This window comes from Streptomyces sp. NPDC051738 (assembly GCF_044453205.1).
Taxonomy (GTDB): domain Bacteria; phylum Actinomycetota; class Actinomycetes; order Streptomycetales; family Streptomycetaceae; genus Streptomyces.
The window spans coordinates 57,195-229,451 of record NZ_JBITCM010000018.1; the positions used below are offsets into that span (position 1 = coordinate 57,195).

148 protein-coding genes, 5 pseudogenes and 1 riboswitch (1 of these 154 cut by a window edge) are annotated in these 172,257 nt (G+C 71.0%); of the genes and pseudogenes, 80 read left to right on the plus strand and 73 right to left on the minus strand.

The features are described from left to right. Positions 1-195, plus strand: partial view of an XdhC family protein gene (locus ACIA8X_RS34725; RefSeq protein ID WP_393446545.1) — the 3' end only. The gene continues 936 nt to the left of window position 1, outside the view; 195 of the gene's 1,131 nt are visible here — the last part of the coding sequence; its start codon lies beyond the left edge, outside the window; the stop codon is at positions 193-195. Between the two features lie 151 nt (positions 196-346). Here the strand turns inward: ACIA8X_RS34725 and ACIA8X_RS34730 are convergent, their stop codons facing one another. Continuing rightward, positions 347-601, minus strand: a complete 255-nt coding sequence (locus tag ACIA8X_RS34730) for a helix-turn-helix domain-containing protein (protein ID WP_393446548.1) — start codon at positions 599-601, stop codon at positions 347-349. Between the two features lie 366 nt (positions 602-967). Between ACIA8X_RS34730 and ACIA8X_RS34735 the strand changes: the two genes are divergently transcribed. Further along, complete coding sequence (locus ACIA8X_RS34735) at positions 968-2,179, plus strand: aldo/keto reductase (protein ID WP_393446551.1); 1,212 nt, start codon at positions 968-970, stop codon at positions 2,177-2,179. Between the two features lie 223 nt (positions 2,180-2,402). Here the strand turns inward: ACIA8X_RS34735 and ACIA8X_RS34740 are convergent, their stop codons facing one another. The 4 genes from ACIA8X_RS34740 to ACIA8X_RS34755 form a co-directional block, all read right to left on the minus strand. Further along, positions 2,403-5,462 carry a family 78 glycoside hydrolase catalytic domain gene (locus ACIA8X_RS34740; RefSeq protein ID WP_399460017.1) on the minus strand — a complete coding sequence of 1,020 codons (3,060 nt, stop codon included), beginning with the start codon at positions 5,460-5,462 and terminating at the stop codon, positions 2,403-2,405. Positions 5,463-5,624: 162 nt separating this feature from the next. Then, a complete protein-coding gene (locus ACIA8X_RS34745) occupies positions 5,625-6,890 on the minus strand; it encodes an ABC transporter substrate-binding protein (protein WP_393446554.1) in 1,266 nt (421 codons plus the stop codon). A gap of 55 nt (positions 6,891-6,945) precedes the next feature. After that, the gene (locus ACIA8X_RS34750) at positions 6,946-7,767 is read right to left on the minus strand and encodes a carbohydrate ABC transporter permease (protein ID WP_393446557.1); all 822 of its coding nucleotides are present in this window, start codon (positions 7,765-7,767) and stop codon (positions 6,946-6,948) included. After that, positions 7,764-8,711, minus strand: a complete 948-nt coding sequence (locus ACIA8X_RS34755) for a carbohydrate ABC transporter permease (protein ID WP_393446560.1) — start codon at positions 8,709-8,711, stop codon at positions 7,764-7,766. Before ACIA8X_RS34755 ends, ACIA8X_RS34750 begins: the two co-directional genes overlap by 4 nt. Positions 8,712-9,048: 337 nt before the next feature. Between ACIA8X_RS34755 and ACIA8X_RS34760 the strand changes: the two genes are divergently transcribed. The 6 genes from ACIA8X_RS34760 to ACIA8X_RS34785 all read left to right on the plus strand — a co-directional run bounded on the left by ACIA8X_RS34760 (position 9,049) and on the right by ACIA8X_RS34785 (position 14,156). Next, a complete protein-coding gene (locus tag ACIA8X_RS34760; RefSeq protein ID WP_399459959.1) occupies positions 9,049-10,086 on the plus strand; it encodes a LacI family DNA-binding transcriptional regulator in 1,038 nt (345 codons plus the stop codon). 181 nt (positions 10,087-10,267) lie between these two features. Next, positions 10,268-11,404, plus strand: coding sequence for an ABC transporter substrate-binding protein (locus ACIA8X_RS34765; protein ID WP_399459960.1), 1,137 nt, complete (start codon positions 10,268-10,270; stop codon positions 11,402-11,404). Positions 11,405-11,633: 229 nt separating this feature from the next. Next, the gene (locus ACIA8X_RS34770; protein WP_393446568.1) at positions 11,634-12,128 is read left to right on the plus strand and encodes a MarR family winged helix-turn-helix transcriptional regulator; all 495 of its coding nucleotides are present in this window, start codon (positions 11,634-11,636) and stop codon (positions 12,126-12,128) included. A gap of 151 nt (positions 12,129-12,279) precedes the next feature. Then, positions 12,280-12,894 (plus strand): DsbA family protein, encoded by a 615-nt coding sequence (locus ACIA8X_RS34775; RefSeq protein ID WP_399459961.1) that lies wholly within the window; start codon positions 12,280-12,282, stop codon positions 12,892-12,894. Between the two features lie 33 nt (positions 12,895-12,927). After that, positions 12,928-13,734, plus strand: coding sequence for an MBL fold metallo-hydrolase (locus tag ACIA8X_RS34780; protein ID WP_399459962.1), 807 nt, complete (start codon positions 12,928-12,930; stop codon positions 13,732-13,734). An 11-nt stretch (positions 13,735-13,745) separates the two neighbouring features. Then, the gene (locus tag ACIA8X_RS34785) at positions 13,746-14,156 is read left to right on the plus strand and encodes a nuclear transport factor 2 family protein (protein ID WP_399459963.1); all 411 of its coding nucleotides are present in this window, start codon (positions 13,746-13,748) and stop codon (positions 14,154-14,156) included. Between the two features lie 78 nt (positions 14,157-14,234). Here ACIA8X_RS34785 and ACIA8X_RS34790 read toward each other — a convergent pair whose 3' ends face one another. Both ACIA8X_RS34790 and pgm read right to left on the minus strand, forming a co-directional pair. Beyond that, a complete protein-coding gene (locus ACIA8X_RS34790) occupies positions 14,235-14,399 on the minus strand; it encodes an aldo/keto reductase (protein WP_399460018.1) in 165 nt (54 codons plus the stop codon). Positions 14,400-14,424: 25 nt separating this feature from the next. Continuing rightward, on the minus strand, positions 14,425-16,065 hold the full coding sequence (gene pgm, locus ACIA8X_RS34795) for a phosphoglucomutase (alpha-D-glucose-1,6-bisphosphate-dependent) (RefSeq protein WP_393446582.1): 1,641 nt from the start codon (positions 16,063-16,065) through the stop codon (positions 14,425-14,427). 175 nt (positions 16,066-16,240) lie between these two features. Here pgm and ACIA8X_RS34800 point away from each other — a divergent pair, with 175 nt between their 5' ends. Further along, a complete protein-coding gene (locus ACIA8X_RS34800) occupies positions 16,241-16,633 on the plus strand; it encodes a class I SAM-dependent methyltransferase (RefSeq protein WP_399460019.1) in 393 nt (130 codons plus the stop codon). Between the two features lie 127 nt (positions 16,634-16,760). Here the strand turns inward: ACIA8X_RS34800 and ACIA8X_RS34805 are convergent, their stop codons facing one another. The 3 genes from ACIA8X_RS34805 to ACIA8X_RS34815 all read right to left on the minus strand — a co-directional run bounded on the left by ACIA8X_RS34805 (position 16,761) and on the right by ACIA8X_RS34815 (position 21,197). Continuing rightward, positions 16,761-17,132, minus strand: a complete 372-nt coding sequence (locus ACIA8X_RS34805) for a hypothetical protein (protein ID WP_393446584.1) — start codon at positions 17,130-17,132, stop codon at positions 16,761-16,763. A gap of 281 nt (positions 17,133-17,413) precedes the next feature. Next, positions 17,414-19,813, minus strand: coding sequence for an FdhF/YdeP family oxidoreductase (locus tag ACIA8X_RS34810; protein WP_399459964.1), 2,400 nt, complete (start codon positions 19,811-19,813; stop codon positions 17,414-17,416). Between the two features lie 235 nt (positions 19,814-20,048). Then, positions 20,049-21,197 (minus strand): glutathione-independent formaldehyde dehydrogenase, encoded by a 1,149-nt coding sequence (locus ACIA8X_RS34815; protein WP_393446590.1) that lies wholly within the window; start codon positions 21,195-21,197, stop codon positions 20,049-20,051. A 379-nt stretch (positions 21,198-21,576) separates the two neighbouring features. Between ACIA8X_RS34815 and ACIA8X_RS34820 the strand changes: the two are divergent. Continuing rightward, positions 21,577-22,302: pseudogene (locus ACIA8X_RS34820) on the plus strand (DMT family transporter); the annotation flags it as partial. A 94-nt stretch (positions 22,303-22,396) separates the two neighbouring features. Here ACIA8X_RS34820 and ACIA8X_RS34825 read toward each other — a convergent pair. Both ACIA8X_RS34825 and ACIA8X_RS34830 read right to left on the minus strand, forming a co-directional pair. After that, positions 22,397-23,917, minus strand: coding sequence for a HEAT repeat domain-containing protein (locus ACIA8X_RS34825; protein ID WP_399459965.1), 1,521 nt, complete (start codon positions 23,915-23,917; stop codon positions 22,397-22,399). Positions 23,918-24,010: 93 nt separating this feature from the next. Continuing rightward, on the minus strand, positions 24,011-24,460 hold the full coding sequence (locus ACIA8X_RS34830) for an Lrp/AsnC family transcriptional regulator (RefSeq protein ID WP_399459966.1): 450 nt from the start codon (positions 24,458-24,460) through the stop codon (positions 24,011-24,013). A gap of 120 nt (positions 24,461-24,580) precedes the next feature. Here ACIA8X_RS34830 and ACIA8X_RS34835 point away from each other — a divergent pair, with 120 nt between their 5' ends. Both ACIA8X_RS34835 and ACIA8X_RS34840 read left to right on the plus strand, forming a co-directional pair. Then, positions 24,581-25,267 carry a hypothetical protein gene (locus ACIA8X_RS34835; protein WP_399459967.1) on the plus strand — a complete coding sequence of 229 codons (687 nt, stop codon included), beginning with the start codon at positions 24,581-24,583 and terminating at the stop codon, positions 25,265-25,267. Positions 25,268-25,427: 160 nt separating this feature from the next. Then, the gene (locus ACIA8X_RS34840; RefSeq protein ID WP_399459968.1) at positions 25,428-26,267 is read left to right on the plus strand and encodes a class I SAM-dependent methyltransferase; all 840 of its coding nucleotides are present in this window, start codon (positions 25,428-25,430) and stop codon (positions 26,265-26,267) included. 9 nt (positions 26,268-26,276) lie between these two features. On the opposite strand, the gene ACIA8X_RS34845 is transcribed toward ACIA8X_RS34840, so the two are convergent. Further along, on the minus strand, positions 26,277-27,989 hold the full coding sequence (locus ACIA8X_RS34845; RefSeq protein ID WP_393446605.1) for an IlvD/Edd family dehydratase: 1,713 nt from the start codon (positions 27,987-27,989) through the stop codon (positions 26,277-26,279). Between the two features lie 168 nt (positions 27,990-28,157). On the opposite strand from ACIA8X_RS34845, the gene ACIA8X_RS34850 reads away from it, so the two are divergent. The 5 genes from ACIA8X_RS34850 (at position 28,158) to ACIA8X_RS34870 (ending at position 33,749) form a co-directional block, all read left to right on the plus strand. Beyond that, a complete protein-coding gene (locus tag ACIA8X_RS34850) occupies positions 28,158-29,165 on the plus strand; it encodes a zinc-binding dehydrogenase (protein WP_399459969.1) in 1,008 nt (335 codons plus the stop codon). A 135-nt stretch (positions 29,166-29,300) separates the two neighbouring features. After that, complete coding sequence (locus ACIA8X_RS34855) at positions 29,301-30,371, plus strand: iron-siderophore ABC transporter substrate-binding protein (protein ID WP_399459970.1); 1,071 nt, start codon at positions 29,301-29,303, stop codon at positions 30,369-30,371. Between the two features lie 60 nt (positions 30,372-30,431). Further along, on the plus strand, positions 30,432-31,472 hold the full coding sequence (locus tag ACIA8X_RS34860; protein WP_399459971.1) for a FecCD family ABC transporter permease: 1,041 nt from the start codon (positions 30,432-30,434) through the stop codon (positions 31,470-31,472). A gap of 158 nt (positions 31,473-31,630) precedes the next feature. Beyond that, entirely contained in the window at positions 31,631-32,740 is a 1,110-nt protein-coding gene (locus ACIA8X_RS34865) for a FecCD family ABC transporter permease (protein ID WP_399459972.1), read from the plus strand. 190 nt (positions 32,741-32,930) lie between these two features. Continuing rightward, on the plus strand, positions 32,931-33,749 hold the full coding sequence (locus ACIA8X_RS34870) for an ABC transporter ATP-binding protein (RefSeq protein ID WP_399460020.1): 819 nt from the start codon (positions 32,931-32,933) through the stop codon (positions 33,747-33,749). Between the two features lie 16 nt (positions 33,750-33,765). Here ACIA8X_RS34870 and cpt read toward each other — a convergent pair whose 3' ends face one another. The 3 genes from cpt to ACIA8X_RS34885 all read right to left on the minus strand — a co-directional run bounded on the left by cpt (position 33,766) and on the right by ACIA8X_RS34885 (position 35,919). Next, entirely contained in the window at positions 33,766-34,299 is a 534-nt protein-coding gene (cpt, locus tag ACIA8X_RS34875; protein ID WP_393446616.1) for a chloramphenicol phosphotransferase CPT, read from the minus strand. Between the two features lie 56 nt (positions 34,300-34,355). After that, positions 34,356-35,492 carry a hypothetical protein gene (locus ACIA8X_RS34880; RefSeq protein ID WP_399459973.1) on the minus strand — a complete coding sequence of 379 codons (1,137 nt, stop codon included), beginning with the start codon at positions 35,490-35,492 and terminating at the stop codon, positions 34,356-34,358. Between the two features lie 154 nt (positions 35,493-35,646). Then, positions 35,647-35,919 (minus strand): hypothetical protein, encoded by a 273-nt coding sequence (locus tag ACIA8X_RS34885; RefSeq protein WP_399459974.1) that lies wholly within the window; start codon positions 35,917-35,919, stop codon positions 35,647-35,649. Here ACIA8X_RS34885 and ACIA8X_RS34890 point away from each other — a divergent pair. Together ACIA8X_RS34890 and ACIA8X_RS34895 are read left to right on the plus strand one after the other, a co-directional pair. After that, positions 35,891-36,097: pseudogene (locus tag ACIA8X_RS34890) on the plus strand (family 43 glycosylhydrolase); the annotation flags it as partial. The gene ACIA8X_RS34885 and the pseudogene ACIA8X_RS34890 sit on opposite strands and share 29 nt — an antisense overlap. Before the next feature lie 75 nt (positions 36,098-36,172). Continuing rightward, positions 36,173-37,516 carry a cytochrome P450 gene (locus ACIA8X_RS34895; RefSeq protein ID WP_399459975.1) on the plus strand — a complete coding sequence of 448 codons (1,344 nt, stop codon included), beginning with the start codon at positions 36,173-36,175 and terminating at the stop codon, positions 37,514-37,516. Positions 37,517-37,564: 48 nt separating this feature from the next. Here ACIA8X_RS34895 and ACIA8X_RS34900 read toward each other — a convergent pair whose 3' ends face one another. The 18 genes from ACIA8X_RS34900 to ACIA8X_RS34985 all read right to left on the minus strand — a co-directional run bounded on the left by ACIA8X_RS34900 (position 37,565) and on the right by ACIA8X_RS34985 (position 59,118). Continuing rightward, positions 37,565-38,050 (minus strand): aminoglycoside phosphotransferase family protein, encoded by a 486-nt coding sequence (locus ACIA8X_RS34900; RefSeq protein ID WP_399459976.1) that lies wholly within the window; start codon positions 38,048-38,050, stop codon positions 37,565-37,567. 330 nt (positions 38,051-38,380) lie between these two features. Further along, the gene (locus tag ACIA8X_RS34905; RefSeq protein ID WP_399459977.1) at positions 38,381-38,776 is read right to left on the minus strand and encodes a VOC family protein; all 396 of its coding nucleotides are present in this window, start codon (positions 38,774-38,776) and stop codon (positions 38,381-38,383) included. 227 nt (positions 38,777-39,003) lie between these two features. Then, positions 39,004-39,543, minus strand: coding sequence for a hypothetical protein (locus tag ACIA8X_RS34910; RefSeq protein WP_393446628.1), 540 nt, complete (start codon positions 39,541-39,543; stop codon positions 39,004-39,006). A gap of 94 nt (positions 39,544-39,637) precedes the next feature. Then, positions 39,638-40,870 carry a glycoside hydrolase family 88 protein gene (locus ACIA8X_RS34915; protein WP_399459978.1) on the minus strand — a complete coding sequence of 411 codons (1,233 nt, stop codon included), beginning with the start codon at positions 40,868-40,870 and terminating at the stop codon, positions 39,638-39,640. 112 nt (positions 40,871-40,982) lie between these two features. Next, positions 40,983-42,896 carry a glycoside hydrolase family 97 catalytic domain-containing protein gene (locus ACIA8X_RS34920; protein ID WP_399459980.1) on the minus strand — a complete coding sequence of 638 codons (1,914 nt, stop codon included), beginning with the start codon at positions 42,894-42,896 and terminating at the stop codon, positions 40,983-40,985. Positions 42,897-42,953: 57 nt separating this feature from the next. Continuing rightward, the gene (locus ACIA8X_RS34925) at positions 42,954-45,290 is read right to left on the minus strand and encodes a glycosyl hydrolase family 95 catalytic domain-containing protein (RefSeq protein WP_399459981.1); all 2,337 of its coding nucleotides are present in this window, start codon (positions 45,288-45,290) and stop codon (positions 42,954-42,956) included. Positions 45,291-45,433: 143 nt separating this feature from the next. Beyond that, a complete protein-coding gene (locus ACIA8X_RS34930; RefSeq protein ID WP_399459982.1) occupies positions 45,434-46,441 on the minus strand; it encodes a sugar kinase in 1,008 nt (335 codons plus the stop codon). A gap of 157 nt (positions 46,442-46,598) precedes the next feature. After that, positions 46,599-47,501: an SMP-30/gluconolactonase/LRE family protein gene (locus ACIA8X_RS34935; protein WP_399459983.1), complete on the minus strand. Its 903-nt coding sequence runs from the start codon at positions 47,499-47,501 to the stop codon at positions 46,599-46,601. Further along, the gene (locus ACIA8X_RS34940; RefSeq protein WP_393446639.1) at positions 47,498-48,130 is read right to left on the minus strand and encodes a bifunctional 4-hydroxy-2-oxoglutarate aldolase/2-dehydro-3-deoxy-phosphogluconate aldolase; all 633 of its coding nucleotides are present in this window, start codon (positions 48,128-48,130) and stop codon (positions 47,498-47,500) included. Before ACIA8X_RS34940 ends, ACIA8X_RS34935 begins: the two co-directional genes overlap by 4 nt. 14 nt (positions 48,131-48,144) lie before the next feature. After that, the gene (locus ACIA8X_RS34945; protein ID WP_393446641.1) at positions 48,145-48,966 is read right to left on the minus strand and encodes a hypothetical protein; all 822 of its coding nucleotides are present in this window, start codon (positions 48,964-48,966) and stop codon (positions 48,145-48,147) included. A gap of 5 nt (positions 48,967-48,971) precedes the next feature. Then, a complete protein-coding gene (gene dgoD / locus ACIA8X_RS34950) occupies positions 48,972-50,117 on the minus strand; it encodes a galactonate dehydratase (protein ID WP_393446643.1) in 1,146 nt (381 codons plus the stop codon). Beyond that, the gene (locus ACIA8X_RS34955; protein WP_393446645.1) at positions 50,114-50,884 is read right to left on the minus strand and encodes a FadR/GntR family transcriptional regulator; all 771 of its coding nucleotides are present in this window, start codon (positions 50,882-50,884) and stop codon (positions 50,114-50,116) included. Before ACIA8X_RS34955 ends, dgoD begins: the two co-directional genes overlap by 4 nt. A gap of 40 nt (positions 50,885-50,924) precedes the next feature. Then, complete coding sequence (locus ACIA8X_RS34960; protein ID WP_393446647.1) at positions 50,925-51,698, minus strand: SDR family NAD(P)-dependent oxidoreductase; 774 nt, start codon at positions 51,696-51,698, stop codon at positions 50,925-50,927. A 90-nt stretch (positions 51,699-51,788) separates the two neighbouring features. Continuing rightward, positions 51,789-53,870 (minus strand): alpha-galactosidase, encoded by a 2,082-nt coding sequence (locus ACIA8X_RS34965; RefSeq protein WP_393447330.1) that lies wholly within the window; start codon positions 53,868-53,870, stop codon positions 51,789-51,791. 8 nt (positions 53,871-53,878) lie between these two features. Further along, a complete protein-coding gene (locus ACIA8X_RS34970; RefSeq protein ID WP_399459984.1) occupies positions 53,879-54,727 on the minus strand; it encodes a carbohydrate ABC transporter permease in 849 nt (282 codons plus the stop codon). Further along, positions 54,727-55,662 carry a carbohydrate ABC transporter permease gene (locus ACIA8X_RS34975; protein WP_399459985.1) on the minus strand — a complete coding sequence of 312 codons (936 nt, stop codon included), beginning with the start codon at positions 55,660-55,662 and terminating at the stop codon, positions 54,727-54,729. Before ACIA8X_RS34975 ends, ACIA8X_RS34970 begins: the two co-directional genes overlap by 1 nt. A gap of 1 nt (position 55,663) precedes the next feature. Next, positions 55,664-56,950, minus strand: coding sequence for an ABC transporter substrate-binding protein (locus tag ACIA8X_RS34980; RefSeq protein ID WP_399459986.1), 1,287 nt, complete (start codon positions 56,948-56,950; stop codon positions 55,664-55,666). Positions 56,951-56,970: 20 nt separating this feature from the next. Beyond that, on the minus strand, positions 56,971-59,118 hold the full coding sequence (locus ACIA8X_RS34985; RefSeq protein WP_399459987.1) for a glycoside hydrolase family 27 protein: 2,148 nt from the start codon (positions 59,116-59,118) through the stop codon (positions 56,971-56,973). 274 nt (positions 59,119-59,392) lie between these two features. Here ACIA8X_RS34985 and ACIA8X_RS34990 point away from each other — a divergent pair, with 274 nt between their 5' ends. Both ACIA8X_RS34990 and ACIA8X_RS34995 read left to right on the plus strand, forming a co-directional pair. Beyond that, a complete protein-coding gene (locus ACIA8X_RS34990) occupies positions 59,393-60,571 on the plus strand; it encodes a S1 family peptidase (RefSeq protein WP_393446657.1) in 1,179 nt (392 codons plus the stop codon). Positions 60,572-60,678: 107 nt separating this feature from the next. After that, entirely contained in the window at positions 60,679-61,008 is a 330-nt protein-coding gene (locus ACIA8X_RS34995; protein WP_393446659.1) for an antibiotic biosynthesis monooxygenase family protein, read from the plus strand. A 65-nt stretch (positions 61,009-61,073) separates the two neighbouring features. Here the strand turns inward: ACIA8X_RS34995 and ACIA8X_RS35000 are convergent, their stop codons facing one another. Then, positions 61,074-61,913 carry an aminoglycoside phosphotransferase family protein gene (locus ACIA8X_RS35000; RefSeq protein ID WP_393446661.1) on the minus strand — a complete coding sequence of 280 codons (840 nt, stop codon included), beginning with the start codon at positions 61,911-61,913 and terminating at the stop codon, positions 61,074-61,076. After that, a complete protein-coding gene (locus tag ACIA8X_RS35005) occupies positions 61,910-62,740 on the minus strand; it encodes a DUF817 domain-containing protein (protein WP_393446663.1) in 831 nt (276 codons plus the stop codon). The genes ACIA8X_RS35000 and ACIA8X_RS35005 overlap by 4 nt, the downstream gene beginning before the upstream one ends. 146 nt (positions 62,741-62,886) lie before the next feature. Here ACIA8X_RS35005 and ACIA8X_RS35010 point away from each other — a divergent pair, with 146 nt between their 5' ends. After that, complete coding sequence (locus ACIA8X_RS35010) at positions 62,887-63,813, plus strand: GNAT family N-acetyltransferase (RefSeq protein ID WP_393446665.1); 927 nt, start codon at positions 62,887-62,889, stop codon at positions 63,811-63,813. A 114-nt stretch (positions 63,814-63,927) separates the two neighbouring features. Here the strand turns inward: ACIA8X_RS35010 and ACIA8X_RS35015 are convergent, their stop codons facing one another. Beyond that, positions 63,928-64,356, minus strand: a complete 429-nt coding sequence (locus tag ACIA8X_RS35015) for a hypothetical protein (RefSeq protein WP_393447332.1) — start codon at positions 64,354-64,356, stop codon at positions 63,928-63,930. 307 nt (positions 64,357-64,663) lie between these two features. On the opposite strand from ACIA8X_RS35015, the gene ACIA8X_RS35020 reads away from it, so the two are divergent. After that, positions 64,664-66,478 (plus strand): ABC transporter ATP-binding protein, encoded by a 1,815-nt coding sequence (locus tag ACIA8X_RS35020; RefSeq protein ID WP_393446667.1) that lies wholly within the window; start codon positions 64,664-64,666, stop codon positions 66,476-66,478. 103 nt (positions 66,479-66,581) lie between these two features. On the opposite strand, the gene ACIA8X_RS35025 is transcribed toward ACIA8X_RS35020, so the two are convergent. Beyond that, on the minus strand, positions 66,582-67,697 hold the full coding sequence (locus ACIA8X_RS35025; RefSeq protein WP_393446669.1) for a sugar ABC transporter substrate-binding protein: 1,116 nt from the start codon (positions 67,695-67,697) through the stop codon (positions 66,582-66,584). Then, on the minus strand, positions 67,694-70,231 hold the full coding sequence (locus ACIA8X_RS35030; RefSeq protein ID WP_393446671.1) for a SpoIIE family protein phosphatase: 2,538 nt from the start codon (positions 70,229-70,231) through the stop codon (positions 67,694-67,696). Before ACIA8X_RS35030 ends, ACIA8X_RS35025 begins: the two co-directional genes overlap by 4 nt. 296 nt (positions 70,232-70,527) lie before the next feature. On the opposite strand from ACIA8X_RS35030, the gene ACIA8X_RS35035 reads away from it, so the two are divergent. Genes ACIA8X_RS35035 through ACIA8X_RS35045 form a run of 3 tightly spaced genes read left to right on the plus strand, consistent with a single transcriptional unit; the run spans position 70,528 to position 73,708 of the window. Continuing rightward, on the plus strand, positions 70,528-71,616 hold the full coding sequence (locus tag ACIA8X_RS35035) for a substrate-binding domain-containing protein (protein ID WP_393446673.1): 1,089 nt from the start codon (positions 70,528-70,530) through the stop codon (positions 71,614-71,616). A gap of 38 nt (positions 71,617-71,654) precedes the next feature. After that, positions 71,655-72,437, plus strand: coding sequence for an ATP-binding cassette domain-containing protein (locus ACIA8X_RS35040; RefSeq protein WP_393446675.1), 783 nt, complete (start codon positions 71,655-71,657; stop codon positions 72,435-72,437). 5 nt (positions 72,438-72,442) lie between these two features. Further along, complete coding sequence (locus ACIA8X_RS35045; protein WP_393446677.1) at positions 72,443-73,708, plus strand: sugar ABC transporter permease; 1,266 nt, start codon at positions 72,443-72,445, stop codon at positions 73,706-73,708. A gap of 85 nt (positions 73,709-73,793) precedes the next feature. On the opposite strand, the pseudogene ACIA8X_RS35050 reads toward ACIA8X_RS35045, so the two are convergent. After that, positions 73,794-75,306 (minus strand): annotated as a pseudogene (locus ACIA8X_RS35050) (carboxylesterase/lipase family protein). Between the two features lie 104 nt (positions 75,307-75,410). Next, the gene (locus ACIA8X_RS35055) at positions 75,411-77,093 is read right to left on the minus strand and encodes a tetratricopeptide repeat protein (protein WP_399459988.1); all 1,683 of its coding nucleotides are present in this window, start codon (positions 77,091-77,093) and stop codon (positions 75,411-75,413) included. 326 nt (positions 77,094-77,419) lie between these two features. Here ACIA8X_RS35055 and ACIA8X_RS35060 point away from each other — a divergent pair, with 326 nt between their 5' ends. The 9 genes from ACIA8X_RS35060 to tgmB all read left to right on the plus strand — a co-directional run bounded on the left by ACIA8X_RS35060 (position 77,420) and on the right by tgmB (position 89,337). Then, a complete protein-coding gene (locus ACIA8X_RS35060; protein ID WP_393446682.1) occupies positions 77,420-79,945 on the plus strand; it encodes a SpoIIE family protein phosphatase in 2,526 nt (841 codons plus the stop codon). Between the two features lie 189 nt (positions 79,946-80,134). Continuing rightward, positions 80,135-82,912 carry a SpoIIE family protein phosphatase gene (locus ACIA8X_RS35065; RefSeq protein WP_393446684.1) on the plus strand — a complete coding sequence of 926 codons (2,778 nt, stop codon included), beginning with the start codon at positions 80,135-80,137 and terminating at the stop codon, positions 82,910-82,912. Positions 82,913-83,063: 151 nt separating this feature from the next. Continuing rightward, positions 83,064-83,882, plus strand: a complete 819-nt coding sequence (locus ACIA8X_RS35070; RefSeq protein WP_393446686.1) for a chitosanase — start codon at positions 83,064-83,066, stop codon at positions 83,880-83,882. A gap of 158 nt (positions 83,883-84,040) precedes the next feature. Then, entirely contained in the window at positions 84,041-85,405 is a 1,365-nt protein-coding gene (locus ACIA8X_RS35075; protein ID WP_393446688.1) for an FAD-dependent oxidoreductase, read from the plus strand. 168 nt (positions 85,406-85,573) lie between these two features. Next, complete coding sequence (locus ACIA8X_RS35080) at positions 85,574-86,068, plus strand: lamin tail domain-containing protein (RefSeq protein ID WP_393446690.1); 495 nt, start codon at positions 85,574-85,576, stop codon at positions 86,066-86,068. 218 nt (positions 86,069-86,286) lie between these two features. Then, positions 86,287-87,450, plus strand: coding sequence for a hypothetical protein (locus ACIA8X_RS35085; RefSeq protein ID WP_399459989.1), 1,164 nt, complete (start codon positions 86,287-86,289; stop codon positions 87,448-87,450). Positions 87,451-87,739: 289 nt separating this feature from the next. Further along, positions 87,740-88,036 (plus strand): DUF1232 domain-containing protein, encoded by a 297-nt coding sequence (locus tag ACIA8X_RS35090; RefSeq protein WP_393446694.1) that lies wholly within the window; start codon positions 87,740-87,742, stop codon positions 88,034-88,036. A gap of 118 nt (positions 88,037-88,154) precedes the next feature. Then, positions 88,155-88,346, plus strand: coding sequence for a putative ATP-grasp-modified RiPP (gene tgmA, locus ACIA8X_RS35095; protein ID WP_093909168.1), 192 nt, complete (start codon positions 88,155-88,157; stop codon positions 88,344-88,346). A 16-nt stretch (positions 88,347-88,362) separates the two neighbouring features. Further along, the gene (gene tgmB, locus ACIA8X_RS35100; protein ID WP_393446696.1) at positions 88,363-89,337 is read left to right on the plus strand and encodes an ATP-grasp ribosomal peptide maturase; all 975 of its coding nucleotides are present in this window, start codon (positions 88,363-88,365) and stop codon (positions 89,335-89,337) included. Positions 89,338-89,343: 6 nt separating this feature from the next. Here the strand turns inward: tgmB and ACIA8X_RS35105 are convergent, their stop codons facing one another. Further along, positions 89,344-89,559 carry a hypothetical protein gene (locus ACIA8X_RS35105; protein WP_393446698.1) on the minus strand — a complete coding sequence of 72 codons (216 nt, stop codon included), beginning with the start codon at positions 89,557-89,559 and terminating at the stop codon, positions 89,344-89,346. A gap of 133 nt (positions 89,560-89,692) precedes the next feature. Beyond that, positions 89,693-90,154, minus strand: coding sequence for a DUF2269 family protein (locus ACIA8X_RS35110; protein WP_393446700.1), 462 nt, complete (start codon positions 90,152-90,154; stop codon positions 89,693-89,695). A gap of 156 nt (positions 90,155-90,310) precedes the next feature. Here ACIA8X_RS35110 and ACIA8X_RS35115 point away from each other — a divergent pair, with 156 nt between their 5' ends. Further along, positions 90,311-91,273 (plus strand): GlxA family transcriptional regulator, encoded by a 963-nt coding sequence (locus tag ACIA8X_RS35115; protein WP_393446702.1) that lies wholly within the window; start codon positions 90,311-90,313, stop codon positions 91,271-91,273. Positions 91,274-91,382: 109 nt separating this feature from the next. After that, a complete protein-coding gene (locus ACIA8X_RS35120; protein WP_393446704.1) occupies positions 91,383-91,730 on the plus strand; it encodes a hypothetical protein in 348 nt (115 codons plus the stop codon). A 95-nt stretch (positions 91,731-91,825) separates the two neighbouring features. Here the strand turns inward: ACIA8X_RS35120 and ACIA8X_RS35125 are convergent, their stop codons facing one another. Together ACIA8X_RS35125 and ACIA8X_RS35130 are read right to left on the minus strand one after the other, a co-directional pair. Then, the gene (locus tag ACIA8X_RS35125; RefSeq protein ID WP_393446706.1) at positions 91,826-93,595 is read right to left on the minus strand and encodes an ABC transporter ATP-binding protein; all 1,770 of its coding nucleotides are present in this window, start codon (positions 93,593-93,595) and stop codon (positions 91,826-91,828) included. 115 nt (positions 93,596-93,710) lie between these two features. After that, complete coding sequence (locus ACIA8X_RS35130) at positions 93,711-94,568, minus strand: aldo/keto reductase (protein WP_393446708.1); 858 nt, start codon at positions 94,566-94,568, stop codon at positions 93,711-93,713. A 284-nt stretch (positions 94,569-94,852) separates the two neighbouring features. Here ACIA8X_RS35130 and ACIA8X_RS35135 point away from each other — a divergent pair, with 284 nt between their 5' ends. Then, on the plus strand, positions 94,853-95,740 hold the full coding sequence (locus ACIA8X_RS35135) for a Gfo/Idh/MocA family protein (RefSeq protein WP_393446710.1): 888 nt from the start codon (positions 94,853-94,855) through the stop codon (positions 95,738-95,740). A 34-nt stretch (positions 95,741-95,774) separates the two neighbouring features. Here ACIA8X_RS35135 and ACIA8X_RS35140 read toward each other — a convergent pair whose 3' ends face one another. After that, positions 95,775-96,536, minus strand: a complete 762-nt coding sequence (locus tag ACIA8X_RS35140; RefSeq protein ID WP_393446712.1) for an SDR family NAD(P)-dependent oxidoreductase — start codon at positions 96,534-96,536, stop codon at positions 95,775-95,777. Positions 96,537-96,681: 145 nt separating this feature from the next. Here ACIA8X_RS35140 and ACIA8X_RS35145 point away from each other — a divergent pair, with 145 nt between their 5' ends. The 3 genes from ACIA8X_RS35145 to ACIA8X_RS35155 all read left to right on the plus strand — a co-directional run bounded on the left by ACIA8X_RS35145 (position 96,682) and on the right by ACIA8X_RS35155 (position 99,440). Next, the gene (locus ACIA8X_RS35145; RefSeq protein WP_393446714.1) at positions 96,682-97,587 is read left to right on the plus strand and encodes an AraC family transcriptional regulator N-terminal domain-containing protein; all 906 of its coding nucleotides are present in this window, start codon (positions 96,682-96,684) and stop codon (positions 97,585-97,587) included. A 305-nt stretch (positions 97,588-97,892) separates the two neighbouring features. After that, complete coding sequence (locus ACIA8X_RS35150; RefSeq protein ID WP_399459990.1) at positions 97,893-99,101, plus strand: beta-1,3-glucanase family protein; 1,209 nt, start codon at positions 97,893-97,895, stop codon at positions 99,099-99,101. Positions 99,102-99,233: 132 nt separating this feature from the next. Continuing rightward, positions 99,234-99,440, plus strand: a complete 207-nt coding sequence (locus ACIA8X_RS35155; RefSeq protein WP_393447334.1) for a hypothetical protein — start codon at positions 99,234-99,236, stop codon at positions 99,438-99,440. Between the two features lie 89 nt (positions 99,441-99,529). Here ACIA8X_RS35155 and ACIA8X_RS35160 read toward each other — a convergent pair whose 3' ends face one another. Continuing rightward, positions 99,530-100,651: a sulfite oxidase gene (locus tag ACIA8X_RS35160; RefSeq protein WP_399459991.1), complete on the minus strand. Its 1,122-nt coding sequence runs from the start codon at positions 100,649-100,651 to the stop codon at positions 99,530-99,532. Between the two features lie 192 nt (positions 100,652-100,843). Here ACIA8X_RS35160 and sthA point away from each other — a divergent pair, with 192 nt between their 5' ends. From sthA to ACIA8X_RS35175, 3 genes are all read left to right on the plus strand, one after another. Next, entirely contained in the window at positions 100,844-102,247 is a 1,404-nt protein-coding gene (gene sthA, locus ACIA8X_RS35165; RefSeq protein ID WP_393446720.1) for a Si-specific NAD(P)(+) transhydrogenase, read from the plus strand. A gap of 279 nt (positions 102,248-102,526) precedes the next feature. Further along, a complete protein-coding gene (locus tag ACIA8X_RS35170; protein ID WP_399459993.1) occupies positions 102,527-103,999 on the plus strand; it encodes an APC family permease in 1,473 nt (490 codons plus the stop codon). A gap of 11 nt (positions 104,000-104,010) precedes the next feature. After that, the gene (locus ACIA8X_RS35175) at positions 104,011-104,970 is read left to right on the plus strand and encodes a hypothetical protein (RefSeq protein WP_399459994.1); all 960 of its coding nucleotides are present in this window, start codon (positions 104,011-104,013) and stop codon (positions 104,968-104,970) included. Positions 104,971-105,007: 37 nt separating this feature from the next. Here the strand turns inward: ACIA8X_RS35175 and prcB are convergent, their stop codons facing one another. Then, positions 105,008-105,862: a proteasome subunit beta gene (prcB, locus tag ACIA8X_RS35180; protein WP_399459995.1), complete on the minus strand. Its 855-nt coding sequence runs from the start codon at positions 105,860-105,862 to the stop codon at positions 105,008-105,010. 108 nt (positions 105,863-105,970) lie between these two features. Next, a complete protein-coding gene (locus ACIA8X_RS35185) occupies positions 105,971-107,467 on the minus strand; it encodes a hypothetical protein (RefSeq protein ID WP_393446727.1) in 1,497 nt (498 codons plus the stop codon). A gap of 133 nt (positions 107,468-107,600) precedes the next feature. Between ACIA8X_RS35185 and ACIA8X_RS35190 the strand changes: the two genes are divergently transcribed. After that, entirely contained in the window at positions 107,601-108,290 is a 690-nt protein-coding gene (locus ACIA8X_RS35190; RefSeq protein ID WP_393446729.1) for a nucleoside/nucleotide kinase family protein, read from the plus strand. A 58-nt stretch (positions 108,291-108,348) separates the two neighbouring features. On the opposite strand, the gene ACIA8X_RS35195 is transcribed toward ACIA8X_RS35190, so the two are convergent. The 6 genes from ACIA8X_RS35195 to ACIA8X_RS35220 all read right to left on the minus strand — a co-directional run bounded on the left by ACIA8X_RS35195 (position 108,349) and on the right by ACIA8X_RS35220 (position 116,656). Next, entirely contained in the window at positions 108,349-110,205 is a 1,857-nt protein-coding gene (locus ACIA8X_RS35195; protein ID WP_393446731.1) for a hypothetical protein, read from the minus strand. Positions 110,206-110,255: 50 nt separating this feature from the next. Beyond that, positions 110,256-111,986, minus strand: a complete 1,731-nt coding sequence (locus tag ACIA8X_RS35200; RefSeq protein WP_393446733.1) for a hypothetical protein — start codon at positions 111,984-111,986, stop codon at positions 110,256-110,258. 2 nt (positions 111,987-111,988) lie between these two features. Further along, a complete protein-coding gene (locus tag ACIA8X_RS35205) occupies positions 111,989-112,891 on the minus strand; it encodes a carbohydrate ABC transporter permease (RefSeq protein WP_393446735.1) in 903 nt (300 codons plus the stop codon). Then, on the minus strand, positions 112,888-113,799 hold the full coding sequence (locus ACIA8X_RS35210; protein ID WP_393446737.1) for a carbohydrate ABC transporter permease: 912 nt from the start codon (positions 113,797-113,799) through the stop codon (positions 112,888-112,890). Before ACIA8X_RS35210 ends, ACIA8X_RS35205 begins: the two co-directional genes overlap by 4 nt. Before the next feature lie 124 nt (positions 113,800-113,923). After that, positions 113,924-115,246 carry an ABC transporter substrate-binding protein gene (locus ACIA8X_RS35215; protein WP_393446739.1) on the minus strand — a complete coding sequence of 441 codons (1,323 nt, stop codon included), beginning with the start codon at positions 115,244-115,246 and terminating at the stop codon, positions 113,924-113,926. Between the two features lie 276 nt (positions 115,247-115,522). Next, positions 115,523-116,656, minus strand: a complete 1,134-nt coding sequence (locus tag ACIA8X_RS35220) for an ROK family protein (protein WP_393446741.1) — start codon at positions 116,654-116,656, stop codon at positions 115,523-115,525. 341 nt (positions 116,657-116,997) lie between these two features. Between ACIA8X_RS35220 and ACIA8X_RS35225 the strand changes: the two genes are divergently transcribed. The 5 genes from ACIA8X_RS35225 to ACIA8X_RS35245 all read left to right on the plus strand — a co-directional run bounded on the left by ACIA8X_RS35225 (position 116,998) and on the right by ACIA8X_RS35245 (position 123,490). Then, positions 116,998-117,876, plus strand: a complete 879-nt coding sequence (locus ACIA8X_RS35225; RefSeq protein ID WP_393447336.1) for an N-acetylglucosamine kinase — start codon at positions 116,998-117,000, stop codon at positions 117,874-117,876. A 108-nt stretch (positions 117,877-117,984) separates the two neighbouring features. Next, a complete protein-coding gene (locus ACIA8X_RS35230) occupies positions 117,985-119,922 on the plus strand; it encodes a phosphatase PAP2 family protein (protein ID WP_393446743.1) in 1,938 nt (645 codons plus the stop codon). Between the two features lie 240 nt (positions 119,923-120,162). Next, positions 120,163-121,713, plus strand: coding sequence for an ArnT family glycosyltransferase (locus ACIA8X_RS35235; protein WP_393447338.1), 1,551 nt, complete (start codon positions 120,163-120,165; stop codon positions 121,711-121,713). Between the two features lie 82 nt (positions 121,714-121,795). Next, positions 121,796-122,719, plus strand: a complete 924-nt coding sequence (locus ACIA8X_RS35240) for a MurR/RpiR family transcriptional regulator (protein WP_393446745.1) — start codon at positions 121,796-121,798, stop codon at positions 122,717-122,719. Between the two features lie 402 nt (positions 122,720-123,121). Next, complete coding sequence (locus tag ACIA8X_RS35245; protein WP_393446747.1) at positions 123,122-123,490, plus strand: hypothetical protein; 369 nt, start codon at positions 123,122-123,124, stop codon at positions 123,488-123,490. Between the two features lie 25 nt (positions 123,491-123,515). Here the strand turns inward: ACIA8X_RS35245 and ACIA8X_RS35250 are convergent, their stop codons facing one another. Together ACIA8X_RS35250 and ACIA8X_RS35255 are read right to left on the minus strand one after the other, a co-directional pair. Continuing rightward, positions 123,516-124,298, minus strand: coding sequence for a cellulose binding domain-containing protein (locus ACIA8X_RS35250; RefSeq protein ID WP_399459998.1), 783 nt, complete (start codon positions 124,296-124,298; stop codon positions 123,516-123,518). 109 nt (positions 124,299-124,407) lie between these two features. After that, entirely contained in the window at positions 124,408-125,250 is an 843-nt protein-coding gene (locus ACIA8X_RS35255; protein ID WP_399459999.1) for a hypothetical protein, read from the minus strand. Positions 125,251-125,413: 163 nt separating this feature from the next. Between ACIA8X_RS35255 and ACIA8X_RS35260 the strand changes: the two genes are divergently transcribed. The 3 genes from ACIA8X_RS35260 to ACIA8X_RS35270 all read left to right on the plus strand — a co-directional run bounded on the left by ACIA8X_RS35260 (position 125,414) and on the right by ACIA8X_RS35270 (position 129,670). Continuing rightward, positions 125,414-126,154, plus strand: coding sequence for a TetR family transcriptional regulator (locus ACIA8X_RS35260; RefSeq protein ID WP_393446752.1), 741 nt, complete (start codon positions 125,414-125,416; stop codon positions 126,152-126,154). Between the two features lie 175 nt (positions 126,155-126,329). After that, positions 126,330-126,743 carry a Zn-ribbon domain-containing OB-fold protein gene (locus ACIA8X_RS35265; RefSeq protein WP_093909133.1) on the plus strand — a complete coding sequence of 138 codons (414 nt, stop codon included), beginning with the start codon at positions 126,330-126,332 and terminating at the stop codon, positions 126,741-126,743. A gap of 164 nt (positions 126,744-126,907) precedes the next feature. Next, positions 126,908-129,670, plus strand: coding sequence for an alpha/beta hydrolase family protein (locus ACIA8X_RS35270; protein WP_399460001.1), 2,763 nt, complete (start codon positions 126,908-126,910; stop codon positions 129,668-129,670). Positions 129,671-129,716: 46 nt separating this feature from the next. Here ACIA8X_RS35270 and ACIA8X_RS35275 read toward each other — a convergent pair whose 3' ends face one another. Both ACIA8X_RS35275 and ACIA8X_RS35280 read right to left on the minus strand, forming a co-directional pair. Beyond that, a complete protein-coding gene (locus tag ACIA8X_RS35275; RefSeq protein WP_393446756.1) occupies positions 129,717-130,103 on the minus strand; it encodes a PPOX class F420-dependent oxidoreductase in 387 nt (128 codons plus the stop codon). Between the two features lie 250 nt (positions 130,104-130,353). After that, a complete protein-coding gene (locus ACIA8X_RS35280) occupies positions 130,354-131,532 on the minus strand; it encodes a MalY/PatB family protein (RefSeq protein WP_393446758.1) in 1,179 nt (392 codons plus the stop codon). A gap of 25 nt (positions 131,533-131,557) precedes the next feature. Here ACIA8X_RS35280 and ACIA8X_RS35285 point away from each other — a divergent pair, with 25 nt between their 5' ends. Both ACIA8X_RS35285 and ACIA8X_RS35290 read left to right on the plus strand, forming a co-directional pair. Continuing rightward, complete coding sequence (locus ACIA8X_RS35285) at positions 131,558-132,574, plus strand: hypothetical protein (protein WP_393447340.1); 1,017 nt, start codon at positions 131,558-131,560, stop codon at positions 132,572-132,574. 96 nt (positions 132,575-132,670) lie between these two features. Next, the gene (locus ACIA8X_RS35290; protein WP_393446760.1) at positions 132,671-134,041 is read left to right on the plus strand and encodes a S1 family peptidase; all 1,371 of its coding nucleotides are present in this window, start codon (positions 132,671-132,673) and stop codon (positions 134,039-134,041) included. Between the two features lie 111 nt (positions 134,042-134,152). Here the strand turns inward: ACIA8X_RS35290 and ACIA8X_RS35295 are convergent, their stop codons facing one another. Both ACIA8X_RS35295 and ACIA8X_RS35300 read right to left on the minus strand, forming a co-directional pair. Continuing rightward, positions 134,153-134,338: a hypothetical protein gene (locus ACIA8X_RS35295; protein WP_393446762.1), complete on the minus strand. Its 186-nt coding sequence runs from the start codon at positions 134,336-134,338 to the stop codon at positions 134,153-134,155. Positions 134,339-134,438: 100 nt separating this feature from the next. Beyond that, complete coding sequence (locus tag ACIA8X_RS35300; protein WP_393446764.1) at positions 134,439-135,599, minus strand: ROK family protein; 1,161 nt, start codon at positions 135,597-135,599, stop codon at positions 134,439-134,441. A 182-nt stretch (positions 135,600-135,781) separates the two neighbouring features. Between ACIA8X_RS35300 and ACIA8X_RS35305 the strand changes: the two genes are divergently transcribed. The 4 genes from ACIA8X_RS35305 (at position 135,782) to ACIA8X_RS35320 (ending at position 140,306) form a co-directional block, all read left to right on the plus strand. After that, entirely contained in the window at positions 135,782-136,747 is a 966-nt protein-coding gene (locus tag ACIA8X_RS35305; protein ID WP_393446766.1) for a carbohydrate ABC transporter permease, read from the plus strand. Between the two features lie 19 nt (positions 136,748-136,766). Beyond that, on the plus strand, positions 136,767-137,693 hold the full coding sequence (locus tag ACIA8X_RS35310; RefSeq protein ID WP_393446768.1) for a carbohydrate ABC transporter permease: 927 nt from the start codon (positions 136,767-136,769) through the stop codon (positions 137,691-137,693). A 64-nt stretch (positions 137,694-137,757) separates the two neighbouring features. Beyond that, complete coding sequence (locus tag ACIA8X_RS35315; protein WP_393446770.1) at positions 137,758-139,089, plus strand: ABC transporter substrate-binding protein; 1,332 nt, start codon at positions 137,758-137,760, stop codon at positions 139,087-139,089. Positions 139,090-139,103: 14 nt separating this feature from the next. Continuing rightward, positions 139,104-140,306 (plus strand): Gfo/Idh/MocA family protein, encoded by a 1,203-nt coding sequence (locus ACIA8X_RS35320; RefSeq protein ID WP_393446772.1) that lies wholly within the window; start codon positions 139,104-139,106, stop codon positions 140,304-140,306. A gap of 43 nt (positions 140,307-140,349) precedes the next feature. Here the strand turns inward: ACIA8X_RS35320 and ACIA8X_RS35325 are convergent, their stop codons facing one another. Beyond that, positions 140,350-141,051: a L,D-transpeptidase family protein gene (locus ACIA8X_RS35325; RefSeq protein ID WP_393446773.1), complete on the minus strand. Its 702-nt coding sequence runs from the start codon at positions 141,049-141,051 to the stop codon at positions 140,350-140,352. Between the two features lie 162 nt (positions 141,052-141,213). Beyond that, the gene (locus tag ACIA8X_RS35330) at positions 141,214-142,011 is read right to left on the minus strand and encodes an SDR family NAD(P)-dependent oxidoreductase (protein ID WP_393446775.1); all 798 of its coding nucleotides are present in this window, start codon (positions 142,009-142,011) and stop codon (positions 141,214-141,216) included. A 48-nt stretch (positions 142,012-142,059) separates the two neighbouring features. Between ACIA8X_RS35330 and ACIA8X_RS35335 the strand changes: the two genes are divergently transcribed. Then, positions 142,060-142,605 carry a hypothetical protein gene (locus ACIA8X_RS35335; protein ID WP_393446777.1) on the plus strand — a complete coding sequence of 182 codons (546 nt, stop codon included), beginning with the start codon at positions 142,060-142,062 and terminating at the stop codon, positions 142,603-142,605. Here the strand turns inward: ACIA8X_RS35335 and ACIA8X_RS35340 are convergent. From ACIA8X_RS35340 to ACIA8X_RS35350, 3 genes are all read right to left on the minus strand, one after another. Further along, positions 142,596-143,510 carry an SDR family oxidoreductase gene (locus ACIA8X_RS35340; protein WP_393446779.1) on the minus strand — a complete coding sequence of 305 codons (915 nt, stop codon included), beginning with the start codon at positions 143,508-143,510 and terminating at the stop codon, positions 142,596-142,598. The genes ACIA8X_RS35335 and ACIA8X_RS35340 overlap by 10 nt on opposite strands. Positions 143,511-143,664: 154 nt before the next feature. Then, positions 143,665-144,294, minus strand: a complete 630-nt coding sequence (locus ACIA8X_RS35345) for an MBL fold metallo-hydrolase (protein WP_393446781.1) — start codon at positions 144,292-144,294, stop codon at positions 143,665-143,667. Then, complete coding sequence (locus ACIA8X_RS35350) at positions 144,294-145,382, minus strand: S-(hydroxymethyl)mycothiol dehydrogenase (RefSeq protein ID WP_393446783.1); 1,089 nt, start codon at positions 145,380-145,382, stop codon at positions 144,294-144,296. The genes ACIA8X_RS35345 and ACIA8X_RS35350 overlap by 1 nt, the downstream gene beginning before the upstream one ends. A 201-nt stretch (positions 145,383-145,583) precedes the next feature. Here ACIA8X_RS35350 and ACIA8X_RS35355 point away from each other — a divergent pair. From ACIA8X_RS35355 to ACIA8X_RS35365, 3 genes and pseudogenes are all read left to right on the plus strand, one after another. Continuing rightward, positions 145,584-146,936 (plus strand): annotated as a pseudogene (locus tag ACIA8X_RS35355) (rhodanese-like domain-containing protein); the annotation flags it as partial. A gap of 75 nt (positions 146,937-147,011) precedes the next feature. Then, positions 147,012-147,281, plus strand: a pseudogene (locus tag ACIA8X_RS35360) (rhodanese-like domain-containing protein); the annotation flags it as partial. Next, complete coding sequence (locus tag ACIA8X_RS35365) at positions 147,278-148,027, plus strand: sulfite exporter TauE/SafE family protein (RefSeq protein ID WP_399460002.1); 750 nt, start codon at positions 147,278-147,280, stop codon at positions 148,025-148,027. The pseudogene ACIA8X_RS35360 and the gene ACIA8X_RS35365, both read left to right, overlap by 4 nt. A gap of 33 nt (positions 148,028-148,060) precedes the next feature. Here the strand turns inward: ACIA8X_RS35365 and ACIA8X_RS35370 are convergent, their stop codons facing one another. Next, positions 148,061-148,348, minus strand: coding sequence for a metal-sensitive transcriptional regulator (locus ACIA8X_RS35370; RefSeq protein ID WP_393446787.1), 288 nt, complete (start codon positions 148,346-148,348; stop codon positions 148,061-148,063). Between the two features lie 97 nt (positions 148,349-148,445). On the opposite strand from ACIA8X_RS35370, the gene ACIA8X_RS35375 reads away from it, so the two are divergent. Next, positions 148,446-149,039, plus strand: a complete 594-nt coding sequence (locus ACIA8X_RS35375) for a rhodanese-like domain-containing protein (protein ID WP_399460003.1) — start codon at positions 148,446-148,448, stop codon at positions 149,037-149,039. Here the strand turns inward: ACIA8X_RS35375 and ACIA8X_RS35380 are convergent. After that, positions 149,032-149,625, minus strand: coding sequence for a transketolase (locus ACIA8X_RS35380; RefSeq protein ID WP_393446791.1), 594 nt, complete (start codon positions 149,623-149,625; stop codon positions 149,032-149,034). The genes ACIA8X_RS35375 and ACIA8X_RS35380 overlap by 8 nt on opposite strands. Before the next feature lie 297 nt (positions 149,626-149,922). Here ACIA8X_RS35380 and ACIA8X_RS35385 point away from each other — a divergent pair, with 297 nt between their 5' ends. The 4 genes from ACIA8X_RS35385 to ACIA8X_RS35400 are packed head-to-tail and all read left to right on the plus strand — an operon-like array spanning position 149,923 to position 154,369. Next, entirely contained in the window at positions 149,923-150,669 is a 747-nt protein-coding gene (locus ACIA8X_RS35385; RefSeq protein WP_393446793.1) for an isopentenyl transferase family protein, read from the plus strand. Next, positions 150,666-151,994, plus strand: a complete 1,329-nt coding sequence (locus tag ACIA8X_RS35390; protein ID WP_399460004.1) for an FAD-binding protein — start codon at positions 150,666-150,668, stop codon at positions 151,992-151,994. The genes ACIA8X_RS35385 and ACIA8X_RS35390 overlap by 4 nt, the downstream gene beginning before the upstream one ends. Continuing rightward, a complete protein-coding gene (locus ACIA8X_RS35395) occupies positions 151,991-152,581 on the plus strand; it encodes a TIGR00730 family Rossman fold protein (RefSeq protein WP_393446797.1) in 591 nt (196 codons plus the stop codon). The genes ACIA8X_RS35390 and ACIA8X_RS35395 overlap by 4 nt, the downstream gene beginning before the upstream one ends. Positions 152,582-152,614: 33 nt before the next feature. Beyond that, on the plus strand, positions 152,615-154,369 hold the full coding sequence (locus ACIA8X_RS35400) for an ABC transporter ATP-binding protein (protein ID WP_393446798.1): 1,755 nt from the start codon (positions 152,615-152,617) through the stop codon (positions 154,367-154,369). Between the two features lie 25 nt (positions 154,370-154,394). Here ACIA8X_RS35400 and ACIA8X_RS35405 read toward each other — a convergent pair whose 3' ends face one another. Further along, positions 154,395-155,240, minus strand: a complete 846-nt coding sequence (locus ACIA8X_RS35405; protein WP_399460005.1) for a (2Fe-2S)-binding protein — start codon at positions 155,238-155,240, stop codon at positions 154,395-154,397. A 173-nt stretch (positions 155,241-155,413) separates the two neighbouring features. Between ACIA8X_RS35405 and ACIA8X_RS35410 the strand changes: the two genes are divergently transcribed. The 9 genes from ACIA8X_RS35410 to ACIA8X_RS35450 all read left to right on the plus strand — a co-directional run bounded on the left by ACIA8X_RS35410 (position 155,414) and on the right by ACIA8X_RS35450 (position 166,774). Continuing rightward, complete coding sequence (locus ACIA8X_RS35410; RefSeq protein ID WP_399460006.1) at positions 155,414-156,442, plus strand: FecCD family ABC transporter permease; 1,029 nt, start codon at positions 155,414-155,416, stop codon at positions 156,440-156,442. Further along, positions 156,439-157,488 (plus strand): FecCD family ABC transporter permease, encoded by a 1,050-nt coding sequence (locus ACIA8X_RS35415; protein ID WP_399460007.1) that lies wholly within the window; start codon positions 156,439-156,441, stop codon positions 157,486-157,488. Before ACIA8X_RS35410 ends, ACIA8X_RS35415 begins: the two co-directional genes overlap by 4 nt. Before the next feature lie 221 nt (positions 157,489-157,709). Further along, positions 157,710-158,528 (plus strand): ABC transporter ATP-binding protein, encoded by an 819-nt coding sequence (locus ACIA8X_RS35420; protein ID WP_399460008.1) that lies wholly within the window; start codon positions 157,710-157,712, stop codon positions 158,526-158,528. A gap of 29 nt (positions 158,529-158,557) precedes the next feature. After that, positions 158,558-159,574, plus strand: a complete 1,017-nt coding sequence (locus ACIA8X_RS35425; RefSeq protein WP_393446808.1) for an ABC transporter substrate-binding protein — start codon at positions 158,558-158,560, stop codon at positions 159,572-159,574. Between the two features lie 100 nt (positions 159,575-159,674). Further along, positions 159,675-160,850, plus strand: a complete 1,176-nt coding sequence (locus ACIA8X_RS35430) for an acetyl-CoA carboxylase biotin carboxylase subunit family protein (RefSeq protein WP_399460009.1) — start codon at positions 159,675-159,677, stop codon at positions 160,848-160,850. Then, a complete protein-coding gene (locus ACIA8X_RS35435; protein ID WP_393446812.1) occupies positions 160,847-162,556 on the plus strand; it encodes an IucA/IucC family protein in 1,710 nt (569 codons plus the stop codon). The genes ACIA8X_RS35430 and ACIA8X_RS35435 overlap by 4 nt, the downstream gene beginning before the upstream one ends. Then, on the plus strand, positions 162,553-163,761 hold the full coding sequence (locus tag ACIA8X_RS35440) for an MFS transporter (RefSeq protein WP_399460010.1): 1,209 nt from the start codon (positions 162,553-162,555) through the stop codon (positions 163,759-163,761). The genes ACIA8X_RS35435 and ACIA8X_RS35440 overlap by 4 nt, the downstream gene beginning before the upstream one ends. Continuing rightward, positions 163,761-165,566, plus strand: a complete 1,806-nt coding sequence (locus ACIA8X_RS35445) for an IucA/IucC family protein (RefSeq protein ID WP_399460011.1) — start codon at positions 163,761-163,763, stop codon at positions 165,564-165,566. The genes ACIA8X_RS35440 and ACIA8X_RS35445 overlap by 1 nt, the downstream gene beginning before the upstream one ends. Then, complete coding sequence (locus ACIA8X_RS35450; RefSeq protein ID WP_399460012.1) at positions 165,563-166,774, plus strand: type III PLP-dependent enzyme; 1,212 nt, start codon at positions 165,563-165,565, stop codon at positions 166,772-166,774. The genes ACIA8X_RS35445 and ACIA8X_RS35450 overlap by 4 nt, the downstream gene beginning before the upstream one ends. Before the next feature lie 245 nt (positions 166,775-167,019). Here ACIA8X_RS35450 and ACIA8X_RS35455 read toward each other — a convergent pair whose 3' ends face one another. Then, positions 167,020-167,280, minus strand: coding sequence for a hypothetical protein (locus tag ACIA8X_RS35455; RefSeq protein WP_393446820.1), 261 nt, complete (start codon positions 167,278-167,280; stop codon positions 167,020-167,022). Between the two features lie 170 nt (positions 167,281-167,450). Between ACIA8X_RS35455 and ACIA8X_RS35460 the strand changes: the two genes are divergently transcribed. Beyond that, complete coding sequence (locus ACIA8X_RS35460; RefSeq protein ID WP_393446822.1) at positions 167,451-167,816, plus strand: nuclear transport factor 2 family protein; 366 nt, start codon at positions 167,451-167,453, stop codon at positions 167,814-167,816. A 77-nt stretch (positions 167,817-167,893) separates the two neighbouring features. On the opposite strand, the gene ACIA8X_RS35465 is transcribed toward ACIA8X_RS35460, so the two are convergent. Next, positions 167,894-169,081 carry an alanine--tRNA ligase-related protein gene (locus tag ACIA8X_RS35465; protein WP_399460013.1) on the minus strand — a complete coding sequence of 396 codons (1,188 nt, stop codon included), beginning with the start codon at positions 169,079-169,081 and terminating at the stop codon, positions 167,894-167,896. A 285-nt stretch (positions 169,082-169,366) separates the two neighbouring features. Further along, positions 169,367-169,450: riboswitch (ZMP/ZTP riboswitch) on the plus strand. Positions 169,451-169,473: 23 nt separating this feature from the next. Here ACIA8X_RS35465 and ACIA8X_RS35470 point away from each other — a divergent pair. After that, complete coding sequence (locus tag ACIA8X_RS35470; protein ID WP_399460014.1) at positions 169,474-170,322, plus strand: bifunctional 5,10-methylenetetrahydrofolate dehydrogenase/5,10-methenyltetrahydrofolate cyclohydrolase; 849 nt, start codon at positions 169,474-169,476, stop codon at positions 170,320-170,322. Here the strand turns inward: ACIA8X_RS35470 and ACIA8X_RS35475 are convergent, their stop codons facing one another. Both ACIA8X_RS35475 and ACIA8X_RS35480 read right to left on the minus strand, forming a co-directional pair. Beyond that, positions 170,323-171,279: a CU044_5270 family protein gene (locus ACIA8X_RS35475; protein ID WP_399460015.1), complete on the minus strand. Its 957-nt coding sequence runs from the start codon at positions 171,277-171,279 to the stop codon at positions 170,323-170,325. It abuts the gene before it with no gap. Continuing rightward, the gene (locus ACIA8X_RS35480; RefSeq protein ID WP_393446830.1) at positions 171,272-171,805 is read right to left on the minus strand and encodes an RNA polymerase sigma factor; all 534 of its coding nucleotides are present in this window, start codon (positions 171,803-171,805) and stop codon (positions 171,272-171,274) included. Before ACIA8X_RS35480 ends, ACIA8X_RS35475 begins: the two co-directional genes overlap by 8 nt. A 105-nt stretch (positions 171,806-171,910) precedes the next feature. On the opposite strand from ACIA8X_RS35480, the gene ACIA8X_RS35485 reads away from it, so the two are divergent. Further along, positions 171,911-172,257, plus strand: a 347-nt coding sequence (locus tag ACIA8X_RS35485) for a cbb3-type cytochrome c oxidase subunit I (protein WP_399460016.1), incomplete at its 3' end; no start/stop codon positions are given.

Consider the following 172,257-nt stretch of genomic DNA (forward strand, 5'->3'; position numbering starts at 1 on the left):
CTGCGCGAGGCCGACGTCCCGGAGGAACACCTGACCCGCCTGCACTCCCCGATCGGCCTCGACCTCGGCGCCCGCACTGCCGAAGAGACGGCCCTCTCCATCGCGGCGGAGATCGTCGCCCACACGAATCAGGGCTCGGGCGCCCCGCTGACCCGGAGCACCGGACCCATCCACCACCGACGGACACCATCGTGAGCGCGGCGACACCGTGCATACCAGCGGCCACGACGAGCGTGAGGCGGTCTGGTCGCCTTCGACAATCTCGCCGCGCTAATGTGCCTCCGCGATCAACCGCCGCAGGACCCCCATGGTCCGGTCGATGGCCGCGGTCATCTGCTCGGAGGCGTCAGGGGCGTGGCGTGTCCCAACCGTTCATATCCATGAGGACCAGGGCGTTGAGAAGGTCCGGCTTGTCCCTGAAGTGGCGGACGGGCGCGCGAGGGCTCACACCGGCCTCACGGTCCAATTCACGCAGCGAGAGCGCGTCGGCCCCCTTCGCACGCAGGGCACGCTCCGCGCTCTCCAAGAGAACGGCTCGCAGGTTCCCGTGGTGGTAGGGACGGCCGCCCGTCCGCGTGGGCGCACCGTCCGACATCACCATCGACGAACTCGCGTCTGAGCGTGAGGGGTACTGCCATTGCCTGGCACAGCACGCCCTCCCACCCCGAAGGGCACGCTGATTGAATCAAGCTGAGCGCCCGGCCCCGTCGGAAACAGAGGACGCCCGTCGCCGGACGACCGTGGGCAACATCCGAAGTCACGGACATGGACCGGCGCCGCCGGACGAAGTGCCCAGGTATGCATCCAGGCTCGGCCCACTTCGGCCGATGGACAAGGCCGGCGCCATGCGGCGCCTCCAGGCTGCCCAGGACCCAACCCGGACCAGGGCAACGGGGTCTGCTTCCTCCGCCACCGACGGTGACGCACCGAGGGCGCTCCCAGCAGACGACCACGAGGGATGTAACCCATGCACAAACAGGACAGCACGCCGAACGGCGATTCGACAGACCACGGCCGTCGCGGGTTCCTGGGCGCGGCCGCACTCGCAGCGACCTCGCTGGTGGCCATGACGGGAGCGGCACCAGCCCAGGCACACGCGGCACCGCCGGCCAACGGCACCGGGGCCCCCACCCGCGGTCGTAACCAGGTGACCGCAGCGATCACGCAGACCGGTCACCGCAGGCTCGGATCCTTGAAGGTCTCCAGCATCGGCCTCGGCACCCAGACCATGCCGGGCAACCTTTACGGCCCCGTCACCAGCCGGCAGGACATGATCGCCCTCATCCGCACAGCTGTCGACCAAGGGGTCACGTTCTTCGACACGGCTGAGGCGTACGGGCCGTTCGAGTCGGAACGGATCGTCGGCCAGGCCCTCCAGCCAGTCCGCGACGACGTGGTGATCGCGTCCAAGTTCGGCTGGGACATCGACCCGGACACGGGCGCCCGCAACGGCCTGAACAGCCGACCGGACCACATCCGCCGAGCCGTCGACGGCATGCTGAAGCGCCTCAGGACGGACCGCATCGACCTGCTCTACCAGCACCGAGTCGATCCCACCGTCCCGATCGAGGACGTGGCGGGCACGGTGAAGGACCTCGTCGCCCAGGGCAAGGTGCTGCACTGGGGCCTCTCCGAGCCTGGTCTGCGGACCGTCCGCCGGGCCCACGCGGTCCTGCCGCTCACCGCGATCCAGAACGAGTACTCCACGCTGTGGCGAGGCCCGGAGGAGAACGTCCTGCCGCTCTGTGAGGAACTCGGTATCGGCTTCGTGTGCTGGGCGCCGCTGGGCATGGGCTTCACGACCGGCACGATGAGTCCCTACACCCGGTTCGCGGAGGATGACCGCCGGACCGCGATGCCCCGCAACAGCCGCGACAACCTGGCCGCCAACATGCCACTGGTGCAACTGCTTCAGGACTGGGCGGTGCGCAAGGGCGCCACACCCGCCCAGATCGACCTCGCCTGGCTGCTGGCCCAGAAGCCCTGGATCGTGCCGATCCCCAGCACCACCAGGCTGTCCCACCTCCTGGAGAACATCGGCGCAGAAGAAGTCAGGTTCAGCCACGACGAACTCCAGGAACTGAACGCCGCCGTCGCGCAGATCAGCATCCAGGGTGACCGACTTCCGGCTGCCGCCCTCGCGATGACGGGTGTCGAAGCACCGGCCCCGACCCGCTGACCGAACACGCGGGCCCGTTACGCCCGCATCAGGTCTTCATCGGCGGGAGCCGGATCGGCCACCACACGCAGGCCGATGGCCTTGGCCAGCTGGACGGCATCGCGTCGCGCGGAGTGTTCCCCACGACTCCCCCGGCAGTCGAGTACGCGCTGTCGATGACCGTGTCCGCGATGCCCCCTGGGCACCGCGGACACGGCCGCTTCGTGATGTAGACGTCCACCGATCAGCGGAGCCGGGCGGTCAGGCGGTAGCGACCGGACGGAATCCGGTACGAGGCCACCCCGTCCGTGTGGCCGAGGAGCCGCACCCCGTCCACGCGCGCCAACGGGGTGCGCCCCTCACGAACGGCATCGGCGGAGGTGGCCGGAAGGCGCAGGGTCGCCTCGCTGTTGGCGGGCACGACCGCGTCGTACACCAGGGTCCGGCCTCCGTCACCGACTGCCCACTCGCTCCGGATCTCGCCGTACGGCGACTCGTACGACCCCGACACCTGAGTGATCCCACCCGTGGGATCGATGTGGGGTTGCAGGACGAAGCGCTTGAAGCCGGGGCTGTCGGGGTCGCGGGCGATGCCGGCCATGTAGGCGTACATCCACTCCATGATCGCGCCGTAGGCGTAGTGGTTGAAGGAGTTCATGCTGACCGGGCCGAAACCGTCGTCCCTGGAGTAGGAGTTCCATCGCTCCCAGACGGTGGTGGCGCCGTTCTTCGCGGAGAACAGCCAGGACGGCAGGGCGTCCTGGTGCAGCAGTTTGTACGCCAGGTCGGCGCGGCCCTCGTCGGTGAGGACGGGGGCGAGGACATTGACGCCGAGGAAGCCGACGGACAGCGTGTTCTCGGCGTACCTGACCCGACTGCTGTTCGGGTGAGCGGCCTTGTAGGCCTCGTCGTTGCCGATGTTGTCGGCGAGATGCCCGACGAGCATGCGGCGTTGGGCCTCCGTCTCGTAGAAGCCGAGCTTGAGGACCCAGAGCAGCGCGGTCTGGCTGTTGTCCTCCGTCTTCTGGTTGGGGTCGGAGCCCGGTTCGATCGGAGAGGCGTCACCCAGGCTGGACTTGACCGTGGCCGTGCCGCCCTCGGTGCTCAGGTACTTGGTGACGAACGCCTGCTTGATGCGTCCGAAGAGCCGGTCGTACGACTCCCCCTCCGCCGTACTGCCGATCGCGCGGGCCATCTGTGCCATCAGCCGGGTGCTGTAGCCGTAGTAGACGTCACTCATCAACTGGGCGCTGGTCTTCTGCGGCGCCAGCCAGTCGCCGGTGAGGGAGCCCTGTCCGGCATAGGTGTCGCCGGTCTGCTCCTGGATCCAGTCCAGGTAGCGGGTCATCGCCGGCCAGTTGTCCTTGACGATGGTCGCGTCCCCGGTCATCTGCCACACGGTCCACGGCACGATGACACCGGCGTCGGCCCAACCGCTGCCGCCGCCGGGGAAGTTGTAACGTCCGGTGGGGGCGACTCCGGTGAACTGTGCCTTGTCCATGCCGTAGATGGCCTGGGAGTCGACGACCGTGTCCTGGAAGTGGCTGAGGAAGACTCCGGCGTCCACGTTGTACAGACCGGTCGTGGCGAAGACCTGGGTGTCGCCGGTCCAGCCGAGGCGTTCGTCGCGCTGCGGGCAGTCGGTGGGCACCCAGAGGTAGTTGCCGCGCTGGCCCCAGCGGATGTTGCTCGCCAGCTGGTTGATGTCGGGATCGTCGGTGGTGACGGTGCCGATCTCGCGGATCGCGGATGTGGCGACCTTGCCGGTCAGGTCGGTGATCGTGACGGTGTCCGTCGCGGTGACGGACACGTAGCGGAATCCGTAGAAGCTCAGGGAGTCCTGGTGGGTCTCGCCGCGCCGGTCGCCCTTCAGGACGTACGTGCTGGTGGCCTTGGCGCTGCGGAGGTTGGCCCGGTAGAGGGAGCCCTCAGGGCCGTCCGCGCCGGCACTGTCGTCGTTGAGCATCTCGCCGAACCTGAACTCCACCTTGGCTCCGGCCGGGCCGCGCAGGCGATAGCGGGCCACACCGACCATGTTCTGCCCGAGGTCGAAGACGGCCGTCTCGCCGCTGCCGATCGTGACCGGGGCGGAGGCCGCCTTCGCGGGATCGGTCACCGTCCGGGCGGGGTCCACGACGATGCGGCCCCTGCCGTTGGGGCTGCCGTCCTGTCCGGTCACCCCCGTGGCGACGGTGATCGACTGCGGTCGCCGGTCCCAGCGGCGCATGAAGCGCGCGGTTTCGCCCGGGTAGGCGAGGAGCTGCGCGTCCGGGTACTTGTCGTCGAAGGCGACTCGCTCCACGTCCGACCAGGCGGCGTCGTCGAACCCGCGCGCCGTCCAGCCCGGCAGTTCCATCCGGGCGTCGTAGGTCTGGCCGTCGTAGATGTCGTCGGCGCGGTAAGGGCCGGTGTCGGTGGCCTTCCAGCCGCCGTCCGGCCCGGTGACGACCGTCTGCGACGTCCCGTCGGCATACCGGATCAGCAGCTTGGCCTTGACGGCCAGGGCGTTGCCGTCTTCCGAGTAGTACGTGCTGCCGTCGGATATACGGCCGTTGTACCAGCCGTTGCCCAGGACGACCGCGAGGGTGACGTCCGGCTCCCGTGTCACGAGGCCGGTGACGTCGTACGTCATGTAGTTGACGCGCGCGTCGTAGTTCGTCGAGCCCGGGGGCAGCAGTTCGGTCGTGGTGTCGCCGTCCTGCTCGACGGTCACATGGCGTCCGTTGACGTAGGCCTCGTACACGCCGAGGGCCGAGACGTACAGTCGCGCCTCGCCGACCTTGGGCCGGTCCTTCAGGGCTGCTACCTTCCGCAGCATCGGTGCCCCGGCCGAGTTGGGGGTCTTCCCCTTCATCCCGATCCACTGCGCGCCCTCCCATCCGCCGACGCCGTCGGTGCTCATGAGGCCGGTCTCGAAGAAGGCGGTGGGCGCCGTGCCCACGGGACTGCCTTCGGCGTCCCAGACGGTGACGGTCCAGTGGTAGCGGGTCGAGGCGCGAAGCGCCCTGCCCGCGTAGGGGACGGCCACGGAGTCGGCGGAGCGCACGCGGCCGCTGTTCCAGAGGTCCGCGCGGCCGGCGGTCAGCCTGTCCGGTGAGCTCGCCACCAGGATCTGGTACGACCCCTGGCTCCGCCCGCGCACCGCGGACCGCATGCGCCAGCCGAAGCGCGGCCGTTCGGCGTCCATGCCGAGGGGGTCTGTGCGGTGTTCCACGGTCAGTCCGGACACCGCGGCGTCCGGACGGCGGGACGGTGCCGCCTGCGCGGCGGCCGAGCCGCCCACGACGCCGGCCACTACCGGCACCGCGCCGGCCGTCGCCACGAGCACGGTTCTACGGCGGATTCCCGCGTGGCGTGCCCCGGCGGCGTCGCTCTTGTCGAGGCCGAGTTCGAGGTCGCGGTCCGTGCCGTCCGCATGGTGGGGTGCATTGCTCACACCGTCATCCCTTCGGGTGTTGGGGGGTGGTCAGGAGCCGGCTTTGTAGTCGGCGTCCATCTCGTCGAGGAGCTTTTCGGGCGTGGACTGCCCGCTGAAGATCTCCTGGAGGCCGCTGAGCATGGTCTGCTGCACCTTGGCGTTCGGCCACAGTTGGTCCATGAACGGCACCGTGCGGTCAGACCCGATGAACGTGGACAGTTCGGTCAGCGACGGGTCCACGGAGTAGCCCGTGTCGGGCAGGGAGGGCAGGCCGCCCTGCTTCTCGGCGAACAGGTTCATGCCCTCGGGCGACATCACGAAGTTCACGAATTTCAGGGCGAGCTCCTCGTTCTTCGCCTTGGTGTTGACGCCGTAGCCGGCGCCCGCCGCCGCCGGAATGAGGGTCTGGGACGGGCTGTCGGTGGCCGGAAGCGCCCGCAGCGTGAACGTGCCCTGCGGGTTCTTGCCCTTCAGGAGGGCGATCACCCAGTTGCCCTGGATGATGCCGAGGGTCTTGCCGGAGGCGGCGAGGGCCTGGCTGGCCTCGTAGTTGGTGCCCAGCGGGTTCTTCTGGAAGCAGCCGCTCTTCTCCATCGTCAGGTACTTGTCCAGGGCGGTGGTCCACTGCGACTGGGCGAAGGTGGCCTGGCCGGCCTGCATCTTCTTGTCGAAGTCACGGTCCTCGCCGTAGACGGTGGTGGCGACCAGTGCGTACAGGACGAGTTGGGTCACCCAGTTGTCCTGGTTGCCGAGCGCGAAGGCGGGGGTTCCCTTGGCCTTCGCGGCCTTGCAGAAGGCCAGCAGATTCGTCCAGGTGTCCGGTGGAGTGAGGCCTGCCTTCGCCATGGCCTGCTCGTTGTAGACCGCGCCGATGCCGTTCTGCCCGAAGACCGCGTTGTAGGTCTTCCCGTCGTACTGGGCCACGGTCTTGATGGCGTCGGGCATCTTGGCGGCCCAGGGCTGGTCCGAGAGGTCGCGCAGATAGCCGGGCTCGGCCAGGACGTACAGGGCGGCGGGGTTGCCGTTGCCGGGCCAGACCGACATCACGTCGGGTGCGGTGCCCGAGGACAGCTGGGTGCGGATCTGCTGCTGGTACTGGTCGGCGCCGCTGGTGGTGTAGCGGACCTTGACGCCCGGGTTGGCCTTCTCGAACGCCTTGACGACGTCCTCGACCGAGCCCTGGTCGATCGAGGCGAGCGTCAGGGTCTTGGAGCTCCCGCCGGAGTCTCCTGCCTTGGTGCCGCCGCTGCAGGCGGCCAGCACCGCGACGGACGTCATCGCGGCGATCAGGGCCGGGAGTGTGCGTGTCTTCATGAAGTCCCCCTCGGGGAAAGGCCACCGGGCATGAGGGACGGGTGGGCGGCGTGTGTCATCCGCGCAGCCCTCCCGCGAAGCCGTTGATGATGCTGCGCTGCAGCAGGAAGTAGACGAGCAGGACGGGCAGGATGCTGATCACCAGTGCGGCGAAGATGAGGTTCCAGTCGGTGACGTACTGACCGACGAACCCGGCGATGGCGACCGGCATGGTCTGCTGGGCGCTGCCGCTGAGGTACAGCAGCGGGGTGAAGAAGTCGTTCCAGATGGCGACTGTGTTGAGCACGAGGGCGGTCACCGTGATCGGTTTGAGCATCGGCAGGACGACGTACCGGAAGCCCTGCAGCGGGGTGCAGCCGTCGATCAGGGCCGCGTCCTCGAAGTCCCGGGGCAGGGCGCGCAGGAAACCGACGTAGAGGAAGACGGTGAACGGCACCTGCAGGCCGGAGTAGAAGAGGACCAGCGCCCACGGGGTACCGAGCAGCCCCATGTCTCGCATGGTCTGGTAAAGCGGCAGCGCGGCGAGCTGGAAGGGCAGGACGAGGCCCAGGAGGAAGGTCAGGTACGTTCCCCTCGACCAGCGTGCGGTGACGCGGGCCAGCGGGTAGGCCGCGAGCGATGAAACGGCCAGCACGATGGCGACGCTGCACGCCGTCACCAGCACGCTGTTGCCCAACGCCCCGCCCAGCGCGCCCTGTTGCCACGCCTGCGAGAAGTTGTCGAGGGTGGGCGAGGTGGTCGGGCTGATCGGCGACGAGGAGTCGGACGTCGGCCGCACGGCCAGGTTGACCAGGACGTACACCGGAAAGCCCACGAACAGAGCGGTGGCGATCATCGCCAGTTCCAGTGCGAGAGTGCGGCGGCGGTATCGGTTCACGAGACGGCCCTCTCGTTGCGGGACAGCACTGCGTACTGTCCGGTCGAGACGACCGCCACGATGATCGTCAGGACGACCGCGAGCGCGATGCTGTAGCCGAACTCGCCCAGCGTGAAGGCGTCCTTGTAGATGAGCGTCGAGAGGGTGTCGGTGGCGTGTCCCGGCCCGCCACCCGTCAATGCGTAGACCTGGTCGAAGAGTTTGATCCCGCCGATGATCGACAGCATCAGGTTGATGGTGAGGGCCGGAGCCAGCAGCGGCCGCGTGACCGACCAGAAGCGGCGCACCGCGCCCGCGCCGTCGATGGCCGCCGCCTCGTGGATCTCCTTGGGCACCGACTGCAGCCCGGCCAGGAAGATCACCATCGAGTAGCCCGCGAACTGCCAGACGATCACACCGACCACCGACCACAGCGCTACCTGCGCACTGCCCAGCCAGTCCTGCCGCCAGCCGTCCAGACCGACCGCACCGAGCAGGCTGTTGACCGCGCCGTCCGGACCCAGCAGGTTGCGCCAGAGGTAGGCGGTGACGATCGGGGTGATCACGGCCGGGGCGAACAGGAACACCCTGAGCACGTTCCGGGACTTGATGGCCGAGTTGACGCCGAGGGCCAGCAGCAGGCCCAACGCGTTCTGCACGACCGTGATCGCCACGGCGATCAGCAGGGTGTGCCAGATGGCCTGCACCGCATCGGCGTCGCGGAACATCTCGGAGAAGTTGTCCAGGCCGATGAAGGAGAAGTCGGGATCGAGACCGTCCCAGTCGGTGAACGCGTAGTACACACCGCGGACGCTCGGCACCAGGACCACGAAGGCGAACAGCAGCAGCGCGGGCAGGGCGAACCACCAGGGCGGGGTGGTGCGCGCTCGCCGGACCTTCGGCACCGGCTCCGCATCCGGAGGCCGGTCATGGTCCGGAAGCTGCTCGTGCGGGGCGAGGGTCATCGACGGACCTCCTCTCTTGAAACGTTTCAAACGCGGCGCTGAATCGAGGCTCCGGCACTGCGTGCTGATTTGCGGGGATGTCGACCGGTTGTCGTCGTGGGTGATGCGGTCCAGGGGACGAACGGTGCGCTGCAGGGCGGGACGGCCCAGGCCGATGGGTAACGTTTCCCAAAGGTGTTGCCAGACCCTAGAGAGCGTCCCGCGTGACGTCAAGATGCCGCGCAAGCTGCGTGATTGTTACGGCGGCGGCGCAGCTCAGTGCCTGCGACAGCCTCACTGATTCGCGCATTCCGTCCTACACTCGCCGACAACGTTTCCCGAAGGGACAAGGAACCGGATGGAGCCGCAGGCCCGGCCTCGACGCGTCACCATCGTCGACGTTGCGCGTCACGCACAGGTGTCCACGACAGCCGTCTCCAAGGTGCTGCGCAACGCGTACGGGGCCAGCCCCGAGATGCGCGCCAAGGTGCGCCGCGCGATCGACGAGCTGGGCTACCGCCCGAACGCCGGCGCACGGGGCCTGCGCGGCCAGACGTACACCATCGGCGTGATGCTGCCCGACATCCGCAACCCCTTCTTCCCCGAGATCCTCGACGGCGTCACCGCCACGCTGGCGGACACCGAGTACCAGGTGTTCCTGGGGCCGGGCTGCAACGGGGAGAAGGAGGAGGCCCGCGTCACCGAGGCGATGATCGACCGCGGTATGGACGGCATCATCCTGGTCGCACCGATCTCGTCACGCGCCCGCCTGGAGCACGTCGGCACCACGGTGCCGACCGTCGTCATCGGCCGGCACGGCTCCTCCCCCGCGTACGACACCGTGGCGGACGACGACGTCGAGGGCGCCGCCCTGGTCGTCGGCCACCTCGCAGCCCTCGGGCATCGCCGAATCGCCCACATCGAACATCACGAGACCGACCCGACACGCCTCACGGAGATGCCCAACGCCCGCCGCGCCGACGGTTATCGCCAGGCCATGCGGAAGCACGGACTGCAGGAGTGGATCGATGTCGTCTCCACCAGCTACACCCAGGAAGGCGGCTACCGGGGGACGAAGGAGCTGCTGACCCGTCCCGTCCGGCCCACGGCCGTCTTCGCCGGAGCGGACATCGTCGCCATGGGTGTGCTCGAAGCGGTCGCCGAGGCCGGTCTGTCCGTGCCCGGTGACCTCTCGGTGGCCGGCTACGACAACACCACGTTCGCCGCGTTTGGCCCGATCTCCCTCACGAGCGTCGACCAGGCGGGCCACGAGATGGGCAGAAACGCCGTACGCCTCCTCCTGGAACGGATCGCCGAGCGTGGCCGGCCGTCGGCTCAGGTCACCCTCTCCCCCACGCTCGTGCCGCGCCGGTCCACCGCGCGACCGGCGAAGTAAGGCGTCGACACCAAACTGCGCGGCGGGCGTTCAATCGTTCGGTTGAACGTTGGATTGAGCCTTTGGAAAACGTTGCCCATCCGTAGGGGGCGGCGCAAGGATGAAGGGCGCCCGACGACCATGGCCGCACCCAGGCGCCGGGCTTCACTACTCCACCCCCCATGAGAGAGGCCTCCTCAGCGTGCCCAGCTTCAGCAGACGAAATGTCCTGGCCACCGGCGCAGGCGCCGCCCTCGGTGTCGGCGCGTTCGGCGCTTCGGCGAGTCCGGCCTCGGCCGCCCCCATAGGTTCCCGCAGCAGGAGCGGGCGCGAGGAGACGCGGACGCTCGACGAGCTCTACCGGGCCACGCTCGCGGAGGGCGGCGAGCTCGTCGTCTACGCCGGCGGCGACACCCCCACGCAGCAGGACGGCACCAAGGCGGCCTTCAAGGACCGCTTCCCCGAGATCGACCTGACGCTGATCGTCGACTACAGCAAGTACCACGACGTACGGGTCGACAACCAGTTCGCCACCGACACCCTCGTCCCGGACGTGGTCCAGTTCCAGACCCTTCAGGACTTCGACCGCTGGAAGCAGCAGGACCGCCTGCTGCACTACAAGCCCGCCGGGTTCTCCAAGGTCTACGACGCGTTCAAGGATCCGCAGGGCGCGTGGGTGGCCACCTGGGCGATCGCCTTCAGCTTCCTGTACGACACGGGGACGGTCGGTTCGGCGACACAGCTCACCCCGCTGGACCTGGTCGACGCGAAGTGGAAGGGAAAGATCGCCTCCGCCTACCCGCACGACGACGACGCGGTCCTCTACCTCTTCTCGCTGTACGCGCGTACATACGGTTGGGACTGGGTTGCCCAATTCGCCACCCAGGACGTGCAGTTCGGTCGGGGCAGCAACTCGCCGGGCGACGCGGTCTTCGGCGGTCAGAAGGCGATCGGCGTCGGCACCGCGGGATCCGCGGTCAGCACTTCTCCCGTGACGTTCGCCATCGGCGCCGGACACCCCTTCATGGCCTGGGGCCAGCGCACCGCGATCCTCGAGCAGGCCAAGAACTCCACGGCCGCCAAGCTCTTCCTCAACTGGCAGCTGTCGACCGAGATGCAGAACGGTTCGTTCAACGGCTGGTCCGTCCGCACCGACGTCACTCCGCCGACGGGCCTGAAGCCGATCTGGGAGTACCCGAACGCCCACGTGGAGGGCTTCCCCCGCTTCATGGCCGACCGCGCCGCGGTCGAACGCTGGAAGCAGACCTTCGCCCTGTACTTCGGCGAGGCCAAGGGCGACCCGACGCCCGGCTGGCTGGGACTGCACCCGGGGGCGTAGAAGGTGGGGCGGGGGCGCCGGCTGGTGCACCGCAAGCGCGCCCGCCAGACCGATGCCCCCGCTCTTCGCAGGATTCCCACAGGCGAGCCGCGCCATCTCCGAAGCCGCCCGCAGAGGCCACCTCAGCCCATTCGCCGTAGGGCCGTGCGGGCCGTGTCCACCGACTCCCCACCGCCCCGGGCATGATCGGTACGGTGATACCCGGGACGGCGGAAGGGGCGGCGAGGCCGTGAGCGAGCAGGCGGGCATCAGAACGGCGAAGGAGGCCGCGGACCACGAGCTGATCCTCGCGTTCGGGCGGCTGCAGGGGGCGGCCAACCGACTGGAGTACATCCTCGGGCGGGCCCTGGAGGAGGAGTGCGGGATCAGCCATCTCATGTTCGAGGTGTTGCTGATCCTCGGGCGAGCAGGCGCACCGGGCATGTCGATGCGGGCCATCGCCCAGGAACAGGTCCTGACCACGGGCGGCGCCACCCGGCTGGTGGACCGCATGGTGGCGGCGGGCCTCGTGGCGCGCACCGACTCCCCCGAGGACCGGCGCGCGAAGCTGGTGCGACTCACTCCGCTGGGCGAGGAGACGGCGGTGCGCGCTTCCCAGGTGCACGTGGCGAACATCAAGCGGCACTTCGTGGAGCCGCTCCCCGCCGAGGACCGCGAGCGGTTCGCGGAGGACCTCCGTATCCTCAGCCACACCGCCCGGGACGTGCTGCCCCGACTGCCCTGACCTGCGGACCGGCGACTGCCCTGGAGTAATGACCGCAGCTCCACTCACGTGTCCCACCTCACACCCATCCCGAAATATCTGACGAGTCAGTTACTGTTCTGTCAGACGAATGCTCACACCAGGTGGGCAGGGCACGCCTTCGAGGTCATCCATGAAGCTCGTCTACGTCTTCGACGCCTACTGCGGCTGGTCGCACGGATTCTCCGGAACACTGCGCGAGGTCACAGCCCGCCACCCCGAACTGCCGGTGGAGGTCGTCTCCGGTGGCCTGTTCACCGGGACGCGCCGGGTGCCGATCCGCGAGTTCGGCTACGTCCAGGGGGCGAACGCCAAGATCGGCGAGCTGACCGGTGCCGAGTTCGGCGACGGCTACGAGCGGCTGATCGCCGAGGGCTCGTTCATCATGGACTCCGAGGCAGCCGCCCGCGGTGTCGCCGCCCTGCGCCAGACCGCCCCCGACCGAGCGGCGGAGCTCGCCACGGCCCTCCAACACGCCTTCTACGTCGACGGCCTGAGCCTCTCGGACCCCGCCACCTACCGGACGGTGGCCGAAGCGACCGGACTGAACGCCGAGGCCGTACTCGCCGCGTTCGCAGCACCCGAGACAGGCACCGCCGCCGAAATCGACTTCCGCCGCGCCGCCGCGCTGGGCGTCACCGGCTTCCCTACCCTGCTGGCCGTCGACGGCGACTGCATCACTCCCCTGGCCTACGGCCACGCCACCGCCGACGAGGTCGGCGAACGCCTCTTGGCCGTGGCCGCCTGACCTCCCACCCCCGTCCCCCTCAAGGAGCCCCGCATGACCACGCTCGCCTTCAAGATCCTCGACCTCGACTTCCCCGCCGGCACCAAGAACAAGACCGCCACCCTCGTCACCGGCGAGCACGAGGCGCTGCTGGTCGACGCCGCCTTCACCCGCGCCGACGGCCATCGCCTCGCCGCCGAGATCCTCGACTCCGGCAAGCAGCTCACCGCCGTGTTCATCAGCCACGCCGACCCGGACTTCTACTTCGGCGCCGAGGTGATCGCCGACGCCTTCCCCGACGCGACGTTCGTCGCCACCCCGATCGTCATCGAGCACATCAAGGACTCGTACGAGGGCAAGCTCAAGGCGTGGGAGGCGCTCGGCCCGAACCTGCCCACCCGCCTGGTCGACCTGACCCCGCTGACCGGCGACCTCACCTTCGAGGGCCACCGCTTCGAGCTCAAGGGCGGCACCCCCGAGCTCCCCGACCGCCACTTCCTCTGGCAGGCCGAGCACCGCGCCCTCCTCGGCGGCGTCCTGCTCTTCCAGCAGGAGCACGTCTGGGTCGCCGACACCCCCACGCCAGAGGACCGCTCCGCCTGGATCAAGCTCCTGGACGAGATGGCCGCCCTCGACCCGCGGCTGGTCGTCCCCGGCCACCGCCTGCCCGACACCGCCGCCGACGCGACCGCCATCACCGCCACCCGCGACTACCTGCTCGCCTTCGAGGAGGAGCTGGGCAAGGCGGCCGACGGCGCCGCGCTGACCGAGGCGCTGGTCAACCGCTTCCCGGACAACGGCATGCTGATCGCCGCGCAGATCGGGGCGAAGGTCGCCAAGGGCGAGATGAAGTGGGGCTGACCATGACCGACATGACAAGGTTCTCCGCATCCACCGCGCCCGCCGACGTCGTACGCCGCCAGTACCTGGCCTCCTGCGCCGGCGACCTCGAAGCCCTGCGCGCCACCCTCGCCCCCGATGTGGAGTGGACGGAGATGGCCGGCTTCCCTCTCGCCGGCACCTACCGCACCCCCGACGGCGTCACGTCCAACGTGATGGAAAAGCTCGGCCAGGACTGGGACGACTGGACCGCCCACGACGACACCTACGTCGTCGACGGCGAGAACGTCGTCGTCCTGGCCCGCTACACCGCCGTCAACAAGGCCACCAGCAAGCCGATCGACGTCCGCGTCGCCCACCACTTCGTCGTACGCGGTGGACTCATCGTGCGCTTCGAGCAGTTCGTCGACACCGCACTCGTGCGCGACGCCATGACCGACTGAGCATGTCCGCAGGAATGGAGTTCTTCCGACAGGCCTGGCCTTTGCTGCCCCGTGTGCCGCCCGGCGCCGGGACAGCTGTCAGGAGTCGAGGTCGTCGGCGAAGTGCCACGGCCGGGTCGTCACGAAGGCCTCGTCGCGGTCCACGCCGGAACCCCTGATGCCTTCGCCGACCTGCTCCTCTTTGCGGTACGCGGCAGCGGTGTCGATCAGGCGGTAGCCGCCGCCGATCGCGGCGGCGTTCAGTGCCGTCTACACGGTCTCGTCCACGTCAGGCGCCCAGCGCCGTCAGCACCACGGACCTGGCCTCCTCCTGGATCTGTCGCAGGTGGTCCGGGCCGAGGAAGGACTCCGCGTAGATCTTGTAGACGTCCTCGGTGCCCGAAGGTCGGGCCGCGAACCAGGCGTTGGCTGTGGTGACCTTGATACCGCCGAGGGCGGCGCCGTTGCCGGGGGCCTCGGTGAGCACCGTGGTGACCGGCTCTCCGGCGAGGGTGTCGGCCGTGACCTGGCGCGGGGACAACTTGGCGAGCAGCGCCTTCTCCTCGCGGGAGGCCGGGGCGTCGACGCGCGCGTAGGCGGGGGCACCGAAGCGGTCGGTGAGCTGCGCGTAGTGCTCCGAAGGCGTCTTGCCGGTGACGGCCGTGATCTCGGAGGCGAGCAGGGCCAGGATGATGCCGTCCTTGTCGGTGGTCCACACCGAGCCGTCGCGGCGCAGGAAGGACGCGCCCGCCGACTCCTCGCCGCCGAAGCCGAGCGTCCCGTCGGACAGACCGTCCACGAACCACTTGAATCCGACCGGGACTTCGACCAGCTGCCGTCCGACGTCCGCCGCGACCCGGTCGATCATGCTGGACGACACCAGAGTCTTGCCGATCCCGGCGCCGGCGGGCCACTGCTCCCGGTGCGAGAACAGGTACGAGATCGCCACGGCCAGATAGTGGTTGGGGTTCATCAGGCCCGCGTCCGGTGTGACGATGCCGTGCCGGTCGGCGTCGGCGTCGTTGCCGGTGGCGATGTCGAATCGATCGCGCTGCTCGATGAGCGAGGCCATGGCGTACGGCGAGGAGCAGTCCATGCGGATCTTGCCGTCCCAGTCCAGCGTCATGAAGCGCCAGGTGGGGTCGGTGAGCGGATTCACCACCGTCAGGTCGAGCCCGTGCTGTTCGGCGATCCGGCCCCAGTAGGCGACCGAGGCGCCGCCCAACGGATCGGCACCGATGCGCACGCCGGCGGCCCGGATCGCCTCCAGGTCCAGCACATTCGGCAGGTCCGCCACATAACTGCCGAGGAAGTCGTGGCGGCCGGTGCCGGATGCGGCCAGGGCGCGGGTGTAGGGGATGCGCCGTACGTCCTTCAGGCCGCCGGTGATGATCTCGTTGGCCCGGTCCTGGATCCACGAGGTCGCCTCGGAACCGGCGGGGCCGCCGCTCGGCGGGTTGTACTTGAAGCCGCCGTCGGCGGGCGGGTTGTGCGAGGGGGTGACCACCACACCGTCGGCGAGGCCGGACGTGCGGTTCCGGTTGTGCGTGAGGATGGCGTGCGAGACCGCCGGCGTGGGCGTGTAGCCGTCGGCCTGGTCGATGAGGACGGTCACGTCGTTGGCGGCGAACACCTCCAGTGCCGTGATCCGAGCGGGCTCCGACAGGGCGTGGGTGTCGGCGCCGAGGAAGAGGGGGCCGTCGGTGCCCTGGGCGGCGCGGTACTCGCAGATGGCCTGGCTGGTGGCCGCGATGTGGTCCTCGTTGAACGCCGCCGCGAGGGACGAGCCGCGGTGTCCGGAGGTCCCGAACGCCACCCGTTGCCCGGGCTCGGCCGGGTCGGGGTGCAGCGCGTAGTACGCCGTGACCAGGCGGGCCACATCGATGAGGTCCCCGTGCCCGGCGACCTGCCCCGCTCGCGCGTCCTGCATTTCCCCGCTCCTCCGCAAGTCGACCGTTGGGTACGGCCCTCATTCTCCCCCGCCCGGCCCGCCGGAACGCGCACCGGGCCGCCGTTGGGGCACGCGTCCGGCTGATGCGACCATGCAGGTCGGCGAGCGAAGGGACACCGACGTGAGCCACGAGGACCAACGGCCGCCCGCCGCCATGCTGTTCGACGCGCCGGGACCCGCCCACGAGAAAGGCGTTCGCCCATGCCCCCGCACACGTGTCCGCGCTGGAGTGGCTGATCGAGCGGCTGCCACCCGCGCGCGAACGCTGGACGTGGGCAGCGGCACCGGGCGGCCCACCGCGGCCGCGCTCATCGAGGCAGGGCACTCGATGCCGGGCGTCGACGTATCCCCCTCGTGGTCGAACTCGCCGCCAGTCAGGTCCCCCAAGGCCGAGTTCCGCTGCGGCGACGTCCTGGATCTGCCACTCGAGGCGGACTCGCTCAACGGCGTGTGCGTGTACTTCTCGCTGCTGCAGATGACCCGCGCCGAGCAGTCGGCTCTGACGCGGCGCTTGGCCCTGAGGCCTTCGGGCTTGAGCATGAGGTAGCGGCCCGGTTGTAGTCGATGTCGGCCAGCGACTCGTTGATGGTGTTGATGCGTTCGCCGATCTCATCGGCCCAGATGGTCAACTGGGCGTGGAATTTGGCGATTTCGCGGATTCCATTGGTCTTCAGTCAGGTGCGGAACTGGTCCTGGAAGCGCGGCAAGTCGTCGGCGACGAGCCGCTGGTGCAGGTCGCGGTAGCCGGGGGCGGAGTCGTCGAGCTCGTTGGTCTCGGCGGGGTAGTTGCTGCAGAAGGTGCCCCTCTGGGAGGCGATCGCCTGAGCGAGGCGGGTCTGTTCCTTGGCCCAGCGGTTCTTGTGCGCCGTCATCTCCTCGCGCAGCCGGGTCTCGGCCTGGGCGCATTCCTGCGCAGTGCGGCACGTGAGGCGAGCGTTCGCCAGGCGCTGTTCGACGGCGGGGAAGTGGGCCTGGGCATCGGTGGCGGCCGGTTCGTCGAGCACGGCTTGGGCCTCGTCGCGGGCCCGCAGGGATCTGACCTGCATGTATCTCCCCGTCGTGGACCACTTGGACCGCACAAGACGCGTTCTACAGCCCGTGCCGGGTGGGATCATCAGCTCGGAGCGGGCGGCTACGGCCAATCCGACAGAGCCGCAGTCCCGTTGAGGCTGGACTTCTGCCAGACACAGAAAGAGGGCGCCTGACCAGGGCAGATGCGCGTCCGGCACCCTTCTCGGCGGCTACCCGGTCGACAAGCCGAAGGTACTGATGAAGGCATCGGCGTGCAGGCGGTCAGTGTGCATGAGCCGGGTAGACGCCGGTGTCCTCACTGGTCGGCCCTGTCGCACGGGCCGGGCGCCACGTCATGCTGAGGCCGGCCTCTCTGGGTGCGGCGCCGCTCCTGCTCGCTTCGATCCTGGGCCTCCGAAGTGTCGCCTCCCCCGTTGGAGGGTTCGACGCGGATCACGATGGATTTGGTCGTGGGAGTGTTGCTGGTCTCGGCCGTGGAATCCAGGGCGACCAGCACGTTCGTCTCCGGGTAGTAGGCGGCGGCGCAGCCACGTGGTGTCGGATAGCGGACGGCGCGGAAGCCGGGGGCTCGGCGTTCACCGTCAGGGTTGACGCTGATCAGATCCACCAGATCGCCCTCGTGCAGGTGGAGGTCGCGGAGGTCGTCCCGGTTGAGGAAGACGACCCGGCGTCCGCCCTTGATGCCGCGGTAGCGGTCGTCGAGGCTGTAGACGGTGGTGTTGAACTGGTCGTGCGACCGTACCGTCGTCAGCAGCAGGTGTCCTGGCGGGACTTCGGGCGCAGTCGGTGGGTTGACGGTGAAGCGGGCCTTGCCGGTCGGTGTGGGGAAGGTGCGGGAGTCGCGCGGTGCCCGGGGGAGCATGAAGCCGCCGGGCTGCCGGACGCGCTGTTCGAAGGCGTGGAATCCGGGGACGACGTGCTCGATGTGGCGGCGGATCACGGTGTAGTCGTCGCGCATGTCACGCCAGCCGAGGTCGGCGCCGAAGAGCGCGTGCGCGAGGTCGGCGATGATCGCGACCTCGCTGCGCAGGTGCGGTGATCCGGGAAAGAGCCGTCCGCGTGACGAGTGCACCATGGCCATCGTGTCCTCGACGGTGACGAGCTGTTCGCCGGAGGCCTGCAGGTCGCGTTCGGTGCGGCCGAGGCAGGGCAGGACGAGCGCCTCGCTGCCGTGGCACAGATGGGTCCGGTTCAGCTTGGTCGCGACATGGACGGTGAGGACGCAGTTGGCCAGTGCGGCCTCGGTGACCTCGGTGTCGGGCGTGGCCGAGGCGAAGTTGCCGCCGAGGCCGATGAACACGTCGACCTTGCCGTCGCGCATGGCCTTGATCGAGTCGACGGTGTCCAGGCCGTGGGCTCGGGGCGGTTCGAACCCGAACTCGTCACGGAGCCTGTCCAGGAACGAGTCGGGCATCTTCTCCCAGATGCCCATGCTGCGGTCGCCCTGCACGTTGCTGTGCCCGCGGATCGGGGCGGGCCCGGCACCGGGGCGTCCGATGTTGCCGCGCAGCATAAGGAAGTTGACGATCTCTCGGATGGTGGCCACCGCGTTGCGGTGCTGGGTGAGCCCCATCGCCCAGCAGACGACGACGCTGTCCGCGGCGAGCACGTCGGCCGCGCAGTCCTCGATCAGGCGGCGGGACAGACCGGCCATCGTCTCGATCCGCGACGGGTCCAGGGCACGCCATGCTGCTGCCGCCGCCTCGAAGCCGTCGCAGTACCGGTCGATGAAGTCGTGGTCGAGGGCGGAGCCCGGCTGGGCGTCCTCCCGGTCGATCAGGGCACGGTTCAGGCCCGCGAACAGGGCCAGATCGCCGTTGACGCGGACCGGGAGCCAGCGGTCGGCGAGCTTGGTACCCGGGCCGATCAGGCCGCGTGCGGTCTGCGGGTTGCGGAAGCGGCCGAATCCGGCCTCGGGGAGCGGGTTGGCGGCGATGATACGGGCGCCGCGCCGCTTGGCCTGTTCGAGCGCGGTGAGCATACGGGGATGGCAGGTGCCGGGATTCTGGCCCACGACGATGATCAAGTCTGCGTGATCGGTGATGTCGGTGTAGCTGATGAGGCCCTTTCCGACGCCGATGGTCTCGGTCAGAGCCGCGCCGCTCGACTCGTGGCACATGTTCGAGCAGTCCGGCAGGTTGTTCGTGCCGAACCTGCGCGCCAGCAGCTGGTAGAGGAAGGCGGCCTCGTTGCTCGTCCGGCCGCTGGTGTAGAACACGGCACGGTTCGGATCGGCGAGGCCGCGCAGGCGGTCGGCGGTGAGCGCGAGCGCGTCCTCCCACGAGATGGGCGCATAGTGTGTCGCGCCGGGGGCGAGATGCATCGGCTGGGCCAGCCGGCCCTGCGACTCCAGCCAGTGACCGTCCCGCTCCCTCAGGGCGGCGACGGAGTGCTCCGCGAAGAACTCCGCGTCGACGCGTTTGCGCGTGGCTTCCCAGGCGACGGCCTTCACACCGTTCTCGCAGAACTCCGCGATCTTCCGGTGGTCGGGATCCGGGTCGCCCCATGCGCAGCTCGGACAGTCGAAACCGTCGACATGGTTCATCGTCAACAGAGTCTGCAGACTCCGCTTCGGCCCCATCTCGGACATGGAATACCGGGCGGATTCAGTGATGCCGTGAATTCCGACGCTGGACCTCTTGGGGCCTGACGAGGTCGGATGCGTACCCGTCGTATTGATCGGTTGCTCAGCCATGACTGCCTCTTTGACCCATTCGGGGCCACACGCAGCGCGATCCCGGTTGCTACGAAGAAATCATGAAGCAGATCGCGCAGTGCAGGTTTCATCCTGCGGGAGACGCACAAGTAAAACCAGTTCACGGCCGGTCGGCTGCGGGTATTGGCTTCCCGCAGCCGACCCGTCGCCCTGCATGGAAGGTGAGCGTCCTCGCCCACGGCACCACCACCTTGGCGTTCGCCCTGTCCAGCCCTTACGCCGCGAGCGCGTGCCCGGGATGCAGGACGACCTTGGTGTAGCCCTCGATCCGCTGGTCGAACTTCTCGTACGCGCTCGGCGCATCCTCCAGCGGCAGTTCGTGGGAGACCACGAAACTGGGCTTGGCGCGCCCCGCGATGATCAGGTCACGCAGCTGGCGGTTGTACTGCTTGACGTTGCACTGACCGGTGCCCATCCGCTGGCCCTTCTCGAACATCCTGCCGATGGAGACCAACAGTTGACCGTGCTTGGCGTTCTCGTCGGGACCGCCCGGGTCGGACGGCACGTACAGGCCCGGTACGCCCAGCATGCCCGTCGGCCGCACCGTCTCGACGAGCGTGTTGAGGACGACGGCGGGTTCCTCGTGGCTCGCGTCGTGCGCCTGGGCCTGGTAGCCGACGGCGTCGACGCCCTTGTCAGTTCCCTCGCCGCCGGTCTGTTCCTTGATCTGCGCGGCCGGGTCGCCCTTGGTGAAGTCGATCGGAATGGCGCCGATCTCCTCGGCCTTGGCGAGCCGCTCGGGCACCCGGTCCACGGAGAACACCTTCGACGCACCGCGCAGCAGCGCGGAATACGCGGCCATCAGCCCGACCGGGCCGGCACCGAAGACGGCCACGCTCTCTCCAGGGGTCACCTGGGCGAGCTCGCATCCGTGGTAGCCGGTCGGGAAGATGTCGGCGAGCAACACGAAATCGGTCTCGAAGTTGCTCGGCGGCAGCTTCAGACAGTTGAAATCGGCGAAGGGCACCCGCAGCAGCTCTGCCTGCCCACCGGTGTACGGGCCCATGGCCACGTAGCCATAGGCTCCGCCTGCGAAGCCCGGATTGACCGTCAGACAGAAGCCGGTCCTCCCGGCAAGGCAGTTCTTGCAGAATCCGCAGGCGACGTTGAACGGCATGACGACGCGATCACCCTTGGAAAGAGAGGTCACACCCGCGCCGACTTCCTCGATGATGCCGAGGTTCTCATGTCCGAAGACGATGCCCGACTCGGCCGCCGTGCGGCCCTCGTACATGTGCAGGTCGGATCCGCAGATAGCTGTCGATGTGACCCGTACCAGCACGTCGTTCGGGTGCTGGATCTGCGGATCGTCGACATCCCTGACGGTGACACTGAAGGGCTTCTCGTAGACAACGGCTTTCACCTGGATCACCTCCACGTCGAACGCCGGATGACGACGACGGGCCGCCCCGATCGAGGCCCTTACCGGTTGAACAGCTAACGAGGCGGAGCCCCTCGGTCCATGTCGTAGCCCCAGGCGCCCTTGCTTCCCCTCTGGACACTTCCAGGGAACGCCCGTGCCGCAAGCGCTGCAACCCGCCCAAGTCGGGATCTCGGCACCGAGTAACACACTGCACGCGGCATGTCACCGAAAGAGGCGAGGCAGGCTCGTGCCCGAGGCCTGACCGTCAGAAGCCCACACACCTGGTGTCCGAACCCAAGATCCGGGCCATATGCGGGCAGAAGGTCATGGTCCTGCTCACGCGCCCGCCGAACCGGGAGGTGACCACGCCGCACACCCCATCCTCACGGTGATCGCCGCCGCGGTCTGCCAGGCGCTGGCGCCGGCGACCGGGCCGCTGACGATCGTGCGGCCACTGTTCGTGCTGGAACTGCCGCTCACCCTCGTCGTCGCCTCGCTGCTGATGCACCGGCATCTGGCGGGCATGGGCTGGCTGGCCGTGGCGGTGGTGGTGGCAGGGCTGGCGATCGCGCTCACCGCCGCGTCACCCACCGGCAATCGCACCCATGTGGCACTGGACCGCTGGATTCCCGCGCTCGCCGTGTGCATGGGGATGGTCGTCCTGCTCGCGCTCACCGCCCTCCGACGGCCGGAAGGCCGCGCACGGGCAGCCTGTCTGGGTGCCGCGACGGCGATCAGTTACGCGCTGACCGCGGCGTTGGTGAAGGCCGCCACGCACATCCTCGACGAGCAGGGACTCAAGGCCTTCTTCTCCGCCTGGCAGACGTACGCGTTCGCCGCGACCGGCACGTGCGCGCTGTTCCTGCTGGAGAACGCCATGCAGGCCGGCCCGCTGGTCGCCTCCCAGCCCGCACCCACCCTCGGCGACGCGCTGGTCAGCCTCGCCCTCGGCATCACCCTGTACGAGGAACACATCCGCGCCGGATGGTGGCTGCTGCCCCAACTGTTCGGTGTAGCGCTGATCGCCGCCGGAGTTCTCGCACTCTCGCGGATTCCGCTCACGAAGGCGCTGGTGGCGCCCGACGAGGAGCATCAGACGGTGTAGTGAGCCGATGCCACCGTCGGTATCGGTATCGGTACCGATACCGATACCGACGGTGCTTGCGGCGGCTTGTGGCCCCGTCCCGCGCCGCCGCCCGTCACGACGAAAAGCGGCGGCACCCGTCCAACGCTCGAAGCGCCTCCTCGGCCGCCGCGCGAGTTCCCTCACCCGAGACGTCCGAGGCCTCCAAGGCCTCCGACGCGATGGCGGTGAGCCGGGCGCGCAGTCGCCCCTCGTCCTGCGGTCGCCTCCCGGTGGCGGCCAGCCAGTGGGCGAGGCCCTCCGTGGCGTGGTGGCGGACCGTGGCGTCCGGGTCGTCCAGGGCATGGACGAAGCGGGGCAGGTCCTGGCCGGTGTTCTCGTCGGTGGCGTTGTCCGGGTCGAGGAGGGAGAGCGCGGCGGCCCGCACTTCGGGCGAAGGGGTCCGGTCCACTGTCCGCCGCAGGTCGGGCAGGGCCTCCGCCAGGCCGATGAGCGCGTTGTGCGTCTGCCAGATGGTGTTCGGGTCGGCGGCGAGGTGGGCCACCAACGCCCAGGCCACAGGATGACCTTCCCAGGGGCGGAGCCCCTCGTCCACCAGCGTGTCCAGGCCGTCCACCGCGCCCGCGCGCACGTCCCCGTCGGGGTCGTCCAGGAGCGCCAGCAGCAGCCAGACCGCGTCCCATCGCCCCGCCTGCCCGATGGCCCTCGCGGCGGCGGCACGTGTACGGCCGGGCAACGCGGGGTCGGTCACCGCCGCACGCAGCAGCCCGGTGGCTGCCCGCGTCCCCGCGGCGCCCAGCGCGTACGCGGCCGCCGGGCCTGCTACGCCGTCGCCGAGCCAGCGCGTCGCCGGTCCGGTCACCCGTTCCTCGCCGAGCATGCCCAGCCGACGCAGCAGCGAGGCCGCGACGTTCGCGTCCCGTTCGACCTCCAGAGCCGCTGCCCAGGCGTCCCGCGTCCGCGCGTCCTCCGCGTCGCGCAGCCGGCCCACCACCGCGATCCGCACCTGGGCGGACCCGTCGCGGAGCCCTGCGAGCAGGGAATCGAGAAGCCGCTCGGTCCAGTGCCCGGGAAGCAGTTCGAGAGCCCGCACACGAGCATCTCCCACGCCCTGCTCTGCCGTGCGGACCACCTCGGCGCTGACGGCCGGGTCGTCCCGAAAGCGGTACACCAGGCTCCAGGCCCGTCCCCAGACGGCAACTTCCGGGTCGCCCAGGAGCGCCACGAGTCCGGCCGCATCACCCGGCGCGCCCAGGGCCGCCAAGCCCTCCAGGGCGTTGATCCGCAGGTGATGGTCCGGATCACGAAGCAGGCGCGCGAAGGCGGCCACGAGCGGCGGGCCGTCGAGCCCGAGCCGGATCGCGGCACGCGAGGCCCGGCGCCGTACCCACGGATCCTCGTCACCCATCAGGGCGAGCAGCACCCTACGCCCCGCCTCGGCGACCCCGAGCCGGCCGAGCCCCACGGCCACGGCCTCACGTACCTCGGGCGCGAGGTCATCCGCCGATCCGGCGAGCACCCACGCGTGCTCGTCCCGTCCGACCCTGCCCAGTCCCTTCGCGGCGGCCGCACGCCGCCAGGTGTCACCGTCCTTCAACTCCCGCAGGAAGAAGGCGATCTGTTGGTCCGCTCCCATGAACACCCCGATGGGTCAGACCGGCGAGCGGGGCGGAGGTTGTACCGGTACGCGGCGCAGGGCTTGTCGGCAGACTCCTGCGGCGGAGGATCATCAGGGTTCCAGGACGCGGTCCGGCCCAAGCGGCACCTCATGCAACAGCAGCCGGCTGCGCAGTTCCCGCACCCCGTGGTCGGCCTTGAGGCGGTCGATGACCATTTCGAACTCGCGGGCGTCGGTGCAGGCCATCCGCAACTGGTAGTCGTAGTCCCCGGTCAGCCGCATCGCGCCGACGACCTGCGGCACTTGATGCAGCTGCGCCTCGAACGCCTGGCGGTCCACGCCCTCACGCAGGCGGACGTCGCTGAGCAGCTCCAGCCCGCGCCCGAACGCCGCGAGGTTCAGCTCTGCCCGGTAGCCGCGGACGATCCCGGAGGCCTGGAGCCGGCGTACGCGGTCGGCGACGGTGTTGGCCGACAACCGGACCTGACGACCCAGCTCCTGGTAGGTCGCCCGGCCGTCGGCGAGGAGGATCGTGAGGATCTGCCGATCGATGCGGTCCATGGACCCATGCTACAAATACTCGGCTGGATACGGATACCGCCGAGCTTTCCGCAACGGACGCCCATGAGGTGCCGAGAAGTCCGAGCCAAAATCGGCCTTGTCGGTGCCAGGCTCGCAGGTATGGAAATCCTGCTCCTGCGGTCCGCCCTGGCCCCCTCCCTCATCCTTCTCGTCTCCGTCGTCGCCAGGCGTTCGGGCCCGCGTCTGGGCGGGTTGCTGCTGGGCGCGCCGACCACATCGGGGCCGTTTCTGGCGCTCATGTGGCTGGACGGCGGGAGCGAACCTGCCGCGCGGGCCGCGCACGGCAACCTCGCGGCACAACTGGCCGTCGTGTCCTTCTGCCTCGCCTACGGGCGACTCGCGCCCGCCCTGCATCCGGCGCGCACGCTGACGGCGTCCCTGGCCTGCGCGGCGGGCGCCGGTCTGGTCGCGGCGCTGTGCGCGAGCGTCTGGCTCACAGCGGCCCTGACCCTGGCCGTCACCTGCGTGGGTCTGCGGACCTGGCCCGCCCCGGTGCACACGGATCCCCTTCAGGCCCGTGTCCGGAGCTGGGAGATACCGGTGCGGATGGCGGTGTCGGCCACGACGGTCCTGCTCGCCGTCAACGCCGCGGACGCCCTCGGCTCCTTCACCGGCGGCATCCTCGCGGCGCTCCCCGTGCTGCTGGCCGTGATGGCACCCTCGACCCACCGTTCGACCGGCGCGGATGCCGCCGCCGCGATGATGCGCGCCGCGCTGACCGTCGCACCGGGCACCGTCGCCTTCCTGCTGGTGCTCTACTCGGCCTTTTCCGCTGACGGAATGTAGGGGGCAGGGCCGTCACCCGGCGAGGGGTGACGGCCCCCGGTCCTGCGGTACGCGCCCAAGGACGGTATCTGTCTGCCGTACGCGACGGCGGAGACCTCGTGCCCGGCGCCCCGCACACAAGCGAATGCCGAGCCTGTCAGACCTCGCTAGCCTGCTCCGCATGCCCGAACACAGTACGCAGGCGGCACGCGACGACAGGCCCGAGGAATCCCGGCGGGCGCGTCTGAGCCGGATCTTCGACGAGGACGCGGAGTTGTACGACCGTGCCAGGCCCGGATACCCGCCGGAACTCTTCGACGACCTGGAGGAACTCGCGGGTGCCCGCCCCGGCAGTCGGGTCCTGGAGGTGGGCTGCGGGACGGGGCAGGCGACGGTGCCGCTGGCCGGGCGGGGCTGTCGGATCACGGCCGTCGAGGCGGGGCCGCGCATGGCCGAGGTCGCCCGGCGCAATCTGGCCGGGGCCGCGGCGGTGGCGGTGGTGACGGCGGAGTTCGAGAGCTGGCCGCTGCCGGAGGAGCCGTTCGACGCGCTGGTCTCGGCGACGGCGTTCCACTGGCTCGACCCGGCGGTGCGGATCGTCAAGGCCGCCGACGCGCTGCGTCCCGGTGGGGCACTCGCGGTGGTGCGCACCCAGCATGTGTGGGGCGGCACCGAGGAGTTCTTCGTCGAGGTCCAGCGCTGCTACGAACGCTTCGACCCCGATACGCCGCCCGGGCTGCGGCCTCCCGCGGCCACCGACGTCGACGCGTCGGACCATGCGGGGGAAGTGGCGCGCAGCGGTCGGTTCGGCCCGACGGTCTTCCGCCGCTACGAGCAGGACCTCACCTACACCACGTCCGACTATCTCGACGTGTTGCGGACCTACTCCGGCCACCGGGCTCTGCCGGAAGCCGCCAGGAACGGGTTGCTCGCGTGCATCGCGGGTCTGATCGACCGGCGGTACGACGGCCGGGTGACCAAGCGCTATCTCATCGAGCTGGGAGTGTCGCGTCGGCGGTGACGCCGTCCGTCAGTGCGATTCGCGGCCTATCTCGGAGCCGCTGGATCCGACGAGGAAGTCCAGGTCGGCGCCGGTGTCGGCCTGGCGGACGTGGTCGACGTAGAGCCGTTCCCAGCCGCGCCGGGGGTTGGCGAAGCCGGTGAGTGTGGCCTCACCGGGCTGTCTGCGGGCGAGTTCGTCCGCGGGTACGTCGACGTCGATGCGACGGGCCTGGACGTCCAGGGTGATGAAGTCCCCGGTCCGGACGAGCGCCAAGGGCCCGCCGGCCGCCGCCTCGGGTGCCACATGCAGGACGACCGTGCCATACGCCGTGCCACTCATCCGGCCGTCGCAGACCCGGACCATGTCGCGTACGCCCTGTTCGAGCAGCTTCTTAGGCAGGGGCATGTTCGCGACCTCGGGCATGCCCGGGTAGCCCCTGGGCCCGCAGCCACGCAGGACGAGGACGGAGTCGGCGTCGACATCCAGGCCGGGGTCGTCGATCCGGGCGTGGAAGTCCTCGATGGAGTCGAAGACGACGGCCCTGCCGCGATGGCGCAGCAGGTGCGGTGAGGCCGCCGCCGGTTTGACGAGCGCGCCGTCGGGCGCGAGGTTGCCACGCAGGACCGCGATGCCGCCCTCGGCGACCAAGGGGGCGGCGCGGGTACGGATGACCTCGCCGTCCCAGATCTCGGCGTCGTCGAGCGTGTCGACCAACGGCTTTCCGGTGACGGTCAGGGCGTCCGGGTCGAGCAGGTCGCGGACCTCGCGCAGGACGGCGAGGAGGCCTCCGGCACGGTGGAAGTCCTCCATGAGGAAACGGCCCGCCGGCTGGAGGTCCACCAAGACGGGGACGCGGGACCCGATGCGGTCGAAGTCGTCAAGGGTGAGGTCGATGCCCAGGCGACCCGCGATGGCCAGGAGGTGCACGACGGCGTTGGTCGAGCCGCCGATGGCGGCGAGCGCGACGATCGCGTTGTGGAAGGACGCCTTGGTGAGAAGGGTGCCCGGCCGCCGGTCGGCGCCGACCATGTCCACCGCCAGCCGGCCGGTGTGGTGCGCCGCCTCCAGCAGACGGCTGTCGGGCGCGGGCGTTCCCGCCACACCGGGGACGACCGTGCCCAGCGCCTCTGCGACCAGGGCCATCGTGGAGGCGGTGCCCATGGTGTTGCAGTGGCCTCGGCTGCGGATCATCGCCGACTCGGAGCGGGTGAACTGCTCCTGCGACAGCGTGCCCGCGCGGACCTCCTCCGACAGCCGCCACACATCGGTGCCGCAGCCCAGCGGCTTTCCCCGGAAGGTCCCGGTGAGCATCGGGCCGCCGGGCACGACCACGGCGGGCAGGTCGACGGACGCGGCGGCCATCAGCAGCGAGGGGATCGTCTTGTCGCAGCCGCCCAACAGCACGACGCCGTCGATGGGGTTGGCCCGCAGCATCTCCTCGGTGGCCATCGCGGCCATATTGCGCCACAGCATGGCGGTGGGCCGTACGTTCGTCTCGCCGAGCGACACCACGGGCAGGTCCAGCGGGATGCCGCCCGCCTCGTACACGCCGTCCCGCACCGAGGCGGCGACCTCGTCAAGATGCGCGTTGCACGGAGTCAGGTCCGAGGCGGTGTTGGCGATGGCGATCTGCGGCCGGCCGGTGAAGGCGTCACCCGGCACGCCTCTGCGCATCCACGCCCGGTGGATGTAGGCATTGCGGTCCTGTCCCTCGTACCACTGTGCGCTGCGCAGCCTCACCCTGGACCTCTTCCAGCAGTCGGTACGGTGGTCTACAGTCCGGAACGCCATGGAGCATACGCAGACGTACGCCGGACCGACAGATCCCGCTGGCAGCCGCCCAACTGCCGCCGGCGGCAGCAGACTTGTGGGCTCGGACCGCGGCCCGCTCGTCGAACCGCGCCGCTGATGCGCGCGTTCGTGCTGACCGCCCCCGGGGCGTACGAGGTCCAGGACCTCCCGGCGCCGGTGGCCGCACCCGGTGAGGTCGTCGTCGATGTCGAGCGGGTCGGTTTGTGCGGCACCGACGTGGAGTTCTTCACCGGTGCCATGGCCTATCTCCATCAAGGGCACTCCGCCTACCCGATGCGGCCCGGTCACGAGTGGGCAGGGCGCGTGGCGGCGGTCGGCGTCGGTGTGGATCCGGGCTGGCTCGGTCGCCGCGTCATGGGGGACACGATGCTGGGGTGCGGCGACTGCCGCCGCTGTCGCCGGGGCCGTCAGCATGTGTGCGAGAAGCGTCAGGAGGTCGGTATCCGCGGCGCGCGGGCCGGGGCGCTCGCGGAGCAACTCGCCGTACCGGCGTCCTCGTTGCACGCCCTGCCCGACTCGGTCGACGCCGAGCTCGGCGCACTCGTGGAGCCGGGCGGCAATGCCCTGCGCGCGGCGCGGGCGACCGCACTCGGCGCCGGGGACCGTGCTCTCGTCCTGGGGCCGGGGACGATCGGGCTTCTGGTCGCGATGTTCCTGCGGGCGGCGGGCGTGGAGGTTCATCTGCTGGACCGCGCCGGCACCTCGCCCGCGTTCGCGCACACCCTGGGCTTCCCGCACGTATGGGAGGAGGACTCCCTTCCGGAACTGCCCTTCGACGCGGTGGTCGACGCCTCGAACGCCGCCCATCTGCCGTGTAAGGCACTGGAGTTGGTCGAACCGGGGGGCCGCTTGGTGTACATCGGGCTGGCCGGCGAGCCGAGCCGGATCGACACGCGTGCGCTCGTGCTGAAGGACGTGACGGCGGTGGGCATCCTGTCCGCCTCCCCCGGCCTGGACGCCACCATCCGCGCCTACGCGTCCGGAGCGGTCGACCCCAGGCCCCTCGTCGCGGCCACCGTGCGCCTCGACGAAGTCGGGGCGGTCCTCGCGGGTGAGCGGCCTGAGGGTGCCGGACCCGGTCCCAAGATTCACGTGGCCCCTTGATCGCCCTGGGGCCTCAAGGGGCTGGCCGACCGGGGAAGTTGTAATTAGGCTTACCTAAGTTCGTGTGCGTGGTGTTCGCGTTCTGTGAGTCCCGCACTGCCCGGCTTCACAGGAAACCGAACCGAAGGACCACGGATGCCCCGCTCCCGCAGAGCGCCGCGGCTCGCCGCCGCGCTCGCCTCCGCCCTCCTGCTCCTCACCGCCGCCACGGCCTGCGGTGGTGACGACTCGGACTCCGGTACGTCGGGAGCCGGCGCCGACACGAGCGCGTCCGGCGGGGCCGCCTTCCCGGTCACCATCGCCCACAAGTACGGCCGTACGACGATCGAGTCGGAGCCGAAGCGGATCGTCACCGTCGGCCTGACCGACCAGGACGCGGTCCTCGCGCTCGGCAAGGTCCCGGTCGGCACGACCGAGTGGCTGGGCGGATACAAGGGCGCCATCGGCCCGTGGGCCGAGGACAGGCTCGGCGGAGCCGAGGTGCCGACCGTGCTCAAGGACACCGGCACCGGTCCGCAGGTGGAGCGGATCGCCGCCCTCCAGCCGGACCTGATCCTCGCCCTGTACGGCGGGCTCACCAAGGAGCAGTACGCGTCGCTGTCCAAGTTCGCGCCCGTGGTCGCCCAGCCCAAGGAGTACAACGACTACGGCATCCCCTGGCAGGAGTTGACCGAGAAGGTCGGCCAGGCGCTCGGCAAGCCGGAGGAGGCCGCGAAGGTCGTCCAGGACACCGAGGAGAAGATCGAGGCCGCGGCCGAGGAGCACCCCGAGTTCAAGGGGGCGAGCGCGGTGATGGCCACACCGTACGAGGGCATGTTCGTCTTCGGCAGCCAGGACCCGCGCTCGCGTCTCCTCACCGAGCTCGGCTTCACCCTCCCCAAGGGCCTCGACAAGGCCATCGGGGACCAGTTCGGCGCGAACATCAGCAAGGAGCGCACCGATCTGCTCGATCAGGACGCCGTCGTCTGGATCGTCGGTGACGTCACGAAGGACACCGACAAGCTGCACAAGGACGCGTCGTACAAGGGCCTGACCGTGGTGAAGGAGGGCCGCGAGGTCTTCGTCGACGAGACGAGCGACTACGGCAACGCGGCGTCCTTCGTCTCCGTGCTCAGCCTGCCCTATGTGATCGAGCGGCTGGTCCCGCAGCTGACGGCGGCCGTCGACGGGAAGTCGGACACGAAGGTGGAGCAGCCCGCGTCCTGACGACGTCACAGTCAAGGCAGGGCAGGGCAGGGCAGGGCAAAGGAAGTCAGGGAAGTTGACGTGGGGATCTCAGCGGCCCGGGCGGCGAAGGGCCCCCGCTCGGTACTTCTGCTCGCCCTCTGCGGCGCGGCGCTTCTCGCGCTGTGCGCCCTGTCGATGGCGTTCGGTGCGCTCGGGGTCCCGCTCGACCAGGTCTGGCACACGCTGCTCGGCGACCCGCCCAACTCCCGTGTCGACAACGTGATCTGGTCGGTACGGCTGCCCCGCACCGTTCTCGGCCTCGCCACCGGGGCCGCGCTCGGTCTGTCGGGGGCGCTGATGCAGGCGCTGACCCGTAACCCGCTCGCGGATCCGGGCATCCTGGGCGTCAGCGCGGGCGCGGCCTTCGCCGTAGTCCTCTCGGTGGGTGTGCTCGGCGTCGGCTCCGTGTACGGCTACATCTGGTTCGCCTTCGCCGGGGCACTGGCCGCGGCAATCCTCGTCTACTTCCTGGGCGGGCTCGGGCGGTCGGGCACGACGCCGGTCAAACTCGCCCTGGCCGGCGTCGCCGTGACCTCTCTGCTCTTCTCTCTCACCAGCGCGGTGGCCCTGACCGACCCCGATGCCCTCAACCGGTACCGGTTCTGGTCCGCGGGCTCGCTGGCCAACCAGAACGAGGAAGTGGTGCTGCGGGTCCTGCCGTTCCTCGCCGTCGGCGCCCTGCTCGCGCTCGCCTGCGCCCCCGCACTCAACAGCCTGGCGCTCGGCGACGACGTCGCGAAGTCGCTGGGCCTCAGGCTCGGGCTGGTGCGCGTGCAGGGCGTGGTGGCCGTCACCCTGCTGACCGGCGGGGCCGTCGCCGTCATCGGTCCCGTCGTCTTCGTAGGCCTGGTCGTGCCGCACATCGCCCGCGTCCTCGCCCAGTCGGCCGGCATCGGCCCGGACCACCGCTGGCTGCTGCCCCTGTCGGCCGTACTGGCCCCCTGTCTGCTTCTGTCGGCCGACATCGCCGGGCGCCTGATCGCCCGCCCGGTCGAGATCCAGGCCGGCATCCTGGTCGCCTTCATCGGGGGCCCGTTCTTCATCGCCCTGGTCCGCCGACGCCGACTCGCGGAGCTGTGAGCGATGACGGACGCCCGTTGTCGCGGCGCGGCGAGCCTCGACCGGCGCCCTCCGCCTGGCGGTGCCACGCGCCATGACCGACGCCCTCACTCACGCCACGCCTCACATCGAGCCACTCACCATGACCAACGCCCTCCCTCCCGCGGAGCTATGAGCCCATGACCGCCGAACTCGCGCCCGTTCCGGGCCGGAAGGATTCCGCCGGCCGGTTGACGTCGCGCCGTACCGCCGATCGGATCGCCTTTCGGCTCGCCGTGCCGCCCGTCTCCGGGGTGGTGCGGCCCCGTTTGGTGGCCGTGTGCCTGGTGCTCGCCGTCGTCGCCTTCCTGGCGTTCTGCGTGGAGACCGCCGTCGGGGACATCCCCCTCTCCCTCACCGAAGTGATGCGGTCCCTGGTCGGTGCGGGTGACCCCGGGACCGAGCTGATCGTCCATGAACTGCGCCTGCCGCGTTCGCTGGCCGGGTTGTTGGTCGGCATCGCGTTCGGCGTCTCGGGTGCCCTGCTGCAGGCCATGACGCACAATCCGCTGGCCAGCCCCGACATGATGGGCATCACGCAGGGTGCCGGTACGGCCGTGGTCGCCGGGATCGTGCTGGGCTGGGACGGCGGGCTGAGCACCCAGGCGCTCGGACTGCTCGGCGCGCTGACGGCGGCGCTGCTCGTGTACGCCCTGGCGTGGAAGCGGGGAACGACCAGCTACCGCATCGTCCTCGTCGGTGTGGGCGTCGCCTGGATCTGTACCAGCGTGACCGACTACCTCATGGCCCGCGGCCAGCGTTTCCAGGCGCAGGCGGCGCTGGGCTGGCTGGTCGGCAACCTGAACGGCCGTACCTGGCAGCAGATCGGCCCGCTCGCGGTGACCATGGCGGTGCTCGTGCCGGTGGCGTTGCTGCTCGGGCGGCTGATGCGGACCCTGGAGCTCGGTGACGACGTCGCCCGGGGTCTGGGGACGCGCGTGCAGAGCGTCCGGGTTGCTGTGCTGGTCGTCGCCGTCGGGCTGGTGGCGTTCGGGACGGCGACGGCGGGGCCGGTGGCGTTCGTGGCGCTGGCCGCGCCCCAGGTCGCCCAGCGCCTGGCCGGGCTCTCCTTCCCGCCGCCCGTGGCCGCCGGGCTGACCGGCGCCGTCATGGTGCTCGTGTCCGATCTGGTGGCGCGCAGGCTCATCCCGGACACCGAGCTTCCGGTCGGGATCGTGACGGGTGTGCTCGGCGCGCCCGTCCTGCTGTGGCTGCTCGTCCGCGCGAACCGCGCCGGTTCAGGAGGCTGAAGAAGTGTCATCGAAGTCCCAGTCGTCGAAGGACGGGACGTCAAAGTCCCAGACGTCGAAGTCCCAGACGTCGAAGTCCGAGTCGCCGAAGTCCGATTCGTCGAAGTCCGATTCGTCGAAGTCCGATTCGTCGAAGTCCGATTCGTCGAAAGACGAGACGGCATACGACGGTTCCGGCGACGCCCCCGACCTGCGCGCCGAGGGCCTGCGGCTGGCGTACGACGACCGGGTCGTCGTCGACGACCTCGACCTGGCCGTGCCCGCCGGCCGCATCACGGTGATCGTCGGCGCGAACGCGTGCGGCAAGTCCACCCTGCTGCGCGCGCTGGCCCGGCTGCTGACCCCCAAGGGCGGTGCCGTCCACCTGGACGGACGCTCCATCCACTCCATCCCGACCCGGGCGCTCGCACAGCGGATCGGCATCCTGCCGCAGTCGCCGGTGGCTCCGGAGGGGCTGACCGTCATCGACCTGGTCGGACGGGGCCGTTCACCCCACCAGACCTGGTGGCGGCAGTGGTCCGCCACCGACGAGCAGGCCGTGCACGAGGCGCTGCGCGCCACCGCGATGACCGACCTCGCCCACCGGGCCGTCGACGAACTCTCCGGCGGGCAGCGGCAGCGCGCCTGGATCGCGATGGCGGTCGCGCAGGGCACGCCGGTGATGCTGCTGGACGAGCCGACGACGTACCTCGACCTCGCCCATCAGATCGACGTCCTCGACCTGATCACCGACCTGAACCGGCAGCAGGGCCGCACCGTCGTGATGGTCCTGCACGACCTCAACCAGGCCTGCCGGTACGCCGACCACGTCGTCGCCATGAAGGCGGGCCGCGTCGTGGCCGAGGGCACCGCGGCCGAGGTCGTCACCGCCGCGACGGTGGAGGAGGTCTTCGGGCTGCGATGCGTGGTCGGCGAGGATCCGGTGAGCGGAACGCCGATGGTGGTGCCCATGGGGCGGCACCATGAGGGGACCGGCTCCGCCGTCGTCGTACCGGGTGCGGCCGGTTGATCCGGAGGCGGACAGGTCAGTCGACGTGTGCGGAAATGGTTCGCGCGCAGGCCAGTGACTCGGTGTGGGTGGTGTCCACCTCCAGGTCGTAGGACACCCCCTTGTGCACGAGATCCGCCTGCGACTCGGCCATCCCCCGGACGCGATCGCCCCGTGCGATCTCGCGGCCCGCGGCGACCGTGCTGTCGCATCGGACACCTACCCACAACACGGTCAGTCCGCCCAGGGCCTTCTGCCACCGCTGCTGCGACCCCGCTCCGCCGAGGAAGACGTCGTCGATGATGATCCTGGCTCCCGCGCCGGCCATCGCGACGACGCCCTCCACCCAGGCCGCCTGCAGGGCCATGAAATCGGACCCGACGTTCACCGTGCCGTCCGCCGCGAACACGATCCCGTCGTCCGACGCCTGCATCTTCGCGGGCATGGCGTCGACCAGCGAGTCGCACCCGAACGCCAGCCACGGATCCGGCAGCACCTCCTGCAGACACCGTACGATCCCGGACTTCCCTGAGCTGGAGCCGCCGTTGAGGATGATCACCTGAGTCGTCACGGGGGGCACGGTAGGACATCTTCCGCGGGGCACAAAGCGAATAACAAACGGCTGATCTACGGAATTCCGGTAGCGGGCAGGCCCACGCGGAAGATGTGAGTCTCACCGCCCTTCGCCTCCCAATCGCCGTTCACTTCCACCAGAACCAGGTTGACGGCAAGCCAGCAGCCGTCGGGTGACCACGCCATTTCATAGGTCTGCAACGGGTACCAGCCCCGGCCGATCGCGTGACGGGTGACGACCTGGTGGTCACTGACCCGTTGGATGATCACCTCCAGTTTCCCCGGTGACTCGCCCGAGACGGCCAGATAGTCGCCGCCGGGGCTCACCGGATCCAGCCTCCCCGACTGCGGGGGTGCCTGGGGTGCCTCGACCGGCGCGCCCCGCACCACGTCGTATGCCAACTGGGGCCGCAGTTCCTCGTGGTGGCGGAGTGTGATCACCGGCTCGCCGGGCACCCACATCAGCCAGGGCGAGATGTAGTCGTCGGCGCGAGCACGGAAGCATTCGCGCCAGTCGGCGGCGTCGTACACCACCAGCTCGCCTTCCTCACTGTTGACGGCGAGAAAGCGGCCGTCGTCGGAGAACGCCAGATGACGAGGCTGGTCTTCCCTGCTGAAGGGCTTCAGTACGGCTGCGGGGTCGCGCAGATCGGGTATCGCGGCGGCCTCGCCGGGGAGCAGCCGGTCGGCGTGCGTGGGGTATGCGGCGGTGCGCCACCAGTCGCCGGCCGTCAGGTGCTCGATCCATCGGGGGTCGGTGACCACCACGTCGTAGTCGGCCCCGACATTTGTCTCCTCGCTGAGGACGAGTTCGGCGGCGGACTCCGGGGACATCTCGTCGAACCGGGGCTCTTCTTCCCAGGGAAAGCTGACGCGATTCTCATCGTCCAGCAGCTCATCGACCTCCTCATCCGTGAGGGGGTAGTTACGCGTCGCGATTCGCTCCACGCTCTCGATGAACCACCGGGTGTTGGCGTCCACCCAGGCCTCGTCAAGGCGCTGGTCCCGTGTGATCACGTCACCCAGCGGCGCACCGTCCGCGGTCTCCCCGAAGACGCGGAGGAAAAAGCTCGCATCGTCGGTCAGTGGAGCGTGTGCGCCGGTGTCGTAGTAGACGACGGTGGAACGTAGTCGAATGCGGCGGTGCGGCAGGTCGACCTCCAACACCCGTACCCCGTACAAATCGCTCATGACGCCTTTCCTCGGTTGTCTGCGTGGTTGCGCCGCGGCCCCCGTCCCGGCGCATGCGCGGGAACGGGAGACGCAATGATCACATCCACCACTGACAACCAGGCTGCGAGCGCGTCAAGTTGGACGGACGACAGCGTCCCGGCCGCCGGCCATCTCAGCGCCTCAAGTCCGCGCCGACCGCCGCGGCGACGACGCGGTCGCGCTCCGACTGGGTGCACAGGCCCTCGGACTGCCATCCGTCGGCGAGGGTGCGGACCGACTCGACGAAGCCGGCGGAGGTTTCGAAGGGGGCCTGTTGCCAGAGCGTGTCTAGGAAGGTCAGGCCGTCGCCGCGGGTGCGGTTCGGTACGCCGGAGTCGGTCGTGCGGAAGACGATGACGGGTTCGGAGCGCTTGAAGTACGGCCCCGGCCACAACGGCTTCTTCAAGTCGCCGGACGGGACCGAGGACTGGATGGTGTATCACGCCAACAGCTCGGCGGGCGGCGGCTGCGACATGAACCGCAGTACCAGGGCGCAGAAGTTCACGTGGAACGCCGACGGTACGCCGAACTTCGGTACGCCGGTGGCGCTGGGCGTCCCGCTGACCGCGCCGTCGGGAGAGTAGCGCCGACCACTCCGGAGAGTGACTGCGCGCGAGGGGACGGCTCCAACTGACGCCTGCGCCCGTACAGTTCGCGGCATGGACGCCGAAGCCAGCCTCGATTCACTCCCGTCGCTCCCGCCCATGCCCGGAGCCGAGCGACCGGTCCCCATCGTCGATCCCGAACTGGTGAAGCGGTGGGGTTCCGCGGGAGGCGAGTTGGTCGACCTGCTGTCCCAGGTGCGTGAGCAGACCGGCGGTGTGGCCGGGTTCAGGCTCGGGCCGGCCCTCACCGTCCTCGTCACCGACCCGCAGGCGGTCCAGGAGGTGCTCGCCCTGCGGCCGGACCGGTACGTCAAGCGCTCCCACCGTGCCCGCCTGCTGATCGGTGAAGGTGTCATGGCCGCCACCGGCGAGGCGTGGAAGCGGCAACGCCGCTTGCTGCAGTCCCAGTTCACCGGCACCGGTATGCGCCGCTACGAACAGCGGATCACCGAGGCGGCCCGGAACACGGCGGAGCGCTGGGCGGCGTACGCCCGCACCGGGCAAGGCCTCGATGTGCGGAAGGAGATGCACCGGTTCGCCCTGGACGCCATCTGGCGCTCGCTCACCGGGCACCCTCTCGACGAGGAAACGGCGCACGAGCTGGAGGCGGTGGAAGCCGTGGGCGCCGCTCTGCCGACGCTGCCCGCGGACATCGGCGAGGCCCGGGACGTCGTCGCGGCCGATCTCGCCCGGATCGACGCGGTCGCCGGGCGCGCCATCGAGGCCGCCCGCGGTGGGGCTGCCGGGCCCGACGGACCGGGCCTGCTGCACATCCTGGTCGACGCCGCCACCGAGCACCCCGAGTACACGGACCTGCTGATCCGCGACGAGTTGGTCACGTTGCTCGCCGCCGGACACGAGACGACGGCCTCCACCCTGACCTGGCTCTACCTGTTGCTCGACGAGTACCCCGCCGCCCGCGAGGAGGCGCTGGCCGCAGGCGGCGAGGGCTCGGAGGAACGCCGCAGGGCCATCCAGGCCCTGGTCCACGAGACGCTCCGGCTCTACCCGTCCGCCTGGCTCCTGCCCCGCCACGCCGCCGAGGACGACACCCTCGCCGGCCACACCGTCGAGGCGGGCACCGACATCCTGGTCTGCCCCTACCTCACCCACCGCGATCCGCAGCTGTGGCCGGACCCGGAGCGCTTCGACCCTCGGCGCTTCCTCACCCCGGGCGGCCGCCCCACCCACCCGGGCGCCTACCTCCCCTTCGGCATCGGCCCCCGCGCCTGCCTGGGCCTGCAGTTCGCGCTCCGCGAGTCGACCATCCTGCTCGAACACCTGCTGCCGCCCCACACGGTGACGTTCTCCTCTCGCCCCACCAAGGCGGAGTACGGCATCACCGTCCGCCCGGCCGGTCCTGCGCCGGCGACCTTGAGTGCACGTCCGCGAGCTTGATCATCGAGACGCCGCGTACTCGAGCCCCTTTCGCGGAGCCGTGGGAAGTCAGCGCAGAGCGCTCGCGAAGAGGGCGCGGTTGGCGATCGTGTAGTCATGCTCACGCCTGGACCAGGCGATCCGGGCCATGACCTGTTCGTTGTCGGCCACCCGCGGCTGCGGTGCGTCGAGGTGCTGACGCCACCAGAGGGCATTGCGGGTTTGGCGGTCAAGGATGGCGTCGACGAGGCTGCCGCGCGCTGAGCCGTCGAGCCCGTAGGCGTCGGCGAGGGTCCGTACCTGGATTGCCTGTTCCGGGGCGGGTGGGCCTTGTGGCTTGGAGGAGATGCACCAGGTCCAGGCCATGTATCCGAGGTCTTCGAGGGGGTCACCAGGGCCGGCCGTGTCGAAGTCGATGAAGGCCTTCGGCCGGACCTGGTGGAAGACGGCGTTGTTCGGGCCGGGGTCGTGGTGGCAGACGACCGGATGATCCGCGGCAAGGCGGCTGCCGCGCGTGGCCTCATGCAACGAGCGCAGAAGGGTGCCGGCAGCCACGACCTGGTCGTCCCTCCAGACCTGGAATCTGGCCGGCACTCGGCCAGGCAGGTACGTGAACGTGTCCCGGCCGGTGTCGTCGAGCCCGAGATATCGCGGTGCGCCGTGGAATCCGCGTTGGTGAAGATGGTTCAGCAGCTCGGCGACGAAGGCCGACCTGGCTGTGACGGGTCGCCGGACAGTGTCGCCGACACGGACGATGCCTTGAGTGATCCGCCCTCCGGACAGTGGTACTTCGTCCTCTCCCGTGTTCACGGGTCCAGCTTCTCGTGTTCTCGGCCTATCCGTTCGGCATCCGGTTGAGCGCCGAAAACACAGTCGTCGTGATGGTCACCGCGTCCGCTTCTGGTTGACGCCGATGACGTAACCGTCGGGGTCGGTGAAGTAGAAGAGCTTGTCGCCGTGGTGCTCCGTCACGTCCTTCTGGATCGTGACCAGCGGCCGGATGCGCTCCACGTAGGAGTCGAAGTCGTCGACGGCCAGGTAGAACATGCCGAAAGCGCCGACCGGGGTGTCCTTCAGAACGGGCAGCCAGCGGCGCAGGTGCTCGTCGCGGTGGACCATCAGCGCGAACTCGCCGTCGAAGAGCAGGATGCGCAGGTCGTCGTCCGGGTCGTTGCCGGCGGGCAGGGCGGAGAAGCCGAGCTTCTCGTAGAAGTCCACGGTCGCCTGGGTGTCGGACACGCCCAGGCACGGGGCGATGGCGGGAGGCTTGATGAGGATCACTCCTTGAGGAGAACGCGAGCAGAAGGGGCGGAGCTCCTCATGGCCATACGCCCTGTCCGAGAAGTCCCAGCGGAAGCATTCCTTCCGTATAGGACGGTTCGCGTCCTATACGGCAGCGACTCGCAGGGTTTTCACACGGGTGAGGGGGCGTTCCCGCCGCGGGCGTCCGGAAGCGTGCCGGTTCCGCGAAACACCTCCCGCTCACGGCCGCCGAAACGGCACTCGCCCTACTCCGCCGGGAAGAGCCGCAGCTTCGCGGTGTCCCCCGCGATGGCGAGAACGGCGATCGACAGCTCGTTGACGGTGGAGGGTCCGCCCTGGTCGGGGCGCTGCCCGAAGAGGTTGGAGGTGAATCCGGTCGCGTCGACCGAGCTCAGGTCCACGCCCTCAGCGCCGACGGCGCTCACCGTGAACGGTCCCGCCCGAAGCCCGGCGGCGCGGGGGATCTCGGAGCCCTTGGTCACGACGACCGTGCAGCTTCCGTCCGCACACGCCCGCAGCTCGGCCGGTGTCGACGGCTTCATCGGCTTCACCGCGGTCGGCGACGGCGATGAGGAGGGCTCCGTGGGCGTTGGCGAGGCGGGCGACGCTTCGGCCGAACGCGAGGGTGCGGTCGGCTCGGGCGCCCCCGTGTCGTCGCCCGAGCCGGAGCCGCAGCCGGTCAGCGCGGCGGCGAGAGCCAGGACGGCACAGACGGCCCCCGCCGCGCCGCGCGCCGCAGACGGCCTGGCCGTACGGCGGCGGGCCGATGTATCCGATGTGGTCATGGGACCGTTCTAGACGCGGGTGCCCGGGAGGGGTCCCGCGTCCCCGTCACCCCCGGTGTCGGCGCGTTTTCCGCCGCACGGCTCAAGGGGGAGTTCAGACGGCGGACAGGTCGATCGCCCGGTCGACGTCCTGCGGCTGGAGCACCCGCAGGATGCCTTCCAGCAGGTAGTAGTCGGCGTACGGGAGGGAGATCTCGATGCCGTCCTCGTTCGGCCGGTGGCGGGTGCAGCGGGCCACGGCGGCCTCCGCGCGGGTCGAGTTCCTCGTCAGGCAGGTCTCCGACAGCGCGGTGAGCAGCCGTAGCGCCACCTCGCGGTAGGTGTGTCTGCCGGTGGCCTTGGCCAGGTCGAGCAGGCCGCACGCCATGATCGCGCCGGCCGAGGCGTCCTTGATGTCGTACGGCTGTTGCGGGGCGCGGTAGTCCCAGACGGGGACGTGGTCCGCGGTGAGCGCGCCCACCGCGAAGTCCGCGAGTCTGCGGGCGGTGGCCAGGAACTCGGGGTTTCCGGTGCGCCGGTACATGGTGGTGAATCCGTACAGGCCCCATGCCTGCCCGCGCGACCAGCATGACGTGGGGCTGTATCCCTGGACGGTGTTCGGGCCGATCGGGGCACCGTCGGCCGGGTCGAAGTCGTACACGTGCGGGGTCGATCCGTCGGGGCGCAGGAAGACCCGCTGGGCGGTCTTGGCGTGCTCCACCGCGATGTTCAGGTACTTGTCGTCACCGGTCTGACCGCTCGCGAACGCCAGCAGGTCGAGGTTCATCATCGTGTCGATGATGACCCGGCCGGCGTTCCGCTCGTCGTTCAGCGCGCCCCACGCCCTGATGAAGCGCCCGCGCGGGTTGTAGCGCTGGATCAGGGAGTCGGCCGCCCGCAGGGCCCCGGCCCGCCAGGCGCCGTCGCCCGTCAGTCGCCAGGCCGTGACCCATGACGGGTAGAAGAGGAACCCGAGGTCGTGGGTGCCGGTGTCGTACTGGCGCGGGGCCAGCTTCTCGGCTGACGCCTGTGCCCAGCCGCGGAAGGCGTCGTCCTTGCTGTAGAGCCATGCCATCCACAGCGTGCCCGGCCAGAACCCGCCGACCCAGTCGCCGTTCTGCGAGTAGGTCCACTTCTCGAACTTCGTGCCGACGGGGAAGGCCGTCACGGTCGGCGCGACGGTGCGGACCTTGCCGACGGCGTAGTCGGCCGCCGCGCGGAGTTTGTGCAGGGTGGGTGCCGGTGTCCTGACGGTGGACACGTCCGCGGCCGCGGCCGGTGCCGACACAGCGGACAGCGCCGCCACACCGGCCGCCGAAGACAGCACCGTACGCCGGGAAACACTCATGCTGATCCCTCCAACTGGTCATCGGGGGAAAGGAGTTGACCGAGCCTTGCATGACCGGCGCACCGCTGTACACCCACGTGAGAATTGTTCATGTATATGAACCTGTAGAGGTTCAGCGGTAGCAGGTGGTGACGCCCGGCTTCCAGGGGCAGGCGATCCCGGCGAAACCGCCGTTGGCAAGGACATCGACGACCAACGTGTCGCCACCGCGCAGAACCTGACGGTCCCGCACCAGCCCCTCGGTGCCGTCCCGGACCGTCTCGACCAGCCATCGTCCGGGGCCGATCGTCAGTGGCACCTCGGCCGCGCGCGCGGCCCCGGCGTACACCCCGCCCAGGAACCAGCGGTCGCCGCTGCGGCGGGCCAGCACCGCTTCCTGTCCGGGCTGACCGGCGAGCAGGCGGGTGTCGTCCCAGGCGGCGGGGACCTGCTCGAAGTAGGCGCGGGCGAGCGGGCGGGCGTCGTAGGACTCGGGTGTGCCCGCGAACATCTGCATGCCCGACTCGTAGGCGACGGTGAGCCCGACCTCGGCCGCGTCGGTGTTGGGGCGCAGGCCGACACGCTGGAAGGCGCCGGGCGTGAAGTCCATGGAGCCGATGACGTTGCGGGTGAAGGGCAGGGTGGTGAGGTGGGCGGCGGTGTTGGTCCGCTTCTCCTCTCCGGCGACGCCCTCCAGGGTCATGACGTGCGGCCAGGTGCGCTGGATGCCCTTGGGGATCGTGGAGCCGTGGAAGTCGATCACGAGGTGGTGGGCGGCTGTCTCCGCGAGGACGGTGTCGTACCACTGGAGCATGGGCTGCGCCTCGGAGTCCATGAAGTCGATCTTCACGCCCTTGACGCCCCACCGCTCCAGGGTGGGCAGCCACTGGGCGCGCTCCTCGGCGGTGTCGAGGTCGCGCTGGTGGATCCAGACGATGATGCCGACGCTCTTGGCGCGCCCGTACTCGACGAGTTCCGGCAGCCAGCTGTTGGTCTGCCAGTTCGGGTCGGTGGTGTCCCACTCGTCGGCCTTGAAGTACCAGCCGGCGTCGACGGCCTCGTAGGGCCAGTTCCGCTCGGCGGCGTAGTCGACATACGCCTTCTGCGCCGCGAGGCTCTGCCCGGCCGGGCGGCCGCCGGCGAGCCAGGTCCACAGCACCGTGCCGGGCCGGATCCAGGAGGTGTCGGCGACCTTGGAAGAGGGTGCGAGGTCGTCGGTGAAGGTGGAGCGGGTGACGGTGGCGAGGTCGCCGGTGACCATGGCCCGCCAGGGGGTGCCGCGAGCGCCGTCGGTGCGGACCCGGTCGTCGGCGAGCTTGATCCGGTAGGTGCCGGTGCCCTGGTCGTGGGCGAGGCGGGCGCCGGAGTAGGCGCCGGTGAGGTCGGATTCGGCGAGCAGGGTGTAGCCGCCGTCGGTGGCGAAGAGCGCCTGGTCGGAGTACTCGCCGGAGGGCGCGGTCGCCGCCGTGTACGGGGCGAACTGGCCCTCGTTGTCGACCCGGTAGGTGCTGAGCCACGCACCCGCGTCCGGGGGCAGGTTGAACGCGGAGGTCTCGCCGAGTACGTCGCCGCCGCCCGCGGGCAGGACGTACCGATAGGCCACTCCGTCGGCGGAGGCGCGGACGACGAGGTCGAGGCGGGCGCCGGCGTCCGTGGCGAAGGTCAGCCGGGTCTCGTTCATGCGGACCCGGCGGTCGAGCCGTTTCCCGGACTTCGTCCGGTACCGCTCGTCGATCGTGCGGTCCTTGCGGTGCAGGAAACGCAATCCCTTGGACAGGTCGGCCCGTTCGGTGACGATGCCGACGGGCGACGGTTCGATGACCGTACGGCCGTCGCGCGACACCGAGAGGCTGAGCGTGCCGGTGGTGTCGTCCAGGGATATCCGGGCGCGGGGTGCGTGGGGCGCCTCGGACCGGGCTGCGTGAGGTGCAAAGGACACGGCCCAGGCCTGGTCGTGCTGTTCGGCCCGTGCGGGCGCCGTCGTGAGGAGTGTGGCGGTCAGGCCGGCGCAGAGCGCGGCTACCGCGGTTCTGGTCGGAACAGCCATGAGAACCCTCCGAGATGTCATAGGAACCCTCCGAGATGTGTGGCCTGTTGCGTGGCCCTACGGCAGTCCCCAGGCCGCGCCGGGTTCGCTGACGGCGACGGGCGCGATGACCAGGTCGGGGCGGGAACCGGAGTGGACGAGGACCTCGCGGCCTCGGGGCAGGTCGATGGCGAGGGTGCCGTCGCCCAGGTCGTGGGTGCGGGCCGGGGTGCCGTCGTCGAGGAGCACGGTGAGGGCGCCGTCGAGGCCGTGGCGGAGCTTGAGCGGTTCGCCGGCCAGGCTCCTGATCCGGATGAACCGGGTCTCCCCCGCCGCGCGGACGGCGCTGACCAGGAAGGCGCCCTGCGTACGGAAGTTGTGCAGGGTGACGTCGGCCCAGTCGGACGGGACGGCCGGGAAGACCCGGATCACACCACCCCAGCTCTGGCAGAACATGTCGTGCAGGGACTGCGAGGCGGACAGGGGCGTCTCGATGACCGGACCGGCCTCGGTGTAGTGCGTGTTGGCCTGGCACGGGTAGCTAGTGCCGGTGTCGAAGAACTTCCGCAGATAGGTGATCGCGGTGTCGCCGTCGCCGGTCATCGCGTGGATCGAGGCGGCCCCGGTGTAGCTGTAGCCCCGGTGGGCGCCGGTCAGCGCGTGCCAGTGGGCGACGGACTTCGTGATCAGGTCGCGGTTCTCCGGCTGGTCCCAGTTGACCAGGTACAGCGGATAGACCATCAGCAGGTGCGAGTAGTGGCGGTGGGACTGCGCGTACGGGGTGTCGGCGCCGATCATGAAGCCGTTGTCGTCGACCGGGTACGGGGTGAGTCTGGCCAGGACCTCCTGCCAGCGCGGGACCAACTCGTCGTCGCGGCCGATGAGTTCGGCCGACTCGATGAGGGTCCGGCAGCCCCAGCGGATCAGGGCCAGGTCGTAGTTGGTGTCCTGGGGCGGCACGACCGGGTATTCGGGCGAGAGCGTGCTGGGCAGGTGGAGCCTGCCGTCGCTGCCCGGGGTGAGGAAGTGCAGGTAGTAGGTGATCGCGCGGCGCAGCACCGGGTAGATGGTGTCGCGGAGCAGGGCCTGGTCCATGGAGTGCCGGTAGGACAGCCACGCGTTGTGCAGCGCCCAGGTGAGGTCGCCGGTCTCGGCTCCGGTGCCGGGCCGGCCCACGCTCCGGTTGGCGAACATGTCGGAGCTGCGGCCGACGCCGGAGCTGTCCGAGCGGTAGGCGGCGGGCACGTTGGCGATGAGCTGTTCCTGGTTCTGGCGCAGGGTGGTGGCCAGGGCGTCGAGTTCCAGGTGGTTGGAGCCGTGGATGAGCCAGTACTCCAGCTGCACGTTGAGGTTCCACCAGACCGCGGGCCAGGGCGTGGGCTCCAGCCAGGGCCCGCAGGTGGCCATCACGGGGCCGCCGGCCCGGCTGGCGGAGGCGACCTTGTACAGCTGGATCCAGTGGAAGCTCTGCAACCGCTGGTCGGGGAACGAGACGAAGCTCTTCCGGTAGAACGCGTGCCACCAGCGGGTGTGCCGTCGCCGGAGGGCGCCGTACGACGTGGCGCGCCGGAGGTTACGCAGCGCGTCGGCCTCGGCGGCGGTGTCGGAGGGGTGGCTGTGTCCGATGCTCAGTAGCAGGTCATCGCCCGTGCGGCGGTACGCGGTGGCGGTCTGGCCGCCGCCGGTGAGGGGTTGGAGCACCTGCTCGGTGCCGTCGGTGGTGGACCGGGTGATCCAGGGCGGGTTGGCGGTGTACCCGGTGGGCGGGGCCTCGCTGATCTTGCGGGGACTGATGGCCTCCTCGGGGTGGAACGTCCAGACGACGCGTTCGTCGCCCTCGGCCGTCACGCGGACGGCGAGGACCTCGTCGTGGATGAGGGCGGAGAGGGTGAGTTCGCCGGCTGTGGTGGTGACGGTGCCGGTGAGTTCGGCGTTCCACAGGCTCAGCCGCCAGTCGACGGAGACGATGTCGCCGACCGGGTCGAGCGTGAGGTGCCCGACCGGGAGGCGGCAGGTGCCCCAGCCGCTGCCGAACTCCGGCCGGTGGTCCTGGACTCGGCCGTGCTGGACGGTGAAGCGGATCCGATGGGCGCCCGGATCCTGGTAGACCATGCTGCCGAGCAGGCCGTCACCGAGGAACGGGCCCTCGTACCAGCGGGTCGGCAGCCTGCTCCACAGCAGATCCTGGCCGCGCAGGAACCTCGCCCAGGCGCCGTCGGTGGTCATGGTGTCGCGAAGTCTCCAGGGGCGTGAGGCGCCCCCTGCCTCCGGGCCGTCGAGGGCGGACGGCCCCGTCCGTAACGGCTCTTCGGCGTGGGCCGTCCCGGGCAGGGCCGCCGCTGCCGCGCCGCCCAGGGCGGTGCCGAGTACGGCTCTGCGGGGCATCGGCGAGCGTTTCTCCGGCTGCGAGGTCATCGTTGTCCTCCAGACCTGACGGGTCGTCAATGCATCGGGTGCATCTGATACATCGGGTGTATCTGGGGAACGTAGGCACCTTGCGTGCACCTGTCAACGACTCGGAGGCCGATGCATCCGATGTATTGGGATGACCGACCGGCCTACCGTCCCCGCTCGGCCCACTCCCGTACGGAGAGAGCGAGCAGCGCCTCCGTCTCCTGCGGGTCGGGCAGGGGTCCGTGGTCTCCCGTGACCCGGAGGGCGGAGGCGGCGGTGAGATGGCCCAGCCGCAGGGCCCGTGTGGTGGTCGTGCCCCGCAGCAGGCCCGCGAGGAAGCCGGCCGCGAAGGCGTCACCGGCGCCGACGGGCTCCACCACCGTCACGCGCGGCGTCGGCACGGTGTGGACGCCCTCGTCGGTGAACGCGGTCGCGTCGTTCGCACCGTCCTTCACCACGAGGATGTGGGGACGGGGCAGGAGCGCCCTCACGCCCGCCGACGTCAGCCCCGCGCCCCACAGCGCCTGCGCCTCGTCCAGCCCGACGAAGACGATGTCGGCCCGGCCGGCCAGCTCGCGCAGCACTGCCGGGGCCGACCCGTCCGGCCAGAGGGCGGCTCGGTGGTTGACGTCGAAGCTCACCGCGTACGGGCGTGCGCCGGGCTCGTCGGCCAGGGCGTGGGTCACCAGGTGACGGCACGAGTCGGACAAGGTCGGCGTGATGCCGGTCAGGTGCAGCAGAGACGCGGTGCGCACGGGCGGGCCGTCCAGCGCCTCGGGGCCGAGGGCGGAGGCGGCCGAGCCGCGCCGGTAGTAGTGCACGCGTGTCCCCGCGGGGGCCGGGTCCTTGACCAGCAGGCCGGTCGGGCGATGGGGGTCGGTACACACATGCGACACGTCGACGCCGGCGGCGGCAACGGTGGCGCGCACCCGGTGTCCCAGGGGGTCGTCACCGAGCGCCGAGAGCCAGGCGACGGGGATGCCGTGGTCGGCCAGGTACATGGCGACGTTCGACTCGGCCCCCGCCACCGACAACCGCAGGTGTGCCGCGTCCCGCAGAGGGCTCGGCGGGTCCGGGGCCAGGGCCGCCATGGTCTCGCCGACGCAGACGACCGGGCCGGGGGCGGGGCGCCACGGGTCGAGTGTGCCGGGTTCCCGGTGGGCGGCGGTCATGCCAGGGTCCCGGTGAGCAGAGTGATGCCGGATTCCCGAAGAGGTGCCGTCATACCGGGTTCCCGAGGCACGGCGGTCACGCAGGATCCCCGACGAGGGGCCGTCATGCTCGATTCCCGGTGAGCAGCGGTCACACCGGTCCCCCGACAGGCAGCCGTCACGCCGGCCCCCCGGTCAGCGAAGGAAGCTGCGCGGTGTCGAGCCGGCAAGCGGGCGTCGGAGTGCCGGGCACGTCCACGCGGGCCGTGAACAGGGCGCCGTCGTCGTCACCCGGTACGGCCAGGCCCACGCGGGCCGTTGTGATGTGCAGGACGTCCTGGACGAGGCACACGCCGGCCGGCTGCCGTGCCGAAAGCCGCAGCGTGCGGTCGAGCGTGCCGTCCGGCAGATGGCGGCGCACGGTGCCGGTGCCCCAGACGGCGATCCACACGGCACCTTCGACGTCGACCACCATGCCGTCGGGGCTGCCCTCACGGATCGTCAGGAACTCCTCCGGCGTGCCGAGTTCGGCCGTCACGGGGTCCACGGGATAGCGCCGGACGACGCCCCGAGCGCTGTCGGCGAGGTACATGAGGCTGCCGTCGGGAGTGAACGCCGGTCCGTTGGGCACGGTGATGCCCTCCAGTACCCGTACGACCGTGCCGTCCCGGTCGACCCGGTACAGCGAACCGGCGCCCTCCTCGGCGTCGTACGCCATGCTCCCCGCCCAGAACCGGCCGAACGGGTCGGCGACGGCGTCGTTCATGCGCATGTTGCGGATGCGTGTACCGGCGTTCTCCTCCGGCCGTGCCAGCCAGTCGACCGTGCCGTCGGGGCGCAGCAGGCAGATGCCGGTGCCCGCGGCGGCGATCCAGGTGCCGTGATGACCGGCGACGGGGGCCACGGCGCCCAGCGGGACGGGGAGTTGGGCCACGGTGTGCAGAGGTGCCGTCGGGTCGTGCGGGGCGTGCAGCAGGCGGCCGGCGAGGATGTCGACGAGGACGACGTCGGTACCGGTCCAGCGGATGCCCTCGCCCAGTTCGAGGCGGTCGGGACGGCCGGGGCGCAGGTCGGCGGTCATGGCGTCGCCTCGGCCACGAGGGTGCGGAACAGGCGGGCGCGCTCCCTGAGCGCGGTGATGCTGCCACCGTCGGCGGCGTCGCCGACGAGGGGTGAGCCGACGCCGACCGCGAGGGCACCGGCCGCGAGGCAGTCGCGGGCGACGGCCTCGTCGACCCCGCCCACCGGGACGAACGGAGTGTCCGGGAACGGGCCGCGCAGCGCCTTCAGATAGGCCGCTCCCCCGGACTGCGCGATCGGGAAGATCTTCAGCGCGGCCACTCCCATGGCCTGCGCGGCGATGATCTCGGTCGGGGTCAGCACGCCGGCGAGGACCGGCATGCCCAACTCCCGCGCGGCGCCGATGCCGTCGCCGAGCCCCGGGGTGACGGCGAAGTCGGCTCCCGCGCTGTGTGCGGCGCGGGCGTCCTCGGCGGTCAGGACGGTGCCCACGCCGAGGGGGCGGTCCGGGCCGAGGGCGTGCCGGGCGCGTTCGATGACGGAGAGGGCGTCCTTGCCGGAGAGCGAGACCTCGACCAGGTCGACTCCCTCCTCGACCAGGGCCAGCACGGTGTGCAGCGCGGCGTCGGGGTCGTCGCCCCGCACGATGGCGACCAGGCGGTGAGTGGCCAGCGCGGCTGTCAGGTCCACGGGCGGTGCTCCTTCTAGGTGGGGGGCGAGGGGCATCGGCAGAGTGCGCTCAGCGTGAGTCGCCAGCGGATCTCGCCCGACGGCGGTACGCGCGCCGCGTCGTCGGGGCCCGCGTCGGCGAGGTCGAAGACTCGGCCGAGCATGGGCTCCACGCCCGTGCTCCGGTAGGGACGCGGCCGGGGGTAGCCGGCGAGGTTGCGCCACAGGGCGATCGACACGGGTTGTCCGTCCGCCCGCAGTTCCAGGGCCAGTCGGTCGCCGCCGTCGTGCACGCAGCACAGCGCTGTGTCGACCACGGCTCCGACCGCGGTGCCGTCGTCGGGTCCGAGCCGGTGGAGGGGCAGTCCGTGGGGTGTGGGCCAGCGGCCGGTGATCCAGGGTGCTCCGGTGGGCCAGTTGTCGCCCACGAGGGGGGCGGCCTCGGGGAACAGGCGGGTGGTGGCGCCGGAGGGCATGTGCAGGGTGGCGTCCTGGGAGAGGTCCAGCAGGGCGTGCGCGGCCCAGACGAAGCGGAAGCCGGGACGCGCGGTGAGGGTGTAGTCGACCTGGGCGCCGTCGGCCGTGGCGCGGACGGTCCGGGCGAGTGTGAAGGACTCGGCCTCCACGTGCTCGGTGTCGCCGGTCCGCGTCCACGGGCGCGACCAGACGTCTCCGTGGTCGGGCAGGCCGCGGACCGTGGGGACGCACTCCTCCAGCCCGCCCGCGTCCACGAAGGCGTCGCCCGGGACTGCCTTGTCGCGTTCCGGTGCCGTGCGGTGCCAGAGCCATTCGCGGCCGGGTGAGCGCAGGGAGGTCCATCGGCCGCCGTGCGCGGGGTCGGTGGTGATCTCCAGCATCGACGTCACCACTCGGCGAAGGAGTCGTCGGAGTGCCGCCAGACCGGGTTGCGCCAGGCGTGTCCGGTGCGGTCGGCGGCGCGTACGGCCGCCTCGTCGATGGTGATACCCAGGCCGGGAGCGGGGTTGCGGGCGGCGTGTCCGTCCACGAAGCGGAACGGGGCGGGGTCGGCCAGGTAGGAGAGCAGGTCGGCGTCCTTGTTGTAGTGGATGCCTCGGCTCTGTTCCTGGATCAGGAAGTTCGGGGTGGCGAATGCGACTTGGAGGCTGGCGGCGAGCGCGATCGGGCCGAGCGGGCAGTGCGGGGCGAGCTGGGCGCCGTAGGTGTCGGCGAGGGAGGCGATGCGGTGGACCTCGGAGATGCCGCCGGCGTGGGACAGGTCGGGCTGGGCGACGGCGATGCCCGCGGTGAGGGCGGGCAGGAAATCGGTGCGGGAGTAGAGGCGTTCGCCGGTGGCGAGGGGGATCGGGGTCGCGGCGACCAGGCCGGGCAGCAGGTGGCCGTGTTCGGGGACGACGGGTTCCTCGACGAACAGCGGGTGCAGCGGGGCGAGTTCGGCCAGGACGCGGCGGGCGCTCGCGGCGGTGAAGCGGCCGTGGAAGTCGACGGCGACGTCGCGGTCGGGTCCGAGGGCGTCGCGGGCGGCGGCCACGCGGGCGACGACGGCCGCCGTCTCGGCCGCGGTGACGATCGGCGAGGTGGCGCCGGCGGCGTTCATCTTGACCGCGGTGAAACCGGCGTCCACCTGGGCGGCTATCTGGTCGGTGAGCTCGGCGGGTTCGTCGCCGCCGACCCAGGCGTAGACGCGGACGCGTTCACGCACGGGGCCGCCCATCAGGGCGTGCACGGGTGCGCCGTAGGTCTTGCCCGCGATGTCCCACAGGGCCTGGTCGAGGCCGGCGACGGCGCTGGAGAGCACGGGGCCGCCGCGGTAGAAGCCGCCCTTGGTGAGGAGCTGCCAGTGGTCCTGGATGCGCAGCGGGTCCTGGCCGACGAGGTACTCGGCGAGCACGTCCACGGCGGCGCGGACCACCTCGGCGCGGCCCTCGACGACGGGTTCGCCCCAGCCGACCACGCCGTCGTCGGTCTCGATCCGGCAGAACAGCCAGCGCGGCGGGACCAGGAAGGTTTCTATGCGAGTGATCTTCACTTGCCGCCGGTGCCTTTCGTGTCGTCGGGGCTCTTGTCGTCCTGGCGGGTGTCGTCGGGGCCGTCGATCCGGTCCAGGTCCCGCCCGGCCTGGGCGAGCAGGGCCCGCATCGCCGCCTCCGCCGCCCGCGGGTCCTGGTCGCGTACGGCGTCCAGGACGGCGCGGTGGGCCGGTACGGGGTCCTCGCTGTGCGGGTGGCTGTGCACGATGCGGTCGCGGTGGGCGAGGCCCGGCTCGATGACCATCTCCATGCGTTCGAGCAGCTCGTTGTGGGTGGCGGCGAGCAGGGCGCGGTGGAAGGCGAGGTCGGCCTCCACGGCCTGCCCCGGGTCGGCGCCCCGCTCCCCCATCGCCTCCAACGCCGCCTCCAGGGCCGTCAGATCGGCGTCGGTTCGGCGCTCGGCGGCCAGGCGCACGGCGGCCGGCTCGACGATGGCACGCACCTCGGAGAGGTTGCGCAGCAGCGTCCGGTCGGCGTCGGTGGCGTGGTCGGCACCCTCGAACTGCCAGCGCAGGACGTCGGCGTCGAGCAGGTTCCAGTCGGCGCGGGCCCTGACGAACGTGCCGCGTTTCTGGCGGGCGTCGACCATGCCCTTGGCGGCGAGCACCTTCAGGGACTCGCGCAGGGCGGTGAGACTGACGTCCAACTCGCTCTGCAGCGCCACCAGGTCGAGCGTGGCCCCCTCGGGGATCCGTCCGCCCAGGATGCGGCGGGCGAGGGCCTCCACGGTCTGACCGTGCACGCCGCGGCGGGCGTAGGGCGTCATGTCGTACAGCCTTTCTGCCGATGGGTGGGGACTGCGGTGGTCATGCCGAGGCCTTCACGACGCTCCAACCCCCGTCGACGACGAGGCTCGTCCCGGTGATGAAGGAGGCTTCGTCGGCGCTGAGGAAGGCGATGGCCGCGGCCACCTCCTCCGGGGCGCCGAAGCGCCGGGCCGCCGTCTCGGCGACGCTGCGCTCGCGTTCCTCGGGTGGCACCCGGTCCCAGGCCGCCGTCAGGATCGGCCCCGGCACGACGGCGTTGACCCGGACCTCCGGCCCGTACTCGACGGCGAGCTGGCCGCACAGGGACAGCAGGGCGCCCTTGGACGCGGCGTAGGCGGGGTGTCCGGGGATGCCCATGCGCGCGTGGACTGACGAGGTCAGCACCGCCGCTCCCCGCCGGACCCGCAGATCGGGCAGCACCGCCCGGAAGCCGAGGAAGCTCGCGGTGACGTTGACGGACAGCTGACGCTGCCACGACTCCAGGGTCAGTTCGTGCGCCGGGGCCACGTCGACGGTGAAGGCGTTGCTGACGAGGACGTCCACGGGCCCGAAAGCGTGGGCGGCGGCCACGATCCGCCGCCAGTCGTCCTCCGCCGCCACGTCCGCCCGCACGAACCGGGCCCGGCCACCGTCCCGCGCGATCCGTTCGGCCACCGCCGCGCCGCCTTCCTCCGCCACGTCGGCGAGCACGACGGCGGCTCCCTCCTCGGCCAGGCGTACGGCGGTGGCGGCTCCGATGCCGGAGGCCGCGCCGGTGACCACGGCCGTGCGGCCGGCGAAGCGGCCACCGGGCCTGCGAGGGGACTGGTCCATCGTGGGGTCGACTCCTTCGTGTCCTTCGTGTCCTTAGTGCCTTCGTGAGCTCGCTGAGCGAGTACGGGCCGTGCGGGAAACATATGCGGCTCACCGCCGTGTCAGTACCACCAGGTCGGCATCGTGATCGGCGCTCCAGGCGAAGGGCAGCCCGTAGTGCAGCAGATGGGCTCCGCCGTACGTCGTCCCCGTCGCCGTGTCCCGGTAGTGGGCCGCCGGGTCCAGCCCCCGTAGCCGCAGACGGTCGGGGCGCCCGGGCACGAGCGGGGCTCCGTCCAGGCGTCCGGTGCTCAGCGCGGCCACGACCGTGCGGTCACCGGCGTCGTACTGCACCCCGCAGGTCGTGTCCGCCGGGGAGCCGAGCAGCCGGGCCTCTCCGTGGTGGATGACGTCCCGCACCTCCTTGTAGCGGGCGACCCACCGCGCGGCCTCGGCCCGCTGCTCCGGGGTCCAGGCGCGCAGGTCGGCCCCGATGCCCAGCACTCCGCACATGGCGTTCACGAAGCGGAAGGCGAGGCTGCGCGGGCGCGGGTCGAAGACGCCGGTCGCGTCGGTGACCCAGGAACTCATGACGTGCGGTGCGTGGGCGTGCAGGAAGCCGTGCTGGACGGTCAGCCGGTCCAGCGGGGCGGTGTTGTCGCTGGGCCAGACGACGTCGGCGCGGGCCAGCGTCGTGTGGTCGACGCGCGCTCCGCCGCCCGCGCAGGCCTCGACGGTGACGTCGGGGTGGGCGGTGCGCAGGTGGTCCAGGACGCGCAGATATCCGGCGACGTGCTCGGCATCCAGGTCGACGGGGCCCGCACCGGGTCGGCCGCGCTCGGTGGGCGGGCGGTTCATGTCCCACTTGAGGTAGCCGATGTCGTACGTGCCGAGGAGCCGGTCGAGGGTGCCGATCACGAAGTCCTGGACGTCGGTGCGGCCGAGGTCGAGCAGGAGTTGGTTGCGGACCAGGCGGGCGGGCCGGCCGTCGATGCGGTAGACCCAGTCGGGGTGTTCGGCGTGCAGGCGGCTGTGCGGACTTACCGCCTCGGGCTCGACCCACAGACCGAAGTCCAGGCCGAGGCCGCGTACGTCGTCGACGAACCGGTCGAAGCCCTGCGGGAAGGCGACCGGGTCCGGATACCAGTCGCCGAGTCCACCGGTGTCGTCGCCGCGGCCGGTGAACCACCCGTCGTCGACGACGAACAGCTCGGCGCCGATGTCGGCTGCGGCCTTCGCCAGCTCCAGCTGTCCGGCGGCGTCGACGTCGAAGCCGGTGGCCTCCCAGGAGTTGTAGAGGACCTTGCGGGTTCGGTGCAGGCGGTCGCCGGCCAGGTGGCGGTCGTAGCGGTGCCAGACTCGGGACAGGCCGTCGAGGCCGTCCGGGCTCATCGCGCAGGCGAGGCGGGGCGTTGTCAGGGTGGCGCCGGGGACCAGGACGACGGCGCCTTCGTGGGGCACCCGCCCGGCCCGTACCCGGACCGCGCCGCCGGGTTCGGCCTCGGCGGTGATGTGCCAGTTGCCGGGCCACTCCAGGGCCACACCGTAGGCGGAGGCGTCGTCCGTCGTCCGGTCCTGCACCGCGAGCCAGGGCGCGTAGGCGTGGCCGGGCACGCCCTGGGTGCTGCCCATGGTGAACACGCCTCTGGTGATGTCGAGCCGGGTGCGCTGGAACTCCTGCGACCACTGGCCGGTGAGGTAGGTCAGGCGGGCTCCGGCGGTGACGGGGATGTTCACGGCGGCCGAGTCGAGGCGTTCCAAGCGCAGTTCCTCGGGTCCCGTGCAGGTGAGTTCGGTCCAGCGGTGCAGGACGTCGGTGCCCGGGACGGTGGCGTAGCACAGGGTGGTGCGCAGGCCGAGGAAGTCGTCGGTGAAGGTGAGGCGGAGGCTGTGCTCGTCCGGGGACGCCTCGGCTCCGGTGAAGGTCCACCAGGTGCCGCGCTCGTGGCCGGGGCGGCTCGCGATGAGGTCGGCGCCGTTGAACGGCCGTAGCCCGTACGGCAGATACTCGGCCGGGGCGGCGTCGGCGGGCGTGATGAAGTGGGTGCGGTGGGACCAGTCGAGGGCCGACGGTCCGGTCTCGACGCCGTGCGGCCCCCAGGCGTCCAGTTCGGCCCAGGGGCCGTCCGGGGACAGCCGTACGGTGTAGCTGGTGTGCTCGGTGCGCAGGGTCCAGCGCTGGGACGGCGTCAGTTGACCGCTCACTTGACTGCTCCGAGGTTCAGGCCGGCCACGAAGTGGCGCTGGAAGCGCAGGAATACGGCGACGGTGGGGGCGGCGGCGATGACCGACCCGGCGGCGATCACGTTCCACATGGACACGTACTGGCCCTGGAGCCCGATGAGGGCCGCGGTGATCGGCATCTTGGTGTCGCTGCGCAGCACGGTGATCGCCCACAGCAGGTCGTTGAAGATCCAGGTGAACGACAGGGCGCTGAGCGCGGCGAGGGCGGGCCGGGTGAGCGGCAGGATGATCCGCCAGAAGATCTGCCAGGGCCCGGCGCCGTCCACGACGGCCGCCTGCTGGATCTCGGGCGGGATGGCCCGCATGAATCCGTGCAGGACGAAGACGTAGAAGCCGACGCCGAACCCGATCTGCACGCCGATCAGCGCGGGCAGGGTGTCGTGGACGCCCATCAGCTCGCTCAGCTTGGAGACCGGGATGAGCAGGATCTGCGGCGGGAGCAGGTTGCCGCCGAGCATGAGCAGCAACAGGGAGCGGCGCAGGGGCAGTTCGTAGCGGCTGAGCGCGAACGCGGCCATGGCCGCCAGCGCCAGGGTCACCAGGACGCACGGGACGGTGACGATCAGGCTGTTGATCAGGGCGCGCTGCTGGCCGCCGTCGACCCAGGCCAGACGGAAGTTGTCGAGAGTGAAGGAGCGGGGCCAGCTGCCCAGGCCGTTGGCGGCGATGTCGTCGAAGGAGCGCAGGCTGGTCACCAGGACCAGGGCGATGGGCAGCAGCCACAGGACAGCCAGGGCGCCTGCGCTCAGATGGAATCCGGCGGTCGCGGCCCGCTTGCGGCGCACCGCCGTGGAGTTGGCGGACATCAGTCGGCCTCCCGGAACGCGCGGACGAGATAGGCGGCGATGACGCCGAAGGCCAGCACGAAGATGACGACGGCGAGGGCGGAGCCGTAGCCGAGCCGCAGGGACTGGAAGGCGGTCGAGTACATGTAGGTGCTCAGCAGTTCGGACGAGTGGTAGGGGCCGCCGCGGGTGAGCGACCACACGACGTCGAAGGAGCGCAGCGAGTCGATGACGATGACCGAGAGAACGACCGCGTTGACGCTGCGCAGTTGGGGCAGGGTGACGTGCCGGAAGCGCTGCCAGGCGCTCGCGCCGTCGACCTTGGCGGCCTCGTACAGGGCCGGGTCGATGCCCTTCAGGCCGGCGAGGTAGAGGACCATGACGTAGCCGATCTGGCGCCACAGCGCGGGCACGATGACCGCGTACAGGGCGGTGTCCTGGTCGGCGAGCCAGGCGTGCCGCAGGCTGCCGAGGCCGACGGACTCCAGGAGTTGGTTGAGGACGCCGTCGGGCTGGTAGATGGCCTGCCAGACCAGGGCGGTGGCGACCAGGGAGAACACGACGGGCAGGAAGAGGGCGGCCCGGTAGAAGCCGACGCCGCGCCGCTCCTGCTGGAGCAGCAGGGCGGCCGCGAGGCCCAGCAGGGCGGACAGGCCGCCGAACAGCACCAGCCACAGCGCGGTGTTGGCTGCCGCGCCGCGGAAGACGTCGTCGCCCGCCATCTCCCGGAAGTTGTCCAGTCCGACGAACCTCGGTGCCGACACGCCGTCCCAGCTGGTCAGGGCGAGGTAGAAGCCCTGGAGCGCGGGCCAGAACACCCACACCGCCTCGGCGAGCAGCGGGACGAGGACGAAGGCGAGGACCAGCGGCGGGGTACGCCGAGGGCCCCGGCCCCGGCCGCCACGGGACGGCGCCGGGACCGGGAGTTTGCGGTGGGGGGCGGTCAGGACGGCCATGTCAGGCCTTCCAGGTCTTCTCGGCCTCGCGCTGCCAGTCGGTGAGGATGCTCCCGATCTCCTTGGGCCTGGCGAGGAACTTGGTCAGTGCGTTGTCCGCGGTGGGCTGGAGGGCGTCGCTGGAGTCGCGGTTGAAGAACTGGGTGATCTCGGCCGCCTCCTCGATGTGCGCGCGGCCCTTCTTCACCAGCGGTGTGCCGGAGTCCTCGGCGTCGGGGTGGCAGGGCAGGACGGTGCCGGACGATCCCTTGATGTACGTCTCCTGCGCCTCGGCGGTGGCGAGGTAGCCCAGCACGTCGAGCACCCCGTCGCGGCGGCCGGTGCGGGCGCTGGCGAAGTAGCCGTCGGTGGGGGCCTCCTCGGCGAGCGGGACCTTCGGGTCGATGACCGGGAAGCGGAAGAAGTCGATGTCGTCGAGGGCGTCCTTGGGTGCCGCGTCGGCGAAGAAGGTGCCGATCAGCATCATGCCGCTGCGGCCGTTGAGCAGGGCGGTGGTGGCGTCCTGGAAGGCGCCCGCGGTGCCGTTCGGGTCGAAGTACGGCAGCACCTCCTGCCAGCGGTCGAAGACCTTGCGGACCTCGGGGTCGTCGAACCGGTGCTGTCCGGCGAGGAGTTGGCGGTGGTACTGGGCGCCGTTGATGCGAATGTCGAGGTAGTCGAACCAGGCGGACGCCACCCAGGCGGTGTTGCCGCCGGCGCCCAGCCCGATCGGGTCGACGCCCTTGCTCTTGAGCTTGTCGCACAGGTCGAGGAAGTCGTCCCAGCTCTTCGGCTCGCTCACGCCCCACTTGGCGAAGTGGGACTTCCGGTAGAACATGCCCCACCAGTAGTAGGTGGCGGGGACGAAGACCTTCTTGCCGGAGCTCGCGGTGCACAGCGTCTGGAGCGCCTTGGAGTAGCGCTTGAGGTCGGGGCCGTCCCACAGCTCGTCGAGGTCGAGCAGCAGGTCCTTCTTGGCGTAGGCGTCCGCGACCGAACCGGGGTACCAGGTGTAGACGTCCGGCGGGTTGGCGGACGTCAGGTACGTCGGCAGCTGGGTGCGGAAGGTCTCCGCGGCGACCGTGTTGAGGCTGACGCCTTCGGCGCCCTTCTTGCCGTAGGCGGCGACGACGTCCTCCATCGCCGCCTTGGCCTGCGGGGCGGACAGGTTGGACTGGAGGGTGACCGCACCCTCGGAGGAGGACTTCGACGAGGAGGTCGAGGTGACGCAGCCGCTGAGCAGCGCGGTCGTCCCGGCGGCGCCGAGTCCGGCGAGGAAGCGCCGTCGGCTGGACTGAGGGTTCGTCATGGAGGGCTCCTGCTGGGTGATCAATTGCCGATGTGCTTGAACTGGGTCCGGTGGACCACCCCGTCGACCCCGCGGAACACCGCGTCGACCGCACCGTCCGCCTCCGCGACCGCCCCGAGCGCGCCCTCGAACGCGGCACTGGGGAACTCCTGCCGCTTCGTCCAGCCCTGCCACGCGCCGACTTCGTAGCGCTGCTGCCAGAGCGTGTAGTCGCCCGCCCGCGCGTACAGCACCACGGCGTCCCCCACGGCGACGAGCGTCGGACTGCCGCTCACGGTCCCGCCGAGCGAGGCCCACCCCGACCACTCCCCCGAGGCGTCCCGCGACCGCGTCCACACGTCGTCCGCCGAGGTCCGCACGGCGACATGGACGCGCCCCTGCGCGTCGACGACGGCGGACGGTCTGCCGTACGTCGGCCGGTCGCCCGGCGCCCCCAGCGACGACCAGCCGGACGAGGGCCCGCGCTGCACGATCCGCCCGTCCGCCCCGCGCGCGACGAGGGTCCAGTGGGTGGGGTCGGTGAAGGCCACGGACGGCGCGTCGGTCACCTGCCCGCCGAGGCCCTGCCAGTCGCCCCAGCGTCCGTCGGCGAACACCCGCCGGTACACGCGGGAGTCGGCGCCGCGCACGAACACGTCGATACGGCCGCCGGCGGAGGCGTAGGCGGCCGGCTGGCCGAGGATCCCGCCCCGGGCCGGACCTCCGAGGTCCCTCGTGCGCGGCGTGCCGCTGCCGTCCGCGCCCGCCGAGTGCAGGACGAGGTTCCCGCCCGGTCCGCGGTAGAAGGTGGTGAGCGTGTCTCCGTCGCGCACCACGGCCGGGCTCGCGGTGGCCTTCTCGCCCAGACTCGTGCCGGGCAGGGCGTCCTCACCGGTCAGTTTCAGGAACGCGGTGCCGTGTGCGGGGACCTCGACGGTGTACGACCCGGTGTGCGTGCCGCGATCGGCGCGGGCCCGCAGGTCGCGCACCTTGACCGATCCGCCCAGCGCCGCGTCGGCGAAGTTCACGGTGCGCCGGGCCGGTTGGTCGGAGCGGTTGAGCAGGACTACCGCGCGTCGGCCCTGCCCCGCGAGGACCTTGCTGTAGACGTCGCCGGTGGAGTCGGTGGCCACCCGGACGCCCTGCACGGCGAGCGGGTCCTGGTTCACGGCGATGATCTCGGGGTTGCGCAGGGTCCTGATCATCGAGGCGGGCAGGGCGCGGGGGTCGGAGCCGAGGACCAGCGGGGAGCCCATCTCGGCCCACATCACGAACTGGGTGGTGGACTCCTCCTGCGTCAGCTCGTACGACCCGTCGGCCATCCGGCGCATGGGGATGAGGTAGTCGGGGTCGTTGTAGCGACCGGGCCCCTGCGCCTCGGGATGCCAGGCGTTGGCGTCCATGTTGCGCAGCACGTTGGGCCACTGGCCGGGGCTCGGGGTGCCCCAGGCGATGTCCGTGCCGGTGCGCCAGGAGTCCGCGATCGTCGGGGCGTAGGCGTAGGTGTTGTGCGCGTCCTGCTCCGGCGTGTGCGGCAGGCCCCAGTCGTCGGTGAGCGGGTTGCACAGGTTGAGCAGCATCCTGCGCCCGGACTTGGCGACGGCGTCGCTGAACTCCTTGAACGCGGGCCCCGGATCGAGCTTCGCGCCGATGCCGCACAGGAAGTCGACCTTGATCGCGTCGACCTTCCAGTCGGCGAACTGCCGTGCGTCCTCGTCGTAATGGCCGCGACTGCCGAGCCCACAGGTCTTGCCGCCGTCGTAGGTCCCGGCGTCCGTGTAGATGCCGGCCTTCAGTCCGCGCTGGTGGAGGTAGGAGACCAGGGCCGGGATGCCGGACGGGAAGCGGTCTGGGTGGGCCGTCAACCGCCCTTGCGCGTCACGGGGGTTGTCGGCCTGCCAGCCGCCGTCCAGCCACACGATGTCGTATCCGCTGTCGCGCAGACCGCTGCTGACGAGCTTGTCGGCGACCGCGCGGACCTCCTTCTCGGTGGGCGCGCCGAGCCCGTAGTAGGTGTTCCAGCCCATGTACGGCGTCGGCGCGAGACCGCTGTCGTAGTAGGCGGGCGCGCCCTGGTCCACGGCGGTGTCCGCGGTGGCGGCGGGGGCGATGGACGCGGTCAGGACCACGGAGATCGCGGTGGCTAGGACGAGTGAAGTCACGTGCCTCTCCCGGAGGTTGGGAAGCATCAGGAGATTTGGGAAGCATCAGGAGATGACGCGGGCCGCTCGGGGCGGGGCCGTCGGTCACGGCGACGACTGTGGCGCGTGACCGAAATCCTGTCAATATTAATTACTAATTTAAAGAAACATGGGCTCGCGACCCTGCCGATCAGTCATTCAAGGGTGCATTGGTATGGACCTGACACGCCGCCATCGCTAGGATCTGCCCGACCCTGAATGAGAGCGCTCTCAGCTTGCGGTGTTCCACCCCACCTTGCTGGAACGACGAAGGGCAACTCCTTTGAGACGCATCAGACTCACGCACGCGGGACTGGCCGTACTCCTCATGCTCGGCGGCTGGACCGCGAGCGGCACCGGACCCGCCTCGGCGAACGACTCCCCCTCGGCGAACGACTCCCTCTCGGCGGCCGACGCCGAACCCGCCTCCGCCGGACTACTGGAGGCGATGCAGCAGGACCTCGGCCTGTCGAAGCGGCAGGCCGAGGCGCGACTGGCCGCGGAGCGCACCGCCATGGACCGCACATCGAAGGCACGAAAAGCCGCCGGGTCCGCCTACGGCGGCGCCTGGTTCGCCCCGGAGAGCGAGCGGCTGACCGTGGCGGTCACGTCGGACGCCCCGCCCGCGACCGTACGGAAGGTCCGGGCCACCGGAGCGGCGGTGCGCACCGTCGCCCACAGCGCGCGAGAACTCGACGCGGCCAAGGCCCGTATCGACCGCATCTCCGCGCCTTCGGGCGTCAGCAGCTGGCACGTCGATCCGGTGGCCAACACGGTCGTCGTGAACGTCGTACGCGACAGGCAGGCTGACAACGATGTCCGGCGGTTCGTCTCCCGTGCCCGGGCAGCCGGACCGGTCACCGTCGAGACGGTCGCCGCGGCTCCGCGCACCTTCGCGGCGGGAACGGTCGGCGGCGACCCGTACTACACGGGCAACGTCCGCTGTTCCATAGGCTTCTCCGTGCACGGCGGGTTCGTCACGGCGGGCCACTGCGGCCAGGCGGGGGCCGGGGTCAGGGGCTGGGACGGCAGCCATGTCGGCTCGTTCCGGGGCTCGTCGTTCCCCGGCGACGACTACGCCTGGGTGAGCGTCGGCAGCGGCTGGTGGACCGTGCCGGTGGTCCTCGGCTGGGGCACGGTCCCGGACCAGCTCGTACGTGGCTCGGGCGAGGCGCCCGTCGGCAGCTCCATATGCCGCTCCGGCTCCACCACGCACTGGCACTGCGGGACGGTGCTGGCCAAGAACGAGACGGTCAACTACAGCCAGGGCGCGGTGCACCAGATGACCAAGACCAGCGTCTGTGCCGAACCCGGCGACTCCGGCGGCTCCTTCATCAGCGGTGACCAGGCGCAGGGGGTCACCTCGGGCGGCTGGGGCAACTGCTCCGGCGGCGGGGAGACCTGGTTCCAGCCGGTCAACGAGATCCTCAACCGCTACGGGCTGACCCTGCACACGGCCTGATCGGGCGGCGCCCCCGGCGACGGGGGCGCCACTCGCGGCGCGCCATCGGGGCGGTGCGGGCCGAGTCGCTGTCCGGCGGCCCGAGGGCGTGCGGCAGGATGAGGGCCATGAGCGTAGTCAAGATCAACGTACTGACCGTCCCCGCCGAGCAGCGCGAGACGCTCGAGAAGCGGTTCGCCTCGCGTGCGCACGCCGTGGAGGGCTCCGACGGTTTCGAGTGGTTCGAACTCCTGCGGCCGGTCGAAGGCACCGACCAGTACCTCGTCTACACGCGCTGGCGTGACGAGGAGTCCTTCCAGGCCTGGATGGAGGGACCGATGAAGGCGGCCCACCAGGGCGGCGGCGCGGAGAACGCCGAACGCCCCAAGCCGGCGGCCAGCGGGTCCACGCTGTGGTCCTTCGAGGTCGTGCAGCAGGCGGCGCCGACGAGCAAGTAGCGGTTGGCGGCCGGGGGTGCCCATGGTGCCCCCGGCCGGTCGGCGTCACCCTGCGAGCAGTTCCGTCAGCCGGCGGAAGCCCGACGCCCCAGGAGCATCTCTGCGATCGCGAGCTGCTCGGTGTTCGGCACCTGTCCCGCCTCCACCCGCCACAGGGAGCCTTGCAGCACCCGCCCCAGGGTCCAGGCCCGTGCCCGCTCGCGGTCCACGCCCAACGCCTCCGTCAGCAGATCGAAGCGGCGCGTCAACCGGCCCTCGCCGAAGCGGCTCCACAGTGCGGGCAGCACCTCGAAGCACGGGTCCCCCGCCAGCGGCTTCGGATCGATCGCCAGCCAGGGTTCGCGGCCGGCGGCAAGCACATTCTCGAAGTGCAGGTCCCAGTGCAGCAACCGGTCCCCCGTCTCGTCCGCGACCTCGCGCAGGGCCGCCGCACAGTCCTTCAGCAGGCGGGCGTCCTCGTCAGCGCCCCTGCTCTCCAGCTCCGCGAGTACCGGCGGCAGCCGCTCGAACAGGCCCGCCACGACCGCGTCCAGCCGCCGCAGCCCCGCCGGTGCCGGAACCGCCGTCAGCCGCGCGAGCAGCTCCGCGAGGATCCGGGTCGCGTCCATCACATCGGGGACGGTGAACAACGGCCGGTCCTCGTCGAGCCGTTCGAGCAGCAGCGTGCCTGTCTCCGGGTCCTCCGCCAGCAGGTGTACGGCCCCGTCGCCGCCCCAGGTCCGTAGCGCGAGCCCCTCACCGGCCGTCTCGTCGTCGACATCCTGGAGTTTCAGCGCGGCCCGGCTCCCGTCGCCGCGCACCACGGGCAGCACGACCGAGGCGCGCCCGCTCATCGGCGCCCCCTCCTGGCTGAGCGCCCACCGCGCCACGAAGACCGCGCCCCGTTCCAGCAGTCGCGCGTTCACGATCCTCCCTGCGTCGGGACACGCGTGCGGTGGGTCTCACGACGGCGGTTCGGGCGGGTCACCGCCGCCAGGACGAAGGTAACGCTGATCAGCAGGGACCAGGCGCCGAACTTCTCCACTCCCACGGGCTCCCAGCCGTGCAGCTGGTAGGGGTAGCGCCAGGCGCCCAGGTAGGTGGCGAGGTTCTCGGCGACCCAGAGGAAGAAGCCGATCAGGACGAACGACAGCGCCAGCGGCATCCGGCGGCGTACCCCGCGGACCGTGTAGCGCACGGACGTGCCCGCAGTGACGGCCAGGAGCAGGCCGGCCAGGAGCCAGCGCATGTCGGGCAGCCAGTGGTGGCTGAAGAAGTTGACGTAGATCGCCGCGGCCACGACCGCTGTCGTACGCGGCCGGTAGCGGACCAGCTCCAGGTCGAACAGGCGCCAGCCCCGGCAGACGTAGCTGCCGACGGCCGCGTAGAGGAACCCTCCGTACAGCGGGACGCCCGCGAACTTCAGCACGGCGGGTTCCGGGTAGCTCCACGAACCGAGGGACACCTTCACCAGCTCGAAGGCCAGCCCGATGACATGGCAGAGGGCGATCACGGCGATGTCCCGGCCGTTCTCCCAGCCGCGCAGCCAGAACAGGAGGCTGAGCAGCACGCCGTAGACGACGAGCAGGTCGTAGCGGGCCACGGGGAGGCCGGGCAGCAGGGTGGACGCGGCCACGCCGGAGAGCAGGGCGATGGCGAAGGCGCAGGACCGGGTCTGCGTCCAGGCGAAGTCGAGCAGCTGACGTATCGAGGAGGCCAGGGGGCCGGTGTTGGTGTTGGTGTTGGTGAGCATGATGTCTTGAAGGACGGTCCCCTGGCCCGCGTGGTTCGTCAGTACCAGTTCGTGTTCGTCAGGGCGGGCGCCGGAGCCGGGAACGGAGGGTGGCCGCCGTCGAAAACCCGTTGCGGCCGTCCTCCCCTCCCCCGGACCCTGAGCCCATGTCCTACGTCATACGCCCCGCCGGCCTCGACGACGCGGCCGCCGTCACCGACCTGCTCAACGACATCGACCGGTTGGAGATCGGTCGGCCCGAGACCGACCTGCACATCGTCGAGGCCGATCTGAAGCGGTCCGACATCGTGCTGGAGCGCGACTCCTGGCTGGCCTTCGACGGCGACCAGCTGGTGGCCTACGGGCTGCTGTGGGACGAGTCGGGGGGTGAGCGCGTCGACATCGATCACTATGTGCTGCCCGAGCACCAGCAGGCGGGGGAACTTCTGCTGGACGCGATGGAGGCACGGGCCCTGGACAAGGCCCGGGCGAACGGCGCGGCGAGGGCGGTGGTGCATCTGCACCTCAACACGGAGCCCACGCTCGACACGGGGCTGATCGAGCAGCGGGGCTGGTGCGTCGTACGGCGCTATCACGTGCTGCACCGGCCACTCGACGTGGCCGAGGACGTCGTGCCGGAGGCTCCGCCCGGCGTACGGGTGCGCGCATGTGTCGACGAGGCGGATCGTGCGCGGGTGCATGCGCTGTACCAGTCGAGCTTCGCCCAGCACTTCGACTTCCAGGCGCGTACCTACGACCAGTGGCTGGAGGACGTTGACGCCGACGTGCTCGATTGGTCGCTGGTGTGGATCGTCGGCACCGAGGAGCTGGGAGATGCCGGGTTCCTCCTCGCCCGCGACGACCGGGAGGCTCTGGGCTGGATCCGGAGCATCGGAGTTCTGCGCGAGGCCCGTGGCCGGGGTCTCGGCGGGCTGCTGCTGCGGCACGCCTTCGGGGCCTTCGCCGCGCGCGGACGGGAGACGGTCGGGCTCGGCGTGGACACCGCCAACACCACGGGGGCTCCCGCCCTTTACGCGCGGCACGGGTTGACGGTCCGCTACGCCGTCGACACCTGGGAGACGGTCCTGAAGTGACCGCCGACGGCGGCGCGGAGGGGCGGCAGGGATCAGCTTGCCTGTCGCGCCGGCGGCGCCGCCGCGCTCACCGTCGTGCGGACGAACCGGCGCCCGACCTCCCGCCGCCGCCCTTCATATGAGACCTCGCTCGTCCCCGGCGGCAGGCGGCTCTTCGGCGCCGGCGAGTGCCTTGCGCCGCTTGTCGTGGCGGAGGGCCGCGGCCGTGACCAGTGCGCCGAGCCCCTCCCACAGGCCCACGCCGAGGAGGCCGGACGGGGCACGGCCGCCGAGCACCGCCAGGGTGAAGACCGTGCAGGTCAGCAGGCGGAACGGGACCGTCCAGCGGAAGAAGGCCCGCCAGTCGGAGAGGGCGGCCAGGACGTAGTACACGCCCATGTTGAGTGCCGCCATCGAGGACGCGGTCAGGAAGACCAGTGTGTGATCTCCCTCCGCACGCCCGGCGTCCCCTACACGGGTGAAGCCCATGACGGTGAGCAGGGCGTCCGGGGCGATGAGCCCGACGACGCCCATGACGGCGGCGAGGACACCGAACACGGCCATGGTCCAGCCGGACGGGGAGCGGGGCAGGAGTCGCACGAAGTCCTCCGTGGGCCTGGGGAGTTGGGGCTGTGGTGTCCCTGCATACCGTGCGGGTCCGGTGCGGTGAAGGCAGGGGTCCGAGACCGGTGACCGACACCGTTGCGACCTGCTCCCGAGGGCCGTTTCCCGACCGGAAAACACTTGGACTGCGCGGTCGCCGTCGCGGGACACTTCCGCACTCGAACCCGAACTCACACGGCCGTCGCCGGCGATGACCCCTGCCCGCGTGGACGCGTGGCAGGCTGCCGCAGAACAACACAGGGTTGGGATGGAACCGCTTCAATCACGCAAGGTCCAACCGGGCAAACGCTCGGTACTGCTCGCACTTCGCTACTACGGACGGGAGTTGGCCAGGCTCCGCCGGCTGACCGTACCCACGATGCTGCTCTCGGCGCTGGGCAACATCGGAATCAACTACATCGCGCCGCTGATCGTCGCCAAGCTCGTGGGTGACATCGCCGAGGACAAGGGTGTCACCGTCGGCTCGGCGCTGCCGTACGTCCTCGGCTTCGTCGGGGTGCTGCTGCTCGCGGAGGGGCTGTGGCGCGTCGCCCTGCACTGTCTGAACCGCCTCGACGCCCTGGGCATCGAGCACCTGTATGTGATCGGGATGGACGAGTTGTTCGCCAAGGACGCCGCGTTCTTCCACGACAACTTCGCCGGGTCGCTGACCAAGCGCGTCCTGAGCTTCGCCTCGCGTTTCGAGCAGTTCGTCGACACGCTGACGTTCCAGATCGTGGGCAGCTTCGTGCCGCTGGCGTTCGGGGCGGTGGTGCTGTGGCGGTACGAACCTCTGCTCGTGGTCGGGCTGCTGGTGATGATCGCCGTGACGGCCGTGTGCGTGGTGCCGCTCATCCGGCGCCGCCAGGCGCTCGTCGACGAGCGTGAGGAGGCGATCGCCCGGGTGTCGGGCCATGTCGCCGACAGCCTGATGAACATGGACACGGTGCGGGCGTTCGCCGCCGAGGGGCGCGAGGCGGCCGAGCACCGCGCCCGCGTCGCGGCCTCGCGGCGGCTCACGCTGCGGTCGTGGGACTACGGCAATCTGCGCATCGACACGCTGGTCGCGCCGATGTCGGCGCTGACCAACGCGCTGGGGCTGCTGCTCGCGGTCACGCTCGGCGGGGGCGCGCACGGTGTGGAGGCGATCGTGGTGGCCTTCACCTACTACAGCAACGCGACGCGGATCATGTTCGAGTTCAACCAGATCTACCGTCGGCTGGAGAGCTCGATGACGGAGGCGGCGCAGTTCACCGAACTGCTGTTGGCGCCGCCGACGGTGCTCGACCCGCCGTCGCCGGAGCCTGTGGTGGGCGGGGCCGCCGATGTCCGCTTCGAGCGGGTGGTCTTCGCCCATGCCGGTGGCCGGCCGCTGTTCGAGGGCCTCGACCTGGATGTGGCCGCCGGCTCGAAGATCGGCCTGGTGGGCCGGTCCGGTGGCGGCAAGACGACGCTGACCCGGTTGCTGTTACGGATGACGGACGTCGACTCCGGTCGGATCCTGGTCGGCGGTCAGGACATCAGCCGGCTGCGCCAGGCCGATCTGCGCGGTCTGATGGCCTATGTGCCGCAGGACCCGGCGATGTTCCACCGCACTTTGCGGGACAACATCGCGTTCGCCCGGCCGGATGCCACCGAGGCCGAGATCCGCCGGGCGGCGGAGGCGGCGCACGTCACGGAGTTCGCCGACGCGCTGCCGTACGGCTTCGACACCATGGTGGGCGAGCGTGGCGTCAAGCTGTCCGGCGGTCAGCGCCAGCGGGTGGCTCTGGCCCGGGCGATCCTGCGGGACGCGCCGATCCTGCTGCTCGACGAGGCGACCAGCGCGCTGGACTCGGAGAGCGAGATCCTCGTCCAGGAGGCGCTGTGGCGGCTCATGGACGGGCGGACGGCGCTCGTGGTGGCGCACCGGCTGAGCACGGTCGCCGGCATGGACCGGCTCGTCGTCCTCGACCGCGGACAGATCGTCGAGCAAGGCACCCACGACGAACTGCTCACGGCGGAGGGCGCCTACGCCAAGCTGTGGCAGCACCAGTCGGGTGGATTCCTCGACGACAGCCCGGCTCGGGCCGAGTTGCCCTGAGCCGGATGCGGGCCCGGGGGCGGGCGGCGGATGCGGTCCGTCGCCCGTACGCCGGGTTCGGTCCTCGACCGAGCCCGCGGGGGGGGGGCGGGGCGCGAAGGCCTCACGGGGAGAGTCCGGCCTGCGTGCAGGCGGGCCGGATCTTGCGGGTGCAGATCTGCTCGATGGTGTACACGCCGTCCTTGACGAGTGTCTCCTTGATGTTCCCGACCTTCACCGTTCTCGGGGTGAGCAGTACGGCCGGGATGTCCTCGGTGGTGGCGCTGTCCAACGTCGTCGTGGCCATGTCCCGGACGTCCTCGCCACGCCCCAGGGCGACGGCCATGTCGGCGGCCGCGGAGGCTTCCGCCAAGAACGGTTTGTACACCGTCATGTACTGCTCGCCCTTGATGATGCGCTGCACGGCGTCGAGGTCGGCATCCTGGCCGGTCACGGGGGGAAGCGGCCTGACTCCGGCCGTCTTGAGAGCGGCAATGACTCCCGCGGCGATGGAGTCGTTGGCGGCCAGGACACCGCCGATCCGGTCCCCGCCCAGGGCCGCGATGGCGGCGGACATGTTGGCGTGGGCGTTGTCGGTGCTCCAGGCCGCGGTGTCGTACGACCTGGCGATCCTCAGCTTGCCCGAGATGACGGACAGCGCGCCCCTGCGGAACCACGCCGCGTTGGCGCTGGTCGGGTCGCCGTTCATCATGACGATGTTCCCGCCGCCCCCCATGGCCTCCAGGAGCGCCTCGCCCTGGAGCCTGCCGACCTGCGCGCCGTCGAAACTGACATAGCCCGAGATCGGTCCTTCGGTGAGCCGGTCATAGGCGATGACCGAGGCACCCGCCTTACGTGCCTCCTGGACCGTGGAGCGCATCGCCTTGCTGTCGGCGGGGTCGAGGATCAGGACCCTGGCCCCCTTGGTGATCATGGAGATCATCTGTTGCCGTTGCGTGACCGCGTCGCCCCCGGCGTTGGCGTACACCACGGTGCACCGAGGACACGACTCCTTCAGTTGCCGCTCGATCAGCGGCTTGTCCCACCTCTCCCAGCGAGGGGTCACTCGGTTCGGGAACAGCAGGCCGATCGTGAAGCTGTCCGACCCCGCTTCGTTCTCTCCCCCGCAGGCGGCCAGGGACATCGCCAGGAGTCCGGCGACTAGCGCCGCGACGACCTGCCGCCTACGGATACGGGTGCGGGTGCGGAAACCGGTACGGGCATGGGTGCGGGTCGTCATGGCAGGCCCCCTGGGTCCCCTGGCGGCACCGAGTCCGCGAGGACCGGCTCGGGTCGTGGCACGCGGATCTCGCTCCACACCTGCTTGCCGCCGGCCACCGGCACGGAGCCGAAGGTGTCCGACATGGCCTCGACCAGCAACAGGCCCCGGCCGCCGGTCGACTCCCAGTCCACGATCACCGGTTTGGCGGGGGCACGCGGCGAGGCGTCGGTCACGCTCACGCGGACCAGGTCGCCGCGGAGGATCAGGTCGAGGCGTACCGATCCCTGCGTGTGCACCAAGGCGTTGGTGACCAGTTCGGACACGACGAGCAGTACCCCGTCGGCGGCTTCCGCGACCTTCCACCGGCGCAGGGTGCGTGCCGTGAAACGGCGGGCGTGCATGACGGCATCGGGCAGCCGCCACACCTCCCAGCCGGCCCGGATCGGGCGGGCCGTCATGCCGTCGTAGCGCAGCAGCAACAGCGCGACGTCGTCCTCGCGGCGGCCCTCGTCGCCGAGCAGTTCGTCCGCCATCCGCCCCGGGTCGGCCGGGTCGGCCGCGGCGAGCGCGAGGCGTGTCCGGTCCATCCCCTCGTCCAGGGGAAGGTCGGCGGCCTCGACCAGGCCGTCGGTGACCAGGGCGAGCACCGTGCCCGGGGTCAGTGCCGCCGCGGTCATGGGGAACTCGGCCTCGGCGAGCACGCCCAGCGGGAGCCCTCCCTCGACCTGTACCTCCTCGGTGGTGCCGTCGGGGTGGCGGATCAGCGGGGAGAGGTGCCCGGCCCGCACGAACAGCGCGTTGCCCTCCTCCATGTCCAGTTCGACATAGCAGCAGGTGGCGAAGAGGTCGGTCTCCATGCCGACCAGCAGCCGGTTGGCGTGGGAGACGACCACGTCCGGCGGATGGCCCTCCACCGCGTACGCCCGCACCGCGGTGCGCATCTGGCCCATGATCGTCGCGGCTCCGGCGCTGTGCCCCTGCACATCGCCGATGACCAGGGCCACCCGGTCCTCGGAGATGACGATGACGTCGTACCAGTCACCGCCGACCTGCAGTCCGCGCCGGGCCGGCAGATAGCGGGCGACGGCCGTGCCGCCGGGGAGCCGGGGCAGCCGCCGGGGCAGCAGGCTGCGCTGCAGCAGCGTCGCGAGTTCCTGCTCGGCGTCGTAGGCGTGCGCCCGTTCGAGGGCCTGCCCGACCAGCGCGGCGGTCGCGGTCAGCACGGACCGCTCCTCGGTGGCGAACTCGTGCGGCTGGTCCCAGCCGACCAGGCACACACCGATGACCCCTCCCTTGACGGGCAGCGGCATGACGGCCAGGCCTCCGGCGCCGATGCCGGCGAGTCCCGGTTCGAGGGCCGTGCCGGCGGGCCACAGGTCCATCCGCCCGTCCCGCAGCGCCAGTTGGAGGGTGGGCAGGGCGCGCACCGGGGCGTCGGGCCACTCCGAGCGCCACTGGGCACGCCAGGTCTCCGGCCAGGCGGGGGGCTGCGGCGGGTCGAGCACGATCACCGCCAGCCGGTCCTCCCGCAGTTCGGCGAGGGCCACCCGGTCGGCGGCCAGCGGTTCGCGCAGTGCGGTGACCACCACGCGGCCGACGTCCTGGACCGTCGAGGCGTCGTCGAGTGCGGCGGTCAGCCACTGGATCCGGGACACGTCGTCCGCGCTGCGGCGCTGCACCGAGGTCGCCGTCACCACGCCCAGCAGCTGCTGCGGCCGGTCGTCGGCGCTCGCCGCCACCCGGCACCGCAGGCTCAGCCAGCGCACCTCGCCCGTGGGGTGGCGGACCCGGAACTCCAGCTCGCGCCGGGCGGACTCGGGGGTGGACGGCTCCAGGACGGACATCAGCGCGTGCATGTCCTCCGGGAGGGCGTTCGCGAGCAGGGTGTCGGCCTTGCCGTCGAAGTCGGCGGGGGTGATGCCGACCAGCCCGAGCAGCGTGTCGTCGGCGTCGATCACGCCGGTGTCCGGCACCAGGACGAAGGAGCCGACACGCAGCGCGCGCAGGGCGGGGCCCAGCAGCGAGGGCGGCCCGGGGTGGTCCGCGCCGGCCCTGAGCAGATCGGCGACGGAGTCGGCGTACCGCTCCAGGAAGCGCCGCTGCTCGCGGTCGAATCCGTCGGCCGATGTCCCCACGACGACTAGGCAGCCCAGCCGTCCGCCCGCCGCCCTGAGGGGCAGCGCGCCCAGTGACGTCCGGCCACGTGGCGGTGTCGGCACTCCCTCGTCGTCGTAGGCGGTGAGGGCCGCGGGGTTCAGCCAGAGCGGCCGGTCGGCGCGCAGGGCCCGCGCGGCGGGTGAGTCACCGGTCAGGGGCAGCAGCTTCGGCAGGCCGTACTGGGCGGCGCCGTCTCCGGCCGTCTCCACCAGCCGTAGCTCCGCCTCCCCGGCACCGGGCGCGTAGACAGCCGCCAGCGCCGCTCCGGCGAACGTCAGGGCACGCTCCCCCGAGGCGGCCTCGTGCTCCGGAGGCGGTGATCCGGTGCCCGCGGCCCCGCGCTCCGATGCCCGTAGCTGCGAGACGCCGGTCCGGGCACGGCCGTCATGAGGCATGTCCGCACCTTCCTCCCGCCCCGAGGCCACAGGTGCCGACGGACTGAGATCGGGGGCGCTCCGCTACCAGCGTCTCACACAGGGGCGAAGCAGACAGATCGGCATGATTCCCCTACCACCCGGGGATAATCAGGAACCCCCCAGGGACCACCCGGGACCCGCCCGGACTCCACGGTGACCGCGTTCGCAGTTCATCGCGGCCGGTGCCACACTTACGACATAGTCGATCTGTCACAGTTCATCCAGTATGTCCTCCTGTCTTCCGTAGTACGGTCCGGGCGAGGGAGGTCTCTCGCATGAAGGCCTGCGTACGGGGGGCGGTCGTCGCGGTGACCGCGGCCGCCTCGGCCGCCGCGCTCGCGGCCTGCGGGGAGAGCGGTAGCAGCGACTCCGGCAGGGGGAACCAGCCGCGGATCGGCGTACTGCTCCCGGACGCCACCACGGCCCGCTGGGAGACGAACGACCGGCCGCTGCTCGACCGGCAGATCAAGGAGCTGTGCGCGGACTGCGAGGTCGAGCACGCCAACGCCAAGAACGATGTGGCCATCCAGCAGGCCCAGATGGACTCGATGATCACCGAGGGGGTCGACGCCATTCTGCTCGTGGCCGTCGACGCCCGCTCACTGCGCCCCACGGTCACCAAGGCGGACGATGCCGGCATCCCCGTCATCGCCTACGACCGCCTGGCCGAGGGCCCCATCGCGGCGTACGCCTCCTTCGACGGCGAGGAGGTCGGCAGACTCCAGGGCAGGGCGTTGCTGCAGGCCATGAGCGACCGGGCGACCGGCGACCGGATCGTCATGATGAACGGCGATCCCAGCGACCCCAACGCGGTGTCGTTCAAGAAGGGCGCCCTGGCCGAGCTCCAGGGCAGGGTCCAGATCTCCAAGGAGTACGAGACCCGCCAATGGCGTACGGAGGCCGCCCACATGAACATGTCCGGCGCCATCTCCGCCCTCGGCGCCGACAACATCGACGGGGTCTACGCCGCCAACGACGGCCTCGCGGCCGGCAGCATCGCCGCGCTCAAGGCCAACAAGGTCGACCCGCTGCCGCCGGTCACCGGGCAGGACGCCGAGCTCGGAGCCGTGCGGCGGATCGTGGCCGGCGAGCAGTACATGACCGTATACAAGCCCTTCGCGCCCGAGGCCTCCGCGGGCGCCGCGCTGGCCGTGGCCGCGGCCCGCGGCGAGAGCCTCGACCGGGTCGCCCAGGACACGGTGCGGACCAGCACGGGGAGCACGGTTCCGGCCGTCCTGCTCACCCCCGTGTCCGTGACCGTCGAGACTATCGAGGACACCGTGGTGAAGGACGGTGTGTACACGATCCGGCAGATCTGCATCCCACAACTCGACGCCGCCTGTGCCAGGGCCGGACTCACCTGACCGGCCGGCTCCGGTGCCGGCCCGGTCTCGGGAAGGAGATGGTGTTCGTGCCGAGTCCCCCCTTGCTGGCGCTGCGCGGCGTGTGCAAGCGCTTCGGGGCTGTCGAGGTCCTCTCCGACATCGAACTGGAGATCCGCGCGGGGCAGGTCGTCGCGCTGCTGGGTGACAACGGGGCCGGCAAGTCGACCCTGGTCAAGGTGATCTCCGGAGTGACCCCGGCGGACAAGGGCGTCATCGAGTGGGAGGGCCGGCCGGTCCAGATCAGACGCCCGCACGACGCCCGGGACCTGGGCATCGCCACCGTCTACCAGGACCTCGCGCTGTGCGGGAACCTCGACGTGGTGGGCAATCTCTTCCTCGGCCGGGAGGTGCGCAGGTACGGCTTCCTCGACGAGGTGGAGATGGAGCGGCGCACCAGTCGGCTCCTGGAGCGGCTGACCAGGGGGGTTCCCGATCTGCGCGCCCCCGTCGTCTCCCTGTCCAGCGGCCAGCGGCAGACGGTCGCCATCGCCCGCTCGCTCCTCGGCGACCCACGCATCCTCCTCCTGGACGAACCGACCGCGGCGCTCGGGTTCGAGCAGACCAGCGAGGTCCTGGACCTGGTGGACCAGCTGCGCGACCGGGGTCTCGGGGTGCTGCTCATCAGCCACAACATGGGCGATGTCAAGGCTCTGGCGGACCGGGCCGCCGTGCTGCGGCTCGGCCGCAACAACGGCTTCTTCGACGTGAACACCGCGTCCCAGGAACAGATCATCGCCTCCGTCACCGGCGCCACGGAGAACGTGCCGCGCCCCATGGCCCATCGGGAGACAGGGTGGTGAAAGGGATGCACGGCGAGACGGAGGCGTCCGCACCTTCCGCGCCCACCGCCAAGACCGGCCGACCGCCCCGTGCCGCGGCCCTCGGCCAGCTCCTCGACAGCTCGGTCGCCGTTCTGCGGCGCAAGCTGAGCGCCGGTGAACTGGGCTCGCTCCCGGTCGTCCTGGTCCTCGCCGCCGTCTGGATCACCTTCCAGTCCCTCAACAGCAGCTTCCTGTCACCGCGGAACCTGTCCAATCTCAGCGTGGACATCGTCGGTACGGGTCTGATCGCCGTCGGCATCGTCTTCGTCCTGCTGATCGGTGAGCTCGATCTGTCGGTCGGCTCGATCAGCGGTCTCGCCGCCGCCGTCTTCGCCGTTCTGAACGTGAACAACGGCGTGCCGGAGTGGCTCGCCTTCGTCAGCGCGGTGCTCGCGGGCACCCTGGCGGGAACCCTCCAGGGCTACTCCGTCGCCAAGACCCGGGTACCGGCCTTCGTCATCACCCTCGCGGGGCTGCTGACCTTCAACGGCCTCATGCTCTACATCCTCGGGACCAGCGGCACCGTGAACCTCGACGAGAACGGGCTCGTCGCCCAGCTGACGAGCTACTACTTCACCCACGACGCCGCCGCCTACGGTCTGGCGGCGGTCGGCACGGGCCTGGTCTTCCTGGTGTCCCACCAGGACCGGCGGCGGCGCATGGCGGTGGGCATGCCGCACCGCTCGCTGAAGGGGGTCATCGTGCGTACGGCGGTCCTCGCGGCGGTGGCGTTCACCGCCGCGTACCTGCTCAACCGGTTCCAGGGGCTGCCGCTCGCCCTGCTGATCTTCCTCGTGGTGGTGGCCGTACTCGACATCGTGCTGCGCCGCACGCACTACGGACGGCAGGTCTACGCGCTCGGCGGCAGCATCGAGGCGGCCCGTCGCGCCAGCCTCAACGTGACCGGTGTGCAGACCGCCGTGCTCGCCGTCTCCGGCACCATGGCCGCGCTCGGCGGCCTGTTCCTGGCCTCGCGCATCACCTCGGTGAGTCAGGGAGCGGGCTCGGGTCTGCTGCTGCTCAACGCCATCGCGGCGGCCGTCATCGGCGGCACCAGCCTGTTCGGGGGACGCGGTACGACCTGGTCCGCGGTGCTCGGCATGCTGGTCATCCAGTCGATCGCGTCGGGCATGGTGATCACGGACACCCCCACCGCCGTCCAGTTCATGATCACGGGCGGGGTGCTCTTCGCCGCCGTGGTCATCGACGCACTGGCACGACGCTCGCAGGAGGCGCACGGGCGGGCGTGACGGAGGGCGGTAACCCAGGGTGACGTGGGAGACCGGCCGGCGGCGGTGAGCGCGAGGCCCTCCCGCCTCCTGGCCGGTCTCACCGTCATCGCGTCGTCAACGGCAGCGCCGCGAAGGTGTGCCGCTCCCAGAGACGGCGCGAAGCCTCCTCCGGGTACGCGGCGACCGTGGGTTCGACGTCGAGGAGCCGGACGAGACGGTTCTCGGTGTCGTAGCCGGGCCAGCCCGGGTCGCCGGTGCGGGCGAACGCGGTCCAGGCGGCGCGGATGTGGGCCGAGAGCGTCTCGGTCTCCGGCGTGGGCTCGGGGCCGATCAGCATGGCGCCGAGTCCGCCGTACACCCCGAAGGTCAGGGGCACGTCGAGGCCGTGGCAGGCGCGGAGAAGGCCGCCGTTCGCCGGGGCCGGCCAGGTGAGTTCGTACAGGTGGGCCCGGCCGCCGCCGGTCACCTGGGCGTCCGCCAGATGCAGCGAGGGCATGCGGAAGAGCCAGTCGGACTGCACCAGCTCGAAGAGGTACTCCGCCGAGGCGTCCGGGAACGCCGCGCGATAGGCCCGCTCGGCGTCCGCAGCCGGCCCGAACATGCCCAGCGCCTTCGACGCCAGCCCCTCGTCCACCCGGCCGAGCAGCCCGCCGAGCAGCACGAAGAGGCGGTACTCGTCCCGGTTGTGCCCGGCGATCAGCTCGACGTCGCGCCCGGCGCCGTCGGCGAGGGCCTCCCACGGCGTCGCGGGCAGCACCTCGCCGTCGACGACCGGGGAGTACGGCGTCGGGGTGAGGGCGACCGCGCCCCACCGGTGGACGTACTCGGGCGCTCAGCGCGGCACTCGCTTCGGGCAGCTTGCGCGGGTCCACGCCGGACAGGTCCGCCACCGTCGGACGCAGCCCGAGCTCGCCGGCCACGGCCTCGGCGATGTCGGCGGCCAGCCCGTCGGAGAAGAAGGTGCCGGGCACGCTCTGCGCGATGGCGCGGCGGAACAGGCCCCGGGCACTCGGCATGGCCATCAGCGCGGCGATGGAACCGGCGCCGGCCGACTCGCCGAAGACGGTGACCTGGTCGGGGTCGCCGCCGAAGGCGGTGATGTTCTCGCGCACCCACTCCAGGGCGGCGACCTGGTCGAGCAGTCCGCGGTTGGCGGGAGCACCCTCGATCCGCAGGAACCCCTCGACACCCACGCGGTAGTTGAGGGTGACGACGACCAGCTCGCCATCGCGGGCGAGCCGGCCGGCGTCGTAGGCGGGGTCGTCGGCGGAGCCGAACTTGTAGGCGCCGCCGTAGAACCACACCATCACCGGGCGTCGGGCCGCCGGGTCCGCCTCGGGCGTCCAGACGTTGACGGTCAGCCAGTCGTCGCCGGCCGGGGCGGGGCCGCCAGGAGCACCCTCGGGGCCGAACGGCTCCTGCGGAGGCGGCGGGCCGAAGGCGAACGCCTCCCGTACGCCGTCCCAGCGCTCCGCGGGTCGCGGTGCGGCGAAGCGCGCCGCGCCCACGGGGGGCTGCGCGTACGGGATACCGCGGAAGACGGCGAGGCCACCCTCCAGGCGGCCACGGACCGCACCGGCCGCCGTACCGGCTTCCGGAAACTCGGCACTGCTCATCGACGACTCCTTGGGAGGCTCACGAGACTCACGGTCACTGTGAAGATGCGTTCACTCCACGAACATACCGGTTTCCGTCGTGATGACACATGCCCCTCGTCCCGTCAGTCCGCGCAGCAACCGTCCTCCAAGGCGCCGCCCCGGTGGGTTTCGAGTCGGCAGAAGCAGGACGCCTCGATCGGTACGTCCGCCAGCGCGGCGGCGAGACGCAGTTGCTGGGCCACCATCTGCGCCTCCCCGGTCCTGCCCAGGCGCATCAGGCACTCGTGGAGGCCGTGCAGGGACCAGACGTTGGCGGGATGCTGCAGGGCGCGCGGAAGGGTGCCGTCGAGGCCGAGGTCGGCGCGGTAGACCGCCTCGGCCTCCTCGACCCGTCCCTGTTCCAGGAGCAGTGCGCCGTAGGCGTGCCGGGTGGGCTGCATCCAGCCCCACGGCTCGTCGTAGGGGAGGTTGTCGTCCAGTTCGATGGAGCGTTCCAGCGCGGCGAAGGCGGCGTCGTAGTGGCCCTTGCGGTACTCCAGTTCGCCGTCGAGCATCGCCGAGGCGATCGCGAGGATGTCGGCGCAGGTGTTGTTGAAGAGCATGCGGGTCTCGGGGACCCGTGCGACCGCCTCCCGGAAGAGCCGGCGCTCCGCCTCCGCCTCCGGGACGCGGCGGGTCGAGGAGAGGGCGACGCCGCGGGCGTAGTGGAACATCGCGGTCGTCACGCAGTACAGCTCGGGGTCGGCGGGCAGCGGCAGGTCCAGGATGTCGTCCCAGCGGCCGAACCGGATCAGGGTGTGGACGCGCATGGCGAGGAAGCTCTCCAGCCAGTCGGCCATGGGCGGGCTGGGCACCCGCAGCAGGTCCTCCGGGATGGAGGCCTCCAGCTGCGCCGCGGTCTCCAGGGCGACCTGGGACTGGCCGAGGAACATCGCGCCGTAGATCTTGAAGTGGTAGTTGTGCGAGCGGTACAGGGTGTAGAAGTTCATCGCCCCGGCTCGGGAGTGGTACTTCTCGTCGACCTCGATCGCCCTGGTGTTGTCCGAGACCACCCGCCGGTAGTCGCCGCAGAGCACCTCCAGGTGCGAGGGCATGTGATGCAGGTGCCCGGCGTCCGGGACCAGACCGCGCAGCCGGTCCGCGACCGGCAGCGCCACCTCGGGTGTCGGGGACATCTCCATCAGGTGGATGTACAGGTGCACCACGCCCGGATGGTCGCGGCCCGCGGCGGTGGCGAGGGCCCGGTCGAGGACGACCTTGGCCTCCAGCGTGCGCGCGCCCTCGGCCGGTTCGCCCGTCCTGAGGTCCCACAGCTGCCAGGGCGTGAGGTTCATCAGGGCGTCGGCGTACAGGGTGGCGATGTCCGGGTCGTCGGGGGCGAGCTCGTAGACCGCGCGCATGCTGTCGGCGTACGGGGCGTTCCAGATCGAGCAGTCCTCCACGGCCTTGGCCTGCGGGTATCGGGCACGCAGCGCGGAGATCAGCGCCTGTTCGACGGGGGTGGCGGCCGACGTCTTCTCGTGGGCCAGCTCCACGGCGGCGTGGGTGCGGTCGACGGTGCGGGCCAGGTCCTGGTCGTCGAAGAACTCCCAGGGCTTGTTGTAGTTCGGGCCGAGCGCGTAGGCGATGCCCCAGTGGGCCATGGCGCAGTCGGGATCGGCCGCGGCGGCGGCCTGGAAGCAGGCCACGGCTTCCTCGTGGTGGAAGGCGTACGTCCATGCCAGCCCCCGGTCGAACCAGAGCTGTGCCTGGGGGGAGGACGTGGTCACGGAGCGGGTGTGGGTGCCGAGGTCGTAGTACTCCATGGGGCTGTCTCCCTGCCTGTGCCGCATCGGCCGGTTACGTTTCCGAGTCTTCCCGAGAGGCGTCCGCCTTGCCGACCCCTGGGCGCCGGGTCGGGGGGTGCGGGGCCCGCACCGACAACGGGGAGGGCTGCCGCGCGGTTTCGGGTTCCGGCCCATCCGGTCGAGGTCGGCGGGGTGGCCGGGGCGGCACCCGGGCCTCGGCGGGGGCCACGGTTTCACTCGGGTCCCGCACACCCCTGGTCAAGCCGCCCAGGTGCGGGCAAGGTGCGTCGTGGCGCATTCTTGCTGTGTCGCACGCGTGAGGGCGTACGGACGAGGTAGGGCCGATGACTGGGAGCGCCGAAGGCGCAGAGCGGACGCCCGGCAGGCTGACGGCGCTGCTGATCGATGCCTCGGCGGAGGCGATCAGCGCGACCGGCGGCCATGCGGGTGGGGTCTATCTGCGCTCAAGCACGCCCGGACTGCTGCGTCTTGCAGTCCTGGAGGGGTTGCCGGGGCCGCTGTTCCGGCCGTGGTGGCGGCTGCACGTGGACCGGCCGTTCCCCGTCGCGGACGCCTACCGGCTCGGCGTCGAGGTGGTGCTGCCGAACGCGACGGAGACGATGCGCCGCTATCCGCAGTTCGCGGCCGGCCTGCCGTTCCAGTTCGGGTCCGTGCACGTCCCGATCACGGCTGGCTCGACCGTCTTCGGAGTGCTGACCGTCCTGCGGCCTTCGGAGACGGACGCCATTGAGCTGCTGCCCGTGCGCGAGCGCATGGCGCGGCTGGCCGAGGAGCTGGGGATGGCGCTGGAGAAGCTCGAGGACGGGGACGCCTCGGCGGTGTCCTGGGACGGCGGGCCGGTGTGTGTCCGTCCGCCGTCCGGCCGCTCGCCCTCGGGCCGCCTGGGACGGTTCGCGTGGGATCCGGTGACGGGCACCGTGACGGCGGACGAACGGCTGAACACCGCCCTGGGCCGGGCCGAGGGGGAAACCGAGGGCACCGCGGAGGCGTTCGCGCGGGCCGTCGCGCCCCATGACGCGGAGCGGATCCTGGCGGCACTGCGGGAGGCGGCCGGAGGCCGGCCACCGGCGCTGCCGCTGTACGCGCGCGCGGCCGACGGTGCGCTGCGGCTGGTGGAGGTCTGGGGGGCGTACGACGACCCGGCGCGCTCCGGGGTGCGGGCCGTGCGGGGCGTCGTCCTCGATCCGGGGCCCGGCACGGTGGCGGACGCGGCGGCCGATCTGCTGCCGGACGGGGTGTTCTGCCTGGACCGGGTGGGGACGGTCGTCTACGCCAATCCGCGGGCGGCGGCGCTGCTGCGCCGGCCGCGCACCGAGCTGCTGGGGCGGCCGCTGTGGGAGGGCGTGCCGTGGCTGAACCAGCCCTCGGTCGAGGACCACCTGCGCGGGGCGCTGTTGTCTCCGGACCCGGTGCACTTCCATGTCCGAAGACCGTCCGCCCACGGGCGTGAGACCGCCGCCCGCCCGCTCGGCGGCGACTGGCTCGCCCTGTCCGTCTATCCGGGCCCGGACCTGCTGACCTGCACGCTCCGCCCGGGGCACCGGATGGCCGACAGCCCGTCCGGGCCGCCGGTGACGCACGCCGCGCCGGAGACCGCCGGCACGCCGTCGCTCGCTCCGCTGTACCGCCCCATCGTCCTCGCCATCGCGCTGACGGAGGCGGTCACGGCACGTCAGGTGTCCGCCGTGGTGATGCAGGAGCTGCTGCCCGCGTTCGGCGGCCGTCGGCTGGCCATCTACCTGTTGCAGGAGCGGCATCTGTTCCTGGCCTGGGAGTCGGGCTTCCCCAAGGGGTTCCTGGCCCCGTTCGACGGTGTGGGTCTGGACGAGCGGCTGCCCGGGGTCGAGACGCTGACCAGTGGCCGCCCGCTGTTCTTCGACTCGATGGAGCAGCTCTCCGAGGCCTACCCGGGCATCGCGCTGGACGCGACGGAGGGCGCCCGCGCCTTTCTGCCCCTGATCGCGTCCGGGCGTGCCGTCGGCTCCTGCATCCTCGGCTTCGACCGGCCGCGCAGCTTCAGCACCGAGGAGCGTGCGGTGCTGACCGCGCTGGCGGGGCTGATCGCGCACGCCATGGAGAAGGCGCAACGCTACGAGAGCGAGGCGGCGCTCGCCCGCGGGCTGCAGCAGGCGCTGCTCCCCCGGCGGCTGCTGGAGCACCCGCTCGTGGAGACCGCGGGACGCTATCTGCCCGGTACGCAGGGCATGGAGGTGGGTGGGGACTGGTACGACGTGGTCGCCGCAGGGGACGGGATGGCCCTGGTGATCGGTGATGTGCAGGGGCACGGTGTGCAGGCCGCGGCGACCATGGGCCAGCTGCGCACCGCCGTCCGGGCCTTCGCGGTCGGCGACCGGCCGCCCGACGAGGTCATGAGCGGCACCAATCGCCTGCTCATCGACCTCGACTCGGGCCTGTTCGCGAGCTGCTGCTACATCCGGCTGGATCCCGTGACCGGCGTCGCGCGGGCGGCCGTGGCCGGGCACCCGCCTCCGGTGCTGCGCCGCCCGGACGGCCGCACCCATGTCCTCGACCTGCCCGGCGGTGTGGTGCTCGGCGTGGACCCGCTGGCGGAGTATCCGGTGACGGAGCTGCGGCTGGAACCCGGTGCCGTCCTGGCGCTGTACACGGACGGGCTGGTCGAGCGGCCCGGCTTCGACATCGACGACGGCATCGGCGCGCTGCGGGTGGCGCTGGCCAGAGCCGGTGCCCCGGCCGCCCGCGCGGACGTGCCGTCGCTGGCGGCCGTGGCCGACCGGCTCACCGCGAAGGCCCGGCACACGGCGGACCGCCCCGACGACATCGCCCTGCTGCTCGCCACGCGGCGCAGCGCCCCGCTGCGCCGGACATGAGGGCGCGCGGACCTCGCCCGCAGCCGTGCTTCGGCGGTGCCCCGTGTCCGCGTATCCCTGCTGTGGGAACGGGAGTTGCCCGGATTCGGTGTATCACTCCCGTGATCGTCCTGTGTGTGAGGGAGCGGGTCCTGTCACGGTCCGTGACGTGTCTCGCCTCCTGGGGCCCGGCAGTGTAGACATGGGCACATGGTCCGACTATCGGGTCGATCAGGGGCCCGGTCGGCCCGTCGTCCCAGCGGTCTGCGCGTACGCCCTGCGCCCGACCGCGCCCTTGGTGTGCCCGAACAGGAAGCGCCGCCCGACGCGCCCGGCGAGGAGCAGCGCAGGGGCCCGCTCTCCAGGCTGCGGTCGTCGGTGGGCGGGCTCAGTGTCGCCGGGCAGGTGTTCCTGCTCCAGGTGGTGATCGTGCTGCTGCTGGTGGTCGCCGCGGTGGTGGCGCTGGTGCTGCAGGTGCGGTACGACACCACGCAGGAGGCCCGCAACCGTTCGGTGGCCGTCGCCGAGGCGTTCGCCAACGCGCCTGGCACCCGGGAGGCCCTCGACGACCCGGACCCCACCGCCGTACTGCAACCGCGGGCGGAGGCGGCCCGCGAGGCGACGGGCGTGGACTTCATCGTCGTCATGAACACCGACGGGATCCGCTACACCCACCCCAAGACGGACCGTATCGGCAAGCAGTTCGTCGGGACCCTGGAACCGGCGCTGGCTGGGAAGGTCGTGGTCGAGGAGATCACGGGGACCATCGGTCCGCTCGTGCAGGCGGTGGTCCCGATCAAGGATCCCGACGGGAAGGTCGTGGGCCTGGTCTCGGCCGGGATCACGACGGACACCGTGGGCGGCACCGCCGACCGGCAGCTGCCGCTCGTGCTGATCGCCGCGGCGGTGGCACTCGCCCTGTCCACAGCGGGAACCGCGCTGGTCAGCAGGCGGCTGCTGCGGCAGACGCACGGCCTGGGCCCGCACGAGATGACCCGTATGTACGAGCACCACGACGCCGTTCTGCACGCCGTCCGGGAGGGCGTGATCATCGTCGGCGGCGAGGGGAAGCTGCTGCTCGCCAACGACGAGGCGCACCGCCTGCTCGACCTGCCCGAGGACGCCGAGGGGCGCCGGGTGCTCGACCTCGGTCTCGCGCCCGACACCGCCGAGCTGCTGGACTCCGGCCGGATGGCCACCGACGAGGTGCACCTGGTGGCGGACCGGCTGCTGGCGGTCAACCAGCGCCCCACCCACCTCAGGGGCCGGCGGACCGGCAGTGTCGCCACGCTGCGCGACTCGACGGAGCTGCGGGCCCTGAGCGGCCGGGCGGAGGAGGCCCGCGAGCGCCTGAACATGCTGTACGACGCCGGGGTGGGCATCGGCACCAGCCTGGACGTCACCCGCACCGCCGAGGAACTGGCGGAGCTGGCGGTGCCCCGGTTCGCGGACTTCGCCACCGTCGACCTGTTCGACGTCGTGCTCGGGGGCGGGCAGCCGGAGGCGGTGACCCTGCTGCGGCGCACGGCGTCCAGTGGGGTACGCAAGGACTCGCCGTTGTATGCGGTGGGCGAGCAGATCCGTTTCGTCGACTCCTCGCCGCAGGCTCGCGCCCTCAGCGACGGGCATGCCGTGATCGAGCCCCGGCTGGAGGCGGCGCCGGGCTGGCGGGCCCAGGATCTGGAGCGGTCGGCGCAGGTCGTGGAGTTCGGCATCCACTCGCTGATCGCCGTGCCGCTCAGGGCGGGCTCCCTGGTGCTCGGCGTGGTCAGCTTCTGGCGGTCGCGGAAGGCCGAGCCCTTCGACGCCGACGAGGTCGCGCTCGCCGAGGAGCTGGTCGCGCGGGCCGCGGTGTCCATCGACAACGCGCGCCGGTACACCCGCGAGCACAGCATGGCGGTGACCCTGCAGCGCAGCCTGCTGCCGCGCAGCCTGCCCGAGCAGAACGCCCTGGACATCGCCTACCGGTACCTGCCGGCGCAGGCCGGTGTGGGCGGCGACTGGTTCGATGTGCTGCCGCTGTCCGGCGCCCGGGTCGCGCTGGTGGTGGGCGACGTGGTGGGCCACGGGCTGTATGCGGCGGCCACGATGGGCCGACTGCGTACGGCCGTGCACAACTTCTCCGCCCTGGACCTGCCGCCCGACGAACTGCTCGCGCTCCTCGACGAGCTGGTCGCCCGAATCGACCAGGACGAGGCGGCGGAGGGCGACAGCGCCCCGGTGACCGGCGCGACCTGTCTGTACGCGATCTACGACCCGGTGTCCCGGCGGTGCACCATCGCCCGGGCCGGTCATCCGCCGTCGGCGCTGATCCGGCCGGACGGCACCGTCGAGTTCCCCGACGTGCCCGCCGGTCCCCCGCTGGGCCTGGGCGGGCTGCCGTTCGAGGCGGCCGAGCTGGAGCTCGCGGAGGGCAGCCGGCTCGTGCTCTACACGGACGGGCTGGTGGAGGACCGGGAGCACGACATCGACGAGGGCCTGGAGCAGCTGCGCGAGGCGCTGACCCGGGCCGGACAGTCCCCGGAGGAGACCTGCCAGGCGGTGCTGGAGGCCCGGCTGCCGGCCCGGCCCAGCGACGACATCGCGCTGCTCGTGGCCCGCACAAGGGCGCTGGGGCCCGCCCAGGTCGCCGAGTGGGACGTGCCGGCCGACCCGGCCGCGGTCGCCCGGGTGCGCTCCGCCGTGACACGGACGCTGGACGAGTGGGGGCTGGAGGAGCTGTCGTTCACCACGGAGCTGATCCTCAGCGAGCTGGCGACCAACGCGATCCGGTACGGCGGCGACCCCATCCGCGTACGCATGCTGCGTGACCGCACCCTGATCTGCGAGGTCTTCGACAGCAGCAACACCTCGCCGCACCTGCGCTACGCGGCCATGACCGACGAGGGCGGGCGCGGCCTGTTCCTGGTCGCGCAGCTCACCGAGCGCTGGGGCACGCGGTATCTGCCCGGCGGCAAGGTGATCTGGGCGGAGCAGCCGCTGCCGTAGCCGTGCCTGTTTGTAGATAGGCACGAATTTGTAGATAGGTACGAACCTTTGACGCGAAAGGTGTCCCTGACGACCCGCATCTGATAGGAAACCTTCCTATCAGTACCTGCAACGGCCAACTCTCCACCCCCCACCATCACCTGGAGCTGCCGTGAAGCACCCCACGCACACGTCGCGCCGCACACTCCTCGCCCTGATCGGCGCATCCCTGGCATCGGTCCCCCTCATCGACTCCCCCCGTACCGCCGCTCTCCGCTCGGCGGCGGGACTCGACGACCCGGCGAAGAAGGAGATCGCCATGAAGCTGGTGTCGAGCGCGGAGAACTCCTCGCTCGACTGGAAGGCCCAGTACAAGTACATCGAGGACATCGGCGACGGCCGCGGCTACACCGCCGGCATCATCGGCTTCTGCTCCGGTACGGGCGACATGCTCGACCTCGTCGAGCTGTACGCCGACCGCCGCCCCGGCAACGTCCTCGCCCCGTACCTTCCGGCGCTGCGCCGGGTGAACGGCACCGACTCGCACGACGGACTCGACCCGAACTACCCCCGCGACTGGGCCCAGGCGGCGCAGGACCAGGCATTCCGGCAGGCCCAGGACGACGAGCGCGACCGCGTGTACTTCAACCCGGCGGTGCGGCAGGGCAAGACGGACGGGCTGCGGGTGCTGGGCCAGTTCGCGTACTACGACGCCATCGTCATGCACGGCGACGGCGACGACCCCACCAGCTTCCGCAACATCCGCGGGCGTGCCCTGAACCAGGCCCGGCCGCCGGCGCAGGGCGGCGACGAAGTCACCTACCTGCACGCCTTCCTGGACGCGCGGGTGTGGGCCATGAAGCAGGAGGAGGCCCACAGCGACACCAGCCGCGTCGACACGGCCCAGCGTGTCTTCCTGCACAAGGGCAACCTCGACCTCGATCCGCCGCTCGACTGGAAGGTGTACGGGGACAGTTACCACCTCGACTGACCGGGACCGGGTGATCGCCAGGCCGTCCACGACGGCCCGGCATTGCCCATAGAATGGATTTATGAGCTCATAGGCCGGACCCGCGTACCGACTTAGGCTTGCCTTAGTTTAGGCTTCCCGACGAGATCGCTTTGTCGCCACTCGAAGGGAACCTGATCATGCCCCGCCCCCTGCGGGTAGCCATCGTCGGAGCCGGCCCCGCCGGGATCTACGCCGCCGACGCCCTGCTCAAGTCCGACGTGGCCACCGAACCCGGTGTGTCCATCGACCTCTTCGAGCGCATGCCGGCGCCTTTCGGACTGATCCGGTACGGCGTCGCCCCCGACCACCCCCGCATCAAGGGCATCATCACGGCCCTCCACCAGGTGCTCGACAAGCCGCAGATCCGCCTCTTCGGCAACGTCGACTACCCGAACGACATCAGCCTGGACGACCTGCGCGCGCTCTACGACGCCGTGATCTTCTCGACCGGCGCGACGGCCGACCGCGAACTGCGCATACCCGGCATCGACCTCGACGGCTCCTACGGCGCGGCCGACTTCGTCTCCTGGTACGACGGCCACCCGGACGTGCCGCGCACCTGGCCCCTTGAGGCGGAGAAGGTCGCCGTGCTCGGCGTCGGCAATGTCGCCCTGGACGTGGCCCGCATCCTCGCCAAGACGGCGGAGGAGCTGCTGCCGACGGAGATCCCGCCGAACGTCCACGAGGGCCTCAAGGCCAACAAGGCGCTGGAAGTCCACGTGTTCGGCCGCCGTGGCCCGGCGCAGGCGAAGTTCTCCCCGATGGAGCTGCGCGAGCTGGACCACTCGCCCAACATCGAGGTCATCGTCGACCCCGAGGACATCGACTACGACGAGGGCTCGATCGAGACCCGGCGCGGCAACAAGCAGGCCGACATGGTCGCCAAGACCCTGGAGAACTGGGCGATCCGCGACGTCGGCGACCGGCCGCACAAGCTGTTCCTGCACTTCTTCGAGTCGCCCTCCGAGATCCTCGGCGAGGACGGCAAGGTCGTCGGGCTGCGCACCGAGCGCACCGCCCTCGACGGCACCGGCAACGTCAAGGGCACCGGCGAGTTCAAGGACTGGGACGTCACCGCGATCTACCGCGCGGTCGGTTACCTCTCCGACAAACTCCCCAAACTGCCCTGGGACATCGACTCCGGCACGGTTCCGGACGAGGGCGGCCGGGTCATCCAGGAGTCCGGCGAGCACCTGCAGTCGACGTACGTCACCGGCTGGATCCGCCGCGGCCCGGTCGGCCTGATCGGCCACACCAAGGGCGACGCCAACGAGACCGTGTCGAACCTGCTGGACGACTTCGCGAACGGCCGTCTGCAGACGCCCGCTTCGCCGGAGCCGGAGGCCGTGGAGGCGTTCCTCGCCGAGCGCGAGATCCGCTTCACCACCTGGGAGGGCTGGTACAAGCTCGACGCGGCCGAGAAGGCGCTGGGCGAGCCGCAGGGCCGTGAGCGCGTGAAGATCGTCGAGCGCGAGGGCATGCTGCGGGAGAGCGGCGCGTAAGTCACCGACCGTACGGGAGGGCCAGGGGTTTCGATCCCTCGGCCCTCCCGGCTTTTCCCCCACGGATCCACCCCCGTCTCGCATTTCGGAGAAGTCGGCACAGCATGCGCGTGGGCTGTATACACTCCTGATCTTCACAGAAGCTCCATACAGGGGGGATGTTTCTCCATGGGCATACGCCTTTTCATCACAACTGCCGTCGCGGCCGGCACGCTCGCCGCACTGTCCGCCACACCGGCCCAGGCCACCGAGTACTCGTCCGCGCTGAAGATCAAGGGCATTCAGTACGACGCGCCCGGCAGTGACTCCAACAACTGCCGGACCGGCAACACCAAAGCGGAGTACCTGACGATCAAGAACTACTCGTCGGGCACGAAGGTCAACCTCAAGGGCTACGTCGTGAAGGACAAGGCCGGCAACCGCTTCACCTTCCCCGCCAACCACTACCTGGAGCCCGGTGACTACGTGAAGCTCCGGGGCGGCAACGGCACCGACTCCGACGCGGGCAACGTCGTCTACCGCGACAACTGCAACTTCATGTGGAACAACGACAAGGACTCGATCTACTTCTACAAGCCCTCGGGCGCCGGAGCGGACTCGCACTCCTACACCAAGAGCGGGAACGACCCGGACCGCAACGGCTACATCACCTACCACGGCTGAGCCGACGGTGCGGCGTGAGCAGGACCCGCCCCAATGCGGATGGTGGGCGGGTCCTGCTCACCGGGCCATTGTCCTGACCGGCTGTGGTGCGGGCCACGAGTGAGCGGCAGTTGGGCTGTGCGGACGGCACACACCCCGTGTGCGGACCCCGCCCGATCGGCATCCACCGGCGGCGACCATACTGGTACGAACACGTACCCCCGCCCACAGATGGACTCATGCCCAGCTCCTCCAGCGCCCGCCCCACGATCCCGCCCTCGGTGTGGCTGGCCCGTGGCCGCCACCTCGGACCCGCCGCACAGGACGTCCTCCGGCTCACCCTGCGGCAGCTCAAGGACAGCGGGGGCATAGACGACTTTCTGGAGGTGCCCGAGACCGAGGGCGCCCAGGAATCCGTCTTCGAGGCCCGATGGCGGGTCGAGGAGTCGGTGACCGTGCGGGCCCGGCTGACCGTCGAGCACGGCTCGGACAACGGGCAGCAGTGGGTGCTGGTCGCGGAGGCGGAGGCCCCGTGGGACCCGCGATGGCCGTCGCCCGCGGCCCTGTTCTGGCCGCAGGAGCCGGACGCGACATGGGACCACGACGCGGCCACGGGCCTGCGCCTGCGGGACATCAACCCGCTGCCCTCGGACGACAAGGACGTACGGCGCGTGCTGCGGGACTCCGCGCGCGACGGCTGGAGCATCCATGTCGTCGTCCACGAGGCCATGACCACGGACAAGCGCGGCCGCGTGCCCCTGGCCGGGATGCTGCCGCCGGGCCTGCGGCACCGGGTGGTCGAGCACCGGGCGGCGCCGAGCCTGCTGCGCATCGTGAACTGGGCGCTGCGGGACGTCGGCGTGGAGGTTCCGCGCGGGGGTGCCGTGGTGCTGCCCGGGACTCCGGCACCGTCCGGCTACGCCGTGGACGACTTCGCCGTACGCAGCGTCTTCCTCGACGGCACGGACCCCGCCGAGCTCATCCACGCCGTGACGCGCTTCGCCGCGCTGCCCCGGCCGCTGCCGGACGGCGCCGAGGAGGCCCTCACCGCCCTGCGCGAGGACTGGCGGCTATTGACGCTGGAGGAGGAGCTCACCCGCGAGCGCAGGCTGGTGGCGATGTACGCCGACGCGCTGGAGGCGATGACGAAGTCGCGCGATCTGTACCGGGAGGCCGCCGAGCAGGCGCACGCGGCGCTGGCCGCCTACCGGGAGTCCGCCGGCGCCACGACCGAAACGCGCCCCCAGCCACCCGCCGGTCCGTCGACGTCCCCACTGCACCAGCTGACCCGCACCTTCGAGCGCCTCAAGGGCTCGGCCCGCTCCCGCAAGGCCGCCGCCGACGCGAGCGGCACGCAGGAGGGCACGGCCGCGGAGGAGCAGCCGGAGGCATCGGACCGCTAGCGGGAGCGCGAGAAGCACGGGGCCGGGTGCGGTCGGCCCGTGCGCGCGGCTGCGTAAGGCGGCTGCGAAGGACTCAGACGGGGCATGTACTGCGTCGAGCGGGTTCGCTCCGGTGCGTGGGTGGCCGGTCCGCGTTCCTGACCAGGCAGGTGTCCGGCCCCATTGTGCGTCTTACGTCCTGACGGGTGAAGGGCTGCGCCAGGTGACCGCCGTCATGCAATGCACACGCCGCAATCGGGAATCCGACCAGCAGTGCGTGTGGTGCGCACCTAGGGCTGAAGGAGGGTCCGTGGAGTCGACCACCACACTGATCGTCGTCGCCGTCGCCCTCGCGGCCGTCCTGCTCGCCGTGGCCGTCGCGGTGCTGGTGCGGCTCGTGCGCACACGGCGCACCCTGCGACGCGCCGGGCTGCCGACCGGACCGCGATGGGTGTTCTGGGGTGCCCTCCTCTATTTCGTGCTGCCGGCCGATCTGGTGCCCGATCCGGTGTATCTGGACGACATCGGCGTGCTCCTGCTGGCACTGCGTACCCTGCGCCGTTCTCCCGATGCCGGAGGTCCGGACCCCGTTGACTACGGAAAGTAAGGAAACCAACCACTCGTTCGATTCGTTTAAGTAAGTGGAAACCAAAGGGCGTCGGCGGACCGAGGGGCGGCGCCGGGTGACCAAGCTCGTTCGGAGCAGCACCTGTGAGGGAGAGACGATGCAACCGTTCGCGCTCAACTATGCACGGCCGGCAGCGGAGTTGGAGTTCACCGCTCCGTACGTCTACGACTCCGGGCTGCAGTTGAACGTGCTCCGTGACGGGCGGATAGCCGCCAGTGATCATGCGTTGTTGCGGGAGCTCGGGACCACGACATCCACGGCGGGCTCGAAGACCCACTTCGACGACTGAACGCAGGCCGGCGACGATGACCGTCTTGATTCTGACCAACGAAGAAGACGTGACGGCGGACATGGTGGTCGTGCACCTGAACGCGTCCGGCGTCCCGGTGGTCCGTCTCGATCCCGCCGACCTGACCGGCGGGGTCGCCCTGTCGGGCGAGTATGTGCACGGTGCCTTCCGCGGGCACCTGTCGGCCGGGGGCCGGCTGGTGAGCATCGGCGGGCTGCGGTCGGTCTGGATGCGCAGGCCGGGGCCCCCGGCGGCCCGGGCCGCCGCGCCGTCCGCCTGGCTTGCGGAGGAGGCCGGTCAGGCGCTGTACGGCATGCTGCGCAGCTGTGACGCCCGCTGGATGAACCAGCCCGACGCGGCCCGCCGGGCCCGTTACAAGCCCTGGCAGTTGCGGGTGGCCCAGGGCTGCGGACTGCCCGTGCCGGCCACCTTGATCACGACGTTCCCGCAGGCCGCCCGCGAGTTCGCCGCGCGGTATCCGGATCTGGTGGTCAAGCCGGTGTCCGGCGCGCATCCGCAGGATCCGCCCCGGGCGGTGCCGACCAGCAGGGTGGCCCCGGACGCGGACTTCTCCGCCGTCGCGTTCGGCCCCACGCTGCTGCAACGGCGGGTCGCCAAGCGGGCCGACATACGCCTCACCGCGGTGGGCGAGCGGCTGCTGGCCGCCCGCAAGGCGACCGGTGCCGAGGCCGAGGTGGACGTCCGCTTCGCCGAGTCCGAGACGCCGTGGCGTCCCGTCGAGGTGGCACCCCGTGTCGCCGAGGCCGTCCGCGCGTATCTGAGGGACGCCGAACTCGCCTACGGCGCCTTCGACTTCGTCGAGGACGCCGACGGGATGTGGTGGTTCCTGGAGTGCAACCAGTCGGGTCAGTTCGGGTTCGTCGAGGTGGACACGGGCCAGCCGATCGCCCGCACCATCGCCGAGTGGCTCGCCCAGCCGGCCTCCGGAGAGGAGGCACACGTCAACGGGGCGAGCGCGAAGGTCACCTGACCGGGCTCAGAGCTGCTGGGGGCCCGGCGGCAGGGCGCTGCGCTGCCACGTCGGTGCCGGGGGTGTGGGCCGTACGGCAGCGGACGCGATGCCACCGGACAGCAGCGGCTGCATGGCGAACTCGACTTCCCTGCTGACGCGTTCGGCCTCCCGACGCACCTGGGTGGGGATGTCGCCGCGCTCCGCGATGAGCCGGTCGTAAATGGGGGAATCCTGGAACACCCGTCAACGCGCCTTTCCTGTCGTGGCCCTGTGTGCATTTGGGCACGGCTGTCGAGTCTAGGCGCGGACGCACCCTGAAGTATGAATTCTGCCAGAGCGCTTGACGAGCGATGAACGGGCGGTTCCGTCCGGGTCAGGCACCTGTCGTCGAGCCCGGCCGGACGATCATCAGGATGGTGACGGTGGCCCACAGCAGGTTGAAGATGCCGGTGAACATGGCGAGTTGCACGGTGGCCGAGTGCTCGACGGGCTTCTCGGCGTTCAGTTGCTCCACGAGTTCCTCCTGCCGGGGCAGGACGAACGCGACCAGGATTCCGGCTGCCGCGGCGGTCAGGGCGATGGACGTGATGAGCCAGCCGCTGGCCAGGACGCCCATCGCCAGGGCGGTGGCCAGGCCGAGGACGGGGACCGACACCCCGATGCCCGCGTAGACGCGGCAGATGCGGTGCAGGAGCTGGACGGTGCCCACCGCCACGGCACCGTCCGCCGCCGGGACGCGGCGCGCCGCCGGCGGGAACATGCTGGCCGCGACGGTGACGGGGCCGACGGCGACGATGGCGGCCAGGACGTGAAGTATGAGGAGGATCTTGGTCACCGGGTCCACGTTAGGGATCTCCCGGGTGATCGCACAGGGGCAGAAATGACAGCTTCCAACGGATTCTCGCCAGGGCCTGTGTCCCGTGCTCCGCCATGGTCACTCCCCTCCACCTGGTCTTATATCCCTGGCGGGAATCCGCCTAAGGTGGCGTTCATGCACACCGTGGCGATCCTGGTTCTCGACAACGTGGTGCCGTTCGACATGGCGACGCCCTTCCAGATGTTCGGCTGGACGCGGCTGCCGGACGGCCGCCGCCCCTACCGGGTCCGGCTGTGCGCCGAGTCGCCGGAGGTGCCCACGGAAGGCTTCGCCCTGCGGATCGACCGGGGGCTCGACGGGCTGGCGGACGCGGACACGATCATCGTGCCGGGCTGCGACGAGACCGGACCGCCCTCCCCGGTCGTGGTCGCGGCCCTGCGGGAGGCGGTACGGTCCGGCACGCGGATCGCGTCGGTGTGCGTGGGCGCCTTCGTCCTGGCGGAGGCGGGACTGCTGGACGGGCTGCGCGCCACCACCCACTGGATGGCCACCGACGAGCTGGCCCGGCGCTTCCCGCGCGTGGAGGTGGAGCCGGACGTGCTGTACGTCGACAACGGGCAGGTCCTCACCTCCGCCGGAGCCGCCGCCGGGCTGGACATGTGCCTGCACATGATCCGCCGGGACCTGGGTTCGGCGGTCGCCGCGCACACCGCCCGCATGGCCGTCGTACCGCTGGAACGGGAGGGCGGGCAGGCTCAGTTCATCGTGCACGAGCACCCGCCCGTGCCACGTGGCTCGGCGCTCGAACCGCTCCTGGAGTGGATCGAGGACAACCTGGCGCAGGAGGTCACGCTGGCGGAGATGGCGGAGCGCTCGGGCATGAGCGAGCGCACCCTCAGCCGCCGGTTCCGTGAGCAGACCGGCACCACTCCGCTGCAGTGGCTGCTGCGGGTGCGGGTGCGGCGGGCCCAGTATCTGCTGGAGAACAGCGACCACCCGATCGAACGGATCGCGCGGCAGGCGGGGTTCGGGTCGCCGACGGCGTTCCGCGATCGCTTCCGCCGGGTGGTCGGCACGACGCCGCACGCCTATCGCTCCGCGTTCCAGGGGAAGGCCGCGGTCAGCGTCCACTCCTAACCGGTGACCCGCCCTGTTCGGTCACGGTGGGAAAAATCACCCGAGTCCCATACGGGCTGTACACAGTTGGACAAGGGGTATCGATCCTCCCCAAGGACGGTGTACTCCCATGAACCACTGCAGCCGCACTCTCTGCGTCCTCTATGTCGCCACGAGCGCGGGGCTCGCCTGGACCACGGTCCTCGCGTTCCGGTACGGCCCGGTGTGGGCCGCGTGTCTGTTCGCCGCCGCCAGTCTCGTGCCGCTCATCGCCGTCGTGCGGGAGACCGTGATCGGCGACCAGCGGCGCTGGCTCCTGGAGTTGATCGCACGGGCCGGCCGCGCCGGGGATGCCGCCGAGGCGATCGTCCAGGCAGAGCTCGACTCGGCGTGCTGCGAGCGCTGGTGGACGAGCCTCGGCAGCGCGCACGACGTGACGTGCCGGCACGGGTTGCCGCACAGCAGCAGCGCCGCCTGAGCGTGGGGGTCAGGGGACGAGAGCCCGGTCGACCTCCTCACGCAGGAGGTCGATGCAGGGACGGGATGAGCCGCCGGTCGACTTCGACCGGCGCGTCAGGCGACCTGTCCGCTGTGCAGGGCCGCGTACGCCCCGTTGCGGCGCAGGAGTTCCTCGTGGGTGCCGATCTCCTCGATCCGGCCGTCTGCCAGCACCACGATCCGGTCCGCGCCCCGCACCGTGGACAGCCGGTGTGCCACCACGAAGGTGGTACGGCCGTGCAGGAGCCGGGCGAGTGCCTGCTGGACGAGCGCCTCGGACCGGGTGTCCAGGGCCGACGTCGCCTCGTCGAGGACGAGCACCTTCGGGTCCCGGATCAGCGCCCGCGCGATGGCCAGGCGCTGCCGCTGCCCGCCGGACAGCCGTGCCCCGCGCTCCCCGACCAGGGTGTCGAGGCCCTGTGGCAGCCGGTCGACGAACTCCAGCGCGTTGGCGTCGCGCAGCGCCGCCCGCACCGTCTCCTCGTCGGCGTCGTCCATGCCGTACGCCACGTTCTCCCGGATCGTGCCGTCGAAGAGGATCGACTCCTGGGGCACGACCGACACGAAGCGGCGGTAGGTGCGCAGGTCGAGGGTGTTCATGTCCGTGCCGTCGAGCGACAGCCGGCCCGAGGTCGGGCGGATGAAGCCGATGACGAGGTTCAGCACGGTGGACTTGCCCGCACCGGACGCGCCGACGAGGGCGATGGTCTCCCCCGGCACGACGGAGAGGGTGAAGTCCCGTACTGCGGGGCGGTCCGCTTCGTCGTAGGTGTACCCGACGCCCTCGAAGGTCACGGCGCCGCGTAGCGAGGCGAGTTCGGCCTTGCCCTCGTTGTCCTCCAGTTCGGGGGCCTGGAGGACCTCGCCGACGGAACGGACGGACTCAAGTCCCTTGGTGATGACGGGGGCCAGGCCCGCCAACGTTGTCGTGGAGTTGGTGAGGGTGGTCAGGAACGCGCTGAGCATCACGACGTCGCCGGCGGTGACGCCCCAGACGCCGTAGTACGAGATCAGCGCGGCGCCCGCGAGAACGAGCACGCCGACCACGTTCAGCACCACCCAGGCCAGCGACCCGAAGCGGCCGTTGACGAGGTCGAGGCGCATCCCGGAGGTCAGCAGCCGGTGCAGTGTGCCGTCCATGCGGCGCAGTGCCTTGCCCTCCAGGCCGTGGGCGCGGGTGACCGGGATGAGGCGGGTCATCTCCGTCACGCGGGAGGACAGGGTCTCGACCTCGTGGCGGAAGTGCTCGTTGTGGGTGCGCAGCCGGGCCCTCAGACGCGCGACGACGAGTGCGGCGGCGGGCACGATCACGAGGAACACGGGCACGAACTCCGGTGTGCGGATGGCGATGATGACGAGACCGCCGATGAGTACGGTGCCCGCGCCGAGGCCCGTCTCCGCGGTCTGCTGCACCATCTGCTCGACGGTCTCCACGTCGCGCACGACCTTGGCCTGGAGCACGCCGGCGCTGACACGCGAGTGGTAGCCGATGGAGAGCTGCTGCATGCGCGTGCACAGCGCCGAGCGCAGGCCGGTGCCCATCCGGCGGACACTGCCGTACAGCAGACGTACGTACAGCACGTGCAACGGGTAGTTGACCAGCAGGATGAACATGATGACGCCGGTGCTCAGCCAGAGCCTGCTGACCGGCTGGTGCTGGACGACGGTGTCGATGATGGACGCGGTGATCAGCGGCAGCAGCCAGATGGGGCTGTGCTTGACCGTGAAGACGCCGACCGCCGCCGCGAGGCGGTGGCGGTCGGCGCGGAACAGATAGGCGAGGGTGCGTATGGGGTGTTCGCCGCGGTAGCGATGGTCGAGCGGTTTCTCGTGTGACGACGCCATCGGCGTTGTCCTTCCCAGGGTTCCGGATGCGTTGCAGACACCTGCACGGCAAGCGCTTTCCCATCCCGCCCCGGGAGGGAGCACAAGCGGGTTTCGGAACGGATCCCGACGTGGTTCAGACGGCGTCCAGTTCCGCGAGCTCCCCGTCGCTGAGCACGAGGTCGGTCGCGGCGAGCGAGTCCAGGATCGTCTCCGGCCTGCTCGCGCCCGGGATCGGGACGACGACGGGCGACTTGGCGAGCATCCACGCCAGGCACACCCGCTGCGGGCTCACCCCGTGGGCCTCGGCGACCCGGGCGAACGGGGCGTAGGCGGAGCCCAGTTCACGGGCGCGGGAGATGCCGCCGAGCGGACTCCAGGGCAGGAACGCGATGCCGAGCTCGTCGCACAGGCGCAGCTCCGGCTCGCTGGAGCGGAACGCCGGGGAGAACTGGTTCTGCACGGAGACCAGCCTGCCGCCGAGGATGTCGTTGGCCTGCTTGATCTGCTCGGGGTTGGCGTTGGAGATCCCGGCCAGGCGGATCTTGCCCTCGTCGAGCAGGTCGCGTACGGCGCCGACCGACTCGGCGTAGGGCACCGTCGGGTCGGGCCGGTGGAACTGGTAGAGCCCGATGGCCTCCACGCCGAGCCGGCGCAGGGACGCCTCGCAGGCCTCCTTGAGGTACTTGGGGCTGCCGTCCAGCGTCCAGCTGCCGTCGCCGGGGCGCAGATGGCCGCCCTTGGTGGCGACGAGGACGTCCTTGCCGAGGTCGTGGGAGGCGAGGGCCTTGGCGATCAGGGTCTCGTTGTGACCGACCTCGTGCGCGTCCCGGTGGTAGGCGTCGGCGGTGTCGATCAGGGTCACGCCGGCGTCGAGCGCGGCGTGGATCGTGGCGAGGGAACGCGCCTCGTCCGGGCGCCCCTCGATCGACATGGGCATCGCGCCCAGACCGATCGCGCTGACCTCGACGTCACCGATGCGGCGAGTGTGCATGGGTTTGTGACCTCTTTCGCCTGTCGCGCAAGAACGTTGACGTCCGGCGAGCGGTTGCGGAGCGGGGCCTTACCGGACCGGTACCAGCCTCGCCGTCCGGCCACGAGAGGTCCAATAGAAGAAAGTGAATGCATTCAGCGACGGCGGCTCTGAATCCGCGGTGCCACGTGACGGGCCCGTCCTGCATCCCCTTGCGCGGCCTCCAGGGCGGTGTGACACGCTCACCCTCGACCGACCGCGGCCGGGGACGTTTCGGCCCAGTGAGCCCAGTGAGAGGCGACGGCATGCGCATCGGACTGCTCGGCACCGGCCCGTGGGCCCAGATGGCCTACGCTCCCGCCCTGAGCCGGCACGGCGAACTGGACTTCGTGGGCGTGTGGGGCCGACGTACGGCCGCTGCCAAGGAGCTGGCCGACAGCTACGGCGTGCGCGCCTACGACGACGTCGACGCGCTGCTCGCCGACGTGGACGCCGTGGCCGTGGCCCTGCCCCCGGCCGTCCAGGCCGACTTGGCGGTGCGGGCGGCCCGGGCAGGTCGGCATCTGCTGCTGGACAAGCCGCTCGCGCTGGCGGTGGAGGAAGGACGGGCGGTCGTCGAGGCCGCCGAGGAGGCCGGTGTGGCCTCGGTCGTCTTCTTCACCACCCGTTTCCAGCCGGAGACCGAGGCGTGGATCGCCGAACAGGCCGCTGTGGAGGGCTGGTTCACGGGCCGGGCTCAGTGGCTGGGCGCGGTGTTCAGCGGTGACGGCAATCCGTTCGCCGCCTCGCCGTGGCGGCGGGAGAAGGGCGCGCTGTGGGACGTCGGTCCCCATGCGCTGTCCGTGCTGCTGCCGGTCCTGGGTGACGCACGGCGTGTGACGGCCGCCGCGCACGGCCCCGGCGACACGGTCCATCTGGTCCTCGAACACGTCAGCGGCGCGTCGAGCACGCTGGCCCTGAGCCTCACGGCACCGCCCGCGGCGGCCGGGGCAGCGGTGGAGCTGCGGGGCGCGGCCGGCGTGACGCTCCTCCCGGAGAGCACCGAGAGCGCCGTGTCCGCACTGATCCGCGCGGCGGACGCCTTGCTGGCCGCGTCCCGCACGGGGCAACCGCACACGTGCGACGCGGTGTTCGGGCTGCGGGTCACCGAGATCCTGGTCGAGGCCGAGGCGCTCCTGGACGGAAACGGCTGACGGGCGACGACCGACAGGGGACGACTGACGGGTCCTAGAGGTTGTAGCCGCCCGACACCTCGATATTCTGGGCGGTGACCCAGCGGCTCTCGTCGGAGACCAGCGTGGCGATCATCGCCCCGATGTCGTCGGGTTCCCCGACCCTGCCGAACGCGGTCTTCGCGGCGAGCGCCGGGACGACCTCGGGGAACCTGCTGAAGGCGTCGTCGGCGAGGCGGGTGCGGGTCGCCCCGGGCGAGACCGCGTTGACCCGGATGCCGCGTCCGCTGAACTCCTTGGCCATGTAGCGGGTCAGTACGTCCAGGCCGCCCTTCATGGTGGCGTAGGCCGAGTAACCGGGCTCCAGGCCGGTGGTGGTCGCCGCCGAGTTGCTGCTCGTGTTGACGACGGCGCCACCGTCCGCCATCAGGGGCAGCAGCTTCTGCGTCAGGAAGTACGGCCCCTTGAGCAGGACCCGCGTCAGCCGGTCGAACATCTCCTCGGTCATGTCCTCGATCAAGGCCGTCTGTGCGATCCCCGCGTTGTTGACCAGATAGTCGAAGGTGTCGCGCCCCCAGGTGCCCCGCAGCACGCCGGCCACGGTGTCGCGGAAGGCGTCGAACGTGTCGCTCGAGCCGACGTCCAGCGGCAGCGCCACGGCGGTGCCGCCCGCCCGCTCGATGGCGGCAACCGTCTCCTTCCCGCCACGCGCGTTGTTCCCGTAGGTCAGGATCACCCCGACCCCTCGCTTGGCGATCTCGCCGGCGGCACTCTGCCCGATGCCGGAGCTGGCGCCGGTGACAATGGCGATCTTCATGGTCTCTCCTGTGAGTGAACGGAAGCGGTGTCGTGATTCCATTCAACCCACGTGACCTGCGGAAACGTTAGAACGATGGTCGCCCGCACTTGCACGATCCTCTTGCTCCCGGGAGCCATCGCACAGAGCGTGCTGCAATGGCCGTATGCCGCTGGAAGAACTCCGGGAGCTGCTGGCCCGGCACGCCCGCCCCGACTGGACCACCGCCATCGACGGTGTCCTCATCTCGAAGGTCGACCGGTCGGATCCGCCGGCGCCGTCGATGTCCGGCACGGTGCTGGCGGTCATCGCCCAGGGCGCCAAACGGCTCGCCCTGGGCGACCGGGTCTTCGAGTACGGCCCGGGCCAGTATCTGGTGGCCTCGGTCGATCTCCCGGTCACCGGTCAGTTCCTGCGGGCCGACTCCGAGCACCCCGCTCTGGGCTTCGGCCTCACGCTGGACCCGGCCGTCGTCGCCGAGTTGCTGCTCCAATCCGGGCCCGTGGGCGCGCCGCGCACCGGTGGCGGCGCACCGTCCGGGATCGCCGTCAGTGACGCTCCCGACGCGCTGCTCGACGCGGTGGTGCGGCTGCTGCGCCTGCTCGACGAGCCCCGGGACCGGGCCGTACTGGCCCCGCTGGTCAAGCGCGAGATCCTGTGGCGCGTCATCACCGGCGAGCAGGGTGCGACGGTGCGCCAGCTCGGCCTCGCCGACAGCGGCCTCAGCCACGTCTCCCGGGCCGTGCGCTGGATCCGCGAGCACTACGCGCAGCCCTTCCGGGTCGAGGACGTGGCACGGATGTCCGGCATGAGCGCGTCCGCCTTCTACCGCAACTTCCAGGCGGTGACCGCGATGAGCCCTATCCAGTTCCAGAAGCAGATCCGGCTCCAGGAGGCCCGGCTGCTGCTCGCCACCCACCCGGGCGACGTCACCGGGGTGGGCCGGCGCGTCGGCTATGACAACCCGTCACAGTTCAGCCGGGAGTACCGCCGCCAGTTCGGCGCGGCACCCAGCCAGGACGCCGTCCGCCTGCGCGATGCCGTGCGCACGCCCGCGGGCGTCCTCCCTTGACGCAGAGAGCGCTCTTACACGCCTTCCAACCTTAAGTGAGCCTTAGACGAGGATTAAGCAGTCGTGCCCATCCTGCAGGTTTCCAAGTTCCCGCAGTTCAGCGGGATTTGGGAAGCCGCGAGAACCGTTGGCTCACACACGGGCCGTGCGTAATATCGGGGCCCATCGGTGGCGGCGACAGCGATCTGAGAGCGCTCTCAGAGCTACGGCTACGGCTACGGCTACGGCTACGGCTGGACCCTCCTCCGCCCCGCCTCCCCACCGAGGCCCAAGTACCCGCACAAGCAATCCGGGAGACCCCCCACATGACATCCCGTCATCAGCGCCACCTCGGTCGACGCAAGCTTCTCTTCGCCCTCGGCGGCGCGGCCGTGGCCGTCCCCACCGCCGCCGCTGTGGCCCCGTACGCCCTCGCGGGCACCCCCACGGACGGCGACACCCGTGCCGCGGCGGCGTCACTGCCCCTGACGATCGTCAACAACAGCGGCTCCTTCGGCAACGCGAACGTCCACCTCTACATCGTCGGCAACCAGGACGGCAGGCAGGTACGCGTCACACCCGACGGCACCCTCGCGCCGATCGCCCTGTCGGACAACGGCGCCGACGGCTTCACCGACTACGCCATCAGCCTGGCCGGCAGCGGCGAGACCCGGTTGTCCCTCCCCCAGATGTCCGGCCGGATCTATGTGGCGCTCGGCCAGAAGCTCAAGCTCAAGGCCGTCGCGGACGGCAACGGCAACGCGGCGCTCCAGTACCCGGCGGGCTGGGTGACGTCGGACCCCAACCACCCGGTGGTGCACGACTGTGCCGAGTTCACCTTCAACGCCGCCGGCATGTTCTGCAACACCACCATGGTCGACATGTTCAGCGTGCCCCTGAGCATCCGGCTGACCGGCGCCAAGGACCAGACGACGGGCGCGCTGCGGGCAGGCGGGCGCGCGGCCGCGTTCGCCGCGGTCCGGCAGGTCGAGGAGTTCGCGCCGCTCGTCGTGGACGACACGCGCGTCATCGCCCCGGGACACGGCCTGGACGCCGGCCTGTTCGGCAAGGACTACCTCGCCCCGTACATCGACGAGGTGTGGAGCTCGTACACCGGGCGGGACCTCACGGTCACCACCAACGCGGGTACGTTCACGGGCCGGGTCCGCGGTGATCGGTTCACCTTCGACGGGCCCGCCCAGGTGTCCTTCGCCAAGCCGTCGACCCGGGACGTGCTGTTCTGCGACGGCACGCTCGCCGCCCCCAACGACGGCACCACCGGCCCGGTCGCCGCCGTGCTGGGCGCCGGATTCAACCGCTCGACGCTGCTCAGCCATCCCGCCCAGCCCACGAACGACGCCGCCACCTTCTACCGGACCGACCTGACCAACCACTACGCCAAGGCGATGCACACGGTCACGGAGGACGGCAAGGCGTACGGCTTCGCCTTCGACGACGTGGCCGACTTCGCGTCGTACATCCAGGACACGGCGCCGACGGGGATCACCCTCACGCTCACGCCCTTCGAGGGCTGACGCGGCGCGGGAAGGGGCAGGGTTTCGGCGCCTCCGGATGCAGGGTCCGCTCAGGCGTTGAATGGTGATAGCAGACCCGATGACCGCACCGGGCCCGAAGAAGTCATCCGGATCCTCCAAGGAGCAGAGATGATGCCGACGTCCCAGCCCGAAACATCCGGGCCGTCCGAGGAGCGCACCACCCCGGACGCCCTGCTCCACGCCCGCACCGGCACCGAAGTGTCACCCGAGGACATCGTGCTTGCCTCAGGCAAGGACATCACCCCTCGCAACCTGGAATGGGCCAAGCGCAAGCTGGAGGCGGAGGGTCCGTCGGCCCTCGACAAGCTGCTGCCCTAGCCGCATCGGCCACGATCCGCGCGGGTCGCCTCGGGTAGGAGCCGACACCCGGGGCGACCGTTCGCGCCCGCCGCGCCCTGCCCGTGGACTCACTCCTCGTCCACGCACAGCACCGGCACCCGCTGCACGAGGTTGTTGGCGAAGCCCCCGCGGTTCCAGGGCTGCTCCAGTGGCTGGCTGTGCCCGTCGGCATCGGTGGCCCGTGCGCTCAGCACATGGTCGCCCGGGGTCGCCGTCCAGTCGTGCCGCCAGCGGCGCCAGGCCCACCGGTGACCGGCGTCCGGCGCCAGCTCGGCCTCCCGCCAGGTACGCCCCGCGTCCGTGCTGACCTCGACCCGCGTCACCGGCGCCCGCCCGGACCAGGCACGCCCCTCCAGAGCCACCGCGCCGGGCCGGACCACCCGCGCCCGGGACATGAAGTCGGGGAAGCCGGGTGGGACGAGCAGGGCGCGCGGGGCGATACGGGTGACCGGCTCGCCCTCGTCCTCACGGTGCTGGCGCAGCCGGTAGGCCACGGCCTGCTGGAATCCCGTGAACGGCACGTCGACGACGGTCACCTCGCGCAACCACTTCACGTGCGCCATGCCGTACCAGCCGGGCACGACCAGTCGCAGCGGACGGCCGTGCTGCGGGGGCAGCGGAGCACCGTTCATCGCGTACGCCACGAGCACCTCGGGCTCGCTGCCGATGGCCACATCCATGGGGAGGGCGCGCTGGTAGTCCTGCTCGACTCCGCGTTCGACGCCGTGATCGGCGCCTGTGAAGACCACCTCGGCCGCGTCGGGCTCGACTCCGGCCTCCGCCAGCAGCAGGTGCAGCGGTACGCCGGTCCACTCGGCGGTGCCGACCGCCTCGACGAGCCAGGGCTGGCTCACCGGGCGCGGGGTCAGCAGGGCCCGGCCGTTGCCCGCGCACTCCAGTGTGACCCGGGTGGTGACCTGCGGGAACGCTCGCAGGTCGGCCAGGTCCAGGCGCAGCGGGTGGCGGACCCGGCCGGCGAGGGTCAGGTGCCAGGGGGTGTCGTCGGGGACGTACGGGATGTCGTAGTGGGTCAGGACGTAGTGCAGGCCCGGCGGGGTGACGTCGTAGCGCAGGGCTTCGAGCGGCAGGCCGTGGTTGCGGGTCGCGAGCGCGAGTTCGTCCCGGCCGATGCCCTCCTCGGGGGCGGCCAGCCGGGCCGGTGCGCTCGCGTCGGCGAGTCGATGACCCATACCCGCATTATCGACCCGGGCCGCACCATCGCGCCGGTTCGCCGCAACCGCCCGGGCCTGCCACGGGCACTCATTTGTCGGCTCAAGCGGCGGCGGTGTGGGACAACTTCCGTTCCACCTCAGACATTTCACGCCGGCAATGGTTTCCGGCTCACCCTTTCGGAAGGGTTCTTGGGCTGTCAGACTCCTGAGGTGCCCGACTTCGACATGCTCGTCATCGGATCCGGACCGGGTGGCCAGAAGGCCGCCATCGCCGCGGCCAAGCTGGGCCGCCGGGTCGCCGTCGTGGACCGCCCCGACATGGTCGGCGGCGTCTCCATCCACACCGGGACCATCCCCTCCAAGACCCTGCGCGAGGCGGTGCTGTACCTGACCGGTCTCACCCAGCGCGATCTGTACGGGCAGAGCTACCGGCTCAAGGAGGACATCACCGTCGCCGACCTGACCGCCCGCACCCAGCACGTGGTCGGCCGTGAGGTGGACGTCATCCGCAGCCAGCTGTCCCGCAACCACGTCTCCCTGTACGCCGGGACGGGCCGCTTCGTCGACCCGCACACCGTCGCCCTGCGCGAGGTCACCGGCCACGAACGGCTGCTGACCGCCGAGCACATCGTCATCGCCACCGGCACCCGGCCCGCACGGCCCGACAGTGTGGAGTTCGACGGGCGGACGATCCTGGACTCGGACAACGTCCTGGCGCTGGAGCGGGTGCCGCGTTCCATGGTGATCGTGGGTGCCGGCGTGATCGGCATGGAGTACGCCAGCATGTTCGCCGCGCTCGGCAGCAAGATCACCGTGGTGGAGAAGCGCGCCGGGATGCTCGACATGTGCGACGTCGAGGTGATCGAGTCGCTCAAGTACCACCTGCGGGACCTCGCCGTGACCTTCCGCTTCGGGGAGACCGTCGCCGCGGTCGAGCGGCACCCGCGCGGGACGCTGACCGTCCTGGAGAGCGGCAAGAAGATCCCCGCCGACGCGGTGATGTACTCGGCGGGCCGGCAGGGGCTCACCGACGAGCTGGACCTGGACAAGGCCGGGCTCACCGCGGACCCGCGCGGCCGGATCACCGTCGACGAGCACTACCGCACCGAGGTGCCGCACATCTACGCCGTCGGCGACGTCATCGGCTTCCCCGCGCTGGCCGCGACCTCGATGGAGCAGGGCCGGTCGGCGGCGTACCACGCCTGCGGGGAGCCCGTCGGCCGGATGCACAACCTCCAGCCGATCGGCATCTACACGATCCCTGAGATCAGCTTCGTGGGACGGACCGAGGACCAGCTCACCGAGGACCGGGTGCCGTTCGAGGTGGGCATCTCCCGCTACCGCGAACTGGCCCGGGGGCAGATCATCGGCGACTCGCACGGCATGCTGAAGCTGCTGGTCTCCCCCGAGGACCGCACACTGCTCGGGGTGCACTGCTTCGGTACGGGGGCGACGGAACTCATTCACATCGGGCAGTCGGTGATGGGGTGCGGCGGAACGGTCGACTATCTGGTCGACGCGGTGTTCAACTACCCGACGCTCGCGGAGTCCTACAAGGTCGCGGCCCTGGACGCCACGAACAGGCTGCGGCAGATCGACCGCATCGGGGACTGAGCCCCGCCCCGACCTTCCCCGGTGGCCCATGTCGCCACTTGGCGCACCCTCTCGAAGTCTCCGACGCGTGCTCTTGAAGCCTCAAGAATGTGGCTATCATCACTCGCACACACGGCGTAACTGCACGGCGACGCAACGGCGTACAGTGTCCGCCACCCCTTTTCGCCGCCCCTTCCCGAGGTCATCCCTCTTCGGTTCGTGGCGTTGTACCACCCCACCCCCCATACGCGTCGGGGCCTGGTCGCCCTCGCGCCGTGCAAGACGGAGAGCAGCGCATCCATGAGCAACAACAGGGGCAGAGGGCTGCAGGCCAATGTCCTCGGTACGTTCGACACGGTGGTGATGGCGGTCGCGGGCAGCGCCCCGGCCTACTCGCTCGCCGCGACCACGGCGGTCCTCGTCTCGGCGGTGGGGCTGGCCAGTCCGGCCGCACTGCTGTACTGCGCGATACCCATGCTGGGCATCGCGCTCGCCTTCAGTTATCTCAGCCGCATCGACGTGAACGCGGGCGCCAGCTACTCGTGGGTCGGGCGCACGCTGCACCCCTTCCTCGGGTTCATCAGCGGCTGGGCCCTGGTGATCTCGGCGACCATCTTCATGGTCGCCGGTTCCCTGCCCGCCGGTTCGATGACGCTGGCCCTGTTCGACGAGGAACTCGCGGAGAACACCGCGCTGTCGACGCTGGTCGGCGCCGGCTGGTTCCTGATCATGCTGGCCGTGGTGCTGGGCGGCGCCCGTCTCACCGTCCGGGCGCAGCTCGTGATGTCCGGTGTCGAGCTGGCCATACTGGCCCTGTTCGCCGTACTCGCCCTCTTCCACTCGGGAAGTGCCCGGGTGTTCGACTGGTCCTGGCTCGGCTTCGGGCACTTCGACGGGGTGACGGGGTTCGCCTCGGGGGCGTTGATCGCCGCGTTCTACTACTGGGGCTGGGACGTCACCAGCAACCTCAGTGAGGAGACGCGCAACAGCCGCCGTACGACGGGCCTAGCGGGGCTCATCGGGGTGGGCATCGTGTTCCTGCTGTTCGAGGTGTTCACGATCGCGGTGAACGTCATCCTCTCCTCGACGCAGATCCAGGAGAACGACGCCAATGTGCTGGCCGTGCTCGGTGAGGAGATCTGGCCGGGCTGGGGCGGCAAGTTGCTGATCGTGGCGGTGATGCTGTCCACCATCGCCACCCTGGAGACCACCCTCATCCAGGTCACGCGTTCGCTGTTCGCGATGGGCCGGGACCGTACGATGCCGTCCGCGCTCGGCAAGGTGCACCGCCGGTGGAACACGCCGTGGGTGGCGATCGCGGTGGTCGGCGTGGTGGCGCTGGCGATGTTCATCGCCTCCAACGCCCTGGGCACGGTGGGCGACATCCTCTCCGACGCCATCTCGGCCATCGGGCTGCAGATCGCCGTCTACTACGGACTGACCGGGCTCGCCGTGGTCGTCGCCTATCGCAAGATGCTGCTGAAGTCGGTGGGCAACTTCGTGTTCGGCGGTCTGTGGCCGTTGTTCGGGGCTCTGTTCATGTTCTGGATCTTCGTCGAGTCGCTGGGCGGGCTGAGCCCTTCCGCGCTCGCGATCGGCATCGGCGGCCTCGCGGCCGGGCTGATCCCGATGCTCTGGTACTGGCGGCAGGGCAGCGACTACTACCGGCCGGCCAAGCTGGACGCCACGCAGACCGTCGAGGTGGACTACGTTCCCGCCGACCGCGGCGACACCGACTCCCTTGTCCACGAGGGTCTTTCCACCGACTTCTGAGGGAGCCCCTGATGGCGAGAGACCGCTTCGCTCCCGACTTCGATCCCGACTGCGGGGACGCGCCCCTCACCTGCGCTCGCCAGGACATCGTCATCGGACGCTGGCAGGGACTGCGCGAGCTGCTGCGTGCCACCGGTCCCGACTGGCTGGTGCGGGGCCACCGGGTCCGGTTGCTCGCGCAGGCCTGTGCGGGCAGTTCGACGGTGGAGTCGTGGCTGGCCGCCGAGCCGCACAGCTCCGACGCGCTGGTGCTGCGGGCGGCCACGGAGACGACCCGGGCGTTCAATCTGGCGATCACCGCGGGGCGTGGCGTGGCGATCGACGAGCACCGCATCGACACCGCGGTGCTGTCATGCCTCAAGGCCGCCGACTCCTACCCGGACGACCCGACGCCGTGGATCTCGCTGATCTCCGTCGCACGGCTGTATTCGTCGGGCGTACGGAGGCAGGAACTGGGGCGCTGGTGGGACGAGTTGCACCAACGCGACCCGTACAGCGTGGAGGGACACCTTCAGGTGCTGCACTACTACTCCTCACGCTGGCACGGCACCCACGGCCTGATGTACGACTTCGCCCGCGACGCCGCCGGAGTCGCACCGCCCGGCTGCCCGCTCCCGGTGCTCGTGCAGTACGCCCGGGTCGAGGAGTTCCGCTACGCCCTGGACGCGGCCAAGGGGCAGCATGCCTCCATGGGGCTCGGCCAGCACTGGAGGAACGACGGCGCCGTCAGCGACGTACGCCGGACCTGGGAGCGCTGGATCACCAACCGCGCCTCCACCGACGTGGCCCCCGGCGAGCTGCGCGACCTCAACTACCTGGCGCACGCGGCCTGTCAGGCCGGGGCGCACGACATCGCCGCGGCCCTGTTCCGGATGCTGGGACCACGGGCCACGCGCGCTCCGTGGGGGTACACCGGCGATCCGGAGAAGCAGTTCGTCAAGTGGCGGGGGGAGGTGGGGGTGCGCCGGTGAGAGCCTTTGTTCACAGGCTCTGAGGGCGAACGCCCTGTCAGGGAGCGGCGTTCGGACCGTCCGGACGGCTCCGGCGCTGCTCCACCATCTCGCGGCTCAGCTCCTCCGTATCCGCCTCGGGAAGCCGCTCGAAGCCGCCCTCCGTGATCACCGAAACGCTGGGGAAGATCCGCCGGTTGATGTCCGGTCCGCCGGTCGCGGAGTCGTCGTCGGCCGCGTCGTACAGCGCGTGCAACGCGGCCAGGGCCGCCTCGTGCCGGGACATGCCCGCGCGGAACAGCTTCTTCAACGCCCCTCGGGCGTACGGCGATCCGGAGCCCTCGGCGTGGAAGTCGTACTTCTCGTACGGTCCGCCGGTGACCTCGAAGTCGAAGATGCGTCCTCGGGCGCCTTCGGGTGCCTTGACGTCGTAACCGGCGAGGAGCGGCACCACGGCGAGGCCCTGCATGGCCTGGCCGAGGTTCTGCCGGATCATGGCGGCCAGGCGGGACGCCTTCGCCTGGAGGGACATGGGAATGCCCTCGATCTTCTCGAAGTGCTTCAGCTCGACCTGGTACAGCTTCACCATGTCCAGGGCGAGTCCGACGGTGCCCGCGAAGGCGACGGCGGTGTGGTCGTCCGCGGGGTGGACCTTGTCCAGGTCGCGCTGGGCGATGAGGTTGCCCATGGTGGCCCTGCGGTCGCCGGCGATCAGCACGCCGTCGCGGTAGGTGAGGGCCAGCACCGTGGTGCCGTGCGGGAAGCGGTCGGGTGCGGCGCGGACGCCGTCGGGGAAGGGGCGGCGCATGGGCAGCAGGGCCGGTCGGTGTGCCGCCAGGAACTCGGTGAAGGACGAGGTCCCCGGAGTGAAGAACTCCTCCCCCAAGCGCCCGTCGTGCTCACTGCTCGCCATGGCACTCCCCCTCCACCGTTCGGCCGACATCCGGACTCCTACCTGAACCGGCCGACCGGGAAACGCCGTTGGCACGGCCAGACCACGGCCGTCAGAGGTGATCCGGCGTCATGGCGGTCCGCCCGTGCCCAGCGCCGGGGCGATGCGGACCTCCAGGCCGTCGAGGCGGTGGCGGTCCCAGTCGCGGGCGTATCGGGGCGGTTTGCCGCCGGGGGCGGTGAGGGCGCCGACGGGGATGCTGCGGGTGGACCGCAGGATCCCGGCCGTCGTGATGTTGGCGTTGTGGCCGCGGGTCGCGGCGGACGAGCAGCCGGTGTAGTAGGCGACGGGGATGGCCTCGTGCCCGGTGAGCAGGCAGGGCGGGCGTACGCCGAGGCGGTGGAGTTCGGCGGCGGAGCGGGCCCAGTCCTGGCGGCCCGCGGTGCTGCGGTCCACGGTGCGGTCCAACACGGCGTACTGCACGGCCAGATGCCCGGCCAGCCCGACGGCGACCACGGCGGCGACCACGGGGCGCCACCGGCCGTCGGGCTTGGTGGCCAGGTGGAGCAGCGCGTCCGCGACCGGGATGGCGAGCAGTGCGTAGGCGGGCAGGAGGAAGCGGGGCGCCGCGTATCCGATCATGAACAGGTACGGGAAGGCGGCCGTCGCGGCACAGAGCAGCGGGACCAGGGTGCGGGTGGTGCGTCCGGCGAGGAACGCGATCGCCAGCCCGTAGGCGGCGAGCAGGGGCAGGGCGAACCACCAGGCGTACACGACGGGGTCGGGCATCTCTCCGTCGCAGGGCCGGCACAGGGTGCTGCCGGCCAGGCTGCGTACCTGGTCGTCGACGGCGAGGTTCCAGCCCAGGTCGCCCTGGATCCGGGAGGCCTCGTTCAGCCGCTCCCGCAGACCGCCGTAACTGACGAACGCCTCGATCACCCACTCGACGCCCCCGGCCACGAGGCCCGCCACCAGGGCGAACCCGAGCCGCCGGTGCCGTAGCACCACCGCGAGGACGAGCAGCGGCAGCACGACCCATACGGCGTCCGTGGGCCGCATCCACGCCATCAAGGCGGCGCCGGCCAGGACGCCCCACAGGGCCCGTCCGTCGGCACGGTCCGCGCGGGCGCGCAGGAAGCAGCCGACGCAGAGCAGGGCGCCGAACGCGACCCAGAGGTTGGGCATGGCCTGCGGGCCGTAGAAGAGGGTCACCCACAAGGTGGCGAACAGGGCGCCCGCACCGGCCAGGACACGGGGCGGGAACAGTCCGCGCCAGGCGCGCAGGACCAGGTACAGGACGAGTCCGGACAGCAGGGCGAGATAGACGCGCAGCAGGGTCGTGGACGACGACCAGGAGGCGACGGGCCACACCAGCAGCGATACGCCACGCGCGCGTGGCGCGCTGAAGTAGGCGGCCGGAGCCTGGGTGCCGACCTGGCTGACGTACACCACCTCGTCCCAGCCGAGGCCCATCGAGGGCCGTGCGAGGAGCAGTTGGGCGAGGATGAAGGCACCGGCCACCGCCGCGAGCAGGCCGTCGCCGCGCGCTCGCCAGGACCCGCCGGGCACGGTCGACGCGTAGCGCCGCTCCATGCTCATGAGCATGGGCTTCGTGCCGTGGGTCATCGTCCGCCCCTCATCTCTGCAGGCCTGAATCCCTACAAGTCCGAAAACAGGGACAAACTAACCCGTAAGGGATGCTCACGCAGTGTGGGGTTCGGCCAGTCGCCTGATGCGGGCGGGTGACACACTCTGCGGTGTGACCCTGACCTTCACCGACCTCCTCACCCGAGCCCGGTCCCTCCCCCGGGACGGCCGCCGCGCCGTCCTCGGTATCGCCGGCAGCCCCGGCGCGGGCAAGTCGACGCTCGCCGAGCACCTGGTGCGGGAGCTGAACGGTGCCGGGGATCCCTGGGTCGCGCACGTGCCCATGGACGGCTTCCACCTCGCCGACGTCGAGCTGGACCGGCTCGGCCGCCGGGACCGCAAGGGCGCGCCGGACACCTTCGACGCCGCGGGGTACGCGGCGCTGCTGCGGCGGCTGCACGAGGAGTCCGACGGTGACACCGTCTACGCGCCCGGCTTCGAGCGGGTCCTGGAGCAGCCGATCGCGGGCGCCCTTCCGGTGGAGCCGACGGCCCGGCTGGTGGTGACCGAGGGCAACTATCTGCTGCTGGACACGGACGCGTGGACGCGGGTGCGTTCGCAACTGGACGAGGTGTGGTTCTGCGAGCTCGACGAACCCGAACGCATCGGGCGGCTGATCGCCCGGCACGAGGAGTTCGGCAAGCCGCACGACCAGGCGGTGGCCTGGGTGCTGGGCTCGGACCAGCGCAACGCGGAGCTGATCGCCGCGACCCGCGACAAGGCCGACCTGGTGGTGCCGGGCACGGCCCTGCCCGTGAGGGGCGTTTCAGCCCGTCCGGCGTTTGAGGACGAGGCCCTTTAGGGGCCGACGGGGGTCCAGGGGGCAGAGCCCCTGGCGGGGTAGAAGGGGCGGAGCCCCTTCAGGACGGGGCGGGTAGGGGCGGCGGGGGCGAGACTTCCAGCTCCGGCTCCCCGTGCGCGTCGCCCGCCGCCTCGCCGATCACGGCGGTGAACGCTTCCGTGCGAACCGTCAGCCCTGAACCGTCGTCGTATGCGAACGTGGGCGCGAACGGGCCCGTCGATCCGTAGCGTACGGCGAAGGCGTGCAGGTCCTCCGGGGCGCCGGGGGCCGGTTCGGCCTCCAGGGCCGTCGAGCCGACCAGATGCCGCCAGCCCTCGTCCGGGTTGCCGTAGCCGCGGGGGTCGGCGGCCAGGGCGAAGGCCGCCTCTTCCTGGGTCCGTTCCGCGCGGGCGTCGAAGTGGTCCACGCCGTCCGACTCCGGGTGGGTGAGGCGGAGTGCGCCCGCCGCCGTGACCTGACCCTCGGCGGACCTGCGCACCCGGTCGCCGTCGTCGGTGGCGTACGGCAGACCCGCGAGCAGGTACGGCGTTCCGGGGAGCCGCTCCACCGCGACGGTCGTCCAGAGGCTGGTGCCGTCGGTGACATACAGGGACCGGACGTGGCGCAGGACGTGGTCGCGGCCGACGACCGGCTTGGTGACCAGCTTGGCGGTGAGGCCGCCGGCGCGGACGTCCCGGACCCGGACCTCGCCCATGGGGCGGCAGAACAGGAAGCCGTCGGTCACCGGGCCGAAGCCGTGCTGCCGGTTCACGGCCGCCGGGAGGTAGTACGTGCCCGCCGCCTCGACCAGCGACGGGGTCATACGGTCGTCGAAGGCCACCGAGACCGTGCCCGCGCGGAGTTGGTGGCGAGCCGGGGTCGTGGACGGTGTGCGATGCCAGCGGGTGCTGTCCTGGATCTGCCAGACCAGCATCCAGGCGAAGTGGCCGTCGACGCCGCCGTCCGCCTTGACCGCGTGCCGGCCCCAGCGGGTGTCGCCCCGGTAGCGCCCCAGGTCGGAGCCGATCCGGGCGCCGAAGTAGCGCAGGCCCAGGACCGACTCGAAGCCGCTGTGCTGCTCGCTGTAGCGCGGTCCGCCGTTGTCGAAGCCGCCGGTGGTCAGGCGGGCGTCGAGGTAGCGGGCGAGTGCGTCACCGTCCTCGGCGAAGATCTCCTCGCCGCTGATCCGGTGCGCCTGGGCGAGGAAGGACAGGGAGATCGGGCCGTAGTTGTTGTCGTAGGCGCCGCCGTGCTCGGGAGGCAGCAGAGCGCCTCGGTCCGCGACGCGGTGGGCGCGGATCTTGTCGGCGTACAGGGCGAGCGCGCGCGAACGCACCGGCTCGCCCTGCTCCGGCGGGAGATGGCGGGCCAGCATCAACCCGCCGACGATGCAGCCGATGGCCTGGTTGCCCGCCTCCTGCGGGTTGAAGAAGGTCGCCTCGGTCAGCCAGTGCCAGTAGCCGTGCGCGACCTCGACGAGTTCGGCACGCTGCTCGTCCTGGACGAGCCCCTCCGCCAGGTCCAGCACGTTGACGGCCTGGAGGAGCGCCCACACCGTGCTCGGCCAGTCGCCGATGGGGTGGGCGCCGGAGGCGAGGGTGTAGCGGGCGTACGGCAGACCGGTGTTGCGCGCCTTCAGGTTCGGGTAGCCGGGGTTGTCCTCGGTGTACACCCGCTCACGCAGGTGGAAGGCGAGGCTGCGGCGCACCGCCTCGGGCAGACGCGGGTCCTTGCCGCGCTGCCAGGCGAGGGCGAGCAGCGAGGTGATGCCGAGGGAGGTGTCGCCGATGTCGTCGACGCAGTCCGGGTGTTCCAGGTTGCCCTCCGGCGTGAGCCGGGCCAGGGCCTGCTCCGCGACACCGGCGAGGACGGCGTCGTGCGCATCGGGGGTGTCGGGGAGGTCGTGCAGGGCGCCGAGCTGGCGAGGGAGATGCACGGGTGGTCAGCCCTTCATGCCTGAGATGGCCATGGTGTAGGTCGTCTGGGTCACGCGACAGGTGCGGGTCGGATGGCGCGCAGTGTGACGGTGAGTGTGTGCGGGCCGAGTCCACCGATGTAGACGCGGTTCCCGGTCGTGGCATCGGTGCCGCCCACCACGGTGTAGTCCTGCCCCGGGTCGTACCGCAGTACGTCGCTCCGGTCCGGCCCGGCCAGGGGTTCGCCCGCCTCGACGTCGGCCTCGACCCGGATCTCGTCGTCGCCGACCCGGTAGGTCATCGGTCCGGTCGTCAGGCACCAGCGTCCTTCGCCGATCGGGACGACGCCCTGCGGCTCGCCACCCGGCCGGAAGGTCAGTTCGAGGGTCCAGGGCACCGGTGGGCCGCTGATGTCGATCCGCAGGTCGGCCCCGTCCTCCCGCAGGTCGACCTCGACTCGGGTCGTGTGGGAGACCTCGTCCTGAGGGCGGTCGGGGAAGGCCATCGCCGCGGAGAAGCGGCCCTCGTCCACCAGGCGGTAGGCGCCGTCGTCGCGCCTCCGGTCCTTCGGGAGCGGCTGGTAGTAGGCGGTTGTGAGGGTTTGGGTGAGCCGGTACCGGTTGTCGGCGAGCTGTTCCATGTCGGCGGCACGGAATGGGCCCAGGTCGAAGAACACCCGCGAGACGCGGACCGCGTCGAGGACGGCGGCACCGGCGAACAGCCGCAGGAAGGTGGGGTTGCAGGCGAGGCCCGAGCGGATGCGCCGGTGCTCGGGCACGTCGGAGCCGCCGTACACCACGGTGTGCGCGGTGGCCGAGACGTGTGCGGCGAGGCGTGCGGTGGGGAGGTACCGGTCGCGCGGGAGCTTCTCCGCGTCCGGGGCCGGCAGGGCGCGGCACAGATCCGGGGTGAGGAGGGTCTGGGCGAGCAGGTCGGGGTCGTCGATGCCGTCGGCGGCCGCCAGGCGGGCCGCGCGGGCGAAGTCGCCCCGGCCGGTGCGGATCGCGAGCAGCCGGTAGTGCGGCAGGTAGGGCCACAGCGCGAACGAAAGCCTCTGGTCCTGGCGGCGCGAGTGGACGGTCTCCACCGTGCCGTCCGGCCTGATCAGGTCCAGGGTCGCGGCGAGGTTGCGTTCGACGGCGTCCAGCAGGTCGGTACGCCCGAGCACCTCGGCCAGCAACAGCAGCGCCGGGTTGGTCACGATGGACGCGTAGACGGCACTGCGTTCCGAGTACAGGCCCTCCGCGTCGATGTCGACGCCCTCGGCGAGCCACTCCTCGACGCGGTCGAGCAGCCGGTCGTCCGGGAACGACCGGTGCAAGCGGGCCAGCGCCGCGGACAGCTCCCAGCGGTGGTTCGGGGTGTGCACCCCACCGGTCAGGAGACTGCCGGTGGCTGCGTCGGCGATCTCGGCGAGCGCGGCCGTGACGCCGTCCAGTTCCGGCCCCGCGCCGGCGGCGAGGACGTGCGCGTCGCACACGTCGTTGACGGTGAACGCGGAGTCCGGCGGTGACTGCACGTTGTCGCCGCCCGCGAAGAGGCCGGAGGCCGTCTGCACGGCCCGCAGGGCACGGAGGTGCGTCATCGCGGCGGCGACGGCCCGCCCGCTGCCGTGCAGTGCCGAGTCCGGGGAGCGGTATGCCGCAACCAGGGTCTTCACCCGGCGGGCCAGAGCGCGGTGGGTCACACCGACGGGTTCCTCGTCCGGGCCGGCCGCCAGCGGGGCGGCCGGCCGGTCGGCGGCGCGGGCCACCGCGCGGACGAACTCGTGGTCGAACTCGTGGTCGAGCGGGGTGGGCAAGGTCAGTCCTTCAGTCCGGCGTTGATGTCGGCGTTCATGACGTAACGCTGGAACACCAGGAAGACGACGATCAGCGGGATCATGGAGATGACCGATCCGCCGAGGAGCACCGACCAGTTGATGTTCTGCGCCCCGACAAGGCTCTGGATGCCGATCTGCACGGTGAACTTCTCGGGGTCGTTGAGCATCAGCAGCGGCCAGATGTAGTCGTTCCACCGCCACTGGAACGACAGGATGGCGAGCGTCAGCATGATGGGCCGGGAGATCGGCACCATGATCCTCAGGAAGATCGACAGCTCACGGGCGCCGTCGATGCGGGCGGCCTCGATGAGCTCGTCGGGGACCGTCAGGAAGAACTGGCGGAACATGAAGCAACCGGTCGCGGTCAGCACGGCCGGGAGGATGATGCCGGCGAGCGAGTTGTAGAGGCCGAGGTCGCGGACCACCAGGAACTGCGGGGCGAGCATGACCTCGGACGGCAGCATCGTGGTGGCCAGAATGCCGACGAAGAAGACCTTGAGCCACTTGTTGTCGTACTTGGCCAGCGCGTACCCCGTGCAGCAGCTGACTCCCACCGTGAGGACCGTCGCGATCACACACACGATGGTCGTGTTGATGAAGTACTGGGAGAAGTTGGCGCTGTCCCACGCCGCCTCGTAACCCGACACGGTGGGGTTGTGCGGGAACAGCGTCAGCGGAAGGGAGAACAGGTCTCCGGCCGGTTTGAAGGAGCTGAGGACGAACCACAGCACCGGCACCCCGTAGAGAGCTGCCAGGACCCACAGCAGTGTCGTCGCGGGAATCGCGCGCCGAAGCCCACCAGTGGCCGCGCTGCCGGGCCGCTTCTTGCGAACAGCCCGTCCGGGCGCGGAGTCGACCTTGCGTGGCATGTCTGTGGTTGTCATCGGTTCTCCACCCGCCTGTTGACCATCAGCTGGATGATCGCGACGGCCATCAGGATGAGCATGAGCACGAACGACGCGGCGCTCGCGTAGCCGATCTGGCCCGATTTGAAGCCGGTTTGGTAGATGTACTGGACGAGCAGGTTGTTCGACGTTCCGGGCCCGCCGTTGTTGAGGGAGGCGAACAGCGGATATTCCTTCATCCCGTGGATCGTGTTGAGCAGGATGACGATGAAGGAAGTCGGCGCGATGCTCGGCAGGGTGATGCTGACGAACTGGCGCCACGGACCGGCGCCGTCGAGCGCGGCCGCCTCGTAGTACGACGTCGGTACGTTCTTGATCGCCGCGATGAACAGCAGCATGGAGAAGCCCGTCCAGGCCCAGGATGCCGCCACCACGACCACCAGCAGCGACAGGTCCGCGTTCGACTGCCACGGAACGGCGCTTCCGCCGAACTTCTCGATGAGGTAGTTGACCAGTCCGAAGTTCTCACCGAACAGCCACCGCCACAGGACACCCACGACGATGGGCGACAGCAGCCAGGGGATGAAGAAGAAGATACGGGCGACCGACACGCCCTTGGCCTGCTTGCTCACCAGCACGTTGGCGATGAGCAGCGAGAACACGAAGTTCAGCGGTACGAAGAGCACGGTGTACAGCAGCGTGCGGGTCATCGCGTCGTAGAAGGCGGAGTCCCCGAACAGGTTGCTGTAGTTGTCCAGTCCGACGAACTGGAACGCCCCCACGCCCGTGTAGTTCGTGAAGGAGTAGACGAGCCCGATCACCGCCGGCCAGAGGAAGAACAGCGCGAAGAGCACGACATTGGCCGCGATGAGGACGAGCGGCGCGACGGTGTACTTGCTTCGTCTCCTGGGCGGGCTCACGGACACGTCCGAGGCTCGTTTTGTCATCTTCCTGACTCCGTGCTGGTGGAATGGGTTCCTGTGGGCTCAGGCCAAGAGCCCGGCGTCACGTGGGGTCCGGGGGCCAGGGCGGCGGTGTCTCGACCCCGCCGCCCGGGCCCCCGGCCTACGATCAGCCGCCGACCTGCTGGTTGTAGCCGTCCACAATGTTCTGCAGGGCCTTGTCGGCCGACTGCTCGCCGTTGATCGCCTTGCCGAGCTCCGCCTTGGTCGGGTCGTCGGCGAGGCTCTTGCCCTTCAGCACCCAGTTCGTCTGCGCGCCGTTGAAGTAGCCGGAGATCGGGTCGTAGAGCGGGATGGACTCGTTGTAGAGCTTGAACGCCGCCTGCGCCGCCTCGGACTTGAAGGGGTACTTCGGGTTCAGACCGCTCTCGACCGGCAGGAAGCCGGAAGCCTCGCACAGCGCCTGGTAGTGGTCGGGCTCGTACAGCCAGGACAGGAACTTCTTCGCGGCGGCGGCCGCGTCGGCGTTGTTGTTGAAGCCCACCGTCATGCCGCCGCTGTTGACGTCGCTGGCCTGCACCGGCTGGGCGGGAGTCGGGACGCTCGCCCACTCGAACTTCGTGATGCTCTCCGCGTAGGCGGCAACCTGCCACACGCCGGACCAGTAGGCGACGACGTCACCGCTCTGGAACATGGCCGACGGGTCGGCGCCGCTGGTCCACACCGACTTCGGCATGGTCTTGTCGTCGTTCAGTCCGACGAAGTACTTCACGGCCTTCTTGGTCGCCGAGTCCACCGAGAACTTGCCCGCGGAGTCCGCGTGGACGTACTTCCCGCCCATCTCGTACACCATGGCGCGCAGCCGGGACGGCGACTGGTCGAAGGTCAGGGAGTACTTGGCGTTGGTCTTCTCCCGGACCTTGTCCGCCGCCTTGATGAACTCGGTCCAGGTCCAGGTCTTGTCCGGCGAGGTGGGGTAGTCGACGCCGGCCTTCTCGAAGAGCGACTTGTTGATGAACATGCCGGACGCGGTGACGTCCGAGGGGATGGACAGCACCTTCCCGGACGAGTCCTTGGCGACGAAGTTGGCGTTGATCTTGTTCGTCTTGTTGTTGGCGATGTCGCTGAGGTCGATCAGCTTGTTCGACCAGATCGGGTCGAGCGCCGGCACGGCCGCCACGTCGGGCAGCGAGTTCGCCTGCGCCGAGTTGCGCAGCTTCGTCGTGTAGCCGTCGTAGGGGATGTTGACCAGCTTGACCTTGACGCCGGTCTCCTTCTCGTACTGCGCCACCATCTTCTTCCAGCCCGCGTCCTGCCCCGGCACCGTGGAGATCCAGAACGTCAGCGACTTGGAGGTCCCGCCCGAGTCGGATCCCCCTCCACAGGCGGAGAGCAGTAGGGCACCTGCCGTGGCCACGGCAGCGAGGGGAACCAGGCGGCCTATGGCGCCGCGGCCGAGTCGGCGGGAGCGCCGCACACCCACAGTGGTCATCTTCGATCCCTTTTCGTGGTAAGAGACGGAGCACGGCGCCGACCAAGGCGGCACGGGTGCATTTTGCAGGAAAATTCGCTTTCCGGAGGGGGCGGCCTCGCCCGGCCGCGTCGTCCACGCGGGGCGAGATCCCCGGCCGTCCTGGCCGTCACCGCACGGGCACGCCCTCGTGCGGTTGCCGTACGTCGAGTACGGGCGGGATGTTCGCCCCAAGCCGGCGTCCCGGCCGACTTAGAAAGCGCTTGTCCGGACATTGGCAGACCGAATCCGAAACCGTCAATCCTTCGTCCGCGCCGCGTCGGTCACGGTTTGGACTCCTCTGGCCACCGCGAGGCGCGCCGCGCCGACCACGGTACCGAGATCACCGACCTGACTGCTGACCACCTCGGTGGGCCAGCTGAGCCGCTCCAGCTCGGCCCGCACACCGGGCAGGAGCTGCGGAAACGCGCCGGTGCTGCCGCCCAGCACGAGCAGCCCAGGGTCCAGTACGGCGGTCACGGCGGCGGCCAGCCGGCCCACGTCCACGGCGTGCCGGGCGACGACGGCACGGGCCGGGGCACTGCCCTGTCCGGCGAGCGCGAAGAGCCGCTCGGCCGTACGGGGGCCGGCGCCGTCGGCATCCGGCCATGCCTCGGCGGCCCGGCGCAGCAGGGAACGGGCCCCGATGTACTCCTCCAGGGCCTCGTGGCGGGGCTCCAGGCCGTCGTCCCAGGGGTAGGGCAGCCGGGCGAGCTCTCCGGCGGCTCCATTCGCCCCGGCCAGCACCTGTCCTCCTACGACGATGCCGAGACCGATACCGACGCCGATCCGCAGATAGCCGAAGGTGTGGCGGCCGCGCGCCGCGCCCTCGTGCAGTTCCGCGAGGGCGGCGCAGTTGACGTTGTTCTCCAGATGGACGGGGACTCCGGGCGGCAGCGCGACGGCCACCGCGTCGAAGACGGGCCCCGCCTTGGCGGTCGCCGGGCGCATGCCGGAGCCCTCCTCGGCCCGGGCGGTGACGTCACCGACGGCCACCACGATGGTGCGCAGCGGGGCGTCGGCTGGCAGCGCGTGGAGGGCATCGCGGACCACGTCGGCCGCCTCGGCCCGGGGGCCGGTGGCCTCGGCGAGCAGGGTGCCGTCCAGGGCGCAGCCGCGGACCCGGGTGAGCGCGGGGCCGAGGTCGACGGCGAGCACGGCACCGGCGGCCGGGCCGAGACGGTAGACGGCCGCGTTGCGGCCCGTGCCGCTGGAGGCGGTGCCGGAGTGGGCGGCCAGCTGGACGCCCTCCAGTTCGGCGACGGCGGCGGAGACCGTCGGTTTGGACAGCCGCGCCAGGCTGGCGAGCTGCGGCCGGGTCGCGGTGCCGGCCTGGGCCAGCACGGTGAATACGTGGCTCGCGCTCTCGGTCAGACGGGGGGCTCTTACCACGTCGTGTTCCACAGTTCCCCCAGGTGACAGGCTGCTCTCCCGGGCCGATCGGCTCGGCGGAAGGCGGCGATGGGTTGCCCTGGCGGCACGCGTCGCCGACCCGGGCGAAAGGCCCGGGAAGCCGACTGCGCGACGCCTATTGACACGCACTGTACTTCGTTAGTTAACTTCCTAACGAACGTCCCGGTACTCGCCTGCCGTGGTCCGTCCAGAGGCCCGTCCCGGGGCTTCCCTAGCTCTTCAACTGTCTTGCCCTCCGGCACGGTTCGCCCCGCCGTCGCAGCACACAGCTCACCGACGAAAGAGGATCCGTGCAGGTCACCCCTTTGTCTGGCCCTCTGATGGTCGGCATCGACGTGGGCGGCACCAAGTCGCATCTCCGCGCGCTCACGGGCGACACCGTCGTGGCCGATCACGTCCGGCCCAGCAGCGGCTGGCGGCCGTACGATCCGGTGGCCGCCGCCGGCTGGCTGGCCGCGCTGTTCGCCGAGGCCCTTCCCAAGGGCACGCGCCCGTCCGCGCTGGCCGTCGGCGCCCATGCCTGCGAGACCGCGCGTCAGTGCGCACAGATCCGTACCGCGCTCCAACTGCACTTCGACGCGCCCGCGCTGGTCGTGGGCGACGCCGAACTGCTCGTGCCCGCGGCGGGCCTGGACAAGGGTGTCGGCCTGGTCGCCGGCACCGGATCCGTCGCCGTGGGCCGCTTCGCCGACGGCACACCGGTCCAGGTCGGCGGGTGGGGCGCGCTGCTCGGCGACGAGGGCGGCGCCGCCGGTCTCGTCCGCGAGGCCGTTCGTGCCGTATGGGCCGCGCACGACCGCGGCGAGGAGCCCGACGCGCTGGCGCTCGGCCTCCTGGCCTCTTTCGACGTCCCCGAAGTACCCGCGCTCGGCGCCGCGCTGGAGTCCGTCACGTCGGCCTCCGCCGAGTGGGGCCGGCACGCCCCGGCCGTCTTCACGGCCGCCGAGTCCGGCTCCCCGCTCGCCCGCACCGTGATCGCCGAGGCGGGCCGCTCCCTGGCCGCGCTCGTCGAACGCCTCGCCGCCCGTGGGGTGGTGGTCGACGACGTCGTGGTCGCGGGCAGTACCGTCCTCGCCCAGCCCTCGCTGTACGACGCCTTCGTGTCGGCGCTCGAGGAGAGTGTGCCGACGGCCCGGCCGCGTCCCCTGCGGGCGCCGCCGGTCGAGGGTGCGGTGGCGATGGCCCGTTCACTTGTGTGACATGTTCCGGTCGCCGACTCTCCTCCGCTCCGCCATGACTCGCCCGTAGATCTTCGCTCGTACGACCTCCCGGCCGCACGGCCGCAGAACTCAAGAGAGGCCACACCCATGCCGTCATCCGCCGGGCAGCACTCCCCCGCGTCGCTCACCGAACACCCCATGCGGCGAAGGGGGTTCCTCAAGACCTCCCTGGGAGCCACGGCCGGCGTCGTGGCCGCGCCCACCCTCGTCAGCTGGCTGGCCGCGGCGGACGCGAAGGCTTCCGCGGCCGCCGCCGCGTTCGTGGACGACTACAAGACCAACGTCGTCGCGAACCTGACGCCCGAGACCAACGCAGTGGTCCGCGTCCTCGGCGGCTTCGCGAAGGTGTGGAAGACCGGCGGCGCCTGGAACACCGGCACGCCGCTCATGCCCGAGGTGCTGCGCGCCAACGTGCGCTACAGCGTCCGGATCACCGCCGCGCGCACGGACGCCCAGGCGAAGGAATCGTTCATCATCGACCGGCAGCACCAGAGCTACTCGGTGATCGCCGGTCTGGGTCCGCTGGCCGACCTGTACAAGTCGGGCGCCAAGGCTGTCACTTCGATCACCAGCGCGCCGGACGGCACCCCCGCCGGGAAGATCAACGACGCCGTGCCCGCCGACGCGCCGGCCGGTTCCGCGATCGGCGCGGGCTCGTACGACTCGGAGCTCGGCAAGGTGGCCAAGCTGGTCGACACCGTGCGAGGCCCCTTCGCCTCCGGCAACCCGGCCAAGTTCGCCTTCCAGTACCCGCGTCCGTGGCGGATGAACGAGGACAGCGAGGTCGTCGACACCGGCAAGAAGGACGAGTTCGGCTTCCCCATATACGAGTCGGAGGTGGTCGTCGCCCCGCAGCTGCTGCGCCAGCGCGGCGAGAACCCGGCCGAGGACGGCGGCTTCCCCAGCGGCCACACCAACGCCCTCCACCTGGCGGCCCTGGCGTACGCCTACGCCGTGCCCGAGCGGTTCCAGGAGCTGGTGACCCGCGCCTTCGATCTCGCCCACACCCGCATCGTGGCGGGTATGCACTCCACGGTCGACGTCCTCGGCGGCCGCATCATGGCCACGGCCCTGGCCGCCGCCGCCCTCTCCGACCCGGCCAACGCGGAACTCAAGGCCGCCGCCCGCGCCCAGGCCCTGGCGTACTTCGAGGAGCGGACCGGCACGACGGCCGACACGCTGTACGCCTACGCCCACTCGGCCTCCGCCGGCACCGACCCGTACGCCGACCGGGACGCCAACGCCCGCACGGTCAACCCCAAGCTGACGTACGTGCTCACCCGGCGCGGCCGCGACGAGGCCCTGACCGTGCCGAAGGGCGCCGAGGTGCTGCTGGAGACGCGGCAGCCGTACCTGACCGCGGCCCAGCGCCGCGAGGTGCTGCGCACGACCGCGCTGCCCGCCGGGTACGTCCTGCTGGACGGGTTCGAGCAGTGGGGGCGGCTCGACCTGTTCACCGCGGCGGACGGTTACGGCGCCTTCGACTCCGATGTGACCGTGACGCTGGACGCGGCGGCCGGGGGCTTCGGCGCGGCGGACACGTGGCGCAACGACATCCGCGGCGACGGCGGACTGACCAAGCGCGGCACCGGCACGCTCACGCTGACGGGGCACAACCGCTACCACGGCGGCACGGCGGTCGAGGCCGGTGTGCTGGTCGCCGGGTCCGCCAACGCTCTCGGGCAGGGCGATGTGCGGGTGGTGGGCGGCACGCTCCGTGCGGACAAGGTGCTGCGGGTTCGCGGTGCGTATGCCCAGGAGGTCGACGCGACCCTGGAGCTGCTGCTGCGCAAGAACCACGGTCCGGCGCTGGAGGTGTCCGGCCGGGTGCTGCTGGGCCGGGGCAGCGTGCTGTCGCTGCGCCTCGACGCGGAGCGCCCGCCGGTCGCCGGCAGCACCGTTCCGGTCATCGAGGCGCAGCGCCTGCGCGGCCAGTTCGACCGCGTGGAGCTGAACTCCGACACGCTGCGGGCCGTACCCGTCTACACGACGGACGGTCTGTCGGTACGAATCCTCAAGCGGTAACCCCCTGTCCGGCGGGTGCTGATGCAGAGTAGGCCCATGAGCCGGCTCTCCCCCAGCACCCGCCGCCGCGGGGTCGGCGGCACCGCGGAGCGGATGATGGCGCTCGAACAGCACTCGGCCCCGGCACAGCCGGCATGCCACGACGTGCCTGACGCCTCCGGCGCGCCCGACGCTCCGCCTCGGCAGCAGTGGGGCAGGCGGTGGCTCGTGCCCCTCCTCGTGGTCGTGCTGCTCGGCCAGATGGCCGTCGCGATGGTGACGACGGCCGTGCGGCAGACACCGACGATCGACGAACCCGTGTACGTGGGCACGGCGGCCGAGTATCTGCACGAGCACCGCCTGCGGCACAATCCCGAGCATCCGCCGCTGGGGAAGCTGGTCATCGGCGTCGGAGTGGCGCTGGCCGATCCGCAGGTCGATCGCTCCTTCACCGGCGATCAGGGCCAGTTGGGGCGGCATCTGCTGTACGAGTCCGGGAACGACCCGTGGCGGCTGATGCTGTTCGCCCGCCTCCCGGTGATCGTTCTGACGCTTCTGTTCGGGTTGGTCGTCTTCTCCTTCGCCCGTGAACTCGCGGGTTCGGTGGGGGGTTTGGCGGCTCTCGGGCTGTACGCCTTCTCCCCCGACGTCATCGCGCACGGCTCGCTCGCGACGCTGGACGTTCCGGCGGCCGGGTTCGTGCTGACGTCGGTCTGGCTGCTGTGGCGGGCCCGTCGCCGACCCCGGCTCCATGTGCCACTGGCCGGTGTGACGCTCGGGGCGGCGCTGGCGACGAAGATGAGCATGCTGGCGGCGGTCCCGGTACTCGTGACGCTCGCGGCGCTGTCCGTGTGGTGTGCAAGGCCGTCGACCGAGCCCCGCCGCAGGGCGCTCGTGCGCGCGGTCGCGGGCGCCGGCGTCGTGACGCTGGCCGCCGTCGCCGTCGTATGGGCCTCGTATCTCGTCGTCGATCCGCGGCTGCGCTGGGCGCCGGAGCAGCCGGTGCCCGTCGTGCACGGACTGCGGTCACTGGCGGTCGAGTTGCTGCCGTTCCCGGAGGCGTACCGGGACGGGATGCGTGTCCAGTTCGGCTTCGAGAACCACCCGTGGCAGGGCTTTCTGTTCGGCCGGCTCTACACGGGCTCCCTCTGGTACTACCTGCCGGCCGCGCTGCTGGTGAAGACGCCGCTCGGCCTGCTCGCCCTGTGGGCGGCCGGGGCGGTCGCGTCGGTGGCGGTACGGCGGCTGCGGCCGGTGGCGCCGTATCTGCTGGTGCCCACGGCCGTGCTGTTGGCCGCGGCGATGCTCGGGTCGCGGGACTTCGGCACGCGGTACGCCGTGTTCGTGCCGATGTTCCTGGCGGTGGCGGGAGGCTGTGTGCTCGCGGTGCGACGGCGGTGGGCGCCGGTCGCGGTGGGGGCGCTGGTGCTGTTCGTCGCGGTCAGCTCGCTGCGGGCGTTCCCCTACTATCTGCCGTACTCCAACGAGGCGTTCGGCGGCCCGGAGAAGACCCATCTGCGGTTGCACGACTCCAACGTGGACTGGGGCCAGGACCTCGGCCGGCTGGCCGACCGGCTGCGCGAGCGGTACCGGGGCGAGCGGATCTGGCTCGTGTACAAGGGCAGCGGGGTGCCGTCCGCCTACGGCATCCGTGCCGCCGATCCGCGCAAGGTGCCCGTCGGCGAGGTGCGCGGGCTGCTGGTCGTGTCGGACTCCTCGGTGGCCAAGGCGACGGGGCGGCTGGCCCAACTGATCGACAGCAGTCGGCCGATCGACTCGGTCGGCCATTCGATCACGATCTATCGACGGTGAGCGTCGCCCCAGTCCAGCGCCCAAGGTCGCCACATTGTGTGAGCTATGTTGAAGCACTGTGGGAGACAAAGGAGACGCACCGGTGCCATCGTCCCAGCAGGCACGCGCGCAGGCATCCGCGATCACCTCGGGAAGGACGGCTCCGGAGGTTGAGGCATCCCCGACTTCCCAGCTCAGGACGCTTTTCGACCAGCCGAGGCTGTCGCCCGGGCAGCGGCGCATCGCCCAGTATCTGATCGAGCACATCACCGAGGCGGCGTTCCTTTCGATCACCGATCTGGCGGAGCGAGCCGGCGTGAGCCAGCCCTCGGTGACGCGTTTCGCCGCGGCGGTCGGCTTCAGCGGCTACCCCGCGCTACGGGAGAAGCTCCAGTCGATCGCGCTGGGCGCCCTCGCCGGGGGCCCGGCGGCGGCCGAGGAGAACGGCGCCAACGAACTGCAGGCCGCGGTGGACGCCGAGATCGAGAGCCTGGAGAACCTGCGGCGCGACTTCGCCGACCCCGACGAGGTGATCGACGTCGGCCGCAAGCTGTCGCGGTCGACCCCGCTGACCATCCTCGGGCTGCGCATCTCGGCGTCTCTTGCCGAGTACTTCGCCTACGCGGCGCGCCGTATCCACCCGGATGTGCGGCTGGTGACGCGGGGCGGCAGCGTCGCCTACGACGCGCTGCTCCAGTCTCGCGAGGCAGGCGGCACCTGGGTGCTGGCGTTCTCCATGCCACGGCACGCCCAGGAGACGCTCACCGCCGTACGGGTCGCGCGCAGCGCCGGGCTCAAGGTCGCCCTGGTCACCGACCTGGCGCTCGGGCCGGTGGCCGACACCGCCGACGTCGTCTTCGCCACCGGCACCGGCTCCCGCCTGGTCTTCGACTCCTATGCCGCGCCCGGCCTGATGGCCGCCGCGCTGCTGCAGGCCATGACCGACGCCGACCCGGAGCGGACGCAGGCGCGGCTGGAGGAGTACGAGCACATCTCGGACGAGCACCAGTTCTTCCTGCGGGACTGATCCCGCGCATCGCCGCTCACGCAGGGCACTCTCCACGCAGGCAAAACCGGAGCACAGCGGAACCATTCATTTCAAATCACGCATGAATGTTTTCATGCTCCTTGCAAAGCGGACGGCATATATAAATACTTCACACGCACCATCCGCCCGCCGAAAGCAGCCGGTCCGCTCATGCGCACGCACGTCACCCCATCCGCCGTGCGAACGCCGTCTGCCTTTCCGGGCTCCTCCGCGAACAGCCGAAGCCGCCGTCTCCTACCCGCGTCGGCGCCCGGGCTGTTCGGTCGGGCATCGCCTGCGCGAGCGCCCGTGGCGGCGGCCCCGGTCATCCCCTAGGCCGGGGCCGCCCCGACCCCGTCGGTGACACCCCATACGACGCCCGCACACCCGGAAGCGACGACCATGCCTCTGACGACCACACGCATCAGCTCCGACTGGCCGTGCCAGGTCAAGACCCCCGGTTCCTACGACTGGGAACGCTCCGCGGCCAAGTGGCTGCGCGAGCTGGTGCCGGCCCGCTACGCCAGCTACCCGGCGCTGATCCGCCACCCCGTTCTGCTCGCCCGGCATGCGCAGATCCAGGTCCAGAACGAGATCCGGGTGGCGCGCACCGCCCTGCAGACCGCACGGGCCGACCTCCCCGCGCTCGGCATGCCCGAGGCGGTCATCGAGCACACCATCAAGATGTACGCGGCGGAGGTCATGCAACTGCAGCACATCGCCCGCAGCGTGCGCGCCGTGTCCCAGGCGTTGATCGACCACGGTCGCTGAGCCGTCGCGCGCACCGCACACCGCGTCAGGAGGCGTCCGCCGTAGCCGCACAGGTGACCGTCGCCGACGGCTGTCCGGTGGTGTCCGAGGCGGCGGCCACGAAGCCGAAGGTGACGCTCGCGCCGGGCGCCAGGGTGCCGTTCCACGACGCGTTGGTGACCGTCGCCCTGCCGTCGTCCTGGGTCGTGGCGAGCGTGCCGTCCCAGACCTGGGTCAACCGGGTGCCGTCGGGCGGTACGACCGTCGCGGTCCAGCCGGAGGCCGAGGAGGCGGGCGCGTTGGTCACGGTCACCTCACCCTGGAAGCCGCCCTGCCAGCTGTTGACGGTCCGGAAGGACGCGGTGCAGTCGGGGTCACCGGCCTCGCCCGCGCCGGGTCCGCCCGGCGCGGGTTCAGTGGGCTCGGCCGAGTCGGGGGCTGAGGCGGTCGCGGACGGAGCCGTATCCCGGGCCGCCGTGTCGTCACCGTCGCCCGGGAGCAGGAGAGCACCGCCGAATCCGATGACCGCGGCCGCGGTTACGGCGACCGCGACGGCGGTGCGGCGAAATCCGGGGCCGGAGGCCTTGGCGGGGTGGGTGCCACCGCGCGGTGCGATTCTTGTGTCCTCGGCGACGGCAGGCAGTTCCTGTGTCGCGTCCTCGGCGCCGGGCAGGGATCCCGGCACGGCCACGGCCTCGTAGCGCTTGTTGTCCTCCTCCCACTCCCTGAACAACTCCGCGAGGGCGTCGGTGCGGCGTGGGCGCAGGACGCGGATCGGTTCCAGGGCCGGACCGTCGTCCGGCTCCTCGGCGTCGGGCCGTGTGGGCACACCGCTCTCCTTCCGTCCCCGTCTGCACGGGGCTTCGCCAATCCCCGAGGAGTGATACGGGGCCCGCGTCCCGCCGGTTCAGCGCGGTTCGGAGAGCGCACGGGCCCGGTCAGGCGGGCGCGGCGAGGAAACGGTCCAGGGACGCCTTCATCGCGGCGACGAAGGCGTCCCGCCCCGTGTCGTCCAAGGCGTCCAGGGACAGATAGGGGTTGAGGTCCTCCAACTCGACCAGCAGGAGCTCGCCGTCCGGGGCGCGACAGGCGTCGACTCGCTGAATGCCGTGGTCGAGGCCGTTCCATTCGATGAAGCGCCGGGCGAACTCCAGGTCCGCGTCGGTGGGTTCGTAGCGCTCCAGCTGCCAGCGCCGGTCGGTGTGCGGCGCGTAGAGGGCGTACTGGAAGTCGTGGTCGACGAAGTAGAAGGAGACCTCGTAGGCGAAGTCGACACACGGCTGGACGAGGACGTCCCGTACGTCCCCGGCGAGCAGGTCGCGCAGCCCCGCGGCAGGCACGATCCGCAGCCCAATCGAGTCGGCGCCGAGTTTGGGCTTGACGACGTACCGATCGGCCTCGGGCAGCAGGCGTAGGTCCTCGGCGCGGTCCACGGTGGGGATGACCGGGTATCCGGCGGTGGTCAGGTCGAGCAGGTACTGCTTGCCCGCCATGTCCGCCCTGCCGGAGAGCGGGTTGTACACCCGCGTCCCGTCGGCGGCCGCGCGTCGGCGGAACTCGTCGTGCGCGTCCTGGTAGCCCAGCACCGGACCGCTGTTGCGGACGACGACCCCGTCGAAGGCGTCCATGAGCGCGAGCGTGTCCCGGGGGTGGCAGACGGCGAGGTCGAAGTCCTCCCGCAGGCGCGAGGTGAGGAAGATGTCCTCGTCGCAGTAGCGGCGCCCGCGTGCCTGGTAGGCCAGGTCGGTGACGTACAGCAGACGGGGTCGGGCGGACGGCATGCGGGGCTCCTCGGCAGCGGCGGCAGGCGATCGTAGGCAGACCCACGCCCACCGAACAAACGTCGGAAGACTCCGGACCGCACCCGCCGTGCGGGAGCACTCAGTTCCCTGTCGGCACAGCACTGAGTGCCATCGGCGCTGCCCGGGTGCTACGTTCCCGTCCATGAGCTCCAGCAGCGCGGTGCCCGGCCGCGGCGAGAAGGCGGAGGCCGCGGCGGCGAAGCCCCCGATGCGGGAGGCCCTGGTCGCGGCGGCGTTCCGGCTGTTCACGGAGCGGGGCTACGAGCAGACGACGGTCGACGACATCGTGGCGCTGGCCGGTGTCGGACGGCGCTCGTTCTTCCGGTACTTCCCGTCCAAGGAGGACGTGGTCTTCCCCGACCACGAGCGGTGCCTGGCCGACATGACCGCCTTCCTCGCCACGAGCGGCGAGGAGCACGAGCCGGTGCGCCGGGTGTGCGACGCGGCCCGGCTGGTGCTGCGCATGTACGCGGAGAATCCGGCCTTCTCCGTGCAGCGCTACCGGCTCACCAAGAAGGTGCCGGGGCTGCGCGCGTACGAGCTGTCCGTGGTGTGGCGCTACGAGCGCGCCCTGGCCCAGTATCTCCGCGAGCGCTTCGCCGCCCGGCGCGAGGGGACCCTGCAGGCCGACGTGATCGCCGCCGCCGTGGTCGCGGCGCACAACAACGCGCTGCGGTCATGGCTGCGGTCGGACGGACAGGGCGACTCCAGTGCCGCGGTGGACCACGCACTGGGGTATGTGCAGTCCGCCTTCGGTGTCGCGCCGCCCCCGGGCCCCGCCCTCGACGAGCAGCCGGACGACGTGGTGGTCGTGGTGTCCCGGCGCGGCGCCCCCCTGTGGCGGGTCGTGCAGGAGATCGAGACCACGCTCGGACGCGACTGATCCAGGTCCCGGCCGGATTCACGTCCCGGCCAGATTCAGGGTACGCAGTGCCTTTACGTCTGGCACTGAGTGCCATACGCTGCCGCTGTGCACGGTGGCACGGTGAACCGGGCACGTGCGTGCACGGACGACCCGCGCACGTGGGATTCCGGCCGAGCGCAGGGAGTTGACCAGCGTGTACCACCACTCAGGCAGCGTTGCTCGTCAGACCGTCGGCTTCGGAGCCGGCCTCCTCGAACCCGCGGCCCCGGACACGGAGGCCGTGCTCTTCCAGCGCTGCACCTGGTGCGGCACCGCCATGTACCACCGGCTGCTGTGCCCGGTCTGTCAGGGCAGTGACCTGCGCACGGAGCGCAGCGAGGGCGTCGGGACGGTCCGCCACTCCACCGTGGTGCACCGCAACACCCCCGCCGCGCGCAATGTGTCGCTGGTCGAGATGGCCGAGGGGTTCGTCGTGCGCGGCCGGGTCATGGGCCCGCCCATCGGCATCCACAGCGGGGACCGGGTACGGCTGTCCACGGCGAAGGACCCGGTCCGGGGCGAGCCGGTGTTCCAGCTCGTCGACGAGCCGTACCGGGCCTGGACCTGAGCCGCCGCTCCCGGACCGCCTGAGGGCTCTGGCCCCAACCCGGCCCACCGGGACCAACTCCCCCCTCCGTCACCTCCCTTCACAGGCAACGCACAAGCACCTTCCGCCGTCCTCTCCGAGTGAGGGCACCGGGGCAGTCCCGGGGCGAGCGGAAGGAGGGGCACGTGATTCGTGCCCGGCGAATAGGGGTCACCGCGGTGGCGTTACTCGCGGTGGTGGGGGCGTCGCCAGGGTGGGCCCAGGCTCAACCGGCGTCCGACGTCCGGCTGTTGGCCGACTCGGCGGACGACGGTGACGGTCTGCCGGCCGACTGGAGCATCACCGGCGAGGGCACCGCGCGCAAGCTGGTGTGGCGGTCCGACGAACGCGTACCCATGGGCGACGCCCGGGTCGAGTTCTACGCCGGCGACCGTCTGCTCGGCCGTCCCGCCCCCGGGAAGGACGGGCGCACGTTCCGGCTCGGCCTCGACGGGGTCCGCCTGGACTCGGTGCGGGACCTTCAAGTCCGGGCCGCCGGGCGCCGGTTGGACGCTACCGACACCGCATCCGGCGCGCGCTCGGCGGTGACCGTCCCGAAGCGGCTGCCGGCGAACCAGGTCGACCCCGGCAAGCCGGGCGCCTACGGGACCGTCACGGGCGAGTACGACCTCGACCCGGTACGGCTTCCGGGATTCACCGAGCCGGTCGAGATGCGGGCCGTGGTCGTGGCGCCAAAGAACGCCGACGGCCGCCGTCCGCTCGCGCTGTTCCTGCACGGACGCCACTTCACCTGCTACACCCCGCAGGGCGACATCACCGGCGACTGGCCCTGCGCCGCCGGCTCCAAGCCGGTGCCGAGTCACCGTGGTTATCTGCGCGACCAGCGCCTCCTGGCCTCCCAGGGCTATGTGACCGTTTCGATCTCCGCCAACGGCATCAACGGCCAGGACTGGCAGGCCGAGGACGGCGGGGCGCAGGCCCGTTCCTCGCTCGTACGGCAGCATCTCGCCCGCTGGGCCGACTGGTCCGCCCATCCGACCACGGCACCCGCGGCCGTACGCAAGTCGCCCAGGGCCGATCTGTCACGAGTGCTGCTCGTGGGGCACTCGCGAGGCGGCGAGGGCGTCAACCGGGCCGCGATGGACAGCCTCTACCCGCCGCCCGCGGCGCAGGACGGCTATCACGGACCGGTGCGCTGGCGCGTCCGCGGCACCGTACTCATCGGCCCGACGATCTTCGGCCAGAACCCCGTCCCGGACGTGCCGTCGATGACGATCCTGCCGGGCTGTGACGGCGATGTGTCCGATCTGCAGGGCGAGGTGTACGTCGACGGCACCCGCGGGGTGAGCCGTGGCAGCGCGCTGCACAGCGCCGTGTACATGGTCGGCGCCAACCACAACTACTTCAACAGCGAGTGGACGCCGGGGCAGGCCGAGGCGCCCGCCGACGACGACTTCTGGCACGACGAGGAGCAGCCCGACCCGGTCTGCTCCCCCGGCACCCGCACCCGGCTGACCGCCGACCAGCAGCACAAGGCCGGCGCCACCTACATCGCGGCGGCGGCACGGCTGTTCGTCGCCGGGGACGACCGGGTACGCCCGCTGCTCGACGGCTCGGGCCGGCGCGCCCCCTCGGCCGACCCCGCGCACGTGCTCACCCACGCGGTGGGCGCGAAGCGCGGCGCCGGTTTCCTGCCGGACGGCAAGGTCACCGTGAGCGGTGCCCGGCTCTGCCCGGCGGTGGATCCCGCCGCGGCCAAGGCCTGCCTCTCGTCGGAGACGGCCGGGGGCTCACCGCACTTCGCCCGGTGGGAGACCGACCGTGAGCCCGGCCGCCGCGCGGTCGCGCTGAGCTGGTCGGCCGCGGGGTCCGCCGCGCGGATCCGACCCGAACGTCCGCTGTCCCTCGCGGGCGCGAAGGCGCTCGCGCTGCGCGTCATCGTGCCGCCCAACACCACCGGAACGCAGCTGGACGTCTCCGTCACCGACACCGCAGGACGGCACCGGACCCTCGGCCGGGTCAAGGTCGACGGGCTGCCGGGGTCGGACCGGACGTCCTCGTACTGGGCGCGTGAGGTGCGCGTGCCGCTCGGGGCCGACGACGCGGCCGCGCTGGACCTCAAGCACGTCAAGTTCCTGGAGCTGACGCCGCGCACGAGGTCCGGGCGGGTTTGGCTGATGGACGCCTGGGCCTGGCAGCCGGGCACACCGGTCGTGCGGGAGGCCCGGCTGCCCCGGGTCGACATCGGCCGACTGACCATCAAGGAAGGGGACTCGGGCGTGCGGACCTATCGGGTGCCGGTGCGGGTCTCGGGGCAGGGCGGTGGGCAGGTACGGCTGTTCGTCGCCGACCCGGTCACGGGCAAGGTCACCGACCGGCTGGTGACGCTCCGGCCCGGTGCGCACGACATCGACGTACCGGTGAAGGTCGAGGGCAACACCCGCTACGGCTACGAGCTGGCCCACGACGTGTTCGTGAAGGCGGTCCACTCCTCCGTGGTGGGCGCGCACCGGGGCGGGGTGACCGCGGAGAACGACGACCCGATGCCCTCGATCTCCGTGACCCCGGTCGTGGACCGGGTGGCCGAGGGGCAGCCGCTGAAGTGGCGGGTGTCCCTGTCCGCGGTGGCCGACGTGGAGGTCGGCGCGATGTTCGCCGTGTTGCCGGTCACCGACGGACAGGAGCTGTCGACGAAGGACGTCGACCCGCGCTGGCTCCTGGAGAACTCCGGTGAGTACCCCGATCCCGAACGCCCGTTGTCCAAGGTGGGTCTCAATCTGTGGGCATCCGTCGACGCGGGTGAGAAGACCACGGAGCTGCTGGTGCCGACGCTGAAGGACGGAGTGGCCGAGCAGGCCGAGTCGGTGCGCTTCCAGATGGCCGACGACTCCGGTGAACCGCTGCCCGGCACGCCAGCGATGACGGGCACGGTCGTGGACGTCCGGTGACCGGTCACCGGACGTCCATGACATAGGCGGACAGGGCGTCAGGGCGTCAGGGCGTCAGCGTGATCCGTATGCCGACTGTGCCGTGCACACCGCGGCGCAGTCGGCTGCCGAGGAGTGTGAGGCGGCCGGTGATCCCGTACTTGCGGGCGATGAGCTTGCGGTAACGGGCCACGGTCGCCTCGTCGCAGATCTCGGCGGTGGCCGGGACCGACTCGCCGGTGGGCCTGCCACGCAGGTCACAGGGGCCGACGAGGACGTCGGCGCGGGCCCGGATGCGCTTGACCTTCCAGGAGTCGGCGACCGTCCACACGCCCAGCGCGTCCCCGTCGCGGACCACCCAGACCGGCGTGGGCACGCCGGTGCCGTTCTTGCGGTAGCTGGTGATGAGCAGGTACTTGCCCGCTCCGAGCTGCTCCAGCGACGTGTCGTCCATGGCCGGAAGTGTAGGCAGCGCGGAAGCGCAGGCGGCGGGCGGGCACCCCGATCGTCGCCCCACCGCGGCGACACGCCCGACGCCGCACCCACGCCGGGTCGGCCTCCGACCCAACCGGGCACTCTCGATCGCCGCCCCGCCCCGAACCTGCCAGACGCCGCCCACCCAGGCCGTGCCAGAGGACGCTCCCCCAGGGCATGCCGGACGCCCTCCGTCCGCACCGTGTAGATAGGCGCGCCCCCCCGCCGCCTCAGCCGAGCGCCACCGCCATCCGCCGTACCCCCTCCGCGATCAGCTCGGGCGACGTCGCCAGGTTCAGCCGTACGTGCCCAGCGCCGCCGGTGCCGAACGGGATGCCGGAATTGAGCGCGACCCGGCCGCGGTGCAGGAAGACGTCCGCCGGGTCCTCGTCGAGGCCGAGGGCGCGGCAGTCGAGCCAGGCGAGGTAGGTGGCCTCGGCGGGGCGGTAGGTGATCGTCGGGAGGTGTTCGGCGAGGAGGTTCGCGAGCAGGCGCCGGTTGTCGTCTAGGCCCGCCAGCAGGGCGTCGAGCCAGCCGGTGCCGTCGCGCAGGGCGGCGGTGTGGGCGATGACGCCGAGGTGGCTCGGGCCGTGGCTGACCTCTTCGGGCAGGCGGGCCAGGTCGGCGGCGGCAGCGGGCCCGGCGATGGCCAGGGCCGCCTTGAGCCCGGCCAGGTTCCAGGCCTTCGACGCCGACATCAGCGACAGCCCGCTCTCGCCGCCCGGGACGCTGAGGTACGGCACGAACTCGACGCCCTCGGCGGTGAGCGGTGCGTGGATCTCGTCGGCGACGACGCGCACGCCGTGGCGGTCGGCGAGGGCGGCCACGGCGGACAGTTCCTCCGCGGTGTGCACGGTGCCGGTCGGGTTGTGGGGGCTGCACAGCAGGAAGGCGGCACGCCGACCGCCCGTCACCGACCGCCGGAACGTCTCGTCCAGCGCGTCGAGGTCGATGCGCAGGTCCGCGCCCAGCGGGGCCTCCACCACCCGCCGGTCCATGTGGTCGACGAACTGGTAGAACGGCGGATACACGGGTGAGTTCACCACGACCGCATCGCCCGGCCCGGTGACCAGCTTGAGCATTTCCACCACGCCGAGCATCACGTCGGGCACGATCGCCGTCCGCTCCACCGCGAGCCCGTCCCAGCCCCACCGCTTGTCCGCGAAGGCGGCGAGCGCCTCGGCGTAGCCGGTGCCCGCCGGATACCCGGTGTCGCCGAGGGCGAGGGCGTCGGTGACCGCGCGGACGATCGGTTCGGCGAGCGGCACGTCCATCTCGGCCACCCACAGCGGCAGCACGTCGTCGGGGTAGGTGCGCCACTTCATGCTCGTACGACATCGCAGGCGATCGAGGGTCAGGGCGCGAAGGGGATTGGGTTCTCCGGACGTCTCGTGCGGGATCCTGGTCATGGGGCACAAGATAGGGGGCCGTGCGGTGGCCGGGAACGGCGAGAACGGGGCGTGGGCGGTGACGGGCCGCGGATTCCTCGAAGTGGCCTGCGACGAGTCGGGGTCGGACGGCGAGAATCTCACCGGCGGGAACACCGATGTGTTCGCGCACGCCAGTGTGCGGCTGCCCGTGGATTCGGCCGCCGCATATGTGCAGGAGGTCCGGGACCGGATTCGCTCGCCCGCGTCGGAGTACAAGGCGAACCATCTGCTGCGGGAGAAACACCGGGCGGTGCTGGAATGGCTGCTCGCGCCCGCCGGGCCCATCCATGGAAACGCCCAGGTGCATCTGATCGAGAAGGCGTACTTCGTCGTGGACCGGGCCGTCGACCTGCTGCTCGGCGACGGCACCGAGGCGCTCGGCCTGTACCGGGCAGGGCGAGGGGATTTCGGCGAAGAGCTCTGGCGGGATTTCCTGACGGCGGCCAATCAGTTGCTGCGCGTCAGGAACGACGGTGAGCCCCATGAACCCGTCGATGTCTTCTTCCGCACGGTACGGGCGCTGCGGCGCGCGGATTGCCGTACGGAAATGGCCGAAACGCTGGACCGACTCGCGGCGTCCCGGCCACGCGCTGATTCCTATCGGGCGCGGCTGCTGGACGGACCGACCCTCATACCCGTCCTGAATCCCCTGCTGCCCGCCATCGTGAATACGGCCGCTCTCTGGAGTGCCGGAGGACGGTCCGTGCGTCTCGTCCACGACCGGCAGAACATGCTGACACCGGAACGCATCGCCTGGATCGAGGAAACGGCCCGGCGGGCCGGTATCGGGTTCGGCGGGCTGCGGCTGGTGCACTCGGTGCTCGATCCACGGGTGCAGCTCGCCGACTTCCTCGCGGGGATCGCCCGCAAGATCGCCTCCGACGAGCTGAACGGACACGGTGATCCGGCACTCACCGCGCTGCTCCGCCCGTACGTGGATCCGGCGTCCATATGGGGCGACGAGCGCAGCTGGACACTCCTCGGGCGGGAACCGAAGCAAGAGCGATCCCCCGTGCGGTGAACACGGGCGGGCCCGGCCACGTATGGAGAGAGGGTGCTCAACTACGGGAGGGCCCCGCGGCGTTGACGCCGTGCTGTACTGGTTCGGGAGCCCTGCATGAGGCACGCACGACGACGTCTCGTCCGGCGAGTGACACGGCTGGCGGCGGTCGGCGGACTCCTCCTCGGAGGAACGATGGTCACACGCGCCGTGGCGAGCGAACCACCGGACGCCTCCGCCGTCCCACACACCTACGCGGCTTCGGCCGCCGGCACCGGTAGCGATCTCGTCTCGCGGCTTGGTGCGTCCCGTACGGCGGGCAGCTGGCTCGGTGCCGACGGGAAGCCGGTCGTCGCGGTCACCGACGAGGAGGCCGCTGCCGAGGTGCGCAAGGCCGGTGCCGAAGCGAAGATGGTCGACCACAGCATGGACGACCTGAAGTCGGCGACGTCGACGCTGCGTTCGGCACCCCGGGTGGCCGGCACGGCGTGGGTCATGGACTACCGCTCCAACCAGGTGGTCGTACGGGGCGACAGCACCGTCTCCGCCACCGACTGGTCCCGGATGACACAGGTCGCCGAGGACATCGGGGGCTTCGTCCGCATGGAGCGCACCGAGGGCACCTTCACGACGCGGCTCAATGGCGCGCTGCCGCTGCTGTCGACCGCCGGGCGCTGCTCGGCCGGCTTCAATGTCACCGACGGGCAGCGCGACTTCATCCTCACGGCTGGGCACTGCGGGCCGAACGGTTCGGTGTGGTTCGCCGACAACCAGGGCAGCCGGCAGATCGGGGAGACGGTCCAGCAGAACTTCCCCGGCGGTGACTTCTCCCTGGTGGAGTACACCGGCGGGGACGCGGGGTCCGGGGCCGACGTCGTGTCCATCGGTGACGGCAAGGGGGTGCGGATCACCGGCGCGGCCGATCCCGCCGTCGGACAGCGGGTGTTCCGCAGCGGCAGCACGAGCGGGCTGCGCGACGGCGAGGTGACGGCGCTCAACGCCACGGTCAACTACCCCGAGGGGACGGTCACGGGGCTGATCGAGACGAACGTGTGCGCCGAACCCGGGGACAGCGGTGGTCCGATGTTCTCCGAGGGGGTCGCGCTGGGCGTGACGTCGGGCGGCAGCGGCGACTGCAACGCGGGCGGTACGACGTTCTTCCAGCCGGTGGCCAAGGCGCTGGCCGCGTTGAACGTCAAGCTGCTCGTGGCGGCGCAGAACGGGTCGGGTCAGGGTGCCGCACCGGCGCCGTCCGCGTCGGCGACGCAGAGTGGGATCTCGCCCGGTGACGCGTCGCCCGGCTCGTCGGCCTCGGTGAACGGCACGGACGCCTCGACCCTGCTGTCCCGCCTCGCGGACCCGAAGAACGTCGGTCCCGGTCTGCTGGTCGTCGCGGGCAGCCTGGTCGCGCTGGTGGCGACCCGGTTCATCCGGGCGGAACAGGACCGCAAGAGGTACCGGCGCTACTACTCGGCGACCTGGGGCTGACCTCGGCGATACGGGAAAGGCACCCCTGGTGTCAGGGGTGCCCGGTGAGGGTGCTGCGATGGGTGCCGAGGCGTGTCGAGGAGGGTGCTCGGGCTGGGCTGAGGCGAGTGCTCAGGCCGCCTTCTCCGACGGCGGGGCCGCTGCGGCCCACTCCAGGACCAGGCGCTGATACTCCTCGCGCTGTTCGACGCTCAGTGTCCCGCCCGATCGGCGCCACAGCGCCCGGATCTCCTCGTTGACCTCGTCAGCCGATCGCTCGGAGGCGAATTCAACGGTGATGGACATGATGTGAAGCATACGGCTCCTGAGGTGAAGACGCTGTGAGCTAGATCGCACAATGCGGACATATCGGACCGTGTTGCTGATCACGCGCATCTGTCAACGCCCATCGCCGAGTTCAGGCGTCCGCAGCCCCCAGCACCAGCACCTGGATCGCCAGAACGGCGGCACCCCGCGCCCAGTCGTGAAAGTCGGACACCTTGGTCTCCAGGTCGATCGGTGCCGCGAGCGGATGCCGCTGGGCGCGAATGGCCTCCGTCACGGCCTTGCCGGCGACGTCCATGAGACCCACCCCCTCTCCGGCGAGCAGGATCTTCTGCGGCAGCACGAAGTTGCCGATCTGGGCGACCAGCGTGCCGAGCGCGCGGGCCGCCTCTTCGATGACCCGGGCAGGCATCGCCTCACCCGCCGCGGCGAGCTCCAGGATCTCCTCGTACGTCCGGTCACGGCCGGTGGCGGCCTGCACCTGGTAGCGGATGTTGGGGATGGTCAGCAGCGAGACGGCGCTGCCCCGCGCCCCGTCCGGGGTGAGCGGTCCGTTGGGGTTCACGATCCAGTGCCGCCCGAAACCGCGGTCCTCCTCGGCGTACGGCACCCGCTTGCCGCCCAGCACCAGGCCGTAGCCGATGCCGGCGCCGATGGTCAGGACGACGAAGCGGTCGAGGCCGCGCCCGGCGCCGAACCAGGTCTCGGCCTCGACGAGCGCGGCCACGTCGTTCTCCACGACGACCGGCAGCCCCGTCCGCTCCTCGACCAGCTCGGCCAGCGGGACGTCGCTCCACTGCAGGAACGGGGACTCCCCGACCACCGCGCGGTCCTCGACGAGACCGCCCACGCCGATGCCGATGCCCGCGAGCCGGGGGTGGCTGCCGGCGAGTTCATCGGCCATCTCCCCCAGCAGGTCCACGACTTCGGCGGGGTCGTGGGTGGCGAGAGGGCGGTCGTAGCGGGCGACGATCTCGCTCCTGAGGGTGGTCACGACGCCGTAGACCATGTCCTCGGTGATCTTGAAGCCGATGAAGGAGCGGGATTCGGCGACGACGTCCAGCGGCTGGGAGGGACGGCCCTGACGCACCTCCGCGGGGGCGCCCGCTTCGGGGACCTCGACGAGGAGACCCGATTCGATCAGCGGTTTGGTCAGCCGGGTGAGGCTGCCCGCGGACAGGTTGAGCCGCCGGGCGAGTTCGGTGCGCGACACGGGGCCGCCGAGGAGTACCTCGATGGCCACCGAGCGCTCACCGGGACTGAGAGGAAGCCAGCTGGCGGCTACTGGGGTCATGGTCGTCAGGCTCCCACAGGATTCTTTCCCTCATGATTTCTTTCTCTGCAAAAGCAACCAGGCCAGTCTAAGACGGTCAGCACGGCCGGGAAAAGATGTTCGCGCGCACCTTGACGGCTGGATTCTTCCGCGACAAAAGTAAGTGACCGAGGACGAGCCGCCGAAGACGAGGGAGTCTCCCGATGACCATCGCCTCCAGCAGTCCACCGTCGCGTCTGCCACTGGGCGACGCCACGGGGGCGGGGACCAAGTCGAGGACACGGCGGGCGGGACCCCGCGAGAACCAGGGTGACGGGCGGCTCGCCGCGGTGTTCCTCGCCCCGGCGCTGCTGGGCTTCGCCGTCTTCCTGCTCTGGCCGACGCTGCGGGGCATCTACCTGAGCTTCACCCGCTTCAACCTGCTCACGCCGGCGGAGTGGGTGGGCCTGGACAACTACGTGCGGATGGTCAACGACCCGATCTTCTGGGACTCGCTGACGGTGACCGTGGAGTACGTGGTCATCAACATCGGGGTGCAGACGGTCTCGGCGCTCGCCATCGCGGTGCTGGTCCAGCGACTGACGCAGTCGGCGGTACTGCGGGGGATCGTGCTCACGCCGTATCTGATGTCGAACGTCGTCGCGGGCATCGTCTGGCTCTGGATCCTGGACACCCAGCTCGGTATCGGCAACGAGATCATCGCGGCGGTCGGGGTCGACCGCATACCGTTCCTGGCCGACGAGACCTGGGCGATCCCGACGATCGCCCTGATCAACGTGTGGCGGCACGTGGGATACACCGCGCTGCTGCTCTTCGCGGGCCTCCAGGCGATCCCGAACGACATGTACGAGGCCGCGAAGGTGGACGGCGCGAGCGAGTGGCGGATGTTCTGGCGGATCACGATGCCGTTGCTGCGGCCGGTCCTGGCGGTCGTGCTGATCATGACGGTGATCGGTTCGTTCCAGGTGTTCGACACGGTCGCCGTGACGACCGCGGGCGGTCCGGCGAACGCCACCAACGTCCTGCAGTACTACATCTACGGCGCCGCCTTCGGCCGCTTCCAGTTCGGCTACGCGTCCGCCATGTCCGTCGCCCTGCTGGTGGTGCTCAGCGCCATCACCGTCATCCAGTACCGGATCACCCGGGCCGGCCAGACCGACCTCGGCTGAGAAGAAGGGAGACCCCGGCATGGCTACTGTGACCGCTCCGACGACACAGACCCGCGTACGACCCGTCAGGCGCCGCCCTTCCCTGGGACGAATCGTGGCCTGGGCGGTGATGGCAGCGATCGTGCTCGTCACGCTGCTGCCGTTCTACTGGATCCTGCGCACCGCGCTGTCCACCAACACCGCGCTCGCGGCCCACCCCGGCGACCCGCTGCCCGTCGACCTGACCGGCGGTGGCTTCGAGCGGGCGCTGGGCCTGCAGTCCACCGAGGAGGCGATCGCCCAGGGCGGCGCGGGCGGCGGGCTCAAGTTCTGGCGCTACCTGATCAATTCGGTCGTCGTGTCGACGCTGATCACCGGCTGTCAGATCTTCTTCTCCGCCATGGCCGCGTACGCCTTCGCCCGGCTGCGGTGGCGCGGCCGGGACAAGGTGTTCGGGCTGTTCCTGGCCGGGCTGATGGTCCCCACGATCTTCACGCTGCTGCCGAACTTCGTGCTCATCAAGCAACTCGGGCTCATCGACAGCCTGTTGGGCATCGCCCTGCCCACGATGTTCATGACGCCGTTCGCGGTGTTCTTCCTCAGGCAGTTCTTCATGAACGTGCCCCGGGAGGTCGAGGAGGCGGCCCTGCTGGACGGCGCCGGGAAGATCCGGGTCTTCTTCCGGGTGATGCTGCCGATGGCGTCGACTCCCGTGATCACCCTGGGCGTGCTGACGTACATCACCTCCTGGAACGACTACTTCTGGCCGCTGATGGTGTCGTACAGCGACAGTTCGCGGGTGCTCACGGTGGCGCTGGCCATGTTCCGGGCACAGACCCCGCAGTCCGGCTACGACTGGTCCGGCCTGATGGCGGCCACGCTCATCGCCGCTCTCCCGATGCTCGCGCTCTTCGCCGTCTTCGCACGCCGCATCGTCAGCTCCATCAGCTTCACCGGCATCAAGTAAGGGGACAGGGATGGGAATTCGAATGCTCCCCCACGCTCGAATGAACTCGCGCGGGGGGACCCCCATGGTCGCCGCACTGGCCGGGGCTCTCGCGCTGTCCCTGGTGACCGGCTGCGCTCAGGGCGACTCCGTGTCAGCAGGCAAGAACACCGTGACGTACTGGCTGTGGGACGCCAACCAGCTGCCCGCGTACCAGGCCTGCGCGAAGGGCTTCGAGAAGGAGAACCCGGGTCTGAAGGTGAGGATCACCCAGATGGGCTGGGCCGACTACTGGACCAAGCTCACCGCGAGCTTCATCGCGGGCACCGAGCCGGACGTCTTCACCGACCACATCCAGCGGTTCGGGCAGTTCGCCGACCTGAAGGTGCTCGAACCGCTGGACGACCTGGGCATCGACGACTCCGCCTACCAGTCGGGGCTGGCCGCCAACTGGACGGGGCAGGACGGCCACCGCTACGGAGCGCCCAAGGACTGGGACACCGTCGCCCTCTTCTACAACCAGAAGATGGTCAAGGAGGCCGGACTCACCGCCGACCAGCTGAACACCCTCTCCTGGAACCCGAAGGACGGCGGCACCTTCGAGAAGGCCATCGCGCATCTGACCGTCGACAAGAACGGCAAGCGCGGCGACGAAGAGGGCTTCGACAAGAACAACGTCAAGGTGTACGGGATGGCGACGGGCGGTGCGGGCGACAGCGACGGACAGACCACCTGGAGCCCGTTCGCCGCCTCGGCGGGCTGGCACTACACGGACAAGGCCCGCTGGGGCACCAAGTACCAGTACGACAGCGAGACCTTCCAGTCGGCGGTCGACTGGTACTTCGATCTGGCGAAGAAGGGCTACCTCGCGCCCTTCACCGACTACACCGACGGAGCCAACCCGGCCAACGCCCAGCTCGCCTCCGGCAAGGCGGCGACCTCCTTCGACGGCGCCTGGATGATCTCCACGTACTACAGCACCAAGGGCCTCGACGTCGGCACCGCACCCACGCCGATCGGCCCGACCGGCAAGCGGGCCACCATGATGAACGGCCTCGCCGACTCCGTCACCAAGAACGCCCGCAACAAGGAGGGCGCGAAGAAATGGGTGCGGTACCTGGCCTCCGACGAGTGCCAGAAGACCGTCGGCGGCTACGGCATCGTCTTCCCCGCCACCCCGGACGGCACCCAGGCGGCCGTGGCGGCGTACAAGAAGAAGGGCATCGACGTGTCCGCCTTCACCGAACCGGTCACCGACAAGAAGGACTCCACCACCTTCTCCTTCCCGATCACCGACTACTCGGCGGACGTGTACTCCCTGATGCGCCCCGCGATGCAGGACGTCTTCGCCAACGACGCCCCGGTGAGCGGGCTGACCAACACCAACGACCAGATCAACCTCATCCTCGGCCAGTGAAAGGCATCCACTCCATGACGTTCTCCCTCGGCATCGTCGGCGCCGGCCAGTTCTCGGGCCAGTTCGCGAAACTGTTCCTGGCCCATCCCGGCGTCACCGACGTCTACGTCACCGACCTCCTGCCCGAACGAGCCGAGCAACTCGCCGCCGCCGAAGGCCTGACCGGCACGTTCCCCTCGTACGAGGCCATGCTGGAGTCGGAGGCCGTCGACGCGGTCGCCATCTTCACCCAGCGCTGGACGCACGGCCCGCTGGTGCTCCAGGGCCTGAACGCGGGCAAGCACGTCTACTCCGCCGTGCCCATGGCGATCACCGCGGAGGAGATCGCGGCGATCATCGAGGCGGTCAAGGCGACCGGGCTGACGTACATGATGGGCGAGACCAGTCAGTACAACCCGGCGACCGTGCACGCCCGCAACCAGATCGCCGAGAGCGCCTTCGGGCGGCTCTTCTATGCCGAGGGCGACTACGTCCACGACATGGATCTGGGGTTCTACGAGGCGTACCAGTACAGCGGCGGCGAGAACTGGAAGGCCACCGCCTCCTATCCCCCGCTGCTGTACCCGACGCACGCCGTGGGCGGTGTGCTGGGGGCCTGGCAGACGCACGCCGTCAGTGTCTCGGCGATCGGGGTCGTGGACGACCGGGGCGACGGCGTCTTCGACAAGGACGTCAGCCAGTTCGGCAACGACGTGTCCAACGCGACCGCGTTGTTCGAGGTCGCGGGCGGCGGCTCGTTCCGTACGAACGAGTTCCGGCGGGTCGGATACCCCTCCCACATACGGGAGTCGCGTTTCCGGTTCTTCGGCACCGAGGCGAGCATGGAGCAGCTCGCCACCGTGGCCCTGTGGCAGGACAAGAAGGGCGTCAAGGACATCAGCGAGCTGCTGGAGCCCAAGCCCACCATGGCTCCTGACGATCCGTCACTTCAGCACATCGCGCCGGATCTGCGGGCGGCCTTCACCTCGGGTTCGGCGCCGGTGCACGACCGGGCGCGGCTGCCGCGGGAGTTCGACAACCTGCACAACGGTCACGAGGGCAGCCACCACTTCCTGGTCGACGACTTCGTGACCGCGGTCAACACCCGCACCCTGCCGTCCGTGAACGCGTGGGTGGCGGCCCGCTACACCCTGCCGGGCATCGTCGCGCACGAGTCGGCGCGGCAGGGCGGGGTCAGGCTGGAGATCCCGGACTTCGGGGACGCGCCCGAGGCGTGACGTTTCCCCGACATCGACCCGCGAGCCGGGTGCCTGTCCTGACTCAGGTGCCCGGCTTGCGGCCGTACACGTAGACGTCGTCGCCGTTCTTCAGCAGCGACCAGTACTTCTTGGCGTCGGTCTTGGTCATGTTGACGCAGCCGTGCGAGCCGGGCGGGTTCCACATGCTGACGCCGACCGAGTGGAAGGCCTGGCCGCCGTCGAAGAACTGGGCGTAGGGCATGGGCACGTTGTAGATGCTCGACACGTGGTCGATATTGCGCCAGTAGATCTTCTTCAGGCCGGTGCGCGTCTCGTAGCCGTTGCGGCCGGTGCGGACCGGGACAGGGCCGTACACGAGGTTCTTGCCGTCCTGGATCCAGCTCAGCTGGAGCGTGAGGTTCACGCAGGCGATGCGGCCCTTGTTGACGGGGCACTTGCCGTCCTTGTTGGGGTTGTTGCCGACGGCCTTCTGCTTGTTCATGAGGTCCATCACGCCCCAGGTGACGGGTCCCGCGTAGCCGGCGTTCGGGGAGATGCCGTGCTTGGTCTGGAAGGCCTGGATGGCCTTGCAGTCGGTGGTGGACTGTTTGCCGTCGACCGGTCGGCCGAGAAACTTCTCGACCTGCTTCTGATAGGGGCCGGTCTGGGTCGTGCAGCTCGGGGCCGCCTGCGCCGGAGCGGCGGCGAGCGTGAGCGCGAGCGGTGCGACGAGTCCGCCGGTGATGCCGAGTGCGACGGCGCGCCGTCTGCGTATGTCCCCCATGGCCGGGCCTCTCCCTTGCGTGTTCCTGTGGACTTCTGCCTGGTAGACCGGTGTGCGGGGGTGTCGGTTGTGGCCCGGGCCGGGCTGTGACCAAACGGTGAAATTTGGCCAGGCAGCGGGGCGCGGAATGTGGCGTGGCCCACTCGGTGAGCCGGGCGTGCCTCAGGTGTCGTCCGGGCGCCGGACCGCCGCCTGGAATCCGGTGTTGACCGCGGTGAGCCCGCCGTCGACGGTGAGAGTGGTGCCGGTGATCCAGGCCGCGTCCCGCGACGCCAGGAAGGCGACCGCGGCGGCGATGTCCTCGGGTTCGCCGACCCGGCCCAGAGGGTAGAGCACGCGGACGGCGTCGAGATCCCCGTCCCGTCCCTCCCAGGCGGAGGTGCGCACCGTGCCCGGCACCACCAGGTTGACGCGGACTCCTCGGGGGGCCGCGTGGCCAGCGAGGGTGCGGGTGAGGGAGCCGAGGCCGGCCTTGGCGGCGCTGTAGCCGTGGTTGCCGAAGTCCTGGAGACCGTTGACGGAGCCGATGTTCACGATGGCGCCGCGGCCTGTGGCGGCCAGGTGCGGGAGGGCGGCGCGGCAGCAGCGGTAGGGGCCGGTCAGGGTGATGTCGAGGTCGCGGGCCCAGGCCTCGTCCGGGCCGTCCTCGAAGAGGTCGGTGTCGGGAGTGCAGGAGGCCGCGCTGTTGACGAGGACGTCGAGCGAGCCGAAACCCTCGACCGCGTGCGCGACGGCCGCCTCGACGGAGGCCCGGTCGGCGACGTCGCAGGCCAGCGCCTCCACCGTGAGGCCCAGGCCGCGCAGCGTCGACGCGGTTGTCCCGGCCTCGGGTCCGTCCCGGTCGGTCACCAGGACGCGCGCCCCCTCCTCGGCGAACCGGCGTGCGGTGGCCGCGCCGATGCCGCGGGCAGCGCCGGTGATCAGGACTCCATGACCTGCGAAGCGCGTCGTGTCCGTCATGGAGCGACCGTAGTGCCGGGAGGATCATCCGGGCAGTAGCGTGCGTCCATGTCAGCGTTCCTACAGCAACTCCCCGCGCTCATCGGCGTCTTGATCGGCGCGATCGGCTCGTACGTGGTGGTCGTGCGGGGCGACCAGGCGAGGTTCCGGCGGGAGCGGGCGGCCCGTTGGGAGGAACGGCGCTTGGCGGCGTACGTCGACTATGCGCAGGCGCTCAAGAAGTCGGTCACTCTCACCTACCAGGTCTCCGCCCACCTCGACAACGACCCGCACCCGCATCCCCTGACCCTGCAGGAGGCGGAGCCGCTGTTCGCCGAGGCCATGGCCGCACAGGATCCGGCCTGGGAGGCGCTGCTGCTCCTGGGCAGCCCGCAGGTGGTGGAGAGAGCGCGGAGCTGGGTACTGACGCTCATCGACATGGAGCAGTTCGTTCGGCAGGACGCCCGTGATCCGGCCGCCTGGCACGTGCTGCTGGAACAGCAGAGGGCCAGCCGCGACGGCTACTACACCGCTGTACGCGACGATCTGGCCCTGCCGCCCGGCCACTCCGCGCGCTGGTCCCCACCCCCGCTGCCCACCTCGTCTCAGCGGTAGCCGACGGTGTCCGCCGGCTTCCCCGCGTCCTGGACCTCGACCAGGTACCGCCAGGCGTCGGGGCGGCTGCCGTCGAGGTCCGTGAAGCCGTAGACCTGCGCGAGCTGACCGCCCGAGAGGGACTCCCCGTTCCAGCGGGCCACGTCGGGGTCGGCGGCGAGGGCGGCGACGGCGCGGCCCACGTAGCGCGGGGTCTCGGAGATGGCGAAGTGCGGGACGCGTTCGAGGGCGTCGCGCCAGTTGTCCTCCCGCACCCCGAAGGCGTCGAGCATCATCTCCGAGCGCAGCCAGCCCGGGGTCAGGGCGACGGCGGTGGCGCCGCGTGGTCCGAGTTCGTGGCCGAGGGAGAAGGCCATACGCAGGACGGACGCCTTGGCGAGGTCGTAGAAGAAGGAGTTCCGGTAGTGGTCGCGGTTGTACTCCGCGGTGCCGTCGGTCATCTCGACGACCAGTCCGCCGGGGTGGCGCAGGAGCAGGGGCAGGGCGTGGTGGCTGGTGATCGCGTGCGTCTCGACGGCGAGCCGGAGCAGCCTGAGGCCCTTGTCGAGGTCGTGCTCCCAGACGGGGCTGTCCCAGGCGAAGAGCTTCTCGCCGCCCCAGACGTCGTTGACGAGGACGTCGAGGCGGCCCTGCTCGTCCGCGATGCGGTCCACGAGGGCGCGGACCTGCGTCGGGTCGAGGTGGTCGGTGGGTACGGCGATGCCGGTGCCGCCCGCCTCGGTGACCAGGTCGGCGGTGTCCTCGATCGTCTCGGGACGGTCGTACTCCGAGCGCCGGCCGCGTGTGCTGCGTCCGGTCACGTAGACGGTGGCGCCGGCGGCACCGAGTTCCACGGCGATGCCGCGTCCGGCTCCCCGTGTCGCCCCGGCGACCAGCGCGACCTTGTCCTTCAACGGTTGTGACATGTCCGGCCTCCCGACCCTGTGCGAGCGCTGTCGCTCTTGAGGGTGCCGGGTAAGCCGGACATCTTCTGTCGCCTTTTGCCGGCGGGTGTCGGCTTTTACGGGAGGGTCACCCGGCCGGGCGCGGCTTCGCGTCGGGAGCGTCGTAGGTCTGCACTCAGTGGCCGCGTGCGATCCACTCCTCCAGGTGCGGCGCCTCGGCTCCGATGGTCGTCGGGTCGCCGTGCCCGGTGAGCACCTTCGTCTCGGGCGGAAGCGCGAGCAGCCGGGCGCGGATCGAGTCGATGATCGTCGGGAAGTGGGAGTAGGAGCGGCCGGTGGCACCGGGGCCGCCCTGGAAGAGGGTGTCTCCGGTGAAGACGACGCCCAGGCCCGGATCGTGCAGGCACACCGCGCCGGGCGCGTGGCCCGGGGTGTGCAGGACGGTCAGGTCGGCGCCGGCGGCCTCGATGATCTGCCCGTCCAGGAGATGGGCGTCGGGGTCGCGGTCCGGATGGGTCTGCTTCCACAGCGGCAGGTCGTCGGGGTGGAGCCAGATCGTGGCGCCGGTGCGGTCGGCCAGGGCGGGCGCGGCGTCGATGTGGTCGTTGTGGGCGTGGGTGCAGACGATCGCGGTGAGGCGCCGGTCGCCGACGGCCTCGGCGATGGCGTCGGCGTCGTGGGCGGCGTCGATGACGACCACCTCGTGGTCGTCGCCGACGAGCCACACGTTGTTGTCGACGTCCCAGGTGCCGCCGTCGAGGCTGAACTGGCCCGAGGTGACGAGGCGTTCGATCCGGGCGGCCATCAGAACACCACCACCGAACGCAGGACGTCGCCGTGGTGCATGCGCTCGAAGGCCTTCTCCACGTCGCCGAGTTCAATCGTCTCGGTGACGAACGCCCCCAGGTCCAGGCGGCCTTGCAGATGCAGGTCGATCAGCATCGGGAAGTCGCGGGAGGGCAGGCAGTCGCCGTACCAGGAGGACTTCAGGGACCCGCCGCGGCCGAAGACGTCCAGCAGCGGCAGTTCGAGCTTCATCTCCGGGGTCGGTACGCCGACCAGGACGACGGTGCCGGCGAGGTCGCGGGCGTAGAAGGCCTGCTTGTACGTCTCGGGGCGGCCGACCGCCTCGATGACGACATCGGCGCCGTTGCCGCCGGTCAGCGCGCGGATCGCCTCGACCGGGTCGGTGTCACGGGAGTTGACCGTGTGCGTGGCGCCCATCGAGCGGGCCTTCTCCAGCTTCCGGTCGTCGATGTCCACGGCGATGATCTTCGCGGCGCCGGCCAGGTTCGACCCGGCGATGGCCGCGTCGCCGACGCCGCCGCAGCCGATGACGGCGACCGAGTCGCCCCGGCCGACGTTCCCGGTGTTGATGGCGGCGCCGATGCCCGCCATCACCCCGCAGCCCAGCAGTCCGGCCACCGCCGGGGCGACCGAGGGGTCGACCTTGGTGCACTGTCCCGCCGCGACGAGCGTCTTCTCGGCGAAGGCGCCGATACCGAGCGCCGGGGAGAGCTCCTGGCCGGTGGCGGCGAGGGTCATCTTCTGCGTGGCGTTGTGCGTGTCGAAGCAGTACCAGGGGCGGCCGCGCTGACAGGCGCGACAGTTCCCGCACACCGCACGCCAGTTGAGGATCACGAAGTCACCGGGTGCGACGTCCGTGACGCCGTCGCCGACCTCCTCCACCACGCCGGCCGCCTCGTGCCCCAGCAGGAAGGGGAAGTCGTCGCTGATGCCGCCCTGCTTGTAGTGCAGGTCGGTGTGGCAGACCCCGCAGGCCTGGATCCGTACGACGGCCTCGCCCGGCCCCGGATCGGGCACGACGATCGTCTCCACCCGCACCGGCTCGTCCTTGCCGCCCGCGATCACGCCGCGTACTTCCTGCGCCATGGTGCTTCACCTTCCCCAGTCGCTCTCCGTCCACTGCCGACCCTAGTTGTGACTGATCGGTAAAGGCACGCGGCGAAGCCCTTCACATCGGCTTCCGGCCAGACCCGAAAATACCCCCGGGGGTACCTTTGCTATCGTGGCCATATACCCCCGGGGGTAATGCATGGGGTTTCGCGAAGAGACGAGGAGAGGAGTACCGCCGTGTACTTCGTCGACACCATCGACGTGCCGGGACTCGGCAACCGCGGCTATCTGGCAGGCGGTGCGCACTGCGCCGTGGTCGTCGATCCGCCCAGGGACATCGACCGGGTGATCACGGCCGCCGCCCGGCGGGGCGTGCGCATCACGCATGTCGCCGAGACCCACGTCCACAACGACTACGTGACCGGCGGACTGGAGCTGGCCCGGCTCACCGGTGCCGCGTACCTGGTGCCGGCCGCGGCACGGGTCGGGTACGAGCGGGTGCCGGTCGCCGACGGGGACCGTACGGACCTCGGGGACGGCCTGGTGCTGCGCGCCCTGGCCACTCCCGGGCACACCCCGCATCACACCTCCTACGTGCTGGAGGAGTCCGGACACGCGGTGGCCGTCTTCACCGGCGGTTCGCTGCTGATCGGCACGGTGGGGCGGCCCGACCTCGTCGAGCCGCGGCTGACGGGGCGGCTGGCGCGGGCGCAGTACGACTCCGCGCACCGGCTGGCCGCCGAGTTGCCGGACGAGACGGCGGTGCTGCCGACGCACGGCTTCGGCAGCTTCTGCGCCGCCACGCAGGGGGCCGGCGGGACGGAGACGACCATCGGGCGGGAGCGTGCCGTGAACGACGCCCTGGTGAAGGACGTCGACGCGTTCGTCGCGGACCTGCTCGCCGGGCTGGACGACGTACCGGCGTACTACGCGCACATGGGTCCGGCGAACGCGGCGGGTCCGGCGCCGGTGGACCTGACCCCGCCGCGCACGGCCGACGCCGAGGAGATCGCGGCGCGGCTGGCCGCCGGGGAGTGGGTGGTGGATCTGCGGGGCCGGGTCGCGTTCGCCGAGGGGCATGTCGCCGGGTCGCTCAACTTCGAGGCGGAGGGGCAGCTCGCCACGTATCTGGCCTGGCTGCTGCCGTGGGGCAAGCCGGTCACGCTGCTCGCCGAGAGCCCGGCCCAACTGGCCGACGCCCAGCGGGAACTCGTCCGGGTCGGCATCGACCGGCCGACCGCCGCGGCGACCGGCGCCCCCGCCGACTGGACCCGGCAGGGCGAGCGGCCCCGCTCCTTCCCGCGCGGCACCTTCGCCGACCTGGCCGCCGCCGAACGGGCCGCGCGGGACGGCGTCGTGGTCCTGGACGTACGGCGCGACGCCGAGCGCGAGGCCGGTCACATCAGGGGCTCGGTGCACATTCCGCTGCACCGACTGCGCGACCGCCTCGCGGGGATACCCGACGGCACGGTGTGGGTGCACTGCGCCGGCGGTATGCGCGCCGCCATCGCCGCCTCGCTGCTCGACGCGGCGGGCCGCGATGTCGTCGCCGTCGACGACGGGTTCGCGGCGGCACGCGGCGCCGGGCTCCCCATGGCGCGCATCACCCCGGCCGAGGCCCTTGAGCGGGCGGGCGCGGACGCCGTCCTCGTGGACGTGCGCGAGCCCGCCGAATGGGCCACGGGACACGCTCCGGGCGCCGTCCTCGCGCCGCTGTCGTCCCTGACGTCCGGTGAGCTGCTTCCGCCTGCCGCGCGGGGCCGCTCGGTCGTCGCGATCTGCCGCTCGGGGAAACGTTCCCGGGAGGCCACGGCCCTCCTCGCGGCGCGCGGCACCGATGCCGTGGACGTCATCGGAGGCATGGGGGCTTGGGTCGAGGCGGGGCTTCCCGTGGTGGCCGAGCCGGGGGCGGGCAGCTGCGGCCGGTCCAGGTGAGCGCCCTCGTCCTCGGACTGCTCGCCGGTGCCGTCACCGGGCTCGCGCTCGGGGCGTTGGGAGGTGGGGGCAGTGTGCTGGCCGTGCCCGCGTTGATGTATCTGCTGGGCTTCACGCCGGCCGCGGCGGCCACCGCGAGTCTGGTCGTCGTCGCCGTCACCTCCGTCACCGCGCTGGGCGCGCACGCCCGCGACGGCACCGTGCGCTGGCGCGCCGGGGCGCTGTTCGCGGCGGCGGGCCTGGTGCCCGCGGCGGTCGGCGGGGCGGTCTCCGGGCGGCTGCCCGCCGGGCTGCTCACCGGGGCGTTCGCGGTGGTCGCCGCCGTCGCCGCGCTGCGCATGCTCCGGCCGTCGGCCGCCGTACGGCACGACGACGTGCCGGTGCGTACCGGTCGGGTCGTTCAGGCCGGCGCGGGGCTCGGTGCGGTGACCGGGGTGCTCGGGGTGGGCGGCGGCTTCCTCGCCGTACCGGCGCTGGTGAACGTGGTGGGGCTGCGCATGCGGGCCGCCGTGGGCACGAGTCTGCTGGTCATCACCGTCAACTCACTGGTCGCGCTGGTGGCTCGGGCGGGATCGGCCGAACCCGTCGACTGGACCGCCGTCGCGCCGTTCGCCGCGGCCGCGGTGCTGGGCGCCTGGGACGGCAAGCGGCTCGCCGGGAAGGTCGACGGCGGCACGCTGCGGCGGATCTTCGCATACGCCCTGCTGGCGGTGGCCCTGTTCATGCTGGCCGACGCCATCACATGAGACGTACGGCCGTGAGTCCTACGTCCGCGACACCTACGCCAGCGACAGGAACAGCTTCTCCAGCCGCGCCTTCATCTGCGCCGTCGTCTCGCCGCTCCGCTCACCCTTGTCGGCGTCGGTGAGGCACTGCTGCAGCCCGGTCGCGATGATCGCGAAGCCGGCCCGGTCCAGGGCCCGGGAGGCGGCGGCGAGCTGAGTGACGACGTCCTCGCAGTCGCGGCCCTCCTCGATCATCTTGATCACTCCGGAGATCTGCCCCTGCGCCCGGCGCAGCCGGTTCAGCACCGACTTGAGGTCATCGCCCTCGAACTGCAGCTCCACGATCACTCCTCCATATACCCTTGGGGGTATTTTACCCCCTCCCTCGAACCCGCCCCGAACCCTCCCCGAAACCCGCCCTGAAAGGATCCCACCTCCCGTGAACCCACAGCTCAACCCCCTCGCCATCGACGCCGACGAGGCCCGCACCCGGCTGCCCGACCTGACCGTCATCGACGTGCGCACACCGGGCGAGTACGCCGCCGGGCATCTGCCCGAGGCCCTCAACCTCCCCTTGGACCGGCTCGAGGCGGCCCTGCCCGCGCTCCGGCGGCTGCCCGGCGAGCTGCTGGTCGTCTGCGCTTCCGGCGCCCGCTCGGAGAACGCGTGCCGTGTCCTCGCCGGGCACGGCATCCGGACGCTGACCCTGGCGGGCGGCACCCAGGGCTGGGCGGGGCGTGGGCACGAGCTGCACCGGCCGGCGTCGGGCACCCGCGCCGCGTGGGCCATGGAGCGCCAGGTCCGCTTCACCGCGGGCACGATCGTCCTGGCAGGTCTCGCCCTCGGACTCCTGCACCCTGCCTGGCAGTTGCTCTCCGCGGGGGTCGCGGGCGGCCTGGTGTTCTCGGCCGTCACCGACACCTGCGGCATGGCCGCGCTGCTGGCGAAGCTGCCGCACAACCGCCCGCGCCCCGCCGACCTGGAGGCGACCCTCGCCGCCCTGGCTCAGCGGGGGCGGCCCACGGTCACCTGAGGAATCCCCGGACGGCCCGGGCGAGTGCGGTCTCGTCCAGGCCGTCCGCGCCGCCCAGGGCGAGCAGCCGGTGCGGCACGTGGACGAGCGTCTCGGCGACGTACCGGGCCGACAGACCCGGTTGCCCGGGCTCGACGAGCACCACGTCGGCATGGTCGGCGGCCAGGACGGCCGTACGCAGCCCGACCTCGTCGAAGGGCCGGACGGTGGCCGCGTAGAGCACGGTCAGGTCGAGCCCCGCCGTGGCACGCAGGACGGGGTCGAGGGTGGCGCCGACCGCGGCGACGACTCCGTCGAGCCCTTCGCGGACCAACTCGAAGCCCTCGGTCACGCCGCGCGGTTCAGTGTTGGACACGCCGGACAGGTGCACATACGCCTGGCCGCCACGGCGCAGGGCGCGCTCGATCGCGCGGCGCACCTCGGCGGGGTGGCCGGGGGCGTGCACGGTCCAGCGGGGGTCGGTCGCGAACCTGGCCAGCTCCTCGACCGCGCCATAGCCGACGAGGACGGTGTCGGGAACCGCGGGCGCGTGGCCACGGGGCCCGGGAAGGGCTTCGGCGGCGGCCAGCAGCATGTCGGCGTTCATCGGGGATCCTCCTGGGAGCGGGGTCATTTCGGCATGTGTCGTCACGGCACGTCAGGAATTCGTTAAGAAATGGACCTGACGGCCCCTCACAAGACCATTTATTGCCCGGAGTTACCCGTTCCACAGCGGAGTGATTGAAGCTTTAACAGGACCACAAGAATATAGCCGTCTCTTTGCCTGATCCGGGCGCACCTCTGGGCGAGCACGTGTGGCTCGGGTGCGTAGCTTGAAAGTCGTTCTTTCCGGCACACCGAGCGGAAGGGGAGTCCCGCCATGACCGAAAAGGAAACACCTCCCATGGATCGTCCGTCCGTCCATCTGATCGCGGGGCCGACCGGGGTCGGCAAGAGCGCGGCGGCCACCGGGCTCGCCCGGGAGACCGGCGCCCCGATCGTCGTCGCGGACCGTCTGCAGTGCTTCACCGATCTGGCGACCACCAGCGCCCGCGCCGGGGCCGACGTGCCGGGCGTGTCCCGGCACTGGCTCGGCGACCGGACCTTCGCCGACGGCGACCTGCCCGCGGCCGAGGCGACGGACGCGCTGATCGCGCTGGTGGAGCGGCTCGCCTCCAGGCACCCGCTCGTGATCGTCGAGGGTGGCTCGATCTCGCTGCTGCGGGAGCTGTGCGCGCGCCGGGCGGACCTGACCTGGCGGCTGACGGTCCGTCTCCTCCCCCTGCCGACGCGCGAGAAGTACCTCGCCACCCTGACCAGCCGGGCCCACGAGATGCTCACCCCGGGCGTCTGCGGCCCCGGCCTCCTCCAGGAACTGGCCGCGCTCTGGTGCGATCCCCGCCGACGGTTGCTCGCGGCCTCCGTGAACGGATTCGAGGCCGTCCTCGAATGCTGCGCGAAATATTCACTCGACGTGGAGAGTATCGGCGAGCAGGTCATCCCCGAGCGTGTCCTGAATCGTATCGCCGGGCTCATCGCCGAACGGCACGCGGAGCACGGTTTCCTCCAGTATCGGGTGTTCGGAGAAATCTTCGAAGGCATGGTGCCGGAATCTGATTTCGGCCTCGACGTCCTGGAGCGTGCAGCATGAATGCAACTCCGGATGTGAAGGAGGCGGCCGTCGATTTCGGCCACATCGTCGACTCGCGTCCGCTCGGCGTCCTCGCGGCGCCGTCCGCCGCCGCCGTACAGGAACTCCTCCGCTTCGCCGGTCCGCACGGGTTACCGGTCTCCGCCCGCGGCGGCGGACAGGCACTGTACGGACAGGGGCAGGCGCACGGCGGCTACGTCGTCGACATGGCCGCGCTGAACGAGGTGCGCTGCACGCCGGGTGAGCGGACGCTGACCGCCGGGGCCGGCGCATCGTGGCGCGATGTCGTGCGGGCCGCGCTCGCCGAGGGACTCACGCCCCCGGTGCTGCCCGACCACCTCGGCGGCAGTGTCGGCGGGGTGCTGAGCACCGGCGGCCTCGGCGGCTCCAGCCACCGGCACGGTCTGGTCGCCGACCAGGTGCGCGAGGTGGAGGTCGTCACGGGCACCGGCGAGCATCTGACCTGCTCGCCCGACCGGCGTCCGGAGCTGTTCCGCGCCGTCCTGGCGGGACTCGGCCAGTGCGCGCTGATCGTCGGCGCCACGCTCGCCCTCGTGCCCGCCCCGACCCTTGTGCGCCGCTACCGCCTCTACCACCACTCCCCCGGCACCTACGTCACCGACCAGCGGCGGCTGGCCCGCGACACCCGCTTCAGCCATGTCACGGGGCAGGCGCGTCCGGTGCTCGGCGGTGGCTGGCAGTACATGATCGAGGCGGTGGCGCCGTACACCGAGCAGCCGTGCTTCCGTCAACCACCCGCCGACGACGAGCTGTTGATCGGCGACCTGGACCACGACCGGGACACCGAGGAGATCGCCGACCTGTCCTACGCGGAGTACCTGCACCGCCTCGACCGCGACGAGCGTCTCCTGCGCGCCACGGGCGAGTGGCACCGCCCGCACCCGTGGCTCACGCTGCTGCTCCCCGAGCAGGCCGTGGCCTCCTTCGTCCCGGCGCTGCTGACCGAGGACGCCCAGCGCGGCCTGCGCACCTGCGGCACGGTCCAACTCCGTCCCCTGGCCGACCGGACCCTGCACGCCCCGCTGATGCGCAGGCCCCCCGGCGAACTCCTGTGCCTGCTCTCCCTGATGCGCACGGCGCCACCCGACCGGCCGGACGTCGTACGTCGCCTGGTGGCGGCCAACCGGAGGCTGTACGAGCGGTCCAGGACCGTCGGCGGGGTCCTCCACCCGGTCGCCGCCCTGCCGATGACACCCGCCGACTGGCGCTCGCACTTCGGCTCCGACTGGCCCGAGCTGGTCCGCGCCAAGGACCGGTACGACCCGCACCACATCCTGACCAGGGGGTACGGGCTGTGGGCGTGACCGCAGAGACCGCCGGGGCCGCCGTGACGGTCTTCTGCGGCGCCTCGCCCGGCCGGCTCCCCGGTCATCTGCGCACCGCCACCGAACTCGGGCGCGCCCTGGCCGGTGCGGGCCTTCGACTCGTCTACGGCGGTGCCCGCACCGGTCTCATGGGCGCGGTCGCGGACGCGGCGCTCGCGGCCGGAGGCGCGGTGACCGGGGTCGTACCGCGGGTGCTCCTGCCGTACGAGATCACGCACGCCGGGCTCACCGAGCTGGAAGTCGTCGCGGACATGCACGAACGCAAGGCGCGGATGGCCGAGCTGGGCGACGCCTTCGTGGCGCTGCCGGGCGGTCTGGGCACGGCCGAGGAGCTGTTCGAGGTGCTGTCGTGGGCGCAGTTGGGCATTCACCGCAAGCCATGTCTGCTCCTGGACCCCTCCGGTTTCTACCGTCCGCTGCTGGCCTTTCTGACACACGCGCGCGACGAGGGCTTCCTGCGTCCCGGCGATCTGGAGCGGCTGCTCGTATGCGCGTCGGCGGATGAGGTGCCGGCCCGGCTGGCAGGCATGAAATCCGAGGAGCCCCGCGGGGTGGTGCCGACGTAGCCTGAACGCTCCGTCCCACTCCCAAGGAGCGCCGTGAGCACTGACCGGACAGCGACCGACCAGCCCACGTGGCGGCTGCTCCTCGGATATGTACGGCCGCACCGCTGGGCCCTGCTGACGGGAGCCGTACTGTCGCTGGTCACGGGCGCCACGGGGCTCCTCCTGCCGCTGGTGGCGCGGGAGTTGATCGACGACCTGTCCCACGACCGGGCCATCACCGGGGCGCTGGTGATCATGTCCGGGCTGGTCGTGGCCAACGCCGCGGTGGGCGCGCTGGGCTCGTATGTGCTGCGGCGCACCGCCGAGTCGGTGGTGCTCGGCGCGCGGCGCGCCCTGTCGTCGTATCTGCTGCGGCTGCGCATCACCGCCGTGGACCGCAGTGAGCCGGGCGATCTGATGGCCCGCATCACCTCGGACACGACGCTGCTGCGCGAGGTCACCACGGACTCCCTCGTCGGCCTCGGCACGGGCGGGCTCACGCTGGTGGCGACCGTGGCGATGATGGGCCTGGTGGACCCGGTGCTGCTGCTGGTCACACTCGCCGTGATCCTGGGCGCCGGCACGATCCTCGGCGTGATCGTGCCGCGCATCAACCGGGCCAGCCGGCAGGCGCAGGACGCGGTCGGCGTGATGGGGGCCTCGCTGGAGCGGATACTCGGCGCGCTGCGCACGGTGAAGGCGTCCGGGGCCGAGCACCGGGAGGAACGGACCCTGCACGAGGCCGCCGAGGAGTCGTGGCGGCAGAGCGTGCGGGCCGCCAAGTGGTCGGCCGCGGCCGGCAACACGGCCGGGCTCGCCATGCAGATCGCGTTCATCACGGTGCTCGCCGTGGGCGGGGCGCGGGTGGCGACCGGGGCGACGGACGTCGGCACGCTGGTCGCCTTTCTGCTGTACGTCTTCTATCTGATGTCGCCGATCCAGCAGGTCGTCGGCGCGATCACGCAGTACCAGACGGGTTCGGCGGCGCTCGCCCGGATCCAGGAGGCGCTGCGGCTGCCCGCCGAACCGGTCGCCGAGCCCGCGCCGTTGCCCGCCCCCGGGGTGGAGCCCGCGGCGCTGGCCTTCGAGGACGTCCGCTTCCGCTACGCCGACGATCTGCCGTACGTCCACCACGGGGTGACGTTCGCGGTGCCCGCGCAGGGCATGACGGCGTTCGTCGGCCCGTCCGGCGCGGGCAAGACCACCGTCTTCTCGCTCATCGAGCGGTTCTACGACCCCGAGGCCGGGACCATCACCGTCGACGGGCGGGATCTGGCGGACTGGGAGCTGTCCCGACTGCGGTCCGCCATCGGCTATGTGGAGCAGGACGCCCCGGTCCTGTCGGGTTCGCTGCGGGACAACCTGCTCCTCGGCAACCCCGACGCGGACGACGACGCCCTCACGCGCGTGCTGAAGACGACCCGGCTCGACGGCCTGGTCGCCCGGCTGCCCGGCGGTATCGACACGCTCGTCGGACACCGCGGCACCAAGCTGTCCGGCGGGGAGCGGCAGCGCGTCGCCATCGCCCGCGCCCTGCTGCGCCGCCCCCGGCTGCTGCTGCTCGACGAGGCGACGTCGCAGCTGGACGCGGTGAACGAGGCGGCGCTGCGCGACACCGTCGCCGATGTCGCCCGTACGACCACGGTGCTGGTCGTCGCGCACCGGCTGTCGACGGTGACGATGGCCGACCGGATCGTGGTGATGGACGCGGGCCGGGTGCGCGCGGTGGGCACGCATCGCGAACTCGTCGCGCAGGACCCGCTCTACGCGGAGCTGGCGGCGACGCAGTTCCTGGCGACCGCCGGGTGACGTCAGCTCCCGTACGGAGGGCGGCTCAGCCCTCCAGCCTGCGCAGCCGCTCCGCGTCGCAGGTGCGGGGGCAGGTGGCGCAGGCCTCGTCCGGGCGGATCGTGTAGTACATGCAGCAGCCCGCGCGGGTGCGGGTCGGGTGCCGTTGTCCGTCACGGGTGGTCAGGTAGCGGAAGTCGGCGCCGCCGGGGTACGGGGCGACGCCGCTCGGCAGCAGTTCGGTGGCCGCCCGTACGGCGTCGCCCTCGCGGCCGAGGATCCGGCCCAGGTACCAGATGCCGGAGACGAGGTCGTCGGCGACCATGCCCCACAGGGCGCGCGGGCCCCGCCGTACGAGAGGGCCGATGGCGGCCAGGAGCGGCGCCATGTGGTCGGCGACCGCCCTCCTCAACTCCGTGCGCAGCGCCTCCTCGTGAGGGACCGTCAGCGCGCCGGGCAGTTCGGCCGCCGAGTCGTCGGGGAGGCAGGCGAAGTCGGTCCCGGGGGTGAGGGTGAACATGGCGGAGGCGAGGTCCAGCCGTAGATCCTCGGGCCGGATGCGCGGCACCCGCCGCTCCAGGTACCAGGGTCCGCTCATGAGCAGGGCGACCGACCACGCGTAGTCGTGCAGGGCCCGCGAGGCGGCCACGTCACGGCGCGGGGCGACCGAGTAGCGATCCTGGATGCGGGCCGCCTCGGCGTCGACGAACGCTTCGAGGACAGCCGGATCGGATGCCAACTCGGCCGCTGTCACACCCGCCCGGCCGACGTCCGTACCCGGCTCCGCGACCCGCACGGCCAGCACTTCGCAGAGGTCGGCCAGTCGGCGATGGGCATCACCGAGCGTGCGCGCCACGGTGCCGGTCGGCGGGGTCTTCAGGGCCAGAGACATCGGCCGCTCCAGAGCAGGGAATTTGCGAAAGCCGGTCAGGTAAGGCTTACCTTACACATATCGTCGCTGGACAACGACATGATCGGACCCCAAACCCGACCTCCTATTGCGAAGATCACAGAGATCACACAGCAGTTGAAATCTAAAGCAAGGCTAACCTAATCTCACGGCTTGTGACTGCGACCCAACAGGGCGCACCCCCCACAGGTGTGCCCTTCCGTGCCCTGAGGCACATTCCGCTCTTCCTCATCGGCATCACCGCCCTCGCCCTCTGCACCGCCCTCAGCCTCGCCCTCGGCGCCCGTTCGGTGCCCTTGTCCACGGTGGCCGACGCCCTGTTCGGCGACGCCCACGGGCGGGACGCGCTCGTGGTGACCGGGCTGCGGCTGCCGCGTACGGTCATCGGCCTGGCGGTCGGGGCCGCGCTCGGGGTCGCCGGGGCCGTCGCGCAGGGCATCACCCGCAATCCGCTCGCCTCGCCGACGACGCTCGGCATCAACGCGGGAGCGGGGTTCGCGGTCGTCGTCGCCATCTTCGCGCTGAAGCTCAACAGCCCCGCCCAGTACGTGTGGTTCGCTTTCGCGGGGGCCGCCGGCGCCGCCCTGTTCGCACAGGCCCTGGCCCGGCGCGCCGGGGACATCGACGCCGTACGACTGACGTTGGGCGGCACCGTTCTCCAACTGGTGCTGCTGTCCTGGACGTCGGCGGTGATGCTGATGAACCAGCGCACCCTGGACGAGGCCCGCTTCTGGCTGGCCGGGTCGCTCTCCGGCCGCACGCTCGACGTGCTGTGGCCGGTGCTGCCGACCCTGCTGCTCGGCCTGGTGGTCGCACTGGCCGTCTCCCCCGCACTCAACGCCCTTGCCCTGGGCGACGATTCGGCCCAGGCGCTCGGTGTTCCGGTGGCCCGGATCCGGCTGGCCGGCGGCATCGCGGTCGTGCTGCTCGCCGGGTCGGCGGTGGCGGTGGCCGGTCCGGTCGCCTTCATCGGGCTCGCCGCACCCCATCTCGTACGGCCGCTGCTGGGCGGCGACCACCGGCTGCTGGTGCCCGGCTGCCTGATCGCGGGTCCGCTGCTGCTCCTCGCGGCCGATGTGCTCGGCCGGATGGTCATCCGTCCCTCGGAGTTGGAGGTCGGCATCGTCACCGCGTTCCTCGGCGCACCGCTGCTGGCGCTGCTGGCGCGAAGGGTGGCCCGATGAACGCCACGACCGTCGCCTTCCGGCCGAAGTCCACGGCCCGTGCCCGGGTCCGCCGCCGCGTGCTGGTGTTCGCCGTCGCCGGTCTCCTCGCCCTCTTCGCCCTGCTCACCGTCTCCCTGACGACGGGTGAGATCCCGATGCCCGCCGGTACCGCCCTGCGCGCGCTGATCGGCCTCGGGGATCCCGGGGACGTGCTGGTGGTGCAGCAGTTCCGGGCGCCGCGGTCGGTGGCGGCGATCGTCGCCGGTGCCGGGCTTGGCGCGGCGGGCTGTGTGCTGCAGCGGCTGTTCCGCAATCCGCTGGCCTCCCCGGACGTCATGGGCATCACGGGCGGCGCGTCGCTGGGCGCGGTGGCGTTGATCGCCGCCGGGGCGTCGCAGTCGCTGGTCCCGGTCGGTGCCCTCGGCGGCGGGCTGCTCGCGGCGCTGCTGCTGGGCGTGTTCGCCTGGGGCTCGGGCCTCGCTGTCACCCGGCTGGTGCTCACCGGGCTCGCCGTGCAGGCCGCTCTCGCCGCCGCGGTGAACCTGATGATCGTGCGCTTCCCGGCCGAGCTCGCCGGCTCCGCGCTCCAGTGGATCACCGGCTCGGTGTACGGACGGACCTGGGCGGAGGTGTGGGGTGCGGGCGGCGCCATGGTGCTAGTGCTCGCCGCCGCACTGGTGATGAACCGTCAGTTGGCCGTGCTCGACCTCGGGGACGACTCGGCGGGCGCGCTCGGTCTGCGTACCTCCCGCGCACGGCTCCAACTGCTCGTCGTCGCCGTCGTGTTGGCGTCGCTGGCCGCCGCACTGGCCGGTCCGGTGACGTTCGTGGCACTCGCCGTGCCACACATCGTGCGGTTCGTCACCGGGCCGCCGACCGCCGCGTCCCTGGGCCTCGCCGGACTCACCGGTGCCGTCCTGCTGCTCGCCTCCGACCTGGTCGTCCAGCACCTGCTGCCGATCGAGGGCCTGCCGGTCGGCGCGGTCACCGCGACGCTCGGAGCGCCCTGGCTGCTGGTGCTGATGCTGCGTCAGAGCTCGCCTGTCCAGAGGAGCCACGGATGACGAGGCGCTCCGCCGGCCGTGTCGATATGCGGCTCCGCCGCTGGGCCGCGATGTGCCGTCGTTCGTCTGCGGCACCGTCGTGGCTGGTCGCGCCCGCGCGGCGGGAGCCGCATGTTCCACACAGTCCCGCGCCCCTTCGGGGCACTGCCGAACCGCACCGCGTTTCGCCCGCCCTCCTCGACGCCCCGCAAGTACACTCCACCGGCCTTCAGGAGCCGCAGATGCCCGCCACCGCCAACCAACTCTCCACCCAGCGCCTCGACCTGCGCTACGGCGACCGGCTCGTGGTCGGCGGACTCGATCTGACGCTGCCCGGCAGTGCCGTCACGGCCATCGTGGGCCCCAACGCCTGTGGGAAGTCGACCCTGTTGCGGGGCCTGAGCCGGCTGCTCGCCCCTGCCGCCGGCACCGTCACGCTCGACGGCTCCGACATCCACCGGATGTCCGCGCGGACGCTGGCCCTGCGCATGGGTCTGCTGCCGCAGCAGCCGGTCACCCCTGAGGCCATCACCGTCGAAGCGCTCGTCCGTCTCGGCCGGTACCCGCATCAGCGGCTGCTGAGCCCCTGGTCGGCCGCCGACCAGAAGGCCGTCGAGGAGGCCCTGGAGCGCACCGGCACCGCGGCTCTGCGCGACCACCCCGTGGACCGGCTCTCCGGCGGTCAGCGGCAACGGGCCTGGATCGCGCTGGCGCTGGCGCAGGACACCGAGTTGCTGCTGCTCGACGAACCCACCACCTTCCTCGATCTCAGGCACCAGCTGGACGTCCTCGACCTGGTCGCCGCCCTGCACGCCGAGGCGGGCCGCACCGTGGTGATGGTGCTGCACGACCTCGGACAGGCCGCCCGCTACGCGGACCACATGGTGGTCCTCAAGGACGGCCGCCTCGCCGCCGCCGGCGCCCCGGCCGACGTCCTCGACGCGGAGCTGGTCAAGTCCGTGTTCGAGGTGGACTGCCGGGTGATCCCCGACCCCGAGACCGGCACCCCGCTGGTCGTTCCCAAGAGCAGCGTGGTGCGGCACTCCGCCGTGTCCGGCTGATCAACCACTAACAGAAAGTCCCCATACTCATGCGCTCTCCCCTGCGCGGAATCGGCCGGCTCCTCGCCGTGCTGCTCTCCGTCCTGCTCGGTACGGCCGTGCTGGCCGCCTGCGGCAGCGGCGACTCCTCCGACGAGGCCGACACGGCCAAGGCCTCCGGCGCCTCGTCGGCCGCCTTCCCCCGCACCCTCAAGACCGTGATGGGCGACGTGAAGATCCCGTCGCAGCCGAAGCGGGTCGTCGTCCTCGACACCGGTGAGCTGGACGACGTCACCCTGCTCGGCATCGACCCGGTCGGCGCGGTCGCCCCGCACTTCAAGACCGAGGGCGGATTCCCGACGTACCTGGACGGCGAGTTGAAGGACACCGTGGACGTCGGTCCGCTCCTGGAGCCGAACCTGGAGAAGATCGCCTCTCTCAAGCCCGATCTGATCCTGTCCTCCAAGGTCCGCCACGAGCAGGTCTACGACAAGCTCAGCGCGATCGCCCCGACCGTGTTCACCGAGACCACCGGCGGTGTCTGGAAGGAGAACCTCAAGGTCCACGCCGAGGCGCTGGGCCTGGAGAAGGAGGCCGCGGCCAAGCTGAAGGAGTACGAGACGCAGGCCAAGGCGCTCGGTGCGGCCATCAAGAAGAAGGACGGCGGCACCATGCCGACCGCGTCCGTGGTCCGCTTCATCGCCGGTCCGACCCGTCTGTACCAGTCCAACTCCTACAGCGGCGTCGTCCTGAACGACATCGGCCTCCAGCGGCCGAAGACGCAGATCTCGAACGACCCCGAGGTCACCATGAAGGACGTCAGCCCCGAGCAGATCGACCAGGCCGACGCCGACCTGATCTTCGTCACCGCCGCCGACGCCGAGGACAAGACGCAGAAGGCGCAGGTCGTCTCCAACCCGGTGTGGAAGAGCCTCCCGGCCGTGAAGGACGGCAAGGTCTTCGAGGTCCCGGACGAGACCTGGATGTCCGGCATCGGCGTCCAGGCCGCCGAGGAGATGCTCAAGGACGTGGCGAAGGCCACCGGCGTGGAGCTCCCGGCGAAGTAGGCGAAGTAACTGCCGCTGTTCCTCCGGGGCGGGTCGCGCCTCTTCGAAGCCACGGCCCGCCCCAACCCCCCACCCGCTAGCGGAAGTTGTCTGCTCAGCCATGCGCGTGTACCTGCTCGCCCTCAACCCGACCGACTCCGTCACCGAGGGCTTCCTGCCCGCCGCCGCCCGCCTCGGTCTGGACGTCACCGTCCTCACCGACCAGCCCGACGCCCACCGTCGCACCTACCCGGAGATCGAGGTCCTGGAGTGCGACGTCCGTGACCACCGGGCCGTGATCACCCGGATCTCCACGCATCACCGCCCCGATGCCGTCTTCACCAACAGCGACCACCTCCAGACCCAGGCCGCCCTGGCCGCCGCCTACTTCGACCTCCCCGGCAAGGACTGGCGGGCCACCCTGCGCTGCAAGGACAAGGCCGAGATGCGCCGCCGCCTCGCCGCGGCCGGCGTGGACACGGTCCGGTCGGTGGGGCTGACCGAACCGGTCGCTCCCGACGACGCGCCGTACCCGTGTGTGGTCAAGCCGCGCGAGGGCGTGGCCAGCGAGGACGTCGTCCTCGCGCACAGCCCGCAGGAGTTGGTGGCGCACACCAAGGCGATTCTCACCCGCCGCCCGGGCACGGTCCTGGTCGTCGAGGAGTACCTCCCCGGCGACCTGTTCACCCTGGAGACCCTCGGCGACGGGAACGTCCGCCATGTGCTGGGCGGCTTCCACACCGAGCTGTCACCGCCGCCGTACTTCATCGAGGAACGGCTCACCTTCGTCCCCGCCCACCCCGAGCCGGTCGTCGCGCAGGTCCTGACGCAACTGGACGCGCTGGGCGTCGGGTTCGGTGCCTGCCACACCGAGTTCGTGATGCACGAGGGGCGGGCGCGGATCATCGAGGTCAACTACCGGGCCATCGGCGACCAGTGCGATCTGCTGCTGGCCCGGCTGCTCGGCATCCCGCTCTTCGAGCACATCCTGCGCACCCACCTCGGCGAGCCGCTCCCGGCCGACCTCGGCGCCCGCCGCGACGGCGCGGCCCGCCTTGAGTACCCGTGCGCCGACCGGGCCGGTGTCCTGGTGGGCGCCCCCGAGGCCACGGACCTCGACGTCGACGGTGTGCATCTGACGTACCGCCCGCTGCGCTCGGTGGGCGAGCGGCACGAGCTGTACATGACCAACCGGGACTACCTCGGCGTCCTCCGGGCCACCGGCACGGACCAGCCGACGGTCGACCGAGCGGTGGCGGACTTCCTGGCCGACCGGCACTGGGAGATCCAGCCGTGACCGCCGTGAGCGCTGTAAACGCTGCGACCGCCCAGACCGTGCCGGACGCCTGTGAGGCGGAACTGCTCACCCGCGTACTGAGCGCCCTGCTGCGCGAGGACGTGGTCGGGCTGCGCACGCGCAGCGCGCTCCTGCACCGGCCGGACGGTGACTGGCTGAGGCTGCCCACACCCGAGGGCGACGCCCTGTTGCTGCCCGTCGAGGAGGACGGCTACCAGTGCGCGTACGCAGCCCGGCTGCCGCTCCTGATGCGCGAAGCGGACGGCGCCGAGCTGACGTCGTACGCCACCGTGCTCGGCGCGCTGCGTGAACTCGCCGAGCCCGTCGACCGGGGCGGCTTCGACGTCTTCGCCGAGGAGTGCCGGCAGACGCTGGCCACGACCCGGTTGCATGCGGCGACACGGGCGGAGGTGCTGGCGCTACTCGAACCGGGGATCGGAGTCGGCGGAAGTCTGGCGTACGACACGCTCGCCGCCCGCCTCGACCATCCCGTCTACCCGACCTCGCGCGGGCGCTCCGGGCTGACCGAGGAGCAACTACGCGCGTACGCACCGGAGTTCCACCCTCGATTCGCGCTGCGGTGGATCGCCCTCCCCCGGGAGGCGGTCTCCCTGACCGGCACACTCCCCGACAGCTGGCCCACGCCGACGACGCTCGGTCTGCCCGAGGTGCAGGACACTCATCTCGCCCTGCCCGTCCACCCGTTGACCGTCGAAGCCCTGTCGGACGCGCGCCTCCCGGACGGCGCGGTGCTCGCCGACCGTGCCCGTCTCGACGTCGTCCCGACCCTGTCGATGCGCACCGTCGCCACGGTCGCGGATCCGTCCCTGCACCTCAAACTCCCCCTGGCCACCGCCACGTTGGGCCTGCGCAACAAACGGACCGTCAAGCCCGGCACCCTGGTCGACGGTGCGGTGGGGCAGCGGCTGCTGGAGGCGGTGATCGCCCGTGAGCCCCGCTTCCGGGACACCATCCTGCACGCGGACGAGACGACGTACGCACATGCCGGGCACGAGCTGCTGGCGGTCCTGTGCCGCCGCTACCCGGCCGGGCTCGACGACTCGACGGTCGTCCCGTTGGCGGCCCTCCTCGCGGAGGCGGTCGACGGACGGCTGGTCGTCGAGCATCTCGCCGACCGGTTCTACGGCAGCGATCCGCTCGCCCTGCTGGACGCCCTCCTGACGCTGCTGTTCGACTGGCAGACCACGCTGTTCGGGTACGGCATCGCGCTGGAGTCGCACCAGCAGAACATCTCCGTGGTGCTGCGGCCCGGCGGCGAGCTGCGGCTGCTGTTCAAGGACAACGACGGGCCGCGTATCAACGCCGAGCGCCTGGACGGCGTGCTCGCCGGGCCCTGGGACTTCGACGACGCGCGGATCTTCGCTACGGACGACGGGCCCGTGGCCGACGTGTTCGCGACCATCACGGTCCATCTGTGCGCGGGGTCCTACGCGTTCGGGCTGCCCAAGCATCGCGAGGCTCTGCTGAGTCTCGTACGCACCCGACTGACGGAGGCCGTGGACCGGCTCGGCGGCGACGCCGGTGCCGTCCTGCGCGCCCGCGTCCTGGACGCGCCGTGGCTGCCGGTGAAGGCGATGGTGACGGCCGGGACGCTGCTGTCCAAGGAGCGCTCGGGCGCCGCCGACATCAACAAGCACTACACGACCGGCCCCAACTACCTGCTGCCCGGCGGTGGTCCGGCATGAGCGCGCAGGCGCTGCGCCTGCCGCGGTCCGGGTTCGGGCGCGGACATGTGCAGGCGGTGGCCGGCTGCTACTTCGTGGCGTCGTTCGCGGCGCTGGGACTGCCGCCGTATCTCACCCAGATCCTGCCGGAGCTGGGCGACCACCAGGCCCGCTGGGCGGGCGTGCTCTACATCGTGCCGACCGTGTTCGGCGCGCTCGGCGCCCCGCTGTGGGGGCGGCTCGCGGACCGGTTCGGGCGTAAACGGCTGCTGCTGCGCGCCCAGTTGGGGCTCGCGGTGTCCTTCGTGCTCGCGGGCTGGGCGGACTCCATGGCGACCTTCACGGTGGCGCTGGTGCTGCAGGGAATCCTGGGCGGCACGTTCGCCGCGTCCAACGGCTACCTGGGCGCCGCGCTGGAGGGCCCCGCACTGTCCAAGGCGCTCACCCTGATGCAGGGCAGCGCGCGGGCGGCTCTGGTCGTCGCTCCGATCGTGGTCGGTTCGCTGTCGGGCTGGCTGTCCCCGCACCGGCAGTACGCGCTGCTCGCCGTTCTGCCGCTGACGGCCGCCCTGCTGCTCGCGGCGCTGCCCGAGCCGGAGCCCGTCGAGCAGCCGCCGAGCAGGCCGGAGGCGGTGGACGGGACGGCTCCGCTGGTCTCGCTGAAGGGGCTGTACGCCCTGGAGTTCGCCTTCGTCTTCTCCACGGTCATCTCCTTCCCCTACCTGATCCAGCTCGTCGACGACCGAATACCGGGGACCTCACCGGCACTGTCCGGTGTGCTCTTCGCCCTGCCCCACCTCGTCTATCTGGTGTCGGCGCTGGCGGTGCACGCCGCGTTCCGGGACCGTCCGCAGGCCGGGATCGCGCTTGGCTTCGCCTGTATCGCGCTCGGGCTCGCCGGGCACGGGGTCGCCGGTTCGCTGACCTCGCTCATCGCCGTACGACTGCTGCTGGGCGCGGGGCTCACCCTCGGTCTCGTGTGCCTGTCGGTGCTGGCTGCCGACTGTGCCAAGGGCCGTGCGCCGGGCGGCATGTTCGGAGCGCTCGAGTTCTTCTCCAAGGCCGGCGCGGTCGCCGCCGGTCTGGCCGCGGCGGCGGGCAGTGCCCGCTTCGGACCGGCCGCACCCGTGCTGATCGGCGGCGCCGCAGCCGCCGTCACCGTCCTCGCCACGCTTCTCCCCGCTCTCCTCCCCTCACTGAACCACCGCACCCGCCGGAGCAGCTGATGCCCTCCCTGACCGACTCGCTCGGCAGCGCCCCCAAGCTCTCGACCTCGCTCGTACAGCGCGGTACCACCGTCTCCCGCGCCCAACTGCCCACCGCCGACGAGGCGGTGGCCCACACCCTCCTCAACTGCCTGCTGCGCGAGGTGTCCGGCCCCGAGCACCAGACCGTGGTCACCGACGGCCGTCTGCTGCTGCGCCTGCCCCGCCGCGGGGTGCTGCTGCGGGTCGCCCTGCGCCGTACCTCGCTGCTCGGGGCGCACCGGTTCACCGGCCCGGTGAGCGAACAGCAGGGCGGCGACTGGAGTGAGGTGGACTGGCGGCGTCTCGCCGAGTACACGCACGACGAGCTGTCACTGCGTACGGGTGTGCGCAACGAGGAGTTCCTGGAGCAGATCGCCTCCAGCCACGAGGCCGTGTCGACCACGCTGGCCATCACGCGAGGCCCCTCGGCCACCGCCTCGGACGACCGGCTCTCCGCCTACCTGGCCTCCGAGCAGTCCCTCCTCTTCGGCCACCGCTTCCACCCCACACCCAAGGCCCGCACCGGCGATCCGCGCGCCTGGTCCGCGTACGCCCCGGAGGTCGGGGCCGCCTTCCCGCTGCGGCACCTCGCCGTGCGCGCCGACCTGATCGCCGAGGAGTACGCCGACGCCTCGGCCGTCGCCCCGCTGGACCGGCAGCGCACGGACGTCCCGGAGGGCTACCGCCTGCTGCCCGCCCATCCCTGGCAGTACGAGACGCTGAGCGAGCACCCGTTGCTCCGCGCCGCCCTCGACCGCGGGGACGTCGTCGACCTCGGCCCCGGCGGGCAGCCCTTCGCCGCCACCGCGTCCGTGCGCACCCTGTACGACGGCGAGAGCTTCCTGAAGTTCAGCCTGAACGTGCGGATCACCAACTGCCTGCGCAAGAACAGCAGTTACGAGCTGTCGGGAGCCGTCGCCCTCACCCGTGTCCTGGCACCGGCCCTCGCCGACCTGGCCGACCGCTTCCCCGGCAGCGCGGTCCTCCGCGAGCCCGCCTACCGCACCCTCGCCCTCCCCGGCCCGGACGGGACACCGGACCGCTCGCTGTTCGAGGGCTTCGGCGTCATCGTCCGCGAGGGCCTGCCGCAGCGACTCGCGCCGGGCACCACTCCCCTGCTGGCGGCCGCGGTCGCCGACGAGTACCCGACCGGCGCCGCGCACATCTCACGGCTCCTCGACGGCGCCGACGAGCAGGCGGCCCTCGACTGGTGGTCGGCGTACCTCGACCTCCTCCTGCCGCCCGTCCTCGCCGCGTACTTCGACCACGGTCTGGTCCTGGAACCGCACCTCCAGAACGTCCTGATCTGCGTCGACGACGACGGCAGGCCCGCCCAGGTCCTCTTCCGCGACCTGGAGGGCACCAAGCTGGTCCCCGACCACCACGCGGACACCCTCGCCGCGCTGCCGCCCGAGGTCGCGGGCCCGATGACGTACGACGCCCAGCGCGGCTGGGACCGCGTCATCTACTGCCTGCTGGTCAACCATGTCGCCGAGCTGCTCGCCGCCCTCGCCGACCTGCACCCGGGAGCGGAGGCCGCGCTCTGGGCACGGGTGCGGAGCACGCTCGACGCGTACGCCGAGAAGTTCGGCTGCCCGCCGCGCATGGCGGCCCTGCTGGCCGGCGTGCCGCTGCCCGCCAAGGCCAACCTGCTCACCCGCTGGGAGCGCAAGGCCGACCGCGAGGCCGGCTACGTCCGGTTGCCGTCCCCGCTCGCCGAGGACGTCCTGGGCGACGCGACGAAGGCCACCGCCCCGCGTGACACGACCGGGGGCACCCGATGACCGAGCCGACACCCGCGGTCCGCGACCGGGCCCTGTCCTTGCAGTCCACCGAACTCCCCGTGTACCTCTACGACTTGGCGGCCTTGCACGACCACGCCGCCACCGTTCGGGCCGCGTTGCCCGAGCGGGTCGAGCTGTACTACGCCGCGAAGGCCAACCCGGAACCGGAGATCCTCACCGCGCTGGCCCCGTACGTCGACGGGTACGAGGTCTCCTCGGGCGGCGAACTCGCCCACGTCGCCAAGGCGGTGCCTGGCCGCCCGCTCGCCTTCGGCGGTCCCGGCAAGACGCCGGACGAGGTGACGGCCGCGCTGGAGACCGGAGTCGAGCGCTTCCACGTGGAGAGCGCGTACGAGCTGCGCATGCTGGCCGAGTTGGCGCGGGCGTACGCGCCGGGACGGCGGGTGGCGGTGCTGCCGCGGGTCAACCTGCCGGTGGCCGACGGGTCGTTGGCGGGCAGCTCGCTGGCGATGGGGGGTCGTCCGACGCCGTTCGGGACGGACCCGGCGCAGGCCGTCGAGATCGTGCGTGCCCTCACGGACGGGACGTACCCCCAGCTCGAACTACGGGGCATTCACGCCCACTTGGCCAGCGGTCTGGAGGCGGCCGAGCAGGTCGCGGTGGCCGAGTCGATCGTGGCCTGGGCCACCGGCCTGGGCGTCCCTCTCGCCGAGGTGAACGTCGGCGGCGGCATGCACGTCGACTACGGCGACCCGGAGCGCCGCTTCGACTGGGCCGCGTACGGCGAAGGGCTGGCCCGGCTGACCGAGGCGCACCCGGGGCTGACCCTGCGCATCGAGCCGGGCCGGGCGCTCACGGCGTACTGCGGCTGGTACGCCACCGAGGTACTGGACGTGAAGCACAGCCACGGCGAGGAGTTCGCCGTCGTCCGGGGCGGCACCCACCATCTACGGACCCCGGCGACAAAAGGCCACGACCAGCCCTGTTCCGTGCTACCGGTCGACGCCTGGCCCCACCCCTGGCCGCGGCCCGCGGCGGCCGGCGACCGGGTCACGCTGGCCGGTCAGCTGTGCACACCGAAGGACGTGCTGGCCCGCCGGGTGCCCGCGGCCGGGCTCCGGGCCGGCGACCGGGTGCTGTTCTCACTGGCGGGCGCCTATGCGTGGAACATCTCCCACCACGACTTCCTGATGCACCCCAGGCCGGGCTTCCACTTCCTGTCGGCGCCGACCGACACCACCGAGTAACGGTCGCATCACTCTCGGCACACACGAAGGGCCGCCCGGCACGATCCGGGCGGCCCTTTCGTGTGTCGGTGGTCCAATCACCTCTGGCGAAATCGACTGCGGTTCGGCCGCGCCCAAGGGGCGCGGGGCTGTGTCGATGTGCGGCTCCGCCGCGGGGCGCGACCAGCCACGATGGCGCCGCAGCCGATCGACTGCCTGTCGCGGCCGCGCGGCGAAGCCGCACATCGACGCAGCCAGCGGAGCGCCTAGCGCAGGTGCCCCAGCTGCGCCGGGTTCAGGGCGTCGATGCGGTCGAGGTGGCCCAGCTGCTGGGAGACCCGCGGGACGCGGTGCTGGTGCTGGGCGGGGATGCCGGTCGTGGCCAGCGAGTCCAGCGTGGTGATCGGGTTCAGCGGGGTGCCGGCGTTCCGGGTGTCCACGGGCTGCGCGTTCGCCAGCGGGGCGGCGAGCCCGGTGATGCCGGCGGCCAGACCAACGGCGGCTGCGATACGTCGTGTTGAGATCATGCTTTGCGCAACGCGGGCGGCCCGCCGCCGGACACGGCCGCCCCGCGGGGCTCACCCGTCAGGCCCAGCGCACCGGGCGCGCTTGCCGAGTCCGGCGGGGCGGAGGAGTCTCGGAGAAGAGGCCCTCCCGGTCGTCCCTCATCCTGCCGCGGGCCTCGGAGGAGGTCACCATGGGCACCGCCGCATTTCCCACGTTCGACACCGACACACTGCGCCGGGGCATAGAAGGACAGACCCCGGACACTCTCCTTTCTCTGTACACGGACGACGCGGAACTGCGCGTCGTGAACCGCAACGCCCAGCCCAGCCACCCCAAGGTGCTGCACGGCCGTCACGAGATCGCCGCGATGCTCGGCGACGTCTACAGCCGCGACATGACGCACAAGCTGGAGGGATGCGTCATCCAGGGGGACCGTGCCGCCTACAGCGAGTCCTGCGAGTACGCGGACGGGGTGCGTGTCCTGTCCGAGTCGATGATCACGCTGCGCGACGGCAAGATATCCCGCCAGATCCTGATCGAGGCGTGGGACGAGTAACCGAAGCACCAGACGTTCGGGAAGGGAGCGGTCGAAGGTCCAGGTCGGCTGGTGACCGACCTGGACCTTCTTCATCGTCAGGGAGTCCTCAGCGTCGTGACGAGGTCGCGCGGGAGTCCGTGGGTGTCATGCAGGTAGTGGTAGTCGTCGTCGCTCAACGGGCCCTCGAACTCCGGCCTGCCGAGCACCCGACGCCCCCGCTCAAGGAGCCTGCCGAACCGCCGTTCCTCGTCCAGCAGCACCTCGCGCACCGGACCCGTTCCGCAGGACTGGCGGAAGTGGTCCAGCGTGTGACTCAGGACCTCCTCGGGCAGGTCGACAAGGGTGCGCGAGGGGTCGCCGCGCCACAGCGTGGTGAGGGCACGGCGGATCAGCCGGCGCAGGACGTAGCCGCGTCCGGTGTTGGAGGGCCGTACGCCGTCGCCGATGACGACGATCCCGGACCGCAGGTGGTCACAGACGAGTCGGGGGGACGGTCCGTCCGGATTCCACAGCGGCGGAAGCAGCCTCATCCAGGGCTCGAACAGGTCACTGTCGTACACGGAGTCGTGGCCCTGCAGAACCGTCACGAGTCGCTCCAGACCCATTCCCGTGTCGACGCTGGGCTGTTGGAGGGGCTGGAGGCTGCCGTCCTCGTGGCGTCGGTAGCGCATACTGACGTGGTTCCAGACCTCGACCCACCTGGGGTCGGCGGTGGGGGTGCCCTGCGGTGGGGTGTCCGGGTCACCGGTCCACAGGAAGATCTCCGAATCGGGGCCGCAGAGGCCGACGGGGCCGTGGGACCACCAGTTCTCGTCCCGGGTCGGCTCGACGGGCAGCCCCAACTCCCGCCAGGTGTCGAGCGATTCACTGTCCGGGCCGACCTCCTCGCCTCCCCCGAAGACAGTGACGTACATCCGCTCCGGCAGGACACCGAAGCCGTCGCGCAGCAGCTCGTAGCCCCAACGCAGGCTCTGTGAATGGTCGTAGTCGCCCAAGGACCAGGAACCGAGCATCTCGAACATCGTCAGATGGGTCGGGTCACCGACCTCGTCGAGGTCACTGGTGCGCAGACAGCGCTGGACGTTGACCAGCCGCCGTCCCTGTGGATGCGGGCGGCGGCCTTCCAGGTAGGGGGTGAGCGGGTGCATGCCCGAGGTGGTGAACAGCACCGGGTCGGTCGGCAGCGGCAGCAGGGTGCTGCCGGTGATCAGCTCGTGTCCGCGTTCGCGGAAGAAGTCGGTGAAGGTGCGGACGATGTGATCGGTGCTCGGCGGAGTGGTCATCGCGGATTCCTTCGGGTCGTGGGGACCGGAAAGAACCGCGGAACAGCTTCGGCCATGAAGGGGAAGGCGTACACCGACGGTCCGTTTCCGGCCGCCGGGAGGAGTGGGATCAGGCGTCGGCAGCCGGGGAGCTGGTCGCTCGCGCGGCTGCGGTGTGGGTATGCCCGATGCCCTTCATGGAATCGACGGTAACAGTGGGCGTCCGAACCGTCGCCCGGTTTTCTCCGGCCCCGAGCCCCGAGCCCCGAACCGTCTCCGTCGACTCGAACAACCTCCGTTAAGGTGGCCGTGGGCCGTGACTGGCGCTGAGGTGGAGCACCACCGGGGAGCGGCCTCGCAGAGTCGATGCCGTGCGCCTGGGCGAACCGGACACCCCAGCCCAGGAGTGGATCATGACTCAGGCCCGGCTCATGGACGGCACCGCGCTCGCCCGGCGCATCGTCGAGGAGACCACCAAACGCGCCGCCGACCTCACCGAACGCACCGGCACCGCGCCCTGCCTCGCGACCGTACTGGTCGGCGAGGATCCCGCGTCCGTCACGTACGTCCGTATGAAGCAGAACCGGTGCCGCAAGGCCGGGATCACGTCCCGCCATGTGCCGCTGCCCGCCGACACCACCACCGGGCAACTCGTCTGCACCCTGCGTGACTTGTCGGCCGATCCCGGTGTACACGGCATCCTGCTCCAGCACCCGATGGGCCCGCACATCGACGAGCGGGCCGCGTTCGAGGCGATCGCGCCGGAGAAGGACGTCGACGGGGTCACCTTCGCCTCGTTCGCCACGATGAGCTTCGGGCTGCCGGGATTCGTGTCCTGCACGCCCGGCGGGATCATGCGGCTGCTCGACGAGTACGGCGTCGACCCGGCCGGCAGCCGTGCCGTGGTCGTCGGCCGCAGCGCGATCCTCGGCAAGCCGGCGGGCATGCTGCTGCTCGCGCGCGACGCGACGGTGACGTACTGCCACTCCCGTACGACGGATCTGTCGGCGGCCGTCCGCGAGGCGGACATCGTCGTCGCGGCCGTCGGGCGGCCCAGGCTGATCAAGGGGCAGGACCTCAAGCCCGGCGCCGTGGTGATCGACGCCGGGTACAACCCCGGGAACGTCGGCGACGTCGACTTCGACTCCGCCGTCGAGCGGGCCTCCCTCATCACGCCGGTGCCGGGCGGTGTCGGTCCGATGACGATCGCCACGCTGCTGGAGCAGACCGTGGACGCCGCCACCCGGCAGCTCGGGGTGTGATCAGCGCATCCAGGCGCTGTACGACATCACGTCGCCGGCCTTGACGCCGTACTTCGGGTCCGCCTTCGTGAAGGTGGTCTCCAGCCCGAGTACGGCGCCGGTGGCCGGGTCCATGATCAGCATCTCGCGGGTGGCGGACAGGTCGTACACGTACGCCAGTCCACGCCGTCCGAGCCGGTCCGTGACCTGCCCGAGCGGCCGGAGCCCCTCCGTCTCCGCGAGGAGCCGCGCCACCGTCGCCGACTCGCGGGCGCCGAGGGTCCAGGTGCCGAGCAGCGACGCGACGGCGTCGAGGAGTTCGCGGGTGTTCAGCGGGGTCTTGCTGTACGCGGCCTCCTGCAGGTAGGCGCGCAGGTGGGCGACGTCGGTCGGAGGCGGCGACTGCGGCGGGGCGTCGCTCCAACTGGGCGGGTAGGTCTGCTCGCTGAGGACATGGCCGTCCTCGACGAGTTTCCCTTCCTCGCCGAGGACGGGCCGGCCGGGGTGGCGCGGGTCGGTCGCCACGACGATCTCGGTATGGCTGTCGTCGGCGTTCCAGCGCACGATGCGCTCCTCGGGAAGCGTGATCGGCGGCTTGTTGTCGCTCATACCGATGCTCCACGACTGCACGTGCGTGCCCTTGCGCAGCTTCGGCGAACCGTCGGCCGCGGCCGCCTGTGCCCGCTCGGCCAGGGTTTTCAGGGATACGGGGGTGGAGTCGGCCTGCACGAGCAGCGGGCGGGGTGCGGCCACCGCCGGGGCGGTCGTCTGGCCGGTGAACAGCAGAGCCGACACGAGCGCGCCTACGACGGCCGTGGCGGCCAGGCCCCAGGCCAGCCGCGGGCGGCGCGACGTCGGCTGCCGCATCAGCCGGTTGAGGTGGCGCTCGGCGTGGTGGTCCAAAGGGCCCTCGCCGAAGTGGGGTCCGTCGACCGGTACCGGGTTGGCTCGGCGCAGCAGTTCGAGTTCGTCAGCCATGGTTTCGTTCCTTCGGCGCGGTCGCGGGGCACACTCGGTCGATCTCGGCTCTCAGTCGGCGCCGGGCGCGGTGCAGCCGCATCGACGCGGCCCGTCTGCCGCAGCCGAGGGCGACGGCCAGTTCCTCGACGCCGAGTTCCTCCCACGCCGTCAGCCGCAGTACCTCCTGGTCGGCCGGGGGCAGCCGGGACAGTGCCTCGTGCACCCACGCGCCCGGCGCCTCCGCGTCCGGGCTGTCCACGATGTGCCGGCCGTGCGCGGCGTCGTCGTTGCCCATTCGGTCGACAAGACGCCGGCGGCGCCCGAAGCCGCGTACCGCGTTCGCCAGGCAGTTGCGTGCCACGCCGTACAGCCAGGGCAGCGGGGTGGCCGGGAGGTCGTCCCGGCGCCGCCAGGCGACGGTGAACACCTCCGCCACCACTTCCTCGACCTCACTCGTACGCCCGTCCAGTCGCCGCGCGACATAGCGGCTGACCGCCCAGTAGTGCTCGCGATAGGCAGCGGCGAAGATCTCGTCGTTGCTCATGTTCCGTTCGTGTCCGGCACTCGCCGGATCGTCACACCCGTTTCCGTGATTCTTGTCGCCTCCTCAGAGTGTGACGTCCTCACGCCGCGCGGACACAGGCGGGGCGTGAAGAGGATCAATGACATCAAGGCGGTCCAGTGGCTGACCACCACGGATCACAAGACGATCGGCACGCTCTATCTGGTCACGTCGTTCGCGTTCTTCTGCATCGGCGGGGTGATGGCGCTGTTCATGCGCGCCGAGCTGGCCCGGCCTGGTCTGCAGATCATGTCGAACGAGCAGTTCAACCAGGCGTTCACGATGCACGGCACGATCATGCTGCTGATGTTCGCGACGCCGCTGTTCGCCGGCTTCGCCAACTGGATCATGCCGCTGCAGATCGGCGCGCCGGACGTGGCGTTCCCGCGGCTGAACATGTTCGCCTACTGGCTGTACCTGTTCGGCTCGCTCAT

Coding starts and splice junctions, on each gene's coding strand:
- ACIA8X_RS34730 (WP_393446548.1), bottom strand. CDS start 601: ATGGTGATGTCGGACGGTGCGCCCACGCGGACGGGCGGCCGTCCCTAC.
- ACIA8X_RS34735 (WP_393446551.1), top strand. CDS start 968: ATGCACAAACAGGACAGCACGCCGAACGGCGATTCGACAGACCACGGC.
- ACIA8X_RS34745 (WP_393446554.1), bottom strand. CDS start 6,890: ATGAAGACACGCACACTCCCGGCCCTGATCGCCGCGATGACGTCCGTC.
- ACIA8X_RS34755 (WP_393446560.1), bottom strand. CDS start 8,711: ATGACCCTCGCCCCGCACGAGCAGCTTCCGGACCATGACCGGCCTCCG.
- ACIA8X_RS34760 (WP_399459959.1), top strand. CDS start 9,049: ATGGAGCCGCAGGCCCGGCCTCGACGCGTCACCATCGTCGACGTTGCG.
- ACIA8X_RS34775 (WP_399459961.1), top strand. CDS start 12,280: ATGAAGCTCGTCTACGTCTTCGACGCCTACTGCGGCTGGTCGCACGGA.
- ACIA8X_RS34780 (WP_399459962.1), top strand. CDS start 12,928: ATGACCACGCTCGCCTTCAAGATCCTCGACCTCGACTTCCCCGCCGGC.
- ACIA8X_RS34785 (WP_399459963.1), top strand. CDS start 13,746: ATGACAAGGTTCTCCGCATCCACCGCGCCCGCCGACGTCGTACGCCGC.
- pgm (WP_393446582.1), bottom strand. CDS start 16,065: ATGCAGGACGCGCGAGCGGGGCAGGTCGCCGGGCACGGGGACCTCATC.
- ACIA8X_RS34800 (WP_399460019.1), top strand. CDS start 16,241: ATGCTGTTCGACGCGCCGGGACCCGCCCACGAGAAAGGCGTTCGCCCA.
- ACIA8X_RS34805 (WP_393446584.1), bottom strand. CDS start 17,132: ATGCAGGTCAGATCCCTGCGGGCCCGCGACGAGGCCCAAGCCGTGCTC.
- ACIA8X_RS34810 (WP_399459964.1), bottom strand. CDS start 19,813: ATGGCTGAGCAACCGATCAATACGACGGGTACGCATCCGACCTCGTCA.
- ACIA8X_RS34825 (WP_399459965.1), bottom strand. CDS start 23,917: ATGGGAGCGGACCAACAGATCGCCTTCTTCCTGCGGGAGTTGAAGGAC.
- ACIA8X_RS34830 (WP_399459966.1), bottom strand. CDS start 24,460: ATGGACCGCATCGATCGGCAGATCCTCACGATCCTCCTCGCCGACGGC.
- ACIA8X_RS34835 (WP_399459967.1), top strand. CDS start 24,581: ATGGAAATCCTGCTCCTGCGGTCCGCCCTGGCCCCCTCCCTCATCCTT.
- ACIA8X_RS34840 (WP_399459968.1), top strand. CDS start 25,428: ATGCCCGAACACAGTACGCAGGCGGCACGCGACGACAGGCCCGAGGAA.
- ACIA8X_RS34850 (WP_399459969.1), top strand. CDS start 28,158: ATGCGCGCGTTCGTGCTGACCGCCCCCGGGGCGTACGAGGTCCAGGAC.
- ACIA8X_RS34855 (WP_399459970.1), top strand. CDS start 29,301: ATGCCCCGCTCCCGCAGAGCGCCGCGGCTCGCCGCCGCGCTCGCCTCC.
- ACIA8X_RS34865 (WP_399459972.1), top strand. CDS start 31,631: ATGACCGCCGAACTCGCGCCCGTTCCGGGCCGGAAGGATTCCGCCGGC.
- ACIA8X_RS34880 (WP_399459973.1), bottom strand. CDS start 35,492: ATGAGCGATTTGTACGGGGTACGGGTGTTGGAGGTCGACCTGCCGCAC.
- ACIA8X_RS34895 (WP_399459975.1), top strand. CDS start 36,173: ATGGACGCCGAAGCCAGCCTCGATTCACTCCCGTCGCTCCCGCCCATG.
- ACIA8X_RS34910 (WP_393446628.1), bottom strand. CDS start 39,543: ATGACCACATCGGATACATCGGCCCGCCGCCGTACGGCCAGGCCGTCT.
- ACIA8X_RS34915 (WP_399459978.1), bottom strand. CDS start 40,870: ATGAGTGTTTCCCGGCGTACGGTGCTGTCTTCGGCGGCCGGTGTGGCG.
- ACIA8X_RS34920 (WP_399459980.1), bottom strand. CDS start 42,896: ATGGCTGTTCCGACCAGAACCGCGGTAGCCGCGCTCTGCGCCGGCCTG.
- ACIA8X_RS34925 (WP_399459981.1), bottom strand. CDS start 45,290: ATGACCTCGCAGCCGGAGAAACGCTCGCCGATGCCCCGCAGAGCCGTA.
- ACIA8X_RS34930 (WP_399459982.1), bottom strand. CDS start 46,441: ATGACCGCCGCCCACCGGGAACCCGGCACACTCGACCCGTGGCGCCCC.
- ACIA8X_RS34935 (WP_399459983.1), bottom strand. CDS start 47,501: ATGACCGCCGACCTGCGCCCCGGCCGTCCCGACCGCCTCGAACTGGGC.
- ACIA8X_RS34945 (WP_393446641.1), bottom strand. CDS start 48,966: ATGCTGGAGATCACCACCGACCCCGCGCACGGCGGCCGATGGACCTCC.
- ACIA8X_RS34955 (WP_393446645.1), bottom strand. CDS start 50,884: ATGACGCCCTACGCCCGCCGCGGCGTGCACGGTCAGACCGTGGAGGCC.
- ACIA8X_RS34960 (WP_393446647.1), bottom strand. CDS start 51,698: ATGGACCAGTCCCCTCGCAGGCCCGGTGGCCGCTTCGCCGGCCGCACG.
- ACIA8X_RS34970 (WP_399459984.1), bottom strand. CDS start 54,727: ATGTCCGCCAACTCCACGGCGGTGCGCCGCAAGCGGGCCGCGACCGCC.
- ACIA8X_RS34975 (WP_399459985.1), bottom strand. CDS start 55,662: ATGGCCGTCCTGACCGCCCCCCACCGCAAACTCCCGGTCCCGGCGCCG.
- ACIA8X_RS34980 (WP_399459986.1), bottom strand. CDS start 56,950: ATGACGAACCCTCAGTCCAGCCGACGGCGCTTCCTCGCCGGACTCGGC.
- ACIA8X_RS34985 (WP_399459987.1), bottom strand. CDS start 59,118: ATGCTTCCCAACCTCCGGGAGAGGCACGTGACTTCACTCGTCCTAGCC.
- ACIA8X_RS34995 (WP_393446659.1), top strand. CDS start 60,679: ATGAGCGTAGTCAAGATCAACGTACTGACCGTCCCCGCCGAGCAGCGC.
- ACIA8X_RS35005 (WP_393446663.1), bottom strand. CDS start 62,740: ATGCTCACCAACACCAACACCAACACCGGCCCCCTGGCCTCCTCGATA.
- ACIA8X_RS35010 (WP_393446665.1), top strand. CDS start 62,887: ATGTCCTACGTCATACGCCCCGCCGGCCTCGACGACGCGGCCGCCGTC.
- ACIA8X_RS35015 (WP_393447332.1), bottom strand. CDS start 64,356: ATGGCCGTGTTCGGTGTCCTCGCCGCCGTCATGGGCGTCGTCGGGCTC.
- ACIA8X_RS35020 (WP_393446667.1), top strand. CDS start 64,664: ATGGAACCGCTTCAATCACGCAAGGTCCAACCGGGCAAACGCTCGGTA.
- ACIA8X_RS35025 (WP_393446669.1), bottom strand. CDS start 67,697: ATGACGACCCGCACCCATGCCCGTACCGGTTTCCGCACCCGCACCCGT.
- ACIA8X_RS35030 (WP_393446671.1), bottom strand. CDS start 70,231: ATGCCTCATGACGGCCGTGCCCGGACCGGCGTCTCGCAGCTACGGGCA.
- ACIA8X_RS35035 (WP_393446673.1), top strand. CDS start 70,528: ATGAAGGCCTGCGTACGGGGGGCGGTCGTCGCGGTGACCGCGGCCGCC.
- ACIA8X_RS35040 (WP_393446675.1), top strand. CDS start 71,655: ATGGTGTTCGTGCCGAGTCCCCCCTTGCTGGCGCTGCGCGGCGTGTGC.
- ACIA8X_RS35045 (WP_393446677.1), top strand. CDS start 72,443: ATGCACGGCGAGACGGAGGCGTCCGCACCTTCCGCGCCCACCGCCAAG.
- ACIA8X_RS35055 (WP_399459988.1), bottom strand. CDS start 77,093: ATGGAGTACTACGACCTCGGCACCCACACCCGCTCCGTGACCACGTCC.
- ACIA8X_RS35060 (WP_393446682.1), top strand. CDS start 77,420: ATGACTGGGAGCGCCGAAGGCGCAGAGCGGACGCCCGGCAGGCTGACG.
- ACIA8X_RS35065 (WP_393446684.1), top strand. CDS start 80,135: ATGGTCCGACTATCGGGTCGATCAGGGGCCCGGTCGGCCCGTCGTCCC.
- ACIA8X_RS35075 (WP_393446688.1), top strand. CDS start 84,041: ATGCCCCGCCCCCTGCGGGTAGCCATCGTCGGAGCCGGCCCCGCCGGG.
- ACIA8X_RS35080 (WP_393446690.1), top strand. CDS start 85,574: ATGGGCATACGCCTTTTCATCACAACTGCCGTCGCGGCCGGCACGCTC.
- ACIA8X_RS35085 (WP_399459989.1), top strand. CDS start 86,287: ATGCCCAGCTCCTCCAGCGCCCGCCCCACGATCCCGCCCTCGGTGTGG.
- tgmA (WP_093909168.1), top strand. CDS start 88,155: ATGCAACCGTTCGCGCTCAACTATGCACGGCCGGCAGCGGAGTTGGAG.
- tgmB (WP_393446696.1), top strand. CDS start 88,363: ATGACCGTCTTGATTCTGACCAACGAAGAAGACGTGACGGCGGACATG.
- ACIA8X_RS35115 (WP_393446702.1), top strand. CDS start 90,311: ATGCACACCGTGGCGATCCTGGTTCTCGACAACGTGGTGCCGTTCGAC.
- ACIA8X_RS35120 (WP_393446704.1), top strand. CDS start 91,383: ATGAACCACTGCAGCCGCACTCTCTGCGTCCTCTATGTCGCCACGAGC.
- ACIA8X_RS35125 (WP_393446706.1), bottom strand. CDS start 93,595: ATGGCGTCGTCACACGAGAAACCGCTCGACCATCGCTACCGCGGCGAA.
- ACIA8X_RS35130 (WP_393446708.1), bottom strand. CDS start 94,568: ATGCACACTCGCCGCATCGGTGACGTCGAGGTCAGCGCGATCGGTCTG.
- ACIA8X_RS35135 (WP_393446710.1), top strand. CDS start 94,853: ATGCGCATCGGACTGCTCGGCACCGGCCCGTGGGCCCAGATGGCCTAC.
- ACIA8X_RS35140 (WP_393446712.1), bottom strand. CDS start 96,536: ATGAAGATCGCCATTGTCACCGGCGCCAGCTCCGGCATCGGGCAGAGT.
- ACIA8X_RS35145 (WP_393446714.1), top strand. CDS start 96,682: ATGCCGCTGGAAGAACTCCGGGAGCTGCTGGCCCGGCACGCCCGCCCC.
- ACIA8X_RS35150 (WP_399459990.1), top strand. CDS start 97,893: ATGACATCCCGTCATCAGCGCCACCTCGGTCGACGCAAGCTTCTCTTC.
- ACIA8X_RS35155 (WP_393447334.1), top strand. CDS start 99,234: ATGCCGACGTCCCAGCCCGAAACATCCGGGCCGTCCGAGGAGCGCACC.
- ACIA8X_RS35160 (WP_399459991.1), bottom strand. CDS start 100,651: ATGGGTCATCGACTCGCCGACGCGAGCGCACCGGCCCGGCTGGCCGCC.
- ACIA8X_RS35170 (WP_399459993.1), top strand. CDS start 102,527: ATGAGCAACAACAGGGGCAGAGGGCTGCAGGCCAATGTCCTCGGTACG.
- ACIA8X_RS35175 (WP_399459994.1), top strand. CDS start 104,011: ATGGCGAGAGACCGCTTCGCTCCCGACTTCGATCCCGACTGCGGGGAC.
- prcB (WP_399459995.1), bottom strand. CDS start 105,862: ATGGCGAGCAGTGAGCACGACGGGCGCTTGGGGGAGGAGTTCTTCACT.
- ACIA8X_RS35185 (WP_393446727.1), bottom strand. CDS start 107,467: ATGACCCACGGCACGAAGCCCATGCTCATGAGCATGGAGCGGCGCTAC.
- ACIA8X_RS35205 (WP_393446735.1), bottom strand. CDS start 112,891: ATGACAACCACAGACATGCCACGCAAGGTCGACTCCGCGCCCGGACGG.
- ACIA8X_RS35210 (WP_393446737.1), bottom strand. CDS start 113,799: ATGACAAAACGAGCCTCGGACGTGTCCGTGAGCCCGCCCAGGAGACGA.
- ACIA8X_RS35215 (WP_393446739.1), bottom strand. CDS start 115,246: ATGACCACTGTGGGTGTGCGGCGCTCCCGCCGACTCGGCCGCGGCGCC.
- ACIA8X_RS35225 (WP_393447336.1), top strand. CDS start 116,998: ATGGTCGGCATCGACGTGGGCGGCACCAAGTCGCATCTCCGCGCGCTC.
- ACIA8X_RS35230 (WP_393446743.1), top strand. CDS start 117,985: ATGCCGTCATCCGCCGGGCAGCACTCCCCCGCGTCGCTCACCGAACAC.
- ACIA8X_RS35235 (WP_393447338.1), top strand. CDS start 120,163: ATGGCCGTCGCGATGGTGACGACGGCCGTGCGGCAGACACCGACGATC.
- ACIA8X_RS35245 (WP_393446747.1), top strand. CDS start 123,122: ATGCCTCTGACGACCACACGCATCAGCTCCGACTGGCCGTGCCAGGTC.
- ACIA8X_RS35255 (WP_399459999.1), bottom strand. CDS start 125,250: ATGCCGTCCGCCCGACCCCGTCTGCTGTACGTCACCGACCTGGCCTAC.
- ACIA8X_RS35260 (WP_393446752.1), top strand. CDS start 125,414: ATGAGCTCCAGCAGCGCGGTGCCCGGCCGCGGCGAGAAGGCGGAGGCC.
- ACIA8X_RS35275 (WP_393446756.1), bottom strand. CDS start 130,103: ATGGACGACACGTCGCTGGAGCAGCTCGGAGCGGGCAAGTACCTGCTC.
- ACIA8X_RS35280 (WP_393446758.1), bottom strand. CDS start 131,532: ATGACCAGGATCCCGCACGAGACGTCCGGAGAACCCAATCCCCTTCGC.
- ACIA8X_RS35290 (WP_393446760.1), top strand. CDS start 132,671: ATGAGGCACGCACGACGACGTCTCGTCCGGCGAGTGACACGGCTGGCG.
- ACIA8X_RS35295 (WP_393446762.1), bottom strand. CDS start 134,338: ATGCTTCACATCATGTCCATCACCGTTGAATTCGCCTCCGAGCGATCG.
- ACIA8X_RS35300 (WP_393446764.1), bottom strand. CDS start 135,599: ATGACCCCAGTAGCCGCCAGCTGGCTTCCTCTCAGTCCCGGTGAGCGC.
- ACIA8X_RS35305 (WP_393446766.1), top strand. CDS start 135,782: ATGACCATCGCCTCCAGCAGTCCACCGTCGCGTCTGCCACTGGGCGAC.
- ACIA8X_RS35310 (WP_393446768.1), top strand. CDS start 136,767: ATGGCTACTGTGACCGCTCCGACGACACAGACCCGCGTACGACCCGTC.
- ACIA8X_RS35315 (WP_393446770.1), top strand. CDS start 137,758: ATGGTCGCCGCACTGGCCGGGGCTCTCGCGCTGTCCCTGGTGACCGGC.
- ACIA8X_RS35320 (WP_393446772.1), top strand. CDS start 139,104: ATGACGTTCTCCCTCGGCATCGTCGGCGCCGGCCAGTTCTCGGGCCAG.
- ACIA8X_RS35325 (WP_393446773.1), bottom strand. CDS start 141,051: ATGGGGGACATACGCAGACGGCGCGCCGTCGCACTCGGCATCACCGGC.
- ACIA8X_RS35330 (WP_393446775.1), bottom strand. CDS start 142,011: ATGACGGACACGACGCGCTTCGCAGGTCATGGAGTCCTGATCACCGGC.
- ACIA8X_RS35335 (WP_393446777.1), top strand. CDS start 142,060: ATGTCAGCGTTCCTACAGCAACTCCCCGCGCTCATCGGCGTCTTGATC.
- ACIA8X_RS35340 (WP_393446779.1), bottom strand. CDS start 143,510: ATGTCACAACCGTTGAAGGACAAGGTCGCGCTGGTCGCCGGGGCGACA.
- ACIA8X_RS35345 (WP_393446781.1), bottom strand. CDS start 144,294: ATGGCCGCCCGGATCGAACGCCTCGTCACCTCGGGCCAGTTCAGCCTC.
- ACIA8X_RS35350 (WP_393446783.1), bottom strand. CDS start 145,382: ATGGCGCAGGAAGTACGCGGCGTGATCGCGGGCGGCAAGGACGAGCCG.
- ACIA8X_RS35380 (WP_393446791.1), bottom strand. CDS start 149,625: ATGAACGCCGACATGCTGCTGGCCGCCGCCGAAGCCCTTCCCGGGCCC.
- ACIA8X_RS35385 (WP_393446793.1), top strand. CDS start 149,923: ATGGATCGTCCGTCCGTCCATCTGATCGCGGGGCCGACCGGGGTCGGC.
- ACIA8X_RS35390 (WP_399460004.1), top strand. CDS start 150,666: ATGAATGCAACTCCGGATGTGAAGGAGGCGGCCGTCGATTTCGGCCAC.
- ACIA8X_RS35405 (WP_399460005.1), bottom strand. CDS start 155,240: ATGTCTCTGGCCCTGAAGACCCCGCCGACCGGCACCGTGGCGCGCACG.
- ACIA8X_RS35415 (WP_399460007.1), top strand. CDS start 156,439: ATGAACGCCACGACCGTCGCCTTCCGGCCGAAGTCCACGGCCCGTGCC.
- ACIA8X_RS35420 (WP_399460008.1), top strand. CDS start 157,710: ATGCCCGCCACCGCCAACCAACTCTCCACCCAGCGCCTCGACCTGCGC.
- ACIA8X_RS35425 (WP_393446808.1), top strand. CDS start 158,558: ATGCGCTCTCCCCTGCGCGGAATCGGCCGGCTCCTCGCCGTGCTGCTC.
- ACIA8X_RS35430 (WP_399460009.1), top strand. CDS start 159,675: ATGCGCGTGTACCTGCTCGCCCTCAACCCGACCGACTCCGTCACCGAG.
- ACIA8X_RS35440 (WP_399460010.1), top strand. CDS start 162,553: ATGAGCGCGCAGGCGCTGCGCCTGCCGCGGTCCGGGTTCGGGCGCGGA.
- ACIA8X_RS35445 (WP_399460011.1), top strand. CDS start 163,761: ATGCCCTCCCTGACCGACTCGCTCGGCAGCGCCCCCAAGCTCTCGACC.
- ACIA8X_RS35450 (WP_399460012.1), top strand. CDS start 165,563: ATGACCGAGCCGACACCCGCGGTCCGCGACCGGGCCCTGTCCTTGCAG.
- ACIA8X_RS35455 (WP_393446820.1), bottom strand. CDS start 167,280: ATGATCTCAACACGACGTATCGCAGCCGCCGTTGGTCTGGCCGCCGGC.
- ACIA8X_RS35460 (WP_393446822.1), top strand. CDS start 167,451: ATGGGCACCGCCGCATTTCCCACGTTCGACACCGACACACTGCGCCGG.
- ACIA8X_RS35465 (WP_399460013.1), bottom strand. CDS start 169,081: ATGACCACTCCGCCGAGCACCGATCACATCGTCCGCACCTTCACCGAC.
- ACIA8X_RS35470 (WP_399460014.1), top strand. CDS start 169,474: ATGACTCAGGCCCGGCTCATGGACGGCACCGCGCTCGCCCGGCGCATC.
- ACIA8X_RS35475 (WP_399460015.1), bottom strand. CDS start 171,279: ATGGCTGACGAACTCGAACTGCTGCGCCGAGCCAACCCGGTACCGGTC.
- ACIA8X_RS35480 (WP_393446830.1), bottom strand. CDS start 171,805: ATGAGCAACGACGAGATCTTCGCCGCTGCCTATCGCGAGCACTACTGG.